This is a genomic window from Citrifermentans bemidjiense Bem, assembly GCF_000020725.1.
Taxonomy (GTDB): Bacteria; Desulfobacterota; Desulfuromonadia; order Geobacterales; family Geobacteraceae; genus Geomonas; species Geomonas bemidjiensis.
In genome coordinates this window covers 1463451-1694136 of record NC_011146.1, presented here as the reverse complement: position 1 = coordinate 1694136, position 230686 = coordinate 1463451, and the positions used below count along the sequence as shown (strand labels likewise).

The following is a 230686-nucleotide window of genomic DNA, read 5'->3' as shown; positions in this document are numbered from 1 at the left end:
CCGCATAGGCTCACCGCAGCACTTCTCTTCCTTGCCCAGGATGCCGACCTTGATGCCGGCGGCGGCGCAGAGCTTGACGAAGGCGGTGGCGACCTTGATGTTCCGTTTGTCGAAGGAGGCGTAGCAGCCGACGAAATAGAGTATGTCGACGTCGGCGCAGTCGGACATGAGCGTGACCGGCAGGTCCTGCGCCCAGTCGCCGCGGGAGGCGAAGGCGAGCCCCAGGGGATTGCCGTTGACCTCGACGTTGCCCATGGCGGTGGTCACCTCTTCACCGGGGAATTCACCTTCCATGAGGACCAGGTTGCGCCGGACGTCAACCACCTTGTTGACATGCTCCACCGCGGCCGGGCAGATCTCCTGGCAGGCGCGGCAGGTGGTGCAGGACCAGACGGCGTCTTTTCCCAGCGTCTCGACCAGGTTGTCCTCGGCTTGTCCGCGCGCGATCTCGCCCACCTGGTCGATGATCTTCATCGGCGAGAGCGGCTTGTCGGTGCCGTGGGCGGGACAGCGGTCCTGGCAGCGCTTGCACTTGGTGCAGGCGTCGGTGTCGAAGATGTCTTTCCAGGTGAGGTCCCCGAGCTTGGCGGCGCCGAAGCTCTCGGCGTCCCCTTCCATGTCCAGCGTCACCAGCGCACCCTTGGGGCCGAGCGGCGCCAGGAAATAGTTGGCCGAGGTGGTGAAGATGTGGCGGAACTTGGTGAAGGGGATGGAACAGATGAAGCCGGCGACGAGGGCGAAATGCAGCCACCAAAGCCCCGCGTGCAGCGAGCGGAGAGCTTGATCGCCAAGCCCCGAAAGCGCGTTCGCCACCAATAGCCCCACCGGGGACCAGTAGGCAAGCTCGGGCTGGTAGACCAGCTCGGTAACCGCCATGCGCGCACCCTCGATGAGAAAGCCGGTGATGAGGATGGCGAAGAGAAGGCCGTGCATGATGGCGTCGTCGCGGCTGCTCTCAAGGCCCGCCGGGCGCACCAGGTAGCGGCGCACCGCGAACCCGGCCAGCATCAAGGTGGCGGCAAGGCCAGCCAGGTCAAGGGCCAGCGAGAAGATCTTGTAGAAGCTGCCGGTGAGGAAGCGGACGTGGAAGAGAAGGTCGGTGCCGTCAGCCTGCAGCGCCACCAGGGCGGTCCCGACGAAGAGGACGGCGAAGGACCAGAAGAAGAAGCCGTGGGCAAAGCCGGGGGCTTTGACCTTGAGCACCTTGCTCTGCAGCAGGACGTTTTGCAGGAGCATCTTCACACGCTCGGCGCGGTTGTCGGTCCTGTTCACGGGCTTACCCTGCCGGTAGATGGCGAGCCGCTGGTAGCCGTAGTAGGCGAGCAGCCCCAGGGCCGCGAAGGTGACCACGTACATCGGGACCAGCACCGCCGCCCCGTGGCCTATGTTCCAATAAAGTTCGCGCGTAGCTTCCATGATCTACTCCTTGTGTCTGGGCAAAGCCGCTAAGGGAAGCCCGATGCGTCAAAATCTGTCGGATCTCTTCGTGGCATCTCCCTCACCCGGCCTTCGGCCACCCTCTCCCAGAGGGAGAGGGGATGGACGACGGTCGGTTCATCGAGATTCTCCCCTCGCCCTCTGGGAGAGGGGCGGGGGTGAGGGATGTGGAAGCGGCGTTGGCTGCCTCAAGCTCCGACGAAGGCGGGTTTTCTCTTTTCGAGGAAGGCGGTCATCCCTTCCTTCTGGTCTAAAGTGGCGAAGAGCGAGGCGAAGTGCAAAGCCTCGTACCCCATCCCTTCGGCGACGCTCATCTCCAGCCCGCTTTTCACCGCGTCTTTTGCATGGGCCACACCCAGGCGGGAGTTGCCGGCGATCTGGGCGGCGGTCGCCATGACCTCGGCCATGAGGTTTTGAGCCGGGAATACGGCGCAGAATAGCCCCCAGTTCTTCGCCTCGGCGGCTGTGATCAGCCTGCCGGAGAAGATCAGCTCGTTGGCCCGGCTGCGGCCAATCAGGCGCGCCATGCTTTGGGTGCCGCCGAAACCCGGGATGATACCCAGGGTGACCTCGGGGAGGCCGATCTTCGTTTTCTCCGCGGCGTAGGCGAAATCGCAGGCCATCGCCAGCTCAAGCCCCCCCCCGAGCGCGAAGCCGTTCACGGCGGCGATCACCGGCTTGGGGACCTTCCCGATCAGCTGCACCAGCTGCTGTCCCTTGCGGGAGAAGGCGAGCGCCTGCTCCACGTTGAGGCTCTTCATCTCGGCGATGTCGGCCCCGGCGACGAAGGCCTTCTCTCCCGCACCGGTCAAGACCACCACCCGCACCTCGCGGTCCAGGACGAGCACCTCAAAGGCGTGCAGCAACTGGTCCAGCACGGCGTCGTTCAGGCTGTTCATCGCCTTGGGACGGTTGATCTGAAGCAGCGCGATCCCGTCCTTTTTTTCCAGCAGCAGATCTTCGTACATGGCACACCTCTTTTACGCGTAGTTGTAGAACCCTCTGCCGCTCTTTTTGCCCAGGTAGCCCGCTTCGACCATCTTGGCCAGCAGCGGGCAGGGACGGTACTTGGGATCCTTGAACCCCTGGTAGAGCACCTCCATGATGGCGAGGCAGGTGTCGAGGCCGATGAAGTCGGCCAGGGTGAGCGGACCCATGGGCTGATTGGTACCGAGTTTCATGGCCTTGTCGATGTCCTCCGCGGTGGCGATCCCCTCGAAGAGGGCGAAGGCGGCCTCGTTGATCATGGGGATGAGGATGCGGTTCACGATGAAGCCAGGGTAGTCGGCGGAGACCGCCATCTCCTTGTCGAGCCGCGTCACGAGCTGCGAGATCGCCTGGAAGGTTTCCTCGCTGGTGGCAAGCCCGCGGATCACCTCGACCAGCTTCATCACCGGCACCGGGTTCATGAAGTGCATGCCGATGACGCGGTCCGGTCTCCCGGTCACCGCCGCTATGCGGGTGATGGGGATGGACGAGGTGTTGGAGGCGAGGATGGCCTCCGGCTTCAGCGTCTCGTCGAGCTTTTTGAAGATCTCCAGTTTGAGCGTCTCCTTCTCGGTGACCGCCTCGATGGCGAGATCGCAGCCGGCCAGGTCGTTCAGCGAGCGGGTGGTGCGGATCATTCCCATCACCTGGCTCACCGAGGCCGCGTCCAGCTGCCCCTTCTGCACCTGGCGCTCCAGGTTCTTGGCGATACCGGCATGGGCCTTGGAAAGCTGGGCCTCCGCTATGTCGTAGAGGTAGACTTCCGTTTCGCGCTGGGCCAAGACCTGTGCGATACCGCTTCCCATCTGCCCCGCGCCGAGTACTCCGACCTTCTTGATCATGACCCCTCCTAAACCCTTTCCAGGATTACCGCGACCGCCTCGCCGCCGCCTATGCAGAGGGTGGCGAGACCGTAGCGTTGTTTGCGTTTGTGAAGTTCCCGCACCAAGGTGGCGGTGATGCGCGCACCGCTTGCGCCTAGCGGGTGGCCGAGCGCCACCGCGCCGCCGTTCACGTTGACGCGCTCCGGATCGAGGCGCAGCCTTTGGCAGGCGATGAGCGGGACCGCGGCGAAGGCCTCATTGATCTCGAAGAGGTCGATGTCGTCGGTAGTGAGCCCGGCCTTGGCGCAGACCTTGGCGATGGCGCCTACCGGGGCTTCGGCGAACTGGTCGGGATGGACGCTGTTGGTGGCGTAGGCGACCAGGCGGGCTTTGGGCTTCAGCCCGTATTTGGCCACGGCCTCGCCGCTCGCCAGAAGCGCCATGGCGGCGCCGTCGTTGATGGTAGAGGCGTTACCCGCGGTGATGGTGCCGTCCTTTTGGAAGGCGGCGCGGAGCTCCGGGAGTTTCTTGAAGTCGACCTTGTGCGGCTCCTCGTCCTCGCGGACGACCACCTCGCCCTGGCGCGTCTTCTTCACCACCGGGACTATCTCGTCGTTGAAGATCCCGTCTTTCAGAGCCGCTTGAGCCTTCTGATAGGAGGCGAGCGCGAAGCTGTCCTGGAGGGTGCGGTCCAGCTTGTTGTCGCCGGCGCTTTGCTCCGCTATCACCCCCATGTGCTTGCCGCTGTAGGGGTCGGTCAGGCCGTCGTGGACCAGCAGGTCCAGCATCTCGCCGTTCCCCATGCGGTAGCCGTAGCGACCTTTGCTGAGCGCGTAGGGGGCAAGTGACATGTTCTCCATGCCGCCCGCGAGCACCAGTTGGGCGTCGCCAAGCTTGATGGAACCGGCGCCGAGCATGATGGCTTTAAGGCCCGAGCCGCAGACCTTGTTGATGGTGAGGGCGGGGACCGTGTCGGGGAGCCCCGCATAGCGCATGGCCTGACGCGCGGGAGCCTGCCCCGAGCCGCCGGAGAGAACCTGGCCGACAATCACCTCGTCGATGGCTTCAGCGGGAAGCCCTGTGCGTTCCATGATGCCGGTGATGACGGTGGCGGCGAGACGCGGCGCTTCTACGTCGCTCAGCGCTCCGCCGAAGGAGCCCAACGGGGTACGCAGTGATTCGATGACATAGACATCTGACATTTCGTTCTCCTCTTAATCCAGCCGCTTCGGCCGGGTCTGATCAGGCGCGGCGTCCACCTTTTGGTAAATAAGTACTACAATACCATTTTGCTGTCAACAGAAAAAAAACGGTTTTATATTTGCGTAAAAATGGACCTGGTGGACCTGGTGGACCTGGTGGACCTGGTGGACCTGGTGGACCTGGTGGACCTGGTGGACCTGGTGGACCTGGTGGACCTGGTGGACCTGGTGGAGTTCGTGAGGCTAGCGGGGTTGGTGGGACTGGGGGGAACCGGTTAGAGGGTTGCTTGTGGCAGCGCCTTGCCCAGAAAGGCCCTGGGGTTGACGCTGCAGACCTTGTGCAGCACTTCTTCGGATAAGCCGAGCCCGCGCAGGGCTTCCAGGTACTGGACGATGGCGCCCAAGTCGTACATGAAGGTGTCGCTCCCCAGGCAGACTTGGTCCTGGTAATGAATGATGAAGTCCCGGTAGCTTTCCGGGTTCTTCTTCAGGTGGGGGAGCAGGTTCGCCATATCGGTGTAGACCCCCGGGTGGTCGTCGAGGATCTTCGCGAACGGCTTGCGGCCGATGCCGAAATGCGGGAAGTTCACCCGCACCCGGGGGAAGTCCTGCACCATTGCGGCCATAGTGTCGGCATGCTCGCGGGCGTCCATGTGGTAGAGCAGCGGCAGGTCGTTTTCCTGCGCGTAGGAGAAGATCTCCCACTCGCGCCGCCGGTATTCCTTGAGCGTGATGCCGAAGGTCTTCGGGACCCCCTTCACCCCGATGTCGTTTACGTCGGTGAGCCAGATCCCCTTGATGCCGCGCACCCCCTGCTCGATGTAGCCGCTGAGGGTGCCGGCAACGTCGCCCCAAAGGGCACGGGTGTCGACCAACGGAATGATGAAGCCGTCGGAGCGGCGGGCGTGCTCCAAAAGCTCGTCCAGCTCGTGGTACAGGGGGTTGCCCCGGTTTTCGACCCAGTCGGGAATCAGGTTCCTGATTTCCTCATGACTCAGGCGGGTGTTGACCATGCCGATGGCGACAATGTGGGAGAAGCCGCTCCGGCGCAGCTCTCCGCTTTGCTCCAGCACCTGCTGCGCCCGGGCGCTGCCGGTGAAGCAGTGCGTGTGCACGTCGATGAAACCGGCCCCCTGGGCCGGAGCGCTCCCTTGTTCGACTCCCGATCTGGTCAACAAGATCATTCCCCCTTGTAGTGCGGATCTCTCTTGTCCAAAAAGGCGTTCACCGCCTCGATGTGATCGTCTGTGTGGTGCGCCAGGGACTGGAAGCAGGCGCAAAGGTCGAGGAAGTCGGGAAGGTCGCTTCTCTGGGCCAGTTTCATCATCCGCTTGGTGAGCCTCAGGGTGACCGGGGGCTTGGAGGCGATCTGGCGCGCGAGTTCCATGGTGCGCGGCATCAGCTCTTCCGGCTCCAAAACCTCCAGGAAGATGCCGAGCTTTAGCGCCTCGGCGGCCTCGACGACGCGGCCGGTGAAGGTGAGCTCCGCGGCCCTTTGGTAACCCATCAGCCGCTGCATGAACCAGGCGCCACCGTCACCGGGGGTGATGCCCAGGTTGATGAAGGTCTCCCCCACCTTGGCGCGGGTCGAGGCGAGGCGGATGTCGCACATGTTGGCGAGGTCGAAGCCGGCGCCTATCGCCGGGCCGTTAACGGCGGCGATGACCGGGATCTCGGCCTTGTGCAGCACGAGCGGGATCTGCTGGATGCCGCGGCGGTACTTGTCCTGGACCTGCACCGGCGACCCCTCGAAGGTGCCGCTTTGGGACTGCATCTCCTTCACGTTGCCGCCGGAGGAGAAGGCGGACCCTGCGCCGGTCAGGACCAGCACGGAGACGCGGTCCTCGCTGTTGACCCAGTTGACGGTGGTGATGATGTCTTCGGTGAGGGCGGTTCCGGTCAGGGCGTTGCGGACGTCGTCACGCTGGAAGGTGAGTACGGCGACCCTATCCTCAAGGGTCAGGGTGCAATCTTTGAGCTTTGGCATGACCGGACCCTCCTTGGGATTCGGTATCAACGACAGATTCCTCGCGCTACTTTTCATGGTGAACCTCCTGACCTGCTGGTGAATCCGAGGGGTACCGCTAAGGGGGACAGGCACCTGCGGAGCCAGTCCCCCGGCACTATCTCAGTTATCGGGCGGCACCTGGAAAACCGCCTCGACCAAGGTGATCCTACCCTCTTCGAGGTTGCGCAGCTGGTTCCCGGCCATGGCCGGAAATCCCTCGCCAAGTAGCAGGTGCAACCCGAAGGGGCTCGCCCCACCCTCACGACTCTTCTGCTGCCTGCGGCGAAACCACTCCAACCCGTCTTTGGTCACGTCCTGCCAGAACAGAGGCTGGAACCCTTCTTCCGTCAAGAGCCGGCGCAAATCCTCCTGGCTTGCCAGAAAACTCGCCGACGGATCCCTTGCCCACGGCACCGGAAAATGTACTTCTCCTCCGGGCCCTGCAAGTATCTCGTAGAAGGCGAGCCTGCCGCCCGGCTTCAGCACCCGCCGGATCTCGCGGTAGAGCTTCGGCTTGTCCTCGATGTTCATGGACAGGTGCTGGATCCAGACCAGATCGAAGGCGGCGTCGCCAAAGGGGAGCTCCAGCGCGTCGGCCTGGAGGTAGGCGACCCGGTCGCTCATCCCGAGCCGCTCGGAGAGCATCCTCGCCACGTGGCAGTAGTCGGAGCTTTGGTCGACTCCGATGACGTGGCAGTCCAATAGACGCGAGAGATAGCGCGAAGCCCCTCCCAGCCCACAGCCGACGTCGAGGACCAGCAGTCCCGGCGCGGGCTCCAGCGCCGCGGCGAGCTCCTGTGTGGCCGCCGCCCCGCGCACGTGGAATTCGTCGATCGCGGTGAGGTCTTCCGGCCTCAGCTGGTCCGGGTTCTTTTCCGCCGCGACCAGCGCCGCCAGCACCCTGGATTCCAGGTCGGGGGAGCTGTAGTGGCCGGCGACGGCGGCTGGTCTCATCGGCTCGTGCGCGGGCATCATGGACGCCTCCTCAGGCTCCGGCGTAGGCGCCCGTGAACTGCGCCGGGCGCGGCGCCTTCTTTTCCGGCGCGTCGGCTACGGTGGCCGACTTGCCGCAGGTCTGCGCGTCCACCACGGCGATGGCCGCCATGTTGACTATGTCCATGACGTCGTCCCCCTGCTGCAGGATGTGCACCGGCTTGTTCATCCCCATGAGGATGGGACCGATGGCGTCGGCGCCGCCCAACTGCCGCAGGAGCTTGTAGCAGATGTTCCCCGAAGTAAGGTCCGGGAAGACCAGGACATTAGCAGCTTTTTTCAGTGTCGTGAAGGGGAAATTCGCCTGCAGCATCTCGGAAACGACGGCGGTATCCGCCTGCATCTCCCCGTCGATGTCGAGCCCGGGCGCCCTCTTTTTCACCATCTCCACGGCGCTTCTCACCCGGTCGGCCTGCGGATGCCGCACCGAGCCGAAGTTGGACATGGAGAGCATGGCGACGCTCGGGTCGATGCCGAGCATGGCCGCCTTGTCCGCCGCGAGGATCGCCGTCTCGGCCAGCTCCGCAGCATCCGGATCGATGCAGACGGTGGTGTCGGCCAGGAAGAAGATGTCCTTCTTGAAGACCATCATGTAGAGGCCGTGCACGCTGGAGAGCCCTTCCTGTTTGCCGATCACCTGCAGCGCGGGGCGGATGGTGTCGGCGTAGTTGGCGTCGACCCCGGCCAAAAGGGCGTCGGCGTGGCCGCGGCGCACCATCATGCAGCCGAAGTGGGTGCGCGACTTGCGGCTGATGAGCCTGCGGGCCTCGGAGAGGGTGAGCCCCTTTCTCTGCCTGAGCAGGAAGAGTTCGCTGGCGTACGATTCGGAGTGTTCCGAGGTGGCCGGGTCGATGATGGTGACCCCGCCGTTCAGGTCGATGTCGAGATGTTTCAGGGTGCAGCGGATCTTGTCTTCGTTCCCCAGAAGGATCGGCCGCGCGATCCCCTGCTCGACCAGCATCTGCGCTGCGCGCAGCACCTTGTCGTTTTCGCCCTCGGGGAAGACCACGGTCTTCGGATCGCATTTGGCCTTGTTGATGATCTGGCGCAGCGTCTCCTTGGATTTGCCCTGCAGCGACTCCAGATGCTCCACGTACTTGTTCATGTCCGCGATGGGCTGGCGCGCCACCCCCGTCTCCATTGCCGCCTTGGCTATGGCCGGGGCGACCCGCAACAGCGCCCGGGGGTCGAAGGGTTTGGGGATGATGTAATCGCGGCCGAAGCTGAACTTGACGTCGCCATAGGCGCGGCAGACGGAGTCGGGGCATTCCTCGCGGGCGAGTTCCGCCAGGGCGAAGACTGCCGCCTTTTTCATCTCTTCGTTGATGGTGGTGGCCCGCACGTCGAGCGCGCCGCGGAAGATGAACGGGAAGCCCAGCACGTTGTTGACCTGGTTCGGATAGTCGGAGCGCCCGGTGGCGATGAGTACGTCGCCGCGGACCGCGTGCGCCTCTTCCGGGGTGATCTCGGGGTCCGGATTCGCCATGGCGAAGATGATGGGGTTGGCCGCCATGCTGCGCACCATGTCCTGGGTGATGGCCCCTTTGGAGGAGAGACCATACATGACGTCGCAGCCGACCGCCGCCTCTTCCAGGGTGCGCAGCGGGGTGTCGGCGGCGAAGCGCTCCTTGTACTTGTTCATCCCCTCCACTCTCCCCTTGTAGATGACCCCCTTGGTGTCGCACATGATGAGGTTTTCCAGCTTGAGGCCCAGGGAGATGGCGAGGTTCGCGCATGCGTTGGCCGATGCGCCTGCGCCGTTCACCACTATCTTCACGTCCTCTATCTTCTTGCCGACCAGTTCGAGCGCGTTGATGAGCCCGGCTGCCGAGATGATCGCCGTTCCGTGCTGGTCGTCGTGGAAGACCGGGATGTTCATGGTCTTCTTCAGTTCCTCTTCGATGTAGAAGCACTCGGGCGCCTTGATGTCCTCCAGGTTGATGCCGCCGAAGGTGGGCTCCAGAAGCTGGCAGGCCTTGATGATCTCGTCCGGGTCCTCGCTGTTCAACTCGATATCGAAGACGTCGACGTCGGCGAAGCGCTTGAAGAGAACCCCCTTCCCTTCCATGACCGGCTTGCCCGCGAGCGCGCCGATGTTGCCGAGGCCAAGGACGGCGGTGCCGTTGGATACCACGGCCACCAAGTTCCCCTTGGCGGTGTACTGGTAGGCGTCCTCAGGGTTCTGCTCGATGGCGAGGCAGGGCTCGGCGACTCCCGGCGAATAGGCCAGCGACAGGTCCTGCGCGGTCTGGCACGGCTTGGTGGCGATTACCTCGATCTTCCCCTTGCGGCCAGTGGCATGGTATTCCAGTGCATCGGACATCTTCTTCATATCGGCGAACCCTCCAAAGGCAATTGACAATTGATAACCAACGGCAATTGACAATTGATAATTGACAATTGACGACGATCTCCGCTACTCCTCCCCCCGGGGGGGGGAGGCTGGGAGGGGGGCCGGAAGCTGCCATGAGTAACAGCCGCCCCACCCCGACCCTCCCCCTCCAGGGGAGGGAGCGGTAAGGATTACTCCACGGTCAGCAGAAGCTGGCCGATGTCTACGGCGTTTCCTTCCTGGATCATGATCCGGCTGACGACTCCGTCCTTTTCGGCGAAGATCTCGTTCTCCATCTTCATCGCTTCGAGGATGAGAAGCAGATCGCCTGCCTGTACCGCCTGCCCCTGCTCTACCTCGATCTTCCAGACGTTGCCGGCCAAAGGCGCCATGACACCTCCCTCGGCGGGGCCGGCGGCAGCGGCCGTGGCGGCCGGAGCGCAAGCGCAGGCTGCGGCATCGCCCTCGCCGGCGATGGTGACGAGCGCGGCGCCAATGTCGACGGCAGTACCTTCCTCGATGTGGATGGTGCTCACCACGCCGTCACGGTCGGCGAAGATCTCGTTCTCCATCTTCATGGCTTCGAGGATGAGGAGCAGATCGCCTTCCTGCACCTGCTGACCCGGCTCGCACTCGATCTTCCAGACGTTGCCGGCCAAGGGAGAGACGATGGTCTTGCCGGCTGCCGCTGCGGGAGCCTGCGCCGGTGCGTTGCCGCCAACTGCGGAGGCTGCGGCAGCCGCGGCTGCTGCGGCCCCGGTCGCCTTGGCGACCTGCACCACGAAGGTCTGGCCGCCGCCGGTTACGGTATAGGTGTCGCCGCCGGTGATTTCGGGCGCTGCCGCCTTCTTGGGCGCCGCGTCCTCGGCGGTGGGTACCGGCTCGAACATGCCGGGGTTGTCGCGGTGCTCCAGGAACTTGAGGCCAACCTGCTGGAACAGCGCGTAGGTGAGTACGTCCTCCACCTCGTGGTCGCCGAACTTCAGGTTCTTCTCCTTGGAGAGGCCGCGCAGCTCCTCGGTGAGCTTGTCCATCTCCGCGTTGAGGAGGTCCGCCGGGCGGCAGGTGATCGGGTCGGCGCCGGCCAGAACCTTCAGCTGCAGCTCCTTGTTGACCGGGGCCGAGGTCGCGCCGTATTCCCCTTTGAGGACGGCGGCGGTTTCCTTGGTCATCGACTTGTAGCGCTCGCCGGTCAGGACGTTGATGACCGCCTGGGTGCCGACGATCTGCGAGGTCGGGGTGACCAGCGGGATCATCCCCAGGTCCTCGCGGACTTTCGGGATCTCGGCCAAGACCAGGTCCATCTTGTGCCCCGCGTTTTGCTCCTTGAGCTGGCTCTCCATGTTGGTGAGCATGCCGCCGGGGACCTGCGCCGTGATGATGCGGGCATCTACACCCTTGAGGGAGCCTTCGAACTTCGCGTATTTCTTGCGCACAACGGTGAAGTAGTCGGCGATCTCCTGCAAAAGGACCGTGTCGAGGCCGGTCGCCTTGTCCGTGTCCGCGAAGATGGCGGCGAGCGTCTCGGTGGGCGAATGGCCGTAGGTCATGCTCATGGAGGAGATGGAGGTGTCGACGTTCTCGACCCCCGCCTCGATCGCCTTCACGTAGGCCGCGGTGGACATGCCGGTGGTGGCGTGGCACTGCATGTGGATCGGGATGGAGATCCCTTTTTTCAGCGCCTTGACCAGGTCGTAGGCGGCGTAGGGGGCCATGAGCCCAGCCATGTCCTTGATGCAGAGCGAGTGCGCCCCCATGTCCTCGATGCGCTTGGCCAGCGCCACCCATTTGGGTATGGTGTCGACCGGGCTCACCGTGTAGGAGAGCGTCCCCTGGGCGTGTTTGCCCTGTTTAATCACCGCCTTGATGGCGGTGTCGAGGTTGCGCGGGTCGTTCATGGCGTCGAAGACGCGGAAGACGTCGATGCCGTTCACCGCGGAGCGTTCCACGAACTTCTCGACCACGTCGTCCGCGTAGTGGCGGTAACCGAGGATGTTCTGCCCACGGAACAGCATCTGCTGCGGCGTGTTGGGCATCGCTTTTTTCAGCTCGCGCAGGCGCTCCCACGGGTCCTCGCCGAGGAAGCGGATGCAGGAGTCGAAGGTCGCCCCCCCCCACATCTCGATGGACCAGTAGCCGACCTGGTCCAACTTGGCGGCGATGGGAAGCATGTCGTCCAGGCGCAGGCGGGTCGCGAACAAGGACTGGTGGGCGTCCCTGAGGACGACTTCGGTTATCCCTAACGGTTTCGTTGTCTTGGCCATCTTCGTCTCCGTATATATGCGTGAAGTTAAGCTGCATGAAGTGTCTGTTTTTGGTGAACTGCAAATCCCCTTGGGGTTAAAAGGCAAATCCCCCTAAATCCCCCTTCGCAAAGGGGGACTTAAAACCTCCCCTCTTAGAAAAGGCGCCCCCCCCTTCGAGAGGGCCCTGCAAACTCCCCGCGCGAAGGCTCTTGGATAATCCCGGAAGGCCACAATGTAATTTGCCACGTGGCGCTGCCGGTGCCCCCGGGTCCCCCCCTTTGCGAAGGGGGGACAGGGGGGATTTGCCTTCAGGACTTATCCCCTGATGATCCTCGGGAGGAGCATCTGGTGCACCGGGGTGATCGACTTCGGGTTCTGGTAGTTGGCGCCGGCAAAGGCCTGGACGTACTTGCGCAGGTCGGGAAGCTGGACAATCTCGTCCACGAATCCGCTGATGGCGCAGTAGGCCGGGCGCGACTTCTCCTGGTAGTCCTGGATCATCTGGTTCATCTTGCCGATGACCGGGCCCAGGTCGTTGCCGGAATCCTGCTCTTTCACCAGGCGGCGGGCGTAGGAGGCGGCGGCCGCGGTCTCGCCGTGCATCACGTAGATCTCGGTGAGAGGGGTTCCTAGGGTGAAGGCGTTGTTGTTGTTCGCCTGCGGGCCGCACATGATGTAGTGGGCCGCGGCGGTCCCCTTCCTGAGCACGACGCACATCATGGAGAGATCGGTCTGCTCGATTGAGTAGACGAGCGACTGCCCCAGGGCCAACAGTTCGGCTTCCTCGGCGAGGTCGCCGACGTCGATGCCTGTTGTGTCCTGCATCCAGACGATGGGGAGGTTGTCGCGACCGCACAGGGTCACGAACTCGGCCTGCTTGATGAGCCCCTCGCGGTAGTGCTTGCCGCCGACCGCCGGGTAGGCGCCCTTGGCGTACTCGGGGTAGCCGGGGAAGACACCCTGGCGGTTGCCGATGAAGGCGACCGGGAAGCCGTCGACCTTGGCGATGCCGGCGTAGACCTCGCGGCCGTAGTCGGGGCGGTATTCCATGAATTCGCTGTTGTCGGTAAGGCGCGCCAGGATCTGGATTGCGTCGTAGGGGCGCTTCTGGTTCGCCGGGAGGATCATGTTGAGATCCTCGACCGGGAAGCGCGGGGGAACGGGAGCGGCGACTCGGAACATGGCGGGGTCGTAGGCGGGCATCATGCGCATGTAATCCTTGATGCCGTCGAGAACACCGGTCTCCGTGTCGTGGACCTCGCGGAAGTAGGCGGTCTGGTCGAAATGGGTCTCGACACGGCCGGGATCTTTCGCCTTGAAGTTGCGGGTGGCGTCGATGAGGGCCTGCGCGGCCTCGACGTCGATGTGCCCCTTGGGGTTCATGCCGCCGACGATGCCGGCTCCGCCTACCGCGATGTTGGCGCCGTCATGGGCGAGGAGGATGGTCGGGCTGATCCCCTGGTAGCCGCCGCCGGCGGGGTTGGTGCCGTAGATGCCGTTCAAGATGGGGATGCCGAGATGGTTCAGGTCGGCGTGGCGGTAGAAGGGAGCGCCGCTGGAGCGGCGGCCGGCGTAGACGGTTTCCTGCTCCATGAGCTTCACGCCGGAACAGTTGGTGAGCCAGACCAGCGGGACGTTGAGGCGCTTGGCCATGTCGGTGACCATGAGAATGTTCTCCGACTGCCCTGCGATCCAGGCACCGGCCATGACCTTGTTGTCGAAGCCGATGACGACCGCCCATCTACCTTCGATGCGCCCTATGCCGTTGACGACGCCGGTGCACCCTTCCTCGTTCTCCTTGGGGTTGTAGAGCGTATGCAGGGGTGCCCAGGTCCCGGCGTCCACCAGGTAATCGAGGCGGTCGTAGATGGTCATGCCGCCGCGCTCGTGGACCTTCTTGGCGGGGATGCCGGCGTTTTTGACCCGCTCGGTCTCCTTTTCGATCAGCTGCACCTGCTCCTTGACGAGTTCGACGTTTTCCTGCGAACGTTTCACTTCCGCATCGCTCAGCGCCTTGCCGATGTCCGCCATCTTCTCGAAATACGGGCGCAGCGGTGTTTGCTTTCGTGCCATAGTGGGTTCCTTTTCATTAAATGGGATTAGACACTCGACAGCCAAGGCTTCGCATATGGCTTCACACGCTGCACCAGGCAGTCACTTCGGTCATTGCTCCTCCACCCGGAGGGGGGAGGTTGGGAGGGGGAGGGGGTGAGGGTATCACTGGGGCACCTCCCTCACCCGCCCTTCGGGCACCCTCTCCCAGAGGGAGAGGGTTTCTTCAGGCAGCTTCTCGCTTCATAACCACCCTCTCGCTTCACAATCCCCTCTCCCTTTGGGAGAGGGTCAGGGTGAGGGAAGGTTCATGCTGAGGGCGTTTCCCCCTAGCGGTTCACCGCGTCGCCCAGGGCGAAGCCGGCGATGATGGTCTTCTGGATGTTGCTGGTCCCTTCCACGGTCCTAAGCGACATCGAGTCGCGCAGCCAGCGCTCGGCCGGGTACTCTGTGGAGAAGCCGTAGCTCCCGAAGATCTTCATGGTTTCGGTGGCCGCGTGTACCGCCGCCTCGGAGGCGAACAGCTTCGCCATGGAGGTCTGGTACTGGTTGGGAAGCCCCTGGTCCTTGAGCCAGGCCGCCTGGTAGACCAGAAGGCGCGCCGCTTCGTGCTCGGCCACCATCTCGGCGATGGAAGCCTGGATCATCTGGTACGAGCCGATCTTCTTGCCGAACTGGGTCCTCTCGTTGGCGTAGCCGATGGCGGCCTCGATGGCGCCGGCGCCGATGCCGAGCGCGCCCGCGGCACAGCTGATACGGGTGTTGTTCAGCTGCCACATGCAGATCTGGAAGCCCTGCCCCACCTCGCCCAGGACCGAGTCTTTGGGGATCTTCGCCTGGTTGAATGAGATCTCGCCGGTAGGCGCGCAGTGAAGGCCCACTTTGGACTCGATGGCGGCGGTGATGATCCCCTCGTTACCCTTGAGGTTGATGACGAAGCAGGTCATCCCCTTGTGCTTGGCGGCGCGGTCGGTGACGGCGTAGAGAAGGCCCCAGTCGCCTACGTGGGCGTTGGAGATCCACATCTTCTGGCCGTTGATCTCCCAGTGGTCGCCGCGGTCGGTGGCGGTGGTCCCCATGCTCACTACGTCGGAGCCGGAGTTGGGCTCGGTGATGGCGAAGAAGCCGAAGGATTCGGCGCTCACCCAGTCGGGGATGAAACGCTCTTTCTGCTCCTTGGTGCCGAACTTGTTGACCGTGAGGGAGGGGCCTATGTTCTGCATGTTCAGCGGCAGCCTTGAGGAGCCGCTCACGGTGGCGAGCTGTTCGGCAAGGATGACCGACTCCAAAAAGCCGCAGCCGTTGCCGCCGTATTCCTCAGGAAGGGCGCAGCCGAAAAAGCCCAGACCGGCCATCTTCTTGACCAGTTCGGGGCGGAAGGTGTGGTTGATCTCGTCTTCCTTGAGCGTAGGCAGGATCTCTTTCTGCGCGAAATCCCTCGCCATATCCTGCATCATCTTTTGTTCATCCGTCAGCCCGAACCTCATTGGCCACCTCCTCAGTTATTGTGTTTCGCAAATGCCGTTTTGTAATTTAGTACTAGAATACCAATTTGCTGTCAAGCACTAAATGGTAGTGGAGTACCGATTTATGGAACCAGGTTCTAATCGTGGGGTAAATGGCCGTAGCAGGAGAAAAGGCCCAGAGGTAGTCCCCGGGCCTTTTCAGCAGGTTTCCTCCCGCGGGAGGGGGGAGACTCTTTGTCCCCCTCCCTTGACGGGAGGGGGTCAGGGGGTGGGTGAAGTTGCCATCAACTGAGCTACTGGCACCCTCCCCCCCACCCTGACCCTCCCCCGCAAGGGGGGGAGGGAGGGTTCAGGCTGAGGTATCCACCAGGGCCAGTTGTGCTAGCCGCCGCAGCAGCCGGAGGCGGAGCAGGAACATCCGCCCTCTTCTTCCGGCTGCGCGGGTAAGAGCGCCTCGGTCAGCACGTAGGCCGCCTGGAGCGCGGAGGTGGGGCAAAGCGGGAAACATTCCTTGCAGTCCCAGCACTCCTTGGCCGCTACCTCGGGGATGAAGCTGATCTCGCGCCTGGGGCCTCGGTCCATGTACCCTATGGCGTTTTTCTTCTTCACCTCGGCGCAGTACCTCACACAAAGCCCGCACAGGATGCAGAAGCTCGGATCCTTGTCGAATCGGTCCTTGTCAGCACCGTACTCCTTGGCTAGCTCGATAAGCTGCGGGGCATCGGGGGCGTGGGCCATCATCTGCTCCACCAGCACCTTGCGTATCGCGTAGAGTTTCTCGGTGCTGGTCTGTACCACCATGCCGTTTTCCACCGGGTAGAGGCAGCCGGCGACGAGAGTCTTCCTGCCGTTGCTCTCCGCCTCGACGGTGCAGATGCGGCAGGCGCCGTACGGCTCGAGCTTCTCGTGGTGACATAGGGTGGGGATGTGGATCCCTACCGTGTTTGCCGCCTCAACTATGGTCATCCCCTCCTGGGCCTTGACCTCTTTTCCATCTATCTGCAGGACGATTTCGCTCATGATCTGTTCCTTTTAGCGCTGCCACAGATTCCCTCACCCCGGCCCTCTCCCAGAGGGAGAGGGAGAGTCGGGAAAGAGTGAGAGACTCTATCGTTGTCGTTAAGCTATGGCCCTTGCCGATTGAGGGGGCGGTTCCGGCACCGGCACGCCGGAGAGCTTGCTTATCGCATGGAACGCCGCCGGGCAGGCTTCGATACAGGTGCCGCACTTGGTGCACTTCTCCTGGTCGATGACGTGGATGGTCTTCTTGCCACCCTCGATGGCGGTGGCGGGGCATTTCCTGAGACAGCTGCCGCACCCTTTGCACTTCGCCGGGTCGATGTGGAAGGCGATCAGCTCTTTGCAGGAAAGCGCCGGGCACCTCTTCTCCTTGATGTGGGCCTCGTACTCGTGACGGAAGTACTTGAGCGTGGAGAGGACCGGGTTCGGAGCGGTCTTGCCAAGGGCGCAAAGTGCCGCACCCTGGGTCGCCATGGCCATGTTCTCCAGGAGTTCGATGTCCCCTTCCTTACCCTTCCCTTGAGTGATGGCGGTCATCACCTTGAGCATCTGGCGGATACCCTCGCGGCAGGGTACGCACTTGCCGCAGGACTCGTCGCTCAAAAACTCCAGGAAGTACCGGGCGATGTCGACGAGACAGGTGTCCTCGTCCATGACGATCATGCCGCCGGAACCCATCATGGCGCCCATCTTCATCAGCTCGTCGAAGTCGACCTTGACGTCGAGGTATTCCTCGGGAATGCAGCCGCCGGAAGGGCCGCCGGTCTGCACCGCCTTGAACTTCTTGCCGTTGGGGACCCCGCCGCCGATCTTGAAGATGATGTCCCTGAGCGGCATCCCCATGGGGACCTCGACGAGGCCGGTGTTGTTCACCTTCCCTACCAGGGAGAAGATCTTGGTCCCCTTGCTGCTCTCGGTCCCGATGGAGCTGAAGTAATCGGCCCCCTTGTTGATGATCACCGGGATATTGGCCCAGGTCTCGACGTTGTTGATGTTGGTCGGCTTGCCCCAGAGGCCGCGGACTGCCGGGAAAGGGGGCCTCGGCTTGGGCTCGCCGGGCTTTCCTTCCAGCGACTGCAGGAGTGAGGTCTCCTCGCCGCAGATGAACGCCCCCGCACCCCGGTGCACCTTGACGGTGAAGTCGAACCCGGAGCCGAGGATGTTTTTCCCCAGGAAGCCGTGTTCCTCCGCCTTTTTTATGGCGACGGTCAGGTTGTCTACGGCGAGCGGGTATTCCTGCCGGACGTAGATGTAACCCTCACTCGCGCCGATGGCGTAGGCGCCGATCAGGAGCCCTTCGAGCACGGTGAAGGGGTTACCCTCCATGAGGGAGCGGTCCATGTAGGCACCCGGGTCCCCCTCGTCGCAGTTGACCACGACGTACTTTTGGTCCCCCGGCGCGTTGCGCGCGAACTCCCATTTGGTCCCCGAGGGGAAGCCGGCGCCGCCGCGTCCCCTGAGCTTCGCCCCCTTGACCTCGCCGATCACCTCTTCCGGTGTCATCTGCAGCAGCGCCTTGGCCATGGCCTGGTAGCCGCCGACGGCCAGGTAATCCTCCAGACTCTTCGGGTCGATCTTGGTGTTGAGACCTAGGATGAGGCGCTGCTGGTTCTTGTAGAAGGGGATGTCGTGCTCGTGGCTCGACTTGTCGCCGGTGTTCGGGTCGACGTAGAGCAGCCGCTCAACCAGCTTCTTCTCCTTGAAGGTATGGGAGACGATCTCGCAGACGTCCTCCGGCTTGACCTTCAGGTAGCTGATCCCTTCCGGGTAGACCACCACGATGGGGCCCTGCTCGCAGAAGCCGTGGCAGCCGGTCCTTCTGATATCGACCTGATCCTTGAGCCCGTGGCTCTCCAACTCGGCCAGGATCGCGTCGGCGACCTTCTCGCTCCCCGTGGCGTGGCAGGCGCTGCCGGAGCAGAGCGTGATGCAGGGCTTCTTGTCATCCCTTTTGGCCAGGATGGCTTTCCTGAATGCTTCCAATTCTGCGGGCGATTTTATCCTTGGCATAAGAGATCCCTTACTCGTAGTTTTTCAGCACTTCGGCCGACTGCGCAGGCGCCACGTTGCCATGATACTCGCCGTCGATGACCATGACCGGCCCCAGCGCGCAGCATCCCAGGCAGTTCACGGTTTCGAGGCTGAACTTGAGGTCCGCGTCGGTCTCGCCGGCCTTGATCCCGATCGCGTCGGAGATGGTGTCCAGGACCCTCTGCGCGCCACGGACGTGGCAGGCGGTGCCCATGCAGACATGGATCTGGTGGCGCCCCTTGGGGACCTGGCTGAAGGCCTTGTAGAAGGTGGTGATGTGCTGGATCCGGCTCATCGGCACGTCCAGCCTCTCGCCGACGCGGTCCAGGGCCTGTTTCGGGAGCCAGTTGTGCTCGCTCTGGATGTCCAAAAGGATCTGGATCAGCGAGCTCTGCTCGGCGTTATGCTTGTCTATGATGTTGTCTATCTTCGAGATATCCATGCACATGGTGGCCGTCCTTCTTATAGGGGTTAGCTTTTCCTCTACCAAAATCCTTCAGCTCTCGGGGCTGGGTTGCAGGGAGGGGGACAGGCACCTTCGGAGCCAGTCCCCTAAGGAGCCAGTCCCCTTCCCCGTTCTCGCCTAAGCCAGCGCGTACGCGTTCAACCCCTCGTCGTACTTGACCAGCCCTTTCCTGCTCGATGACTTGATGTGCCTGTTGACGTCGGCCGCGGTGAGATTCAGCGCCGAGGCGATCTCGGCTGTTGAGAGCGGCTTATCCTTCAAAAGGAGCGTCATCTGGCTCACGGCCAGGTTGTCCGTCACCAGGTTGTTAAAGAGCGACTCCAGCTCCGCGGAGGCGAAATAGGCATCGTACTCCTCCTCGGTCTTGAAGCGCTGCCTGATCCTCTCCCTCTCCACCAGTTTCACGTAGGGGACCAGGTTGTAAGCCGCTTCCATCCTGAGCTTTAGGGAACGCTCGTCGATCCCCTCCCCCTTGCCCAGCGCACCCAATTCCTTGAGCCTCTTGCCGAATTCGTTCATCACCTCGGCGTAGCGCATCCCCTCGGAGGCCGAAATCCACTCAAGCCTCAGGCGGTCGGGGTTGATGCCGATCTTCTCCAGCATCTTCTTGGCGATATGCACGTTCTTCAGTACGTCGTAGTTACCCTCGGTTACGTAGTGGCATTCGCCGGGCCAGCATCCCCCGATGAACACCCCGTCGGCGCCTTGTTTGAACGCCCTGAGGATGAAAGCCAGGTCCACCCTGCCGGTGCACATTACCCTGATGATCTTTGTCTCTGTCGTATATTGCAGTCTGGAAACTCCAGCCAGGTCGGCAGCGCCGTACGCTCACCAAGTGCACAGGAAACCGACGACCCTGGGCTTATGTTCTATTCCGGTTGTCATTGTCTACCTCCTTTCCAGGCATCTCTCCTGGTTTTGTTTAGTGAAGCGCTGCGTCGATCTGGGCGAATATGGCGTCATCGGTGTAGTGCTTCAGGTAGATCGCCTGGGTCGGGCACTTGGCGTTGCACAGGCCGTCCCCTTTGCAAAGGATCGGTTCCACATGGGCCTTTTTCCCCTTGGGGGTGTCCACGAAGCTGATCGCCCCGTACTTGCAGGCGGTGATGCAGGCCCCGCAGGATACGCAGTTGTTCTCGTTGACGTCGCAGACCGAACCGGAGGCGGTGACCGTTTCCCTGGAGAGGATCCCCACCGCGCGCCCCGCGGCCCCCAGGGCCTGGCTGATGGTCTCGGTCAGGTGCTTCGGGTAGTGGGCCGTGCCGCAGAGGAAGACGCCGTCCGCGCTGAAGTCCACCGGCCTCAGTTTCACGTGGGCCTCCTGAAAGAAGCCGTCCGGGTTGTTGGAGACCTTGAAGAGTTTCCCCGCCTCCTGGCTTGCCTCGGACGGTATCACCGCCGCGGCGAGCACCACGAGGTCCGCCTCAAGCTCCATCACCTGCCCCAAGACCGGGTCGGGCACGGTGACCTTGAAGCCCGCCCCTAGCGCCTCGACCACCGGCTTTTTGTCAGCCTCGTAGCGGATGAACTTCACGTTCTGGTTCGCCGCCTCGCGGTAGTAGACCTCTTTCAGGCCGTAGGTGCGAATGTCGCGGAAGATGATCTGGACCTCGATCTCGGGGTTGATCTTCTTCAGCTTCAGGGCGTTCTTGATGGCCTGGCTGCAGCAGACCCGGCTGCAGTAGTTTCGGTCGGTCTGCCGGCACCCGACGCACTGGATCATCACCACGCTTTGGGCCGCCTTCACCCTTTCACTCTCCGCGACGATCTCCCCTTCCAGCTCCAACTGGGTGAGGACGTTCTCGTTCTCGCCGTAGAGGTACTCGGTCGGCTTGTATTCGGCCGCGCCGGTGGCGAGAAGCGATACCCCGTGCTTCACCTCGCGCACCCTCCCCTGGCTCTCCACTTGGGTCGTGAAGTTGCCCACGTAACCCGTGACGTCCAGGATGGTGGAGTCGGTCCAGACGTGGATCGACGGGTGGCGGTACACCTTCTTGACCAGATCCTCCAGGAAGGGCTGGATCTCGGTCCCCTCCAGGGTGTAGTGGAGCCTTCTCGCCAAACCGCCCAGGTCGTCGTCCTTCTCGACGAGATAGATCTCGAAGCCCTGCTCCGCCATGTTGAGCGCGGCGGTCATGCCGGCGACGCCCCCCCCCACGACGAGTGCCGTGTGGTCCACCGGGAGCTGGAATTCCTGCAAGGGCTCCAGGTGCGCGGCGCGTGCTACCGCCATCCTGACGATTTCCTTCGCCTTTTCGGTCGCGTTCTCCTTCTCGCGGGAGTGTACCCAGGAGCAGTGCTCGCGGATGTTGGCGAACTCGAAGAAGTACTGGTTCAGCCCCGCCTCGCGGCAGGTGTCCCTGAAGAGCGGTTCGTGGGTCCTAGGGGTGCAGGCCGCCAGCACCACGCGGTTCAAGCCCTTGGCCACGATGGCGTCGGAGATCTGCTTCGCGTTTTCGGTGGAACAGGCGAAGAGGTTCTCGCCGGCCCAGGAGACGTTCGGGAGCGTCGCCGCGTACTCGATCACCTCGGGGATGTTGACCACGCGGCCGATGTTGGCGCCGCAGTAGCAGACGACCACCCCGATCTTCAGCTCCTCCTTGGAGACGTCCTTCTCGTCGGGGTAGACCCTCTCCCGCTCCAGCTTGTGGCGCCGGTAGGAGAGTAGCTCTCCGCAGAGCGCGTCGGCGCCGCTGGCGGTCAGGACCGATTCGGGGATGTCCAAGGGGCCCTGGAAGGCGCCGGAGACGAAGATCCCTTTCTTCGAGGTCTCGATCGGGTTGTACGGGTTGTTCTTGCAGAACTTCTGGTCGGTCAGCTCGATGCCGAACTTCGTGGCCAGCGCCTCCACGTCCTTCGGGGGGTTGAGGCCCACCGAGAGGACCACCATGTCGAATTCCTCCTCCTTGACCCCCTGGTCGACGGTGGAGTAGCGGATGGTGACGTTCTTCGAACTCTCGATCTCCCTCCCCACCGTGACGTAGCTCCTGATGAAGCGCACGTCGGGGAGCTTCTCGGCCCTCTGGTGGAACCTCTCGAAGTCCTTGCCGTAAGCGCGGACGTCGTTGTGGAAGATGGTGGCCTCAAGGCTCGGGCTGTGGTCCTTGGCGAGGATCACCTGCTTCTGCGAGTAGGCGCAGCAGACGGCCGAGCAGTAGTTGTTGCCGCCGGGGATCACCTGGCGCGACCCCACGCACTGGATCCAGGCGATCTTGTGCGGGTGCTTCTTGTCGGAGGGGCGCAGCACCTCTCCCTCGTAGGGGCCGGTGGCGCAGAGGATGCGCTCGAAGTCGAGGCTCGTCACCACGTTCTGCATCTTGCCGTAGCCGAAGTCGTTTCTGAGCTTCGGGTCGAAGGTGGAGTAGCCCGGGGAGAGGATGATGGCGCCAACCTCGATCTGGAAGGTCTCCGGCTTCTGGTGCAGGTCGATCGCGTTGGTCTTGCAGGCGCCGACGCAGATCTGGCACTTCCCTTCCTTCAGGTAGAGACAGGTCTCCGGGTCGACGTAGGTGACCAGCGGCACCGCCTGGGAGAAGTAGATGTGGACCGCCTTGTTCTCGGAGAGGTTCTGGTTGAACGGGTCCGGGATCTTGACCGGGCAGTAGTCCACGCAGATGTTGCACCCGGTGCACTTCTCCTCGGAGATGTACCTCGGCTTCTTGGTGAGGGTCACCTTGAAGTCGCCCGCCTCCCCTTCCACCCGATCCACCTCGGTGTAGGTGATGATCTCGATGTTCGGGTTTCGGGAGCACTCGATGAACTTCGGGCTCTCGATGCACATGGAACAGTCGTTGGTGGGGAAGGTCTTGTCCAGCTGGGACATCTTCCCTCCCAGGGCGGGAGACTTGTCCACCAGGAAGACCCTGAACCCGGAATTGGCGAGATCCAGCGCGGCCTGAATACCGCTGATCCCTCCACCGACAATGAGTACGTCACCAATATTTCTCTCTGCGGTATTCATAGAAGTTTTCCTTCAACTAGAGTTCGTTGGATGCAAGTGACGGTGGTCAGATCACCTCGGCGATGATCTCGGTCAGATCCTTCACCTCCACCTTCTCGTCGTCGGCCAGGTCTAGGCTCGAGTCGGTGAAGTTGGTGATGCAGTAGGGGCAGGAGGTGGCGAGCACCTCGGCCCCGGCGTTTACCGCCTGCCTGAGCCTGAGGTCGGCGAAGCGCTCCTCCTTCGGGGTCTCCATCCAGATCCTGCCGCCGCCACCGCCGCAGCAAAGGGCGGATTCGCGGTTGTCGGCCATCTCGGTGAATTGGAGGCCCGGCACCTTTTTCAGCACGTTCCTCGGTTCGTCGTAGACGCCGTTGTGACGCCCCAAGTAGCAGGGGTCGTGATAGGTGACCTTCTTGGCGAATTCCCCCTTGATGGTGAGCCTCCCCTCGTTGATGAGCTGCTCGATCAGCTGGGAGATGAAGACCACCTCGAAGTTCACCATGAACTCGGGGTACTCGTTCTTGAAGGTGTGGTAGCAATGCGGCGAGGAGACGATCACCTTCTTGACGCCGTTGTCGATGAAGTTCCTGATGTTCTCCTTGGCGAGTTTCTTGAAAAGCTCCTCGTTGCCGGTCTTCCGGATGCTTTCCCCGCAGCAGGTTTCCTTGTTGCCGAGGATCCCGAACTTCACCCCCGCCTTGTTGAGGATGGTCGCGGTGGCCTGGGCCACCTTCCTCATCCTGGGGTCATAGCTTAGGTAGCAGCCGGTGAAGTAGAGGGCTTCCATCCCCTCCTCGTACTGCTTCACCGGGAGCTCCTTGGCCCAGTCGCCCCTTTTGGCGCGCTCGCCGCCAATGGAGTTGCCCTCGCTGGTCAGGCTCGCCACCACGTTCCGGATGGTGCTTACGTGGCCGGGGTAGACGTCGTATTCCGCCCCCATCGTCCTCAGGGCGATTCCCGCCTCGATCTGGTTCACACCCCTGGGACAGCGGCTGGGACAGGTGCCGCAGGTGCTGCAGCGCCAGATCTCTTCCTGCTCGATCTCGGTGAGGCCGAAGACCCCCTGCCTGACCACCTTGCGCATGCTGAACTGCCGTACCCGGTTCCAGGGGCAGACCGAGTCGCAAAGACCGCACTGGTAGCAGTATTTGAGCGAATCGCCGCCCTTTTCCTTGATGACATCGATTATCTCTTTGAATGGAGTCACGGTTTCCACGATAGCACCCGTCCTTTGTTGTTAGCGTCGTTAGCCTTTGGTGATCTGGCCCACCGTATCGAGGAGCTTCTCGGTCCCGAACCTCTTCATCAGTGACTGGAGACCGATCTCCAGCTCCTGGTTCTTCATGTCGTCGGCCGGTTCCTCGATCTCGCGCTCGGTCACCGACAGGGCACCGACCAGGCACCACTTGACGCAGAGCGGTTCCGGCTCGCCGTCGCAGAGGTCGCATTTAAGCGGCAGGCCTGAGTCCGGCTCACGGAAGAGGTCGCGCGAGGGGCAGGAGGTGCGGCAGAAGCCGCACTCGTCGTACTCCTTGCCGTCGATGATGAACTTGTCACGCCCCATGCACTCGCTTTCGGTGTAGTCACCGGCGTAGAGCGGGATGTAGATGTCGCGAAGCGGGTCGCGCACCACGCGGACCCTGGAGCGGGCCGGGTTGTTGCTGCTGTAGGGGGGCATGGCGTGGAAGGAGGAGCAGATGACCTCGCAGGCCCGGCAGCCGTTGCACTTGTCGGCGTCGATGTTTATCGTTTTGATGGTTCTTTTCTTGGTCTCACTCACGGCTGTACCCCTCCACTTAAAAGTGTCTCCTGCGTGGCCGCGGCGGTTACGGCCGGCTTGCCGTCATAGACGCCGGTCTTCTCGAACTCCCTCGCCACGTAGCCAAGCCCCAGCTCCTCCAGGGTCTCCTTGGTCGGGATGCCGTCGTCGTTCCACCCCTTGAGCTTGTAGTAGGAATCGAGAAGATCCTTCTCCAGTTCCGGGAACCGGTTCTTCCAGTGGTTCGCCGGCGGCTGCTCGTCGACCCTTCTCATGCCGCGGCGGATGTTGATGGCACGCACCAGGGTACGGTAGCGCTTGGCGGCCTTGGTGAGCTTGTCCTTGTCCATCTCGATGCCGGCGCCGGCGGAGATGAATTTCGGGTAGTTGTGGATGTGGTACGGCGGCTTCAGCGGGAAGGAGGAAAGCCCCGCGCACTGCCCCAGCGCGTCGTCGATGTAGTGCATCATCTCCTGCCAGTCCACGATGTCGCAGCACATGTCGACCGTCGGGAAGTTGGGCATCGACTTCTCGCCGCGCGGCTCCCACTGCAGGAAGATGTCCTTGAACTTGTCGTCGGGAACCTGGACCCAGTCCTTCACGAACTCCTCGCGCTGCTCCACTTTCGGGTACGGCGCCTGCGGGAACTGCCCCTCGATCTGGGTGATGTTGATCTTCTCCCCGGTGCAGTACATCAGGTAGTAGATGGGGTTCAGCATGGAGAGCTTCAAGGGGAGCTGCTCGTGCTTCTTGATGTTGTTGTGGGCGTACTCCTCGGCGCCGTTGCCGATCTTCTTCGCGGCCCAGTAGGTCCCCTCGGCCAGGATGTCGCCGATCCCCTGGCGGTTCACGATCAGGTCCAGGAGGTAGAAGAACTTCGCGTCGTTCTCATCGGGCATGCCGGGGAAGTCGCTCTGCTTCAGTATCCCCTTCTCCAAAAGCTCCATCGCGAAGGCCATCACCTGCGGGGTCGAGAAGCCGTCCAGGCCGTACTCGGTCGCCTTCTGCGCCATCCTCAGGCCAAAGTCGAGGTCGGAGAAGGCCGCCATGGTGTAGGTGAGCTTGGTGAAGCACTTCATCATGTAGGTGGGGAGCCCCTCCATGGAGATGGTGGCGCCGCACTTCATGGGACAGTTGAAGCAGCTGATGAGGCGGGTCCTCGCCTTATCCATGGTCTCTTCCCAGGCGTGGCTCACCTCGTCGGTCCAGAAGTCCTTGCGGCGGGTACGGGCGTTGCCCCAGTTGAAGTTCTCGGTGTGCCACTTCTCGTCGTGGACCTTCATCTCCTGCGGGCTCCCGAGCCCGGCCAGGATGGGCATCACGTCGGGGATCGGGTTGTCCTCGCGGTGCTTGATGTAGTCGAGCACCTCGCCGCAGAGGTTGTTGAACTCCTCGGGCTTGGCGACGCAGAGGTCCTTGGTGCCGCGAACGACCACAGCCTTGACCCCCTTGTCCCCCATCACCGCGCCGATGCCGCCGCGGGAGGCGGAGGATCTGCCCTGCTCGATGGAGGCGTAGAAGACCCGGTTCTCGCCGGCGAGGCCAATGGCGGCCACCTGGGCTCTCGGCTCGTTCAGCTCCTTCTTGATGAGCTCGGCGGTCTCGATGGCCCCCTTCCCTTTCAGGTGGGAGGCGTCGCGGATCTCGACCTTGTCGTTGTTGATGTAGAGATAGACGAGCTTCGGCGACTTGCCGCGCAGGACCACCTTGTCGTAACCCGCGTACTTCAACTCCGGAGCCCAGAACCCGCCCATCATCGAGAAGGCCATGAGCTTCGTCTGCGGGGAGATGGTGGAGACTATGGTGCGGTTGCACCCGGTGGCCGGCGTTCCGCACAGAAGGCCGGCGGCGAAAATGAGAAGGTTTTCCGGAGAAAAGGCGTCGACGTCAGCCGGGACCCGGTCCCACAGCAGCTTGGCGTTGGTTCCCAGGCCGCCCAAGTAAAGCTCGGTGTCCTTGGGATCGGTAGCCACCCTCTCGATGTTCCCCTTGGTCAGGTCGACTTCCAGCACGTATCCTGTCTCTGCATACCTCATATAGTTACCCCTTGGTTGCTAACCTTGAGTTCCGGCTCCGACGATCAGGACCGATGCCAGTTCTGGCATAAAAGTACTTTTTTACCATTTTAAGGCGTGCCGCGGAGCGCTCGCGCACCTGCCGCGGCACATCTTGATCCGCCTACCCCTACGCTCCCGGCATCAGGCTGTCCACGAGCTCCTCGGTCCAGGGGGTACCGACGGCCAACCCCTGGCGCAGCTTCACGAATTCGATCTCGCGGCCGGTCTCCTTGGTCCCCTCGTTGAAGGCCCTGAAGCCGGTGCGCGCCTCGTTCATCATGTTGAGCGCGAGCCATGCCCTGGAGTTTTCCTTGTTGGCGTTCCAGGCGTCCAGCTTCGGCTTCCTCAACTCCTCGAGGCTCTTGGTCATGCACTCGGGGAAGGTGTCGATCAGCTTCGCGCAGAGTTCATCCACCTTCTGGTCCAGCATGGAGAGGTCGATCTCCCCTTCCTTGATAAGGGCCTGCCCTTCCTTGAACTGGGCGCCGGTCCTGAACTCGCCGTGGATGACACGGCCGTACTCGTCCAGGAACTTGTCGGTGACGACCGTCGGATTGGCGACGAACTTGCCGTCGATCTTAAGCGCCGGAACCACGTCTGCGATGATGCCCAGACGCGCCGCCTTGTGCGCCGAGAACGGCTCGCACAGCGTGCCGGAGACCATGGCCTGCTCGCAGCCGATCATGACCGGGAGGAAGTCGGTAGCGCCGCCGATGGCAGCGGAACCGTGCTTGGGACCGGCCTGGCCGAAGTTGGCCAAGTCGTGCGCGACGCTGAAGTCGCAGGCCATGCCGATCTCCTGGCCGCCGCCAATCCTCATCCCGTTCACCCTGCAGACGACCGGCTTGTCGCACCCGAGGATGGCGGAAACCATGTCGTTGAAGAGCCGCATGTACTGGCGGTACTCCTGCGGGTTCCCCGCGTAGTACTCCGCGTACTCCTTGGTGTTGCCGCCGGTGCAGAAAGCCTTCTCCCCCACGCCGGTGAAGACCACGGCGTTGACCTCGCGGTCGACGGAAGCGCGGCGAAAGGCCAGGATGGTCGCCTTCACCATGTCGGTGGTATAGGAGTTGAACTGCTTGGGGTTGTTGAAGATGATCCAGGCGTTGTACAGCCCCTGCACCACGCTGCCGTCCTTTCTCTTCGCGGGACGCTTCTCGTACTTCACCATCCCGTCGCAAAGGCTCTCCACGTCGCGGTCGATCAGGTTGTGATCGATCAGATGGGACGGTGCGGTTCTCTTGATGATCTCGTCGGTAGTTGCCACGGCTTCCCCCTTGACTTCTTTTTATGGTTTGAGTTGCATGTCGAAATTTCTATTTGAGTAAATAAGTACTTTAATACCACTTTTATGTCAAGAAAAAAAACTGCTGTTTTAGGAAAATACGAAATCGTCCAGCTGCAGGTACCCCGCGTGGTCCACCACCGTACCCGGGGCGCCCTTCTCCAGGGCGCTGCGCAGCCCGGCCGGGATCTCCGTCTTTTGCAGGGTCTTGGCGTCGACCAGGACCCTTACCGTCTCGGCCGAGGCGATCACCGCCTCGTTTCCGGCGCGGCGGAAGTCGGTGACGATGGTGATCGAGCTCTTCCCCATTTCCTTAACCGCCACCGATATCTCCAGGACCTCGTCGAAACGCGCCGGTGCCCTCCATTCCATGTTCTGGCTCACCACCATGAAATCGAGGTCCCCCTGCAAAAGGCCCGGCCCCGCGAGCGCCCTCAGGAATTCGATGGTAGCCACGCCCGCGTAGTTGGCGTAGTTGGCGTTGTAGACCACCTTCTGCATGTCGCATTCGTAGTAGCGGACCCTGAGATAGTATCGAAACTGTTCCATGACCACCCCGCCTTTCCCCGACCCTGGCTCAACCGGCAACCGCCCGGCTTTATATCAGAACAATGTTTCAATTATGCTAAATTAGTATCACTATGCCGAATTAGGGTCAAGAAATAAATAATGTATACGCGATATTTCCCAGCTAACGCTTGCCAACATCTTGCCTTCATGGTACTAGATTACCAATTTCCATCCCCACCGGATCGGAACCCATCCCAACAGCGGTTCAGCCGCCTCCCTTCCCCGGGAGGAGCGCCTTGAGGCGCGGCGAAATCGCGAGCGAGTCTAGACATGAGCAAGATAACCATCAGGGACGCCATCCCGAGCGACTTGGAAGCCATCATCGCCTTGGACCGGACGCCCAACGAGGACAAGACGGGGTACTGGCAGGGCATCTTCCAGCATTACGTGGTGGCCGGCCGTCCGGACCGGGTCTTTCTGGTCGCGCAGGAAGGAAAGTCCCTGCTCGGCTTCATCATCGGCGAGGTCCGCGCCTGGGAGTTCGGCTCCCCCCCCTGCGGCTGGGTGTTCGCCCTCAGGGTGTCCCATACCACCCGTGAAGGGGGGATCGGCACCAGGATGTTCACCGAGATCTGCGAGCGCCTGAAAAAGGCCGGCGTAGACACGGTGCGCACCATGGTGGACATCGACAACAAGCTCACCCTTTCCTTCTTCCGCGGCATGGGGTTGCGGACCGGGCGCTACGTCGAGCTGGAAAAACGAATCGACTGACGGCGCCACGGGCGCCTCTATTTGGAGCGAGACGATCATGAAGCTAAACAAGGCAAGCCTTTTCGCGCTTATCTCCGTCCTGGAACTGGCCAGAGACCCGGAGCGGCAGCTTTCCACCTCGGACATCGCCGACAAGTACGGCATTTCCTCGCACCACCTGGCCAAGGTGATGCGCAACCTCGTGCACCAGGGAGTGGTCCAGGCGATGCGCGGCGTAGGGGGCGGTTACCGCTTCGCCGGCAACGTCAACCGCACCACCTTGCTCGACATCATCCAGCTCTTCGAAACGCTGGAGAGCGAACTGGATCTCCCCCACTGGAACAAGGCGGCGGAGCCGGTGGTCTCCGAGCTGCACAGCGTGACCAGCGAGATCGACACCGTTACCCGCGCCATCCTCGACACCGTCACCCTGGCCACGGTGCTGAAGAACACCAGGGCCACAGGCGAAGGTGCGGCGGAGGCGAGCCCGCCGGGCAGGATCTCAAAAGCGGCTGCAGGTTGAGAGGGGCCCGCCCCCTCAACCGCTCTCATCTCCTCCTCAGTCCCCCCTCCCGCAGGTGGAGGGGGAACTGAAAGGCGCCTGCTTCCCTACCCCCCCCCTTTTCCAGCTAAATCCTATTCATCCTGCGAGCCGCTTCCATCAGCTCGCCGCGGAAGTCCGGGTGCGCCACGTTGATCAGGTTCATGGCGCGCTGCTTCGCGGTCTGCCCCCTGAGCTTAGCGACGCCGAACTCGGTCACGACGTGGTCCACGTCGTTCTTGCTGGTGGTGACGGAGGCACCCGCGGTGAGCGTCGGCACGATGCAGGAGATGGTGCCGTTTTTCGCGGTGGAGGCGGTGGTGATGAAGGCCTTGCCGCCGCGCGACCTGTTGGCGCCGCGCGCGAAGTCGGCCTGTCCGCCGGTCCCGCTCCACTGCAGGTGCCCGAAGGACTCGGAACAGCACTGCCCCAAGAGATCGACCTGGATGGTGGCGTTGATGGCGACCACGTTGTCGATGCTCCCGATCACGGCCGGGTCGTTCACGTAGTCGACCGGGTGCATCTCGATCATCGGGTTCTCGTGCATGAAGTCGAACAGGCGCTTGGTCCCGAGCGCAAAGGTCGCCAAGGCCTTGCCGCGGTGGATGGTCTTCCTGGAGTTGTTGACCGCGCCGGACAGCATCAGGTCCACGATCCCGTCGGACATGAGTTCGGTGTGGACGCCCAGGTCCTTCTTGGTCATGAGCGCGCGGGTGACCGCGTTGGGGATGCCGCCCCAGCCTAGCTGCAGACAGGAGCCGTCGGGAACCATCTCGGCGAGGTAAGCGCCGATGGCTTCCTCGATCGGTGAAATCTTGGGGATTTCCAGTTCCTTGAGCGGCTCATGGCACTCGATGATGTGGTCCACCTCGGAGATGTGGATGTGACAGTTGCCGTGGGTGCGCGGCGCGTTGGGGTTGACCTGAACCACCACCTTCTCCGCCTTCTTCACCGCCTCCATGGTGTAGCCGACCGAGAGGCTGCAGGTGAAGTAGCCGTACTCGTCCATCGGGGAGACCACGGTTCCGGCGACGTCGACCGGCCAGTACTCGCGCAGCAGCTTGGGCACTTCGTGGAAGTGGTTGGGGACGAAGTCCGCCCAACCCTTCTGCACCGCTTCGCGCGACACGTGGCTGGTGAACCACGCGTTGACCTTGATGTGCGGGGTGGAGTCCTCGGTGAAGTAGTCGGGGCAGAGATGATGCTGCTGGTTCACCACCACACCTTCGAGCTCACGCTTTCGTGCCGCGAGCGCCTTGACGAACAAGGTCGGCTCGCCTACGCCCAGTGGAAAGCAGAGGTGATCTCCCGATTTGACAATGGTGGCAGCTTCGGCAGCCGAGCAGAGTTTTTGCCGGTATTCCTGTTCGAAGTTGCTTTTTGCAAGGGCGATAGTATTCACGGGTGCTTCCTCCTGTTTGTGGTTGTTGTGTGCGGCCTTGCCTGCGGGCTGCTTCTGGAGAAGGTTAATAGCAACTTGGGTACCAAAATCCGGATTTCCTAAATGAAACAAAAACAAAATTGGCAAAGGCGCGTAAATTCAGCAAAACAATGTTCTCCTAACTGCAACTTCACCCGGTATGCAGCCAGCCCCTCCTGTAAACGATTGTTGACACCCACAGGCGACACTTATTTTCACTTCTTGTAATTTCGCTTAGTTATATTTGTAAACAGCACCTGGTGACTGTATGCGAATTGTTTACAGTGAGGAAAACCTGTTATTGCACCTGGAGAATTGGGGCTTTCAAGGAGGGGGTTGAGGCAGAAGAATCCGTAACACCTGCGGCTGGAATAAACGGTGTTAGGTTTCCCCCTCCCCTTGCGGGAGGGGGAGAGCTGGGAAACGGGTTGATTTGCTGACAGGAGGGAGCGGCCCGGGGGCGAATGAAGCCGGGACTCAGTGGCCGGAAGAGTCGTCGTTATGCTTCTTTTGTAGCTTCTTGTACAGCCACTGCCGAGAGATGCCGAGCAGATCGGCGGCCTGCAGCTTGTTGCCGTTGCAAAACTCGATGGCGGCCTCGACCAGCAGCTTCTCGAACTCCTCGACGATGGCCGGAAGCGGCTTGCTCCCGAGCCTTGCGCGCAGGTAGGGGCCGATGTCGTGCGGGATGCCGGAGCTGCCGTCCTGGATCATCCTGGAGAGCTGTTCCGGGAGGTGCTCCTTGAGGATGAGCGGACCGGTCACCACGTTGAAGGCGCTCTCGATCACGTTGCGCAGCTCCCTCACGTTCCCCGGCCAGTCGTAGTGCATGACCACGTCGCGGGCCTCCAGGCTCAGCGCCTGGACCTCCAGCCCGAACTCCTCGTTGAACTGCTGGATGAAATTTATGCTGAGGGCGCGGATGTCCTCCTTGCGCTCCCTGAGCGCGGGGATGCAGAGCGTCACCACCTTGAGGCGATAGTAGAGGTCCTGCCGGAACTTCCCCTCCCGCACCAAGGCCTCGAGGTTGCTGTTGGTGGCGGCGACCACCCTCACGTCGACCGTTTTCGGCGCGTTGCTCCCCAAAGGTGTCAGCTCCCTCTCCTGCAGGACCCGCAGCATCTTCGCCTGCATGTACAGCGGCATGTCGCCGATCTCGTCCAGGAAGATGGTCCCCAGGTGCGCCTGCTCGAATTTCCCCAGCTGCCCCCCTTTCCTCGCCCCAGTGAAGGCTCCCTCGGCATAGCCGAAGAGCTCGCTTTCCAGCAGATGTTCCGGAATGGCGGCGCAGTTGACCTTGACGAACTGGGCGTAGCGGCGGTTGCTGGCGGCGTGGATGGCGTGGGCGAAAAGCTCTTTCCCGGTCCCGCTCTCCCCCAGGAGGAGGATGTTCGAGTTCTTGGAAGCCACCCGCAGCAGGGACTCTTTCAGGTCCTGCATCTGCTTGCTCTGCCCGACGATGCTGTTCACGTCGTAGCGCGACATCGATTCCTTGCGCGCCACGTTCCCGGCCGCCGCGCGCGTCTCGGAGGCGCCCTGCAGCCGGTTGGCGATCAGCGTGATCTCGCGGATGTCCTTGAACAGGATTTTGCCGACCCCGCCGATCACCTGGCCGTCCTTGACGATCGGATAGAGCGAGGCGTAGACCTGCTTGCCGTTCAGGTAATGGGTGATGCCGATCTGGGGGGTGGCGGTTTCCATGACCGCCGGCAGCTTCGAGGACTGGGAATTGGGGTAGGCATCGCTGACGTGCTTGCCGATGATGGCGTTGGGGGTGGTGTCGAGGATGTCGGCGAAGGCCTGGTTGACCATGACCACCACCCCTTCCCGGTCCACGATGACGATGCCGTCGTAGTTGAGATCGAGGGAGGCGCTACCCGACTGCAACAGGGCTCTCAAATCGATGGAGGGATCGGGGAGTTGTTCCGGAAGGAGCCGCAGGACGGACAAAATCCCCCCCACCAGCTGCTCCGACTCCATGGTCGGGAGAAAGTCGCAGACCAGACGCCTCTTGCCGACCTGCAGCACCTGATTGTTGAAGACGGTGCCGCTTCTCATCAGGGTGCTGAGCTCGGAGAGATCCGCCACCTCGTCGAGCCCGCACCCCAAAAGGCTCTCCGCGGGGATCCCTATCAGGTCAGCGGCGGCCGCGTCGAGGTAGGTGATGCCGAGATCGGCGTCCAGCCTCACGATGCCCGAAGCGTCACCGCAGCCGGTAGTCCCTTCCATCCCCGTTATGTCAGCGACCTGCACCATAAGCGCCTTCTCTTTCTTCCTTCATGACCTAGGTGACTGGCTCCGCCCTGGGGGACTGGCTCCGCAAGTGCCTGTCCCCCTTCTCTGCCTCCCTCCCACCTGCGGTATCAATGGAGGGGGAGCGCTGGAATCGGACTGCTTTTGATGCCATTAGGAGTCATTTGTATACATGAAATCCGGCGTTTCCGTCAATACATACAGCACGGGCTGGGTCAGCTGGCAACCGCTGCCAAGTCGATCCGCTCCGGATGGCTGTAGACATCGAAGCGGTCCGCCCGCACGTAGCCGATCATGGTGATCCCCGCTTCCTCGGCCATTTTCACGGCGGTCCCGGTGGGTGAAGTGCGCGAGGCGACAACCGTGATCCCCAAAAGCGCCGCCTTGGCGATCAGTTCGGTGGAGACGCGCCCCGAGGTGACCAGCATCATCCCTGAGAGGTCTATTCCCTTCATGAGCGCCTCTCCCGCGATGCGGTCGATAGTATTATGGCGCCCGAGGTCCTCGGAAAAGAGTACGACGTCTCCGTCGCCTACCGCGGCCGAGTACATGCCGCCGTGGGCCTGGTACCCCTGCGCCTTCCGGGCCAGCCCGTCCATCATGGAGAAGACGGCGGCGGGGGTGTAGGTTTTCCCGTTTTCTACGGCGCTTTGCGCGGCATCGACCCTAGGGACGGAAAAACTAATGCCGGTGCCGCAACCGGAGGTGAGGACAGGCTTCAGCTTTTCCGGAAGCTCCTTTTTAACCTGGGCGCTGGCGATGCCGTGATCGTCGCAGACCGAGAGGGCGTTGAAATCCTCGACCCGGTCCACGAGCCCCTGCAGCCTGAGAAACCCGGCAACCAGGAAACGGAGCTCGTGGGGGGAGGCGATCAGGGTGGCAAGCTCCCTGCCGTTCACGTGCAGAACCACGGGGACCTCGGCCACCACTTCCCTCTCAGCTGCGGTAACGGCCCCTTTTTCGTAACGATAAACAGAAGCCATCCTATCCCCCTATCCCTGCCATGACGAAGGGCGCTACGACGCCGGCTTCCTCGTCGAACCGGTGACGGCCTGGCTTGTCGTGGACGATGCGGCGGATCCCGTCGCGTAGCGAGGCATCGTCGCCGGAGGCCAGAAGCGGTCCTAGATCCACCCCTGCCCCGGACAACAGGCACCCCTTGGCCACGCCTGTGGCGGTCACCCTGAGCCGGTTGCAGGCGTCGCAGAAGTGACCGGTCATCGGGGTGATGACCCCGAGCGAGCCGACAGCGCCCTTAACTCTGAAGTTCTTGGCCGGTCCCGAACGCTCGTTTCGCTCCAGCTTCTCGATCAGGAAACGCTCCGCGATCCGCTCCAGCACCTCGCTCCCCGGAATGCAGAGCGAACGCCAGTCGGCCGCTTGGCAGGTAGGCATGTACTCGATGAACCTCACCGCGTAGGGGCGCTCCAGTGTGAGCCGCACGAAATCGAGGATTTCGTGGTCGTTGACCCCGCGCATCAGCACCACGTTTATCTTGTGCGGCGGGAAACCGGCCCGCTCGGCCGCCTCAAGCCCCGCGAGCGCCGCCTTGAGATCGCCGCCGCGGGTGATCTTGGCGAAGGTCACAGGGCTCAGGGAGTCGAGGCTGATATTCAGGCGCTGAACGCCGGCATCTTTAAGCTCCCGGGCCATTCCCTGCAGGAGTGTTCCGTTGGTGGTCAGCACCAGCTCTTCGAGCCCCGGTATCAGCGCCAACCGTTTAAGGAAGGGGACAATCCCCTTTCTCACCAGGGGCTCGCCGCCGGTCACCCGGATCTTCTCTATCCCGACGGCGACCGCTTGCTTCGCGACCCGCAAGAGCTCCTCGTAGGAGAGCACCCGGTCCTGGGGCAGGAGCTTTACACCCTGGGCCGGCATGCAGTAACTGCAGCGGAGGTTGCAACGGTCGGTCACGGAGAGCCGAAGGTAGTTGATGCGCCTGCCGTGAGCGTCGATGAGTGACACGATCTCCTCCTTTGCCGCGAGGCGGCGTCACCCCAGGTTCAAAAGTTTGGCCGCGTTGCCGCCCAGTATCGCCGCAACACCTTCCGGCGGCAGCGGCAGCCCTGCTATGGCGTCCATGTTATGCCGGATGCGCGGCATTCCAGGCCAGTCACTGCCGAAAATGGTTTTTCCCGTGTTGCGAGCCAGTTCGGGGAAGTAAGTCATGAGCTTCGCGGGGGGGAGCCCCGAAAGCTCCATGTAGACGTTTGGATGCAGCTTGGATAAGAAGAAGGCGCGGTCATACCAGAAACCGCGCCCCGAATGGGCCATGACCAGATTCAACGAGGGGAAGTCGACGGCCACATCGTCCAGATGCAGGGGATTGGCGTATTTCAGCCTGGTTCCCTTGAAGACCGAGGAACCGGTATGGATCAGGACGGGGATGCCGAGTTCCTCAGCTGCCCGGTACAGAGGGTACATCCTCGAATCGTTCAGGTAGTAGTGCTGGTAGCTTGGGTAGAGCTTTATGCCCCGGAACCCTTCGCTTTCGACCTTGCGGCGCAACTCCGCGGCCAGATCGGTGTGCAGGTAGGGGTTTATGTCGCAAAAGGGGATCAGACTCCTCCTGCCGTGGCAGAAATCGCGCACCGAGTCGTTGCTGCAGATGCCGGTGGTGACGGGGGTGAGCTCGGCGAGGATGCAGGCGTAGTCGACCCCTTCCTCTTGAAGCAGTGCCTCGAAGGCGCCCGGGTCACTGTAGCGGGCCACGTACTCCTCGTACCCCACGGGGTGGGCAATCCGCATCCAATCCACCACCCACGGGTGCAGGAAACCGTCGTACGTGGCGAGGTGCACGTGGAAATCGATCCTGAGGGGTTTCTCTTCGGTTGCCGGCATGGTTTCTCCCCCTTACATCCGTTTCAGACCCGTTCCACCACGGTGGCGATCCCCTGCCCAAGGCCTATGCAGAGCGAGATCACGCCGTAGCGGGCGTTACGCCGCCGCATCTCGTGCACGAGCGTCGCGGTGATGCGGGCGCCGGTGGAGCCGAGAGGATGGCCGATGGCAATGGATCCGCCGTTCACGTTCACCTTGGCCGGGTCTATCCCCAGCTCGCTCATGCAAGGTATGGCCTGCGCCGCGAAGGCCTCGTTCAGCTCGAAGAGGTCGATATCGCCGATGGTCAGCCCCGCCCTTTCCAGAGCCTTCCTTATGGCCGGAACCGGGCCGAGCCCCATGAACGAGGGGTCGCAGCCGGCGACGGCGCTGGAGAGAATGCGCGCCAGCGGCCGGTAGCCGAGCTCTCGGGCAAGCTCCCCTTCCATGAGGAGCACGGCGGCGGCGCCGTCGTTGATGCCGCTGGAATTACCCGCGGTGACGCTGCCGTCCTTCTTGAAGGCGGGGGAAAGTTTGGCGAGTTGCTCCAGCGTCACGTCCGGGCGCGGGAACTCGTCCCGGTCCACGACCTTCGGGTCCCCCTTCTTCTGCGGGATGACGACCGGAACCAGCTCGTCCTCGAACTTCCCCGCGGCCTGGGCCTCGCCCCATTTCCTCTGGGTCGCCAGCGCGAACTCGTCCTGCTGCTCGCGGGTGATGCCGTAGCTGCGCGCCACGTTCTCGGCGGTGTCCCCCATTCCTTCCTTGGCATACGGTTCGGTCATCCGGGGGTTGGTGAAGCGCCACCCGATGGTGGAATCGAACACCTTGATGTCGCGCGAGAAGGGGGAATCGGCCTTGGCGAAGACGAAGGGTGCGCGGGTCATGGACTCGGTCCCCCCGGCGATGAAGATCTTCCCCTCCCCCACCTTGATGGCCTGGGCGGCGCTGTTGATGGCGTTCAACCCCGAACCGCAGAGGCGGTTGATGGTGTGCCCCGCCACCGAGTGCGGGAGCCCCGCCAGGAGCGCCGCCATGCGCGCCACGTTGCGGTTGTCCTCTCCTGCCTGATTGGTGCAGCCAAGCACCACGTCCTCGATGAGCCCGGGGTCGAGCTTGTTCCGCTGCACCAGCTCCATGATGCAAAGTGCCGCCAGGTCGTCCGGGCGGACGTCCTTCAGCGCGCCTCCGAATTTCCCCACCGGCGTCCGCACCGCATCGACGATAACCGCTTCTCGCATTGCAACCTCCATATCTCGGCCGCGCCCCCGAAAGGGGGACAGGCTACTTTTTTATTTTGAAAAGTAGCCTGTCCCCTTTTGCGAAGGGGCGGCAATTTTCAAAGCCGGCAAGCCAACTTATAGATCTACTGGTCCCCGAATCGCTCAAGATCCCTCTCCGGCGGGTTTCCCCGCCGCATTGGGGGTTAAGGGGGACAGGCTACTTTTTGATTTCAAAAAGTAGCCTGTCCCCTTTTTCGTCAGATGTACTGGCCGGAATCGACCCGGATCACCTCGCCGGTGATCTTCCCCGCCGCATCGGAGAGGAGGAAGGTGACCGCGTTGGCGATGTCCTCGGGTTTCGCCAATTCCGGGAGCAGGCACTCGTTTCTGGCCCGGTCCAGGATCTCCTCGGGAAGCGCCAGCGCCATGTCGGTCAGGACCATTCCCGGCGCCACCGCGTTCACCGTTACCCCTTTGGGGCCCAGCTCGCGGGCGAGCGTCTTGGTGAGCCCAATGAGCCCGGCCTTGGAGGCGGAGTAGTTGGCCTGGCCGAACTTGCCGCGGATGCCGTTTATCGAGGTGATGTTGACGATGCGACCGTAGCCTGCGTCCCTCATCCCGGGGGCGAGAGCCCGCGCCATGTTGAAGGCGCCGGTGAGGTTCACCCCGAGGACGGAGCTCCACTCATCGTCGGACATCTTGAAGACGCTGCGGTCGCGGGTGATCCCCGCGTTGTTCACCAGGAGGGTCACCGGCTCAGGAATGGCGGCGACCGCGGCAGCCACGCTCGCCGGGTCGGTGATATCCACCTTGTGGAACTGGTAGTCCTCCGCCCCCTCGCCCGGCGCCACGTCGAAGACGTGCACGCGCGCCCCGTGGCTTAAAAGCGCGCGGGTGATGGCAAGGCCCAGGCCGCGCGCACCGCCGGTGACCACCGCGGTGCGTCCGTTGAAGTTGAGAAAGCTGCTCATGTGCCCCCCTGTCGGCTCTAACTATGGTTTGGACTCTGGGGGACTGCCGCGGGTGATAGAACGGCAGCCCCCCTTACTCCCAGGGTCGGGAGACGAGTTCGTTGGACTAGCGGTCCTGCCAGGTAGGCTGCCGCTTTTCGATGAAGGCGGTGAGGCCTTCCACCGAGTCGTGAGTCTTCATCATCTCCTCGAGGTAGAGCTTCTCGACGAAGGAGATCTTGGCCCTGATCCTTGAGGCCTTGTCCTGCCGGGCCGCGCGCACCGCGTAACGCAGCGTGCTGGCGGAAACCGGGGCCAGGTGCTTGTCGAAGTAATCCAGGGCCGCCTGGTCCGGGTCCTCGGCGATGACCGATACGAGCCCCATGAGATGCGCCTCCTCGGCGCTCACGCTGCGTCCAGAGAAGAGGAGGTCCTCCGCCTGGGCCTGCCCGATCCGCTCAGGTAAGAGGCAAGAAGCGGCAGGGGCGAAAACGGCGAGCTTTATCTCCGGCTGCCCCAGCTGCGCGTTGGGTGCCGCGAAGATCAGGTTGCAGGCGGCGACTACTTCGAGGCCGCCCCCCAGGCACTGGCCGCGCACCGCAACCAGCACTGGGACCGGGCTCTCGACGAGCTTCAGCACAAGCGCATGCAGCGACTTCAGCATCTGGGCGCAGGAGTCGGGCATATGCTCGTCCACGCTGGCGCCGAAGCTGAAATGCGGCCCCTCCGCGGTGAGCAGCACCCCCCTCAGGCGGGGTTCTTTCAGGTGCTGGTCCAGCGCCTGCAGGAGCGCCCCGATCATGGCCGCGTCGACGATGTTCGCCTTCGGACGAGCGAGGGTGAGTTTCAAAAGGCGGCCGTCGCGCTCAAGAGACACCTTGAGCGGCGAGTCGGCTGCGGCGGTTTGCGGTGCTTGGGTAGCGGCTTGGCTCATGGCGTCCTCCTAGGAAAGACCCGGCACTAAGATGGCGCGCCTGGTGAGCTTGTGGGCATGTGCGGAGGCAAACACCTGGTTGATGTTGTCCAGGGGATGCTTCTCGATGAACGGCGTCAGGGCGACCTTTCCGTCGAGCACGAGGTCGAGCGCGGCCGGATACAGTTCGGTCAGACAGCCCCAGTTCCCAAGGGCCCTGGCGTGGAACGCCATCAGGTTTGAGAGGCGCAGCTCGATCTTGTCCATGGTGAAGCCGACGACGGAGAGGGTGGCCCCGTAGGTGAGGAGGCTGAAGGCGGTCTCCTGGCCGGGGGTGCTGCCGGAGCATTCGAATATCTTCCAGCAGGTCTGCTTCAGCCCCTTCGCCTTCACGAAGTCGTTTATCGCCTTCTTCAGTTCCTTGCCGGCGATCTCGCGGGAGTTGAGGGTGAGCGCCGCGCCGTGCTTGCCAACGTTTTCCAGCTTCACCGGGTCCACGTCGATGGCGATGACGGTTGCGCCGAGAGCGTTGGCCACCTGCACCGCGTAGCCGCCTACCCCGCCCACGCCGATCACGATGGCGACGTCGCCGGGCTGGACCTCGGCCTGCACCGCTGCCTGGTAAGGTGTGGTCACCGCGTCGGCCACGACCGAGATGTCGGCAAGCTCAAGCCCTGCCGCGGCGAGGCGCTTCTCGTCGACCGGGCAGAGGGTCTTAGCCGGAACCACGATGTGGGAGGCGAAGCCGCCGTGGATGTCGTTGCCGGGCATCTGCTGCGCGCGGCAGATGGTGCCGTGACTGGAGAGGCAGAGGTCGCATTCGCCGCAGGGGATGACCGCCGGAATGAGCACCGCCTTGCCAACCCACTGGCCAGCCCCCTCGCCCGCCGTGACCACGCGGCCGCTGATCTCGTGCCCCAGCGTGAGCGGTGCGGGGTGGTTGAAGCGGACGCCGCTGTAATAGAAACCAAGGTCGGTGTGGCAGACGCCGCAGCCGGCGACCTCGACGACGACTTCTCCCGCGCCCGGCGCAGGGGCGAATTCACCCTTTTGCATCGGTTCACCGACGGCGGTCATGGACCAGCGATACGCTGACTTGGACATAAAGCTTCCTCCTTGCTTAAAGTGGTTTTTTATCGAATCGTTTTCGGTGGCAAATCCTGTTATGGTAAATAAGTACCACAATGCTTATTTAGCTGTCAAGGGGATATCTTTTCAGGAAAGGAAAAAATAAAACAGTTTTTGTGGAAATTGAGACAAGGGGAATGCGGAGGCTTAAACGGTCAGGTTCAGCGACGGTCCAGGCGCCGATGGACCTCCCTCACCCCCGCCCCTCTCCCAGAGGGCGAGGGGAGACAGGCAGCTCCTCCTGGTTCAATCCCCCTCCCCTTGCGGGAGGGGGCTAGGGGGTGGGGGTAGGTGGTTAGAACCGGTATTCCACATGATAGGTCTCGGTCTCCGGGGAGTGCACCAGGGTGTGCCCGAGGCCTCTGTGGTAACGGAGCATCGCGGCGTTTTCCGGGAGGATCTCGGCGCAGAAGCCCTCGATTCCCTGCTCTTTGGCGTGGCGCTCCAGCTGGCGCAGCAGGTAGCCGGCGAGCCCTTTCCTGCGGTAATCCTGGTGCACCACCACCGCCGTCTCCGCCATGTTGCTCCGGGGGTTGACCTCGTAGCGAGCCACCGCCACCATGCATTCGGCCTGGTCCTCGTGGCGAAAGGCGGCCAGCGCCATGCGGCCGCTATAGTCGACGCAGACTTGCTTTGCCGCTTCAAGGTGCGCCATCTGCAGCTTCGGACCGAAGAAGCGGTGGTAGACCGTCTCCGCGTCGAGGCTGTAGAAGAACTCCTGCAGCGTCCGCTCGTCGGTCGCCTTCAGGGGCCTCACCTGCATCGTCATTCCTCCGAAGGATCTATCCTCCTCCAGGTTCGCCGGGTACTTGTCCAGCGCCTGCCGCCACACCTGCTCGTCCTCGTAAACGTAGTGCTTCTTCTTGACGAAATCGAGCAACTCCCGGCGGTACTCCGGATGGGCTATGGAGATAAGCGCCAAGGCGCGTTCTCTTATGGTCTTCCCGTGCAGGTAGGCGATGCCGTACTCGGAAACCACGTAGTGGGCGTCGCCGCGGCTGGTGACCACGCCCGCGCCGTCGTCGATCCGATGCACGATGCGGCTGATGCTCCCGTCCCGGGCGGTGCTGCGAACGGCGATGATCGGCTTCCCCCCCCGGCTCATGGCCGCGCCGCGCGCGAAGTCCACCTGGCCGCCGATGCCGCTGTAGAACTGGTATCCGATGCTGTCGGCGCATATCTGCCCGGTCAGGTCGACCTGCAGCGCCGAGTTTATCGCCACCACCTTGTCGTTCATGGAGATGACCCTGGGGTCGTTGACGAAATCGGATGGATGGAACTCGACGCCGACGTTGCCGTCGACGAAGTCGTACAGCTTGCGGCTGCCGATGACGAAACTCGCCACCGTCTTCCCCGGATGCACCCGCTTCAGACGGTTGGTGACGTTCCCCTCTTCGATGAGCGGGATCAAGGCGTCGCTGAACATCTCGCTGTGGACCCCCAGATCGCGTTTGTCCGCTATGAACTGCAGCACGGTGCTCGGTATGGTGCCGATCCCCAGCTGCAGGCAGCTCCCGTTTTCCACCAGCCGCGAGATGTGGTACCCGATCTGCTGCTCCACCTCGTCGGGGGCCTTCGCCTCGGAGACAAGAATCGGATGGTCCGTCTCCACCAGAAGGTCCAGGCGGCTTAGGTGTACGTAGCTGTCACCGCAGGTGCGCGGCATCCGCGGGTTCACCTCGGCGATCACCAGCTTCGCCCGGTCGAGCGCGGCCCGCTGGATGTCCACGTTCACCCCCATGCTGCAGTAACCGTGTCGGTCCGGGGGCGACACCTGCAACAGCGCAGCCTGGTTCCCCCTCTGGCCCGACCGGATCAGTTCCGGGATCTCACTCAGGAAGATGGGGGTGTAGTCGGCCCGGCCGTCGCACACCGCCTGACGGATATTTTCACTGATGAAAAAGGAGTTGTGCCGCAGCCTTCCGGCATCCTTGCCGTTCAGGTATTGCCCAGTGCCAAAGGTGAGGAGCTGGATCAGTTCCACGTCGTGGAACCGGTCGGCCTGCCGCGCCAGCGCGGCGACGAGCTCCCCCGGTACCGCGCACCCCGACCCGAGAAAAACGCGCCACCCCGACTGGAGATGACGTACCGCCTCGTCCGCGGTGGTCAGCCGGTCCCGATACAACTGCTTTAGTTCTTCGTTCATCGCCTGCCCCCTCTCCCGCCGTTTCCCAGCATCCCGCCGCGCCCTCAGTTTTTTACACGGACCCTCAAAACGTTACACGAAGTTTCCCCAACAACATTAGTTTTCAACAGTGTTACAAACTTCAGCCAAAGCAATCATTACACACTTTCAATAGCTTACAAGTTCTATTCCATTTTACTAGACACTGACGCCTCTTTGGCCCGTGGCATGCAAAACATTATTTTACTTTTTCAAAATAATTCCCACGCAGCCATAACAAGGAGGTTTCCCATGCCCTACAACCTGAATCTGCCCGAGACATTCAACGCCGCGGATTTCTTTGTGGACCGCAACATCCGCGAGGGGCGCGGCGAGAAGATCGCGGTGCTCTGTGAGGAGCGCTCCTTAACCTATAGCCAGATGCAGTCAGGGATGAACCGCATAGGGAACCTCCTCAAAGGGCTGGAGGTCCGGATGGAGGAGCGGGTAGCGCTCCTTTTGCACGATACCGAGGTGTACCCGCAGGCGTTCTTCGGCGCCATCAAGATCGGCGCGGTTCCCGTCTGCCTCAACACCATGAACCGCTCCCAGGACTTCCAGTTCTACCTGAACGATTCGCGCGCCCGGGTATTGGTGGTCGAGTGGCCGCTCTTGGAGCAGATCATTCCCATCCGCGAGAACCTGCAGTTTCTCAAGCACATCGTGGTCGCCAACGGCCCCGCCGCGGGGAGTTGCCTGAGCCTCGGTGAGCTGATGGCCTCTCAAAGCGACCAGCTGGAGACCGCTTCCACCTGCCGCGACGACGCCTGCTTCTGGCTCTACAGCTCCGGCTCCACCGGCTCCCCCAAAGGGACCGTGCACCTGCAGCACGACATGGTGTACGCGGCGAAAACCTACGGGCAGAAGGTGCTCGACATCAAAGAGGACGACGTCTTCTTCTCGGCGGCGAAACTCTTCTTCGCCTACGGCCTCGGCAACGGGATCTATTTCCCCTTCTGCGTGGGCGCTACCGCCGTCTACCTCCCTTCGCGGCCGACACCAGCGGACGTCTACGCCACGGTGCGCCGCCACCGCCCCACCCTCTTCTTCGGCGTGCCGACCCTGTACGGTCAGATGCTTGAGGAAGAAGGCGCCATGGGGGGAGTCCGCTTGTGCGTCTCGGCCGGGGAAGCGCTCCCCCCAGCCTACCTGCACCGTTTCAAGGCGCGCTTCCAGCTGGACATCCTCGACGGCATCGGTTCCACCGAAATGGCGCACATCTTCATCTCCAACAGGCCCGGCGAAATCGCCCCCGGCAGTTCGGGGAAAGTCGTGCCGGGTTACGAGGCGCGCATCGTTGGGGAGGATATGCACGACCTCCCCGCCGGCGAAATCGGCACCCTACTCGTCAAGGGTGACAGCGCCGCCGCCTTCTACTGGAACAAGCACGGCAAGAGCACCGAGACCATGATGGGGCAGTGGCTCAACACCGGCGACAAGTACGTCTGCGACGAGAAGGGCTTCTTCCACTGCGCCGGCCGCTCCGACGACATGCTGAAGGTGGGGGGGATCTGGGTCTCCCCCAACGAGGTCGAGGCCTGCCTGATCGAGCATCCGGCGGTGCTGGAATGCGCCGTCATCGGGGCGCCCGACTAGGACAACCTGATCAAGCCGATGGCGTTCGTGGTCCTGAACCAGACAAAACCCACGGAATCCATAGAGGAGGAGCTGAAGCAATATGTGAAAAAATCCCTGGCGCTCTACAAGTACCCCCGCTGGATAAAGTTCATGGACGAGCTGCCCAAGACCGCCACCGGCAAGATCAAACGTTTCGAGCTGCGCAACATGCTTGTGCAGCAGCAGGCCGCCTGATTCCGGCACCCGCCCCCACCCCCTGCCCCCCTCTCGCATGGGGAGGGGGGACACAACACTGCAATGAAAAGGAGGGTTTCAATGCTCAAAAAGGTATGTCTCATTCTCGCCGCCTCGCTGCTCGCAACCACCGCGTCGGCCCAGGAAGTCGCCCCCAACGCTCCCGAACCCTACAACTGCGACTTCGACCCGGCCTGCGAAGTGGCCCCTGGCCTCTACGGGAAGATGTCCTCGCCGGTCACCAGCAAGTTCAAGCTCTCCCTGGGCGGTTTCGTCAAGCTGGACTACGTCTACAACTCGGTGAACCTCGGCAGTAACGGCGCCCTGGGGACCCTGCAACCGAACGGGATTCCCAAGAAGGGGTCGGTGGCGGACCAGCAGGACCAGTCCCTGTTCACCGCGCGCCAGTCGCGCCTGTGGTTCAAGGTCGCCGGCCCCACCTTCAAAGGGGCGAAGACCGGCGCAGTGATCGAGACCGACTTTTACGGCTCCGGCGGCAGCAACGAGTCCGCCAACATGAGGATGCGCCATGCCTACGGCACCCTGGACTGGGAGAACACCCAGCTCCTCTTCGGCCAGTACTGGGACAACTTCGGGATGGCCAACTCCTCGACGCTCGATTTCGGCCTGGGTGCCACGGCCGGGAATCCGCAACAGCCGCGCGTGGCCCAGATAAGGGTCACCCAGAAAGTGCCGCTGACGAAAGATGAGACCATGAAACTGAGCCTCTCTCTCCAGAACCCGGTTCAGGACACGAACCAGCAAAACGGCTCGGCCACCGACACCTGGGGGAGCGCGGTCAATGTTGCCGGGCAGGCGGTGCTAGTATCCAAGGCGCTGGGTGTCGCCCCCGGTTTGTGGGGACTGTCCATGAACTCGCTGCAGGCCGGCTTCTTCGGCCTGTACGGTACCGAGAGCGCGGGGCCGACCGGCAAGGAGCTTGCTTCCTGGGGCTACGGGTTTTACACCTTCGTTCCCGTCTTGGCCTCCAAGGACGGCAAGAGCCGCGCCATGACGGCGGGCTTCGAAGGGCAGGCTTACCAGGCCAGCAACATGTCCTTCAACTACGCGACCGCCACCGCCCTCGTCGGGCCGAGCAACGACCGGACCGGAGCCAAGGGGTACGGCCTCTTCGCCCAGGGGATGTTCTACCCGACCCAGAACCTGGGGCTCACCGCCGGCTACGGCAAAAGAGCCGCGTACGACCAGGCGAGCTACGCGGGAATAGCGAATTACCAGCAGTCGAGTTCGCAGATCTTCGCCAACGTAAGTTACGACATCAACGCCGCCATCAGGTTCGCGGCCGAGTACCAGAAGCTTGAGACCAAGTACGGCAACAACACCCCCAGCAGCTCCGACCAGGGCTCGGCCGACGTGTTCCGGTTCTCGGCTTTCTACTTCTTCTAGAAAAGTCCACCTTTGCGAAGGTTCTTCCGGGAATTCCGTGGAGAAGAGTCCCCCCCTCCCTTGACGGGAGGGGGGACCAAGAGCGGCTTTCCCCGGTATTTTCCGATGACCCTTCGCGAAGGGGATTTAGGGAGATTTGCAGTTGGTTCACTAGAGGTAAAGGCGGCAATTTTCTTATTCCCTTCATCCGAATAATAGGAGGTTCAACATGGAGCAGGAGACCACCAAGAGGTTGTTCAAAGGGCAGCTCGCCACCGGCTGCGCCGCCCTCATCCTCAGTTTTGCCGTCGCCGCCGTCATCTGGCCCGCCTGGTCGCTGACCGTCAAGTCCCTCTATACGGCCCTGGCAGGCCCGGGTCTCGCCACGGCGGATCCGAAATCCGCCGGGAACCTCGTCGGCGCGGTTGCCCGCGGGACCTTCTTCTGGATGGTCATCAACACCTGGATCTGGTTCACCATCGTCCTTGGCAACTACGGCAAGACCACCCTCACGACCAAGCAGCCCTGGGCCGGCATCTACTACACCCTCGTCGCCTGGTGCGTCGGCGTTGCCGCCTTCCTCGCCCTGATCAGCTTCCTTGGCATCTGGTGGCGCCCCTTCAGCCTCGCCATCATGTTCACCCCGCAGTCGCTGGAGGAGGTGCGCCTGGCCTTCGAAGCGTGGGAGGCGTCCAACTTCTACGCGCTGGCGGTCATCATCGCCCAGATCCCTATGGTTTCGCTGCTGCAGAAATGGCCCTTCGCCAGCAAGGCCGAGAAGCCTGTGGACGGCTTCGGAGCGCTCGCCATGGGGACCGCAGTAACCTGGATCGTCTGGATGGCGCTGATCGTTCCCAGCTTCATGAAGCTTGCTATCGGCGAGCACCAGATCGTCACCGCCCCCTTTGGGAGCTGGCCCGCCTTTGCCGCCTTCTGCCAGGCCTTCGTGATCTTCGCCATCATGCCGGTCGAAGGGGCCGAGCTGTACCCGATGAGGCTCTTCGCCAAGAAGCAGCCGTTCATGGGGCTGATAGGCTTCGCCATCGCCCTTGCCGCCGGCTTCATCATGCCTGCCGCGATCAAGGCCGTCGTGGCCCCGCTCAACCTGCTGCCGGGAGCTCCCCTGGATGTGGTGGCGGCGTCGCTTGAGTTGTCCGTGATCGTCTTCATGCTGGCGTGGCATCACCTGTTCGACGACTACCCGAACGCGACGCTGGTACCGAACACCGCCGCCAGGGTCTGCAGCCGCGTCGCCATCTGGTTTGGCGGAGGCACCATCTACGGTCTCATCTGGATCAAGACCTTCAAGTTGATCCCCTACGGCGCGAACGACCTGGGGCTGGGGGTCCCGCCGCTGGGGGTCTTGGCCGGGCAGTTCGCGCTTTTGATGACGCTTCTTTTCCTGAACACCTTCTTCGACAAGTGGCCGCTCGTGCGCAAGGTTAAGGAACCGGCGACCGCCGGGGCAACCGCTCCCGCCGGCGCCTCGCCGGGGCTTGAGGCGATGGCGAAGTAGCAATAACCGGAAAAGTTCCCCCTCCCGTCAAGGGAGGGGGAGACCTGGGTGCCTGTCTCCCCTCGCCCTTTGGGAGAGGGGATGGACGGAGTACCTTCGCTCTGTGGGCCAGGGGGACCAGGGGGACAGGCACCTGCGGAGCCAGTCCCCCTCATCTCACTCCAATCCGTACTCCTTGAGCCTCCTATCCAGCGTCGGCCGCGAGATGCCTAGAATCTCTGCGGTCCTCTTCTTCTCGTACCCCGTGTAGATGAGCACGTTCTCGATATGCTCGCGCTCCACCTCGTGCAGCGGCCTGATCGTCAGCGCCAGCCGCTCCTGCTCCTTCTCTCCTTCCAGGTGCAGGGATTCCGGAAGCAGCACGTTCCCGTGCGAGAGGAGCACGGCACGCCTGATCGTGTTCTCCAGTTCGCGCACGTTTCCCGGCCAGGAGTGCTCCTGGATCATGGTGAGCGTTTCCTGGGTGACGATATCCACGCTCTTGCCGGTCTCCTCGCGCATCTTCCCCAAGAAGAACTTGACAAGGAGCAGGATGTCGTCCTTTCGCTCGCGCAACGGCGGGAGGAAAAGGGTCACCACGTTCAGGCGGTAATAGAGGTCCTTGCGGAATTCGCCCGCATTGGCGAGCGCCGAGAGTTCCTTGTTGCTGGCGGCGATGACCCGCACGTCGGCCTTCAGGGTCTCTACACCCCCCACTCGCTCGAATTCCCTCTCCTGGAGAAAGCGCAAGAGCTTCACCTGGATCTCCGGGCTCGTCTCCGAGATCTCGTCGAGAAAGAGCGTCCCCCCCTGCGCCAGTTCGAACTTCCCCGGCTTGGTCCGGTGGGCCCCCGTGAAGGCGCCCCGTTCGTGGCCGAAGAGCTCGCTCTCCAGAAGCGACGGCGCGAGCGAGGCGCAGGCAACCGCAATGAAGGGGCGATTCCTGAAGGAACTGTTGAAATGAAGCGCTCGCGCCACCATTTCCTTCCCCGTTCCGCTCTCCCCCTGGATCAGCACGGTGGCGCGGGAGTCTGCCACCGCGCCGATGGTCTTGTACACCTCCTTCATGCTGCGCGAGCGGCCAACCATGATGTTCTGCTCGAAGGGTGGATCGGCCGAGTCGCAGAAGGTGACCCCTTTGCGGGCCAGGGCGCTCATGTCGAAAATCTTGGCGATGACCTGGTCCAGGTGATCGAGATCGACCGGCTTGCCCAAATGGTCGATGGCCCCCAGGCGTATCGCCTCGATGGCGGTCTGCATGTCGTCGTACGCGGTGATCATCACGACGGGGAGATCGGGGCGGCGCTCCTTTACCCGCCCCAGCACCTCGAAACCATCCATCCCGGAGAGCCTAAGATCGAGGAGCATCAGGTCGATTTCCTTCTCCAGCGCAACCTCGACCGCATTGGGACCGTTCGCGGCCGTCACCACCGAATAACCTTCTTCGGTCAGGTGCAGCTCCAGCGTGCGCCGGATGGCGATGTCATCGTCAGCTATCAAAATGGTGTTCACGGTGTTTTTTCTCCAGTTCCTGAAGGCCCCGCGAGGGGAAGTACGACGGTAAAGGTAGCGCCGGCGCCGGTCCCGCCCGTCACGGAAACGGACCCGCCATGAGAGAGGACGATGGTCTGCAGGATGGACAACCCAAGCCCTCCCCCTGAAACCTTGGTTGTGTAAAAGGGATCGAACAGCTGCTCGCACTTGTCGGGGCCTATCCCCCTCCCGGAATCGCTCACAAGTACGTAGGCCTGGCTCTCTTTGCGGTAGGCGATGACCTTGAGGGTCCTGTCACCGGCGACCCCATCCATCGCCTCCATGGCGTTCAGCACCAGATTCAAGAGCACCTGGTGGATCTGCTCGGGGTCGCAGACAAGCTCAAGCGGCGATTCGATATCGGTGGTGGGGGTAACGCCGTACTGGGCCAGGCGTTGGTCAACCAGTTGCAGCAGGCGCCGCACTATTTCGGCCAGATCGACCGTCTGCAGCCGCAGGGGGCGTGGGCGCGCGAAATCCAGAACGTCTTTCAACAGGCGGTTCAGGCGCTGGATTTCGCCGTCGGCAATGGAGAAGTTCTCGCAGAGGACCCCGGTGGGCTCGATCTTCTTGCGGATCATCTGCATGTTCATCTGGATGGCGGAAAGGGGGTTGCGGATCTCGTGGGCGAGCCCGAGCGCCAGATGCCCGACCGCGGCCACCTTCTTGGCGACGAGCAATTCGTCGAAGGTTGCCTCCAGGCGCGAATGTGTCTCGCTCAAGGCGCGGGTGTGCAGGCCGACCTGTGCGGTAAGCGTGCGGTTCCAGTGATAAAGCAGCGCGAGGAGGAATGCCGCTCCTCCGATTATGGTGACGAGGAGCGTGGTGGAGATGGCCTCCTGCCGCTGCAGGAACGAAGAGAGGAGCGCTTCGACCTCCCTTTCCGGCGTGGTCACCCCCACTGTCCAGAGCCGGTTTTCCAGGCGCACCGGGTGGTAGCTGACCAGCTTGCGGACCTTCAGGCGCGGGTCGGCCGGGTCCTCGAACTCGTACCAGCCGCTGCCGGGTTTGCCGTCCTCAGCCGAAAGGAGCAGGTCGTAAAGGCGCGGCCATTTGCGCCGCAGCGCCTCGTCGAAGGTCTGCCCCGCGATCCTGCCGTTCGGGTCGACCAGGATGGTCCTGGTGGTGCTGTCCATGAGCCAGGCCTGGCCGTGCTTGCCGATCTTGACGGAGAGGACATGCTTTCGGGCCAGCTTGTCGAAGTCGAGCGTGCAGGCGACCACGCCGTTGAACTCGCCGCGTGGGCCGTAGATCCCTCTAGCTACGATCAACTCCTTTACCCCGCGTTTCCGCCCCCCCGCCAACTGCATGAAGGGCGAGATGTACATCCGCCCCGGCTGCCGCTGGTCCCGCACCCACCGATAGTAGTCGCGCCAGGCGTAACTGCGCCCCAAGGTGAAATTGTCGTGCGGCTCTATGGCGACGGCGACCCCCTTGCTGTCGAAGACGACCAGGTCGATAACGGGGGTACCGAGCAGCGAGCCGTAGATCTTTTCCAGATGCACCTTGAGCCGTTGCGACTGTTCGCGGTCGACCTCTTTGCCGTCGAAGAGGCCGGCGACCAGTTCGAGGTTGCGGCTGAAGGTGGCGAACATTTCATCGAGGGAGTGCGCTGTGAGTTCGGCGACGAGGTACTGCTGACGGTTGTACTGTTCGAAGAAGCGGGCGCGCGCCTCGGCGCGGACCCCGTTGTTGGCGCGGCGGATGGTGATGAAGGCGCAGGCGGTCAGGCCTACGATAAGCAAAAGGGCAAGCGGGAGTTTGAATGTGCGGAAAAAGGCGGTCATGTAACGATCCTTTTCCTGGTAGGTCGACGACCTCGCCTGCAGAGCTCCTCCCCCAGCGGGGAAGGTACCTTTGTCCAGACCGTTTCGGGTGACCGGCGTAATAATGGTATAGTGGTACCATATTACACCAATTTGGTCAAGCTCAATCATGCCCTTGTCCCTCTAGGGGCCGCGCCGCGACGATTAGATCCCCTTCCCTCTACCTCCCCCCACCCCCCTACAAACTGTTTCCGAATTCCCCCTCCCTTGACGGGAGGGGGAATTTGACTCATCAGTGCTTGGCCGCCTTGGCCATGCCGTATCCCGTGGTCTGCCGGACGAACAGTTCCTCGAACATCTCTTCCTCGCGACGGTTGCGGAACAAAAAGGTAGCGGCGATGGTAACGAAGAACCCGATGGGCACGGAAAGTATCCCCGGGTTTTTGAGCGGGAATAGCGGCGCGTCGAGCCCCACCAGCGAGGTCCCTTCCTTGTTCAGCACGTAATCCGATTTCGCCTTTTCCAGCGTTTTCAACTCCACAGCGGAAAGCCCCCCAGCCTCGCTTTGCTTTTTCTCCAAGGCGAGCACGACCTTCTGGGCGTCGGCAGCCACCTTCTTGGGATAGGTCATGTTCGGCGAAACCATCAGGATCCCGATGGTCACCACGGTGCCGACCACCAAGCCGGCGATGATCCCGGCTGAATTGAACCGCTTCCAGAACAGCGCGAAGATCAGGACGGGGAAGTTCGCCGAAGCCACCACGGCAAGCGCAAGGCCGACCAGCTGCGCGATGTTGAGGTTTTCGCAGGCAATGCCGAGCACGATGGCGATGGCGCCGACGAAAAACGATGCCACCCTGGCGACCTTTATCTGTGTCCCCTGATCCGCCTTCCCCTTTTTAATGACGTTGACGTACAAATCGTGGGCGATGGCCGCCGAGGATGCGAGCACCAGACCCGAGACGACCGCGAGTATGGTGGCGAAAGCGACGGCGCAGACAAAGGCCAGGAGCAGGTCTCCGGTGACGGTACCCGCCCCGCCGCCGATATACTGCGCGATCATGAGCCCCGCCATGTTGCCCCCCTTGTCGAGCGCCATAATCTTCTGCGGGGTGACATAAAGGGCGGCGCCAAAGCCCAGGAAGGAAACCATGATCAGGAACAGGCCGATCAGGAACATGGAGGCGACCACGCTCTTTCTAGCCTCCTTGGCGTTGGGCACGGTGAAAAACCGCATCATGACGTGCGGCAGGCCGGCGGCCCCGAGGATCCACGCAAGTCCGAGGGATACCTGGTCCAGCGGGTTCTTGAAGAAAAGCCCCAGCTCCAGGAAGCGCTGGCCGTAATCGAACCCCGGCTGCGCCACCGGGTGCTTCATGACGCCACGCACGTGATCCTGGATCTGCGGGCTGGTCGCCACGCTGTCGAAGAATGCGAAGAGGCTGAATCCCGACTTCCAGAGTATCCCGACGCTCAGGACGACCCCGGTGAACATGAGGAGCGCGGCCTTGATGATCTGCACCCAGGTGGTCGCCTTCATCCCGCCCAGCGCCACGTAGACGATGATCAGGGCACCGACTCCTATGATCGAGACCTTGTAGGGAATCCCCAAAAGGAGCTGCATCAGTTTGCCGGCCCCCACCATCTGCCCGAGCAGGTAGAAGATGGAAACCACCACGGCGGAAAGGGCCGCGACAGCCCGCACTACCCGGGACGACGAACGGAAGGCGAGGATGTCGCCCAGGGTGTACTTGCCGGCATTGCGGCATGGTTCGGCGATGATGAGGAGGATGGTGAGAAAGCTGATGATGATCCCCACCGAGTACATGAACCCGTCCGGGCCGAAGAGAGACATGAGTCCGGTGATCCCGAGGAAGGTCGCGGCGGAGAGGAAATCTCCGGCGATGGCCCAGCCGTTCTGAATCCCGGAAATGCCACCGCCCGCCGCGTAATAATCGGATGCGGTGGTGGTGCTTTTCGAGGCCCAGACCACGATCCCGGCGGTCGCCGCGATGATCAAGAGGAACATGCTGATGGTGAACGTGCGGTTGGTCTGCATCTTCTTGCCGCCCGGCGCCGGCGCCGGTGCCTGAGCCTTGGCCGCCGCTGCAGCGGGCGCTTGCGGGGAAGCGGCGAGCCCCGGCGGGGCCTTGGCAGCGGCGGCTGCTACGGCATTGGGGCCGCCTGGGGCCGCCTGGGCGGACACATCGGCTGCAAGCGCGGAGGTGCCGAAGATCAGTACCATCAGCAAGGGAAGGAACAGATATCTCATTGGCATTCCTCCTTCAAGATCATCTCGACCAGTTCAGTGGTAAGGGGATCGAATTCCCGGTTGGATTTGCGCGTGTAGATGATCGCGATGGCCCAGGCCAGGACAAACTGGAACAGGCAGAACAGGTAGCCGAAATTGAGCCGCCCCATGATCCGGGCGTTGAACAGGTCGGGGAAGGATATGGCCCCGACCAGCAGCAGAAAATACGACGTCGCCCCAAAAACCCACAGCCCTACCAGAAACCTCATCTTCGCCTGGTGCAACTCCACGAACTTCGGATGGCTGGCTATGGCAGCCCAATCGATTTCCTTTTCCACCATTGGTTCCCCTCCTTTTACGGTGTCTCGCCAAAAAACGCTTCAGTTCATCTCGTTTCTCCCAGTGTCCGGTCAGGTAGTTGCCCTATCAAAATTGGTCCTCCCTCCGTTGACGCACCTCCCTCCGTTGACGCACCTCCCTCCTTCAGCCTCCCTCCTTCAGCCTCCCTCCTTCAGCCTCCCTCCTTCAGCCTTCCTCCTTCAGCCTTCCCCCACCCTGTCCCTCCCCTTCCAGGGGAGGGGACTTTCTGCCAAACTTTCTCCTATTTAATCTCGTTCCCAAGGTCCACCTTGGGAACGCAGGGCCTGCGTCCATGCCCCCTCTCCCTCTGGGAGAGGGTTGGGGTGAGGGGCTCACGCAGCTTTGGCCTCATCGAACGGCCTGCACTCCAGCGCCTTGACCAGGCCGTGGATCATGGTGTTGTACGGGGTGGGCATGCCGGCCTGCGCGCCGTACTCGACGATCTTGCCGTTGATGTAGTCGACTTCGGTCCTGCGCCCCGCCTCGATGTCCTGCAGCATGGAGGGCTTGTGGTTCCCAGCGTTCTTCAGGTAGTTGATGCAGTAGGGGTAGAAGTCGGACCCCAGCGTGAACTCGTTCGCCCTGGCCACCGCGACCCCCTCCTTGATCAACGAATCCACCAGGTTCAACAGGATGGGGTCGAGGATGATCTGCACCATGGTCTTGCCGGTCACCGCGCAGATGGCGTTCATGCAGGAGTTCATCACGGACTTGCGCCACACCTTGTCCACGATCCGGTCGGTGTGCTGGGTCTCGAGCCCCGTCCCGCTCAAGGCTTCACAGATGCCGACGGCCGCTTCGCGGGACTCAGGGTCCAGCTCCTGGAGGAAATGGGGGCGGTGATGGAAGGCGACCCGCACGTGGGCGGGGCTGAGCGGCACGCAACCGTAATTGACCACCGCGCGCATCACGGCCTTGGTCCCCAGATGCTTTGCCAGTTCCAGTTCGGTATCTATGCCGTTTTGCCAGCTGACCACGTAGCGCCCATCGGCGACGAACCCCTCCAGCGCCGAGGCTATCAAGGGGAGAGCGGTCGCCTTCACGGTGACGAAGATGACATCGGGTGGGTCGCTTACGATATCGTCGAGGGTGGTGGTCACCTTGGCGACCTTCGCCTGGAGCGAGTCGGCCCCCTCGACGATGATCCCCGGGTCAAGGGCCGGCACGAGCAGGGTGGGGACGACGTCGCAAAGGGTTACCTCGTATCCTCCCCGGGTCAGGAAAGCGGCAAGCACGCACCCGACGGGGCCGGCGCCTATGACCGCGAACTTCTTTGGCGTATAACTGCTATTTCCCTTCATGGCGTCTCTCCTTGCTCTAAAGATTTACTTGATCGAGAAGCTCTCGTTAAGCCTCAGCGGAAAGTCCCCCTTCTCAAAGGGGGGTGCCACACCCACAAATCCCCGCCCCCGGAGGGGGAGGGTCAGAGAGGGGGCCAGCCTGTTCTTCCCCCCTCCCGGCCTCCCCCCTCCGGGGGAAGGAGAGCGGGGAGACGCACCCTTTCGGCTGCTGCTCGCTACGCCGGTTGGGCCTCGGCCATGCCGAAAGACTCGGCGTCCAGGATCTTTATGCCGTTTTTCAGCATCAGCTCTATGGCCCGGTCGTTGTCGTTGAAGCGCAGCACCATGACCGCCTTGCCGGAGGACGGGCCCGTGCCGGCAAGCGCGTACATGTACTCGACGTTGACCTGGTAATCCAGAAAGAGCTTGAGCACCTGGTTGGCGAGGCTTCCCGGCCGGTCTTCGATCTCGATGGCGACGACGTCGTCGACACGAGCCGGAAGCTGTTGTTCCATGATCACGCGCCGCGCCTTGGCCACGTCCGACACCAGGATGCGCAGAACGCCGAAGCCGGCCGTGTCGCAGATGCTCAGGGAACGCAGGTTGAGGCCGGCATTGCCCAGCGCGCTGGCCGCCTGGTACAGGCGGCCGGGTGAATTTTCCAGAAAGACCGACAGCTGTTTCAGTTTCATGGATGCCTCCATCTTTCTATGTTGGCGCCGCGGGTGGACTGGCTCCGCCAGGTGCCTGTCCCCCTCCCTACCGCACACGGAATCAGGCCGTAGCGGCTCCTCCGCGCAGCGCGGCCATGTTGACGTCCTCACCCTTGCCGCGGGATATCTCCCTGACCACGCCCTCCACAACCTCCGAGTCAATGGGGAGCCCCTTCATGACCGAGCCGACCATGACCATGTTCACCGCCTTGGCGTTTCCGGCTTCTTTCGCCACCTGCAGCGCATCTATCGCCCTGGCGTCGGGGCAGGCCGCTGTTATCCGCTGCGCGACGTCGCCGGGATAGGTGGCAAGACCCGCCGCCACCGTACTCGGGTTGATGCACGCCTTGTTGTAGACGAGCTTGCCGCCGGGCTTCAGGTAGTGCAGGTAGCGCAGCGCCTCCAAAGGCTCGAAGGAGATGAGGATGTCGGCGGTGCCCGGAAGCACCACCGGCGAGTGCACCTTGGCGCCGATGCGGACGAAGGAGATGACGCTCCCGCCCCTTTGCGCCATGCCGTGAACCTCGTTTTGCTTTACGTCCATGCTGCTAGCCAGAGCGCTTTCGGCCAGCACCTTGGAAGCCATCAGCACCCCCTGCCCCCCTACCCCGGCAATGACGATGTTAAATGCTTTCATGGCTCCCTCCGCTTGCGACGGTCATGGCGTCGAATTTACAATGCTGGCTGCATACCCCGCATCCGTTGCAGATGTTGGGGTCGATGGAGACCTTCGGCTTCTCTCCCGAGCCCTTGAGTCCCAGGGCGACGCAGGAGGCCTTGAGGCAGGCGCGGCAACCGGTGCATTTCTCGGCCGAGACCTGAACCAGCGGCTTTTTCACCCGGTAGCGCAGAACGCAGGGGTTTTTGTCCACGAGGACGTAGGGGCCAGGCGTCTCCAACCCGCGCCTGATGGCGGCCTCTGTCTCCTTCAAGTCGTAGGAGTTGATCTCGAAGACGTTTTCGATTCCCAGCACCTTCACGAGCGACACCATGTCCACCTCTTTTGCCGGATTGCCCTGGATATGCCTCCCGGAACCGGGGTTTTCCTGGCCGCCGGTCATGCCGGTGGTGCGGTTGTCCATGATGATGACCAGGGCGTTCCCCGCGTTGTAGGACATGCTCAAAAGGCCGGTGATGCCGGAATGGAAGAAGGTGGAGTCGCCGATGACGGCCACCGGTTTTTCGGTCCTCCCCGCGATCTCGTTCACCTTGGCGATGCCGTGGGCAGCGCTGATGCTGGCCCCCATGCAGATGCAGGTATGCATGGCGCTCAAGGGAGGGAGCGCGCCCAGGGTGTAGCAGCCGATGTCTCCGGATACGAAGACCTTCAGCTTGCTCAGGATGGAATAAAGGCCGCGGTGGGCGCAGCCGGGGCAGAAGGTCGGGGGGCGCAGGGGGAGGTCGCCCGCAGGCGTAGTCTTCGCGGAGGTGGCCGGGGCGCCGGCAGCCTCGCGGACGATGTCGGCGCAGACCTCGCCGCAAAGCGAGATGCGGTCCTTGCCTATGTCGACCCGGATCCCCATGGCGCGGATCTGCTCCTCGAAGATGGCGTCCATCTCCTCCACCACCATGAGCCGCCCCACCTTGGAGGCGAAGTCGCGGATCTTTTGCTCCGGCAGCGGGTGCACCAGCCCGAGCTTCAGGAAGGAGGCCTGCGGGAACGCTTCTTTCGCGTGCTGGTAGGAGATGCCGGAGGTGATGATCCCCAGTTCGGGGTCGTTCATCTCCACCCGGTTAAGCGGAGACTCCTCCGCGAAGGCCTGCAGCTTCAAGAGCCGCTCCTCGACCGCGACGTGCTTGATCTTCCCGAAGTTGGGAAGCATCACGTACTTCGGCACGTCCTTCGCCAGCTCTCCCACCTTCGCCGCTACCTTCCCCTTCTGCTCCACGACCCCCTTCGCGTGTGAGATCCGGGTGGTGGTGCGCAGCATAACCGGGGTGTCGAAGCGCTCCGAGATCTCGAACCCGGCCCGGACGTAGTCGTAGGCCTCCTGGGAATCGGCGGGGTCGAGCATCGGGATCTTGGCGAACTTCGCGTAGTTGCGGCTGTCCTGCTCGTTCTGGGAGGAGTGCATCCCCGGGTCGTCGGCCGCCATCAGGATGAGGCCCGCGTTCACCCCGGTATAGGTGAGGGTCATCAACGCGTCGGCCGCGACGTTCACCCCCACGTGCTTCATGGTGGCGAGCGCCCTGCCGCCCGCAAGGGAGGCGCCGATGGCCGATTCCAGCCCGACCTTTTCGTTCGGGGCCCATTCGCAGTACACGTTTCCCAGGCGGGCGACCTCTTCCAGCGTTTCTGTGCTGGGCGTGCCGGGATAGCCGGAGGCGAAGACGCCGCCGGAATCTTCAAAGCTCAAGGCAATCGCTTCGTTGCCGGAGATTATCTTTTTCATGGTTGAGGTTCCTTTATCGCGTTGGCCGTATCGGCTGGCTGTGCGGTGGACGGGCAGGCGGCGCTGCACCTGCCCGTCCGGTTTTTAGATGTACCTGAGTTCCTTCGCCTTCTCGGTCAGCTCCTCCCGGAACATGGGGTGGGCGACGCCTATCAGGGCCTGGGTGCGCTGGCGGACGCTTTTCGCGTAGAGGTCAGCCGCGCCGTATTCGGTCACCAGGTAGCGCACGTGGTTGCGGCTGGTCACCACGCCGGCCCCGTGCTTCAAAAGCGGCGTGATCTTGCTGACCACGGATCCGTCCCTGAGGGTCGAGGTGCTCGGCATGGTGATCACCGCGACGCCTCCCTTGGAGCGGGACGCGCCGTAGACGAAATCCATCTGACCGCCGACCGCCGAGTACATCCTGGGGCCGATGCTGTCCGCGCAGATCTGCCCGGTGAAGTCGACCTCGATGGCGGCGTTCACCGAGACCATGCGGTCGTTTTGCGCCACCACGAATGGGTCGTTCACGTACTCGGTGCGGCGCAGCTCAATCATCGGGTTGTTGTGCGCCCAGTCGTAGAGACGCTTGGTCCCAAGGAGGAAGCCGCAGACGATCTTGCCCGGGTGCAGGGTCTTCCTGGAGCAGTTGACGACGCCGGCCTCCACCAGGTCGATGACGCCGTCGGAGATCAGTTCGGAATGGATCCCCAGGTCCTTCTTGCTGAACAGGTGCTTCAAGACCGCGTCGGGAATGGCGCCGATGCCAAGCTGCATGGTGGCGCCATCGGGGATGAGGCTGGAGATGTGCCCCGCTATCTGCTCGACGATCTCGGGGTCTCCCTCCTCCGCCATGTGCCTTTCTGTCAGCGGCGCATCCACCTCGACGATATGGGTCATGCGCGAGACGTGGAAGAAGGTGTCCCCGAGCGTGCGCGGCATCTTCTTGTTCACCTGGGCGATGACGATCCGCGCCGACTCGGCCGCCGTCATGGTGAGGCCGGCCTCTCCCCCCAGCGAACAGAAACCGTTTTCATCGGGCAAGGAGACGTTCAAAAGCGCCACATCCAGCGGGAGATGGCCGTTTTTGAAGAGCAGGGGGAACTCGGAGAGGAGCACCGGGGTGAAGTCGGCGCGCCCTTCGTTTACCGCCTGGCGGACGTTGGGACTGATGAACATGGTGTTGACCCGCACGTGCCCCTGCATCTCGGGCGAGACGTAGTCCTGAGGGCAGATGGTGAGCACCTGGGAGACCTCGACATCGCGCAGCTCCGGCGCACGCCTCACCAGCGCATCCAAAAGTTGCAGGGGAACGGAGGCGTTGCCGGTCAGGTAGAGACGGTCCCCGGAGTTGACCGATTTGAGCGCCTCGTCGGCGGTGGTGACGCGCGAGTTGTAGATCTCGCGCCAGTTCTTGATTTCCTTCCAGATCGTTGCAGCCATGGTAGGCCTCCTATTTCGGTTGGATCGATTTATCGACGTTTTTTCAGCTGGCCGGGTACTCGTAGAACCCTCGTCCCGCCTTGCGTCCCAGGTAGCCCGCCTTGATCATGTTGCGCAAGAGCCCCGGGGGGGCGAAGCGCTCCTGCTTCAGGTACTCGTGGAAGATGTTGGTGACGTGGTAGCCGATGTCGACCCCGGCGAAGTCCTGGAATTCGAGCGGCCCCATGGGCATGTTGCAGCCGAGCTTCATGGCAATGTCGATGTCCTCGGCCGACGCCACCCCTTCCTCGAGCAGCCGGACCGCGTCGATGATGTAGGGGACGAAGAGGCGGTTCACGACGAAACCGGGGGTGTCCTTGCAGGTGATGGAGGTCTTGCCGAGCTTTTGGGACATGGCGAGCGCGAGGTTCTTGGTCGCCTCTGCCGTCTGCAGCGCGGGGATCACCTCGACCAGCTTCATCACCGGCACCGGGTTGAAGAAGTGCATCCCGACGAAGTTAGCGGGGTTTTTCACCAGGGCCGCCATCTCGGTGATGGAGATGGAAGAGGTGTTGGTGGCGTAGATGGTGTCCTCGCCGCAGACCGCGTCGAGTTTGGCGAAGAGTTCCTTCTTCACCGCGATGTCCTCGAACACCGCCTCGAAGATGAAGGGAATCCCTTTGAAGCTCGCCACGTCCGTGGAGAAGCTGATCCGCCCCAGGGTCTCCTCCATCTGGGCTTCCGTCATGGTCCCCTTCTTGACGATCCGCTCCAGGCTTTTCACGATGGTCTTCCTGGCGCGGTCGCACGCCCCTGCGCCCGTGTCCACCACCTGCACCTTGAGCCCCGCCATCGCCGCCACCTGGGCGATTCCCGCCCCCATGCTGCCGGCGCCTGCCATTCCCATTGTGGTGATATCCTCGACGTTCATGCGTATCCTCCTTTTTGCAATCGTAGTGAGTTGGTCTCGTTATCGAAATCGTTGAGGTTATCTGCTTAAAAAGTTCGGTTTTCTCTTCTCGCCGAAGGCGGTGAGCCCTTCCTTCGCGTCGTGGGTGAGCAGGTTCGCCAGGCCGTATTTGCGCTCCACCGCCAGCGCCTGTTCCATGGGGAGGTCCACCGCTTCGTTGACCGCCACCTTGATGAAGCCAAGCGCCTTGCCGGCGCCGGAGGCGAGCCGGTGGGCGAATTCCATCACCTCGTCGAGGAAGCTCTCCGCCGGGATCACCCGGTCCACGAGCCCAATGGCTAGCGCCTCCTCCGGCCCCATCACCTTGCCCCACAAAAGGATGTCTTTCGCCTTGGCAAGCCCCACCAGGCGCGGCAGCCGCTGGGTTCCCCCCGCCCCGGGGACGATGCCGAGCCCGGCCTCAGGAAGGCCGACCAGCGCCTTCCCCGCCGCCATGAAGCGGTAGTCGCACGCCATGGCGAGTTCGCACCCCCCTCCCAGGGCGTGGCCGTTGATGGCGGCGATGACCACCTTCTTCATCCGGTCGAGGGTGTTGTTCGCGTCTTGCAACAGCTTCGAGAAGGCCTCGGATTCGGCCTGCCCCATGGCGGACATCTCCTTGATGTCGGCGCCGGCGATGAAAGCCTTCTCCAGCGCGCTGGTGATGACCACCACGTTCACGTCGTCCATCCCCTCCGCCTCGGTGAAGGCCTTGAGCAGCTCCTCGCCGAAGCCGCGACTGAGCGGGTTGGTGGGGGGACGGTTCAAGTTGATGGTGAGGACCCGGTCTTCCCGGTTCATATTGAGGAACTGATAGCCCATGGTTTCGCTCCCTTTGAAAATGGTTGATGGCTTCGGGCGGGGGCGGAAGGGACTGGCTCCGTAGGTGCCTGTCCCTCTGGCGGAACGCTTCATTCCGCCCAGCCAGCTCACCCGCCCGCTAGGGGACAGGATGTTGCAGTTGACGAAAAAGTCCCCCCTCCCCCGGCGGGAGGGGGTTAGGGGGTGGGGGTAGGTGCCACCTTTTGCGCTACTGCCAGGTTCACCCACCCCCCTGCCCCCTCCCGTCAAGGGAGGGGGAGAGCTCCTGCCCCCCTTTTCTAATTAACCTTCAAAACGAGGGAGGCTGCGGTGTCGCCTGCCGCGCAGCCGGAGAAGAGGAGGTAGCCTCCCCCCTTCTGGGCCAGTTCCTCGATCCCCTCGACGATGAGCCTCGCGCCGGTGGCGGCCTGGGGGTGGCCGAAGATGAGCGAGGAGCCGTAGTTGTTCATGCTGTCGAGATCGAGCCCCATCACCTTGGCCATGACGATGTCGTTCGCGGCGAAGGGGTTGTGGGTCTTCACCGCGCCCAGGTCGGACGCCTTGATCCCTGCCCCATTGAGCGCCATCTGCGCCGACGGGGCCACGGCCGCAGCCATGTGCGCCTTCTTGGTCCGGGCGAATCCGAAGGAGACCAACTGCACCACGACGCCCGGGTCTGCGGAGAGCTCCCTCGCCTTCTCGCGTGTGGTGACGCAGATCCCCGCGTTGCCGTCGGCCGGGTGGGTCTGGGCGCCGAAGGTGTGCACCCCGCCGGGGAGGACCGGGTTCAGGGAGGCAAGCCCTTCCCTGGTGCTGGTGACAACCCCCTCGTCGGCCTCCAGGAGGGTCGATTTCTTCTTTGAGAGCTGCACCTGGGCCGGGAACAGGTACCTCTTCTGGAACTCGCGGTCGTTGGCGAGGGAATCGAGGTACTGCTCCTGGCGTCGCAGCGTGAGCGCGTCGCACTCCTCGCGGGTCACCCCGTACTCCTTGGCCACGTTTTCCGCGGTCTGGATCATGGCCTCGCCGGCCCAGGGGTCCCTGCCGAAGTTGTCCATGACCCAGTCCTCGGCGATCTGCTGGCCGCCGGGGCCCGCGGGGTTGGGCCAGGCGGCGTGCGGGCCGTTGGAAAGGCGGTCGGCCATGAGGCACCAGCTGTTCTCGAACATACCGGTCTCAACCCCCATACCCGCCTGGTAGATGGAAAAGGTGGAGGTGGAGCAGGCCTGGCTCACCAGGATGCCGGGGGTGGCTTCGGCCCCCATCAGGGCCGCGGCCCACGGCCCGCTGTAGAACCACTGCTTCTGGTACACGGTGCTCCCCACCAGCAGGTACTCGATGCTCTTGGGGTCCCACCCCTTGCTCTCAAAAAACCTCTTGGAAGTGGCGGCGCCAAAGACTATGGAGTGTTCGTTGGCGAGGGTCCCCTGCCACTTGGCGAAGGGGGTGCTGTAGTAACCGCGGTAGGGTATGTACGCTTTCTTAAGCATCGAAGTTCCTCCTGTTGGTTTATTGTTGGCCGTCGGTGCGGATTAGATCCTGATCCTGCCGTCGACGGCAAAGGCCCCTTTTTCGAACGCCATGACCGGGTTCAGGTCCATCTCGCGGATCATGGGGAGATCGCTCAGAAGCTGCGAGACGCGCTCGATCAACTCGGTGACCGCCTCCCGGTCGATACCCTTCTCGCCGCGCACGCCGTTAAGGAGCGCTGCGGTCTTGATGGAGGAAAGCATCTCCCCCGCCTCCACCCGGGTCACCGGGGAAATCTTGAAGGAGACGTCCTTCAACACCTCGACGTAGATCCCGCCCAGGCCGAACATCACCAGGTGCCCGAGTCCAGGCTGTTCTGTGGCGCCGACGATCAGCTCCCGCCCCCCGGGGAGGAATTTCTGCACCAGGAATCTAAGCTTCCCGAAGCTCGAAAGCCTCTCCTGCATCGACTCCACCGCAGCGGCGACGGCGGCTCCGTCTTTCAGGTTGACGGCCACCCCCCCCATGTCGCTTTTGTGGTCGATCTCCTCGCAGTCGACCTTCACCACCACCGGGTAGCCGACCACTTCCGCCGCGGCGACCGCCTCGGCGGCGCTTCCCGCCATCCGCCACGGCGCCACCGGGATGCCGTAGGCCTCGAAGATGGAATAGACGTCGGTCGCGGAGAGTACCTGGCGCCCCTCCTTGCGCGCCTGGTCGACGACCGCCTGGGCCCGCGCCGCATCCACACCGCCGCGCTTTTCCGGGCGGCCGATGTCGCGCCGGCGCAGGCGTCCGTACTGGGCCAGCGCCCCCAGGGCCTTGGCGGCGTCCGAGGGGTTCGCGTAGATCGGGACCCCACCCTCTTTGAGGATGTCCCTCGTTTTCCGGAAACGCTCCTGGCTCAGGTCGGTCATGAAGTTGCAGACGATCGGCTTTTTGGCGAGGCGGTTCACTTCCACTATCTGCCGGGCCACCTCGTCGGTGTCGGTGAAGGGGGCGGTGACAAAGTTGATAAAGATGCTGTCGATACCCTCCTCGGAGAGGAACAGGTCCAGCGCACCGCGGAACGGCACTCCACCGGCCGTGGCCACCACGTCGATCGGGTTCTCCAAGGCCGCCTCAGGGAGCTGGCTCGGCCTCAAACGCTCGATCGACTCTGCGGAGAGTTTCGGCACGTCCAGCCCGCAGGAGACCAGGACGTCCGTGGCGATGACGGCCGGTCCGCCGGTGTTGGTGATGATCCCCACCCGGTTTCCCTTGGGGATCGGCTGGGTGGCGAAGGCCATGGCGGCTCTGGCCATCTCCCCCTCGTCGATGAAGGAGAGGATGCCGGTCTTCTCGAAGATGAGCTCGGTGGCGATGTCGACCCCGGCCAGCGAGCCGGTGTGCGAGGAGGCGGCCTTCGCCCCCTGTTCGGTGCGCCCGGCCTTCATGGCGAGGATAGGTTTCTTAGCCGCGACCTCGCGGGCGACCGCCAGGAATTCGCCCGGGTTCGGGAACCCTTCGGTGTAAAGGACCACCGCCTTGGTAGCCTCGTCCTCGCCGTAGTAGCTGAGGATCTCGGTGACTGAGATGTCGCAGGCGTTGCCGTTGGAGGCGTAGAAGCGCTGCCCCACCCCGAGGTCCGCGAGCGCCTGCATGATGAGCGCGCCCACGCCGCCGCTCAGCGCCACAACGGAGACGTGCCCGGGCTCGGGAAAGGTGAAGGTGAAGTTGCAGTACGCCTTCAGCGCCGGGTCGGAATTGATGATCCCCTGGCAGTTGGGGCCGAAGACACGCACCCCGAACTCCTTGCCGCGGCGCAGGAAATCGTCCTGCAGCTGCGCCCCCTCTTCGCCCAGCTCGCAGAAACCGGCGGAGTTGATGATGACCGCCTTGATCCCCTTCCGGCCGCACTCCTCGATGGTCTGCGGCACGAACTGGCTGGGGATGATGACGTGGGCCAGGTCGACCTGGTCGGGAATCTCGTCCAGCGTCTTGTAGGCCTTAAGGCCGCAGACCTCGGGTGCGTTGGGGTTCAGCGGATAGATCTTCCCGCGGTAGCCGTAGCGCTGCAGGTTGCGAATGATGACGTTCCCTATGGAGAGTTCCTTGGTGGAGGCGCCGACGATGGCGACGGCCTTGGGCTTGAAAAGTGAGTCCAGCATGGTCATTTCCCCTCCTCGAGTTGTTCGATGAATGCTTCCACGTTGGTCTTGGTCTGTTCGTCGGAGACGCAGCGCATGTCGTTGAGATCGCCGGAGATGACCAGGTACGGCAGCCCCGTCTCCGCCTCCAGGCGCTGCGGCATGCCGTAGCGGCTGTTGGAGTTGTAGGGGCAGGTTTTGGCGTCGTGGTAGACGATCCCGTCGATGCGGAATTTCTTCGTCATATCGGCCAGGTAGCGCTCCTTGTAGGCGTCGGAGCGGACGATGAAGAGTTCCAGGTACGCCTTGGCCATGCTGCGCAGCGGCTCTTCGGCGTCGAAGGCCGGGAAGATCCAGCTGGAGCAGTAGGTGGAGGCGACCACGTTGGTCTTAAGCCCCGCGAAGAGCTCGGAGTGCGGCCTGAGGCGCCCCCACACCGGCATGCCGTCCCAGTAGATGCGGTATTCCTCGCCGGCAACCGCAGCTTCCCGCGTAGCCTTTCTCTGCTCCAACTCGGCCAGGAGCACCCGGTAGTACTCGACCGCCTGCGGCGTCCCCCGGAGCACCACGGCCGGCCCCATGTGGATGGTCCCGTCGAAGAAGGTAAGGGGCGCTGGGACCGCCGTGGCAGTCTCCAGGACCTCTTTCCAGAGTTCGGTGCAGTCGCGCGAGAGAGCGACCACTTCCTTAAGCCGCGCGAGGTCGAGCGGCGCGCCGGCGATCCCCTCCAGTACCGGGACCAGCGCCTCCAACTGCCTCGTCACGTCCTCCACGTGGGCCTCGGTCACCTCGTTCACGTTCTTAGGCGAGGTGATACCGATCAACGGCACCCCCAGCTCCCGGGCGTACCAGGCGAACCAGTCCTGTACGTCGCGGCACTGGTTGGTGTTGTAGACCAGCACGTCGGGCTTGGGGACCGCCGCTATGCCGGGGTAGGCCTTGGCGAGCGGGGTGAAGCCTTTGAGGTAGGCGCCGAGATCGGAGGTGAGGTAGGAGCAGATGTCGGGCGAATACCCTATGGCGTTCGCCTCCGGGATCAGGTCGGTGGCAAGACGCGTCGCCCCCAGCATGGCGGCGTGGTTTTCCGGGAAGTGCACCGCAAAGCCCATGGCCCTCAAGAGTTCGGCGGGGCCTACGCTCGTGCACCAGGCGACCTTGCGGCTGTTGCTGGCGGACGCCTGGTTCAGGTCCAGAAAATAGTCGGCCATGATCCTGTTCATTAGGCTAGTGGCCTCTATCTTCTTCCTCGCCAGCTTGGTTTCTTCTTTCATTTCACTCTCCTTAGCAGCGGTTGCGGTACGGCGGCGGCTTCTCCCGCCCTGGCGTAGAGGGCGGCGCCGACGGCCCCTGCCAGTTGCGGGAGTTTGGGGAGGAGCACCTCGCGCCCGATCAGCTCCTCCGTCATGCGGACCAGGTACGGGTTGTGCGCCACCACCCCACCCGTCATAACCACCCGGTCGGTGAGCGAATCCATCTCCAGGACCCTTTTGATGACCGAGTAGAAGATCCCCTTGACGATGTCGCTCACCTTTTTGCCGTGCCGGATGCTTTCCAGGACCTCGGTGCCGGAGAAGACCGTGCAGTAGCTTCCCAGTTTGACCATCTCCTCCGACTGCCGGGCCAGGTCGTTCATCTCCTCCAGGGGGATGTCGAGGCGCCCGGCCATTTCCTCCAGGAAGGCGCCGGTGCCGGCCGCGCACTTGCGGTTCATCTTGAAGCTGCTCCGCCTGCCGGCAGCATCCAGCTTGACGATCTTGTTGTCCTGCCCGCCGATGTCGATGATGGAAAGCGCCCCGGGAAAGTAATGGCTGCATCCTCTCGCCAGGCACCCTATCTCCGCCTTGCTGGTCTTGGTGACGAAGGGTACGTTGGCCCTGCCGTACCCCGTCGCCACCGCCCTCTCCACGTGGGACCGCGTGGCCCCCGCCATCTTCAGCGAGATATCTAGGCACGCCGAGGCGGTCCGGCCGAAATCGGTGCCCGATTTCTTCACCGCGTACCCGATCAGGGCGCCGTCTACATCCATGACGGCGACCTTCGTCCTTGACGCACCTATGTCGAGTCCGACAAAAACAGGCTTGCTCATATCACCCGGCTCCTTTTACCGGCCCCGAAACCGCCGAATTAGTAAACTAGTGTTATACAGCAAGCATGCCAACTAATAATTCATCAAAGTTAAATCAAATAAACCATTAAAATAACAGTTATAATTTTAAGTATCACGCAGCCGACAGCGTTATATTCCTTTTGTGGACAGCGGCGATATTTCGTCGGGAGATTTAGATGAAGGGCTTCGCAGTACCCCAGAGGGAGGGAGAAGCGGCGTGAAAAGGGGAGGATTACCGGGGTCTGATGCAGCCAAGAGGGGAGAGACGATATTTCGTACAGGAGGCGATATTTCGTCGGGGGTGAAGGAGCTTATTCCCCCCTCCCCTTGCGGGAGGGGGTCAGGGGGTGGGGGCAGGTGCCACCTTTACGCTGCGGACCAGGTGGGTGAGACAGGGATCAGGAAGTTGGTTTCTCTGCAGCGGGGGGCGGTTCGAGCGTTCCGTTCTTCCTTTTGACGCCGAGTTTCTTGATCCGGGAATGCAGCGTGGTGGGTTTCATGTCGAGAATTTCGGCCGCGCCACCCTTGCCGCGGATGCGCCACCCCGTCTTTTCCAGTATGAAGCCTATATGCTTTCTTTCCGCGGCCTCCATCGTCATCGGCTCGTTTGCGGCCGCGGCGGATCCATCCAGAATGTCCACCACCAGGGTGCCGCCGTTACTGAGGATCATGGCCCGTTCCACCAGGTTTCTCAGCTCCCTTATGTTTCCCGGCCACAAGTAGCGCTCCATGATCTCCATGTTTTTCCTGGGAATGCGCTCGATGGTCTTGCCGAAAACCTTGGAGAACTCCTCCACCATCGCCCATACCAACAGCGGTATGTCCTCCTGCCGGTCGCGCAGCGGGGGGACGAAAATAGGGAAGACGTTGAGCCTGTAATATAGGTCCTCCCGGAATTTTCCTTCCTTCACTGCCTGCTTCAGGCTCACGTTGGTCGCGGCGATCACCCTCACATCCGCCTTGACCGGCTTCGAATTTCCCAGGCGCTCGAATTGCCCTTCCTGGATGACCCGCAGCAGCTTCGACTGCAGCTCCAGGGGGAGCTCCCCTATCTCGTCCAGGAAGATGGTCGATCCGTTAGCCGCCTCGAAGCGCCCGATCTGGGAGGATACGGCTCCGGTATAGGCCCCTTTTTCGTGACCGAACAGCTCCGCCTCGATGAGGGCTGCCGGCAATGCGGCGCAGTTCACCTTGATCATGGCGCGTGCCTTGCGCTGGCCGGCGTTGTGGATCGCCCTCGCTATCAGTTCCTTGCCGGTGCCGGTTTCGCCCAGGATGAGCACAGTGGAATCGGTTGGCGCCACCTGCTGTATCTGCTGCAGCACGTTTCTTATCGCCTCCGATTTGCCGATGATCTCCTCGTGCTTATATTCCACGTCGATCTGGTCGCGCAGATAGACGTTTTCCGCCTCCAGGCGGTCTTTCAGCTGTCGTATTTCCGCCAGGGCGTTCTGGATTTTCTGATCGGCCCTCTTACGCTCGAGGGCGTTGGCGAAAACTTCCCATAAAAGGCGGAGCCTCTGAGTCAGCTCGTCGGGCCACTCTTTCTTGACGCTGTAGGAAACGAAGGTGATGGCGCCGACTATGGTGCCGCCGACACTGGCGGGAATGAACATGATGGACTTGATGCCGCCCTGGTCCTTGCAGTATTGTTTTTCCCTCCAAAACTTGTCCGACAGCTCCTCAACGTCGGAGACGCGGAAGCTCTCCCCAAGCTGGATCATCTCGATCCATATCGGGATCAGGTTCATCAATTCTGTGGGGGGTGGCTTGACGCCGGGGAGCGCGTAGGAATGAGTGATGCGCAAACTACTGCGATCAGGGGTGAAGTGCCAGATGCTGCTTCTTTCGAAACCGAGGAAGTTGACGACCTTTTGCAATGCCTTTTCTATCTTTCGATCCACCTCGCTCACCGGCACGTTGATGAAGGCGGAAGAGAGGTTTGAGAGGAAGGCCTCAACCTGCAGCCGCTCTGTCTGCAGGCTCTGCCTTAGCTTCTGCTCGGTTATATCCTGAACCACCAGGCCGCAGCGGGTCACGGAACCGTCGCTTTCCTTGAGGGGATAAGAGCAGATCAACCAGGATTTCTCCTGAGGGTCGCCCGGTTTCGACAGCCGTATCTCAAGGTCCACGAAGGAATGATCCTCATGGATGGTCCGGTTCAGCAACGGCTCCACCACCAGAGCGACGAAGCGGTCGACCTCCCTTACGGTCTTCCCCAGATGCTCTTTTGGGGGCACGCCGTTGATCGACGCCATCCGGTCGTTGACGTAGATGTAGCGCAGGTCGCAGTCTATGATGGAGACACCGAACTGGGCCTGACCGAACAGCTGTTCCAAATTGCTGAATTTACCTAGGAAAAACTCCGCAGCAGGATCGCTCGACAAGGCCATGGCGTCACCGTATTCATTAAAATAAAAATGTGTACAGGATAATAGCACATCGTTTTAAAATATGCATCAACGAACGACAGGAACATTAAGGGAATCCGGAGCGGCAAGCGCATCGCAACGAACTTCGCCCAAGCTACCCGTAGATGCCCCTTCGCAGCCTGTCCTGCATCAACTCGTGCATCAACTCGTGCATCCGCTCATCGACGTTGGCGGCCGTGATTCCCGATTGCCTGCAGATCTTACGCACCGGCTCGACCTGCTCCGGGCGCTTCAGATCGTCCAGACGCTGCAGATGCCCCGTCCTCTTCCCCACCTGGAACAGCATCCGCTCTTCCGGCTCCAGCTCCAGAAACCTCCTTGGGACCGCGACCAGGCGCTCCTTGCCTGAGGGCAAAGCGCCGTTTATCTCCTGAAACAGGTTGAAGGCATGGTCGCTTCTCACCGCGCTGGCGATACCGTCGAGGTTTTCCAGGAAGGTGCCGATCTCCCGGGCCAAAACCGCGTCCGACGCGAAGCGGAAGCTCTTGTCCGGGCTTCCCGGGAAGAGGTCGATCCCTTCCCGGATGTGCAGGTTCCTGAAGCGGATGAAGTCGGGATTGATCCGGTTGATGACGTCTGCGCTCTCCTCGGCGTGCTCCCGGGAAAGCTCAGTGCCGCCCAGCCCCGCGAGGAAATATTCGGAGAGCTCGATCCCCGCCCCCTTCACCTTGAGCCCGGCTTGAACCTGCCCCTCCTTGTCCACCCCCTTGCGCACAAGCCTTAGCAGCGCTTCCGAACCGGTCTCCATCCCCACGTGGATCCGGTTCAGCCCCGCCGCGGCCAACTCCCTCAGGGCTGCGTCCGGGGTACGGGCGAGGCTCTCGGAGCGGGCATAGCAGGTGATCCTCTTCACCCCGGGGAACCTCTCCTTAAGGTGGTTGAGAATCCGCGCCAGGTTTTCGGGACGGTAGGTGAAGCAGTCGGCATCCTGCAGGAAGACCGATTGCATCCCGGAGCAGTACCAGCTCCAAGCCGCCAGCACCCCCTGATGGTCTCCCCGCAGGTTCTGCGGCGGCACGCCTTGAGCAATGTTTGTGATCAAATGGTAAATGGTGTCGATGTCGCGGATGACGTCCTCAACCGGACGGATGGAGAATTTCTGTTTCTTGTAGATGGAGCAGAAGGTGCAGCGGTTCCAGGGGCAGTTCCGGTTCACCCGGATCAGGAGGCTGTCTGCTTCGCTGGGTGGGCGGATCGGGCCCTGTTCAAATCCGGCGTATGGCGGCATGGGAAACTCCTTAAGGTGGCGTTTACCTGTTCAACAACTCGACCGCCTCCCCTACCCCGTCTAGGGTCAGGGGAAACATGCGCTCTCCCATCAGCTGCCGGATGAGGCGCACCGACCGGGTCGATTCCCACTCCTGCTGCGGCGCCGGGTTCAGCCAGACGGCGCGCGGGTACTGGGTCAAAAGCCTTGTAAGCCAGGTAGAACCCGGCTCGTCGTTGTCGTGCTCCACGCTCCCGCCGGGCCACTCGATCTCGTAAGGGCCCATGGTCGCGTCGCCTACGAAAATCAGCTTCCAGTCCGGGCCGAACTGGTGGATCAGGTCGAAGGTGGGGAGGTGGTGCTGACGGCGGCGCAGGTTGTCGCGCCACACCTTCTCGTAGACGCAGTTGTGGAAATAGTAATGCTCCAGGTGCTTGAACTCGCTGCGGGTCGCACAGAAGAGCTGCTCGCACAGCTCCACGTGGGGGTCCATCGAGCCTCCCACGTCCAAAAGCAATAGCACCTTCACCTTGTTGTGCCGTTCTGGGACCATGCGCAGGTCGAGATAGCCGGCGTTGTTGGCGGTGGCGCGGATGGTCCCCGGGAGATCCAGCTCCTCCCTGGCCCCTTCGCGGGCGAAATCGCGCACCCGGCGCAGAGCCATCTTCATGTTGCGGGTCCCAAGCTCCACCCCCCCGTCGAGGTTTCTAAACTCCCGCTTGTCCCACACCTTGACCGCCCGACGGTGCCGCGACTCCGCCTGGCCGATCCGTATCCCCTCCGGGTTGTAGCCGTAGGCGCCGAAGGGAGAGGTGCCGCCGGTGCCGACCCACTTGCTCCCCCCCTGGTGCCGCTCCTTCTGCTCGGCAAGCCTTTGCCTCAAGGTCTCCAGGAGCTTGTCCAGCCCCCCCAACGCCTGGATCTGCCGCTTTTCCTCCTCGGAGAGAAACTTCTCCTTGATCTTTCTGAGCCACTCCTCGGGGATCTCCGCGAATAGTTCGTCACCGCCGAGCGTCGCCCCCGCGAAGAACTCCATGAAGACCCGGTCGAACTTGTCGTAGTGGGCCTCGCTCTTCACCAGGATCAGGCGCGCCAGATAGTAGAACTCCTCCGCGCTGCCGAAGGCGAGCCGCTTTTTGAGCGCCTCCAGGAGGGTCAGGAACTCGTTCAGCGTCACCGGCACGCCGGCGCGCTTGAGCCCCAGGAAGAAGTCGATCAGCATCGCCTCAGGTCCTGAAGCCGAGACCCGAGCGCCGGGGCTGCCCCTGGAAGAGCTGCAGGTCCTGCTCGTTTTTGAGAAGCGCCCCGTGCAAGGGCGGGATCTCCCTTTCCTTTCCCGCTTTCTGCAGCGACTGCGGCGAAACACCTTCCGCGACCAGTATCTTCAGCCAGTCGAGGAGCTCCGAGGTCGAGGGCTTCTTCTTCAGCCCCGGCATCTCCCTCACCCCGAGGAACACCTCCAGGGCCTCCTTCACCAGAGCCCGGTTCAGGCCTGGATAATGCACCGAAACGATGCTCTCCAGCGTCTCCCGGTCCGGGAAGCGGATGTAATGGAAAAAGCAGCGGCGCAAAAACGCGTCAGGGAGTTCCTTCTCGTTGTTGCTGGTGATGATGATCGCCGGACGATGCTTCGCCTGCACCAGCTCCTTGGTCTCGTAGACGTAGAACTCCATCCGGTCCAGCTCGCGCAACAGGTCGTTGGGGAATTCGATATCCGCCTTATCCACCTCGTCGATGAGAAGCACCGCCTGCCGTTCCGACTCGAATGCCTCCCAAAGCTTCCCCTTCACGATGTAGTTCCCGATCTCGTGCACCCGCGCGTCCCCCAGCTGCGAGTCGCGCAGGCGCGAGACCGCGTCGTACTCGTAGAGCCCCTGCTGGGCCTTCGTGCTCGACTTGATGTGCCACTGGAAGAGCGGCTTGTCTAAAGCCCGCGCCACCTCCTCCGCCAGCATGGTCTTGCCGGTACCCGGCTCCCCCTTCACCAGCAGCGGGCGCCCCAGCACCATGGCCGAGTTGACCGCAAGCTTCAAATCGTCCGTGGCGATGTAGGATTCGGTTCCGTTGAATTTCATGTCGCTCATCCCCTGTAATTTATTCCCGTTATCCGCCCTATCCGCCCTATCCGCCCTAGCCCCGCATCGCTTCAATAGCCGAGCGCGGCGGAGATATCCGCTGCCCCCCGTTTCAAAAGCGGCACAAGCTCCTGCTCTATCCGCTCGCGATGAAAGCGCTGCGAGGGGCCGAGCATGCTCACCGCTCCGATGACGCGCGAGGTGTAGTCGCGGATGGGGGCGCCGACGCTGGTCACTCCCAGGTTCAATTCCTCCGACTCCACTGCGTACCCCTGCCGGGCAATTTCCCGCAGTTGGTCCTTCCAGCTCTCCGCATCGGTGATGGTGTGCGGCGTGTGCTTTTCGAACTTGTTGTTCGAGGTGTACTTGGCGATCGCCTCATCGGCAAAATGCGCCATTAATGACTTTCCCGGCGCGGTGCAGTAGGCGGGAAGCTGCACGCCAAGGGCGGGCATGACCCGCAGGTTGTGGTCACACTCGACCGAGTCGAGATTTATCACGCTGTAGTCAGACATGATCGAGACGCAGGTGGTCTCGTTGCACGCGCGCACCAACCGCTCCATGACCGTCCGTGCTCCTCCCAGTCCCCGCTGCTGGAGGGCCTTCTGGGCCAGTTCCACCGTCATGAACCCCAGTTGATACCGCTCCGTCACCGGGTCCTTGGAGACGTAGTTGCGCAGCTGCAGTGTCGCCAGCAAACGGAAGATGTTGTTCTTAGGCAGCTTGAGGCGCCGGCTCAGCTCCGTCAGACCGATCTCGTGGTCCTCCAGGAGGAACTGCTCCAGAACGTCCAGCGCGCGGCAGACGCTTCGGTTGTAGTTCGTGTTTTTCTTACCGGTTTTCATGATCCGCTTCCTCTGGGCTTCCTCCCGGGCTGGCAGCTTCCTGCGCCCCATAATAGTATTGGAGTACCCAATTACCATAAATAAAACACCATGTCAAATCTAGATAAGTTAAAGGCTCGAATCTCCCTTCTTCGTCCCCTGATGTAGTAGCCGCTGGAGAAGTGCCAAAGGCTGCTTCGACAGCCTCCCAGGATTACGGGTTTGAGAAGGCGATGTACTAGATATCATTGAGCATTGCGAGCTGGAGGCAAATGCGCACCCAGCGGAAAATAAGCTTGATCGAGCACAGCCTGGGGGTCAGGTCTTGCTTCTTGATGTTTTGGTGGCTTACTTAGGCGGAAAGAACTATCCCAGTTCTAAGAGGCCCTTGTCATGGCTCGTCCCCTACGCATTGAATTTGACGGAGCACTGTATCACGTAACTTCGCGAGGCAACGAGCGCAAAGACGTATTCCAGGTCGACAAAGACCGCACAGTGTTTCTAGGTATCCTTGCAAAGTGCTGCAACCTGTTCAATTGGGTTTGTCATGCCTACTGCCTCATGAATAACCATTACCACCTCGTTATTGAGACCCTTGACAGCACGCTTAGCAGAGGAATGCGACAGCTTAACGGCGCATACACCCAGAAGTTCAACTGGAACCACGACCGCGTTGGGCACCTTTTCCAGGGTCGATACAAGGCGGTGTTGATCGAGAAGGAAAGTCATCTCCTGGAGGCATGTCGCTATGTCGTGTTAAACCCCATAAGAGCAAAGATGATAACTACTCCACAGCAATGGCAGTGGAGCAGTTATCGAGGAACATGTGGCTTGGCTACTCCCGCTGCTTGCCTTACTGTAGAATGGGTCCTTCAGCAGTTCGGCGGAACTCGTCAACTCGCGATCAGGGAATATAAAAAGTTTGTGAAAGATGGAATAGAAGCTCCATCTCTATGGGAGGACCTAAGATGCCAGATCCTGCTTGGAGATGAGGCCTTCATTGATAAATTTAGTGAAGTGGCAAAGGGAGCTGAAGAATTGAGAGAGATCCCTCGCAGTCAACGATTCCTATCTCGTCCATCGCTCCAGGATTTATTCCTCGAATTGAACAACAAGCAGCACCGGAATGATGTGATCATTGAAGCGGTGCAGGCTCACGGATATGCTCAAAAAGAAGTTGCAGATCATCTCAGACTGCACTACGCCACAATTAGTCGAATTTTAGCCAAGAACAACGGGGAAACATCAAGAAGCAAGACCTGACCCCAGGCTAGGTGCGAGGTAGCTTAACCATGTCAAACCAGAAATCCAACGCCTTGGCGAAAAGTGTGCATTCCCGCTGGCCTGCACTGTTCGCGTTTCTTGCTCTTGGTGGCCTGTACGCCGCTTTGCCTTCCTCAATGTTGATTGGCGGCTCACGCTGGCTCCTTCTGACTATCGTTTCCTTGCTTATTGTGCCTGTTGTCATCACCTATTACCAAGCCGCTCACACTGTAAATCAGTTGCTGGGATATGTACTGAACAGCGTGGTAACAATCGCGTTGATGGTCTCGCTGGCCTTGCTGATCAGAGCCCTGCCTTTACATCTGGAAAAGCCGCAGGAGTTACTGCAATCCGCGGCTGCGCTGTGGCTGTCCAATATCCTCGTTTTCGCCTCCTGGTACTGGAGACTTGATGCCGGCGGTCCGCATAAAAGGGCCCAGCGGGGAGATCATATTCATGGAGCATTCTTGTTTCCACAGATGACATTGCCGCCAGAGCGCAGACATCCCGCCGGCCTCCAAGAGTGGTCACCCAACTACATTGATTACCTTTTCCTGGCGTTTAACACCTCAACCGCATTCTCCCCAACAGACGTCCCTGTCCTGTCGCGCTGGGCAAAAGTCTTGATGATGCTACAGTCCATCATTTCCCTGCTTATCATCGCTTTGCTGGCGGCAAGAGCAGTAAATATCTTGTGACTGATATCTCTAAGCTGGTCCCCTCGCCTCTTGAGGAGGCTGCTCATAAAACGTGATGAATAACGCTGGTCTGTCAGCTGAGTATGTCGTCCCTCCTCTCCGCCCGCGTCCCTCCCTATACCTAAGGTACAGCCAAAACCCGGATAGACGAAGTCCTTTTGACTTAAGCTCCAAAACGGTAAACCAAGTATGCATCTGGTGCGCGTACTGACTTAGATCCACATAGAGAAATGTATTTTTTTGAGGACAGAACTTTGCAGGAAAAAACGATTGTCTCCTTATCCGTGCAGTGTGAAGGAAATGGTGCACCTTCCGACGTTCCAGCGGATGCGAAAGTTAAGGCCAAGGCGGTGATTGCGGATGCCATCTCCAAACGGCAAAAACGTAAGCAGAAGACCTCCCTCATTTTTGGTGTTGCCTCCTTGATTCATAATGTTCGTATGCAGCCAGTACAGGCTTTGTTTTCATTTTGGAAAGAGAGTTCAGTGTTAATGCATATCTGCAACGGATGAAGGATCTTGCGCACGGAATCCAGCTTGATCATTAGGGTGACTTTATTTATAAACTGCCCATCACTCACCTCAAGCAGCCTTTCTTAAAGGCGACCGCTACGCTGCAACCTGCAAGGAGATTGAAATGAAACCACTTCTGCACCTAACAAGCGGAGACATCGCGGGGGCCGCTCTTGCCAAAAGCGGCCTCCCCGGTGAGGTCTTCGTCTGGCACGACATCCTCTATGACGGTCCACGCGAGCCGGGATGGCCGGACGACGCCGGGCTGCAGATCCGCGCCCGATTCATCGAGCAGTTCACCGGCGGAGGGTTGAGCAGGGAGTATGTGCTCGAAACCTTGAAGACCCAGTACGGCAAATTGGAAGGCGCGGCCGAATACAACATCATCCTCTGGCTCGACGCCTGTCTCTTCGATCAGTCGATGCTTTGCCACATCCTCGCCTGCCTGAAGCATCTTCGAGTTGAGGAAGCGTCCCTTATCTGCGTCGATGCCTTTCCCGGTATCGAGCCGTTCCACGGCCTGGGACAGCTCTCTCACGAGCAGCTTGCATCGTTCTTTGACCGGCGAAATCCGGTGACGGCGGAGCAGTTCCTTTTTGCGGAGCGGGTGGACCGGGCTTTTACGCTTCAGGATCGAGTCGAACTGGAGGCGCTTGCGGCGAGTGCAAATGCGCCGCTCCCCTGGGTTCCCGCTGCGGCAAGTAGATGGCTGAAGGAACTGCCGGACCCGGCGACGGGACTCAGTCTACTTCAGCAACTGGCGTTGGAGGCATTAGAAGCAGGTTGCGGCACCCCAGTGGAGGTGTTCAAATACGTCTCCGCGCACGATGAACCGCCGCAGTTCTGGGGGGACGTTACGCTGTGGGGAAAGATCAACGAACTGGCCGACCATGAGCCGCCCCTGGTGAGGATCGAGGGGCCGATGCCGAGGCTGCCGCAATGGGAGGGAGGGGCGGAGCTGAAGCTGTTCAAGCTAAGGCGGGAGTAAGATAAAGCCATACTGCATAACAAGGGGTTGATGTTCCGCGGCAAACCAGTTAATCTTCGACTTTCTTTTTTTGCCCAACACCCCAGCTCGAAAAAGGACAAGAAGAAGGTGACCAGAAAAACCGACGATATCTTTGCTGCGCCTCTGCAGGAAATGATCGATTTTAAATTCGATGAACGCGTAGTCGCAGTCTTTCCCGACATGATACAACGCTCGGTCCCCGGTTACGGGATGATCATATCCAACATCGGCATCCTCGCCGCCAAGTACGCCCAGGCCGGAAGTCACTGCTACGATCTCGGCTGCTCCCTCGGGGCCGCTACCCTCTCCATGCGCCAGCGAATCAGCCAGCCCAACTGCGACATAATCGCCGTCGACAACTCCCCGGCCATGATCGAGCGCGGCCGTGAACTCCTGGCACGCGATTCCCAGCCGACCGTCCCGGTGGCGCTGATCTGTGCCAATATCCAGGACGTCGTCATCGAGAACGCCTCGGTCGTCGTCCTAAACTTCACCCTGCAGTTCATTCCCCCGGAGCAACGTCTGGCCCTGATCAAGCGGATCCATGCCGGGCTCAGGCCGGGCGGCATCCTCATCCTCTCCGAAAAGATAGCTTTCAGCGAGCCGGCGCGGCAGCACTTTCACGTAGAAATGCATCACGACTTCAAACGGGCCAACGGTTACAGCGATATGGAGATCAGCCAAAAGCGGTCGGCGCTGGAAAACGTGATGATCCCGGAGACCGTCGCCTGCCACCAGGAGCGGCTGCTGCAGGCTGGCTTCTCCTCCTCCGAGCTTTGGTTCCAGTGCTTCAACTTCGCCTCCATGGTCGCATTTAAATGAGCAACTACGACGCCCTCTATCGCCAGCTAGCCGCCATGGGTCAGGAACGCTGGGCAGAGCAGCTGCAAGCGACCCTGCCGGATAAACTGGCCCTCGAAAGTACCGCCAAGATGGCCGGCTGGCAAAGCGCCATGCAATCGCTGCCGGAAATAAGCCCGTCCAGAATCGAGCTGCTGGATACCGTCACCATCGGCAGCAGCGACGACCTCGGCCAAGTCGACCGCGAAGAGCTGATGGCGCACCTCCAGGCCTTTCACCCCTGGCGCAAAGGCCCCTACAATTTCTTCGGCATCGAGATCGATACCGAGTGGCGCTCCGACTGGAAATGGGAGCGGCTGCTGCCGCACATTCAACCGCTGGCGGGACGCAGAGTCATCGACGTCGGCTGCGGCAACGGCTATCACGGCTGGCGCATGCGCGGCGCCGGCGCCGAGTTCGTCCTCGGCATCGAGCCCTTCCTGCTTTCGGTGCAGCAGTTCCAGGTGATGCAACGCTACCTTTGCGATCCGCAGCATCATGTCATCCCCATCGGCATCGAGGAGGTCCCCCCTAACCTCGCCTGCTTCGACAGCGTCTTCTCCATGGGCGTCCTTTACCATCGCCGCTCCCCGCTGGACCATCTTTTCGAGCTGAAAGGGTGTCTGCGCCCGGGTGGGGAATTGATTCTGGAGACGCTGATTGTGGAAGGGGATCGGGAGACCATCTTCATGCCGCCGGGACGTTACGCCAAGATGCGCAACGTCTGGTTCATACCGTCCATTGCGGCGATGACCTTGTGGCTTGAGCGCTGCGGGTTCACCGACATTGCCTGCGTCGACACCAACCGTACCAGCCGCGAAGAGCAGCGCTCCACCGAGTGGATGCGCTTTGAATCGCTGGCCGATTTTCTTGATCCGGACGATGCACAGAAGACGATTGAAGGGCACCCCGCGCCGCTAAGGGCGATCTTTACGGCGACGAAGCCGTAGCAACCGGGCCATGAAACAGCCGACAGTGCCCGGGGGCAGAGCTTGTCCACCTCAGTTTTGTTTGTCGGGGAGAATCGGGTTATACTTCGGGAGAAGATTAAAGAGGTAACCGCAAATTCCTAATCGGAGGCGCGTCATGAACCGTAAGTTTTGTGCACTCTTCGCAGTTTTAGCCCTCGTTGCCATCGTTGCCCTCCCGGCATCCGGTTTTGCCGGCTTCATGGATACCCTGACGCAGGGGCTCGAGAAATTCCGCGGCACTGGGAGCAACTTGGACGATTCCACCATCGTCAAGGGACTTAAGGAGGCGCTCGCCACCGGCACCACCAGGGCGGTCAAGTCCGCCTCTCAGCGCGACGGCTACTTCCGCAACGAGGCAATCAAGATTCTCGTCCCCGAGAAGCTTCGCACCGCCACGAACCTCTTGGGCAAGTTCGGATTTCAACCGCAGGTGGACGATTTCGAGCTGCGGATGAACCGCGCTGCAGAGAAAGCGGCACCCATGGCCACCGACTACTTCGTTTCGGCCCTGAAGCAGATGACTTTCGACGATGCCCGCAAGATCCTGAACGGCGGCGATACCGCCGCCACAGAGTACTTCCGGGGCAAGACCGGCGACAAGATCTTTACCGCCTTCAAACCGGTGGTGACCTCCAGCATGCAGGATGTCGGCGCCGCCAATAGCTACAGGCAGCTCCTCAAAAAACTCCAGGCCGTCCCCTTCGGTTCGGCCGCAGTCGAATCGCTGGACCTCGACAACTACGTCACCGGGAAAGCAGTTGACGGTCTCTTCACCATGCTGGGCGAAGAGGAAAAGAAGATACGGACCGACCCGGCGGCCAGGGGAACCGAGCTGCTGCGCAAGGTATTCGGGAAATAGTTCCGGCTCTGCCGATGCAGATTATTTAGAAGTATTTTGCCCCACCCTTCAGGGTGCTCTCCGGGATAGTAATGGCATCGCCTTTGACCTCTATCGGGAGATAACCGGGGTTGCAGCCGCCAGTGGCGTTGGGACCAAGACGGTCGATGGCGAACTTCTGGTTGCAGTTTATGCAGTTCATCACGCTGCCTTGCTGTTCATACCCTTTCTTTTCGCGAAAGCAGGAATCACAGGCGTTAAAAGCGGCTTTGTAACTTCCGTCCGGGGCTTTGGCCACGAAATAACTGATCTCTTTCCCGTTATCGACGTATTTGTAGAACTTCGCTTGCTCAGTCACTTTGGCAACGGGTATGGTGACGACGCCGCCCTCGATCTTCGCCGTCTCGACTTTGGAGCAGCCGAAGAAAGCCACAGACCCCACCAGCACTGCACCTGCAGCAATCGTCCCACGTACCAAACGCCCCATTCTTGTTCCTGACATGAAGATCTCCTATATTCCCGTTATTTTTTCGCGGCCCCCAAAACCTTACATCAACCATGCCAGCACGAGTCGCTACCTCTAAGTATCCGAATTCAGGATTTAAGTCGGGAAAAGAAGCTAAACGGCGCAGACGGCACTGAAGAATATTCAAAAGAAGCAGGAGAATAATCTACAGAGATCCAACCTGATCCCCCTCTGCCCGTGACGGCTTTCTTTACACTCCACTCCCAACTTTACACCTCTATCACTTACCCTGTTTTCGCTCCCTTAAGCCAGCACGCCGAGGGACGCAGCTGCCTGTGCCAGAGCCCTCTACCGCTCTTTTTGCTAGGCGCCGGGTTTGCCGGGCATCTCTAAGCGAGTCATTATCACTCGCAATTGGCTTGATAACAGGGTAGAGTGATGCGGCCTTTGGCGTGGAAAGCGCAGGCTTGACGGATGAGGAACTGAAACATGGCATCACTGGATTTTGAGCAGGAAAAAGAACTATTCAGGAAGTACTACGACAGGAACCACAAGCAGTTGACTGCGGCCAAGGATGCCTACGTCGGCATTGTCAGGACATTGATCAGGCAAAGCGATGTAGGTGAGGCCACCAAAATAGAAGGGCGCGTCAAGGACAAAGATGAGTGCATCAAGAAGTTCCAGCGTAAGTACCAGGGCAAGTTGGAGGCCGACGAACAACCCTACAGCATCAGTGACTTCATATCCGACTTGATAGGCGTCAGGATCGTCTGTCTCTACGAGGATGAAGTTCCCGTGGTGTCGGAATTGCTGCAGCGGCACTTCAAGATACTGAACGTTACCGATAAAACCTCTGCAGTGGAAAGCACGGAAGATTCCTTCGGCTACAAAGGTCTGCACATGGACCTGACCCTGAATCCCGATGCCGCTTACCCCTGCAAACACCTCCCGGCGGCGGAGATGTGCTTCGAGGTTCAGATCAGGTCCCTGATCCAGGACGCCTGGAGCATGCTGGACCACAAGATCAAGTACAAGAGATCGATCCCCGTAGATCTGAAGCGCAGGATCAATGTCCTCGCCGCCCTTTTCGAACTGGCGGACCGCGAATTCAAGGAGATCAGGAACGCCACTTCGGACCTGATGCAGCAGGCGACGGTCACTCAGATCGAGCCCGCCGACGGCATAGTGGAAGCGTCAGGGCAGGCGGCAGCTGCCGCCACAAAAACGGTGAACGTCTTCAACTTCCTCCCCATAGCAGGGCATTTCTTCAGGGATTTCCCTTTCGATGACCAAAAGGTGGACGATTTTGTCCAGGACATACTGGAGCGGGACGGCACTTTGCAGAAGGCCGATCTGCACCGGTGCCTGAACGAGAATCTGAAGGTGGTCAGGGAGTACAGCGAGCATGTGATCGCAGAAAACCCCAACCGTACCTTCACTGCCTACACCTCGATCAGGCATTGTCTTTATCTCTATAACCAGGAGAAATTCGAGCGGATCTTGTCGAGAAGAAACAGGGAGCGCTTCGCGGCATGGCTGAAGGTAAACCCGACAACGCAGCAGCTTGTTAATCCGGCTTCAGTTTAATCGCGGGTCGCCTCCCGGCCCTTAGCGCGCGGCAAAGACCGAGGTCGCGCGCAGCTTTAAAACCGGACGCGCGCTGAGCGCAGCGGCTACCACACTGACGACCAATACCATGGCAGAGCCGAACAGCGGTGTGTACCACATCATTCTGAACGGATAACCTGCCCTGACAGCCGCTTCGCCGGCAATACCACACAAACCGATACCCAACCCGGTGCCGATCAAGGCGCATATCCCCGCCTGCGCAAACACCATCAGGAGCAGCACCCGCGGCGTAGTCCCCATCGCGGTCAGCACCGCATACTGCCGCAGGTTCTCCTGGGTGAAGATGTACAACATAATCCCTGTCACACCGAAACCTACCGACAACGCCAAAGAAAGCATGGCCGCAATGTCGCCTACGTCTTCCGAATTGACCAGGAGCCAGCGCACCGTATCCGCCTTGAAATCGGCCGAGGTGCGGGCCCGGAAACCTGTCGCCTCCTGAATGCGCCGGGCCAACTCCGGGGCGGTTACTGCCTGTGCGGCGCTGGCAAGGACAAAGGTCAGTCTGCGCCGCTCAGGCGGCAAGATCCTTTCGGCGTTGCCGAGGGTAAGATAGATCAGCGGCCGCGGCGGAAAACGCGGCACCCCCTGCGACACTCCCACCACGACGACGCGATGGTCGTTGACCAGCAAATCATCGCCGGACCGCAATTCCCTGCTCGGCACTTCGAGATGCGGACCGTCGTGCGGCCACTGGTCGGCGGAGTTGCCAGGAGTAGCCAGCTTTCCACTGGTACCGCCGGGATCGACTACCACGGTATCGGGCTGGCGGAGCAGGCGTGAAGAAACGCCATTCCCTATGGGAGGCACGCCGGCAAGGGTAGCGTCATCGACTCCGATCACCTGGAAGGGCTGGAAGCGCCCGTTCGGAAAGCGCACCTCCGCCGTCCCCAAGGCGAGCGGCACCACGGCTTTCACACCGGCGACGCTGCGCACGCGGTTCAGCGCGGACCACGGCATGTTGCATGCCTGGTCGACCGAACTCACCGCAGGGTCCATGACCCAGACGTCTGCGGTTCCGTTCTCCGTGAGTAGCGCGAATCCCCTCGTCATGAAACCGGCAAAATACGAGGCCGCGAAGGTGACTAGAAACGATGTGAAGGCGATACCGAAGACGAGTCCGGCGAATTTTCCCCGGTCGCCGAAGAGCATCTTGAGAGCAACGTAGATCACTTCACTCACCCCCCTCCCCGGCTGGAACGCTCCATCCCCCGCCTAGCGCCTTGTACAAAGCAACCAGGGCGAGCAAAAGGTTGGTCTCGCTCTGAGCCAGCTCGCCTTGCGCCTGTAACAGGTTGCTCTCAGCCACGAGCACCTCACGGAAGTCCGTGAGCCCGCCCTGGTACCGCCCACGTGCGAAAACGACATTACGCCTATCTGCGTCCACCGCCTTTATCAGAGCTGCGCGCCTGTCCGCTTCATCCCGGTACCCGGCAAGGGCATTCTCCATATCCTCCAGGGCGTCCAGGATCACCCGCCGGTACGCGATCAATGCCTGCTGCTCTTGGGCGTCGCGCACCTCGATCCTGGCCACGATCCTGCCGCGCTGGAAGATCGGCCAGATGATGGAGGGACCGATCGACCACAACACGCTGCCGCGGTCGGAGAAATCGCCAAACTCCTCGCTAGCCAGGGCGAGAGAACCCGACACGACGAACCTCGGGTAGAGATCAGCTTTCGCGACCCCCACCCTGGCCGACGCTGCGGCTAGCTGCCTCTCGGCCCTGCGCAAGTCGGGCCGCTGGCGCAGGATATCCGATGGCGCCCCGACAGGCGGCATGCCAGAGGGGACGGGGATGATGCTTTCCGGTTGCAGTTCGCCGGCAAATGCACCTGGGGCCTCGCCCAGGAGCACGCCCAGACGGTGCAGCGCTTTCCGGTAGGAAAAGTCTAGCGATGGTAGCAGCGAGGCTCTCCGCTCGACCTCTGCCTCTGCCCGCACGACCTCGAGATCGGTTGCCATCCCGGCGGCAAATCGCGCGCGAAGCAAGGCGAGGCTGTCCCTCTGGACGGCGACGCTCGTGGCTGCGAGACGGCTTTGCCTTTGGATTCCCCGCAATTCGAAGTAGTTTCTCGACACCTCCGCGACTAAAGTAAGGACGACGCCCCCGCGCTCGTAGAGCGCCGACTCGAGATCGGCCTGCACCGCCTCGACCGCCCGACGCTTGCCGCCGAAAAGGTCGAGTTCCCAACTGGCATCGAAACCGGCCTGGAAGAGGTTCTCCGTCCCTGGAGGCTCCACCTCCCCGCCCGGTCGCACCAGCACGGGGTTGGGCGCGTTCCTGCTCTCCCTTTCCCTGGTAAAGGAGCCCCTGGCATCAAGCGAGGGGGCCAAGGAACCCGTTGCCGCTCCCCTGCGGGCCCGTGCTTCCAGGACCCGTGCTTCAGCCAGCCTCACATCCGGGTTCGCCCGCAGAGCGCGATCGATCAAAGCGTTGAGCAGGGGATCTCCGAATGCGGTCCACCAGGGGGTTTCCGCCGTCACGAGCGGGGCACCGGCTTCCTCCCCCATGCTCCAGCGTGGCGGCAGGTCCGGCCTCGGGGGCCGATAGTCGGCCGAAACCGCGCACCCCGCAAGGAGGAGGCAGAGTGCGGCGGCAAAGATGCGACCGCGCAGCGCCGTCACGGCTTCCCGACCCGTGGCGCCCGACTTCCTGCACTTTCCGGCGCAACCTGTATCCACACGTCCATCTGCTGGCCGATATAGACTTCCGGCAACCGCTCTGGGTCGAAGCGGTAGATGACCTGCAGCACCCTGGTGTCGACACGCTCGGTGCTGCTGCCGGTAAGCGAGGTTTTGCGCACCAGAGACGGTTCGATGCGCATGAAATGCAGTGAGGTGCGGAGATTTGGATTGCCTGGGACCGAAGCAACCGCAGCAGCACCCGCTCGCACCCGCCAGGCGTCATGCTCGTCGACGTCCACGCGTACGTGAAACTGCCGGTCGTCGCCCAATTCCAGCAACGGAGTTGAGGGCGCGCCGCTTGGCGCGAATTCACCCGGTCGCACCTCTACCCGCAGGATTCGACCCTGTTCCGGCGCCCGGATGGTGCGGCGGCTGGTCTCCGCCTTGAGTTGCTCGATCTCCGCTTGGGCTCCTTCCAAAGCCGCCGAGGCTATGGCGACGGCAGCACGACGTGTCTCTAGCTCCTCCAGGCTTATCGCCCGGCGGTCGGGCACGCTGTCCGCTATCCTTAGCTGAACCCTGGCCTGCTCGAACCGGGCTGCCGCCTCCTTTTTTCTGGCAAGAGCCGAGGGGAGTCGGGCCCGCAGGTCTCGGTCGTCGATCTGTAAAAGAGGCTCCCCCGCCCTCACCCAGTCGCCCCATTTTACGAAAACCCTCTTTACAATGCCCGGCACCGGCGTCCCGACAGCGACATTCCCGCTGCTCGGCTCGATGATGCCGGCACCAGCGACGAAAGAGGTAAAGGGTCCAGCAGCCGGCTGCACAGCAGGGCGGGCGGGCTGCGAAGTGCGATTTTCCCTGATGACCGCGACTACTCCGATAGCCAGACCGACGGCTGCCAGGATGGGAAGAAGATAGCGGCGGCTCACGGTGACGTCTCCCGCGTCCGTCCCGGGTTCGACTCGACGAGCATGCCGTCTTCCAAATGGGTGATGCGGTCGGCAAACCGGAACAGGCGGATATCGTGTGTCACCACAACCACTGCCCGGTCCGGCGCGAGCGCCTCGCGACGCAGCATCTCCATCACGTGGTCCCCCGAGGCATGGTCGAGGTTGCTGGTAGGCTCGTCACAAAGGAGAATTTTAGGGCCATGCACCAACGCACGCGCTACCGCCACCCGCTGCTGCTCTCCACCGCTCAGTTGGTCCGGTAGCGCATCCACTCTCCCGCCGAGGCCAATAGCATCCAACATGCGCCGGGCTTTCAAGGCAGCGTCCCTACGCGAAATCCCGTTGATCAGCATCGGCACCGCGACGTTTTCCGCGGCAGTAAGCGATGGCAGTAGATTGAACGCTTGAAACACAAAGCCGATGGCCCTGCCCCGGAAACGGGCTCGTTCGGTCGCGCTGAAATCCCGGTACACGTGGTCGAGAACCGCACACTCCCCGTCATCCGGATCGAGGATTCCGGATATCAGTGAAAGAAGAGTAGTCTTACCGCTGCCGGAAGGCCCGACCAGCATAAGCACTTCCCCGTAGCGAATTTCAAGATCCACGCCCCGCAATGCATGCACACGAGCAGCACCGGTACCGTAGGATTTTGTCACCCCTTTACAATTGACAACGGTACCATACCTATCCATGACGCCCCCGCATTCACTGGATTGTCAAACCGAACAAGTTTACAGCAAACCCCATTCAGCCGCAGACGGTAACAGCAAAGGAATGGCTGCGAAATCGGTTCACCCTCCGACGAAAAAGGGGGAGATCCGTCGGCAAAACCAGATCTCCCCCTTTATTCGAGCTTCGACTTGACACCAGCTAGGAACTACTTCCCGGACGAATTCTCTATGGATCTTCCGCCGCTTTGCATGTCTTGGCCGACACCTTTCACGGTATGGCAGGCTGACATGGTCACCATATAGGCCAGGACAACGATTGCACCTGCAATTTTGCGTTTCATAGCTTTCTCCTTTTGACGTTCCGTGCTATCTACGCCGGTCACATTATTAACTTCATCCCATTGGTCATTATACAATTTAAAAGGATCATGCCGCAACGCTTGCCTGATTCGCTCCCCGACCGAAACCCAATGGCTTCGACACTTTCAGTGCGCATGCGGGACTTTTTTTAGCCAGATGCTGTTTTCCGGCGAGTGACATTCCCCCACGAAACGACATTTTTTGCGTCCAAGTGATCATTTTTTACGCCCAAGTGATGTTTATTTGCTCCAAGTGATGCTTTTGGGCGCAAAAAGTGACGTTTTTTTGCTTCAAGTGATATTTTTTCGTTCCAAGTGATGCTTTGGACGCAGAAAGCGACGTTTTTTTCTGCCAAGCGTTACTTTGCGAGAGGAAAGTGACATCTGAGCGGGGAAAATGACGTTTTTTACTGAAACAGAAACGCTTGGCTCACGAAAATCATTTTTTTTTGGGGATGAAGTGATAATCTCCGCGGGAAAAGCTATCTTTGGTTCAGGAAGGAGAAGCGCGGACGGAGAAACTAAAAACACGCCCTTTGGACTCGATCTCCAAAGGGGCATGGGGTGGGGAGAACTTCAGGCAGGGTTGACGCTTTGCAAATAGGACCAAGGGCCGGTAATATTGCCTCGGATGCCCCTGATCTTAAGCCAGTTGGTCCTGGTGCGGTTCAACCCGGTTATCGGAATCTTTTTGCAGTTAAGCGAGAATAGCACAAGTCTCCAGTTGGACTCGACGTTCGGGTCGCCGTCACAAGCCCAAAGCTCATATCCCTTTGCGCCCTCAACCTTGCCGAGCGTAGCGAACAGGTTACCTTTTGGATCGAAAAAGACCTTGAATCCGTGAGGAGAGTCGATGATGTGGGAAGCGATGGCGGCCTTCTCCGGAGGTTTGCCGAAACCAAGTTTCTCCATCACGGTCGGATCTTTTACCGAAAGGACTTTGGCGATGCCGTGGAGAATGGCGAGGTTCTGGGTCATGACCACGCGCTCCGCCTCGCACGCCTTCACCTTTTCCGGATCCCCTTTCAGCGAGGCGGTGTAAGTCGCCTCGTACCGATTGTGGTCGGTGCCCAAGCTCTCGGGATTGGGACACAGCGACAGCATGTAGGCGAACTTTTCCTCGGTGAACACCTCAGTCAGCGCAGCGGATTTCGCAATCACTTCGGAATGGCTATCATGATTTCCAGGCATGCGAACCACCTCCTTGATTAAGTTGATCCAATACTACAAACACCTTCCCCGATGGCAAGAAATTTTTTTCGCTCTTCCCTAATTCCAACTCCTCTCCAGGAAGAACGCTTTGCGGCTCCCCCCCCCTCCCGCCTGTCGTGGGCGAAAAAAAAAGGGGCGGCCAACTGGCAGGACAAATGCGTCATGCCAGAGGCTGCCCCCTTGTCATCGTGTTTTAGGTCGGGTTATTTGGCGCCGGCCGCCTGCTTGGCGGTAACAGCCTTTTTGCGCGGAGCCTTGGCCTTGATCCCATCTTTTTCGACCACCGGATTGGCCGCAATATACGAACCGGGCTCGGCCGGCACCAGGCTGGCAAAATGGGTGCTGGCGATCTTGCGGGTGGTCCCGTCGTTGAAGTGGATAGATACGCGGTAATCGCTGACCTCGACCACTTTTCCGACCCCCCATTCAACTGCAGAGCAATGGCTGACTACGTCTCCTCTTCTGATGGACATCTCGATTCTCCCTTACCTGGTTAGCAACGTTTACTTCGAATGACCCGGATCGCTACCATACGCATGCCGGCGGCTTGCGAGGTCGAAAGCGGGTTCGAACGTTATCGTGACGGGAAATGGTTCCGTAGCTGCTAAGAGATGCTCGAAGTGGCCGTGACAGCAAGGCTAAAAGGTAGGAACGACTACGGGAACCGCTACAAAAGACGAGGCCCCTGTTTTATTGACAGGGGCCTCGTCCGTTAGTGAGCCGTATGACGGTGCAGGAACCAATGGTCCTGCCAGGTGGCTGAATCTAGACCCTGGTCACGTTGGCAGCCTGAAGACCTTTCGGCCCCCTGACTACGTCGAAGGTGACGCTGTCGCCTTCAACAAGGGATTTGAATCCTTCGCCAGTGATAGCGGAGAAGTGGCAGAAAACATCGTCGCCGTTTTCCTGCTCGAGAAAACCAAAACCCTTGCTGTCGTTAAACCATTTTACAGTTCCGTTTGCCATTACTTTATATCTCCAAAATTTCTGAATTTACCCGGAGTTGTTCCAGATTGAATCTCATCGTAACAGCTTCGAATCTACATAGCAAGCTATTTAAATATCGTTAAACCCTCCCTGGCGCGCTTTGAAAGCTGCACCCCCTTAGTTTCAAGTCACGGGAAGGGCTTTACTAAGCTCATAGCGCATCTTATTTAATGATTGATAACAGCCATTTAACATACAGAAACGGAATCGGTTTTTTCAAAAAAGATGAGGGAATTTCAAATCAACTTGCTATTGCATCATTTGTCATAGACAATAGCCCCGCTTCATACATTTGAGGAGATCATATGGCAAAGCCCAATTTCAAATTTCAAAAGCGCCAGAAAGAACTGGATAGAAAAAAGAAGCAGGACGAAAAGATGCAACGCAAGCAGGAAAGGGAGACTGCTTCGACGCAGGACGATTCCGATGAAGTCCCGGCAGCTGAAGAAGATGACATCCCCCTTCCGATTACCACTTCACACTGACCCCAACGACTTGCCCTGCCACTCCTTCGGTCAACCCGGACCGCCACGGTAAGAGGCGCAGAAGCGACCAGCGCCGGAGTCGGGTCTTTTTCACATCTGCCAATCAGCTCTTGAATTCTGCCCCGCCCGATAGTATGTTTCACATCCCCTTGCCTACCTGGCAATCCTTCGGGATACGCTACTTGTAAAACCGTTCGCGGGAGTTCCATGGGTCCGGCCAACGACGTCGAGGGGGGATCCCTGCCTTTCCATGACATGACAGGATCTGCTATTGCGAACAGGGAGATTTTAAATGAAGGCGGATTTCTACAGGGGCGCCAGCGCCAACGTCCCGATAGCGGCGAGCGTCGCGGCTTACGGCAGCGTGCTGGGGATGCTCGCCGCGCAAAAAGGACTTTCCTGGCTCGATCTTCTGTTGATGAACTCGGCGGTTTTCGCCGGTTCGGCGCAGTTCGTCATGGTGGACATGTGGTCTAAGCACCTGCCGGTGATCGAGATGGCTTTTGCCGTCCTGGTGATAAACCTGCGCTACCTGCTGGTGGGGGCTTCGCTGGGGCCGCTTTTCAGCGGACGGAGCCTTCTGTGCAAGGTCTTTTTGATGCATCTTGTCGCCGACGAGAACTGGGCCGTCACCATGACCGAACAGCGCAAGGGAACGGCAAGCGTCTGGTTTCTCTTCGGAGGCGGCGTGATGGTCTTTCTCTGCTGGTGCAGCGGAACGCTGGCGGGGCTTATGGGGGGAGGGCTCGTCTCCCATCCGGAATACTACGCGCTCGATTTCGCCTTTACCGCCATATTCACCGCGCTTGCAGTAGGCTTATTCCAGGGGAAGAAGGACATCCCCCCCTGGCTCGCGGCCGGCGCCCTGGCGCTTATCGCGCACCATTTCCTGCCCGGGAAGTGGTATATCGTCATCGGAGGGGTGGGAGGCGCCATAACAGCGATGCTGGCAGCGCCTAAGACACCGGCCTCGAAGGAGGGCGAGCATGTTCCCGCAAGTTGACACCCAGGCGGTGCTGGCGATAACACTGGCCGCGCTGGTCACCTACTCCTTGCGCCTGGGTGGGCTGCTTCTTTCCGCGCGCTTTCCGCGGACCGGGCGCTTTCGCCAGGGGATGGACGCCTTGCCGGGGTCGCTTTTGTTCGCGCTGGTAATTCCCTCGATCGTGGCAGAAGGGGCATGGGGGGTAGTTGCCGCAGGGTTGACGGCTGTCGTCATGCTGCGGACACGCAACACGCTTTTGGCCATGGTGTTGGGAATGGCGGTGATCTTCGCCGCCCGCAGGTTGACGCCGTAAATGGCGGGGACACGCTGATGGAAAATTTCGCCATGATCGGGGCCTTTGTCCTTTTGGGGATGCTCTTTCGCCGCACCGGGTTTTTTCCAAAAGATTCAGCCCAGGTACTCAACATCTTCGCCCTTTACGTATCACTGCCGGCGGTGATACTGCTCAAGGTGCCGCAGATCGTCTTTTCTCCAGAGATCGCCATTGCGGCGGCGCTTCCGTGGGGGTTGCTTGCTTTTTCCGCCTCTCTGGTGCTTTTGGCGGCGAGACTTTGGAACTGGGAGCGGCCGGTTACCGGAGTGCTGCTTCTGGTCGTGCCGCTGGGAAACACTTCTTTTCTCGGCATCCCGATGGTACAGGCTTTCTTCGGACCGGCAGGGCTTCCCTACCTGATCATCTACGACCAGATCGGCACCATGGTCATCATGGCAACCTACGGCTCCTTCATTCTTGCGGCGTACGGGAAAAACGGCGCGCTGAACCTCTCCGCTGTGGCCAGAAAAGCCCTGCTGTTCCCGCCCACGCTGGCCCTGATCGTCGGCCTTGCCTGCCGATTCTGTCCCTATCCGAAAATACTCGTGCAGTGCCTTGAGAGCGTCGCAACCACCCTGGTCCCAGTCGTCATGACCGCCATAGGGCTGCAGCTGAGGTTCAGGCTTCCGGCAACGGTAGTCGCCCCGCTTGGATTCGGATTGGGCATCAAGCTTTTGATCGCTCCCCTGGCCGCCTTGCTTGTTTGCCGGCTGGCCGGCATAAGCGGGATGGTGGTCGACGTCTCGATACTGGAAGCGGCCATGCCTCCTATGGTTACCGCAGGCGCCCTGGCAGTCGTCGCCGGGATGGATCCCGATCTGGCAGTGGCCCTGATCGGGATCGGCATAATAGTTTCGTTTGCTACCCTACCGGCGATCTTCTGGCTGTCGAGGCTTGCGGCGTGAAGCTGAAAAAAGGGGGGCCGCTTTTCAGCGGTCCCCCTTCCCTTCGCCTGACCCGGTTGCGGTCAGCCCCTATGTCAGTGGTAGAGCTCCTCTTTGGACTCTGAGAATTCGGCTGCTTTTTCCTCGGCGAACTCACGGCCTCTTTGCATTTTCTGGCTGAACTTCTCCTGTGCCTCGGCGGTCATCCCTTTCATCTTCGCAATGGCGTCACCGGTCACATCGGATACTTTCTCGCGCATTTCGTGCCCGGTTTTGGGGGCGTAAAGAAGTGCAAGCCCTGCTCCCACCAACGCCCCGGCTGAAAAGCTAACCACCTCGGCCGTGGTGCTCGTATGATGCCTTCTCATGGCTACCTCCCCGGCGATCTCTCTTCGCCGATTTGTCTGCTACCCGCTCGTTAAATCCTGTGCCCTCTGTGGCTGTACCAGCTTGTGCCGAGAGCCGCGCCTATAGCGTTGGCCAAGCTGCGCCACGCCTGCTTCCTGCCCGGGCGGGTCGTGCCGCTTTTCTTCGAGTCCCGGGCACCGCTTAAAAACGCCTTTGCCGCAGTGGCCGCCAGTGCGACCCCGCCTATCGGACGTGCCTGCTGCCGAATGATACCTCTTTTTGCCAGCGCCCTGCGCAACAGTATGCCGAGCGCGCTCATCCCCAGCGCCGTCGCGGCGCTGCCGGTGCTCTCAACGGCCAGCTGCTTCGCCTGCTCTTTTTTGTGCCCCTTACTGCTCCTTCTCATCATGACCACTGCTGCTGTCGCACCTAAAAGCGACAGCTGAAGCGGCCTTTGCTGCACCACTTCCATCACCTTGGCCACGCCCCTCCAGGCGAGCCCTTTCGCCTTGCGTACCCCCTCCCGGCGCAGGTGATTTGGCGAGAGCCTCTGCTCTATGGTTTGCACCGTTTCGGTTATATCGCTTTCCGTATGTCTGATCTGCTCCCGAAGCTTGTCCGCCGATGACTGCTCGTTAATTTTAATGTTTTCGCCCATTGTGCCGTCTCCTTCACGCTTTCCGCCGTCTGTTCAGGTTTCACCTTCATGTGCGCCAGATCCTTTTGCCCCTTGAGCACCAGCGCTATCCCCGCCCCGATGCAGACAAAAGCGACCAGCAGCGCCGCGCCCCAGGCGGGCATTACCGTCGCCAGCCCCAGCACGATCGCCGCCAGCAACACCAGCAACCCCGAGTACAGTAAAACACCGCCTACGCCTATTGCGGCTGCGTCTTTTGCAGCATGGAGTGCTTTCCCTTTCATCTCGACGCTGAAAAGCTCCATCTCCTGCCTGAACAGCATGCGCACTTCCTGCGTCAACTCAGAAACCAGTTCGCCTATCGATTTCTCACCCTTTTCTGGCATGGCTGCCTCCTTTTGTCACCTAGAGCAGGCCAGCAACAGCCGCGTTATTTCTGTGCACAGTTTAATGTTAGAAGTTTTCACCGGGCATTGCAAGGCTTGTATTGAGAGAGCGATCGATGCAGGCTTCGAGGCCGGTTTGTCCCAGCCGTATTTGATGCTACTATCACAGTTGTTCCTGCGAACCGGCATCTGTGCACATCCACTCAACTTTTTACGCCATCTGCCGATTAAGACAGCACTGTCTTGCAATTGCCACTGGAGGAAAGAGTGTCACAGAGAACTCCAGATCCAAAAATCGGCAGCGCCTTCCAAAGCAAATCGCGCTCGCTTGGCCTGTGGCTGAGCCCTTTATTGATGCTGGGCGCCTTGCTGCTGGTGTTCGCCGTCATCATCTGGTTCATCGAAGGGAACAACCGGAAGAGCAAGCAGAGCGACCTGAGTTCCAGGGCGAAAACCATCGGCGGAACGGTGCAACTCACCCTGGATGGGAACGAGAGCTACCTGGGCATGCTCGCCCTGGAGCAGGCCGCAGGGAAACTGGACCGGCCCCTGTTCCAACAGCGGGCCAGCCGCTACATCAACGAACACCCGGAACTGATCAACATCACCTGGGTGGACGCCGGCATGTTCATCCGCGACGTGGCACCTTTGGCCCAGAACCGCCAGATACTGGGGCTGCATGTGGACTTGCCGGAGCCCAAGCGCGCCTCACGCCTCGCCAGGGACCTGCGCCTGCCGGTCTACACCAGCCCCTTCCAGGCCATACAGGGAGTGACCTCCTTTGAAGTATGGGTTCCCGTCTACCGGGACGACACCTTTTTGGGCCTGTTCGCCGGGGTCTACTCCTGCGAAAAGCTGCTGGAACAGCTGGTCTCGCAGGTCCGTCCGCGCTTATACCACCTGAGCCTGGTCGACAGGTACGATTCGGTGCTGGCGTCCTACCCAGTCCAGGGGACCCTGGACAAAAACCTGTCCAAGGAGGTGCTCATCACCCCCGAGGACAGCGGCGTCGTGCTGCGCATCGAGAGGTATGAGACCGGCTCCGAGTGGCGCCTCATGATTTTGAAGTTCCTCTCTCTGGCGCTGGTCCCGGGGCTAGGCTACACCCTGTGGAACTTAAAGCGCGAGATGGACGAGCGCAGGCGGGTCGAGGAGGCGCTCAAAGAGCAGGCGATGACGCTGGAGCAGGAGGTCAGGGAGCGCAAGGCCGCGCAGGAGCATCTGCAGGACCAGGCGGTCCTTCTGGAGGAGCAGATCGACGAACGCTGGCAGGCGGAAGAGGCGCTTAGGGCAAGCGAAGAAAGACTGCGCCTCTTGCTCGATTCAGCGGGGGAGGCGATCTACGGCATAGACCTTGAGGGAAACTGCACCTTCTGCAACAAAGCCTGCCTCAGGATGCTGGGAGCCGACTCCCCGGAGCAGTACCTGGGGCGCAACATGCACGAGATCATCCACCACTCCTACCCCGACGGCACCCCGATGCCCCGAAAGGAGTGCATGGTGCACCAGACCTTGCGGGAGGAGCAGGGATGCCACGTGAACGACGAGGTCTTCTGGCGCGCGGACGGTAGCAGCTTTCCGGTCGAGTACTGGTCCCATCCCCAGGTGAAGGGGGGGAAGGTGGTGGGCGCAGTCGTCGCCTTCATCGACATCACGGACCGCAAGCGCCTGGAGGAACAGTACCGCCAGTCGCAGAAGATGGAATCGGTGGGGCGGCTGGCCGGGGGGGTGGCGCACGACTTCAACAACATGCTGAGCGTCATCCTGGGAGCCGCGGAATTGAGCAGACGCAAGCTGGAGGAAGGCGAGCCGATAGACGCCTACCTGGAGGTGATCACCAACGCCGCCAAGCGCTCCAGCGAGATCACCCGGCAGCTCCTCGCCTTCTCGCGCAAGGAGGTAGTTTCGCCCCGTCCGCTGGACCTGAACCAGCTGATCCGGGAGTCCAACAAGATCCTGGCCAGGCTGATCAGCGAGGACATAAACCTCTCTTTCACTCCCGACCCGGGGCTTTGGCTCGTCTCTATCGACCCTTCCCAGGTGGACCAGATCCTGATGAACCTGGCGGTGAACGCCCGCGACGCCATGCCCAACGGCGGCAGGCTCAGCATAGAGACCAGGAACCTCCGCCTGACCGGCGATTGCAGCCACGTCCACCCCGACGCGCATCCCGGTGATTACGTGCAGCTGACGGTGAGCGACACCGGGCAGGGGATGGACAAGGCGACGGTCGAGCACATCTTCGAGCCTTTTTTCACCACCAAGGAACTGGGCAAGGGGACGGGGCTCGGGCTTGCGACCGTCTACGGCATCGTCACCCAGAACAGGGGTTTCATCAACGTGTACAGCGAACCGGGCCAGGGGACCGTGTTCAGGATCAACCTGCCGCGACTGGCGGACCAGGCCGATGGGGCTTCCGGCCAGGAGCAGGCGGCGCCGGCGCTGTCGGGAACGGTACTGCTCGTCGAGGACGAGGAGATGCTGCTCTGGCTGGCGACGAAGCTTTTGGAGGAGCTGGGGTTCAGCGTGATCCAGGCGCCGGGCCCGCGGGAGGCGATCGCGATCTGCGAGGACCCGGGACTGAACCTCGACCTCATCCTGACCGACGTGGTGATGCCGGAGATGAACGGCAGCGAGATGGTAGCGAAGATCAAGCAGACCCGCCCCGATCAGAAGGTGCTCTTCATGTCCGGTTACACCTCTGACGACGTGGTGCAGCGCGGCATCCTGGAACAGGGGATGCAGTACATCCAAAAACCTCTGGACCTTCGCGAACTGGGAGAGAAAATCGGACAGATACTGGCGGGAAACTGAGACGGTGATGGCGGCGAAGACTACAGGAACGGAAAGGGCCGGGTGAGGATCGTGAAGATTGAAGAGTATCAAAAAGGGGAGCGGGTGACCATCTCCCCTGGCGAATATTATGTGACGGCAAAGCCGGGGGTGATCTCCACTTTGCTCGGCTCCTGCATCGCCGTCTGCCTCTATGACCGCGGGCGGCGCCTGATCGGGATGAACCACTTCATGCTGAGCAACCCCCGCTACTCCAGGGATCTGCCGTTGAACACCACGGACGCGGGGCGCTATGGGATCCACGCCATGGACCTGCTGATCAACGCCATGATGAAGAAGGGCACCTGCCGTCACGAGCTGCGGGCCAAGGTCTTCGGCGGCGCCACCATCATCAACCCGGATTCGCCGCACGACAACTTCTTCTGCGTGGGACAGGTGAACTGCAGGTTCATCCTGCAGTACCTGGAGAAGGAGGCGATACCGGTCGACGCCATGGACCTGGGGGGAGACTTCGGCCGGGTGATCCACTTCTCCAACGGGGATTTCGCGGTGCACCGCAGGAAAGTGGATTCGCTTCGCAGCGACAAGCTGGCCAAGCGCGACCGGTACTGCTGGCAAACGGCGATCGAGCAGCAGCAAGCCGCCCTCACCGAGATCGACCTTTGGTAATGGTACGCTGCCCGGCAGCTGCTCGTCCCTCCCACCTCGCCGAACGGCCTCAGCCTTGAGCGCCTCTTGATAGCTACCTTCCTGCACGGTCACCACAACATTCCACCCCATGGCTTCCTGCTACGGACGGTGCGGCAAAAAGATCTGCAATCCTGTAGTACGATTCCCTGAGATGCAATTTGAGCGCGTTACGGCAAGGTGCTGCCGTCAGCTTGTGGGAGACGGCAAACCTGCACAATTAATATGCAAAACGGTAAAAATACATGATCCATGGTGGGATATGGCCGACCAGACAAAAGTTATCCACAGCGTTATCCACCAAATTGTGTATAGCGAAGCCGCGTTGAGCTTGGCGCTAGCTTCCAGCCTGGAAAATTTATGCACTTTCCTGCCGTTTTTTGGCGTAACGCCATATCATTGACATATGTTAACGTTTGTGTGCTAATGTGAACTAAGAGCTGGGCCGGGGAGATACCTTTCAGGGACGCTTTTGGACAAAAGTGCCAGCGGGAAAGCATAGTTGAGGGTGAGGGAAAGCATGGTAGCATTTTCCGTCTATTAAGCTGAACCAATCATCTCGAATGAAGGCGTGCGCTTCAGCGCCGCTGACGAGGGGATACGAGCATGACCTGGGAACGGATGAGCATAGAGGAATATGCGGCCTTTAAGCGAAATGACGGCGACCGCGTGGTGAAGATCAAGGATACCTGGTGGGTTGAGGCGCGCCCCTTCTTTTTCAGGCCGCTCTTCCCGCTAAGCCGGGTAAATCCCCGGGTGGCCAACTATCCCGCGCAGTCACTGGTGGGGGGGGTGCTGCATCTGGTCCCGGAGCAAGTGCCGGCGAACAGCAACATGAACCTCTTTCTCTACCAAGACATTGCCGGCTACGCACTGGAGGGGATGGACAAGAAGTCGAGGTGGGTGGTGCGCAAGTCGATGGAGTCCTTCCGTGCCGAGCGCTTGACCGATGTCGAACTCTTCATCGAGCAGGCGTACCCGGTCTACCGCTCTTTCTATGAGCGGACCAAGTACTTCTACAAGAGCGAGCGGACCGCCGAAAGGTTTTTCGCGCAGTGGGCAAGGACGATCTACAGCAACCCGAAGGTGAAGGTGACGGGAGCGTACCGGCAGGAGAGGCTGAGCGCCGTGGACATCTCCTACCAGGTCGAGGATCTCATCATAGAGGACGTATTTTTTTCCGATTCCCTGAGCCAGCAGTTGAAGGTCACCGATTTCATGCTGCACGTCCTGAGGGAGCAGGCGAGCCGCAGCGACGCCCGCATGCTCTTCAGGGGGTTTCCCAGCGGCAAGGAGAGCCTGGACCGCGCCAAGATGATGAGGGGATGCCGGATGATGACGCTGCCGGCGCACTGCAGGATAAACCCGCTGGCACTCTACCTGGGAAAAACCTTGATGAACGGCAGCTACCGGAAACTGGCGGCCATGATCGCTGCGCCAGAGCAGGACGGGAAAGAGAATTAGAAGTACGCGGCGGTTCAGCCGAGGGCTGCGATCCGCTTGAGCTCGATGTTGCGCAAAAGGCCGTCGTAGGGGCGGGCAGAACGCTCCACCCCCTCGGCCTCAAGGCGCCGAGCCAACTGGTTCAGATCGACCCCAAGGCCATGAAGCCGCTCCAGTGTGGTCAGAGCCTCCTGCACCCCCTCGTCGAGGCGCCCCGCCGGCCTTTCTCCGTGGTCCCGGTAGGCGGCGATGGCTTCCAGGGGCATGGCGTCGACGGTCCCTGGGCCCAGCAGCCCTTCCCGGTTCCTCAGGCCGGCAGCGTCCCCCCCGGTCCTGGCACCGGCGAAAACCAGCCGCTGCTGCCTCGCCCCTTGCGCGGCAAGGGCCAGGTAGCGACCGCCGGAATGGATCTCGCGGTTCACCTTGCGAAACACCTTCGCGCACGCTACTCCCACCTCACCCTTTAGCGCCGCCGCCATCCTCGCCTCGCCTCCCTCCTTCTGCGCCAGCCTGGAAAGCAACGGATCCACCATGGCATCGATGCGGCCGACGGTGAGGGTGGCCGCCGAGGCGACTCCGGCTAGGGGAAGCCCGCGGGCGGCGCGCTCCGAGAGCCCGTCCTGGTAGGCCTCAGCCGCGGCCAGATAGCGGGAGACGGCGAAAACGAGGGTCACGTTGACGTTGATCCCCTCCCGGACCAACTGGCGCAAGGCGGCTACCCCCTGGCAGGTGCCGGGGATCTCGACCAGGAGGTTGGGGCGGTCGACCAGCTCCCAAAGCCGCCTTGCCTGCGCGAGCATCGCGGCGCCGTCATGCGCCAGGTGCGGGGAAAGGGCAAGGCTTACAAAACCGTCCCTGCGGTCCAGCCGCAGGTACAGGGGATGCAGGAGGTCGGCGGCCAGCCGTACATCCTCGGTCGACAGCGTCTCGTAGATCCCTTGCGCGTCCTGCCCCTGCCGTGCCAAGAGGGCGATGGCAGCGTCATAATCGTGGCCCGCGGCGATGCTCCGCTCAAGGTGGGCCGGGTTCGAGGTGACGCCGCTGACCCCGTCCTGGACCAGCGAGATCAGGGCCCCGGAGAGCAGCATGGGACGGCTGATGCCGTCGAGCCAGACGCTCTGTCCGCACTGCACCAGGTTGGTAAGCGGCGTTTCTCTCATGTCTCGCTCCTACGGTTTCGGAGAGGGTGCCTCCGGCGGTTTTTCGGGCGCCGCGCCCAGGCCGGGGCCCGCGCCCCCTGTCAATTGCAGCGCCATGCCACAAACATGGTCCACGGTGAAACCATACTCCCTCAAGACGACCTCTCCCGGGGCAGAGGCCCCGAAATCGTCGACTCCCAAGACTATCCCCCCCGACCCCAGGTAGCGGTGCCATCCCTGGGTCGCCCCCGCCTCGATCGCCAGCCGCGCCGTCATCGTAGGCGGCAGCACGAAGTCCCGGTACTCCTGCGGCTGCTCGTCGAAGAGCTCCCAACTGGGGAGAGAGACGACGCGGACCGCGAGGCCGCGCTCCTCAAGCGAATTGCGCGCAGCCAGGGCCAGGGAAAGCTCGGATCCAGTGGCGATGAGGATCAGGCGAGGCGCCCCCTGCCGCGCCTCGGCGAGGACGTAGCCTCCCCGGAGCACCCCCGCCGCCGCGCCCAGCTCCCCACGGTCCAAAGTGGGCAGCGCCTGGCGCGAGAGCACGAGGGCCACCGGCCGCCCCTCGACCTGGAGCGCCGCGCGCCAGGCCTCAACGCACTCGTTGGCGTCCCCAGGCCTAAATACCACCAGGCGCGGGATGGCGCGCAGGGAAGCCAGCTGTTCCACCGGCTGGTGGGTCGGCCCGTCCTCCCCCAGCGCTATGGAGTCGTGGGTGAAGATGTGGATCACCTTGAGCCGCGACAGCGCCGCCAGCCTGAGCACGGGGCGGAGATAATCGGAGAAGGTGAGGAAGGTGGCGCCGTAGGGAAGCGTGCCGCCGTGCGCCGCCATTCCGTTCAGGATGGCCCCCATGGCGTGCTCGCGGACGCCGAAGTGCAGGTTCGCCCCGGCGCGCCCCCATGCCCCCCCCACCGCCCCCTGCCTGTCCAGCGGGTCGAAGCTTTCGGGCTGGAAGTCGCCCTTGCCGGCGAGCGCGGTGAGCGTCGAGGGGTTCAAGTCGGCGGAGCCGCCGAAAAGTTGCGGCACCCTCTGGGCCAAGGCGTTCAGCACCTTTGCCGAGGCTACCCGCGTCGCCATCCCCTTGGCGTCGGCGGGGAATTCCGGCAGAGCCTCCTGCCACCCCTGCGGCAGCTCCCCAGCCAGAACCTGCGTCAGTTCGGCGCTCTCAGCCGGGTACGCCGCGTCGTAACCCGCCATGACCGACTCCCAGGCCCGCTCCTCCACGGCGCCTTTCACCAGCGCCTCGCGAAACCGCGCCAGCGCCTCGGGCGGGATGTGGAACTGCGGCTCCTGCGGCCATCCGAGCGCATCCTTGGTGCGGCGCACCTCCTCCACCCCAAGGGGTGCGCCGTGCGCCTCGAAGCTGTCCTGTTTCTGCGGCGAGCCGAACCCGATCCGGGTGCGCACCATGACCAGGGAGGGGCGCTCTTTTTCCGCCCGCGCCTCCTCCAAGGCCCACCCGATCGCCTCCGGATCGTTGCCGTCGGCAACCTCGAGCACCTGCCAGCCGTAGGCCCTGAAGCGCGCGCCGCGGTCCTCGGTGAAGCTCAGATCGGTTGCGGCGGCGAGCGTGATGCGGTTGTCGTCGTATAGGCAGATGAGCTTTGCAAGGCGCAGGTGCCCGGCAAGCGAGGCCGCCTCGGCCGCCACCCCTTCCATGAGGTCGCCGTCACCGACAAGGGCGTAGGTGAAGTGGTCCACGAGCGTGAACCCCGGCCGGTTATAGCGGGCGGCAAGATGGGATTCTGCTATCGCCATGCCGACGGCGCCGGCGAACCCCTGCCCCAAAGGCCCGGTGGTCAGCTCTACCCCCGGAGTAAGCCCCCGCTCCGGGTGTCCGGGGGTGCGGCTTCCCCACTGTCGGAAGCGTTTCAGCTCCGACAGGGGGAGGTCGTAGCCGGTCAGGTGCAGCAGGGAGTAAAGCAGCATGGAGCCATGCCCCGCGGAGAGGACGAAGCGGTCCCGGTCGAACCAACCCGGGGAGGCGGGATTGTGCCTCAGGAATCGGGTCCAGAGCAGGTATGCCATGGGGGCTGCCCCCATCGGCATGCCGGGATGGCCACTGTTGGCTTCTTGGATGGCGTCCACCGCCAGGAAACGCAAGGTGTTGATGCAGAGCTGGTCCAGGTTCCCGGCGCTGCCCGGATTTAATTCGATGGTCATGGCGCTGCTCCTTCACATGAAGTTGTGGGGTTGTGGGGGGGCCAAGGTGTTTCCCTGGCGCTGCCGCCCCGAGCCACTATAGCAAGTGATGGAGCAAAGATGAAGACATGTTGAGCTACTCGGTGCTGTCGATGAAGCGCAGTGCCTCCTCCTGGTAGCGCTCTCCCGCCACCTTGAAGCAGGCCACGGAGCGGTCCAGGTCGGCCCAGACCTCCTCGGAGAGTTTCAGCCCCGCCGCCTGGGCGTTTTCCTCCAGGTAGCGCAGATGCTTGGTGCCGGGTATGGGGACCAGGTCGCCGCCGCGGCCCAGTATCCAGGCAAGCGCCACCTGGGCCGGGGTCGCGTCGTGGGCGCGGGCGATGTCGTTCACCATGGAAACCAGCCTGAAGTTGTGGCTCAGGTTCTCCGCCAGAAAGCGCGGGTTCTTGCGGCGCCAGTCGCAGGGCTCAAGGTCTTCAGGGGTCCTGATCTTGCCCGCCAGGAACCCGCGCCCCATCGGGCTGTAGGCGACGAACCCGATCCCCAGCTCCCGCAGCACCGGCAGAAGCTTGTCCTCCACCCCCCGCTCCCACAGGGAAAACTCGGACTGTACCGCGCTCAGCGGATGCACCGCATGCGCCCGACGCACGATGCCCGGCCCCACTTCGGAAAGGCCTATGTAGCGGACCTTTCCCTGTTGCACCAGTTCTGCCAGCGCGCCTACCGTCTCCTCGATCGGGACGGCGGGGTCGAGGCGATGCTGGTAGTAGAGGTCGATGTAGTCGGTACCGAGCCTCTTGAGTGAACCGTCGATGGCGCGGCGCACCTGGGCGGGGCTGCTGTCCAGGCCGATCTCCCGGCCGTGGGGGCCGAACCTCCAGGCAAACTTGGTGGCCAGAACCAGCCGCTGGCGCGGCACCTCCTTCAGCACGCGCCCCAAAAGCTGCTCGTTGCAGAAGGGACCGTAGACCTCGGCGGTATCCCAGAAGGTAATTCCCAGCTCCACCGCCCGGCGCAGGACGTTGATCGATGCAGCGTCGTCCCTGTGCCCGTAGACATAGGACATCCCCATGCAGCCAAGCCCCAGCGCCGAAACTTCGAGTCCCTGCTGCCCCAGTTTCCGTTTGTGCATATCCGCCTCCTGACCTTACTAGCACCTTTTGTCCAATACCAGTCTCACCAGCGGGATGGTGCTGGCGACTCCCGCCATGAACAGGCCCCACCCTGCCGCCCTGCGCCCCCTGGGGCTGAACCGGTCGGCAAACAGCAGCCCAAGCCCCGCTCCAAGGACCACTCTCGTCACCGCTATTGCCGACAGCTGCGGCAGGGTCAACTTAGCTTTTTTCATCTCTCTACCTCCAGTTGCAGGGGCACGGCGCCAACAAAAATAGCCCATATCGTCTATGGGCTATTTTCGTGGCACCGTGGTTACCGTTGCCAGAGGCCAGGGTGCTGCCGACTACCCGGTTGCACCTGGTCTGCGGCTACTTCGTGACGACGCAGTCGATGACCGCGTTGATCCTGCGGTTTTTCTGGCGCCCTTCGGGCGTGTTGTTGTAGCTGATGCGGCGGGTCGCGCCGTACCCCTTGGCGGAAAGGCGGGAGCGCTCGATGCCGAAGTTGTCCACCAGGTAGTTGACCACGTTCTGGGCGCGCTGCTGCGAGAGCTTCATGTTCTTTTCGGGGGAGCCGGTGTTGTCGGTATGCCCCTCGATCACGGCGGTGGTGGTGTTGTAGCGCTTCATGTAGTCAGCCACCTTGGCGATCTCGTTGCGGTACTGCGACTTCACGTCCGCCTTGCCGGCATCGAAATCCAGCACCAGCGCCATGCAGAGCCTGTCCGGCGGAGTAACCTGCTGCACGTCGAAGGCGCAGTCGATGATCGCCTCGATGCGGCGGTTTTTCTGTTTACCCTCGTCGGTCGCGTTGTCGGCGATGGGGCGGGTGAAACCGTACCCCTTGGCGGAAAGACGGGAACGCTCGATCCCGTACTGCTCGACCAGGTAGTTCACCACCGCCTCGGCGCGGCGCTGGGAGAGATCCTGGTTGTGATTGTAGGAGCCGACGTTATCGGTGTGCCCTTCGATGACGGCCGTGGTGGTCGGGTACTTTTTCATGAAGTTGCCGACCTGGGCGATCTCCTCCTTGTATTCAGGGCGGATGATGGCCTTGTCGATGTCGAACTCACCATGCAGGGTGATGCAATACTTGTAGTGATCAGGGGTCGGCTCGGCTGCCGGAACCTCAAGCGGGGGCTCGGGGGCAGGGGTAACCGCAGCGGGCTGCTCGACTGGAGTGGCAACGGTCTCGGCGGGAGCCGCAGCGCGCTCCCTGCCGCCGAACAGGAAGGTCAAGCCGAGGGAGTATTCCCAGTTACGGGCAAGGTCACGGCCGCGACTCAGGTGGTTGGACATGAAATCGACGAGATAGCGCCCGTCTGCCCTGAGGGCCACGTTGTCGGTCATGAAGAACTTGACGCCGCCGCCCGCTTCGGCGGTGCCATCATGGGAGTTGCCGCGTTCGTCCCTGATGGTGGTCCCACCGCCGCCGAATGCTAGATAGGGAACGACCTGAGAGTCAGCGAGGATGTTGTAGACGAGGTCGAGGCGGTACGAGTAGACGCCGACGTTGTGTTTGGTTGCCTTGTACTCAGCCTTCATGTAAGTACCGACCAGTTCCGCCGCGAAGTGATCGGTGAAGTCGTAACCCAATCGCAAGCCGCCTAACGGGCGGTTCTGCTTGAAATAGGCTTGGCGGTCGTCATCGAACCCGTAGCCGCCGACAAAGGGGGAGATGGAAAACGCCCCCGCTCTTTCCCCGGCCTGCGCGATGCTGGCTAGCGCCATCACGGCCAAGGCCATTAGACAGATAATGCTGGTGAGTTTTTTCATCCTGTTTCCTCCTTGGTTCGGAAAGATCTCCTGATCCTTCCGGTAAATTGGAGTCCCGCCATTATGGCGGACCCGGTTTCGGTTTCCGGCCTGCCGGACCGGCGGCTGGCAATTCCTTTAAGCAGTTCCGTGGGTTGCGGCGCCCTGCACCCCTTTCTAAAATTAACGGATACTAATATATACGTAATCCATGAGGTGTCAACACTACATGAGCGGCAACTAATATTTCTATTCATTACTAAAGGCCGCGCACTCGGGTCATCTCCCTCCCCTGCCCGACCTCCTCGACAGGCAATCCGGCACTGAGGTAGGCCTTGAGCCCCCCCGACAGGGCGCAGGCACGGAGACCGCGCTCCGTGAGGGTCCGCGCCAGTTCCAGCGCAGGTTCGTCCCCCGGCGTGGCGCAGCAGATCACAACGGTGCGCCCGTCAGGTATCTCCGGCAGGTGCCTGCGCGCCTCGTCATCCGTCAACAGCAGGGCTCCGCGCACCTTTCGCAGGGTGAAGTCGGCGTCGCCTGCATGCCGCAATTCGATAAAAAACAGCGGCTCGTCCGCCTTGATCAGCTCCCGAACCCACTCCGTGCTGACCGCCAGATCGCGCTCCATCCGTCCCTCCTAGTCCTCTCCCTCATCCCCCGCTTTTTCGTCCACGTGCTTTGGCCCTCTTTTGCGCCTGATGCTGAGATAAACCACGCAGAAGATTGCCAGGACGATTAAGAATGTGAGGCCTAGGGCGAATGTTCCAAAAGAATGCGATTTGACAACATGAACGGGTGGCTGTGTCTGTGCCTGTGTTTGCGTCTGTGTTTGCGTCTGCGGTTGTGTTTGCGGCTGCGTCTGCGGTTGTGCCTGGGTCTCTGGCATCGCGTGCCTCCTTGACAGATCCTGCCGCTCCACCTTGTCGCGGTAGCCTTTGGCGTCACAAGCGCCATTGTCTCTGTGATAATGTGAAGGGAGCGATACAGTGTTGATAGAACGTGCTCTGACTGAGGCGTTAAATTTTCCCTGCCTCGTGCCGCAGCACCCAACAAAAATATCTTAAAGAAATTTAATGTCAAGCCAGAGAGTGATATCTGCCGCGGTTGGATGACAATTCACATCGTTCAGTCAGACAATCTCGATGCAGTGACAGGGGTTGTCGTAGCCGTAGTCGTGACGTGAAAGGGAACGATCTTGGCGGCAGCGTGTTAGCAGACATTTGCAGGCAGGAAGCCTTGGCGGCAAGTGGCGGAAATATCATGAGACAAAAATCAGTGGGCTTTTAAGGCCAAAGGGCATATTATTTCCACAGTTTCACCTCAACATAAAAAAGCGAGTAAAACTATGAAAGTATCGGATATAGCACACCCGGCGCAGTTGCAGCAGGTAGAGGAAAAGGAATCGAAGAGCCCAGCGGCCAAGGAAAGGACGGCGGCAGCGCCGCGCAAGGGAGGAGATGTGGTCGAGCTCTCCACGGCGCTGGACCAGCAGAGTACCGTGCAGCAGGAACAGTTGCAGGCGCAGCGGGTCGCTTCGATCAAGTCCCAGATAAAGGCGGGAACCTACCAGGTGGATGCACGGCTGGTGGCGCAGAAGATGCTCTCCGGCGATTCCGGGATCTAGAGCGGGCAGTTTCCAACAAAAAAGGGCGCGTCACTTAACAGGTGGCGCGCCCTTTTGTTTTGCCTAAAGGAGGTGGGACGACGAACTTCGGCCCAAAGTTAGGGCCGGCCAGAAACAAGGTTGAGTTTGCGGATGTCGTACTCGAGGTGCTGATAATCAGGGAAGCGCCATGCGCCGCCCCAGGAAAAGCCGCGCTGCCGGAAGGCGGAGAGGAGCGGGTCGTCGGCCTGCAGCATCCCCGGCCGCAGGTCTCCCCGGTCCAGGAAGGAAGCCGAAGCGGCCGGCAGTATGCTGCAAAGCGAGCCGTTATTGCGGCAAAAATCGGCCGCGGCAAGAGCCGTGTCGCCGGAGCTGCCGCTGGCGGCGTCACCGGAAGGGACCGGGTAGGCCTCGGGGTTTACCTGCAGGTAAGGGTTCTGCCGTGGGTTGATGTCAATGGCGGCGCCATAGCTGTGCGTGGAGAAGACGCCGGGACGCCCGGGGACCTCGCGGCAGTTGAAGGCGGAGGTGTTGTTGGCAGCCATGGAAAGGAACTCGTCGGCGCCGAAGGCCTCGGCCAACTCCATGCGCTCTATGGGAAAGCGGCCGTTGAAGGCGTGGTGCAGGGAGTCCATAACGAAGGCGCAAAGCGAGGCATGAACCACCAGTTCCCCGTAATGCGGCCGGCCGTCGAATCCCCAATACGAAGTGACCAGGTAGGAGAGTTCCTCGAGGGGGACCGGGCACTCCGGGCGCCACGAACCCTTCTCCAGCATCCGCTGGCTCACCTGCGGGGGGAGCGTCACCGCGGCCGCAAAGAAACCGCTCTTCCTCTTTAGCGCCAAAAGGCGCGAGGCCTGCGTGAGGCGCAGGGCCATTTCGGGCGGGAGATCGGCCGGCAGTTGCGACTCGATCCACTGGCTCGCCAGCTCCAGCGCGGGCGCGATCGCCACCAAAAGTTGCGGCTCCTTTTCCGGGTCCAGCCACTGCATCACCTGCACCAGCTCCTTTTCCGGCATGGAGATGCACCCCGAGGTTTCCGGCTTCCTTTTGCTCTCGACATGGATAAAGATGGCACTTCCGAGGCCCCGCACCACCGGCGCCTCGTTGTACTCCGGCGCCAGCGCATATTTATATAGGGGATCCGGACGGAGAAGTTCCTCGTAGGAAGAGGCCATGGTCTGGCCGCGCCGCACCCAAAGGTTGTAATCAGGGGAATGGACGTCGTCCACCCAGAGGTCCTGGCTGTCCACCCGCTGGTACGGAAAGCGACCCTTGAATTCCCCCTGGTAGCCGAAGGCCCGGCGCAGCGGGAAAAGGCCGGATGGGGTGCGCCCGTCTCCCTCACGCTTCTCGAAGGGAGGGGCCACCCCGTTTCTACCCAGATTCACCGGCACCGGCGGCGCAGCCAGTTGCCACCCAAGGAGGCCGCGCTGCAGCGGGTATAGCGCCGCGCCCGTCGATGCGGGGCTGACGGCATCGACGTAGAGCAGTTGCCGGCTTTCGCCGAGAAGGGCCGTGTCCAGGTCCTGCTGGATCCGGCGCGGCAGCTCGCCGGGGCTGCCGCACCCTGCGGACAGGGAAAGGGCAAGGAGTGCGAAGCTGCCCAAAAGGGTGCGCAGTGGTCTCATCAGGTGCTCCTCCCGTAAAGACAGTAGATTCGTCTATACGAAGTCGCCCCGAAAGGCAAGGAAAACCTAACCTTTCCCGAGTCGAGAGACCGCTGGAGCTAGAAATCGACCAGCCCGACGATCCTGCGCAGCAGCACAAGGACGTCGCCCACATCGACGACACCGTCGGGCTGCGGAATTCCGTTCACCAGCGGGGCCAGGTCGCCGCGTGCGAAAAGCTCCGCGCTCATGGGCTCTAGCCCCAGCGATCCCCTCAGCAGCCGGGCAGCGTCCTGCAGGTCGACGCTGCCGTTGCCGTCCAGGTCCCCCGGTATCATCTCGACCCGGATCAGGTTCCTCTGCGCCACGACCGATTCTCCCGCTCCGCCTCCCCCCCTGGCCCTGATACGGATCACGCCGGTCCGTGAAAGCGTCACCTGCTGCTCGAACCCACCCGCCGAGATCAGCGGGGTGAACGGCACCCCATCCACCTCGAGGGTGACGCTCCCCGGCTGCTGCAGGGTCGTGCTGCCGCGGATGGTGAGCGACTGCCGCTCGGTGCGCAGGTCCTGTGCCGGCTCTGTGATCGCTATGGCAGGTCCGCCCGGCGATAACGTCACGCTCCGCTTCACCCGTGAACTCCGCCCGGAGAGCTCGGCCGAGATCTCGATGGTGTTCACCCCTTCGGAAAGGTAGGCGCTGCCGGTGAAGCTACCTTGCTCCACCCCCAGCAACTGCGGCGACGACCCGTTCAACCAGAGGGTGACCGCGCTCCCCGGGGTGACGCTCCCTTTCACGGCGCAGGAGGGGGTGTCGGTGACGCTATTGTCCGCCGGGAAAACCACCGAGATCACCGGCGCCAGGGGGGCAAGCGTGATGTTGAGGGTCCGGGTGGTCCGGTTCCCGGCACGGTCGAGGGCGGAGACGCTGACCGAGTTGGACCCGGGGGCGAGAACGACGGCGGAGCTGAAAGATGCCGCCTCGGCGGTCACTTCCTCCCCGTTCACCGTGAGGGTGGCGATGCCGGAGAGGTCGGATGCTTTTCCCATGAGGCTCAGCACCGGGTTCGAGGTCACGGCCCCGTCCGAGAGCGTGGAGAGGGAGAGCTCCGGCGCCACCCCCTCGCTGGCTACGGTCAGCGGCTGGGAAACCGGGAGAGCGGGCTCGAAGTCGTTGTTGCCTGTTTGCCGCGCGGTGATGACGCAGGTCCCCGCCCCGACGATGGTGACCATGTTCCCGGTCACTTCGGCGACCAGGGGATCGGAACTCGCGTAGCTCACGGGAAGGGCGCTAGTGGCACTTGCCTGGAGGGGAAAGGGGGGATCCCCCACCACCTTCTGGGCCAGCGAGGAAAAGGAGACCCCCTGCCCGCTCTTGTGCACCACCAGGGGCTGCAACCTTTCGGGCGCCGGTTCCAGGCTCCCGGTCCCCGGCTGCGACACGGTGATCACCGCGCTTCCAGCGCCGGTTATGGTGACTGTCTGCCCGTTCACCTGCGCCACCTCACGATCCGAGCTCGCAAAGCTCAAGGTGAGTCCGCTGCAGGCCGAGGCGACAATAGTAAAGGGGGGGTCGCCGAAGGTCCGCTCCGGTATGGGGGGGAAGTAGATCTCCTGGCAGGACCTGAAGATGCGCAACGTGCCGTCGACCGGCAGGAAACGGTAGTTTTGCGAAGAGAGCGTCCCCAGGGCGGCCGCGATGGCATACTCCCCGACGCTGCTCTCAAATAAGGCCGCGGTCGAGAGCGAGGGGCTCCCCGAAAGAACCGACACCCCTTCCCCCTTGACGAACCCAAGGTAACTCGCGCTGAGCGCGGGGTTGGGCGTCAGGAAAGCGCGGACCTTGTCGTCGGCGACGACGCGAAGCGGAGCCTTGGCGACGGTAAAGGAGACGGTGACATCTTCCGCGGGCTCAAAGCTGTCGTCCCCCCCCTGCGAAACCGTGATGGTGGCGGTCCCGGCGCCGGTGATCTGTATCTCTCCCCCGACCGCAACGGCGACCCCGGGGTCGGAACTGGTGTAGGTCAGCGGCAGGCCGCTGGTTGAGCTTCCGCCCGGGTCGAAGTCGGGGTCGCCGTAGGTCTTGTCGCTGAAATCGCCGGGATCGATGGTCTGCTCCTGCTTGACCGGCGCCGGGTTGAGATAGAAAACCCGGATGGTTTCCATGATCGGGCCGGCCCCGCCCCTGTGGTTGGTCATGTACCCCCGGGCGCGCAGGAAACGGGTGGCAAGCGTACCCGAAGCGCCGAGGTCGAAGCCGTTTCCGGAGAGCTCCCAGTTCGCCGTCCCGGCGACCCTCTCAGCCGGCCCCAGGGGGAGCCACTCCACGCCGTCCGGAGAATGCTCGAAGGTCACCCGGGCAAATTCCGGGCCCGTCCCGCGCCGCTCCCAGCGCACCGCCTTGCCGTCCGGCTGTACCGCCACCTCTTGCGGCGCCCACCCGTCGCTGAAGCGCTCCAAAACCCTCTTCTCGATATCGTCGCCGATGCTGCGGAAAGCGCCCGCCATCACCAGCTTGCCGTCGAGCTGCTTGCCGACTGCATTCACCATGTTGAGGTTGTAATCGGCCCTCTTGCCGCCGAGGAAGCCGTAGTCGAAGTCCGGGTCGAGCACCCCCTCCGGGGTCAGGCGGGAGATGTGCCATCTCGCAGCCGTAGTTTCCTTGCCGTCTCTGACCGTGTTGAAGTTCCCGGACACGACCATGTTGCCGTCGGTCTGCACGGCGATGGCGTAGAAGGAGCCGGTGAGCTCCCTCCCGTCAGGCCTGATGTATGTGGTTTCGACGTTGAAGGTGTTGTCTATGGCGCCGTTGTTATCGATCCTGAGGATGTGCCTTTTCCAGCTCTTGCCGTCGGGGCCGGTATAGGTGGAGGTGAAGGTGCCGGCCACCATCAGTTTGCCGTCGGCGGTCTGCTGGATGGTGTTGATCATGCCGGAGCCGAGCTGCAGTTCGTTAAAGCTTTCGTCCTGGGTCCCGTTTTCGTTCAGGCGCAGCACCACCCCTTCGGTGGTCCCGATCACGACCTTCCGCCCCTGCACCGTCAAAGCCGTGATCTCCCCGCCGATCAGGGAGGGGGGCAAGGCGTACACGTTTGCCGCGAAGGCGGCGTCGAGATCGCCCGCGTGGTCCACTTTCGCCAGGAAAAAACGAGGGTTCAGCTCGGCGCCGAATTCGTCATATGCGGGGTCGGAGCTGCCGCCTGCGATGAAGATATCCATCTTCGGCGTTTGGTCCGGGAGCGTATCGCCCGTCGGCGTCATCCCGACTGCGCGGGCCATCTGCAGGCCGGGCATAACCTCTCCCGCGATCAACAGGTTCATCTTGGCATTGAAATCTAAGTCGAGATCGCCGTTCGATTTAAGGCGGAACACCTGGTTTTGCGGCGCCCCGTTCATGGCGCCGAATTGCCCTGCAACGAGAATGTCCCCGTTCAGATAGGGCGCTATCACCAGGACGCCGTTGTTCAGCTTCAGGTTTCCCGGCGGATCCAAGTCGAGGCTCCAGTCCTTTTCCAGCCTGGCGAAACGGTTTCTGAGTGTGCCGTCTACGTTGCTGAAGAGTCCGCCTATGTCCATTTTCCCGTCCGGGTGGGCGTAGAAGGTGAGGATGTTGGCGCCAATGTCGGCGGTATCCATGAGCGAGACTATCTTGGTTCCGATCGCGACCGCATCCTCATCGAGATGCCCCTCGGGGTAAAACCGGGCCAGCTTGGTGCGGGGGGCGCCTGCTACATTATCGAAGTCGCCGGCGATAAGGATCTTGCCATCCAACTGCACCAGGGCGGCTGCCACCTTCAGGTCCGGGGCGGGGTCGAAACCGTCGAGGGTGCCGTCGATATTGAGGCGGGCCGCATGGTTGCGGGAGGAAGCAGGGAGGGCAGGGCCGGGTTTAGCTATCTTGGTGAATTCCCCGCCGATGACGATCTTGCCGTCCGGCTGCAGCGCCACGGCGGCGACGCCGCCGTCGGGAGCGGGATTGAAATCGTCTATGGTCCCGTCGCCCGCGGTGCGCGCCAGGTGCTCGCGGGGGTGGAATACCCTCCCCGGGCCGATATGGATACCGGTGAAATCCCCCCCTAGCACCAGCCGGCCGTCCACCTGCACCGCCAGCGCCCGTACCGGCCCGTCGGGATAGGCGCTGAAGCTGGGATCGGGTAAACCGGCGCTGGTGAAACGGGCCAGGTACCCGGCGCTCCCTGTGAAGCTCCCGCCCGCCACCACCTTCCCGTTTTGCAGCGCGATGGCGAAGACCTGGCCGCCGCTTACCCCCCCCGAAAAGCTGGATTTAAGGGTCCCGTCGGCGAGCGAGATTTTGGCGATGTTGCTGCACGGGGCGGTGTGGGAGACCTGGCTGAAGCTCCCGCCGACGACGATGTCGCTGGAGCCTTGGGGGAGGACCAGCGCGTTCACTACGGCCGCGGCCGAGGTGATAGGATCGAAGTCCTCTAGAAAGCCGTCGCCGCTTCTTATCCGCGCCAAGGCATTGCGATCCAAGTCCCCTTCAGGCGTGGCGATCTTGGCGAACGCCCCGCCGATGAAGATGGAGCTCAAGGCGGAATTCGCCTGGTTCCACTGGATGGCGATGGCGTTCACGCTCCCTTGGGGATTGTAATTGAGGGTGGTATCGAGGGTGCCGTCCGGGTTCAACCGGGCCAGATTGACCCTGGTGGTCACGGGAGTGCCGCCGGTCAGGGTGAAGGAGCCGCCGATGATCACCTTGCCGTCCCACGGCTGCACCGCGACGGAGCGGATCCCGGCGCCGCTTATCTTGACGCTGCTGTAGATGTCGAAGCCGTCACGCAGGGACGAGACGGCGGCTTGGGCGCGGCCGGCGAAAAGCGAGAGAATAAGTGCGACCAGCAGGAGCAAAAGCGGTCTTGGCTTCATCTTAATCGTCTCCGGTTTGATAGGTCAGCGTTCCTGGATGTGGACGATCTTCTTCACCGGACGCAGCCCGCTGTTGGACACAAGCCTGATGCCGCCCGGCTTGCCGACCACGCCGCCGCTGCGCCTGTTGTCCCTTTGCTTGAACCCCTCCCCGAGATCCAACGACTGCAGGCTACCGGTCGCCACCCGCACCAGCGCCCTCCCCTTGATCAGTCCATCCGGTGTTTGGGCGCCGGTATTGTAATAGACGCGCCAAAGCGAGGAGGCGCCGAACTGGCAAGGGTCGGTGCTGGGCTTGAAGGTAGTGAAAAAGACGGCCCCGCTGGCGCTGGCAGTCGCGGAGGTGAGAAGCCTCTCGTCTCCCAGCGTCCCGGAGGCGCGGTCAAGATCGATGCGCCATCCCTTCTTGTCCTTCATCTCTGCGGTTTCCCCGCTTTGATCCGCCAGATCGGAGGTGAGGACTTTGGTCTTCTCCCCAGGCTGGGCAAGACAGGTGGCGTCGAACCTGTCTTTTTTCAAGCTTCCCTCCGCCTTCGGATAGCAGGGCTCCTTCACCCCGTACAGGGCGAGCCGCGGCTTGTCCGGACCATTGAGGCCGTCCTCCTTGAAGAAGTACCTCCCCCCTCCGAAGAAGAGCCAGAGGTTCTTATCCTTGCGGTCCTGAAGCCGCGCCACACCGCTCGTCACCGGGCCGATGCCGTCGATCAGCGGGTTCCAGACCCACTCCGCCGGGTTCTTGCTTTCCCTGGTGACGATCCTCCCCACCCCGCCGTCGCTCCAGGTGCCGGAGGTTTCGTGCTTTTTCGTGTAGCCGACGTAGAGGGCGTCGTCCTGGTAGTTGCCCAAGGCGCTGCTATCCCACTTGTCCGCGTCGATCCCTCCTCCGTTCAAGGAACCGGCAAAGGCCTTCTCTACATTTGTTTCCATGGTCCGCAAGAGTTTTCCGGTGGCAAGGTCGAGGACGAAGAACCTGAGCGGCTGGCTGGAGCGCCCGAGAAACTGCTGTGAGCCGGTGTCGACCGGGCCGGTCGGCCCCGAGCCGAGGACGGCGAACCAATTGCCGCCGGAGCGCACGATGGCGCTGCCGGCCGTGGCGAAGCCAAGCTGCGGGTCGCTGAACTCCCAGAGGAGCTTCGGTTTTTCCGGGTCGGTGATATCCAGGGCGAAATAAGAGGAATAGCCTACCTTGTCCGCGGCGGTGCCGGAAGGCAAGGGAACGCAGTTGGCGCCGCTAACGCAGGTTGCGCCCCCAAGCCCCATTCCACCGATGAGGACGGTGCGCCAGCTGTCGCTCCCGTCCCCGCTTCCGATCTGCACGTCGGCGAGGGTGATACCGCCGTCGACGTAATAGAGGTGGCGGTAGTCGGGATGGGTCAGGTACTTGAGGTAGGGAAGAGCGTTCTTGGGGATGAAAGCCCATTCCTCCTTGCCCAGGCTCTCCCCTTTGAGGCGAGCGAGCGTGTCGCCGGTGACATCGGGGTCGAGCGTCCCCAACCGGAAGGCGTGCAGCATCCCGTCGTTGGCGCCTACGTACACCATGCCGCGCGCCTTGTAGGAAGCGGTGTCTGTGAATTCGCCGTAGCTTGTGTCGCCGTACCCCCTTGGCGCCGGCAGCTGATAGCTTCCCAGCGGCACCGCGGACTGCATTTGAGGCGAGGAGGAGATGATGTCCCCCAGTTTCCAAACCGAGGTTTTGTCCTGGTTCACCCCCGGGACGGCTAGACTGCGGTTCCTGTACCCGGCGATCTTGCGCCCCCTGATGTATTCAATTATGTCGTCGGCTTCCTTAGCCCCCCCTGCCTGCAAAAGCCGATGGATACCGGTACTGTTCGCGGAGGTATCGAGAGCGGCGGTGCTGAACTCGACCAGTTCGCCGGAGAGCTGCGTGTAAATGGTGCGCGTCGACGAGCGCCTAAGCCACAGGCTCCGCCCCGCGCGCCAAAGGCTCCGCACGTCGTCCAGCGAGACCTCCGCGGGCTGGTCCGTGATGAATCTGTCCTCGTGCGCCGGGGTGCTGTCGCCGATGCCGTCGCCGTTTTTGTCTTTGAGCAAATAGGCATGGCTTTCGTTTCCGGAGCTGTCATAGACAAGGTCCAGCACCAGGTTTTCCTTGAGCTTCAGCGTCTTTTGCTCCGGCGTATCCTCGCGGATGGTGTTCTTCTCCCCGCTCATGATCCCGATGAGAGGGTCGATGTAGTACCAGAGGGCCTGCATCTCCCCGATCCAGGCGGCGGAGGTCTTCCCCTGGTCGAAGCTCTTCAAGGGGTGGAACTCGTCCTGCAGATACAGGGCACCGTTGCGCTCGCCGGTGGAGAGCATGGCGGGCGAGGTGCCGGAACCTCCGGCTATGTCCTGCATCATGCCGCGCAACGCCTTTTCCAACTCCGCCATGTCCTGCGCGTTGGCAATCTTCCCCCCCCCGTTGGCAGCTGTCATCTGCATCATTTTTTCCGGGACCGCCTCCGTGCCGGGACATCCCCCTGCCGCGTCCCGCTCCGCACAGGGGGGGCCGGTATAGACCACGTAGGTCGAGATGTAGTCCTTGTTGTTCACCAGCGATTGCGAGAAGTCCGTGATGTTCTTATGCCGGGCAATCCAGGCGAGGTCGTCGAGGTTGTAGCTTCCCTGGAACGGTGGACGCTCTTTCCCGACGGTCGTCAACGAGGCAGGCATCCCCTTCCCGCCTCCCCAGCGCATGACCGCGTCGGCTACCAAGTCATTGACCGCCTTATGCAGATCCGCGGACGAAGTGCCGTCCGTCAGGATGAGGACGTTGTTCTTCTGGCAGGTGTAGCGGGAAGGACTCGTCCCAAAATCGCCCTCTTGCAGGCGCAGATCGCTGCGGCCGGAGAAGTAGCCCATGGCGTTGTAGAAGGATTCGGCGAGAGGGGTCCAGGCATCGGCCCTGATCTGGTCGACCGTCGCTATCAAGCCGGAAAGATGATTTCCCACCTCGGGGGCTACGGCGGCCACAACCTTTCCCCCGTCGCTTCCCACCGCGTGTTCTACGCAGCTGTACTGTTCTTCGCAATCGGAGGAGCTTTTGCATGACCGTCCCGAATCCACCCCGCCCTTCACGCAGTGCTTCACCTTGCAGGGGATATCCCCGTAGGCGAGCTCCCCGGCCGCCTTGCAGTCGAAAGCTGCGCCGCTGTCGTTGAAGATCATGGCTCCGATGTTGATGGCCGAGGAGAATTCCTGGATCACCCCGGCCGGCGGCGACGGGAGCACTACCTGTGCCTGTAGCGTTCCCGTCACCGTCCCGAGGTTTAGAAGCCCCAGCTCCAGGAGGTAGGCCGGGACTTCCATGTTTCCCGACATGCCGGCGCTGTCCAAAGGATCGGTGGCGGGCGCCTCCTTTACCGCCTCCTGACAGAACTCCTTCGCCTTTATTTCCGTTTCACCTCCGTCCTCTATGCCGTGCCCGTCCCAGAACTCGCCCAAATAGGGATAAGTTTTGCTACTGCCGCAGATACGGTCGTAGAACTCCGCCCTGTCGGGTTCCTCATTGTAGATGTTAATTATTCTGAGCCTGCAGTCGTCCGCGACCATGGTGGTGAAAAATTTCTTGGGTTCGAGAAGACGGCCGAAAAAGCAGCTGGTCATGGCGTCGTTGTAGGTCCTGTAGGCGCTTGGGATCTTCTTCCCCTCTTCATCTACACCCTGCCACCAGTTGTTCGCGCCGAGGCAGCTTAAGCCCCCGATGCGCAGGCGGTCCTTGATCTTCCCAGCCTGGAAATCCCTCATCGCCTGGGCGCAGGCCTTGGCGTTGTACGGTCTGTCGTAGATTTCGATCCGGGTCGCTCCGCCGGCACGCTCGGGGCCCTGGTAGTCCGTGTCGGAGGCGGCAGGGCCGCGCACGGCGAAGGTGACCTGGGAGGCCTCGGTAGCGACCTTGATGTACTTCTCCCCCCCGGCAGCCACGGCTTTCGGCCTGTAACCTGCCGGTGTTTTCGATGTATTTGCCGCCGGTCAGCACCCGTTTTTGCAGGTCCAGTTTCGACATCGACAGCCAGTTGAGGAACCTGCCGCTGGCGAGGAAGCGGTCCACCGTGCGAGGTTTCGATTGATCGACGTCAGCCGCCATCCCGACGCAGAGATAGCCCTTGTCCACCGTGTTGCAGCCGCCTGGAAGTTTTGCGCTCGTGGTCTTGAAGCCGCCGGCTGCCAAGTCGTAGCTGTAGACGACCCCTTGGTCGAAGTATCCGGAGTACGACTTTGAGTCGGAGTAGGTGTCGTCGATGCAATAGGCGTTGGGATCGGTATAGGCCAGGTCGTAGAGGCTAGCGGAGTTGTCCAGCATGAGCAGCAGGTTGGGCTTTACCCCGGCTCCTGCCGACGGGGGGACGCTGCAGTAGGGGAGTCCGGGAAATGCATCGGCTGCGAAGAGCCTCCCCGCGACAGCCAGCAGGCAGACGTTCAGAATGCAGAGCCAAAACAGGACACGGGGCAACGCGGTGCAGACCACTCTACCTTTTTTCATGGCTCCCTCTTCTCAAGACGTACCGGCGCAGTGATTTCCCATGAGAAGCAGAGCCGACGACGCCTTAGATTATAATTTCCTAAGCATAACAGGCGTAATCGGAAAAAAAAGTTACTGCGGCTCTAATTTGACACCCCAGGCGAGCGGGTTAACATTCAACTGTCCGTAATATCGAGCCGGAAATGTTCTGCCTCGGAAGGACTCCCTCGGCAGAATCGTCTCCGTTTTGTGGCACCGGTCCAGGGCCGGATGGAGCATGGGACATGAAAGATCTTCAGCAGTGGGCAGAGGGCGACACCTTCGGGGATTTGCTGAAACGGCGGGGGGTAACCAGGCGTGAATTCCTCTCCTTTTGCGGCAAGATGGCGGCGCTGATCGGCACCGGCGGGGTCTTCGCGGGAAGCCGGACCGCATGGGCGCAGGAACTCGCCGGGCGGCTGGAAGGGGCGCGGCGCCCGAGCGTGGTCTACCTGCAGTTGCAGGAGTGCACCGGCTGTCTGGAGAGCCTGCTCCGTTCCGCGAGCACCCCGGTCGAGGAACTGGTCCTGGAGCAGATCTCGCTCGACTACAACGAGCTCCTGATGGCTCCCTCGGGAGAGGCGGCCGAACAGGCGCTCGCCGCAGCACAAGGAAAGCCGCACCTCCTCTTGGTGAACGGCTCGGTGCCGCTCAAAAACGGCGGGGTCTACTGCACCATCGGCGGCCGCTCCGCGCGCGACGTGCTCGAGCGCGCAGCGGCCAACGCCACCGCGGTCGTTGCCATAGGCGCCTGCGCCGAGTACGGCTGCGTCCAGGCCGCCGCCCCCAACCCCACCGGCGCCGTGGGGGTAGCCGACGTGATCAGGGACCGCCCGGTGGTGAACGTAAGCGGCTGCCCCCCCATCGCCGAGACCATCAGCGCCACCCTCACCTACTACCTCGCCTACGGCCGCACGCCGCCTCTGGACGGGCTGGGACGCCCGCTCTTCGCCTACGGCCAGCGCATACACGACAAGTGCCCCCGGCGCGCAAGTTTCGACGCCGGGCAGTTCGCGGAGCGCTTCGACGACCAGAACGCCCGCCTGGGGCACTGCCTCTACCGGCTGGGGTGCAAGGGGCCGGCCACCTTCGCCCCCTGCGCCACCATCGAATGGAACGACGGGTTGAGCTTCCCGATCAAGGCGGGGCATCCCTGCCTCGGCTGCACCGAGCGCCACTTCTACGACCGGATGACCCCATTCTACCGGCGCCTCCCCGGCATCGTGGTCCCGGGGCTCGGGGTGGAAGCGACCGCCAACACCATAGGCGTTGCGGCCGTCGCCGCTTCGGTCGCCGCGGTCGCGGTCCACTCCGCAGCGACGGTGATAGCGAAGCACCGGGCGCGCCGGGCCGAGCCGGAAAGCCTGCCGCTGGCGGTACTGGGAGACAGGAAGGAAGCTGACGAGAAGGAAAAGGATTAGGCCTTCCCGAGCGGCAAGGAGAAACCAGATGGCAACAGAGCGCATCGTCATTGACCCGATCACCAGGATCGAGGGGCACCTGAGAATAGAGCTTGAGGCGGAGGGGGGGAGAATCGGCAACGCCTGGGCCTGCGCCACCCAGTTCCGGGGAATCGAAAAGATCCTCGAAGGACGGGACCCGCGAGACGCCTGGGCTTTCGCGCAGCGCATCTGCGGGGTCTGCACCGGCGTCCACGCCATCGCCTCGATACGGGCCGTCGAGGACGCCATCAAATGCCGCATCCCCGAGTCGGCAGAGTTGATCCGGAACCTGGTCTCCGGGATGGCGACCCTACAGGACCACGTCATGCATTTCTACCACCTGCACGCCCTTGACTGGGTGGACGTGATGAGCGCGCTTGCCGCCGACCCAGCCGCCACCTCGCGCCTTGCCGCCTCCGTCTCCCCCTGGCCCAACAACTCCGCCTCCTGGTTCAAGGAGGTGCAGCAGCGGGTCGCGACCTCGGCCAAGGGAGGGCTCGGGATCTTCGCTTCCGGCTACTGGGGGCACCCCGCCTACCGCCTCCCTCCCGAGGCGAACCTGATGGCGGTCGCCCACTACCTGGAGGCGCTCAAGTGGCAGCGCGAGATCATCAAGCTCCACACCATCTTCGCCGGGAAGAACCCCCACCCCAACTACCTGGTGGGGGGGATGGCGACCTCCATCAACCTGGACAACCAGCTCACCATCAACAAGGTGCGTCTGGACCAGTTGGGGGAACTGATCCGGGAAGCACGCCGCTTCGTCGACGAGGTGTACTACCCCGACGTCATGGCCATCGCCGGCTTCTACCCCGAATACGCCTCCATCGGCGTCTCCTCCCCCACCCTCATGGCCGTAGGCGAGAGCGCCTTCTCCTGCGCCGGCACGCCGGCCGGAAAGCCGGTCGCAGCAGGTCTCCTCATGGACGGCGACTACCGAACCTCACACCCTTTCAACCCCAGGATGGTCGCCGAGTACGTCTCCTCCGCCTGGTACCTCTATCCGGAGGGGGACCGGCAGGGGCTGCACCCGTGGCAGGGTAGGACGGAGCCCAACTACACCGGTCCCAAGCCCCCCTACCGCCAGCTTTCCGACCAGGAGAAGTACACCTGGTGCAAGGCGCCGCGCTACGACGGCCGCCCGGTCCAGGTCGGCCCCAACGCGAGGATCATGCTGGCCTACGCCCAGGGGCACCCAGATACGGTGCAGCTCGCCAACCGGGACCTGGGAAAACTGAAAGCCGGGGTCGAGGCGCTCAATTCCACGCTCGGGCGCACCTACTGCCGCGCCCTGGAATCGGTCATCCTCGCCCGGCGCATGGAGGAATGGTTCGCGGCCTTGAACGAGCGGATCAGGTCCGGCGACGTCTCCACCTTCAACGCCGAACTCTGGGAGCCGGAAAGCTGGCCCAAACAAGCGCAGGGAATGGGTTACCTGGAGGCCGCGCGCGGGACGCTCTCGCACTGGGTGGAGATAGAAAACGGGCGCATCGCCCGCTACCAGTGCGTGGTTCCCAGCACCTGGAACAGCTCGGGGCGCGATCCCAACGGCCTGATGGGCCCCTACGAGCAGGCCCTGGCGGGGGACAAGAAGCATCCGCTGGTCGACCCCAAGCGCCCCGTCGAGGTGTTGCGCACCATACACTCCTTCGACCCGTGCCTATCCTGCGCCGTGCATCTGCTGGTGCCGGGGGGGCCGGCGTTTGAGGTGAAAGTGCGATGAAGATCTTCGACATCCCCGAGGACGAGATCCGCATCGAGCTGGGGGACCCTGCCCCCTTCGACGGCGGGAAACGGCGCGAGCTGATGCTGGCCGCGGCGCTCGGCGCCCCGGTCGGCACCCGGGACCCGGTCGACCTCGCCTTGTTGAGCGCGGCCTCGCGCAAAGAGGACCTGCGGCACTTTGAGCAGACGGCGTTCACGCCGCTGGAGCCGCGACTGGCGCGGAGCATCGCGCGGGTGCGCCGGGTGGGAACGGAGGAGGAAGAGTTGATCGCACGCGGCGAGGTCGACGCCATCCTGTACCTCTGCCGCGCCGACGAGGCGACCCGCTTCCGGGCGGAGTTGCAGGCCGAGATGAGGATGACCCGCGGCTACCGCGCGCTCGGGATCGCCAAGGCTAAGCCGGAGCCGAAGGGGAACGAGAGCTGGACCTTCATGGGGTACATCCCGGTCCGCGCCACGCGGCATAAAAGCACGCACAGCGAAGAGCCCGCCGACTTCAACTACGTCACCGTCTGGGACTGGCAACTGCGCGTACTGCACTGGCTTTCGGTCTTCCTGATACTGGTGCTGTCGCTCACGGGCCTCTTAATGGGGAGCAGCCGGTTCATCTACGGCGTTACGGAAGGGTATTCCAACTACCTGAGCTGGCTCAGGCTCACCCACTTCGTCGCGGGGTGGTTCCTTCTTTGCGCCGCCATCCTGCGCATAGCCGGGCTCTTTCTCGCCTCCAACCGCTTTCAGCGCTGGTACGCCCTCTTCCCGGTGAAAAAGCGCGACCTGAACAACCTGGTACAGGTGGTGCAGAACTACCTCTTCTGCCGTTTCGAGCGCCCCCCCCACTACATCGGCCACAACCCGCTGCAGCAGATCGCCTATACCGCCATCTTCGGCGTCGGCCTCGCCGCACTTTTCACCGGGTTCGCGCTCTACGCGCTCTACGCACCGGACCATTGGCTTTTGCGCTACTTCGTCTGGTTCGACGATCTGTTCGGCGTGCAGTACCTGCGCCTTGCCCACCAACTGATCATGTGGATCTTCCTCGCCTTCATCCCGATCCACGTCTACCTCTCCATCCGCGCCGATACGGTGGAGCGCGAGGGGGCTCTCTCCTCCATCGTCAGCGGCGGCCGCTGGTGCCGGAAAGGAACAAAATTCGAGGACGGTTAGATATGGGAACCGGTGTCAGGTACCTGGGAAGAATCGCCTCGACGGCGGTTATAGCGCTGCTATTGTGCGCTGCGTCAGCCGGCGCCGCCAAGCTCCGCTCTCTTTGCGAGATCAACTACCCCAGCGACTCGCGCATCCCCTGGAGTTGCGTGAAGCTCAAGTGGGGCGATACGCCGCAGGCGCTGTTCGGCGACCACTGGAAGGACGTGCTCCGCTTCAACCGGCTGGACCGGCGCCATTTCCTGGGCGGGGCGAAGGTCAAGGTGCCGAAGAACCTGGCGCAGGTCAGGGACTTCAACCCGATGCCGCTCACTTACCCGGATGCTGCTAAGGAGCCGAAGTTCATCATGGTGGACCAGGCCGAGATGTTCCTTGGGGCTTATGAGTACGGCAAGCTGGTGTACTCCTTCCCCATCGCGCTCGGCATCCAGGGGAAGATGGTTCCCAACGGCACCTTCCGCATCGACGCCGCCGACCGGCGCCACCAGTCGAACCTTTACCAGGTGGAGGAAATCGGCCGCCCCTACCCCATGCACTACGGGCTCAGGTTCTGGGTCGACAAGAGCAAGGAGGATTGGCCGACCTACTGGATCCACGGCAGGGACCTTCCCGGCCACCCCGCCTCCCACGGCTGCATCGGCCTTTACGACGAGGAGATGCAGTACGACTATTACCGCAGCTACGACCGCAAGGTGTACCGGGACAAGTACCGCCCGCTCACCCGCCCCTTCCTGGAGGACGCGAAGACCCTGTACCAGTGGGTGGTGCCTGCGGCGAGCGACCCGGGAGAGTTCCACAAGATAAAAAACGGCCCGCTGGTTCTCATCACCGGCAGGCCTCCTTCCTGAAGTTATTTGGGAAAAAGGACAAACGAAAGGCAGGATATACGGAAAAGGCCGCATCCGACACCGGAAGCGGCCTTTTTTTCAGTTGGAGCGATGGCAGGGACGGAGGCGCCCCTGCCGTTCACGATTGGTCAACGCCAGTGGATGCAGGAGACCGGGCAGACGTCGATGGCGTCGTTTTGTATCTCCTCTTCCGATGCGCCAGTCTGATCATAGCATTCGGCTTTGCCGTTGTCGGCGAACCTGAACACTTCCGGCACGTTGTCCGTGCAAAGACCGCAACTGATGCATACATCCTGATCGACCCAAGGCTCTCGTGCCATGGTAATACCTCCTCGTTTTTGGATTGGTTTTGCTACGACGCCTATATGCTCTTCTCGAGCTTCTTCCTCTGCTCTTCCAGCTTTTCCAGCGCCATGTCGAGGGCGGACAGCAGCATCTTTTTGGAATCCTTGCTGAGGTTCGCCTTCTCCTCCACGAATTCGGTGGCGCGGCTGGTCGCGGTATCGACGAAATCCGAGACGGTTTCGGCGAAATCCGAAACAGCTTCATTAGCTTTGCCGGTCACCTCTTCGGCCAGCGAAGAGAGGTATTGCCTGGTCTTCTTTCCCGCCTGCGGGGCCATCAGGAGCGCCAGCCCGGCACCGATCAAGCCGCCGACCAACAGAAAGACGGCATCCCCTCCTGTGCAGCTTTCTTTGTGTCCCATTAGTTTTCTCCTTGATCCGGGTGGTTTTAATTACAGCGGTAATACTACCACAAAATTAAATTCTTCAAATGTAAAGCCTTTTCTTCTGCGCCAGGATTTTCCTTTCCTTTGCCTGCTTTAAGTTGGTTGCCAACGGTTTTAGCTTGAGCTTTTGGCCGTTCCGGTTTCCTCAGTTTTTTCTGCGTGGCTAACGGTTTCACGGTTTTACCTCTTTTATGACACGCAGCTTATGTGTAAGATGTCGTTTCCCCTCTAATAAGGACACAGGAAGGAAAGCTGCCATGAACGTCGAACAAATGAAGATCGTCGTGAAGGAGATCCTCTCCAAGACCGACCTCACCCCTTGCATCGTGGGACACCGCGGCGTCGGGAAGAGCGCCGGCATCATCCAGAGTTGCCGCGAGTTGGAGCGGCGCTACGTTTCGCTGCGCCTGGGGCAGATGGAGGTCGGCGACTTGGTGGGCATCCCCTTCCGCAGCGGCGAGGTGATGCAGTGGTCGCGCCCGTCCTGGATCCCCGGGGGCGACGAGCCCCCGACCGTGATCCACTGCGACGAGTTGAACCGCGCCCAGCAGGAAGACACCCTGCAGGCGATCTTCCAGTTTGTCGAGCCCCCCGCCGAGGGGATGCTTCGCGCCATCCATACCCACAAGCTCTCCCGCCGCCACAAGGTGGTGGTAAGCATCAACCCTCCCGACGGGAGCTACCAGGTGGCGACGCTCGACCGCGCCCTGGTGGACCGCATGGTGATGCTTTACGTCGAGACCGATTATCAGTGCTGGGCCCGATACGCGCAAAGGCGCGACCTCGCCGGCGAGGTGCGGCAGTTCCTGGGGGGAAACCAGAACCTCCTGGCCAAGCAGGGTATGCCCATGGACCTGCAGGTCGAGCCGAGCGAGCGGGCCTGGGAGATGGTGAGCACCCTGAAGCAAAACTGCAGTTTCCCCGCCGAGCTGGAGATGGAGGTCTACGCCGGAGTGGTGGGGAGGGAAGCGGCCATCGCGTTCATGCGCTGGCTCTCCGACCGCCAGGGGCGTCCCTTAACCGCCCCCGAAGTCCTGAACGACTGGCCGGCCGTGGCAAAGCGGGCCGAAGTGCAGCGCGACGACGTGCAGGCGGCGACCATCAACGACCTCACCGCGACCCTGCAGGTTTTCCCGGAGTTGAGCGACGAGCAGGAGGAGAATCTCGTCGCCTACATCGCGCTGCTGCCGCGGGACCTCCGCTTCGGATTCGTGAAGACGCTACTGAAGATCCCCGAAGTAGCCCTCCGCCTGGTCCGCGACAAGCACGACCACGTGATTTACGACGCGATCCGCGCCATCAACCAGCAGGCGGGGTGACCGAGGTGTCCGCAGGCATGCTGGAAAACGCCGTGGTCAGGCTGTTACGCGAGCGCCCCTTTTACGGGCACTTCCTCCTGAACCTGCGCCGCGAGGAGCGGCCGCTTCGGGGAAAACCCGCGGGAGTCACCATCCGAAACGGCACCCCTATCCTGGCCGTCGACCCGGCCTCTTTCGGGGCCTTTTCGGCGACCGAGCAACAGGCACTTTTGGAGCACCTGGTAAAGCACCTTTTGCACCTGCACATGCTGCGCGGCAAAGGGCGCAACGCGCACGACTGGGACGTCGCCTGCGACCTCGCCATCAATCCGGGGAGTCCAGGGCTTCCCGCCGACGCGCTGTACCCCGCTCAGTACAAGATGCCCGACGGCCTCGCCGCCGAGGAGTACTACCAGCAGTTGGTCCCCCCCTTCGACATCGGCAACCTGGATGGAAGCGGGTTTGGCGACGCGGAAAAGGAACGGGAAGGTGCCGCGGGCGCCGGAAAGGGCGACCCCGCCGCCTCGACCCTCGACGACCACGCCCTCTGGAGCGACGCCGACAGCACGCCGCTTCCCTTGGCGCAGGAGATGCTGGCTACGCTCACCCGAGAAAGCCTGCGCGGCAGCGATGGCGAAGCTCCACCCGAGATCAGGGAGGTAGTTGAAGGGCTTTTGCGTCCCTCCCCCATCCCCTGGCGCCAGGTGCTGCGGCAGTTCGTCGCCACCGCCGGACGGCTGGGGAGGGAGGGGACCTGGATGAGGGAGCATCGCCGCTTCGCGCATGTCACCCCCGGAACCCGTAAGCGCCACCGCCTCAACCTGCTGGTCGGCATCGACGTGAGCGACTCAACCAATTCGGTGGAGCTGCGCGAGGCGTTCGCCAGGGAACTGGTCCAGATTGCGCGGGGCCGCGACGCCTCCATCACCGTCCTTTACGCCAACAGCAAAATACAGGAAGTGGAAGCCTTCAAGGGGAGTGCCTTCGCCCCCGAACGCTACGACGGCGGCGGCTTCACCGATTTAAGGCCGGTGTTCGCCTATGCGAGGGCCATGCATCCCGTTCCCGCAGCGGTGATCTACCTGACCGACGGCATCGGGCCCGTTCCCGAGCAGATGGAACTGCCGACCCTCTGGGTGCTGACCGCCGAGGGGGAGAAGCCGGCGCCCTGGGGCGTCGAACTGAGACTGGAGGTTTGAGCTAATGAAAGATACAGTGCAGCCGATGACAGCCGAATCGGTGGGGGAGCTTTTGAGGGAAGCCGGGGCCGAGGTGATGGTCAGGTCCGGCAGGAGTGACAGCTACAGCGCTCCGAGGGAATTTTCCTTCGAGGTAAAGGCGCTTTTCGAAAACGGGATGGGGCTTCACGTGGTGGCGCGCCAGTTCAACTATCGCGACCCGTGGGAAGCGGATGGGCGGGTAAACGACCTGGTCGACGTCATGCTTTTGCGCGACGGAGCTCTGACCCCGCTCCCCAAAGGCTACCCCTACTTCCAGGGTATCGACGAGGAATGCGGCCTCGACGAGGAAAAGCTGCGCGAGGTGATCGACTGCGTGAAAAAGGTGAACGTGAAGCTTTATCTGCTGCAGGAGATGACGGGAGATCTTTAAAAAAGGGGGACAGGCTACTTTTTGATTTGAAAAAGTAGCCTGTCCCCCTTTTCAGTAAAGAGGTCAATCCAGGCAGCGGAACACCTCGGGACTACAGAGATAACTGCGCAGGGCTCGGAGTTTAAGTGGCACTCCTGCTCGAAACGCTCGGCCTGGGCCAGATCGATGGGCTAAAGGGAGCTAAAGGGGACAGGCTACTTTTTGATTTGAAAAAGTAGCCTGTCCCCCTTTCAGTAAAGAGGTCAATCCAGGCAGCGGAACACCCCGGAGCTCCAGAGGCAGCTGCCGCACGGCTCGGTGTTGACGTAGCAGTCCTGCTCGAACCGCTCGGCCTGGACCAGGTCGCAGGGAGAAGTGTTGCATTCGGCGCAGGAAGGGTAGTCGTGGCGCAGCACGTTTTGCCGGTAACGTAGGAACTCCTCGGAATTCCAGATCTCCAGCACGCCGCGCTCGGCGACGTTGCCGAAGACCCGTGGCTGCACGGCATGTTCCCAGCCGTTGGCGAAGGAACGGCAGGGGTGCCAGAGGTGATAGCAGGGGTGCATGCCGCCGTCCCAGGAGACAAAGGCGCTCCCTTTTTCGACGAAACCGCAGCCTCTCTTCTCCCTGCGCGCTATCTCGGGAAGTCTCAGGTCGATCCCCGTATTGCGCGCCACCTGGACCGCCTCCTCGAATATCCCCTGGCTCTGCTCGATGCGGGCGGTGTTCATGGCGAAGAGCCTTTTCAGATCGAGCGTGATGCCGCGCTGCTGCGCGTCCGCTTTCATGGCCGCCACGAAATCGATTATGCGCCGCTCCTCGGTGGACTTCTTGTAATTCCAGAGGATGTCGAAGTAGCGCCCTATCTCCACCCCCTTAAGGTCTGCCTTACTCTGCCAGCACTGGAACAGCGTGATCGCCTCGTCGCTGCAAAGGTCGTAGCTGCAGTTTTCCAGGTGCGGTTCGTCGAAGGGGTGCAGATGGGAAACGATGGCGAAGGCTACGCCCCGTTCCGCGGCCCAGGAAAGCGCCGCCGGCAGCTGCGCCAGGTTGTCGCGCATGACCACGAATTCCACGCCGATTTCCATCTCGGGACGGCGGCAGGCGACCTTCGCGGATAGAAGCGCCTTGCAGGCGTGCTCCAGGTCGGCGAGTTCGCTTCCGGCGCGGATGGCGCTGAAGGTCGAGGCGTCGACCCCGTCCATGGAGAGGCAGATCTTGTCCACCCCCGCGTCGAGGAGCGATATGGCGCGCAGGTGCGAGAGGAGCAGGCCGTTGGATTGGAACCCGATCCAGCTCCCGTTGGGCATGCGGCTCTTGGCGTGGCTTATGTACTGCTCCAGCCGGGTGTTTATCAGCGGCTCACCGACGCCGTTCAGCACCAGGGCGTCGAGGTTCGCGAGCGCCGGTTCCAGCGCCTGGAAGATCTCCGGGGAGAGATCGCCGTCCCGCACGCTGCCGCCGGAATTCTGCTTCATGCACATGACGCAGTTCAGGTTGCAGCGGCTGGTCGCCTCCACGAACAGCTTGGAGGGGTACTCCAGGAAAGCGGGCTCTGTTGCCTGGAATTGGGAAAACGCGGCAGCGGTACATTGTCGCATGGTGATCTTCCTCTGATTCAATCCTTCGAGCGTCTAAGCCCTACCTTTCAATCCCTCTGCAACGATTTCCGCGATGTCCTTCACCTTGGTCTGCCCGCTGGCGCGGTCCTTGAGGCCGTCTTCCATCATGGTCATGCAGTACGGGCAGGTGACGCAGATGGTGCCGGGGGATCCGGCCAGCGCCTCGTTGACGCGGTTCAGGTTGATCCTCTCCCCCAGGTGCTCTTCAAGCCACATGCGGCCGCCGCCGGCGCCGCAGCAGAAGGAATTCTCGCGGTTTCTCGGCATCTCCGCGGGGGCGGTACCGGTCGCCTGGGCGATGACCTTACGCGGCGCCTCGTAGACGCCGTTATGGCGCCCGAGGTAGCAGGAGTCGTGGAAGACGATGTTCCCGCCCGTGGCCTCGTGCATATCAAGCTGCAACTTCCCTTCCCCCAGCAACTGCTCGATCAGCTCGGCGTGCGGGATGACCTCCAGTTCCAGGCCGTACTGCCGGTAATCGTTTTTGAGGGTGCTGAAGCAGTGCGGACACTGGGTGATCACCTTGGTCACCTTCTTCTCCTGGAACATGGCCACGTTCTCGCGCGCCATCTTGTCGAAGACATATTCGTTACCCAGCCTGCGCACGCTGTCGCCGCAGCACTTCTCTTCCTTGCCGAGGATTCCCCAGGAAATGCCAGCGGCGTCGAGGATCCGCGCCATGGAAAGGGTCACCTGCTTGGCGCGGGAGTCGAAGGAGCCGGCGCAGCCGACGTAGAAGAGGTATTCGGTCTGGCCCGCCTCGAACGGTTTTACTTCGTGGCCGCCGACCCATTTGCCGCGGTCGCCGGGGGCGATCCCCCACGGGTTGGAGCGCTGTTCCATGTTCTCGAAGAGGTTCAAAAGCTCCTCGGGGAAATCCGCCTCCATCTGGACCAGGTGCCGGCGCATCTTGTTGATCTTGGGCATCTGCTCGATGAAGACCGGGCAGGCGTTAAGGCAGGCGCCGCAGGTGGTGCAGGACCAGAGGGCGTCGACTTCCACGCTCCCCTCCCCTTCCCCGATCACCGGAACCGTCGCCACGCCGCCGCGCTGCAGCTGCGCGCCGTTGGCCAGGAGGTTCACCTTGATGTCATGCATTACAAGGCGCGGGTTGAGCGGTTTCCCTGTAGCGGCCGCGGGACAGGCGTTTTCGCAGCGGCCGCACTCGGTGCAGGAGAAGGAATCGAAGAGGTCCTTCCAGGTGAAGTTTTCGATGCTCCCTGCGCCGTAGACGTTTCCTTCGGCGAACTCCTCCCGCGCCTGGGTGTTGGGCGTACCGAGCCCCTTGAAGTAGCAGTTGGGGATGGCGGCGAGGATGTGCATGTGCTTGCTGTAGGGGAGGTAGTTGAGGAAGAATAGAAGCACCCCGGCGTGGAGCCACCAGGAAGCTACCCCCACGGTGCCGAGCGTTGCCGGGCTCAGGCTGGAGAGAGCGGCGGCGAGCAACGAGGAAAGCGGCATGACGTGAGCCGCGGGCTCGTGGCCCAGAGCGATCTCCGCGGCATGAAAGCCGAAATAGGCCAGCATCAGCGTCCCGATCATGGAAAGGATGGCGAACGCTTCACCAGTGCGCGCCCCTTTGTACGGCGGGGCTACCGCTCGGCGGACCAGGGCGATGACGACGGCGCCCAGGGCGAAGAGCGAGACCAGGTCGAACGCAAACAGTAGCGGCTGGTAGAGCGCCGCCGGGAGCAGCAGGGAAAGCTTCGCCGCCGGAAAGACGCCGCAGATGAGGAATTCCGTATTGGCCACGGCCAGGATCAGGAAGGACCAGAAGATGAACACGTGGTTGACGCCGAAGGGACGCTTCACCACCCTCTTTTGCAAGAAGGCGTAGACGAACATCGCCTGCAACCGGTCCCAGGTGTTGGAGAAGCGGTCCTCGGCGGCGCCGACGGTGACCAGGCTGAAACGGCGGTAGCAGCTCCAAAGGAAGATGGTGCAGGCCGCAGCCAGAAGCGGCGTAAAGATAACAGGATCAGGTTGCATAGTAATATCCCTTCTCGAAGTTAAGTCCCCTCTCCCTCCGGGAGAGGGTCAGGGTGAGGGCGGTGCTCACGCTTACGCCGGGGCGAATCCCTCATCCGCCCCTCCGGGGCACCTTCTCCCAGAGGGAGAAGGGATGGACGGGCCATGTCGTGCTGTTAAAGTCCCCTCTCCCTCTGGGAGAGGGTTAGGGTGAGGGCAGCGCCCCAACCGGGTTACCCCCCTTACGCCGCCTCGACGTCCCGGTCGGCGGGCTGGCCGCCCGGGTTCTTCGCGGCCTTCAGCTCGCGCAGCGTGGCGGTGATGGCGGGGACGACCTCGAACAGGTCGCCCACGATGCCGTAGCTCGCCACCTCGAAGATGGGGGCTTCCTTGTCACGGTTAATAGCGATGATGAGATCGGAGTCCTGCATCCCCACCAGATGCTGAATGGCGCCGGAGATGCCGCAGGCTATGTAGATCTTCGGGCGCACCGTCTTACCGGTCTGTCCCACCTGCCGGTCGCCCGGCATCCAACCCGCGTCTACCGCGCTGCGGGATGCACCGACCACGCCTCCGAGTTCATCGGCAAGCTCCTGCAGGATGGCAAAGTTCTCCTTGGCCATCATGCCGCGCCCGCCGGAGACGATGAATTCAGCCCCGGCGATGTCGACGTGCCCCGCCTTGCTGTCGCGGATCACCTGCAGCACCTTGGTGAAGACGTCGGACTCACTTAAGGGGAAGGAAGCATGGACGATCTTGCCGCTGCGGCCGGCCGTCTGCGCGGGCATCGGCATCACGTGGGAGCGCACCGTCGCCATCTGGGGACGGAAGCGGTCGCACATGATGGTCGCCATGATGTTGCCGCCGAAGGCAGGGCGGGTCTGCATCAGGTTCCGTTTGGGGTCGATATCGAGGCCGGTGCAGTCGGCGGTGAGCCCCGTCTTCACCCGGGTCGCCACAGCGCCTGCCAGATCGCGCCCCATGCCGGTCGCGCCCATGAGGACGATCTCCGGTTTGTAGCGCTCGATCAGGTGGCAAAGCGCGTCGAGGTACGGGTAAGTGCGGTAGTACTCCAGCACGGGCTGGTCCAGTAGGTACGCCTTATCGGCGCCATAGGTGAAGGCCTCATGGCAGAGGTGCTCCACCTTGTGCCCCATGACCACGGCGCAGAGCTCCACGCCGAGCTTCGCGGCGAGTTCCTTCCCCTTCCCCATCAGTTCCCAGGAGACACGGGCCGCTTCGCCTTCAGTCTGCTCCACGAAGACCCAGACGCCTTGGTAACCGGCAACGTACTCGCGTCGCGCCAGCTCCTCCGGGTCCGCCTCGTCCTCGGCAAGGTCCTGCTGCCCGGCGAGAGCCGCCAGGATCTCCAGCTCTTCCTTGGTGTAGAAGATCTCCAGGGCGGAGCCCGGGCAGGCCTTCACGCACTTAAGGCAGCCGATGCACTTGGAGAGTTCTATTTGCGGCTCACCCGCATCGCTCATCTGGATGCCGTCTACCGGACAGCTGCTCTGGCAGCGCGCGCCACAGGCGATGCATTTGCCCTCTAGGAGCCGAACCTTCCCGCGCGGCTTCTTCAGTTTAGGTTTTGCCTCACTCATCATTCTCCCCACTTTCGGTCACGTCCATCACATCCACCAAGTCCATGGCGTCCATTCAGTCCACAAGGTTTGTTAGTGACTACACCGCCAGCATGTCCCTGGCCAAAAGCCGCTCCACCAGGAGGCGCGCGGTCCCCTTCGGGTCGTTCAGGCCGTCGCCGAGCATCTCGCCCTTGCTCCGCTCGGGAGAGAAGATCCTGCTCACCCAGGTCGGCGACCCCTTGAGCCCGATGCTGTTGGGATCGAGCTTCAGCTCGCTGTTGTCCCAGACCCTCACCTCGCCCTTGGAAGCCTTCAGGCGCATCGGCACCGTTGGGTAGCGGGGGCGGTTCAGTTCGCGCACCACGGTGATCATGGCGGGGAGTTTCGCTTCCACGATCTCGTAGCGCCCTTCCAGCTTGCGCCTGACCCTGATCTTCTTTGCCAGGAAATCCAGGTGCTCGATGCGGTCCACCAGGGTAAGCTGCGAAAAACCGAGCCGTATCGCAATGCCCGGGCCGACCTGCGCGGTATCCCCGTCAATGGTCTGCTTGCCGCAGAACACGATCCCCACCTCATCGTCCTGCGCCAGCTTGCTGATGGCGGCAGCGAGGACGTTGCTGGTGGAAAGGGTATCGGCGCCGCCGAAGGCGCGGTCGGAAAGGAGGATGGCTTCGTCCACGCCGAGCGCGAGCGCCTTTCTGAGGGCCGCTTCCGCGTTGGGCGGGCCCATGGAGAGAGCCGCGGCCTTGAAGCCGTAGCGTCCCTTCATGCGCAGGCTCTCCTCCAGCGCGTGCGTATCGTAGGGGTTGATGATGAAGGGGATACCGTCGCGCACCAGCGTGTTGGTCACCGGATCGATCTGCACCTGGGTAGTGTCCGGAACCTGTTTAATGCAAGCAACCACGTACATGGGCTAAAACCTCTCTCTCCAGTTAACTTTTATCTGCTCTCAGCCACGTCCATCGGGTCCACCAGGTCCATAGAGTCCATGTGGTCCACCAAAGCTTTTAGTGGCCGTTACTGCTCCAGCGGCGCTTCCATGCGCTTGGAAATCTCCCACTGCTCCTTGAACAGGGCGAATGCCTCGCGCATGATGGAAGAAGCTTTCTTCCCCTTGCTGTCCATCAGCTGCTGAATGGCGTCCCTCTCGTCGTCGCTCATGCGGATCGAGATGATGTTGGCTTTCTTCTGGCTCCGGTCCTTCATACACTCCCCCTTGCTTGCTGCTTCCTTTTTTATGCTGCCTGTTACAGCAGCTCGATCTCGTCTGAGGGTCTTACCACTCCGCCGCTCACCACCGTGGCGAATACCCCTTCCTTAGGCATGACGCAATCGCCGGCCTGGTAGAAGATGGCGCAGCGGGTATGGCAGACCTTTCCGATCTGGGAAATCTCCAGCACCACCGGGCCTATGGCCAGCCGCGAGCCGATCGGGAGGTTGACCAGATCCACTCCGCGGGTGGTTATGTTCTCCGCGAAGTCGCCGGGCCCCACGGAGAGCCCCAGCGAGACCATCTTATCGATGCTCTCCTGGGCCAGGAGGCTCACCTGGCGGTGCCAATCGCCAGCATGGGCGTCACCGATGATGCCGAAGTTTTCCCGGACATGCACCGACTCCATCGGAGTCTTTTTCTCCCCTTTGCTCTTGCTCACGCTTACCGCGACTATCGAACCGGACATATCTCTTTCCTCCGTAATCCCTGTCCCTGATCCAGGTGCTGAAGGCTTGTTCGCTGTTCCCAACCCCTAGCCCCTAGCCCCTAGCCCCTAGCCCCTAGCCCCTGGCCCCTAGCCCCCAGCCCCCAGCCCCTGCAGTTCCAGCCCCTGCTTCACCCACCGATGCGGGACATGTTGACCGTTATCTTCTCCGCTTCCGGCTCGGCAATGTGATGCCGCCCCGGCTTGTGCGTCACGATGCGCCGGATCTCTTCCTGCAGCCGGTAGGGATCGAGGCTCTGCAGCAGCGGTTTGAGATCGACACCCTGGTCGGAGAAGAGGCAGCCGCGCATCCTGCCGGCGGCGGTGACCCGGATCCTGTTGCAGCTCTCGCAGAAGTGCCCGGAAACCGGGGTGATGATCCCGATGGCCCCGGCCGCGCCCTCTATCTTGAAGTTGCGGGCCGGTCCCGCCATCTCTGCACCCACCATGGGGAGGAGCGGATAGCGCTCGGCGATCCGCGCGAGGATCTCGCTCCCCGGCATGCTTTGCGCGTTCCACCCCTCGTCCTGCAGGGTCGGCATGTACTCTATGAAGCGCACCGTGTACGGCTTTTCGATGCTGAGGGCGGCGAAGTCCAGGATCTCGTCGTCGTTAACCCCGCGCATCACTACCATGTTTATTTTGAGGTTCGCGAAACCCGCCTTTTCTGCTGCCTCTATCCCGGAGAGCACCCGCTTCAGGTCCGCCCCACGGGTGATGCGGGCGAAGACCTCGGGCCTGAGCGAATCGAGGCTGATGTTGAGCCGCGCCACCCCGGCGCGCTTTAAGGGCTGGGCCATCTCCTCCAGTTGCAGTCCGTTGGTGGTCAGCACCAGCTCCTTCAAGCCAGGCACCCTCGCCAGACGCTCCAAGAAAGGCACGATTCCCTTCCTCACCAGCGGTTCCCCGCCGGTCACCCGGATCTTCTCTATCCCCTGTGCGATGCAGGCGCCGGCTACCCGGTAGAGCTCTTCGTAGCTCAGCATCTCTTTATGCTCGAGCTTCTCCACGCCTTGCGCCGGCATGCAGTAGCTGCAGCGCATGTTGCAGCGGTCGGTGACCGAGAGTCTCAAATAGTTTATGCGCCTGCCGTAGGCATCGATCAGTGCCATGCCGCAACTCCCAAATTCTTAATAAAGGGATCCGCCTCGTGTACTGCCTGTTTGTATACAAAGGCAATATCGATACCAACTGCGACAAAACGTCGGACAAAAGTGCGGCGTCATGGGGAGATGAGGCACTAACATAGTGAATACATGAGGAACAAAGGTTTTTCGCGCTGCTGCAGGGGAGCTTTCGAGGCAGGGATGAGATGATGTATCGCTGACCAAAACAGACGTACCACAACGGAGCAATCGCTCCATAATGGAACACGACCTTTGTTCCTTTTCAGAACGAGCCCCAAAACGGGGGGGAGAAGTCGTGTAAACATGGTGTGCGTTAAGTATACGGTATCTGACAAAAAAATAACAGATGCCGAAAAAAATGCGACTCTGGCAGATTCTGGTATGGGGTTTGCGATAACCTAGAAAACCGTTTTAGGACAGTGTATGCAACTTGGACCTACGCAATGGTTAAACAACCGGGCTTGAAATCCGGACACAACAACAGGGGGAAAGACAAATGGCATTAGGAGAGCAGACGTACGGTTTCTACATTCCGACAGTATCACTGATGGGTATTGGTTCCGCTAAAGAGACCGGTGGCCAGATCAAGGCACTGGGCGCATCCAAGGCGCTGATCGTTACCGACAAAGGCCTCTCGGCCATGGGCGTTGCCGACAAGATCAAATCCCAGGTTGAAGAGGCCGGTGTTTCCGCAGTCATCTTCGACGGCGCAGAGCCCAACCCGACCGACATCAACGTGCACGACGGCGTGAAGGTGTACCAGGACAACGGCTGTGACGCGATCATCTCCCTGGGCGGCGGTTCCTCCCATGACTGCGCTAAAGGCATCGGCATGGTCATCGGCAACGGCGGCCACATCCGCGATCTCGAAGGCGTGAACAAGACCACCAAGCCGATGCCGGCATTCGTGGCCATCAACACCACCGCAGGCACCGCGTCCGAAATGACCCGTTTCTGCATCATCACCAACACCGACACCCACGTGAAGATGGCGATCGTCGACTGGCGCTGCACCCCGAACGTCGCGATCAACGACCCGCTGCTCATGGTCGGCAAGCCGGCGGCACTGACCGCGGCAACCGGCATGGACGCACTGACCCACGCCGTCGAGGCGTACGTGTCCACCATCGCTACCCCGATCACCGACGCTTGCGCCATCAAGGCAATCGAGCTGATCGCCGAGTTCCTCTCCAAGGCAGTTGCCAACGGCGAAGACCTCGAGGCGCGCGACAAGATGGCTTACGCCGAGTACCTGGCCGGCATGGCGTTCAACAACGCATCGCTTGGCTACGTTCACTCCATGGCTCACCAGCTGGGCGGCTTCTACAACCTGCCGCACGGCGTCTGCAACGCCATCCTGCTCCCGGCCGTCAGCCAGTACAACCTGATCGCTTGCCCGAAGCGTTTCGCCGACATCGCGAAAGCCCTCGGCGAGAACATCGACGGCCTCTCCGTGACCGAAGCAGGCCAGAAGGCAATCGACAGGATCCGCACCCTCTCCGCTTCCATCGGCATCCCGACCGGCCTCAAGGCCCTCAACGTCAAGGAAGCCGACCTCACCATCATGGCTGAGAACGCGAAGAAGGACGCTTGCCAGTTCACCAACCCGCGCAAGGCAACCCTTGAGCAGGTCGTCCAGATCTTCAAGGACGCAATGTAAGAACCAGCAGCATAGCAGCAAAGCTCCCCTCCCCCTGGCGGGGGAGGGGTTTTGAATCTCCGAGCCATGCGCCGCCTAAAAGGGACCACCCTCACGGAGCCAGGCCAACGGGTTTCGCTGGAAACGGCGGAGCCTCCCTCTTGGAAAGGAGCGCCGGCACCGATGCCGGAAACTAATTAAAAGGGAGCTTGAAAAGCATGGATAAGATTTTTCGCGTCAACATGACCGACCTCACCACGAAGATCGAAGAAGTTCCGGCAGCCTGGGCGGGCCTGGGCGGCCGCGCCCTGACCTCCACCATCGTGGCCGCTGAAGTACCGCCGACCTGTCATGCGCTCTCCGCGCAGAACGTCCTCTGCTTCGCACCGGGCCTTCTGACCGGCACCGCCGCAGCCAACTCCGGCCGCCTCTCCGCAGGCGCCAAGAGCCCCCTCACCGGCGGCATCAAGGAGTCCAACGCCGGCGGCACCGCCGCGCAGATGCTGGCTAAACTCGGCATCAAGGCCCTCATCATCGAAGGCGCTCCGAAATCCGGCACCTGGTACAACCTCTCCGTAGGCATCAACGGCGTCACCATCAACGAAGAGAAGGAACTCTTAGGCGTCGGCAACTTCGCCGTCATCGACGCAGTGGAGCAGCGCCTGGGCAAGAAGACCGGCGTCCTCACCATCGGCATCGCCGGTGAACTGAAGATGACCGCGGCAAACATCTCTGTTAAGGACCCGGACAGCAAGATCCGCAGCCACGGCCGTGGCGGCCTGGGCGCAGTCATGGGCTCCAAGCAGATCAAATTCATCTCCATCGACGGTGAAGGCTCCAAACCCGTGACCATAGCAGATCCGGAGAAATTCAAGACCGCGGCAAGGGCGTTCTCCAAGGCGCTTCTCGACCACCCGGTCTCCGGCGAAGGCCTGCCGACCTACGGCACCAACGTCCTCGTCAACATCCTCAACGAAGCAGGCGGTCTTCCGACCAGGAACTTCACCACCGGCCAGTTCGAAGGGCACGACAAGATTTCCGGCGAGACCATGCACGACACCATCGCGGCACGCGGCGGCAAGGTGAAGCACGGCTGCCATGCAGGCTGCATCATCCAGTGCTCGCAGGTCTATAACGACAAGGACGGCAAGTACGTCACCTCCGGCTTTGAGTACGAGACCATCTGGGGCCTGGGCGCTGACTGCTGCATCGACAACCTGGACGACATCGCCCGCGCCGACAACCTGATGGACGACATCGGGATCGACTCCATCGAGACCGCCGTCATGTTCGGCGTCGCCATGGAAGCCGGCATCCTCAACTGGGGCGATTCCAAGGAAATGCTCCGCCTGTTGACCGAAGAGATCGGCAAAGGGACTGCCCTGGGCCGCATCCTCGGCGGCGGCGCCGGCTCCGTCGGCCGTACCTACGGCGTCACCCGCGTCCCGGTGGTCAAGAACCAGGCGATCCCGGCCTACGACCCGCGCTCCGTCAAGGGTATCGGCATCACCTACGCGACCAGCACCATGGGCGCCGACCACACCTCCGGCTACACCATCGCCACCAACATCCTGAACGTCGGCGGCTACGTCGATCCGCTCAAGAAGGACGGCCAAGTAGAACTCTCTCGCAACCTGCAGATCGCGACCGCTGCGGTCGACTCCACCGGCATGTGCATCTTCGTGGCCTTCCCGGCTCTCGACATACCGGAGTGCCTCCCGGCCCTGATCGACATGATCAACGCCCGCTTCGGCATCGCCCTTACCGGCGACGACGTCACCAACCTGGGCAAGCATGTCCTGAAGCTTGAGCGCAAGTTCAACCAGGAAGCAGGGCTCACCAACGTGCACGACCGCCTCCCGGACTTCTTCAAGAACGAGCCGGTGGCGCCGCACAATGCGGTGTGGGACTTCACCGACGCAGAGATCGACGAGTTCTGGAACTTCTAATAACCGCTCCACTCCCCGGCGTGACCAAAAGTCACGCCGGGCTTTTTCGTTTATACACACGAATTCGCAGGTGCCACATGCTGATCACGCTCAAGCTTTTCGCGACATTTAGAAACGGCAGGTTCAAGGTGGCAGAGCAGGAACTCCCCGAAGGGACCGACGTGCGGGCGGTAGTGCTGAGCCTCGGACTCACCGAGGAGGAGATCGGCATCGTCATGCTGAACGGCAGGCACGGGGAACTCGACTCCAAACTCTCCGACCACGACACCCTTTCACTGTTTCCATTGGTAGGAGGAGGCTAACATGCTCAAAGCTGTCACCTTTCTCAAGGAATCCACCCAAGCGGGGATGCTCTCCTGGAGCGCGCAGAGCCAGGCCGTGGCCCGGTTCGGCCTGAGGTACCACGAGGTCGAGGCGCTGGCCCTGGAAAACGGGATCTTCCCGGCACGCTACCAGCGCAACCGGAACATGATCTCGATCGAGGAGCAGCTGAAGCTTTTCCGTAGCCGCGTGGCGGTGATCGGCTGCGGGGGGCTCGGAGGGTACGTCATCGAAGAGCTGGCCCGCATCGGCGTCGGCCATATCGTGGCCATTGACCCCGATATCTTCGAGGAGCACAACCTGAACCGCCAGATCCTTTCCACCCCGGCGACGCTCGGCAAGGCCAAGGTTGAGGCCGCCGTCGACCGTGTGGCCGAGATCAACCCCGCCGTCACGGTTACCCCCATCAAGGACTACTTCTGCCTCGCCAACGGCTCCGAGCAACTGGCCGGCGCCATGGTAGCGGTCGATGCCCTCGACAGCATCCCCTACCGGTTGGAACTGGCAGAATTTTGCACCGTGGCAGGGATACCGATGGTCCACGGCGCCATCGGCGGCTGGTACGGCCACGTGGCGACCCAGCTTCCCGGCGACACCACGGTGCAGAGCATCTACCGCCACTGGGTAGCGGGAAAAGGTATCGAGCAGCAATTGGGAAACCCCGCCTTCACCCCGGCCGTGGTGGCGAGCCTGGAGGTGGCCGAGGCCTGCAAGATCCTCCTCGGCAAAGGGGAGCTTTTGCGCGACCGCAAGTTGAGCATCGACCTGCTGGAGATGGAGGTTCACGAGATCTCCTACCCGAAGGTGCCCCCGGTCGAACTGGTCGTCGCGGCATAATGCGGCGCGGGCTGCATAACCTGGCCGGGGGCAACCGGTCAAAGTCCCCCCTCCCCTTGCGGGAGGCTCTTCCGGGATTTGCGGGGATAACAGCCCCCCCTCCCTAGACGGGAGGGGGACGGGGGGTGGGTGAAGTCGCAAAGTATGGAAACGATGGCACCTTACCCCACCCCCTAACCCCCTCCCGCAAGGTGAGGGGGGACCAAGAGCGACGTTCCCGTGATTTCCCGTGATTTCCCGGAGGAGCCTTGAGGGAGAGGGAGAGCTGGAAATAGGCGCGAACTCCGCCTGAGAGAAACGCGAGGTATCAAATGCCAAGCTTTGAAGAAGCACGCGATATCATCCTGGCCAACGTGCACCCCCTGGGAGAAGAGATGGTTCCCCTCCTGGAGGCCGTGGGCCGGGTGGTGAAACGGGACGTCGTCGCCCCCTGGGACCTGCCTCAGTTCGACAATTCCGCCATGGACGGCTTCGCCGTTCGCGCCGCTAATTGCAGCAAGGTTCCGGCGGAGCTTAGCGTCACAGGGTTCCTGCCGGCCGGCGGTGACGGGCCGGCCGCACTAGAGACAGGGTGCGCGGTACGCATCATGACCGGCGCCCCTATTCCCCCAGGATGCAACGCGGTGGTCCCCATTGAAGAAACCGAGGAGATGGGCGACCGTGTGGTGATCCGGCAGAAAGTGCAGCCGCGGCAACACATCCGGCATCAAGGTTCCGACGTCGCGGCGGGAGCGCCGATCCTGGAGGCCGGCACCACGGTACGCCCCGCCGAAATCGGCATGCTGGCGGCCATGGGGCAGGCGCTGGTCCCGGTCCACAGAAAGGTCCGCGTGGCGATACTTTCCACAGGCGACGAGCTGATTGAATTGGGCGAAGCCCCGTCCCCCGGGCGGGTGATAAACTCCAACGCCCTCTCGCTTGCCGCCGCCGTGCGCGAGGCGGGAGCCGAGCCGGTGCTGCTGGGGATCGCCAGGGACGACATCGAGAGCCACCGGGAGAAGATACAGCAGGGGTTCCGGTTCGACGCCCTGATCACCTCGGCCGGAGTATCGGCTGGAGACCGCGACCTGGTCCGGGAAGTTCTGGCAGAGCTCGGGGCGCAGGAGCAGTTCTGGAAGGTCGCCATGAAGCCCGGCGGCCCGACCGCATTCGCCCTCCAGGATGGAAGGCCCGTCTTCTCGCTTCCCGGCAACCCCGTGTCCACCATGATCACCTTCGAACTGCTGGTCAAACCCGCGCTCTTGAAGATGATGGGCTACCGGAAGGTGGTGCGCCCGTTCATGAAGGGGATACTGGCGGAGGATGCCCACAAGAAGGAAGGAAAGACCCACTTCATCCGGGTCACCGTCAAGAAGAGGCATGGCCGCTACGTCGCCTACTGCGCCGGAGACCAGCACACCGCAATACTGAGCACCATGACCAGGTGCGACGGGCTCGCCGCCCTCCCCTCCGAGGCCACCTTCGTCCCGGCAGGAAGCGAGGTCGATCTGGTCCTCTTGAGGGACGTGGAGCTGGTGCCGGAAACCACCTCGTAGCCGCAGGCGAAACAGGAGAAACCATGTTCAACCACTTCGACGAGCAGGGACAGGCCATCATGGTCGACGTGAGCGGCAAAACCTGCACGCTCAGGACCGCGACCGCACAGGCCCGGGTGCTGCTGAAACCGGCAACCCTGGCCGCCATCCTGGAAGGCTCGGTCGCCAAGGGGGACGTTTTGGGCGTCGCCCGCCTGGCCGGCATCGCCGCGGCCAAGAAGACCCCCGACCTGATCCCCCTCTCCCACCCGCTGGCGATCCACCACGCCGCCATAGAGTTCCGGCACGACCCGGCCACAGGCGAGTTGAGGATAGAGGCGACGGTTCGGGCCTTCGAGCGGACCGGCGTCGAGATGGAGGCGATGACAGCCGCCTCGGTCGCGGCGCTCACCGTGTACGACATGTGCAAGGGGAGCGACAAGTCGATAGCGATAGCGGAAGTGGTGCTGATGTTCAAGGAAGGGGGCAAGAGCGGGACCTACCGTCGCGGCGAGTCGTAGAGCCGGGGGAATCCATTCTCTTTTTGCTATATACCTTTTCCTGAATATGAGTTATAGTGCTCGCATCTCAGGAGGTGAACCCGAACATGAACGAACTATTGATGCTGGTCGGCTTCTTTGTTTTCTGGGTAGTGCTGCAGCGCTACATCCTCCCCAAGCTTGGGGTCCAGACTTGAATGTCGCCATCGTGCGCCCCCGGGGACCGGGGGAAAAAAGAGAAGAAAGAGCAGGAAAACTGAGAAAGGGCGCCGGTTGAAAACCAGGCGCCCTTTCCTTTTGCGTGTGATGTTTAGCTTAAAGCTGAAGCTTGGGAAACAGGGAATGAGGTCCCCCTCCCCTTGCGGGAGGGGCTAGGGGTGGGGGAGGATGCCACCACCTGCGACATTGGCGACTTCACCCACCCCCCTGCCCCCTCCCGTCTGTATGGACCGGGGTCAAGGTTTACAGTTGTTCGGGGACATGGTTTACACTTTTTGTTCTTTGAGATCGACTTCTGCGATTTTCTGGCTGCAGAAATAAACGCCATATTCGCCATCGCGTATGGTTGGCCGAAATGCCACCGGCTGCCCCCTGAGCGCCTTCGCGAGGCGCACACATCGGCCTTTGAATGACACCTTACCCTCGGCCTGGACCTTTCGGATCTCGTCGTCTGGGGCGTACTGAATCTCGGGCAGTATTTCTGAGTAAGTCCGCCGGCTAGGCTTATAACGCGTCATCGGAGTTTCCATACCTAGTGATTCGTGTGGGCGCTCCAAGTTGTAGCAATGCCTGAAGGTGTCGAATCTAAGCTGGCAGTCAGCTAGGTCTTCGAAGACTCTTCCAGCGATTGCTTCTGCAACCAGAGTTCTGTGAAACCGCTCGTCCTTACCCTGTGTTTGAGGATGATAGGGGCGAGAGTGGCTGACCCGTATCTCGTTTCTGATAAGCCAGACCGTTAATGGCGTAAGGTCGTTGTATTGATCGTTACCCCATGGGCTGCCATTGTCCATGGTCATTCGATATGGCAATCCATATTGCCTGAATGCCTCAATCAAAGCAGCTTTAACCGTTTCTGTTCGCTCATTGGCACAGGCTACAAGCACCACACTAAACCGGGAATGGTCATCCAGAACAGTCAACGGATGACAGCGACCATGATGCTTCATCGGAATACTGCCCTTGAAATCCATCTGCCATAGGTCGTTTGGGTATGGGTGCTCGAACCGTTGGAAAGCAGTATGTTTATCTGACTCAGCTGGATCAATGCAGCCGTTGCGGCGCAAGATTGCTGTTATGGTCGAAGGTACAGGCACCCCCTGATGCCCAAGTTTTTCAAGACGCTTACGTAGCTTACGTGCTCCCCAAGCCTGATGTTCTTCGCGAAGCTTGAGAATAGCATCTTCGGTCGCAGTGACCGTCTTATGTGGACAGGTCAGTGGCTTGCGAGATAAGTCAATTAGGCCTTCGACGCCGGTTTCAAGGAACCTGCTAATCCATTTGTAGCCGGTCGGACGGCTGATGTTAAAGCGTTTGCAAAGGAAGGCTATGTTGCTGCCTTCCTGCAACGCCAAATGAACGAACTCGAATCTCAGGGTCATAGTATCCACCGGTCGCCAAGGCATGGTCTCCCTCCTCCGAGGAAAGGTCATTCTTGGCAAAAGTGTTAACTATGTCCCCGAACATTTGTAAACCATGTCCCCAGTCTATACACCGTCAAGGGAGGGGGAGTCTATCCGCGTTTTAGTAGCGGTAGTGCTCCGACTTGTACGGCCCGTCCTTCTTCACGCCGATGTAGTCAGCCTGAGCGTCGGTGAGCTCGGTGAGCATGGCGCCCAGTGTCTTCAGCTGCAGGCGCGCCACCTTCTCGTCCAGTTCCTTCGGAAGGGTGTAGACGCCGACCGGGTACTTGCCGGGGTTGCAGAAGATCTCCATCTGCGCCAGGGTCTGGTTGGCGAAGGAGGAGGACATGACGTAGGAGGGGTGGCCGGTGGCGCAACCGAGGTTGACCAGACGCCCTTCCGCCAGGAGGATGATGCGCTTGCCGTCCGGGAAGATGATGTGATCCACCTGCGGCTTGATGTTCTCCCACTGGTACTGCTTCAGTTTCGCGACCTCGATTTCGTTGTCGAAGTGGCCGATGTTGCAGACGATGGCGTTGTGCTTCATCGCCTTCATGTGGTCATGGGTGATGACGTCGATGTTGCCGGTGGTGGTCACGAAGATGTCCGCCTTGTCGGCGGCCCATTCCATGGTCACGACCTTGTAGCCTTCCATCGCCGCCTGGAGCGCGCAGATCGGGTCGACCTCGGTCACCCAAACCTGGGCCTGCAGCCCGCGCATCGCCTGGGAGCAACCCTTGCCCACGTCGCCGTAGCCGCAGATGACCGCGACCTTGCCCGCCACCATGACGTCGGTGGCGCGCTTGATCCCGTCCATGAGGGACTCGCGGCAGCCGTAGATGTTGTCGAACTTGGACTTGGTCACCGAGTCGTTGACGTTGATGGCCGGGAACTTGAGCGTCCCTTTCTCGTGCATCTGGTACAGGCGGTGCACGCCGGTGGTGGTTTCCTCGGTGACGCCCTTGATGCTGGCCGCGGTCTTCGAGTACCAGCCGGGGTTTGTCTCCAGGCGCTTCTTGATGGCGGCGAAGAGGAACTGCTCCTCCTCGCAGGTGGGGTTGGCGATGACGGAGGGGTTCTTCTCCGCGTCGCTTCCCAGGTGCAGCAGCAAGGTGGCGTCGCCGCCGTCGTCGAGGATCATGTTGGGGGCGCCGCCGTCGTGCCACTCAAAGATCTTGTGGGTGTAATCCCAGTACTCCGCCAGCGTCTCGCCCTTGTGCGCGAAGACCGGGATCCCTGCAGCCGCGATGGCCGCAGCCGCGTGATCCTGGGTAGAGAAGATGTTGCAGGAAGCCCAGCGGACCTCGGCGCCCAGAGCGGTGAGGGTCTCGATCAGCATTGCGGTCTGTATGGTCATGTGCAGCGAGCCTGCGATGCGCGCCCCTTTGAGCGGCTGGCTCGCGGCGTACTCCTCGCGGATCGCCATGAGGCCCGGCATTTCGGTCTCGGCGATGATCATCTCTTTGCGGCCCCAGGCCGCCAGCGACATGTCCTTTACGATGTAATCGTTTTCTTTCATCGATGCTTCTCCTTTTGGTGGGTTATCTGCAACAATTCGTCATTTAAGGGGGACAGGCTACTTTTTCGTTTGAAAAAGTAGCCTGTCCCCTTTTATTCCTTTACCGCCTTTACCAGCAGGACGGGTTCTTGCCCGGCCCCGGCGGCTATCCGCTCTATCTCTACCGCGCCGAAACCGGCTGCGGCGATCCAACCCTTCAGTTCTTCTTCCTCGAAACCCAGCCACTGATCCGCCAACTGCTCGCGAGCCCATTCCCGCTCATGGCGTGCCAGGTCAGCCATGACCAGCGCCCCGCCGGGCTGGAGCACCCGCTGAATCTCACCCAGTACTGTCATAGGATCGGCGGCATGGTGCAGCACCATGTTTGCTATGACACACCCCGCCCCGCCGTCGGCTATGGGGAGATGCGTCATCTCGCCCAGCCGCAGCTCGGCTCCCTGGTTTCCGCCGCTGGTGATGCGCTGGCGCGCCTCTTCGAGCATGGCCGGCGAATGATCCACGCCGATAACCTTTGCTGCATGCAAGCATAATTCGGGCAAGAGCGCGCCGGTGCCGACGCCGATCTCAAGCACGGTTTCCACGGCAGGAATCCGGCCCAGCAGACGGTCGAGGTAGGGCGGAACCGGCAGCAGCGTGCGCGACAGGACATCCCACTGCGCCGCGTGCTGGTCGAAAAACTCAAGGCTGCGCCTGCGCCTTGCCTCCAGGGCCAGCGCCACCGCCGCGAGATCGTCGTTTCGCTCAGGAAGCCGCTCCAACTCCAGCTCGAACTGGGGACGGATGGCGCAGAAAAAGGCGTTTCCCTCTCCCGCCCGGTAGTAGCTCCAGGTTCCCTGGCGCTTGACCGACAGGACCCCCGCCTCGGTGAGGATCTTCAGGTGCCGCGAGATGCGCGACTGCCCCATGCCGAGGATCTGGGTCAGCTCCTGCACCGTGAGTTCGGCGCGCAGAAGCGCCCCCACCAGACGGAGGCGGCAAGGATCAGCCAGAGCTTTTAGTAAATCGATCATGTCCATCAACCCTGACGGTTCTATTAAATCAAGTTTTCTTGATATAGCATATGCAAGGACCGGCATCAAGCGCAAAGATGAATTATTTAGCTCCAATTTTCCTTCACCCCAAAAAAGATCCCCCTGCGGCTCAATGGCGACAGGGGGATCTTGATTATCAGTCGGTTATCGCGGCAGGACTGCCGCTGCTACTTGGCCGTGTTACGCGGCTTCCTCGTGAGAGACGGCGCCGGTTTCGGCGAACAGTTCGTCGAAAATCTCCTGCACGGTCTCGATGCGGTTCGCCTTGTAGGCGTTGGTGCCGCAGAAGATCAGGCCGCTGTCGACCTCGCCGCGCTGCGCACGGTCCAGGGACCTGACGATGCAGAACCGCTCGCCGCTTTCCTTGTAGGAGCACTTCTTGAGACAGCCGTGGCTGCAGGAGGAACCCCGGTCCCGGTCATAGTCGATGATCCCCTGCTGGTTGGTGAGAATGGCGCGCCCCGGAAGACCTGCCGGACTCATGATGAGACCGATGTCCTCCTTCTTGCAATCCAGATAGGCCTGCTTGAAGGCGTCCTCAGCGTCGCACTCCACGGTGGTCACGAAGCGGCTCGCCATCTGCACCCCGTCCGCCCCTTCGGCAAGGGCGTGCAGCACATCGGCGCGGTCCCAGATCCCGCCGGCGGCGATGATGGGGATGTCGAGGTTGTACTCGGTACGGAAGAACTCCTTTACGCCGCGCACGGTCTCGTACTGGTCGTAATCGCCGTTGCCGATGTTCTCTATCTTTTCACCCAGGTGGCCGCCGGCGGTGTCGGGATCCTCTACTACCACGGCATCCGGGAGTCGGTTGTAGGCCTTGTCCCATTTTTTGGCGATCAACTGCGCGGCGCGCACGGAGGATACGATAGGCACCAGCGCCACGTCGGGAGCGTGCGCGGTCAGTCCCGGCAAGGTCAAGGGGAGTCCCGCCCCGCAGACGAGCACCTTGGCGCCACCTTCGACGGCGGCAACGACCAGTTCCTCGAAGTCGGTGAGGGCGACCATGACGTTCACGCCGACGATGCCGTCGGGCGCAATCTCATAGGCCTTGCGCAGTTCCTCTTTGAGAGCGAGGGAGCTGTTCTTGAGATAGTTAGAACCGTTGAAAAACTCGCTGTTCAAGACGATGCCGGGTGAAGCGACAAGGCCGACCCCTCCGCACTTGGCTACGTGCCCTGCGAGAGATCCTGCCGAAATGCGCACTCCCATGCCGCCCTGAATGAGCGGGTAGCGTGCCTCGTGTTTTCCTATGCGTAACGGTTTAAACATGTCTTCCCTCCTGATCTGGAACTGTCACGTTTACACATTAACAGAGAACGGTGTTTGCCTTTGTAATAGTAATGTAAAACGAAGCCCCTCCCCTCCAATGAGATACCCCTTGCAAAAACGGATCTGCGATGCTACAGGTGGGTGCATGAAATCGCAAAGAAAACTCTCCAACCCGTTGATTGCACTGATAGGAATCCAGTTGATCTGGGTGGTCATGGTCATCTCCTGGGTCTACTGGTTCGTGGGCCGCAACAAGGAATTCCGCCAGTTGGCGCTGCGCTACAAGCCGGAGCTCGTGGCCCAAGGGGTGGAGTGGCTGGTACTGGTCGAGGGACTTTTGATGCTGGTCGCCGTCCTGGTCGGCGTCTACGTCATCTTCCTGTACTGGCGTCGCCAGGCGAAGCTCTACCTGCAGCAGCGCAATTACATCTCGCAACTCACCCACGAGCTCAAGTCACCGCTGACCTCGATCCAGCTCCACCTGGAGACGGTGAAGCTCAGGAATCTCCCCAAGGACAAGCTGGACGGGTTCATCGACACCATGCTCTCGGACACGGACCGGCTCAACGTGCTCACCAGCAACCTGCTGATGGCAACGAGGATCGAGTTCCGCCAGCTGGGAGAAAAGGCCAAGAAGATCGACTTCTCCGAGTTCGTCACTGAGTACCTGGAAGGGAAACGGGCGGAGTTGCCGGAGGGAGGGCGCCTCACACTCGAGGTCGAGAAAGGGATCTCGGCGGTCATCGACGTCGAAGGGATGGAGATGGCGCTTCGCAACCTTTTGGAAAACGCCCTGCTCTACTCGCCGGTATCCCCGGAAATCCGGGTTTCGCTGCGAAAAAGCGGCAAGCAGTGCCTGCTCGACTTCCAGGACAACGGCAAAGGGCTAAAGAAGAACGAGCTGAACAAGATCTTCGAGATGTTCTACCGGGTGCGCACCCCCGGCGAAAACATCCGCGGGACCGGCCTTGGCCTCTATATCGTGAAGTCGGTGGTTAATGCCCACGGCGGCAGGATCACCGTCAGCAGCGAGGGGCTCGGCAAGGGGTGCACCTTCCACATCGCGCTGCCGCTACCCGGCGGCCAGCAGCAACGAGGTTAGCGGCATGGCGGGAGAAAAGCCACAGATACTCCTGGTCGAGGACGAGATGCACCTGGCGCGGGGCATCACCTTCAACCTGGAGCAGGAAGGTTACTTGGTAAGCCACGTAGAAAGCGGCGAGGAGGCGCTGGAGAAGGTGAAGGTCGAGAAATTCGATCTCATCATCCTTGACGTCATGCTCCCCGGAATCGGCGGGTTCGAGGTATGCGAGAGGATACGGACGCTGGACTCCAGGGTGCCGGTGCTGATGCTGACGGCGCGCTCCGCCGAGAGCGACCGCATCCATGGCCTGGCCGCCGGCGCCGACGACTACCTGATCAAGCCCTTCAACCTGAAGGAGTTCCTGCTGAGGGTGTCGGGGATGTTGAGGCGTTCTGCCTGGTACCGTCCGGAGCCGGTCGAGGAAGGATATCGTTTCGGCGACAACGAGGTGTTCCTCCTCTCTTACCGGGCGCGGACCCGGCAAGGGGAGATCGACCTGACCGACCTGGAAGTGCGCATGCTCTCCCTGTTCTTTCACCGGGAGGGGGAGGCGATCCCGCGCGGGGTGATCCTGGAGAGCGTCTGGGGGTACTCGACAGACGCCGAGACGAGGACCCTCGACAACTTCATCGTGCGGCTGCGGAAGTACTTCGAGCCGGAGCCCTCCCGCCCCATCTTCTTCCAGACCGTGCGCGGGGTAGGCTACAGGTTCAGCAGGAATCCATAACGGCCGTTCAATGTTCAATGTTCAACGTTCGCTGCCCCCACCGCGGAGTCGGCAACGTCCTCCACACATCCAACAGATTGATTCACAAGAAAAGGCCCCCGGGAAAACTCCCAGAGGGCCTTTGTTTTTGAACGTCGGAACGTTGAACGTTGAACGGGTTATAAAGAAAGGCCCCCCGGAATTCCAGAGGGCCTTTTTTGTTTTACGTAGAATGTTGAACGTTGAACCGGTTCTTACAGCCCGGCTTTTTCCCTGATGATGGCAGCCTTGTCAGTGCGCTCCCAGGTGAACTCGGGAAGCTCGCGGCCGAAGTGGCCGTAGGCAGCGGTCTTCCTGTAGATCGGACGCAGCAGGTCGAGCTGCTCGATGATGGCGCGGGGACGCATGTCGAATACCTCGCGCACGATCTCGGAGATGCGCTTGGACGGAATCTTCCCGGTGCCGTTGCAGTCGACCATGACGGAGACCGGTTCGGCGACGCCGATGGCGTAAGCCACCTGAACCTCGCACCTTTCGCAGACACCCGATGCCACCAGGTTCTTCGCCACGTAACGCCCCATGTACGCGGCGGAACGGTCAACCTTGCTGGGGTCCTTGCCGGAGAACGCGCCGCCGCCGTGAGCGCCGTGCCCGCCGTAGCTGTCAACGATGATCTTACGGCCGGTAAGGCCGCAGTCGCCCATCGGGCCGCCGATGACGAAACGTCCGGTCGGGTTGATCAGGAACTTGGTCTTGGAGTCCATCAGGTTGGCCGGGATAATCTTCTTCACGACTTCCTCGATGATCCCTTCCTTGATCATCTCGTAGGAGACCTCAGGGGAGTGCTGCGAGGAAATGACAACGGTATCCACATGCACCGGCTTGTCGTCGATGTACTGGATGGAAACCTGGGACTTGGAGTCGGGACGCAGGAAGTCGAGCACGCCGGCCTTGCGAACGTCGGCCAGACGCGACACCAGCTTGTGAGCCAACAGAATCGACATCGGCATCAGTTCAGGCGTCTCGTTGCAGGCGAAACCGAACATGAGGCCCTGGTCCCCCGCCCCCTGCTCCTTGAACATCCCCTCGCCCTCGGTAACACCCTGAGCGATGTCCGGGGACTGCTTGTCGATGGAGGTAAGAACAGCGCAAGTTTCCCAATCGAAACCCATGGCGGAGTCGTTGTAGCCGATCTCGCGGATGGTCTCGCGGACGATCTTGGGATAGTCGATGATGGCGTTGGTGGTGATCTCACCGGCGATGACCGCCATGCCTGTCGTTACCATCGTTTCACAGGCTACCCGCGACTTGGGGTCCTGGGTCAGGATGGCATCCAAAATGGCGTCTGATACTTGGTCCGCAACCTTATCCGGATGACCTTCAGAGACAGACTCGGAGGTAAAAATAAAATCCTTCATTTCCATACGGTAAAAACCCCCTTACGAAGTGTGCAGCAGGTAGCCTAAAGCTGGGGAATTGTATAGTTGCCAATTCTCTTTGTCAATAATTAAATGGGACCAATTTCAATGATTTTGGACCGATAGAGAGAGACGCAAAAGATTAGTTAATTGATTCTAATTTTTTATCGGATACAATCTGCTTTTGCTTAGCCCAATGCCACATCGACCTCAGTCTCAGCTGTTGCAGCTACAGGCCGTGCTCCTGCTAAGAGTGGCGGCCAATCGTCTGATAGCGGGAGTCCTTTGGAAAGGAGGAATTATGAGAGTATTTTTTCTTCTGCTTCTCTGCTCAGTCATCACCGGTTGCGGTTCCTCAGGCTCTACGGGAGGAAGCGGCACGGAAGGAAACGTCCTGGTACCGCAACCAACTCCCGCGCCGGCGCAGATTGTCATCAGCACCAGCGGTCCCGCCCCCGATACGGTGCTCTACGGCGCACAGTTCACGCTGGCACTTCCCAAGGCGTTAACCGTTCCGGACCCAGCGGGGAACCTGCTGCCAGCCGGCGTGCTGCAACCCGCGCCTAGCGGGAGTTTCGCCGGAGCAGCTTTGGTCGGCACCGGCTCGGAGCCGGGACAAGTGCTGCTGGTCAACATCTCCCACCCCGGTGGATTCACCGTCGGCCCCCTGGCCACCCTGAACTGTACCCTTGCTCCCGGGGCCAAAATCGCCTCATCCGAAATCGTCCTCTCCGGCTTTTCCGCACGCGACCCAGACGGCGCCCCCATCGCCGGAGTAGTCCCCCATCTTGCGCTCAAAACGCAATGAGCGGCTGACGGAATAACCGCCAGCCGCCCATCTTTCTTTCGCTGCTGCAGGATAAGACGAAGCTTACTCCTCCACGAGCCTGATGGAGTTGATGAACACCGGCTCGACAGGAACATCCTGGTGCCCCGCCTTGTTGCCGGTCTTCACCTCGCGAATGGCGTCGACCACGTCCATCCCTTCGATGACCTGCGCAAAGACCGCGTAGCCGAAACGGTCCGGGGTCTTGCCTGAATGGTCGAGGAAGGCGTTGTCCACGACGTTGATGAAGAACTGCGAGGTCGCGCTGTCCACAACCGAAGTCCTGGCCATGGCCAGGGTGCCGCGCAGGTTTTTAAGCCCGTTGGTGGCCTCGTTCTTGATGGCGAACTTGGTCTTCTTGGGCTGCATGTCGGTGTCCAACCCGCCACCCTGCACCATGAAGTTCTTGATGACGCGATGGAAGATGGTGCCGTCGTAGTAGGCATCCTTGACATAGGAGAGGAAGTTGCGAACGGAAATCGGGGCCTTGTCCTTGAAGAGTTCGATCTTGACGTTGCCCATCGAGGTCTCCATGAGTACCACGGGATTCTTTTCTTCAGTCATTGCTATTACTCCTTTTAATTTGATATGGTCACCAGTCATTGCAGTTGCAGTCTTCAATACCATACAACCACGGCCGGTGGAAACTTTTTCCTCATTGTTGACGCGCTGAGGCCTGACGGTAATACTGTAGCGACCGCGAGTGTAACAGACGGTGACGAAACCGCAGCTTTCAGCCTATACGCACAGGAGAGACACATGAGATTAACCAGTTTCACACTGTTGGCGGCACTAGCTATCTCAATCGCCACGACCCCTTTTCCCTTGGCTGCGGCGGAATTGCAGTCGCAACAGGTGGCGAAGGTCGGGGAACCCGCTCCCGATTTCACCCTGGATGCCTGGGTAGGGACCGCCCCCGGTAAGGAATTCAAGCAGATAAACCTGAAAGAGCTGCGCGGCAAGTGGGTCGTGCTCTTCTTTTATCCCATGGACTTCACCTTCGTCTGTCCCACCGAGATCAAGGGGTTCAACGACGCACTGGCGCAGTTCGAGAAGCTGGACGCCGTGGTCCTGGGCGCCTCCACCGACAGCAAGTTCTCGCACCTGGCCTGGGTGAAGCGCGGCGACCTGGGGGCCGTAGGTTATCCGCTCCTTTCGGACATCAAGAAGGAGGCCGCGCGGAAGTACGGCTGCCTGGACGAGAAGGACGGCGTTGCGCTGCGTGCGCTTTACATCATCGACCCGCAGGGAGTGCTGCAGTACCAGGTGGTGCACAACCTCGATGTGGGAAGGAGCGTGGATGAGACGCTGCGCGTGCTGGAAGCGTTGCAGACCGGCTCGCTCTGCCCGCTCGGCTGGAAACCAGGCCAGAAAACCCTTGGAAAACCTTGAAACTTTTCAAACCAAAACCCTTGACAAGGAGAACATCTGAGAACTTCTGAGAAACCGAAATCCGAGGAACCCAAACTCAAGAACAACTGAAATTCTTTTTCCCGACAACCACAGTTTTTTCGTGCCCCCCCTTTGAGATGTACGAGGCTATTGCGTCCCCCCCTTTGCGAAGGGGGGACAGGGGGGGTTCGCCTCCGACGGTTTTCCGCCCTTACCCCATCATCGCCTTCATCTTGGCGAAGAAATCTTCCGCGCTCTTCTCGGCCTCTTCGGGGGTCACTTCCTTCACCACGCCGCTTTGCTGCACGTTGAGCACTCCCCCCGGGATCTCTTCGAGAAAACGCGACGGCACGCGCTCCTCCAGCTTTCCATACTTCTTCCGGAAGAGCGTCCGGGTCATCACCAGCTGCTGCCGCGCCCGGGTGATCCCCACGTAGCAAAGGCGCCGCTCCTCGTCGATGCTGTCGTCCTCGTAGATGGCGCGCTTGTGGGGCAGGATCTCGTCTTCCATCCCGACCAGGAACACGAAAGGAAACTCCAGCCCCTTGCTGGAATGCAGCGACATGAGCGTCACCGCATCCTTGCCGTGTTCCTTCTTGTCCTTGCCGGAGAAGCGGTCCTCGTCCATCAGCGACACCTTCTCGATGAACCCGCCCAGGGTCGCCTCGGGCACCCGCTCCTCGTAGGCCGCCATCGAGTTGATGATCTGCTCCACGTTCTCCACCTTGCGGCGGGCGGCCTTGGCGTCGTCTATGGTGCGGAAGATCTCCTCTTCTATCTTCAGTTTCTCGAAAAGGGCCTTCCCTTTCTCGGCGAGCCCTCCTTCCGCCCGGAACGCTTCGGCGGCGTCCAAAAGCGTGTGGTGGAAGGCGCGGACCTTGTCCTTGATGATGTCGGAAATCCCCTCGATCTCCTCCACCCGGCTGAAGGCCTCGAAAAGAGGGATCTCCTTTTCCAGCGACCACTGGTTGATGCGGATCACGGTGCTGTCGCCGATGCCGCGCTTGGGGAAGTTGACGATGCGCAAAAGCGCCACCTCGTCCAGCGGATTTGCGATCACCTTCAGGTAGGAGAGGGAGTCCTTCACCTCCTTACGCTCGAAGAACTGGGTCCCCCCCACCAGGACGTACGGTATGTCCTCGAAGCGGAGCTGCTCCTCGAAGGGGCGACTTTGCGCGTTGGTGCGATAAAGGATGGCGAACTGGCTGTAGGGGGCGTCCTTTTTGTAACGCTCAAGCTGGATCCGCTCCACGACGCTGGTCGCCTCCTCCTCGTCGTCCTGCACGATGCAGAGATCGATGAGGGGCCCCTCCCCCGAAGCGGTCCAAAGCCTCTTCGCCTTGCGCACCTTGTTGTTGCCGATCACGCTGTTGGCCGCTTCCAGGATGTTGCCGGTGGAGCGGTAGTTCTGCTCCAGCTTGATGGTCCGGCACCCCTTGAAATCCTTCTCGAAGTCGAGGATGTTGCCGACGTCCGCGCCGCGCCAGCCGTAGATGGACTGGTCGTCGTCGCCTACGACGCAGAGGTTGCCGCACCCGGCGGCCAGGAGGTTCACCAGGAGGTACTGCGAGGAGTTCGTGTCCTGGTATTCGTCGACCATGATGTAGCGAAAGCGCTCCTGCCAGTGTTTGAGGACCAGAGGGTGATGCTCGAGGAGCTCCGCCGTCAGCATGATGATGTCGTCGAAATCAATGGCGTTAAACGCCTTTAAGGCTGACTGGTAGCGCGGATAGACGAGCCCCGCCATCATGTCGATGTCATCCGTCGGGTTGGGGGTGAACCTCCCCGGCGGGATCAGCTTGTTCTTCGCGCCCGATATGCGCCAGATGATGCTTTCGGCGTCGTACTTCTTGCTGTCGGTATTCACCTCGCGGACGATCTGGCGCACGAGCCCCACCTGGTCCGCGGTGGAATAGATGGAGAAGTTTTTCTTGTAGCCCAGGCGCTCGATGTCCCGTTTCAGCACGCGCACGCCCAGCGAATGGAAGGTGGAAAGAACGATTCCCTTCGACTGCTTGCGCCCCACCAGGTGCTCCACCCGCTCCTTCATCTCCTTGGCGGCCTTGTTGGTGAAGGTGACGGCGAGGACCTGGTCGGGCGGCACCTTCTTGTCCAGGATGAGGTGCGCGATACGGTAGGTGATGACCCCGGTCTTGCCGGAGCCGGCGCCGGCGAGGACCAGCAGGGCCCCCTCCGTGTGCTTTACGGCGGCCAGCTGTTCGGGGTTCAATCGTGACAGGTCGAGCATGAAAACCTCATCAAAAGCGGGTAGTTCCGCCGGCAAGGCGGCAGTTTCCCCCGCGGCGCGGACGAAAAAAGAGCCGCGTCCGGGAAGGCGCGGCCCAACATAGTTACCAGAACGGCAGATCCAATGCAAGCCGCTATTCCATGCCGGTTTCAATCGCCGCCGCGGTGTGCTATAAAAGCTTGCTTCAGTGCAGCCCCCCCTCACCCGCCCCCTCCAAGTGGCGGGCGGTAAAGCAGGCCCGGGCTCCTGGCACCCAACAAAGACATTAAAGACCGAAAGAGGTTCAGGGAAATGGATAAAACTGCTGCGGCTCAAAGGATCAAGTGGTTAAGCTCGGAGATCGAGCGCCACAACCGGCTCTACTACGAACAGGACATGCCGGAGATAACCGATGCCGAGTACGATGCGCTCTTCCGCGAGTTGAAGGAGCTTGAGGCCTCCTATCCCGACCTCGCCCTCCCCGATTCCCCGACCGGCCGGGTCGGCGGGCGCCCGGTGGCGAAGTTCACCCAGGTGCGCCACACAACGCCCATGCTTTCGCTGGAAAACGCCTTCACGGAGAAGGACATCGTCGACTTCGATGACCGGATGAAGCGCTTCCTGGGGCTTTCAGGCGCAGAGGAGATCGGTTATGTTTGCGAGCCGAAGATGGACGGCGTCGCGGTGGAGTTGGTGTACCGTGATGGGCTCCTCGCCATCGGCTCTACCCGCGGCGACGGGTTGGTGGGCGAGGAGGTGACCCAGAACCTGAAGACCATCAAGGACATACCGTTGCGGCTGCAGACGGAGGAGCCTCCGGGGCTCTTGACGGTGCGGGGTGAGGTGTACCTGCCGCTGGAACCTTTCAGGAAGTTCAACCAGGAGCGCGAGGAAGCGGGGGAGCCACCCTTCGCCAACCCGAGGAACGCCGCGGCAGGATCCCTGCGCCAGCTCGACTCGAAGATCACCGCAAAGCGGCCGCTCAGCATCTTCTGCTACGCCCCTGGCGAGGTGGACGGAGTCGCCTTCCAATCGCAAAGCGATTTCCTCAGCACCATCCCCACCTGGCGCATCCCGGTCAACCCGCTGACGAGGCTCGTCCCGGGCGTGCAGGGGGTGCTCGACTACTACAACGAGATGATGGAAAAGCGCGACGATCTCCCCTACGAGATCGACGGCGTGGTAGTGAAGGTGGATCGGTTTTCCCTGCAGCGCGACTTGGGAGAGAAGAGCCGCTCGCCGCGCTGGGCCATCGCCTGGAAGTTCCCCCCGCGCCAGGCGACCACGGTGGTCAACGACATCGTGCCCCAGGTGGGTCGGACCGGCGTCATCACCCCTGTGGCGCACCTTGAGCCGGTGAACGTCTCGGGCGTCATGGTCTCCCGCGCCACACTGCACAACTGGGAGGAGATGGAGCGCAAGGACATCCGCAGGGGCGATACCGTAGTGGTCGAGCGCGCCGGCGACGTCATTCCCGCCGTGGTGCAGGTGCTGGTCGAGAAAAGGCAAGGGAGCGAGACGCTGCTTCCGGTACCGCAGGCGTGTCCTGTGTGCGGCGGCGAAGTGGTCAGGATACCGGGCGAGGTCGCCGTGCGCTGCGTCGGCCTCAACTGTCCCGCGCAGGCATTGGAACGGGTGAAGCACTTTGCCGCCCGCCGCGCCATGGACATAGACGGGCTGGGGGAGAAGTTCATCGAGCAGCTTCTGAACCTGAAGCTGATACGGAACGTCGCCGACATCTACCGGCTGACTGAAGAGGACTTCATGCAGTTCGAGCGCATGGGGAAGAAGCTGGCGGAGAACCTTCTGAATTCCATCGCCGCCAGCAAGGAGCGGGAGCTTTCGCGCCTGATCTTCGCGCTCGGGATACGGCACGTGGGGGAGCACACCGCGAAGCTTTTGGCCAGCGCCTTCGGGAGCATGGAGAATCTCGCGGCGGCGAGCGAAGAGGAGTTGACCTCCATCCGCGAAGTCGGGCCGCAGGTGGCGGCTAGCATCGCGGATTTCTTCAAGAGCGAAGAGAACCTGGAAGTGCTCAGGGAGTTAAAGGAGCACGGGGTTAATCCCAGGGTGGAAGAGAAGCGGGTTGGCGGCAGGTTCACCGGCAAGACCTTCGTCTTCACCGGCGCCCTGGAGAAGTTCACGCGCGACGAGGCGAAGAAGATGGTGGAGTTGGAGGGGGGGCATGCAGCCGGCTCCGTGTCCAAGAAGACCGACTACGTCGTCGCCGGCGCCGATGCCGGGAGCAAGCTGGATAAAGCGCAGCAGCTGGGCGTGCGGGTGTTGAGCGAGGATGATTTTCTGGAGTTGATGCAGTAGGGATTCAGCGGTGCTCTTTACGGTAGTGGTAGAGCCTTTCGGTGAAGCCGCCGTTTTCGGCGAAGTCACTCGCCAGCCGGTCCATCTGGCGCTTGAGCAGGTAGCTTGCCTGGTGCGTCAAGCAGAGCAGGATGTTGGCGCTCACTTCCGCGCTGGCGCTACGAAGCGCCTGCAGCGCAGACAGCAGCGGTTCGTCGAAAAACTCAGACCTGTCAGACCTGTCAGACCTGTCTGACCTGTCCGACTGGTCCGACAATGCCTTTCCCCTTTTCAGCTTCCCGGCGAGCCTGGCCCGCATGGCGCGCACGCGCGCCGAATCCTTGTCCCAAATCTCCAGCCGGTTCTGCCGCAGATAGTCTTCGTAGTCCCTGATCAGCTCGCCCAGACTGGCCCGAGCTACGCCGGTCAGCTTCAGCTCGGTCTTTTTGGAAGTCCCGGAGGCGAGCGACCCTTCGGCTATGTTCTGGACCCCGCTGCGCGCGGCCTGCACCATCTGGTCGTGGGTGCGCGAGCGCTTCTGCACAAACCGGTCGCAAAAAAGCACGGTGCCGTCATAAGCCGCCAGCGCAACGGCGAAGCTACGCAGCTTCCGGAAGCCTCCATGAGGCAGTATCAGTTCGCAAGCCTGGTCCATACCGGCTCCTCGTTGTTGCCCTCACTTAGCCAGCTTTGCGGTGAGAGCTGGAACGAACTGCATCACGTCCGCAACTACCAGCACGTCGGCCACCTCTCCGATCGGGGCCTCTTTGTCCTTGTTGACGGCTACGATGAACCCTGACTTCTTCATCCCCGCCAGGTGCTGGATCGCCCCACTGATGCCGCAGGCGACGTAGAGCTTCGGGCTCACAGTCTGCCCGGTGGTACCGACCTGATGCCCGGCGTCGATCCAGCCGCTGTCAACCACGGGTCGACTCGCGCCGACCTCGCCTCCCAAGACACGCGCCAGCGCGGCGATGACCTCGATATTCTCCTTCTTGCCGATACCGCGCCCGGCGCTCACTATCACCTCGGCCCGGCCGAGATCCACCCCTTTGGGCGGCGGTGGCTCATAGCCTAAAAACTCTACCTTCCCCTCCCCCTCCACGTCGATCCGTTGCAGCGCCGGCGAGCCTCCCGGCTTTACTGCCGGAAAAGCTCCCAACTGCAGGGTGAGCACCACGGGAGAACCGACCGGCTTTGCCTTGCGCCGCATCTTCTGACTGCAACAGGGAAGCTCGAAACCGTCCTCGGCGACCGCCACCACCTCGGAAAGCTGCGCCACCTTGAGCCCCGCCGCCACCCGCGGCGCCAGATCCCACCCGTAGGAGCTGTGCATCAACACCACGTAATCGGGCTTTTCCCGCTCGACTGCGGCGAGCACGACCAGCTTGTGCTGGTCGGGATTGCATTCGCCGTACTTGGCGACGTCAGCCAGGTACACTGCCCCCCCGCACTCCGGGAGCTCTCCCTCTTTCCCCACCAACAACACGGCAACGTCCGCGGAAAGCCGCGCCGCGAAACCAAACAGCTCGTAGCTGTAATCCAGAATTTTCCCGTCCCTGCACTCAGCTATCAGCAACGCTTTCATATCTCCCCCTAGCGTAAAAGCCCCGTCTTGTCCTTGAGTATCCCGATCAGCTTGTCCACCTGATCGGCGACGTCCCCTTCGAGGACGACGCCGGTCCCCTTCTTGGCAGGAGCGTAGAAGCCCGCCATCACCGTCCGCGGCTCCTCGTGCAACAGTTCGGACACCGGGACGGTCAGGATCTCCTTTTTCTTGGCCTTCATGATGTTGGGGAGCGTCGGATAGCGCGGCTGGTTCAGGCCCAACTGGCAAGTCACCAGGGCCGGGGTCTTAAGCCTCACCACTGCCCTCAGTCCCCCTTCGAGCTCCCGCTTGACGGTAACTGACCCCTCAGCGTATTCGAAACCGATCACGGTGGTGGCACAGGAATACTCTAACAGTTCGGCCACCATGGTTCCCACCTGGGCTGAGCCGCGGTCCTGGGACTGCAGCCCGGTGAAGATCAGGTCGTAGTTCTCCCCTCTGGCGCTGGCGGCTATCGCCGAGGCGATCTGCCAGGGATCTTTCAATTGGGAGGCGCTGTCCTGCACATGTATCCCCCGGTCGCACCCCATGGCGAGCGCCTTCTTGATTCCCTCCACCACCCGGTCTGGTCCCAGCGACAGCACGGTCAACTCCGGCTCGCCTCCCAGCTTTTCCTTGAGCCGGACCGCCTCTTCGATGGCGTATTCGTCGTACTCGTTGACGCGGAAGGCCATGTCTATCTCCGAGTACCAGACGCCAGAAGCATCGGGCCTGAATCTGGATTCCATGTCGGGGACCTGCTTTATGCACACCAGGATTTTCATGATTATCTCCTCCAGACCATTAATTGCCATTCCCCGATGCCGGCGCAAGGTCTGCGAAAGCAACATAGGAGAGGATATAGGACGACGTACCGCTGTCAAATGAACTAATGAAAGGTGCAGCGGTCGCCGGCTTCGGTTCGCGAAACTGACGAAGGATTTTAATAAGGAATGCCGTGTGGGATATCTAAGGGAAAGGGTAACGCCGCCGGAGGGGGGGCCGCATGCCGGGATTGACTGCCGGATGAATCAGACGTCCATGAGCTCTACCCTGTTCCGGCCGGTTTGCTTGGCCCGGTACAGCGCCTCGTCGGCCTGGCGGAACAAGGAGTCGATGTTATCGATACTGGGCGAGGGAAAGGTCGCCACGCCGGCGCTGATGGTCAGGGTGAGATCTTCCATGGGGGACGGGAAAGCGAATTCCAGCACCGCCTGCCTCAGGCGCTCGGCCACCATTTTCCCTCCTTCCAGCGAAGTCCCTGGCAGGACCAGGACGAACTCTTCGCCGCCATAGCGGGCGGCGCTGTCGTAGGCGCGCAACTGCTTCTGTGCCAGCCCGGCGACGGAAGCAAGCACCACGTCACCGTTTTGATGGCCGTAGGTGTCGTTCACGTTCTTGAAATAGTCTATGTCGATGATGACCAGCGAGAGGTTCTCCCGGTTGCGCCGGGCGCGGAAGAATTCCGATTCGAGTACCTCTGTGAGGTAGCGCCGGTTGAAGAGGTTGGTCAGGTGATCGATGTTGGTGAGTCTCTTTAATTGTTCGTTCGCCTTTTTCAGCTCGTCCTGCAGCGACTTGATCTTCAGCTGTACCTTGACCCGTGCCACAAGCTCGCCGGAATCGAACGGCTTGGTGAGATAATCGCTCGCCCCCTGCTCCAGCCCCCTAATTTTTGAGTTGAAGTCCATCATGCCGGTCAGCATGATGATCGGAAGCCCCAGCAACTCGGGTCTCGACGCGACGAGCTGCAGGAACTTGTAGCCGTCCATGCGCGGCATGTCGACGTCGCAGATCACCAGATCGGCCTTCGACTCGATCAGCGTCTTGAAGCCTTCGAGCCCGTCCCGCGCCTCGCAGTATTCCTCGAACAGTCCGACATCCTTGAGCGTCCGCACAACCTGCTCCCGGATGGCAGCGGAGTCATCGATCACGAGCACACAGCTGGACATGAAATCTCCCCAATAGCCTCAAATAATTCTTAACCGATTGAACGACAGGTACAGCGCCCCATCTTCATGCCTGGCTTGCTGTGCCAAATAGCATCATGCTGCAGGGATGGGGACGGCGACGAAGCACATATCGTCATTGTTTGTGGAAAGGCTTAATAAAGATGTAGATTATCAGCAGGAAAGGAAAGGAAGAAAAAGCCGCTACGAGATTACCGGCATAGAGCTGCCAAGTACCAAATCCTACGACGGCCAGGGTGAAAAAGATGATAAAAAGTGCGGCAGCTTTATTCATAGCGGGGATACTAACCAATATGCGAAGGCCTTGTCCAGTATTTAATGTACGGCAAAACCGCAATGTGACGGGTCTCAGCGTTACGGGGTATTCCAGTCCCAGCAGAACTTCAGTTCATCCTCGGTGACGAACAGTTCGCAGCAGGTTTTTTTGAAGGAAGCTTGGTCGGCTGCGCCATCCACTTCCTCCTGAACCGCTTTCTCGATCTCGGAATCGGAAAGATCCATCTTTTTCTCGAAGGAGCCCTCGATGAGCCCCTCCCGCCACCCGGCCTCCTTCAATTGCTTCTTGAACAGTCCGACATGGATCGCGTTGTTGACGCCGTAATCGACCAGCAAAAGCACGTTCTTGGCCATACCCGCCTCCGGTAACCGCTGTGATGCCGCCAACTAACCCTTCTGGCCCGATTTAGCTTACCACAAAAGCCTGCGCGCCGACTCGAACTCCAAAAGCCTCCCCGAGAGCGGGTCCCGAAACCGCACGCGCCTTGCCAGGAGTTGCAACGGCCGGTCGAAGTCGTCGGGCTGTTGGGGCTGAAGTTGCGGGTAAAGGCGGTCATGCAGAATTTGCAACCCGAGCCCGCTCATGTGGACCCGCAGTTGATGAGTCTTCCCCGTCACCGGTGTCAGTTGAAAACGAGCAGCGCCATCTCGTTGCTCCACCAACCGGATGAGCGAACGGGCGTTGGGGGGACCTTGCTCCGTTCGCATGGTGAACCACGGTTCCCCATGCACCAGCCTGTTTTCCACCAGCCATTCCGCCTGCCCCGGCTCTACCGGAGCTGCCGATATCGCCTCATAGCTCTTTTCGATGCTCCCCTCCCGGAACAACTCGCCGTAACGGCCGCGCGTTTTCGGGTTGGCGGAGAAAAGGACGATCCCGGCGGTTTCGCGGTCGATCCTGTGCAGCGGTACCAGGTCGTGGATGCCGGTAGATTCCCTCAACCGGTGCAGGAGGCTTTGGCTGAGGTACTCTCCCCCCGGCGTCACCGGCAGAAAATGCGGCTTGCATGCCACCAGGAGTTCGTCGTTTTGGAACAAGATCTCCTCGGCAAAGGGGATCACCTTCTCATTCTCGATCTCCCTGAAGTAGAAGATCCTTTTTTGGGGAGCGTAGCTGCTGGCGCTGGTGATGGGAGTCCCATCCTCGCCCAGGACCTTTCCCTGGGCTATGCGCCGCTCCCAGCAGCTGCGACTTACCTTTGGGAAACGCCCGACCAGAAAGTCCAGTACCGACGGGTACGGCTGCTCCATCCGGGGCATGGTGACTGTGGCGCGATACGGGGAGATCCCCATGCTGTCGTCTCCTTTTTGCTGTCGGTGCCGTATGCAGTGCCGGAATCGCGGGACTGGGAGGAGGATGAACGGGCGCAGCATAGCACGTAAGAAAGGAAAAGGGGACAGGCTACTTTATTTTTCGAAAAAGTAGCCTGTCCCCCTTTTTGGCGCCGGCAAAAAAAGGGGCAACCCGTCGGTTGCCCCAGTACTGGACGGCCCGGCAGAAAGGACCGATCACAAAGGTTGAATAGCCAGCACGGCACACGCATTGATCCGGAAAAGCCTGCCGGGGAGCCTTGAGTTAGCGTCACAATGAGCAATCGTTTTATTTATCCCAAGATCAACAAAAACGACCTTCTGCCCACGCCCGCGCAGCCTATGGCTCTGACAAGCAAAATCCCAAAACTCTGCCACTTTTGACAATCGCGCTTTTCATTGATACACGAAAAACATTGTTTTGTAAATGCCAGTTTTACACCTGGAAAGACAGTTCTGTTTCAACTGCCACTGAAGCGGCGGCAACCGTCACGACACCCGGCGAGTTACCATGGGGCGACAAGCGCCGCTTAGCTTCCCGCAGCAGGGCAAAAGAAATTGACAGCCGGAGCGCCATGCACTAGATTATCTTTAATTTTTTGCCCACGAGGACTCAAATGGACGACATCAAGGATGGCGAAGAAATAACCCCGATCGGGGATCTCGCCATAGCACTCGGACTTACCACCAGGACCATCCGTTACTGGGAGGAAGTCGGCATCATCGAAAGCGTGCAGAGAAACGACGGCGCGACGCGCGGCTTCACCCCGTACTACGTGCGCCGCATCAAGTTCATCATCAAGCTAAAGGAGCTCGGCCTCACCATCAAGGAGATGCAGGACCTATACGTAGCTTACGGTGAAGCGAAGCAGACCGAGCGCATGGTTCCCCGGCTGGTGGAGATACTGGACGAGCACATCGAGAAGATAGACGAAAAGATGGCGAAGCTGGCGTCACTTAGAAAAGACATCGTCTCTTACCGCCAGAAGATTTCCACCAAGTTCGGCGCCGGCCGTGACGGCGACGGCAACAAAAGTGACTCGTAATCACCGCTTTCCTTACGGGGCATCGTCCAGCGGCGACGCCCCTTTTCCTTCTTATCTACCCGACTCCCCCCTCACCCCAGTTGTCATCCAAGCCGCCTCAGGCGTGAGCGCGAAACTGCCGTGACCTTCATCGCAGACCTGCACATCCATTCCCGCTTTTCCATCGCCACAAGCCGCGACCTCGACCTGGCCTCCCTCTGGCACTGGGGACAGTTGAAGGGGATCCGCGTGGTCGGTACCGGAGACTGCACCCACCCCGTGTGGCTTGGGGAGTTGGAGCGGGACCTGGTGGCAACCGAGTCCGGTTTGTTCCGGCTGCGCCACGCCCCGCCGCAGCACCTGGTTCCCGCCAACTGCCGCGCCGAGGTCCTCTTCATGCCGACCGCCGAAATCAGCTGCATTTACCGCAAGGGGGGGCGCACCAGGAAGGTGCACTGCCTGGTCCTGCTCCCGGACCTGCAGGCGGCGCACCGGCTCAACCTGCTCCTTTCCCGCATCGGCAACCTGGGCTCCGACGGCCGGCCCATCCTGAAACTCGACGCGAAGGAGCTGTTGCAGATGGTGCTGGACGCGGCTCCCGAGGCGCTGCTGATCCCGGCGCACGCCTGGACCCCGCACTTCTCGGTGTTCGGCTCCGGCTCCGGCTTCGACTCGCTTGCCGAGTGCTTCGAGGAACTCACCCCGCACGTGCACGCCATCGAGACCGGACTTTCCTCCGACCCGGCCATGAACTGGCGCATATCGGCCCTAGACGGCATCACGCTCATCTCCAACTCCGACGCGCACTCCGCGGCCAAGCTCGGGCGGGAGGCGACGGTGTTTCGGACCGACCCCTCCTACCGCGGGATCCGGCAGGGGATAATTGAGGGAAACGGGGTGGCATCGACCATCGAGTTCTTCCCGGAGCAGGGGAAGTACCACGCGGACGGCCACCGCTGTTGCGGGGTCCGCCTCACCCCTGCGCAGACTATTGCAAACGGCTACCGCTGCCCTGCCTGCGGCGCCAAGGTGACGGTCGGGGTGCTGCACAGGCTGGAGCTGCTGGCGGACCGGCCGGAAGGGGCAAGACCGGAAAACGCCCCCCCGTTCCAGTCGCTGATACCGCTTCTGGATCTGATCGGGGGGGCGCTTAAGGTGGGGACGGGGACGAAAAAGGCTCAGGCGCTTTACTTCCACCTGCTGGAGCTGATCGGCAACGAGTTCCACATACTGAGAGATGCGCCGGTGGGGTTGATAGAGGAGGCTGCCGGCGCCACGCTGGCGCGCGGCATCGGCAAGATGCGCCTGGGCGAGGTGGAGATCGATCCCGGTTACGACGGCAGGTTCGGGATCGTCTCCATCTCCCCTTTGGCGTGAAGAAGGTTATTTCAAAAGCTCATCCAGCTTCTTGGTGTCGGCGCCGATGACCTGCTCCCCCTTGACGAAGAAGGTCGGGGTCCCCTGGATACCCACCTTTCTCGCCAGTGCGAGGTGCTCCTGGGCCAGCTTCTTCACCTCGGCGCTCGCCGGCTTGGCGGAGGCCGGAATCTCCTCGCCCAGCATCATGGCGTCATAGGCCTCGGCCTTGTTCTCGGCGGAAAGGATGTACTCGATCTTCTTGATGGCCGCCGGGTGCGCCAGCGGCGCGAAGAAGACGTACCTGGTCACGTCGCTTCTCTTGGTGAAGTACTCGGAAGCCTTCCTGCAGTACGGGCAGTCGGGGTCGGTGAACTCGATGACCGTCTTCTTGCCGTCCCCCACCTTGACCGCCTTGTCGAGCGGCAGCTCCTTGACCGCTTCCATCGCCTTGGCCGCCACCTGCGAGCTGAGCGCCTGCTTCCGCTCCGCCGTACGGCTCTTGAGGTCCTTCCCCACGATCTCGCCGGTGAGGATGAGATCCTTCTCCGGGTAGTAGTAGAAGATGTTGGGCCCGGAAACGACCTCGTACACACCCTTGATCTCTGTGGGGGTCATACTGTCGAAGGGGACCTGGGGGAACGCGCTGCGAAAGGCGTTTTCAGGGGAGATCGGGGCGGCGAACGACACACCTGCCAGAAGAAGCAGCACCGCTGCGGACAAACAAGCTGCCAGGATTCTCCGAGTAAACCACATAAGGCCTCCATTCTAGTTAATTAAAATTGCTGGCCGAGCCAGCGGCAACTATAGCATATGTTTCAGGAAAGGTGGGAGCGCGAGGAAATTTTTTCGGCGTCGAAGGCGGCTTGGGCAGCACCCAGGACACCGGCGTCCGGGCCGAGGGCGCCCTTGACGACGCAGGCGGCCGCCCCGGGAAGCGCAAGGGTGCGGGAGCATATCTCCCGGCGCATCGCCGGGGCCAGTAGCTCGAAACTCTCTGACACCCCTCCTCCCAGCACTACCGCTTCCAGGTTCAGCAGGTTGAGCACCCCGGCCACGGCGATGCCCAAGTAGCGGCCAGCCCCCTCAAAACGGGCGACAGCCGCGGCGTCCCCGCTCACCGCGCGCCGGGCGACGGCAGCGGCGCTGTCGTTTCCCGCGGAAATGGCGGTGGCAAAGGTGTACTGCTCCAGGCACCCCCGGTTGCCGCAGCCGCACGGGCGCCCCTCCGGTTCCACCGTCAGGTGCCCCAATTCGCCGGCCAGCCCGTTCGCCCCGGTCCAGAGCCGGCCGTCAAGTATCAGCCCCGCCCCCACCCCCGTGCCGATGGTGAGCATGAGCCAGGAGCGGTACCCTTTTCCCGCGCCGAAGCGCTGCTCGCCGACGGCGCAGGCGTTGGCGTCGTTTAGCACCAGCACCGGCACCCCCAGGGCGCGCGAAAGCTCCGCGCCGAGGTTTACCCCCTGCAGCGCCGGGAGGTTGACGCTGGAAAGGACCGCACCTTCACCCGAGACGAGACCGGCGACACCGATGCCGACGCCGGCGACCCTGACTCCCCGGGCCAGCGCCTCCCTTTGCAGCTGTTGCACCCTCCCCTGCAGCCGGGCTACAAACGGCGCGGGAGCCGTCACCGTCTCCGTCGGTTCGCTCACCCTGCTAAGCACCGCGCCGCCTTGGTCCACCAGGGCGAAGCGAAGGTTAGTCCCCCCGACGTCCACCCCGATACAGACACTTTCCATCACCCCTCCACTGCCGCCTGGAAAAACGGTAGCAGCCGGTCGTAAGTCGCCAAAAGCGCCTCCGGGATCACCCTGACGTCCGCTACCACAGTCATGAAGTTGCTGTCCCCGTACCAGCGCGGCACCACGTGCAGGTGCAGGTGGTCCTCGACGCCTGCGCCGGCGGCCTTGCCGAGGTTTATGCCGATGTTGAAACCTTGAGCGCCGCTGGAGCGGGCCAGTATGTCCCGGCAAAGAGCCACCTCGCGCATCAGCTCCAGCAGTTCGTCCGCTGTCAGTTCGCCCAAGTCGGCGCTGTGGCGGTTAAGCGAGATCAGCAGATGTCCGTTGGAATAGGGGTAGCGGTTCAGCATCACCCGCGAAAGCCGGGTGCGCCTCAAAATCAGCAGCTCCCTGTCGTTACCTTGCGCACAGAAGATGCATTCCGTCGCCGGCGGCTGAGTCAGATATTCTACCCGCCATGGTGCCCAAAGATTGTCCATCGCACCCCTCCGTTGCCCACTGACTGAGGGCTTGGTCGAAGAACGGCAGTCAATGCCGCAACAGAATTAATTTACAACGACCGCATGCCATTGACAATGGAATCGACAGTTTTGACAGCGACAAGAAGCTCTTTTCGAAGCTCAATGCCTTTAGCATTGCATTACGCGCCGCTCATTGTAGCGGTCCTGCGCCATGCTATACTTGTGGCCTTTCGGCCCTGCACCTCGTCTTAACAACCCGGACCGGAACAATGACAGATAGTACTTGTTTGGTCAATGAGCTGATAGCTCCAGGAGGGTAATTTATCTTGAGGAGGTAGCAATGACAAAGAAAATGGACGCTCTCGAATACCATGCAACCGGGCGCAAGGGGAAGATCGAGGTCATCTCCTCCAAGCCGTGTCTTACCTCCCGCGACCTCTCGCTTGCTTACACCCCGGGTGTCGCCGAACCGTGCCTTGCCATCGAGCAGGATCCCGAGCTCGCCTACCAGTACACGGCGAAGGGGAACCTGGTCGCAGTAGTCTCCAACGGCACGGCGGTCCTGGGGCTGGGGAACATCGGGGCCATCGCCGGCAAGCCGGTCATGGAGGGGAAAGGGGTCCTCTTCAAGCGCTTCGCCGACCTGGACGTCTTCGATCTGGAGGTGAAGTCGGAGAACCCGGACGACGTGATCAAGGTGGTGCAGCTGCTGGAGCCCACCTTCGGCGGCATCAACCTCGAGGACATCAAGGCGCCGGAGTGTTTCTACATCGAGGAGGAACTGAAGAAGACCATGAACATCCCGGTCTTCCACGACGACCAGCACGGAACGGCCATCATCTGTTCGGCGGCGCTCATCAACGCGTTGTCACTGGTCGGCAAGAAGATCGAGCAGGCAAGAATCGTGATCAACGGCGCCGGCGCCGCCGGGGTCGCCTGCGCGAACCTCATCCTCTCCCTGGGAGCAAGAGCGAAAAACCTTTTCATGTGCGACACCAAGGGGGTGATCTACAAGGGGAGAGCCGAGGGGATGAACCCTTACAAGGAGCGCCTGGCAAACGACACGCCGCTGCGCACGCTCGAAGAGGCGATGCGCGGGGCCGACGTCTTCATCGGGGTCTCCGCCAAAGGCGCCGTCACCCAGCAGATGGTGCGCGAGATGGCCAAGGACCCGGTGATCATGGCCATGGCCAATCCCCACCCGGAGATCACTCCGGAGGAGGTGCTCTCGGTCCGCTCCGACGTCATCATGGCGACAGGCAGGTCGGACTACCCGAACCAGGTGAACAACGTGCTCGGCTTCCCCTTCATCTTCCGGGGCGCGCTCGACGTCAGGGCCAGCACCATCAACGAGGAGATGAAGAAAGCCGCGGTTTTAGCCCTGGCGGAACTGGCGCGGGAGGATTGCCCCGACTCGGTCTGCCGCGCCTACGGCAACGAGAGCTTCACCTTCGGGAGAAACTACATCATCCCCAAACCGTTCGACCCGCGCGCGCTTTTGCGGGTGGCCCCGGCGGTGGCCCAGGCGGCCATGGATTCGGGGGTCGCCCGCATGCCGATCGAGGAGATGGCCAAGTACACCGAGTGGCTCGAAGCGCTGCAGGGGCGCGCCAAGGAGACCATGCGCCAGATCATCAACAAGGCGAAGTGCGACCCCAAGAAGATCGTCTTCCCGGAAGGGGACAACGAGAAGATCCTGAGGGCGGCCTACGCGCTGATAGAGGAGGGGATCGCCCATCCCATCCTGATCGGGAACAAGGCCAAGGTGCAGGAGAAGATAGCCGAGCTGGGGATGGAGCTTAACGCCACCGTAGTCGATCCCGAGACCTCGGAACTGACTGAAGGGTACGCCGCGGAGCTTTACAGGAAACGCCAGCGCAAGGGGGTGACCCTCTCGGAGGCGCGCCGCATCATGCGCCGCAAGTCCAGGAACCATTTCGGATCCATGATGGTGCACATGGGGGACGCGGATACCCTCCTCTCCGGCATCGACTCGCACTACCCCGACACCATCAGGCCGGCGCTGGAGATCATCGGCAGGCAACCGCAGCTCTCCGGCGTGCACGGCATGTACATGATGGTCTTTAAAAAGGGGATCTATTTCCTCGCCGACACCACGGTGGAGATCGACCCGACAGCCGAGGAGCTGGCCGAAACCGCCCTCCTTGCGGCGGAAAAGGTGAAGCTTCTCGACATCGTTCCCCGTATCGCCATGCTCTCCTTTGCCAACTTCGGGTCGGTGAACCACGACCTCACGGTAAAGGTGAAAAGGGCGGTGGAGATCGTCAAGCAGAAGGCGCCGGAGCTTGAGATCGACGGGGAGATGCAGGCGGACACGGCGGTGACCCCGGAGCTTCTGGAAAACTACACCTTCTCCACCCTCACCGGTCCCGCGAACATACTGATCTTCCCGGACCTCAACTCCGGTAACATCAGCTATAAGCTTTTGCACCGGCTGGGCGGGGCCGAAGCGATCGGGCCGCTTTTGATGGGAATGAAAAAGCCGGTCCATGTGCTGCAAAGAGGGGACGATGTCTCCACCATCGTGAACATGGCGGCGATAGCCGTGGTCGACGCCCAGAACCTGTAGCGGGACGGGGTACCCTGCGCCGCCCATCCCTCGCTGGACATCCCATCACCATAAAGGAAAGGGGCACCGTGAATACGGAGCCCCTTTCTTAGTCGCGCAAGGCTTCTTTTCATTGCCTTGTCCCCGGCTTATTTGCTATACATGGACGCTGTGTCAGCAGGTAATCAGGTGAGAAGGACGGGCAGTACCCATGGATGAAGTCTTAGCGCCGCTTGACGAAGCGGCCCAGCCGATAAAGCCCAACAAGCAGTTCATCACCGGACTAGTGGTGTCTCTGGCACTGCACCTTTTCTGCGCCGTCATCCTCATCGGCCTTCCCGGCGGGGGCGAACCGCCGCGGCCGCCGGTCACCTACGTCGACCTCAACTCCATTCCCACTCCTCGCCCCGCGGCTCCGGCTATACAGCCTGCCGCTTCCGAACCGGAACTTCCCGAGCCCGATCCCGCCAAGGCCGAGCCGATACCGGTCCCCGAGACCCCGCCCGCACCGCCGCAGCAGGTCGAAGTGCAGCAGCCTACGGCCCAGCCCGCACCGCCGCAACCGGCGCCCGCCGAAGAGAGGTCCGCGACCACCTTCGGGATGGGGCTCACCAAGGGGTACTTCAAGAGCCTGAGCGACGGCGACACCCTCCGCCCCGATGTGAAGGCTTACTACCTGGAAATCTTGCAGGGAGTGAACAACAAGTGGTGGCTGGAGCAGAAGGACCAGAAGGTGAGAACCATTGTAGTTAACATAAGCGTGGCGAGAAACGGCGAAATCGTGGGGAGCTTCATCCTGCAGAGTTCGGGGAACATCGTCTACGACCGGATGGTGCAAAAGACCCTGGAGAGTTCGGGTCCCTTGCCGCCGCTTCCTGCCAGCTTCCAGGGCGACGTCTTCAACGCCCCCATCCGTTTGGTCCCCCCGCTGAACCTGATGGCCTGGTAGCGGCCGCTACCCTTCTTCCAGTTCCAGTTCGATGATGTCCAGCCGCTCCTCCCCGGAAAGAGCGGAGAGCCTCCGAGAGGCGTCATGGCACCCGGGGTTGGCGCGAACAACCTCCCGGTACAGCTCTATCGCCTCGTCCGGCGTTCCCGAATCCTCCAGCAGCACGGCCAGCTCGTAGGCGATGCAGACCCGCTCCGGCTGGGAGATCACCTCCAGGGATAGGCCTCGACGCAGCAAGTCCTCGGCCCGGTCCGCCTCCCCCTTTTCACGGTAGCAGATGGCCTGCAGCGTAAGGCAGTCCAGCCGCCGGTGAGGGTTACGCGCAGCGGTGTCGAACTCCTTGATGGCGCCGCCGCACATCCCCATCTCTTTATAGCCGATCCCCAGATCGTAGTGCGACTCCAGCTCCTCGATGTCCAACTCCGCCTCGGGAGCATCCCCGCTCTCCGGATAGATCTCCTCCCACCCGCGCAACCGCTGCGAGAGGGCGGGCGCCGCCGCGTCCATCCGAGCTGGCTCTTCGTCCTGCGGCGCCTCCGTAGGGGCCTCCCAGTCCTGCACCTCCATAAGCTCCGGTGCTTGCACTTGGGGCAGCTCCTCCGCTTCCGCAAGTTGCTCCGGTTCAGGGAGATCTTCCAGTTCCGGCAGGTCTTCCGCCGCGGAAAGCTCATCCGATTCCGGCTGTTCTTCCCAGGGGAGGTCCGCGCCCGGTTCCTGAGGCAGGCTCAGCTCCAACGCCGCAGCGTCGATATCCAGCTCGACCACTGGGGCCGCCTCCTGGTCCAGCGGCTCCTCTTCCAGCGACTGCACCACTTCATCGAAGTCGAGTTCCAGGGAAAAATCGAGCTGCAGGTCGATCCCGTCCTGCGCCTCGGGCGGCAAGGCAGGCTGCTTCGCTTCAGAAACGGGAGCGTGTGGCACATGGGATGCGGCCTGGAAATCGGAGGACGCCACGGGGGCGCTCTCCAGCGGCAGATCGTCGTCCAGGTCGAGCTCTATCTCCTCTTCCCATGAGGCAAGCGCGGGAGCTTCGTCGGTAGCGGCGGTGGCGACAGCCGGTTCCGGCTCCCAGGAGCCGACGGGGGGTGCCGGTTCCGCGGCTACTGCCGGCAAGGGCGGATCGAGAGGATCGGGGAGTTCTTCGCCGGCATCCCCTTCCCCCCCGCTCTCCCAGGGCGCCGGGACGTCAGCAGCCACGCCGGGAATATCGCGGCCACAATCGAGCGCTTCCAAGGCGCCCGGCGTTGCGGCGTCCATTTGCAGTGGAGCAGCGGCGGAAGATTCCCCCGGCTTGCCGGGGAAAAGCTGCTGCAGGCGGAAGGCGACCACGTCCGCATCCGCTGAGTGACCGCGTGCGCGCAGCGATGCCGCCAGTTGCTCAAAGGCCGAATAGGAGTCGTCCTTGGCACCGGTAGCGAAGAGGAGTTCGGCATGTTTGAGGCGAGTGGCGCAGTGTTCGGCATCCACGCCCAGCATCTGTTCCACGACCTTGAGCGCCTCTTTGAGGGCGCCTTCTTTTTCGAACTGGGCCGCCACCTGACCGTACTCGGCCAGCGCGTTGCCGATCAGCCCCTGTTGGTGGTTCAGGGAAGCGACGGTGAGCGCTACCGCGGTGTTGCCCGGCGAAAGACGCTGTATCTGCTTATAGATGGCGATCGCCTTGAGGAAGTAGGAGTTTTCAGCGTAATGCTTGCCGATAAACTCGTACTCCTGGATCGCCTCTTCCTTGCGGCGGTCCCGCACCAGGAGTTCGGCCAGCCTTTGACGGTAACGGACATCGGAGGGATCCAAGGCCACCACTTGCTGGTAATCCTTGATCGCCTTGTCGATCTGCCCTTTAAGGACGAAGCGTTGGGCACTCTCCAGAATTTTTTCTTTTTTCGTAGCCACTTATAGCCTCATTAGACCAAAAAATCCGAGCTTCTAAAACTAAAGCAAACCGCGTCCGGTGTCAAGGACCATGCTGACGCAGTTCCCGGACTATTTCCTTCAATCTCGCCAGCTCTTCCTTTCGCAGCGGCCTGTCTCGGTAGACGGCGCCGCCGTAAACGGCTGCGAACTCGCGGATCAGGGGATCGTCCAGGCGCGACGACAGCTCGAAGAGCCCTTCCTCCCCGCTCGCGTCCCCCGGGTAGCGCTTGCGCGCGGCCCGCAGCATCTGCCTCAGCACCCTCTCCTCCTGGCTTGCCGGCCTCTTCTTGAGCCACAAACCAAAAGCCGCCAGCGGCAACATGAGCAACAACAGCGCCAGCGAGCCGCGCAGGAAGCCCGCAGGGAGACGCAGGTCGCGCGCCTTGCTCCCGGCCCGCCTCACCAGCGCGATCTGCTTGTCGAGGTCGTAACTTACCACAGCCTTGTCCCAGTAGAAGCTGATGGCATCGAAGTACATCGAGATTCCCCTGGCGGAGGCGGCACGCCTTGCCGACCCGAGCGCCCAGGCGCTGGGATCGACCGTCTGCCACCCTACCCCGTCGAGGTACGCTTCGACCCATACGTGCGCCATGTCCTCGGTCACCAGGTAGTACCCACCCATGTCGTTGTAGGTGCCGCCGCGGTACCCCCCGACCAGCCGGGACGGGATGCCGGCTACTCTTAGCAACGTGGCGTAAGAGGAGGCGAAGTATTCGCAGTTGCCCCGCCTTTTGTCGAAGAGGAACGAGTCCAGCGGCTGGGGGCCGACCGGGAGCTCGGTGTTGGCATAGGTGATCCTCTGGTTGCGGAAGAATGCTTCCAAAAGCCGCATCCGCTCCGGGGGACCGAGGCCGGCTCGGGCGAGTTCCCGCCCCTTGGCCAGGATGCGCTCGGGGAGCGTCGCGGGAAGCTGCAGGTAAAAATCGCGGTCTATCCCTCCCTTCACCTCAAGGGGCGTGCCTAGGACCGAGGTCGCTACGTACTTCACCTTCCTGTCCAGCGGCCGCCGGGAAGTGAAGACGGCGTCGTTGGCCTCGTCGTGGCGCAGCCCCGAGATGCTGCGGGTGGTATTCAGGGCGAGGAGGTAGGAGCTCTGCGAACGCTCCGGGTAGATCTCCTGTAGCACCGCGCCGCCCCTTTGGACCGGTGGCAGTTCCTCGGGGACCGGAAGCCTCACCCACGAATCGCCGCGGAATCCGTTCAGCACGACCCCGCGCCAGTAAAGCTTGTCTTCCGGGAGCCTGCCGGTTATGGCCCTTAGTACCGCCCCTTTCACCTCGGTGACGCTGGCCGCGTCTCCAGGCTGGACGCGGTCGGAAAGCCCGGTCTTTTTCCCTGCCGTCGCGTCCAGGAAATGCCACAGGGGGTACTGCGTCCTCGGCAAGAGCACGAAGAGCACGAGCAGGATGGGGAGCGAGGCCACGGGCATAAGTACCGAGACGGCAAGCACCTTCTTCCCCTGGTCAGGGGCAAGGGCGATGGCGGGGTCGTGGGCATGGAAGGTGAGCAGCACCAGCGAAACAGCCATGAGGAGCAAAAGCAGCAGCAGGTAAAGCAGGAAGATCGCGGAAATCTCGTAAAGCGACGAGGCGGCCAGGCAAAAGAGCGACAGCGCGAAGGCCTGCAGGTAATGCCTGCCGCTTCTCTCGCCCAAGAGCCTCACCGCCAGAAAGAGCACCAGGAGGTCCCCGGTAACAGGTACCAGGCGATTCACGCTGAAGCCGATGGCGTAGTAGAGAAAGAGCGCGATGGAGAGGGGGGTGAGCAGGCGCGCCGGCAGCGCGCGGCCGGTACGCTGCAGGTAAAACGCCCCCATGAGCGAGACCGGAAAGAAGTAACGGGGGAGCGGATCCAGGTACGGCTGCAGCGGTAGGTACCCCAGAAGCGCGATGCAGCCGGCAAGAAGGTTCAGCAGCTTTTCAATCTTTAGCTTCGCCATAAAGGGCAAGTTCTCCCAGAAGTTTGAGCCGGTGCCCGCGGGTAGGCGCCGCTGGGGCGATCACCTTCTCGCCCAACCTGAGCCCTACCTGACGCCCCCCCTTCACCAGGCGGTTCACCAGGAAGCAGCAGGCGCAAAGCCGCTGCTCCAGGTCGCGGCCGGGGATGCGCTCCAGGTCCAGGGTAAGCGGCTCCCCCGCCGTCGCCGAAAGCTCCTTTACCTTGAAGACGTCGTGTTTGGCGGAGAGGCGCCAGTGGATCAGCTTGAGCGGCTCCCCTCCCCGGTAATCCGAGATCTTGGCGAGGTCCCCCTCGTAGCCGGGGGCCGCGGCCGCGACCGCCTCCCCGGTATCCGGCTTGCCACCCTGCAGCGCAAGCCCAAGAGGCCGCGGCGCGGGAAAGACGATGAAGGTCGCGGGAAGGTCGATCCGGCTGTAGCGGATGAAGAAATTCACGGGGAAACGGGAGCTGATCACCGCGCTGGGGAGGCTGCTGCTGCCGCGGGAGGAAAAGGTGAGGAAAAGCGATGCCGACTCAGGCCGGCGCGGCTGGAGCATGAGAAACCAGACGAAGCCGGACGAGACCCCGATGTCGATGAGAAAGGAGGGAAGGAGTTTCTTGCGGTTCTCCAGGTGCACAGACAAAGGCGTCGTGGTGCCGGCGTAGACTTCGTCGGGAAGCTGGACCCGGGCGGAGAGCCCCCGGAGGTTCAGCCAACCAAGGACACCGGTCACCGCCATGAACCCCAGCATGGCGGCCACGATGAGAAAGAGCAGGTTGTTCCCGGTATTGACTGCGGAGACGCCCAAAAGCAGCGTAGCGGCGATGTACAGCCCTCCCCCTTTGGTGAGCTTTATGTGAGGGGGAGCGGTATCTCTTTTAGGATCGCGTTTAATATCTGCTCCTTGTCCACCCCTTCGTGCTCCGGGCGGAAAATGAGGCGGTGCGGGCAGACCGCGTGCGCCACATCCCGTACATCCTCCGGCGCTACGAAGTCCCGTCCGTTCAGGTACGCCGCGGCCTTGGCGGCGTCGACCATCCCGATGCCGCCGCGGGTGGAGAGCCCGGCCTGGATCAGGGGATAGTTCCGGGTGGCCTTGATGATGGCGTAGACGTAGTCGGTCACCTTCTCCCCCACGTAGACGTCTTTCTTCACCGTCCCGATCGCGTCGACCAGCTCCTCGTGCGTCACCAGGGAAGGTATGTGGAGGATTTCGTCCCTGATGCTCCCCTGCCTCAGTATCCCCTTCTCTATCTCCTCGGGGGGGTAGCCTATGCCGGTCTTGATGAGGAAGCGGTCCATCTGCGATTCGGGAAGCGGATAGGTGCCGACCTGCTCCACCGGGTTCTGGGTGGCTAAGACCAGGAACGGTTCCGGGAGCCGGTAGGTAACACCTTCCACCGTCACCCGGCGCTCCTCCATAGCCTCCAGGAGCGCGCTTTGCGTCTTCGGCATGGCGCGGTTGATCTCATCCACCAGCACGATGTTGTTGAAGACCGGGCCCTTGATGAAGTTGAAGCGGCCGGTTTCCCTGTCGAAGACGGAGAGGCCGGTGATGTCCGAGGGAAGGAGGTCGCTCGTGCACTGCACCCGGCCGAAGGAGAGCCCCAGCGCGCCGGCGAAGGCTAGCGCCATGGTGGTCTTCCCGAGCCCCGGGATATCCTCCAGGAGGATGTGCCCGCCGGTCAGAAGCGCCATGAGGCTCAGCCTCAGCGCCCGGACCTTCCCCTTCAGGTGCTGGCGGGAAAGCTCCTCCAGCACGTTGTTCATCTCGTCAACCCTTGGAAGTCGGCTCAATCCTTTACCTCCCCGGCCAGTTGCCAGCCCTCATTATACCGACAGCCCCGGAAAATAAACAGGGGCGCCCGACGACGCCCCCTTGACCTTACCCTGTTCTTTCGTCCGACTAGATCTCCGGCTAGAGCTGCCCCATGAACTTGTGCGTCTGGGGGATGACCCGGACCTCGTTCAGGCCCGAGCAGAGTTCCTGGAGTTCCAGCATCCTCAGCGCGGGGAGCGCGACGGCGCCGCTTCCGAGTGTCATCGGCTGCAGGATGAGGGGGATGCCGGGGTTCACGGCCATGATCATCTGGCAGGAGCGTTCGATCTCCCAATCCTCGGTGCTCTGGTCGATGACGATCTTCACGAAGACGCTAGTCTTCGAAGCCGTTTCCAGGAAGGCGCGGTGCGCATCCCAAAGATTCACGCAGCCTGAGGTGGAGGGGAGCTTGAAATCCATGCCGATGTAATCCAGGTGCGGCATGAGCGGTGCCAGCTGATGGGCGAGGGTCCCGTTGGTCTCCAGGTAGACCGGAAGCAGCGTTCTCAACACAGGAAGCCACTCCTTCAGCTCTTTCGCGTACAGTAGCGGCTCTCCTCCGGTAACGCTGATGGAGTGGTGGATGCCGGGCCACCCCTCGGTCCAGCTCTCCAAAAGCGTGGCGACCCGCTCCAGTCCGACCGGGTTCGGCACCTTGAAGAAGTCCCGCCGCCCAGGGGTAAGTTCCAGCAGGCACTCCTTGGGCGTCTCGCTCATGCCGGGAGTATCGCAAAAGGAGCAGTTCAGGTTGCAGCCGGCAAGCCTCAGGAACACCTGGCGCAGGCCGACCAGGACTCCCTCGCCCTGGATCGAGGAAAAGCACTCGACCAGAGGGGCGCGAAGACCGTTACTCATAGTAGCTCGCGGCGGCGAAATCCGACTCCCACACGGTGACCATCTCCACCTTCACCTTGTCGCTGCCAAGGATCTTGGTCAGCTCATGATAAAGGTAGCGCGCGATGTTCTCGGAAGAGGGGGAGACCTCCAAGAAAGGGGGGAGCTCGTTCAGGTACTTGTGGTCCAGGGTCTTCAAGAGGGTGTTGGTCTCCCGCTTGAGGATCTTGAAGTCGATGCCGAGCCCCGCCTTGTCCAGTTCATTGGTCGTTACCGATACCTCGACCTTCCAGTTGTGGCCATGCAGGTTCTCGCAGTCCCCCTGGTAGTTGATCAAGTTGTGGGCTGCAGCGAAGGCAGTGTGAATGGTGAGACGAAACATGCCACCCTCCGGGGTTTTCATTATTAACAACCGGCCCAATATAGCATAAAAGACAGGCTAAGGTTAAGGTTAAGGTTGAGGTGTAGCGGATTTAATTGGACATGCGGGGCTCGGGAGAGATCAACGCGGAGCCGCTGCCTGACCGGTTTCAGATGTTTATGCTCTCGCCCGGGGCAAGCCTCGGAGACGCGGGGGTGGTGAACGACGTGTAGGCGAGCACGAAGAAGAGAAAAACCAGGGAGAAAAGCAGCAGGATGCCCGGCATCAGGCGCGCCCTCGGGTGGGGTGCTTCGCTCTGCAAGAGACCGATAGCGGCTACCAGCACTCCGAACCCGCCCAGGACGCCGGCCAGGAAAAAGCCGAAGAATACCAGCCGCGCCTCCCCGTCCAGCCCGAGCAGGAAGAACCGGCCCAGGCTGTCGTGGAAGAAGGTGGCGACCATGAGGGAGATGATGCTGGCGCAGATGGCCCTGATCCCGCTGCGGACGGTTTTTTTACGCATGGAGTGCTGACCTCGGTTCCGATGGGCGCATCATTCGCACCAGCTCACGTCCCCTACCCCTTTCCTGAGGAGTTCGGGAGAGTCGCCGATGAGGCTTACCACGGAACTAACGTCGGCGGAGAGGTCGCCGCCGTCGACCACGAGATCCAGGAGTTTCCCGAGTTCGTGCTCGACCTGCCAGGGATTGCCAATAGGGTCTTCTCCGGAGAGGTTGGCGCTGGTGGTGACGATGGGGTGGCCCAACTCCTTCACTATGGCAAGGCAGATGTTGTTGTCGGGCATGCGGATGCCGACCGTTCTCTGCTTGGTCGTGACCAGGTCCGGCACCACGCTGTTCGCCTCCAGGACGAAGGTGTACGGGCCAGGCAGCAGCCGGCGCAGCTGTTTGAAGGCGTAGTTGGAGACCCTGGCGTAGCGCGAGATCTCGGATATGTCCGAGCAGATGAAGGAAAAGGGTTTCTTGCGGTCGCGCTGTTTGACCTGGTAGATCCGCTCGATTCCCTTCTTGCTGAAGATGCTGCAGCCGATGCCGTAGGTGGTGTCGGTCGGGTAGGCAACCACGCCTCCGTTTTTCAGTATCTCCACCACCTTGGCTACCAGCCGCGGCTGCGGATTGTCGGGATTTATTTCCAGGAGCATGTCTAGTCACCGGGTTTAATCTCAGAAGAGGCGCATGGACCAAGTGTGGCGTCTTCTGGATCAGGATGTCGTCCACCATAGTTCGCGTCGGCGCACCACAGTCTCAGGGCGGTGTTATATATAATATATAAACGTGGCCCCGTCCACCATTGATCTTAGCTGTTCAGCCTCGTTGCCGCTACATCCTTTCCTCGGACTCCCCTGATCCAGCCATGCCGTGCTGTCTGCAAGAACAGGCAAGAAACTGTTCCTTCCTGCCTGCCGCGAAGAAGCCGCGCGAACTTCCTAGAGATGGTAATCCCCTGCCGCTTCAGGCTGATAGAGAATCTTCTTCACCTTCAGATTCTTCATCCCTCCAGGTACGGGCCAGGTGATGCGGTCTCCGGTTCTAAAACCGATCATAGCGGTACCGACCGGTGCCAGAATCGAGATCTTGCCGCTGGCCAGATCCGCCTCGTTGGGAAAGACGAGCGTGTAAACCAACTCTTCCTCGGAATCGAGATCCTGCAGGCAAACCTTCGAATTCATGGTGATCACGTCCGGAGGGATGCCCGCCGGATCCACCACTTCAGCCCGGACCAGTTCTTCTCCCAGTTCTTTCAGGTTCTTGCTGTCCCGCGTCTGGGTGGAGCGCGCCTTGTCGATCAAAGCCTCCAAACGCTCCATGTCGAATTCGGTTACGACTACCTGCCGTTGCGCCTTCTGGGTATTCTTCATAGTGAAACCTCCTCAATGTTAGTATCGCCGCCGTCAAGCAGCGGGGAATCAGTGCCAACGGTTCAGCATAAGCATGACCGGCAGGATTGCTCGTGCCCCCTCGACCACTGAGTGGCGCGGGTTGTCGGCAACGCAGATGCTGATGCCGATCCGCTCTTCAAGATAGCGTCGCACCCCGGGGATGAGAGCGCCGCCGCCGGTCAGGCAGATCCCGCTGTCGATGACGTCGCATCCCATTTCGGCAGGGAGATCCCGCACGAACAAAGAGAGCTTTGCGGCGATCTCTTCCAGCACCACCTCGATCGATGCCGCGACCGCGACGCTCCCAGCGTCTTCCGGAGATCGGGCAAGGCCGCAGCGGCGCATCAGGTCGTCGGCAAGGTCGTCGCCATACTCGCCGCCGATGTTCTTCACGATGGCCGAGCGCATCCGGGCGCACCCGATCCTGACCGCGCAGCAAGCGCGGATTTCGCTGGAGCTGATAATCGCGCAGTCGGTCACGCCTTCACCTATATCCACCACCATCCTGGCGTAGGGCGAGGAAACGTCGATCCCTGCGCCAATCGCGGCCGCGAGCGGTTCCGGGATCACAGCGGCCGATGCTGCCCCGGATCTCATAATGGAGTCGACCAGCAGCTGTCGCTCTTCATAACGTGCGTCGCTGGGAGCGCAGGCTAGGACGCAGGGCTTGACGATGCCGCAGACCCTGGCGCGATCCAGTAGAGGCTTCAGGATATGCCATGCCGTCTCCCCGTCTACCACCACCCCTCCGCTAAGAGCCCTTTTCCTGCCGATCATCGACGGTTGTTCCATCAACCGGCTCCCTGCAGCTATGCGCGTAGTTGCGGTTCCGACATCCAAGGCGACGTGCGGCCTCCAGTAGGTAGGCTTTAACAAGGGAATCATGACAAAGCTCCATAAAAAAAGCCCCCCACTGACTGTGTCGGTGGGGGGCTTTGGGAAAACATGCTGTTTAAGCCTATACGATCCCCTCCGTCACAGTGACAGACTGCGCGTCACGACGTACCGGAACGATTTCCAGAAGAGAGAGGATCTGCTTGAACTGTGCATGAATGGGTGCCATCTGTTTCTCCGTCGTTTTTTAACAGCCTTGAATCTATCAGAATAAGCGAATTGAGTCAATCCGCTGCACCTCTGTCTGCCGCGTGAGCGGCCGTTACTAAAAGAGCGTGCCTACTGCCAGCCTAAGCGCCCGGGTTAAGACCGAGCAGGGGCTCGTGGACGAAGAGTCCGTCCTTCTGGATCAGGATGTCGTCGAACCACAGCTCGCCGTCGCCGGCCAGTATCTTCACCATGTCCCAGTGGACCGCGGAGCGGTTGCCGTTGTCGCATTCGTCGTAGGCCTGCCCGGGCGTGAAGTGGATGGAGCCGAAGATCTTCTCGTCGAAAAGGATGTTGCGCATCGGCACCGTGATTTTCGGGTTGACGCCGATGGCGAATTCACCGACGTAACGCGCCCCCTCGTCGGTGTCGAGGATCCGGTTCAGCTCTTCGTCCATTCCCGGCGAGTTGGCGCGGACGATGCGGCCGTTCTCGAACTCGAGGCGGATGTTGTTGAACTCCTTCCCCTGGTACACGGTGGGGCAGTTGTAGGTGATGTACCCCTGCACCGAATCGCGCACCGGCGCGGTGAAGACCTCGCCGTCGGGGATATTGAGGCGCCCGTCGCACTTGATGCCGGGAAGCCCCTTGATGCTGAAGGAGAGATCGGTGTCCGAAGCCTTGATGCGCACCCGGTCCGCCGCGTCCACGCACGCCTTGAGCGCATCCTGCTTCCTCGACTCCTCCTCCCAATCCATGCAGCAGGCCGCGAAGAGGTAATCCTCATACTCGTCGAGGCTCATGCGCGCTTCCTGGGCTGCCGACTGGGTCGGATAGCGGGTGATCACCCAGCGGGTGTGCTTCACGCGCTGGTCGATGATGGGGCGCACCACCTTGGACCAGGCGATCATGCTGACCTGCTTCGCCTTGGCCATCACCATGGAGTTATCCGACGCCGTAAGCCCGATGTAGACGTTCGCCTGCTTCATGAAGTCCAGCTTGTGCTGGGGGAAGTAGGAGAGCTGCTCGGCGCTGGCCAGGTTGTAGAAGTAGCGGTTGATGTCGGGGATGGTGAACTCGTACTCGACGTACTTGGCGCCCCGCTCCAGGCAGAGCGCGTAGAGCTCCTTGACCAAAGGTGCGCCTTCTGTGCCGGCGCAGGAGATGAGCACCACGTCGTCTTTCTGCACGCGTGCCGAGTAATCGACCAGGACTTCAGCGAATTGTTTTAAGCGAGGATCTTTCATGTGCCTGCCCCCGATGGTTGTTCAAGAATGGGTGACGCGGCTGCCCGGCAAGACCGCCGGCAGGATGTGGTTGTAGGAAGAAGGGATTATTGTAGCAATATGAGGCCCAGAGTCTTAGTCTTAGATTAGTCTTAGTCTCAATCTTTATCTTTATCTCTATCTTTATCTGCTTCTTTCTCTATCTGCTTCTTTCTCTATCTACCCGTATGCCCGAAGCCGCCGGCGCCGCGCGCGGTGTCGCCTAACTCATCGACCTCAATGAACTCGGCACGCTCACAGCGGGCAAAAACCATCTGGGCGATACGCTCGCCGTCGCTCACCGTGAACGGCTCGCTCCCCAGGTTGATCAGGATCACCCCGATCTCGCCGCGGTAGTCGGCGTCAATGGTTCCCGGCGAGTTAACAAGCGCGATGCCGTGGCGTAAAGCGAGCCCGCTTCTCGGCCTCACCTGCGCCTCGAACCCCGGCGGGAGTTCTATGGCAAGCCCGGTGGGTACCAGTGCCCTCTCGCCAGGCGCCAGCACGAAATCGGCGGAGAGCGACGCGCAGAGGTCGACGCCGGCCGCGTGCTCGGTCATGTAGGCCGGCAGCGGGGTTGCTCTCAACCTCTTTATCCGGACAGGCAGGCTACCCATCTCAGACGTTTATGTCCGAAGCTTTGAAAGAAGGCGTACCGATCCGCCCCAGCATGACCAGGGTCAGCGCGGAATTGTCGAGGATATCTACGGCGAGGGTCTGGATGCTCTCGGCGGTGACCCGGTCGAACCCCTCCATGATCTCGGAGAGCGGCAGGGGTGTGCCGAAATAGATCTCGTTCTTGGCAAGACGCGACATGCGGTTGTCGCTGGATTCCAGGGAGAGAAGAAGGTTTCCCTTGAGCTGCTCGCGGGCACCGTCCAGCTGCTCGGCCGGGACCGGTTCTCTTTTAAAGCGCCCGATCTCGCGCAGCATGATCTCGAGGAGTTCAGCCTGGTTTTCGGGGCTCGCGCCGGCGTAGACCACCAGCGAACCGGCGTCGGCGTGGGAGGCGATGTAGGAATAGACGGAGTAGGCAAGACCGCTTTTCTCGCGCACTTCCTGGAAAAGCCGGGAACTCATCGACCCGCCCAGGATGGCGTTCATTATGAAAGCGTCGTAGCGCTGAGGGTGGCTTTGCTGAACCCCTTTGAGGCCGAGGCAGACGTGGATCTGCTCCAGGTCCTTCTCGACCAGCTCGATCCTCCGCTCGTATACCGGAGGCGCCGATTCAGTCCTGCCGTTGCCGGAGGGGACACAGTGGAGGTACTCCTCCAGGAGAGCGGTCAGCTTATCGTGGGTAAGGTTGCCGGCGGCGGTCACGATGACGTCGTCGGAGCGGTACATCTGCTCTTTGTAGGCGATGATAGCGTCTCGGGTGAGGCCGGTGACGCTTTCGGCGTCGCCCAGGATGGACATCCCCAAGGGGTGCCCCTTCCAGAAATGCTGGTGAAACAGGTCGTGGATCAGGTCGTCGGGGGTGTCTTCCATCATGTTGATCTCTTGGAGCACCACGCGGCGCTCCTTTTCGATCTCTTCGGGGTCGAAGGTTGAATGGAGGAAGATGTCGGTGAGAAGGTCGACGGCCTTGGGGAGGAACTTGTCCAGGACTTTGGCGTAGTAGCAGACGTACTCGCGGCTGGTGAAGGCGTTCAGTACGCCCCCCACCGAATCGATTTCGCGGGCGATGTCGAGGGAGGAGCGCCGTTCGGTCCCCTTAAAGAGAAGGTGCTCGATGAAATGGGCGACGCCGTTGGACTCCCGCCGTTCATGGCGGGAGCCGTTGGCAACCCAGATACCGATCGATACCGAGCTGGCATACGGGATACGCTCGGTGATGACACGTATCCCGTTATTTAGAATGGTCTTTTTAATCATGGCTAGAACTATACCTGGATTGCCATAAATTGCCAGCTTTCAAATGAGAAGGATTATTCGGTGAAAGTCAGTCCCAGAGCCTCTTTACGGGACAGCTTGATCTTGCCCTGCTTGTCGATGCCGATGCACTTGACCAGGACCTTGTCGCCCTCTTTGAGGATGTCGCTCACGTTCTTGACGCGCTCGGTGTCGAGCTCGGAGACGTGGACCAGGCCGTCGGTTCCCGGGAAGATCTCCACGAAGGCGCCGAACTCCATGATCTTTTTGACGGTGCCCATGTAGAGCTTCCCTTCCTCGGCCTCGGCGGTGAGGTTCCTGATCATCTTGATGGCGAGGTCGCAGGCTTCCTTGTTGGTGGAAGCGATGTTGATCTTGCCGGTGTCGTCGATGTCGATGGAGACGCCGGTCGCCTCGGTGACGCTCCTGATGTTCTTGCCGCCGCTCCCGATGACGTCGCGGATCTTGTCGACTTTGACCCAGATGGTGGTGATGCGAGGCGCGAAGGCGGAGAGGTCGCCGCGCGATGCCCCGATGGTCTTGGCCATCTCGCCCAGGATGTGGATCCTGCCTGCCTTGGCCTGAGCCAGCGCCGCGCTCATGATCTCGCGGGTGACGCCGCCGATCTTGATGTCCATCTGCAGCGCGGTGACGCCTTCGGCGGTACCGGCCACTTTGAAGTCCATGTCGCCCAGGTGGTCTTCGTCGCCGAGGATGTCGGAGAGGATGGCGAAATCGTCGCCTTCCTTGATGAGGCCCATGGCGATGCCGGCAACCGGCGCCTTGATCGGGATGCCTGCGTCCATCATGGACAGCGAGCCGCCGCAGACGGTCGCCATCGAAGAGGAGCCGTTGCTCTCGGTGATGTCGGAAACGATCCTGATGGTGTAGGGGAAGTCGTCATGCTTCGGGAGCACCTGCTGCAGGGCGCGCTCGGCGAGCATGCCGTGGCCGATCTCGCGGCGCCCCGGGGCAAGGCGGAAGCTGGTCTCGCCGACGGAGTACGGAGGGAAGTTGTAGTGCAGCATGAACTTCTTCCTGGAGTCGCCGTAGAGCGAGTCGATGCGCTGCTCGTCGACCGAGGTGCCGAGCGTCGCCGCCACGATGGACTGGGTCTCGCCGCGGGTGAACAGGGCGGAGCCGTGGGCGCGGGGGAGCAGGCTTACTTCGGTGGAGATGGCGCGGATGGTCTTGGTATCGCGCCCGTCGATCCTCTGGCCGTCCTTGATGATGTGCTCACGCACGAGGTCGTACTCGAGGTCTTCGATGAAACCTTTGATTTCTTTCTCGGAGCCTTCGAACTCGGCCGAAAGTGCCGCGACGGTCTCGTCCGCGATGGCGTCGATGGCCAGGTGGCGCTCCACCTTGGTCTTGATGCGGACCGCCTGCTTCATCCCCTCTTTGGCGAGAGCGGATACGCGCGCCTTCAGCGCCTCGTTCACCACCGGCGCCGGGATTTCGCGCTTCGAGGTGCCGACTTTCTTGGCGAGCTCGAGCTGGGCGGCGAGGACCGGCTGCACCGCTTTGTGGCCGAAGAAAATGGCTTCCAGCAGGTCGTCCTCGGAAACCTCGCAGGCGGAACCTTCCACCATCAGGATTGCGTCCTGGCTGGCGGCGATCACGATCTCGAGGTCGCTCTTTTCTTCCTGCTCCGCAGTCGGGTTGGCGATGAACTGGCCGTCGACGCGGCCGACCTTGACGCCGGCGATGGGGCCTGCGAAGGGGACGTCGGAAACCATCAGGGCCGCGGAGGCGCCGATCATGGAGAGGATGCCGGGGTCGTTGTCCTTGTCGGCCGAAACCACGGTCGCCATGATCTGGGTGTCGTTAAGGAAGTTCTCCGGGAACAGCGGACGGATCGGGCGGTCGATGAGACGGCAGGTCAGGGTCTCGTTGTCGGAGGGACGCCCCTCGCGCTTGAAGAAGGACCCGGGGATGCGGCCGCCCGCGTACGCCTTCTCCTGGTAGTTGACGGTGAGCGGGAAGAACCCCTGCCCTTCCTTGGCGCTCTTCATGGCGACGGCGGTGACGAGCACCATGGTGTCGCCGCTTTTGATCATGACTGCGCCGCTGGCCTGCTTCGCGATCTTTCCCGTTTCGATGGTGATTGTCTTGCCACAGCATTCTGCCTGTACGGTGTGTACCATTCTTCGGCCTCCGATTTAAACTTTTTTACGGTTGGTGTTGGGGCCGCCGATAAAAGCGCCCTGCGAGCCGGACAAGCTCCCAAGGCGGTTTTATCCACGCCCCCAACAAGAAAAAGGGCACGAGGCCCTTAAGTGACTAATGTGAAAGGCAACATACCCGTAAAGGTATGTTGCCTTTTCCTTACCTTCTGATACCGAGTTTCGCGATGATGGACTTGTATCTCTCCACATCTTTCTTTTTCAGGTAGTCGAGAAGACCCCTACGCTGACCGACTATCTTCAGCAGACCGCGACGGCTGTGATGGTCTTTTTTGTGGGTCTTGAAGTGCTCAGTCAGATAGGTGATACGCTCAGAGAGAAGCGCGATCTGCACTTCGGGAGAGCCTGTATCAGAGTCATGCAACTTGTGAGCATTGACGATTTCCTGTTTCTTTTCAGTTACCAGCATTTAATTTATCCCCCTTCGTCCTTCTAGTTTATAATTCCTGCCAGCGCCGAGGTCAAGCCGCTGCAGGTGAAACATCCGAACTTTGTACCATAGAAACTACTGTCTGTAAAGCACAATACTAGTTGAATACACGCGCCAATCGCAGCCCTTTGAGCATGTCGTACTCGGCTACTGCAGCGAAGCGCTCCCCCTGATAGAGTCGCACCTGTTCGCCCTGCTGAAACTCTCCAGTCGCCTCGGTGAAATCGGCAGCTAGCGGCACCACGCCGTTTTGCACCTTCCTCCCCCCCGCCTCGGACAGCTCCAGCCTGCGCAGGTGGTCGAGCGCCCGGTCCAGCGGGAGGATCAGGTCCTGCTGGTTCGCGGCCGCAGCCAGCGCCTCTATGCTGATGGCGTCTTTTTCGCGGAAAAGCCCGCTCCTTGTGCGCCGCAGCTCCAACAGGTGCGCCCCGCACCCAAGAGCCTCGCCGATGTCGCAGGCAAGGGTCCTCACGTAGGTGCCGCGCGAGCAGGTAACGGTGAAGCACGCCTCGGGTAGGCGGATCCAGTCAAAGCTAAGCGAGTGGATTTCCACCTCGCGCGCCTCGCGCTCCACCTCGATCCCCTTTCTGGCCAGCTTGTAGAGCGGAACGCCCCCCTGCTTGATGGCCGAAAACATGGGAGGCATCTGCTTTTGGAGACCCAGAAACTGCGGCACCAGCCGCTCCAGGTCGGCTGCTTCCAACTGCGACCAGTCGCGCTCCGCCAGCACCTGGCCGGTGAGATCCTGGGTGTCGGTGGCGATACCGAGCCTCATTACGGCGCGGTACTCCTTCTCCGACTCGTCCAGGAACTGGATCGCCTTGGTCCCTTCGCCCACGGCAACGGGCAGCACGCCTGTGGCGAAGGGGTCGAGCGTTCCCGTATGCCCCACTTTTTTCTGGTTGATGGCGCGACGCACCTTGGACACGATGTCATGCGAGGTGACACCGGCCGGCTTGTCGATCACAAAAAAGCCGTTCAGCATCAGCGCATCTGCTCCAGTCGGTCGAAGACCAGGGCCTTCACCTCGGCCAAAGTCCCCTTGACCGTGCAGCCGGCGGCGTTATGATGCCCGCCCCCGCCAAAAGAGGCGGACACGGCGGAGACGTCCATCTTCCCCTTGGACCTGAAGCCGACCTTGAATAGGCCTTCCTCGATCTGGCGGAAGAAGAGCGCCACCTGCACTCCCCTGATGGAGCGGGGGTAGTTGATGAAACGGTCGGTGTCCTGGGCGTTGGCGCCGGTCTTCTCGTACATGTCGAGAGTGACGGTGACCGAGGCGTATTCCCCGGAAGGGGAGACGGTGAGATCGGAAAGCGCCAGAGCGAGGAGCGCGATACGCTGCAGCGGCTCGCTCTCGTAGAGGTTCTCGTTCACATCCCAAGCGTTGACCCCCTTGTCGATCATCTCGCCGGCGATGGCGAACGCCTCGGGGTCGGAGTTCGAGTAGTGGAAGCTCCCGGTGTCGGAAAGGATGGCGGTGTAGATGCAAAGGGCGGCGGGATAATCGACCTCGTCGCCGGCCGCCTTGATGATCCGGTGGATGAGCGCCGCGGTGGCGCTCGCCTTGGGATCGATCAGGTTGCAGACGCCGAAGTTCTCGCACCCCAAGTGGTGGTCGATGTTGATGAGGCGGCCGATCCTCTTGTTGCCGGTGACCGCCTTACCGGCCCTGCGGAACTCCCCCACGTCGAGGACGAAGCAGACGTCGAAGTCGCGCTCCGGCATTTCCGCATAGACCTGATCCGCCATGGGGAGGAAGGAGCAGTTGTCCGGGACCGGATCGCTCAGGTACACGGTGACGTCCTTGCCGCGCCCGGAGAGGTAGTTGGCAAGGGCAAGCGACGAGCCGACCGCGTCCGGGTCGGGGCTCTCGTGGCTGGTGATCAGGAAGCTGGAGCCGTTGTCGATCTCCGCCAGTATCCGGGTTATCTCAGCTTTGCTCGCCGTCATCCGTTGCCCCTATCTCCTTCAGAATCGATTCGATATGCTGGCCGTAATCCAGGGATGTGTCGTACTTGAACAGGACCTCGGGGACAAAGCGCATCTTGAGCGCCTGCCCGATCTCCTTGCGGATGTAACCCTTGGCGGAGTTGAGCCCTGCCTCGCTGTTCTTTTTGTCCTCGTCGCTGCCATGCACGGTGAAGTACACCGTCGCCTGCCTGAGGTCCGGGGTCATCTTGACGCCGGTGATGGTGAGAAACCCGATGCGCGGGTCCTTGAGCCCCTTGATGAGGAGTTCGGAGATAATCTTGTGGATCTGCTCTCCGACCTTGTCTGAACGCTTTACCATTTTCTTTCTCTCTTGTAGGTTTCCCGTGGCTCAGACGAGCCGCAGGGTTAAGCAGTCACATCCCCGCCCCCAGAGGGTGTATGGACCGGGGTCAAGGTTTACAGTTGTTCGGGGACATGGTTTACACTTTTTGTTCTTTGAGATCGACTTCTGCGATTTTCTGGCTGCAGAAATAAACGCCATATTCGCCATCGCGTATGGTTGGCCGAAATGCCACCGGCTGCCCCCTGAGCGCCTTCGCGAGGCGCACACATCGGCCTTTGAATGACACCTTACCCTCGGCCTGGACCTTTCGGATCTCGTCGTCTGGGGCGTACTGAATCTCGGGCAGTATTTCTGAGTAAGTCCGCCGGCTAGGCTTATAACGCGTCATCGGAGTTTCCATACCTAGTGATTCGTGTGGGCGCTCCAAGTTGTAGCAATGCCTGAAGGTGTCGAATCTAAGCTGGCAGTCAGCTAGGTCTTCGAAGACTCTTCCAGCGATTGCTTCTGCAACCAGAGTTCTGTGAAACCGCTCGTCCTTACCCTGTGTTTGAGGATGATAGGGGCGAGAGTGGCTGACCCGTATCTCGTTTCTGATAAGCCAGACCGTTAATGGCGTAAGGTCGTTGTATTGATCGTTACCCCATGGGCTGCCATTGTCCATGGTCATTCGATATGGCAATCCATATTGCCTGAATGCCTCAATCAAAGCAGCTTTAACCGTTTCTGTTCGCTCATTGGCACAGGCTACAAGCACCACACTAAACCGGGAATGGTCATCCAGAACAGTCAACGGATGACAGCGACCATGATGCTTCATCGGAATACTGCCCTTGAAATCCATCTGCCATAGGTCGTTTGGGTATGGGTGCTCGAACCGTTGGAAAGCAGTATGTTTATCTGACTCAGCTGGATCAATGCAGCCGTTGCGGCGCAAGATTGCTGTTATGGTCGAAGGTACAGGCACCCCCTGATGCCCAAGTTTTTCAAGACGCTTACGTAGCTTACGTGCTCCCCAAGCCTGATGTTCTTCGCGAAGCTTGAGAATAGCATCTTCGGTCGCAGTGACCGTCTTATGTGGACAGGTCAGTGGCTTGCGAGATAAGTCAATTAGGCCTTCGACGCCGGTTTCAAGGAACCTGCTAATCCATTTGTAGCCGGTCGGACGGCTGATGTTAAAGCGTTTGCAAAGGAAGGCTATGTTGCTGCCTTCCTGCAACGCCAAATGAACGAACTCGAATCTCAGGGTCATAGTATCCACCGGTCGCCAAGGCATGGTCTCCCTCCTCCGAGGAAAGGTCATTCTTGGCAAAAGTGTTAACTATGTCCCCGAACATTTGTAAACCATGTCCCCAGTCTATACAGAGGGGGAGGGTCAGGGAGGGGGCATTTCTCTCGTTTCCGCAGCCCCCCCCGGCCTCCCCCCTCCAGGGGGAGGAGCAGTAAACGATAAGGGGAGAGGGCCTTCCGCGGCCGGGATGCCGGACGCGGGACGCCGCTCTCCCCGTTTTGTCGTGGTGCTACAGTTTGCCGGCTACCTTCTCCATCTCGAAGCACTCGAAGATGTCGCCGATTTTGAGGTCGTTGTAGTTCTCAAGCGACATGCCGCACTCGTAGCCGGTGGCCACTTCCTTCACGTCGTCCTTGAAGCGGCGCAGGCTTCCCAGCTTCCCTTCGTAGACCACCATGTTGTCGCGCAAAAGGCGGACCTGGGCGTTTCTGACGATCTTGCCGTCGGTGACGTAGGAACCTGCGACCATGCCGGCCTTTGGTACCGAGAATACCTCGCGGATCTCGGCGCGACCCAGGTACTTCTCCTTGAAGGTCGGCTCCAGGAGACCTTCCATCGCCTTCTTGATGTCGTCCACCGCGTCGTAGATGATGTTGTAGAGCCTGACGTCGACCCCTTCCTTCTCGGCGAGCGCCGCCGCCTTGACCTCGGGACGGACGTTGAAGCCGAGGATGATGGCGTTGGAGGCGCTGGCCAGGTTGACATCGGTCTCGGTGATGGCGCCGACCGAGGCGTGCAGCACGTTGAGGCGGATGGCGTCGGTGGAGAGCTTTCTGAGCGACTCGGCCACTGCCTCGACCGAACCCTGCACGTCCCCCTTGACGATCGCGTTCAGGTCCTTCACCTCGCCCTTCTGGATCTTCTCGTAGAGTTGCTCCAGGGAGAGCTTGCTGTGCTTGGCGAGTTCCGACTCGCGCAGCTTCATCTGGCGGTGGTTTGCGATCTCCTTGGCCTGCTTCTCGTCGCCCATGGCCACGAAGATGTCGCCCGCGTCGGGAACCCCGTTGAAGCCGATCACCTCGACCGGCATGGCCGGGCCTGCGGCAAGCACCTTCTCCCCGCGGTCGTTCTGCATGGCGCGGACGCGGCCGTAGTGGACGCCCGCCACGAAATAGTCGCCGCTTTTGAGTGTTCCTTCCTGGACCAGGACGGTCGCGACCGGGCCGCGCCCCTTGTCCAACTTCGCCTCTACGATGGTGCCGCGGGCGGGCTTGTCCGGGTTGGCCCTGAGCTCGAGTACGTCCGCCTGCAAAAGGACCATCTCCAAAAGCGACTCCAGGTTGATCCGCTTCTTGGCGGAGACCTCGACGAAGATGGTCTCGCCACCCCACTCCTCGGAAACCAGGCCGAACTCCATCAGTTCCTGCTTCACCTTGCCGGGGCTCGCATCGGGCTTGTCGATCTTGTTGATCGCCACGATGATGGGAACGCCGGCAGCCTTAGAGTGGTTCACCGCCTCGCGGGTCTGCGGCATGACGCCGTCGTCCGCCGCCACCACCAGGATGACGATGTCGGTGACCTTGGCCCCCCTGGCGCGCATAGCGGTGAACGCCTCGTGGCCCGGGGTATCTAGGAAGGTGATCTTCTTGCCGTTCAGCTCCACGTCGTAGGCGCCGATATGCTGGGTGATGCCGCCGGCCTCGCCGGCTATGACGTTAGCTTCGCGGATGGCATCCAGAAGCGAGGTCTTGCCGTGGTCGACGTGACCCATGATGGTGACGACCGGCGGACGCTTCAGCAGGGACTCCGGCGTATCCGGCTCCGCCTCCAGGATCTCGTCCACGTCGAGCGCCACGTTCTCGATCTCGTAGCCGAAGTCGGTGGCGAGAAGAGTAGCGGTGTCGAAGTCGAGCGGGTGGTTGATGGTGGCCATGACCCCCAGCTTCATCAGCGCGCGGATCAGGTCGGTGGCCTTGATCCCCATCCTCTTGGCGAGTTCGCCCACGGTGATGGACTCGGAGATCTTGATGATCCTCTTGATAGCCTTCGGAACCGTGATCTCGGTCTTCTTGCCGATCTGGACCTTCTCGTATTTACCTTTTCTGCCCTTGGAACGGGGACCCGGCTCGAAGACGCGCTCGCGCTTGTCGAGGATGTCCTTGAAGCTATCCTTCTTCCCCTTCCCTGCTGCGGCGGGTGCGCCCTTCTTGCCGTTTTTGGCGTAGTCGGTGCCGCCGGCAGGGGCCGGCTTTCTCCCTTTGCGGCGGTCGTCGCCCAGAAGCGGCGGCGCATCTATCGGAGCAAGCGGTGCGGGACGATCAGGACGCCCGCCGGTGGGTCCGCCGGGGCGGCCGGTGGTCGGACGTTCGCCGGGACGGCCAGGGGCGCCTGCGGGACGCGGCCCACCCGGACGGGGCGCGGGGCGCTCGGTGCCGGGGCGCTCGACGCCGCGCGGCATGCCGGGACGCGGCGCGGGGCGTTCGCCCGGGGCGGTGCGCTGGTATTCGCGGCGCTCGGCGGGGCGCTGCGCGGGAATCGGGATCTCGACCCGGCCCAGGATCCTTGCCCTGGTGGGGGTCGCCTTTTCGGGCTCCTGCTCTTCGGCCTTGGCGGGGGCCTGGGCCTCGACGGGGGCGGCCGCTGCCGGCGCCGCGGGTGCTGCCGGGGCGGACGCTTCCAGCTTCGCTGCCGGCTTCGCTACCGGGGCTTCTGCCGGTGCCGGGGCCGCGGGGGCGGCTTCCGCGGCGGGTGCCGCCGGAGCTTCCGCAGCCTTGGGAGCGGCGGCAACGGGTGCCGGCTCGGCCGGTTTTGCCTTCTCGGGCTTCGCTGCCTCGGCAGGTGCCGCTGCGGGCTTAGGCACGGGCGCAGCCTCTATGATGCGGGCGCGGACCGGTTCCGCTGCCTGGCGCGGCTTGGGGGCCTCAGCCTTCTCGGCCTCGACCTTCTCGGGCTCGGCCTTTTGCGGGGCCTCTTCCTGAGCCGCGGGAGCGGATGCGGCTTCGGCGGAAGCGGCCTCAGGCTCGACGGCCTTGGCCCGGCGGCGGATCAGGGTCGGCTTGACCCGAACTTCCTCCTGGGAGACTTCTTTGTGGGGTGTCTGCGCAGGGGCGGACAGCGCCTTGATATCCGAATCCTCAAGGACCGCCATATGGTTCTTTACCGACACACCAGCGTCGGCCAGCCTTGCCATAAGCTCTTTATTGTCTATCCCCATCTGCTGCGCCAGCTCATATACGCGGGTTTTGCTCATCTACTCACGCTCCTCCTCAAAGAAGTTCCTGTACTTTTCAATTTCCAATTCAATAGACCCGACAAAGCCGCTCTCCGTCACCACGAGGACACTCCTAAGCTCTTTGCCCAAAAGCGCCCCGAGGCGTTCCTTGGTGAACAGGGAGACGCACGGTACCCCCCTAAGCTTCGCGACGGCGCGGAACTTCTCCCCGATGTCGGCGGAGATGTCTGTGGCCAGAAAGAGGATCCCGGCTCCGCTCTTTTTCAGCTTCTCCAGCGCCTGGTCCGAGCCCGAGACGATCTTCCCGGCCTTGTTGGCCAGGGAGAGATAGGAGGCTATCCGCTCCTCGAGCTTTTCTACTACCTGCCGCGCCAGCCCTTCCGGGTCGACCTGGGCGACCTCGGTTTTGAAGCCGCGGCCGAACTGCCTTTTTTGCGCCGCCTGCTTGAGGCAGCTCCCCTTCATGCAGGTATAGGCACCGCGTCCGGGAAGTTTCTGCTGCAGGTCGGGGACTACCGTGCCGTCCGGGGCCAGCACCAGGCGAAGCAGGCTCCCCTTGTCCTTGGTCTCACGGCAGGCGAGGCAGCTTCTTTGCGGGTTGGCCTTGGGCATGCTGCGCTAGATCTCCTCTTCGGCGGCCTCGACCTGCGGCTGGGCTTCCGTCGCCTCTTCGGCCGGCTCCTCTTCCACCTCGGTGCCGTCGTAGGAGGCAAACTGCTGCAGCTCGGCCTCGGCCATGCGGGTCTCGCTCTTGATGTCGATCTTCCAGCCGGTAAGCTTCGCCGCCAGACGCACGTTCTGGCCGCGCTTGCCGATGGCAAGCGAAAGCTGGTCGTCCGCCACGATCACCTCCATGGCGTACTCCTCTTCATCGACGTACACCTTGGTCACCACGGCGGGAGCCAGGGCGTTGCAGGCGAAGCGGGCGATATCCTCGCTCCAGGGGATGATGTCGATCTTCTCGCCGCGCAGCTCGGAGACCACGTTCTGCACGCGGGACCCCCTCATGCCGACGCAGGCGCCGACCGGGTCGACGTCGGAGTCATGCGAGTAGACGGCGATCTTGGCGCGCCCGCCCGGCTCGCGCACCACGCTCTTGATCTCGACGATCCCCTCCGCGATTTCCGGCACCTCCGCTTCGAAAAGCTTGGCGAGCATGGTGGGATGGGTGCGGGAGAGCATGATCTGCGGCCCCTTGGTGGTCATGCGGATCTCGGTGATGAGCGCCTTGACGCGGTCCCCCTGACGGTAGACCTCGCGCGGGGCCTGCTCCTTGTGCGGCAAAAGCGCCTCGGCGCGCCCCAGGTCGACGATCAGGTCACCCTTCTCGAAGCGGCGCACCACGCCGTTGACGATCTCCCCCTGGCGCTCCATGAACTCGTTGAAGATGGTCTCGCGCTCGGCCTCGCGCACGCGCTGGATGATCACCTGCTTTGCGGTCTGGGCGGCGATCCTGGAGAAGCCGGAAGCGTCCATCTTCATGCCGATGGAGTCGCCGATCTCTACCTCAGGATCCTCCTCGCGCGCCTCGTCCAGCTCAATCTCGCGATAGGAATCCTGCACCTCTTCCACGACGGTAACGAATTCGAACAGCTCCACCTCGCCTTCCTCGGGATTGTAGTGCGCCTCAAGGTCGCGGGTATTGCGAAACTTCTTGTTGGCAGCGGTGAGGACAGCCTGCTCCAGCGCCTCCACTACAATGCTCTTATCGATCCCCTTCTCTTTTACGATCTGGTCGATCGTGTGCTTGAGGTTAAAGCTTGTTTCCACGTCACGGTCTCCTTCACTTGCTAGGTATAGTCAATTTTTAGAATTCGAATTCCAGGTTCGCCTTGGCCACCTTGTCCAAAGGGACGCGGGCCTTTTGCCCCTCGGTGAGATCGATGCCGATCACGCCGTCCGCTATGCCGGTGAGCTTCCCGGTAAAGGTCTTGCGCTTGTTGCCGGCTTCGTCGGCGAGCATCTCGAAGGTCTTCACCTTAATCAGGTGCCCGAGGAAACGCTCGTAATCCGCCACCTTCTTCAGCGGTCGGCATATGCCGGGGGAGGAAACCTCCAGCGTGTAACGCTCCGGCATGAAATCTTCCACGTCGAGGATGTCGGAGAGCTGCCGGCTCACGTCGGCGCAGTCGTCCAGGTTGATGCCCCCTTCCCGCTTCTCCAGGAAAACCCGCACCACCATATCGCGCCCCTCGCGCTTGTACTCCAGGTCGACCAGTTCGATGCCGAGCGGGGCGCCCACTTCCGCAATAATCTCAGTTACTCTTTCTACTACGTCGACCTTCGCCATCTCAAGGATTTCCCATAAAAAAAAGCGAGCCGGAGGAGCTCACTTTTGAGTGAACGTTAACATGTGCCCAATATTTAGCATGGAAGAGTTCTTTATGCAAGCGCTTTTTTTGAAAAACTCGGCCGTTTTCCAGCATTTCGAGCCGCGTCGACGGCTGATAGAGCGGTCATTTTGCCTGTGCAAGATAACCGGCGCCGAAGACGATGGCGCGGGGTCAATGAGTCATATTTAATATTATCTGGACTTATTTTACTCCTGTCGCTACTTTGCCTGCACCGATAGCTCTCTTTCCCTGTGCCTGCAACAGTAGTTGCAGTTGTCAGTCCAGGAAAGGATGAGGGACTTCAGGGCTCGCCCAAATACTGCCCGGCCAGCAATCGCTTCACTTTTAAACTTTTAACTGCTATATATTGACGTTGCCGAAACGGCAAAACCACCTACAGCAGAAAGAGAATCCACATGAAATACATAAGCACCAGGGGAAAGATAGCGCCGGTCGGTTTCAAGGACGCGGTCATGATGGGACTTGCCACCGACGGCGGGCTGATTCTTCCGGAATCAATCCCGCAGCTCGACCGCGGCACCTTGGCCGCCTGGTCCAAGCTCCCCTACCGCGAGCTTGCCTTCAACGTCATCTCCCTTTTCGCCACCGACATACCGGCTTTCGACCTGAAGGCGCTCATCGACCGTTCCTACGGCAGCTTCGAGCACGAGGAGACCACGCCGCTGGTGCAAAAGGACGGCGTCTACATATTGGAGCTCTTCCACGGCCCCACCCTCGCCTTCAAGGACGTGGCGCTGCAGCTTCTTGGGAACCTCTTCGAATACCTTTTGAAGGAGCGCGGGGAGAAGATGAACATCCTCGGCGCCACCTCGGGCGACACCGGGAGCGCGGCCATTGCCGGGGTGCGCGGCAAGGAGAACATCAACATCTTCATCCTGCATCCGCACCTGAAGACCTCGCCGATCCAGGCGCTGCAGATGACCAGCGTACTCGACGAGAACGTGCACAACGTCGCGGTGGAGGGGACCTTCGACGACTGCCAGAACATCGTGAAGGCCCTCTTCAACGACCTGCAGTTCAAGAAGGAGTACGCGCTCGGCGCGGTGAACTCGATCAACTGGGCGCGCGTTTTGGCCCAGGTGGTCTACTACTTCTACGCCTGGGGTAGGCTCCCGGAGCAAAAAGAGGTGATCTTCTCCGTCCCCACCGGCAACTTCGGCGACATCTTCGCCGGCTACCTCGCGAAAAGGATGGGGCTCCCGGTGGAGAAGCTGCTTTTGGCCACCAACGAGAACAACATCCTCGCCCGCTTCGTGCAAACCGGCGACTATTCGCTCGGGAAGGTGGTGCAGACCGTCTCCCCCTCCATGGACATCCAGCTCGCCTCCAACCTTGAGCGCTACCTCTACTACCTCTGGGACGAGAACCCGGAGAAGGTCTGCAGCGCCTTCGCCGAATTGCAGTCGACCGGCAGGATCGTGTTCACCAAGGAGCAGGTGCTAAGGGTGCAGGCGGAGTTCATGAGCTGCACGGTGGACGAGCAGAAGACCCTGGATACCATCGCCTCCTTCAACCGCGAAACCGGCTACCTCCTCGACCCACACACCGCGGTCGGCGTGCGCGGCGCCCTGGAATGCGCGCCGGGTCACCCGAGGGTGGTCTGCCTCGCCACGGCACACCCGGCGAAATTCGGGGATGCCGTCGAGCGCGCCGTAGGCTCACCTCCCCCGCTTCCCCCGGCACTCGCGGCCCTGGTGGGTAAAGAGACCCGCTGCGAGCTGATGGCGCCCGACCGGGAGAAGATCAAGGCGTTCGTCAAGGCCAAGGCGTAAAGAGCAGCATCAGGCGGATCGGCTCCTGCCGATCCGCCTGCCGAGGAAAACCCTACATGCCCCTCCCTCTGAAAATCGACTGGACCCTCATCGACACCGTACTGCTGGACATGGACGGCACGCTCTTGGACCGGCACTTCGACGACCACTTCTGGGTGGAGCACGTCCCCAAGCGCTACGCCGAGAAACACGGAGGCACCGTTCAGGCGGCCAAAGAGAAGCTGTACCGCATGTTCCGCTCGCAGGAAAACACCCTCAACTGGACCGATCTCGACTATTGGTCCGAGCAGCTGGGGCTCGACATCCCGGTGCTCAAGGAAGAGCTGAACCACCTGATCGCGGTGCACCCTTTCGTCACCGAGTTCCTCCTCTTTCTGCGCCAGCACGGCAAGAAGACGTACCTGGTCACCAACGCCCACGGAAAGACGCTCAACTTGAAGCTGCGCAGAACGAGGATTGGGAGCTACTTCGACGGGATAGTCTCGGCCCACGACCTGGGACTTCCCAAGGAGGATCCGGCCTTCTGGGGGAAACTGCAGCAGGTTATACCGTACATACCTCAGCGAAGCATGCTCGGGGAGGACAGCGAGACCAACCTGGAGACGGCGCGGCTTTTCGGCATCGGCTACCTGATCCACGTCGGGCGCTTCAGCTCCACCTCCGTCCCTTCGCTTTCCGAGCGCTTCCACACCATCCACTACTTCAGCGAACTGATCCCTCGCGACGGCGGCATGACGGTCAATATCTGACCGGCGGCTGCCCCTTTTTGCCGAGGCCGTACTTCTTCATCAGGTCGTACAGGGCGGGGCGGCTCACCCCGAGGAGTTCGGAGGCCCGGGTCATGTTCCCGCCGCTGTTGCCGACCGCCTCCTCGACCATCAACTTCTCCACCTTGTCGCGCGCTTCCCGCAGGGTCATCTGCCCCACCAGGGCGCCCTCCTCCCCCTCGCTCTCGCCCCCGCGATCCGGCCACTCGGGCGGGACCCTCACCAGGCGCGCCCGGTAGGAGAGGCCGGTATCCGGCAGCTGACCCGCTTGCCTGAGGACGAAGAGCTGGCGCAGCGCCATGCACTGCCCGGCGATCCCCTCTATCCCCGCGGTGGTCCGCTCCAGCGTCTTCTTCAGTGCCAGATGCTGCTCCTCGACCTCGCTCAGATGGAAGGCGCGCCGGACGATGACCTGCAACTCCGCCAGGCCCGACGGTTTCCAGTGGAAATCGTAGGCGCCTCGCTGCAAGGCCAAGTGCACCTCCTCCCGCTGCGCTGGAAAGGCGAGCAGCACGACCTTGGTACCAGGGCGCAGCTTCAGCATCCCTTCCATGATCCCCACCCCCTCGGGGTCCCCAACAGGGTCCGCGGCGAGGCCAAGGAGCACCACCTTCGGGAAATGCTGCAGGAAGAGCTTCATGGCATCGGAGCGCCCCTCTGCTTCAACGATTTCGTATTCCAGGGAAAGCCCCGATTCCAATTGCAGGCACAGGGGCTTTTCCGCCTCAACCACCAAAAGTTTTTCCATTGACGACCTTCTCATTAGTTTATTCGGGGGTCAGCATCACCTGCGGAAACGGGGAATCTCAACTCCCTCATCGCTTTGCAGCTGGAGGCGTCCCGATGAGGAACTGGAGGCATTTTTCTTTTCATTGGCGTTTTTTAACAACGAGTATTCTTATCGCACCGCTAACTGTTGTCAAGGAAAAGGATTGTCCTCTTGACGATGGCTTCCCCTTGGCGCGGCCCTGCCCTTTCTTGACACTGCTTAGCCCATGCATTACTATCGGTTGCATTTCCATGAAATCATTGACGATTCACCATGCATCAAGGGAGAAACCATGCAAAGCGACCTCAATTGGGATACGACCCCGCTCTACCCCGCCCCTTCCGCACCGGAACTTGCCCGCGCCTTCGAAGAAGGGACCGGCCAGGTGGCCGCCTTTCGCGAGCGCTACCGCGGAAAGGTGGCGGAGCTCGACGCAGAGGGGCTCCTGGAAGCGCTGAAGCAATACGAGTCCCTGCAGGAGAAGCTGGCGACGCCTCAGCTCTACGCCCACCTTCTCTTCGCCGCGGACAGCGAGAGCGACGAGCACAAGCGGCTGTCGCAGAAAGCCGAAGAGTTCGGCAACGCCATGGGGAGGGAGCTGATCTTCTTCGACCTGGAACTGATCCAGATGGAGGAGGAGCCCTTCGCGAAGCTTGCGGACGACCTGCTGCTGGAAAACTACCGCCACTACCTGCAGGTTTTGCGCAAGTTCAAGAAGCACACCCTGACCGAGCGGGAAGAAAGCCTTCTAGCGCAAAAGAGCCTGACCGGGGTGCAGGCGTTTTGCCGCCTCTTCGACGAGGTCTCCGCCTCGCTGCGCTACACCCTGGAGATGGAGGGAGAGACGCGGGAGATGACCGGCGAGGAGCTCCTGGCGCTCTTGCACCACCCGGACACAGGGCTTAGGGAAAGGGCCTTCGGCACCTTCCTCAAACGCCACGAGGAAAACGGCATCATGTTTTCCGCCGTCTTCAACAACGTCGCCTTGGACCACTCCCAGGAGCTTGAGCTTAGAAACTACAGCCATCCCATGGAGCCTACGAACCTCGGTAACGAGATCCCCAACGAGGTGGTAGAAAGCCTGATGCGGGTCTCCGAGGAGAACTACCCGCTGGCGCAGGAGTATTTCCGTCTCAAGGCGCAGCTTCTGGGCATCCCGCGCCTGAAGAACACCGACGTCTACGCCCCCATCTCCGAGAGCGACCGCAAGTACAGCTTCGAGGAGGCGCGCGCCATGACGGTCGCTGCTTACCGCGGCTTCTCCGACGAGTTCGCAGAACTCGCCGATTCCTTCTTCACCGGCAAGAGGGTCGACGTCCTCCCTCGCCCCGGCAAGAGCGGAGGCGCCTTCTGCATGGGGATGATCCCGTCGCTCCCCCCGTACCTGCTTTTGAACTTCACCGGAAACCTGCGCGATGTATCCACCATGGCGCACGAGGTGGGGCACGGCATCCACTACCTTTTGGCGCAGCGCCAGAGCATGCTCAACTACCATCCCCCGCTGCCGCTGGCCGAGACGGCCTCGGTCTTCGGGGAGATGCTGTTGACCCGTCAGCTCCTGGAGCAGGAAACCGACGTGGAGGTGAAGAAATCGCTTCTCTGCGCGAAGATCGAGGACATCATCGCCACCACCTTCCGCCAGAACGTCCTCACCAGTTTCGAGGAACGGATGCACCTGGAGCGGGCGAATGGGCTTCTGACCGCCAGCGAGCTCTGCGACATGTGGTGGCAGGAGAACGCGAAGCTCTACGGCGACGCCGTCGAGATGATAGAGCCGTACCGCTACGGCTGGAGCTACATCTCCCACTTCATTCACGCCCGTTTCTATTGCTACTCCTACACCTGCGCCGAGTTGGTGGTGCTCTCCTTGTTCCAGCGCTACCTGAAGGAGCGCGAGAGCTTCGTGCCGGTCTACCGCGACATCCTCGCCGACGGCGGTTCCAAGTCCCCCGGCGACACCCTCGCCCCTGGAGGGATCGTCTTCAGCGACCCGAGTTTCTGGCAGGGAGGGTACGATCTGCTGGGCGACCTGATCAAGGAACTGAAGGCGCTGCTGTAACTCGTCCGACAGGTCAGACAGGTCAGACCCGTCCGACAGGTCCGACTGGTCAGACTGGTCAGACTGGTCAGACAAAAACTAAAAAGGCCCGCCGGTTATCCCGGCGGGCCTTTTTCATTGCTGCTTTATGCTTCCTTATTACATCTCGTCGAACTGGAGGTATTTGTAGACGTTCGCCTTATTCGGCTCGACCTTCTCCTGGTACGCCGCCAGGTACTCGGCCGGGGTCGGGAGCTTGCCGAGGTTGACGGTGACGGCCCCCAGTTCCGCGGAGCCGAGGAACACCTTGGCGCCGTTGCCGATCCTGTCGTCGAAGTTACGGGTCGAGGTGGAGAACATGTTCACCCCGTCGGGCACGCGTGCCTGGTTCCCCATGCAGAGCGAGCAGCCGGCGATTTCTACGCGTGCGCCCATGGCACTGTAGACGGAGAAGTAAGCCTCGTCCTTAAGCTTCGCCTGATCCATGCGGGTCGGCGGGCAGATCCAGGTACGGACGTTGGGGTTGAACTTGGTCCCCCTCCAGATCTCGCCGGCGGCGCGGAAGTGGCCGATGTTGGTCATGCAGGAACCGAGGAACACGTCCTGGATCGGGGTGCCGGCAACCTCGGAGAGGATCTTGACGTCGTCCGGGTCGTTCGGGCAGGCAAGGATCGGCTCGGTGATCTGGGCCAGGTCGATCTCGATCACCGCGGCGTATTCCGCGTTGGCGTCGGCTTCGAGAAGCTTCGGCGCCTTCAGCCACTCGTTGGCTGCGTCGATGCGGTTTTGCAGGGTCTGCGCGTCCTGGTAGCCGTCGGCGATCATCTGCTTCATCAGCGCCACGTTGGAACGGAGGTAAGTGGCAACGGATTTCTCGGAGAGTTTGATGCAGCCGGCTGCGGCGCTACGCTCGGCGGCGGCGTCGGTCAGCTCGAATGCCTGCTCGACGGAAAGCTCGGGAAGCCCTTCCATCTCCAGGATGCGGCCGTTGAAGATGTTGACCTTGTTCTTCTTGGGCACGGTGAGGAGCCCCTGCTTGATGGCCCAAAGCGGGATGGCGTTGACCGCGTCGCGCAGGGTGATGCCGGGGTTGAACTTGCCTTTGAAGCGAACCAGTACCGACTCGGGCATGTCGAGCGGCATGAAGCCCAGGGCGCCCGCGAAGGCGACCAGGCCGGAACCTGCCGGGAAGGAGATCCCGATCGGGAAACGGGTGTGGGAGTCGCCGCCGGTACCGACGGTGTCCGGCACGAGGAGACGGTTGAGCCAGGAGTGGATGACGCCGTCGCCCGGCTTCAGGGGTACGCCGCCGCGCTCGATGATGAACTGCGGCAGGGTCTTGTGCATCTTGACGTCGGCCGGTTTCGGGTAGGCGGCGGTGTGGCAGAAGGACTGCATGAACATCGGCGCCAGGAACTTGAGGCAAGCGAGTTCTTTCAGCTCGTCGGCGGTCATGGGACCGGTGGTGTCCTGGGAACCGACGGTGGTCATCTTCGGCTCACAAGCGGTGCCCGGGAGGATGCCGGTGACGCCGCAGGCCTTTCCTACCATCTTCTGCGCCAGCGAGTAACCCTGGCCTGCCTTCGGCACCGGGTTAACCGGGAGGGTGAAGACGTCGGTCGGCGCGAGGCCGAGAGCCTTGCGGGCGCGGTCGGTGAGGGCGCGGCCGATGATCAGCGGGATCCTGCCGCCGGCGCGGAACTCGTCGGAAAGGGTGTTCGGCGCGATGGTGAAGGTGGAGAGGACTTCGCCCCCCTCGCTCCTGATCTCGCCCTTTTTGGAGTCGATCACGATGACGTCGCCGGTCTTCATCTTGGCCACGTCGGTCTTGATCGGGAACGCGCCGGAGTCCTGCGCGGTGTTGAAGAAGATCGGCGCGATGACGCCGCCGATGATGATGCCGTCGCGGCGCTTGTTCGGGACGCAGGGGATATCCTGGCCGATGTGCCACAAGACGCTGTTGCAGGCGGATTTGCGGGAAGAACCGGTACCCACGACGTCGCCCACGAAAGCAACCTGGAACCCATCAGCCCTGAACTTGGCGATGGTGGCGTTGCCGTCCGGGAAGCGGGTCTTGCCCATGGCGAGCGCGTGCAGCGGGATGTCCGGGCGGCTCCAGGCGTCGCCTGCCGGGGAGAAGTCGTCGGTGTTGATCTCGCCGTCGACCTTGTAGACCTTCACCTTCACGGTCTCCGGGAGGCCCTTCTTGGAGGTGAACCACTCGGCGTTGGCCCAGGACTCGATGACTTTTTTTGCGGAGGCGTTGGATTTGGAAAGCGCCAGCACCTCGTCGAACGCGTCGTATACCAGGGTGGTGCCGCAGAGAGCCTTGACGGCCTCATCGGCAAGCTCGGCGTCCTTGAGCGCTGCGACCAGCGGGGCTACGTTGTAGCCGCCCAGCATGGTCCCGAGGATCTGGACTGCCTCTTTCTTGGAGATGAGCGGGGATTTCTTCGCGCCGGAAACGATACCGGCGAGGAAACCGGCCTTCACTTCGGCTGCGGGGTCGACGCCCGGGGAAACCCTCTCCTTGAGGAGCTCGAGCAGGAACGCCTCTTTGCCGGCCGGCGGCGCCTCCAGCAGTTTGCAAAGTTCCGCGGTCTGCTCCGGGTCGAGCGGCTTGGCGGGGATACCGAGTGCTTTTCTTTCTGCCTCTTGCTTCAGATACGCTTCAATCATGGTCCCTCCTCAGATTTTGTGCAGCTATTTACGGCAGTTATGGAGACATAGTCTTGACAGACGAGCTTCATTTGAGTGGATACTGTATACAGTTTTTACCCCGCTTTGTCAATTGCTGAAAAAGGAAGATAAAACGCCGGTTCTGACATTTCCGGCAAGGTGCCGTTTTTTTCGAAGCTGGAGTTGGCTGAAGCGGAGAGCGACGGGGTGTTGATTGGAAAAATAAATGACAGGCGGCGAAGGATGAGGGTCAGGCGTGCGGGACCAGAAGTTGCTCGGGGTGGGCGTACACGGTGAACCTCCCCACTTTCAGATAGCCGATGAGCACGATGCCTGCCTTTTGGCAGATGGTGACGGCCATGTCGGTGGGGGAAGTGCGGGAGGCGATGAGCCTCACGCCAAGGGTCGCCGCCTTCGCCGCCATCTCGGCGGAGACTCGCCCGGAACTCACCAGGAGGGTTCCCTCCAGCGGCACCCCCCGCAACAGCGCCTCCCCGGCCAGACGGTCGACGGTGTTGTGGCGGCCGATATCCTCGGCATGCAAGAGGAGCCTCCCCTCGCAGTCTCCGACAGCGGCGGAATGGACTCCGCCGTGCTTGCTGTATTTCTCAGAAAGAAGAGCCAGGCGCTTCATGAGCTCGAAGACGGCCGCGGCCGAGACCGGGGGGGAGTCGCTCCACCGGTCTTCCAAGGTCTCTGCTCCCGGGAGGCTGAAGGTGATGCCGGTGCCGCAGCCAGAGGTCAGCACAGGCTTCAGGTCGGCAGGGATTTCGCCGCGTATCCGGACGTTGGCGATGCCGTAGTCGTTGCAGACGCTCAAGATCAGGAAGTCTTCGGGGGCCGCAACGAAACCCTGGACCCGCAGGAATCCAGCCACCAGGAACCGGAGGTCGTGGGGCGAGGCGATCAGGGTGACCAACTCCCGGTCGTTCACCCTGAGCACCAGCGGGAACTCCTGCACCAAGGGGGCCTCCCCCGGGATAAGCTCGCCGTCTGCGTATCTGTGAACTTGGTTCATAAGACTCTTTTCTTCCACATCGTTTAGGTGCCCCAGCGGTTACGGGCGCCGGCCTCAGGCGGCCCCCCTGCCTGGACATCTCACCTGGGACCTCACCCTTCGAGTTCCCGCCCCCGGAGGGGGAGGGACAGGGAGGGGGCTTTCGCCGGCGGCTCCAAGGCCCCGCCGGGGGGAGGAGCGAGGCTACTTCACCCCGCCGATGCAGAGATACTTGACCTCGAGAAAGTCCTCTATGCCGTACTTGGATCCTTCGCGCCCGATGCCGGACTCCTTGACGCCGCCGAAGGGGGCAACGGTGGTGGAGATGAGGCCGGTGTTGATGCCGACGATACCGTATTCGATCGCCTCGGCGACCCGCCAGACTCGGGAGACGTCCTGGCTGTAGAAGTAGGCGGCGAGGCCGAACTCGGTGTCGTTGGCCATCTGTATCGCCTCCTCTTCGGTCTTGAAGCGGAACAGAGGCGCCAACGGCCCGAAGGTCTCCTCTTTCGCCACCAGCATCCCGGGCTTCACGTCGGTCAGGACGGTGGGCTCAAAGAAGCTCCCCCCCAGTGCGTGGCGCTTGCCGCCGGTCACCACGCGCGCCCCGCCGGCAAGCGCGTTCTGAATGTGTTCCTCTACCTTCTCCACCGCTTTCATGTCGATCAGCGGCCCTTGCTGGGTCTCCCCTTTCAGGCCGTCACCGACCTTCATCTTGGCGACGGCTTGCGCGAGTTTATCCGCGAAGCGGTCGTAAACGCCGTCCTGAACCAGGAAGCGGTTGGTGCAGACGCAGGTCTGGCCGGTGTTGCGGTACTTGGAGATGAGCGCGCCCTCGACCGCGGCGTCGATGTCGGCGTCGTCGAAGACGATGAAGGGGGCGTTGCCGCCAAGCTCCATGGAGACCTTCTTCACGGTGCCGGCGCACTCTGCCATCAGCTTCTTCCCGATCTCGGTGGAGCCGGTGAAGGTGAGCTTGCGCACGATGGGGTTCGCCGTCATCTCCCCGCCTATGCCCGCGGCGGAGCCGGTGACAACGGAGAAGACGCCGTCGGGAACCCCGGCACGGCGGGCAAGTTCGGCTAGCGCCAGCGCCGAATACGGAGTGGCGGTCGCGGGCTTTACCACCATGGTGCACCCGGCAGCGAGCGCGGGCCCCGCCTTCCTGGTGATCATGGCGGAGGGGAAATTCCAGGGGGTTATGGCGGCGCAGACGCCGATCGGTTCCTTCAGGACCACAATCCTTTTATCGCTTTGATGCGGCGGGATCACGTCGCCGTAGATCCGTTTCGCCTCCTCGGCGAACCACTCCAGAAACGACGCGGCATAAACGGTTTCGCCCCGCGACTCGGCCAGCGGCTTCCCCTGTTCTGCGGTCATCAAGACGGCTAAGTCCTCCTGGTGCTCCAGGAGCAGCTCCGACCAGCGCCTGAGGATGGTGGAGCGCTCCTGCGCCGTCTTCGCGCGCCACTTGGGAAACGCGGCGTTGGCGGCTTCGATGGCGCGCCGGGTCTCGGCGCCCCCCATCTTGGGGATGGTTCCGAGTTTCTCGCCGGTGGCGGGGTTGGTGACATCGATGGTCTCGCCGCTGTCAGCGCCGGTCCATGCACCGTTTATGTAGCAGAGCAGCTGGAAAAGATTGCTGTCCTTGAGAACTAACATCGGCTCCTCCCCTTGGAAACTCATATATGATTTCGACGGCTTGAAGGTTAACGCCGGCTGATGCCGGGGCAGATTGTGTATACCTCATCCGTGATCCGGCGGCAACAGGAAAAACCTGAGTGAATCCCGCGCCCCACGACGCAGATGCCCCCAAGGCTCTAGGTCAAGCCGAGGGGGCACCAGGGGGAGGGGACTGGCTCCGCCAGGTGCCTGTCCCCCTTCGCTTGTCCCCCTTCGCTTCGGGGTGCTCTATCCCCGTCAGATCATTCCTTTCGCTGGGCGGACTCCTGCGATTGGGCCAGGAAGTTGGCCGTGAAGATGTAATCGTCGAGGTAGTCCACCCGGCCGTCGCCGTTTAGGTCCGCGCCCGCCGCCAGAAAGCTGCGGAAAGCCGCCTCCGACGCCGCGCTCCCCGCCGTCGCGGGAAGACGAACAGCCGGCGCCACGATGAGCGGGTATTCCTGGGAAAGCCCGTGGTAGAGCACGGTGATGCTGGCGTCGACCACACCGGCCTCCGGTCTCACCTCGACCTCCCATTCCCCGTCATCACTCCGGCTGACCGAGACGTAGCGCGCAGCTTTGAATGCGAAAACCGGCGGCCGGTCTCCGGTTTCCATGGCGATGACCAGGGTCACCGTGCTGCTGCCGTCCGCAATCGCTATGGCCGGGATCTGCAGCAGCGGGCGCTCCCCCGCCCCCTTGAAAAGGGAGGTCAGGTTGGCGAGGGTCCGCTCCCCCTTGAACTCCCGGAAACGATCCAAGACGCTCGGCAGGTGCACCGGCTGGGTCACGGCTTGCGGCGCAGCTTTCGGCTCTGGATCGCGCGGCTCCACCGGCGCGGGCTCTCTGCGCTGCGGCTGGAGTTCGGCAACTTCCTGGCGCTCAGCCTCCTGGGGCGCGCGCTTCGGCTCCGCCGGCGCGACTTCCTCATGGGGGAGCGTCACGCTGCCACCCAGAACGACAGGAACCGGGCGGCTGGGGTGCGAGGTGGCATCGATCACAAGCGGCTCGTCCTTATCCTTGGCGCCCTCTGCGGGAGGGGCCTCGGCGGAAGGCTCCCCGTGCGTCGGGGTTTGCGGATTGTCGATGGCGGTGGGGGCGATGGGAAGCTTGTTCCCTTTTTCATCGATCAAGGAGGCGGTCAGCGAAGTGATCGTGCCGGCGGAGTCCCCGACGCGTTCGAAGGTGATGGTAGCGATGACGCCGCTTGCTACCGCGATCCCGTTGGTGCCGACGATGGCAAGCCTGATCGGGTTGCTCGGATTGCTGGAGTTCAGCATGCCGTCAACGAGGCTTCCCATGGCGATGTGCGGTGTGGAGAGCGTGTTCCTGTCGTAGCCGATGGTGATATCGAGCCCGGCGACGCCTGCCATCTGCTCCCCGCGCAGCACGAATACGCCGTCGGCCGACGGCGAGGCGATGGAGAGAAACGGCGCGGCGAGCAGAGGAGCGGGAACGATCAACAGCATGAACAGTATCAATGATCGGCGGCACGCACTTTTTATGGACATTGAAAACCTCTTGACTGTGGCAGTCGGGAGCCGGATTGGAGAAAGCACCACTTTAGTCAGTGCAGCTTGAACTGTCAAGACACGTCTCATACAGTCCCCGGGCATAAAAAAAGGAAGGAATAGCGGTACTATTCCTTCCTTTCTTATGCTTTATTGTCTCCGGTCCATCAGGAGGGGAGTTTGCCCATCGTCTTCAGGATCTCCCACCCTTTCAGGAGGTCGAGCGCGCGCAGCACCTGCGAGTCGCTCTTGATCAGTTCGTCGGTCTTGTAGGGAGCCGGCTTATCCTTCTTCTCCTCGCCCCCCTCCTTTTTATCCCCTTCGAAGTGGTTCTCGAGGTCCTTCTCCCTGATGTGCATCCCTTCGCGCTTCTCGCTGGTGGCGGCAAGATCGACCTTCTCGGCGACGATATCGGGGGTTATCCCCTTAGCCTGGATGGAGCGGCCGCTGGGCGTGAAGTACCTGGCGGTGGTGAGCCTCAGGCCCGAGTTGTCGGCGAGCGGGATGATGGTCTGGACGCTCCCCTTGCCGAAGCTCTGGGTCCCCATGACAACGGCGCGCTTGTGGTCCTGCAGGCAGCCGGCGACGATCTCCGAGGCGCTCGCGGAACCGCTGTTGATCAGCACCACGATCGGGTAGTCCGGCTGCTTGGGCCCCTTACGGGAGGTGAAGCGCATCTGGGAATCCTTCTCGCGTCCCTCGGTATAAACGACCAGCTTCCCTTCGGCGATCCAGTGCTCGCTCACCCGGACCGCCTGGTCCAGGAGCCCGCCCGGATCGTTGCGCAGGTCGAGCACCAGCCCCTTGAGCTGCTTCTGCTCGCCCTGAAGGGCCTGCAGCGCCTTCTCCAGGTCGTCGTCGGTCTTCTCCTGGAACTGGGCAATCCTCACGTAGCCGTAGCCGTCGTCGAGCACCTTGTGCTTAACGCTCTTGACCTGGATGATGTCGCGCTCCAGCACGAATTCCTTCGTCTTGTCGAACCCTTCACGCATGATGGTGAGGGTGACCTTGGTCCCTTTCACCCCCCTCATCCTCTTCACCGCATCGGTGATGGTGAGGTCCTTGGTGAACTTGTCGTCGATCTTCAGGATCTGGTCGCCGGCCTTGACGCCGGCCTTGAAGGCGGGGGTGTCCTCTATCGGGGAGATGACGGTGAGGATCCCTTCCTTGACCGTGATCTCTATGCCGAGACCGCCGAAGGAGCCCTTGGTGTCGATCTTCATTTCCTTGTAGGTTTCAGGGGGCATGAAGGAGCTGTGGGGGTCCAGCGAGGAGAGCATGCCGTTGATGGCACCGTACACGAGCTTCTTGGTGTCGACCTCTTCTACGTAGCTCTTCTTGACGATGGCCAGAACGTCCGTGAACAACTCGATGGACTGGTAATCGCTGCCGCCCCCCTGGGCGGCGCATCTGCGTTGCATGCCGAAGCCGATCACCAGCGTCAGCAGGCACACGGTTGTGACAAACAGCGTTGTCTTCTTAAATTTGCTGCCTTTGAACATTTTGCCTCCCTAGGATTTTGTTGCGGTACCCTGCTTATCTGAACCAGGGGGAGGGATCGACTGGTTTCCCCTGGTATCTGATCTCGAAATAAAGCATCGGCCCTTTGCTTGAATCAACGTCACCCACACTGGCCAGGACTTCGTTCTTTGATACCTTCGCCCCGACCTTTTTCGTCATCGATGAAGCATGGGCGTAAAGACTGAAGAACCCGTCCCCGTGATCGACGATGATCATATTACCATAGCCTTTGAAATAGTTCGCAAAAATCACTTCGCCGTCATAGATCGCGTGAATGGCGGATCCGGCTGGCGCAGATACAGAAATGCCGTTACTGACAGTGAAGGAATCGAACTCAGGATGCTTGTGCCTGCCGTAGCGGTCCACGATGGTCCCCTTCACCGGCAAGGAGAGCCTTCCCTTCTGCGCCCCGAGCCCCTGGTTCGGGACCGCGACGGACCTCGGAGAGACGACTTGCGCCTTATTATCTCCCGCTTTACCGCGAGCCTTGGAACTATACGCTTTTCTACTTCTCGCTTCAAGCTTTTGGATCATGCTCTGCAGGCGTCCCGCATTGGCCTGCAATTCTTTGAGTGAAGCCTGGTACTGCTGCTTGTCCTGCCTCACTTTGACCAGGTAGTTCGCCTTCTTGCTCTTCTCTTGCTCTATCTCGCGCTTCTTCGCCTCTATGTTGCGCCGGATCCCTTCCTTGCGCGTCGCGTCCTGCTCAAGTTGCTGCTTCAACAGGTTCAGCCGCTGCAGGTTCTCGTTGTACTGCTGAAAGAGTTTCCGGTCGTTCTCCAGTATGCTCCGCATGTAGCGGAGGTTCTCTGTCATCTGCGGGAAAGACTCCGAGGAGAAGAACACCCTGAGGTTCCCGGTATCCCCTCCCTTGTAGAGGGCGGCGACGCGGCGGTTGATCTGAGCCCGCTTGCGCTCGGCCTCCTGGCGCTCGCTCTCTATGTCCACGAGCGTCTTGTCGATTCCCTTTTCCACGGAGGCCAAGTCGCGCCCCAAGGAAACCAGGCTCGACTGCTTCTCGGCCAGGGTTTTCTGGATCTGCACCAACTCTCCCGAAACCTTGGTCTCCACCTTCTGGGTTTTCGAGATGAGCCGGTTCTTTTCCTTGATCTGTTTCTTTATGGTCTGCAGCTCTTCCTTGGCCCCCGCGCCGCAAAGGGAAGGGGCCAAAATCAGGGCCAGACAGCTTATCAGTAGAATGTGACGCATGCTAGACGTTTATGAACCTCTTCAGCGAGGTCGCGCTGCCGATGAAACCGAGCAGCACGCCTCCCAGTACTACCCCAGCCAGGTGCGAGGGGGGAAGAAAGGAAAGCCCAGCCGAAGCCGGGTTGATGCCGAGGAAGTCACCGGCGTTCTTCAGGAAGGCGAAATAGCAACCAAGAAGCGCCAAAAGCGAGATCACCGCCCCTGCTGCCCCCTGCAGCACCCCCTCGATGAGGAAAGGAGCCTTGATGAAGAAGCGGGTCGCCCCCACAAGGCCCAGGAGCTCCAGTTCGTCCTTCCTTGCGTAGATGGTGAGCTTAATGGTGTTGGAGACGATGAAGAGCACCGTTATGGTGAGGAAGCCCCCGAGGAGCGCCCCCATCAGGCGGAAGAGGTTCATGAAAGAGTTGAAGCGCCTGACCCACTCCTCGCCGTACTGCACCTCGGTGATCCCCTGGATCTGCTTGAGCTTCGCCACGTAGGCCGCCACCGACTCGTTGTCGCGGTGGTCGCGGTCCAGGCGGATCTCGAGCGATGCGGGGAGCACTTCGGCGGAGATTCCCTCAAGAAGGGACTCCTGCCCCTTGAGCCGGCTCCGCAGGCGTTTCTCCGCCTCGGCCTGGCTCACGAAGAGAACCTTGGCGGTGCCGGGTATGGCCTGCACCCTCCCCTTCAGCGCGGCCACCGCCAGCGGGGCCGGCTCGGCATCGAAGTAGGCGGTCACCTGCACCTTGTCGCTCCATCCCTCGGCCATTCCGGAAAGGTTCACGTAGACCAGCAGAAAGAGCGAGGCGATGAGAAGCGCAAGCGCGATGGTCCCGACGGTGACCGCGCTCACGAAGACGTTTTGCCTGAGGTTCGCGACGGCGCGGCTGGAGTAATAGCTCAAGCGCCCGAAGAAGCCCTCCTGCGCCAGCTTGGGACGGACCGCCTTGTTAGTTTTGGACATCGGGCACCTCCACCATGCGTCCCTTCTCCAGCCGGATCACCCTGCGGTGGGAGTTCTCGATCACGCGCCGGTCGTGGGTCGCCACCACCACGGTGGTGCCGCGGATGTTCGCCTCCTTGAAGATGGAGAGAATCTGTTCCTTGTTCTCGTCGTCCAGGTTCCCGGTCGGCTCGTCGGCAATGAGGATCTTGGGGTCGTTGACCAGCGCCCGGGCCAGCGCCACGCGCTGCTGCTCGCCACCCGAAAGCCTCAGGGGGGTGGAGTTCACCTTGTCCTCCAGCCCCATCGATTTCAGGATGTGGTACACCTTCTTGCCGATGTCGCGCTTGCCCCACCCCAAAACCTCAAGGGTGATGGCGACGTTCTCAAGGACGGTGCGGTTGGGCAAAAGCTTGTAGTCCTGGAACACCACCCCGATGGAGCGGCGCAGGTAAGGGATCTCCTTCCTGGAAAGCCTGGTGACGTTGGCGCCGTCGATTATCACCTGGCCGCGGGTGGGGGAGAGTTCGGCGTAGATGAGCTTCAAGAGGGTCGACTTCCCCGCTCCCGATTGCCCGGTCAAAAAAACAAAATCCCCTTTGGGGATTTTGAGGGTTACATCGGTCAGAGCCGCAGATTCGGCCTGATACGACATCGATACGTTGTGCAGTTGGATCATTTTCCTTTAAGCCTCTTCTGTTTCGTGAGGGTTACCACTCGTTGTATGCCACGCCGTTGGACCCCATCAGGGTCGAACCACTGTGCACGTCGTAGACACCTGTGGCCGGCTCGCCCGAGTCGGTGGCCGGAGGAGCGGCGGTGACCCAGGTTTCCCTGGACTTGGTGAACGGGTCCTTCGGTATCTCCCTCAGGTATTTGTTCTTGTTTTCCACGAGCTCCTGCAGCGTTTCCGGGTATTTGCCCTGGTCGGCGTAGTACTGGTCTATGGTGGAGCGCAGGGTGTAGAGATCCTCGCGCAAAACCGATTCGCGCGCCCTGACAATACCCCACTGGTAGTTGGGCGCAGCGATGGCGGCCAGGATGCCGATGATGGACAGGACGATCATCAGTTCGATTAGCGTGAAACCACGCTGTGTCTTTGCAATCCTCTTAAACATGAGGTCACCAGTCCTTGTATTTGGTGCCGTCGATCGCCGTCCCGTCGCTCAGGGAATAGACGTCGAAGACATCTTCCCCCCCCCAGGTGGTGCTGTCGGGTTCGTCGTTGTGGGAGCGCATGCCCCAGGCCGGTTCATCCCCCTGAGGTTTGTAAAACGGGTCCGCCGGTATCCGGCGCAGGAACTTCTTTTTGTACCCCAGGTACCCCTTTATGTCGTCCCCTTTTACCAGCACCTCGAGGGTTTCCGGGTACCCCTCCGGCTTGTTCAGCGAAGCGGTGATCTTCTTCTCGTCGACGCCACGGTCATAGGTCTTCTTGTACTCATCGATGGCCCCCCTGATCTCGCGCAGGTTCCGCCTGAGCTCGATCTCCTTGCTCCGCTTGGAAGCCATCTGCGCGGAAGGGAGTATCAGCGAGGAGAGGATGATGAGTATGGACAGCGTCACCACCAGCTCGATCAGGCTCAACCCGCGCTTGTCGTCAAGGATTTTCCACATGATCTGAAAGCCTCGAAAGGCTACTGTACCTCCACTACGGACTTGAAGGCGGTGACCGGGATATCCTCGCCAGTCTTTTTGCTGAAGTTGGTGTTGTTCACGGAGACAGCGGCCGATCCCGTCCCTATCGCCTTGAAGCTGATGTTGGCCAGGATGCCGTTGGCGGTTCCGGTCGGCTCCTCGCGCATGCCGGACATCCAGATCTCACCCTTTTTCTTGTCCGCGAATGCCTGGAAAGTGGAAGGCTTCCCGGGTTGTTTCAAGAGGTTCCCCTCGGATTGCGAAATGGCGTCCAGGAGCTTTGGATCGTAAGAGAGCACGAAGACCGCCTTGTACAAATCCCTCATCCCTGATCCATTCACCTGCACGCTGAACTGGTCGTTCAGCTTCACCTTGGCCGGAAGGCTCAGCGCGATCAGCGAATCGGTCAGAAGCGGCTGTTTCGCGGCTGCGGGTGCGGCTGGAGCGGGAGCGGGAACCGGTACCGGTACCGGAGCGGGCACAGGGACAGGGACAGGCGCGGGCACCGGGACGTCCCCTGCGGCCGGAACGGCGCCAGGGGCAGGTGCTGGAACTGCCGCGGCAGCTCCGCCTGGGGCCGGGGCCGGAGCGCCGGCAGGAGCAGGAGCAGGAGCGCCGGCAGGAGCAGGAGCCGGGGCCGGAACAGGAGCCGGCACGATCTTCTGGACCGGCACCAGGTTAGGCAGCGCCCTGGGAGCGGGCTTGGCTGCGGCAGGGGCCGCGGCACCCTCGGCGGCCTCGGGGTTGACGAAGTCAGGCTCCATGAAGGAGGAATACGGCTGATGCGACGAAGGCTCGTCCTCGCGGCCGGACCAGAAAGCGGCGACGTCGTTGTCGGGAACGGTCACGCCGCGCACGATTCTGGGGGTGATGGCAAGCAGCAGCTCGGTCTTATCCTTCTTGTCGCTGGTGTTGCTGAACAAAGGGCCGAGGATCGGGATGTCGCCCAACAAGAAGACCTTGCTCTTGCTGTCGGTCTGGGTCTTCTGGATCAGCCCCCCGATGATGCTGGTCTCGCCGTCCTTGAGTGAGAGCACGGTGTCGAGGTTCCTGGTGCCGATGGTGACCACGGTGGTGGCCTGGTCGGTGCCGATAGTCTTCTCGTTGAGGATGGAGCTGACCTCGAGCCCCAGCTTGATGGCGACCTCGTTGTTGAGCTGGATGGTCGGCTCGGCGTTCACCTTGACCCCGACGTCGACGTACTGGACGTTGACGCTGACGCCGCCGCCGGAAGGCGAAGAGGTGGTGGTGATAGGGACCCTGGTGCCGACGTTGAACTTCGCCTTCTCTCGGTTCTTCACCCTGATTTTCGGGTTGGAGAGGGTCTCGCCGTTGGAGAGGGTCTTGCCGAAGTTGAAGGTGGCGTTGGGTACGGTCAAGTAGCCGTTATAACCCCTCAGGTTGAACACGTTCAACAGGTTGGACGGCCCAGCGGAAGAGGTGGTCGTACCTGTGGTGGTCGTCGTGGTGACTGCTCCCAGCGTGTCAGCCAGGAACGGGTTGGTGCCGGTGCTTCCCGGAGCTGTCACCCCCAGGGAGGTGGCGTACCGGGAGAGGAGCAGTCCGAAGGTCTCGGCGTTCTGCTTGGAGAGCTCGAACACCTCCACCTCGAGGAGCACCTCGGCATCGGGAACGTCGTTGGCCTCCAGAATCTTGCGCGCCACCTCGATGACCTCGGGGGTGTCGCGGATGACGAGGGCGTTCGCCTCCTCGTTCACGTAGATCTTCTTCACCTGGAGCATGGTGCGCACCAGGTTGACCGCCTTCTTCGCGTCCAGCTTGTTCAGGTAGAAGGTCTGCAGGAAGAGCTCTTCGTACTGCTTGACCTTGTCCGGGGTCTTCGGATAGATGATGATGGTGCTCTCGTTCAGGATCTTCTTGTCCAGCTTCTGCATCCCGGTGATCAGTTCCATCGCCTGCTGGAATGAGCCGTTCTCCAGGTGCAGCGTGATGTTCACGTCCTTCACCGCGTCGTCGAAGACGAAGTTGATGCCGGAGAGCTGGGAAAGGATGGTGAAGATCTCCTTGAGCTTGGCATCGCGGAACTTGAGGGTGATCGGCTTGTTCGACTTCAGGTTCAGCTCGAAACCGTCCAGCTTCTGGCGCTTGTTGGCGATGATGCGATCCAGCCCTTCCTTCACCTCCTTGTTGCTCGGGTCGAATTCGAGGGCGTGCTTGAAGGCGATCATCGCCTCCCGCGGTTTGCGGTTCTTCTCGAAGTCGAGCCCCTCCTGCAGGTAGGTCTGGGCGTTTCTCAGCTTAAGCACCTGGTCGGCCTGATTCTTGGCCAGGACGTGCGTGGGGTCCATGGCGTAGGCGCTTTGAAACTCCCTGAGGGCTTCGTCGTAGTTCTTCTTGGCGAAGAACTCCTCCCCCTTCTTGAAATGCGCGCGAGCCGCAGTCTCGGTGACGTTCAGAAGCTTCACCCGGTACTCGCCGATATCGGGGTTGGCAGCGGCTACCTCGGCGTACTTCACCAGCGCGGCGTCCAGGTTTCCCTCTCGCTCCAGCTTCTCCGCCTTGCTGAAAGCGGTGCGGCCGGACGTGCAGCCCGAGAGAGCCAGTGCCACCAGCATCACGGTTAAGATCAGTCTTGGTCTATGCATGCAGTTGCTCCTTAACCTATTACTTGGTGCGGCGCGCAAGCGACCTGTTCTCGACCAGAGGTATCACCATCTGCTGGTCGGTGGTCAGGGACTTAATGGTTAGAGCCTCTTCGGTCAGGTCGGTCACCTGGAACCTCGACCCGAGTTTGGAGCCCTTCTTCGCCAGGATGATCTCGTTGTTCTTGGAGAGAAACACGGTCTTATCACCGTTCTTCTTCAGGTAGCCAAGGAAAACGAACTTGCCCATCTCCGCCTCGTCCACCTGCTCCTGCGTAGGCGGCGGGGGGGGCGGGGGCACAGGCTGCGCCACCGGCATCGGAGGCGGAGGAGGCGGCAGTTTGACCGGCGGGGGCGGAGGCGGCAGTTTGAGCGCCGGCGGCGCCTCACCCTTGAAGATGGGAGAAAAGATGTTGCGCCGAAAGCCGCTGAAAGAGGTCAGCTCCTGGTCCAGTTGCGCCAGGTGCACACTGCTGCTGTCTACCACCCGCTTCTGGGCAGGCGCCTTTTTGCTCCTCGACACCGAAGCCGCCATCCCCGGGCGGTTCTTCAGCGTGGCCACCTCCTGCTGCCGGGGAGAGCGCAAGAACGAATAGCCGACGGAGGCCGCCAGGGCCAGCAGCAAAAGGAATAGCACGAGCTTCTGGCGGTTCATGCCCCCCCCGTCTTCATATACACCGTAGTCTGGACCTTCAGCGTCACCGTCTCCTCGGTCGCACTCTGGCTACCCAGCGAGATGGAGTCGACCGTGACCAGTTCCTTGTAGCGCATCAGGTCCGCGACGAATTTTTTCACCGAGGCATAGCGCCCGGAAACGGTAAAGGAAACGCCGTAGGTATCGATCTGCTTCTGCCCTTTGATCTTGGCCGGTTTGTAGGAGACCGCTTTCAGGGAAAGGGCATTGCTCTTGGCGGCGTCGTAGAGCTGGCTCATCAGCGCGGGGAACCGTTCCTTCGGCACCAGGCGTTTTTGGAACTCCCCAAGGTCGCGCATCCCGTTGTGATAGCGCGTGGCGTCGCCCACGGACTCTCCCTTGGCAATAGCGTCCCTCTTGGAAAACCACTCCACCTGCGCCTTTTCCAGCGCCGGGCGCTGCCAATAGGAGAGGTAGAGCTGCACCGACACCGCGAGCAGCAGCAGAAGAGCCAAGAAAGCCAGCGATTTGCTCCTGGCGGCCATGATGTCGCGTACGATCTGGTAATTCATCGGTAACCGACCTTGCAGGAGATGGTGAAGCCGATGCCTTGTTGGCTCTTGCCCACCTTGACCTCGCTCTGCGACAGGAGGTACACCTCCGAGAAGTTGGGAGACTGTTCCATGTTCTCCAGCAGCGTGCGCAGGTTCGAGAAGCCGTAGGCCACCCCAGCAAGCTTCAGGGCTTGATCTTTCAAGACCGGCTCCACCTGGGTCAGCGCGACCCCGGCGGGCACCACCCCTTCAAGCTTGTCCAAAAGCGCGAGCCAGTTGAGGGTCTTTTTGTCGATGATCTCGTTGGCGAAGGCGACACTGCTCTCCAGGGACTTCAACTGCTCCGGGCTCACCGGAGCCGCGCCCGGACGCGCGCTGTTCGCCGCGGCGCTGTCCCGTTTGATCGTATTGAACTCGACCTGGTTGTTGGCGATCTCGCGCACCTGGTAAACGAGAAGCGCCGCCAGCACGAGCCCGGCGCCGAAAAGCGCCGCGTTCAGCCGGCGCATATTGAGATAGCGCCGGGTAGCCAGGTTTATGGTCAGTTTCATGGCAGGCTCCTCAAGGCAGCGCCTATCGATCCAGCCAAGGCGTGCAGTGCCGGCCGGTCCAGCCCCAGCGCCGGCGCCTGCTGCACCATGCGCTCCAGGTCGAGCAGCACCGGCTCAAGCCCAGAGGCCTCCGCCACCAGGGCGCGGAACGACTCGGCGTCGGCGGGGGGGGCCATGCAAAAGACTTCTTCCACCGTCTGACCCGGGAAACGATCGCCGTAGACCAGGAAGGAACTGTTCACCTCGCGGTAGAGGTTCTGCACGTCGCCGACCCCTTCCTTGGTGCGGTAGAAGCTCAGCACGCCGGCGTGGAAGATCAGCACCGTCATCGCCCCCTGGTAGAAGGTGACGAACGCGCCGTCGTCGGAGATGTCCAGCCGCGGCGCGAAGAGGCGATAAAAGTTGAAGGAGGTGAAGTCGATCTGTTTGGGCTCCAGCCCCGCCTGGATCAGGAGTTCCTCGTACTGGGTCACCACCGCCCGCGACACCAGCGATACCAGCAGGGAAACAGCGCCGCTCTCTTTCTCCTCGAGGGTCTGGTAGTCCAGGTGCACCGTGCCGATGTCGAAGGGGAGGCTCTTTTTGAGCTTCCAGCGGATTACGTCCAGCCCCTCCTCCCGGCTTCTGAAGCGTGCCTCCAGGTCGAGCAGCACCACGCGCCCCACCGCGTCCGGAAGCGAGACGCTGACCGAGCGCTCTCGAGTCAGTAGACGGAGATGCGCTTCCCTGAGCGCGGTGACGAACCCCTTGGGGTCGTTCACGTTCGGTTCCCGGCGCGACAGGGTCAGCATACCGGGCGCAAAGGGGAGGGAAAGCCCCGTCTCCACCTTGGGTGTTTTGCCGCCGCTCACCATGGCGAAGCTGAGCCCGCCGGCGGAGATCTCGAGTCCCAGGCCCTTCCTGTTCGTTAGCATGGCTGGCACCTACTCCACGAAAGTGACACGGTTGATCTCCTTTATCGTGGTCTCGCCCGCCAGCACCTTGGCTACCGCGCTCTCCCGGAGGAACATGGTTCCTGCAGCCTTGGCGGCCTTTTTGAGGGCGGCCACCGGTGACTTGGCGATGATCAGTTCCCTGATCTCGTCGTTCAGGTCCAAAAGCTCGACGATGGCGGAGCGGCCGCGGTAGCCGGTACCGTTGCACTCGTCGCATCCACGGGCCTCGTAGAGGGTCAGGCCGCGGGTGCTTTCCGGGTCGATCGCCGACTCGCGCAGTTCGTCGTCGGTAACCGTCACCGGCTTGCGGCAGGCGGGGCAGATCTTCCTGACCAGGCGTTGCGCCATGACGCAGTTAAGGCAGGCCACGAAGTTGTAGGGGTCGATTCCCATGTGGGTGAAGCGGCCGATGACGTCGAAGACGTTGTTGGCGTGCACCGTGGTGAACACCAGGTGGCCTGTGAGCGCCGACTGCACCGCGATCTGCGCCGTCTCCGAGTCGCGGATCTCACCCACCATGATCTTGTCCGGGTCGTGGCGCAGGACGGAGCGCAGGCCCCGGGCGAAGGTGAGCCCCTTCTTCTCGTTGACTGGGATCTGGGTGATGCCGGAGAGGACGTACTCGACCGGGTCCTCGATGGTGATGATCTTTTCCAGACCGGTATGTATCTCGGTCAAGGCTCCGTAGAGGGTGGTGGTCTTGCCCGAACCGGTCGGCCCGGTTACCAGCACCATGCCGTAGGGCTCCTTGATCATCTTCCGGAAGCGCTTGATCTCGCGGGGCGCCATCCCCAGCGTCTCCAGGGTAAGCCCCCGCAGGTCGCTGGCGATGCTCTCCTTGTCGAGGATACGGATGACCGCGTCCTCGCCGAAGGCGCTAGGCATGATGGAGACGCGGAAGTCGATGGACTTGGAGCCGATGCGGACCTTGAAGCGGCCGTCCTGCGGGATGCGGCGCTCCGAGATGTCCAGTTCGCTCATGACCTTGAGACGGGAGATGAGCGGCCCCTGGAAATGGGAGTCGATGGGGTCGGTGGCCTTGTAGAGGACGCCGTCGATGCGGTACTTGATGAGGACGCCGTCCTGCGCGGTCTCGATATGAATATCGGAGGCGCGCCTGGTGAGGGCATCCAGTATGGTGGAGTTCACCAGCTTGATGATGGGGCTCGTGTCCGCGGTGACGTTCTCGACGGAGAGAATCTCCTCCCCTTTGTCGGTCTCGGTCACCAGCTGCAGCATGAAGTCCTCGGAGACCTCCTTCAGCACCCGGCTGGTCCCCTCGCCCCGTTTCAGATGGTAGGCGATTTCCGATTCGGCGGCCACCTTGAAAAGCAGCGGGCGCTCGAGAAGGAGCGCCATCTCATCCAGCTGCAGCACTGCGGTGGGGTCTGAGATGGCCACCACCAGCAGGTCCCCCTGCAAATCCAGCGGCACGAAGTGGAAGCGGAACGTGACCTCGGGCGGGATGAAGTTGAACAGGGACTCGTCCGGGCGCACCCCCTTCAGGTCCACGTACTCGAGGCCGAACTGCTCGGCGAGCGCCATGGCCAGCACGATGTCGCTGATCAGCCCGTCGGCCAGGCAGATGATCCCCAGTCGTTCCTTGGTGCTATGCTGCTTGTCCAGCGCGTAGGCGAGCTGGTCCTGAGTCAGGTCCCCCCGCTCCAGCAGGATGTCGCCCAGTCTTTTCTTTCGGAAAGGTTTCAGCATGATCCCTCTAGCCGACAGTGCTGGCGATCTTGAAGATCGGCAGGTACATGGTGACGATGATGACCCCGATGACCACACCCATGGCCACCATGATCGCCGGTTCGATCGAGGTGGTCAGTACATGGAGATCCCTTTCGATCTCCTCTTCGAAGTAATCGGAGATGTCCGATAGCATCTCCTCCAATGAGCCGGTGGTCTCGCCGACGGTGAGCATGCGCAGCGCCAGTGGGGGCATCAGCTTCATACCTTCCAGCGCGGTGGAGAGCTTGCTCCCCTCCTCTACGCGATGCACTGCAAGGAGCAGGCCGCGCTCCAGGACCTTGTTGTTGAGCGTCCCCACCGACATCCGCATCGCCTCGACGATGGGGATACCGGAGCCCAGCACGGTGGCCAGGGTACGGGTAAAGCCGGCAAGGGCGTAACGGCTGGTGACGGCACCCAGAAGCGGGGTCTTGATCTTGAAGCCGTCCACCGTATAGCGTCCGGATTCGGTCTGGCTCCAGCGCTTGAAGAGGGTGATCGCCACGCCCCCCAGCAGCAGAAGTAGCGGCAGGTAGTGCCGCAAGAGCCCGGTGAAATTGATCAGCATCTGGGTCGGGAGCGGCAAAGCGGCGCCGGAATCCGCGTAGATGGTACTGAAGGTCGGCACCACGTAGATGAGCAACAAAGAGACCGCCACCGCCGCGACCGTGACCAGGATGGCAGGGTAGATAAGCGCGCCGATGACCTTGCCGCGGAACCCCTCGGTTCTCTTGAGAAAGGCGATGTAACGGCGGATGGTCTGCGGCAGGTCCCCGGTCCTCTCCCCGGCCCGGACCGACGCGATGTAGAGATGGGGAAACACCCTCGGAAACTTCTCGAAGGCGGCGGAGAGCGCCATTCCACCTTTCACGTCCTCGCGTATCGCCGACAGTATCTCGTTGAGCTTGCCCCCTCCCGACTCCAGGATGGTGTCGAGCGCCTGCAGGATGGGGAGTCCGGCCTTGAGCAGTACCAGGAGTTCCTGGTTGAACAACAGCAGCTCCTTGTTGCCGATCTTCTTGCGCCCGATCCCCGATTCCAGCAGGAACTGGAACGGCTTCTTGCGCACCTCGAAGACGACGTACCCTTGCTCTTCCAGGCTCTGCCGGAGCAAGCCGGCGTTGACCGCGTCGAGGTCCTTGACCAGGATCTTGCCGTCGGAGGCGCCTATTTTACAGGTAAAGACGGGCATAAGGCACTATGAGTACCACAAATAGGGCTGAATTAAAACTTAAAAGAAAACCAATTCTGTCTACTGCGGCGGTCAGGCCTGAGTCATGCCGACGATCCACGCGACGAAACAGACGAGCACGCCCGCTCCCCATTTGAGGGCGGCGGAGCGGTCGAAGCTGTCCCGGGCCGGAAAGGCCTTGAGGATCAGCAAAATAGTGCAGGCGACGAAGCCCCAGAGCCCGGCGAGGCAGATTATGGACCAAAGCGTATCGGACATCACACCCTCTCCTTGGGCAAAAGGCCCCGTAACAGCGAGCCGAACTTCAGCTTCCATACCATCACCACCGCCTCGCGCACGATCCTCTTGGACATCTTCGAGGTGCCGGCGTGCCGGTCAATGAAGATGATGGGGACCTCGCTGATACGCAGCCCCTTTTCCTTGCAGCGGTAGTTCATCTCGATCTGGAAGGAATAGCCGTCCGAGCGGATCTTGGTGAGATCGACGGCCTTAAGCGTCTCGGCACGGAAGCATTTGAAGCCGCTGGTGCAGTCTGAAATAGTAAGGCCGGTGATGACGCGCGTGTAGACGCTGGCGAAGTAGCTCAGCATGAGGCGGCGCAGCGGCCAGTTCACCACGCTTACCCCGTTCAGGTACCTGGAGCCGATGACCAGGTCGGACTGCTTCATCTCAGCGAAGAAATAGGGTATCACCGCGGGATCATGGGAGAAATCGGCATCCATCTGTACCACCACATCCGCCCCGAGCGCCAGCGCACGGGCGAACCCTTCACGGTAGGCGGATCCAAGCCCCATTTTTCCTTTCCGGTGCAGCACCATCACCCGGCCGGTCTCCGCCGCCAGCGCCTCGGCCACGTCCCCGGTGCCGTCCGGGGAATTATCGTCCACGACCAGCAGTTCAAGGGCGGGGTCGAGGGAAAGTATCTGCCTGGCCAACATCTCCAGATTGTCCCTTTCGTTGTAGGTGGGTATCACCACGATCGGTTTGATGGGTTTCAAGAGGGACTCGCTTTCTATTCCTAAAGTAGACGAAAAAAGACTGGAAAGATCCCGCCACCGCGCGCTGCGCCTGGAAAGGACCTCGCAGAGGATAAACGATTTGCCTTTACTAAGTCAAGACAAAGGGGGGCAACGCAACGGACTGGCAAGACAGATGTTTCTAAGGGAAGCGCGCGGCACAAAAGGCAGGTGCGACTGGCACAACTGCCGATCGCAATAAAAAAGGGAAGATCGCGTTAGGCGAACTTCCCTTTTAATGGCGGGGTTGACGGGGCTCGAACCCGCGACTTCCAGCGTGACAGGCTGGCACTCTAACCGACTGAGCTACAACCCCAAGACTTGAAGACGGTTCAACGTTCGAAGTTCAACGTTAACCGCCTTGTTCTTGGGTCCATGGTCCCAACGTTGAACCTTGAACGTTGAACCTTGAACGGATTCTTGTGGTGGGTGAAGAGGGGATCGAACCCCCGACATCCAGCTTGTAAGGCTGGCGCTCTCCCAGCTGAGCTATTCACCCATTGAATATGTATGGCGGGGTTGACGGGGCTCGAACCCGCGACTTCCAGCGTGACAGGCTGGCACTCTAACCAACTGAGCTACAACCCCGCATGTACAGCATTTCCGGCAAAAACAGGGTTAGCTGTTTACCAGGTCCTTCAAGGTGTTGCCCGGCTTGAACTTCGGCGCAGACGAAGCGGCAATCTCGATCTTCTTGCCGGTCTGCGGATTCTGGCCGGTCCTGGCGGCGCGCTCGGCGACGCTGAAGGTACCGAAACCTACCAAGGTCACCTTGTCGCCGGTGGCGAGGCAGTTGGTCAGTGCGTCCAAAATTCCCATGAGGGACTTCTCAGCATCAACCTTGGTTAACTGGGCTTCTTCTGCTATGGCGCTTACCAGCTCTGCCTTATTCATTGATCCTCCCGGTTTGCATCGCAAAGTGAAGACATCTTATACCAGAGCGCCGTCTCGACTGTCAACCTTTTTTCTGCGGCTTTTTTTCTAATGTGGCACAACCGAATTTTCGGTCGCGGCGACGGCAGCATCACCGTAGATCGCCGCCGGAGCAAGCCCCACCGGCGCGAGGAGCGCGTACCCCAGCACCTCGTCCATGTGGGCCACCGGGTGCACCGTGATGCCGGCGCGGATCTCCTTGGGGATCTCGGCCAGGTCCTTCTCGTTCTCCTTGGGGATCAGCACGGTGCGGATACCCCCCCGCCCTGCCGCCAGGAGTTTCTCCTTGAGGCCGCCGATGGGGAGCACCGTGCCGCGCAGGGTCACCTCGCCGGTCATGGCGATATCGCGTCTCACCGGCCTCCTGGTAAGCGCCGAGGTGAGCGCGCAGGCCATGGCTATCCCGGCCGAGGGACCGTCCTTCGGTATGGCCCCCTCCGGGACGTGGATGTGGATGTCCAGATGCTGGTAGAAGTCCTTGGCAAACCCCAGAAGCTCGCCGCGGGAACGGACGTAGGTCATGGCGGCCTGCGCCGATTCCTGCATCACCTCGCCCAGCTTGCCGGTCACGGTCAGCTTCCCCTTGCCCGGCAGCGACACCACCTCGATGTTCAGGAGTTCTCCCCCGACCTCGGTCCAGGCGAGACCGGTCACGAGCCCCACCGCGTCTTCGAGCCCCGCCTCTCCGTACTTGAACCGCGGCGCACCCAGGAAGCCGGCTATCTGGCGCGGCTGCACGGTGCGACGCAGCTTTCCGCCGCCGGCGACGGCGAAGGCGATCTTGCGGCATACGGCGCCGATCTCCCGCTCCAGGTTCCTGACGCCTGCCTCGCGGGTGTAGCGGCGGACCAACTCAAGGACGGCGGCATCGGTGAAGCTGATCCCCTTCCCAGCGAGCCCGTTTCCCGCCGCTTGTTTGGGGACCAGGTACTCGCGCGCGATGGCAAGCTTTTCGTGCTCGGTGTAGCCGTCCAGCCGCACCACCTCCATGCGGTCCAGAAGCGGCCTCGGTATGGTGTGGCTCGAGTTGGCGGTGGTGATGAACATCACCTGCGAGAGGTCGTAGTCGAGGTCGAGGAAATGGTCGTTGAAGCAGTTGTTCTGCTCCGGGTCGAGCACCTCCAGAAGTGCCGAGGCGGGATCGCCGCGGAAGTCGGAGCTCATCTTGTCGATCTCGTCCAAAAGAAAGACCGGGTTCGAGGAGCCGCACTTCTTGAGCGACTGGATGATCCGGCCGGGCATGGCCCCGACGTAGGTGCGCCGGTGCCCCCTGATCTCCGCCTCGTCGCGCACCCCGCCCAGCGAGATCTTCACGAAGTCGCGGCCGGTGGCCTTCGCGACCGAGCGGGCGAGCGAGGTCTTGCCGACCCCGGGAGGGCCCACCAGGCAGAGGATGGGGCCCTTCATCCCCGGGGCGAGCGCGCTCACCGCCAGGAATTCGAGGATCCTGAGCTTCACCTTCTCCAGGCCGTAGTGGTCGGCGTCCAGCCGCTCCCGGGCTACCTTCAACTCCCGGTTTTCCTCGGCGTAGGCGCCCCAGGGAAGCGCCAGGAGCCACTCCACGTAGTTGCGCACCACCGAGGCCTCGGCGGACATGGGGGACATGAACTTAAGCTTCTTGATCTCGCTTTGCACCTTCTGCTTGGCCTCGGGCGACAGCGGCAGCTTGGCCGCCTTCGCCTCCAGGGCGCGCAGCTCCTGCTTGAACTCGTCTTTCCCCCCCAGCTCCTTCTGGATCGCCCTGATCTGCTCGTTCAGGTAGTAATCCTTCTGGGTCTTCTCCATCTGCTTCTTGACCCGGGCATGGATCTTCTTCTCGATCTGCAGGATCTCGATCTCCGCCCCCATGAGCGACAAGAGTCGCTCCATGCGGCGCGCGGGCTGCACCGCGGCCAGAAGCTCCTGCTTCTGTGCCACCTTAAGGTTCAGGTGCGGGGCAATGGAATCGGCCAGGCGCGAGGGGTCCGCGATCGCCTGCACCGACTGCAGGATCTCGGACGGCACCGAGCTGTTCAGCTCGACGTAGCTTTCGAAGGAGGCAAGCACCCCGCGCTTCAGCGCCTCGTTCTCGCTGTCGTTGCCGCTTTGCTCCTCGAGCACCTCGACCTCGACCTCGAAGTATTCGCTGTTGTCGGAGAAGGAGGCGATGGAGCCGCGCCGCTTCCCTTCCACCAGCACCTTCACGGTCCCGTCGGGGAGCTTCAGGAGCTGGATCACCTGGCAAAGGGTCCCGACCGTGTAGATGTCTCCAGGCTCGGGGTCCTCGGTCTTGGCGTTTTTCTGCGTGGCCAAAAGGATCAGCTTGTCGTTTTGCGCCATGGCCGCCTCTAGGGCGAGCACCGACTTCTCCCTCCCTACGAAGAGGGGAATCACCATGTGCGGGAAGATAACTATGTCCCTTAATGGAAAGAGAGGGAATCTTTCCGGATTCCCCCTCCTTTTACCTCTGGTTCTGGCTTTCTCAGTCATGTTTTCCTGTATGCTCAGGCGCTTTCCGCCACGTTCTCGTAGACGATGATCGGCTTTTCCTTGCTGTAGATCACCTCTTCGTTGATGACCACTTCCTTCACCATGCTCTGGGAAGGGATCTCGTACATGATGTCCAGCATGGCGTTTTCGAGGATGGAGCGCAGGCCGCGGGCGCCGGTCTTTCTCTTCAGGGCCTCGCGGGCTATGGCGACCAGGGAGCCGTCGGTGAACTTCAGCTTCACGTGCTCCATATCGAAGAGCTTCTGGTACTGCTTGATCAGCGCGTTCTTCGGCTCCTTGAGGATCTGGACCATCGCCTCCTCGTCGAGCTCGGAAAGCGAGGCGAGCATGGGAAGGCGCCCCACGAACTCGGGGATGAAGCCGAACTTGAGGAGATCCTCAGGGGTCACCCCGGCCAGCAGTTCGCCCGCCTTCTTCTCCACCTTCTTCTTGACGTCCGCGCCGAAGCCGAGCGTCTTGACCCCGATCCTCTGCTGGATGATGCTGTCCAACCCGGGGAAGGCCCCGCCGCAGATGAACAGGATGTTGGTGGTGTCCACCTTGAGGAATTCCTGCTGCGGGTGCTTGCGGCCACCCTTGGGGGGTACGCTCGCCACGGTACCTTCGATGATCTTCAAAAGGGCCTGCTGCACCCCCTCGCCCGACACGTCGCGGGTGATGGAGGGGGAGTCGGACTTCCTGGCGATCTTGTCGATCTCGTCGATGTAGATGATCCCCTTCTGCGCCTTCTCCACGTCGTAGTCGGACGCCTGCAAAAGGGTCAGGATGATGTTCTCCACGTCCTCGCCGACGTAACCCGCCTCGGTCAAGTTGGTGGCGTCCGCCATGGCGAAAGGCACCTTGAGGATGCGGGCCAGGGTCTGCGCCAGGAGCGTTTTGCCGCTGCCGGTGGGGCCAAGAAGCAGGATGTTGCTCTTCTGCATCTCGACGTCGCCCGGCTTGACCGCGGCCTCGACCCTCTTGTAATGGTTGTACACGGCGACAGCCAGTACCTTCTTCGCCCTGGACTGGCCGATCACGTATTCATCGAGGACTTCCTTGATCTCCTGCGGCTTGGGAAGTTTCCTCACATCGGTAGCGGTGGCATCCTCCAGTTTGGACTCCTCCGCGATGATGTCGTTGCAAAGCTCGATGCACTCGTCGCAGATGTAGACCGTAGGCCCCGCAATCAACTTCTTTACCTCTTCCTGGCTCTTCCCGCAAAAGGAACAGATCAGCGTGTCGGAACGGTCATCTCTTCTGCTCAATTGGCACCTCCGGTGACGACGTTTCTAGTCACAATGGCATCTATGATGCCGTAATTCTTGGCCTCTTCGCCCGACATGAAGTAGTCGCGCTCGGTATCGGCCGCTACCTTTTCCACGCTCTGGCCGGTGTGCTCGGCCAGAAGCGCGTTCAGTTGATCCTTCATGCGCAGGATCTCTTTGGCGTGGATATGGATGTCCGTCGCCTGCCCCTGGAAACCGCCCAGGGGCTGGTGGATCATGATGCGCGAGTTGACCAGCGAGTACCGTTTCCCCTTCTCGCCGCCGGACAGAAGGAACGCGCCCATGGAGGCGGCCTGCCCGACGCAGATGGTGGAGACCGGCGCCTTGATGTAGCGCATGGTGTCGTAGATGGCCATGCCGGCGGTAACCACGCCGCCGGGGGAGTTGATGTAGAGGTGGATATCCTTGTCCGGGTCCTCGGCCTCGAGGAAGAGGAGCTGCGCTATCACCAGGTTCGCGACGTTATCGTCGATGCCGCCGCCCAGGAAGATGATCCTGTCCTTCAGCAGGCGCGAGTAGATGTCGTACGACCTCTCGCCCCGGCCGGTCTGCTCCACTACTATCGGTACAAGCATGGACACTCCTATTTAATTTCCGCCTTGGGGACTTCGGTCACCTTGGCGCGGTCAAGGATGAACTGCACCGCCTTGTCTTCCCTCATCTGGGCCATCAGGTTGTCCTTGGCCCGCTCGTTGGTCTTGTACAGCTGCGTCACCTTCTCCAGGTCCTGCCTGGTCTGCTCGGCGATCACGGAGAGCTGCGCCTCGAACTCCTCTTCGGTCGGCTCGATCTTTTCCTTCTCGGCGACCGCGTCCAGAAGCAGCGAACCTTTTACCTGCTCACGGGCGTTATCGCGGAACTGCGCCTTGTAGCTGTCGTCGGTCATCCCCATCATCTCCAGGGAAAGCCTCTGGGAGGCGAGCCTCTGCTTGGTGCTCTCCAGCATCATCTGCGCCTGGCGGTCCACCAGCGCCTCGGGAACCTCGAGCTCGTTCTTCTCGATCAGGGCCTTGATGAGGCGGTCGCGCAGTTCGGCGTTGATGCGGCTGACTTCCTGGGCCTCGTTCATCTCGGCGAGCTTGGCCTTCAGCAGGTCCAGGGTCTCGAACTCCTCGCCGAACTCCTTGGCGAAGTCGTCGTTCAGTTCCGGAAGCTCCTTCACCTTGATCTCCTTGATGGAGACCTCGAAGTCCGCAGGCTTGCCGGCCAAGTCGGCGTTGCCGTACCCTTCCGGGAAGTTGACCTTAATGGTGCTGTTGGTGCCGACGGTCATGCCGACCATCTGCTCCTCGAAGCCGGGGATGAAACGCCCGGAGCCGAGTTCGAGCTGGAAGTCCTCGGCGGAGCCCCCCTCGAAGTAAACGCCGTCCATGGCGCCTTTGAAGTCGAAGGTAACAAAGTCGCCCATGGCCGCTGCATGCCCTTCGGGTGCCGGACCAAGCTGGGACATGCGCTCCTGCATCTCCTTCAGGCGCGCGGCTACGACGGAATCGTCGATCTCAAGCTTCTCTTTGACCACTGCGAGGCCGGTGTAATCCTTCACCTCGACTTCAGGGAAGACCTCGACGGTGGCGGAATATTTGAAGGACTCACCCTTTTTCAGCGGGTTGCTCTCGATAGCCGGGTACCCTACCGGGTTCAGCCCCTGCTCGCTCACCGCGCTGAAGTAGCTTTCCTGGACCAGGTTTTTCACCACGTCCTCGGCCATCTTCTCGCCGTAGTGCTTCTCGATCAGGCTCATCGGGACCTTGCCCTTCCGGAACCCCTTTATGGCGGCATGCTTTCTTATTTCGGCGTAAGCTTTGTCAACTTCAGCAGAAACTTTGTCTGCCGGGATTTCGAAGTTCAACTTCTTCTTGATGCTGTTGACCGATTCAACACTGATCTGCATGAAAATTCCTCTCTTTTGTTCACATTATAGGGCAGGCTCTCTGCCGTAATGCCTGATGGCATGGGGTCTGGGCGGGAATTCTGGTGACGGGTCGTCGGGGCATCCGCAGGGGAAGCTGCCTCCCGTAAGAGGCTAGGGAGCGGCGCTCGTCGGCCGGCGCACGCAACAAGAGCGTAAGGTACCAAAGGGGGAGGGAATTTGTCAACACAGAATTAGATTTGTTCTATCAACGATTTAACCTGCCGCAAAGGGGGGAGAGCTCCCGCAACTAGAAGGCGCGAAAGGCTCCGCCGCGCCCCCGGACAGAGCCGGAGGCGCGGCTGGCGCTTTTAAAAACTAGTAGGCCTCGTGATCCCCGGCCAGGGTCTCGGCGCTGACCCGACCCCGGAAGAGCCGGTATACCCAGATCTTGTAGGCGATCACGATCGGCACGAAGATGAAGGCGACGAAGGTCATGATGCGCAGCGTGTAATCGGAGGAGGAGCTGTTGTATATGGTGAGGCTGTACAGCGCGTCGAGGTTCGAGGGTATCAGGTTCGGAAAGAGCCCGATGACGCCGGTGAAAACCACGCCTAGGATGGTGGCGCAGGATGCCGTGAAAGCCGCCAGGGTTTTCCCCTTGGCAAGGAACAGGCGCACGGCTAAGAGCGCTGCCACGGCCAGGAGCGGCACCACGGCGAAGACGGGGGCGGCGAGGTAGTTGTCGTAAAGCCTCGTTGCGAAATAGCTGTAGCCCAAAAAGCCAACGGCCACCACCAGCAGCGGAATCCAGGTTGCCTTCGCCGTCTCTTCGGCGCGACGGCTCAGGGCACCGGTGCTCTTCAGGGCCGCGTAGAGCGCGCCGTGCTCCAGAAAGAGCAGTACGAAGAGAAGACCGCTCACCACGCCGTATGGGTTCAACAAGTAGATGAGAGAGCCGTGGTAGCCCGCCTCGTCCATGGGGAGACCGGCGAAGATGTTGCCGAAGGCCACCCCGAACAAAAGCGCCGGGATAAAGCTTGAGATCACGATGGCCCAGTCCCAGCACCCCTTCCAGAGCGCGCCGTCTTCCTTGCCGCGGAACTCGAAGGAGACCCCGCGCACGATGAGCGCGAAAAGAAGCAGCAATAACGGGGTGTACAGGTAGCTGAACATAAGCGCATAGGTGGTCGGGAAGGCGGCAAAGGTGGCGCCCCCGGCGGTCACCAGCCAGACCTCGTTACCGTCCCATACGGGGCCGTAGCTGTTGATGAGGACGCGCCGGTCGGTATCGTCTCTGCCCAGCACGCGGTGCAGCATGCCGCCTCCCAGCACGAAACCGTCCAGCATGAAATAGCCCCCCCACAGAACACCCCAAAGCACAAACCAAACGATATGCAGATCCATTTGCTCCCCCTATTTTCCGAATGCGCCGGTGGCGCCAATGGTCGTTTCTTCCGGCCCCTTGCGGGCGAACTTCGCCAGAAGGTAGATATCGACAAAGCCTAAAAGCCCGTAAAGGAGCGTGAAGCCGAGCAGCGAACCGATCACCTGAGACAGGTCGATGCTCTTCGACACCGCGTCCGAGGTCCTCATGAGACCATAGACGATCCAGGGCTGCCTCCCCACCTCGGACACCACCCACCCCAGTTGGTTGGCGATGTAAGGGAGCGGGATGCAGAGGACCATCGCGCGCAGGAACCAGGGGTATTTCTCCAAAAGGTTCTTGCGGTGGAAAAAGATGGAGACGGCGGCGAGGACGATGAAGAGCGTCCCAAGCCCCACCATGGCGCGGAAGCTCAGAAAGACCGGGAGCACCGGCGGGCGGTCCGCCTTCGGGAAGGAATTCAACCCCCGCACCTCGGCGTTCAGGTCATGATAGGCCAGAAGGCTCAGCATACCCGGAACCGGGAAGGCGGAGACGAGGTTGCACTGGTTCTTCTCGTCGGGAAACGCGATCAGGTGCATGGGGGCGTTGCGGCAGCTGTCCCAGATGGACTCCATGGCCGCGAACTTGGCGGGCTGGGTCTTGGCGACGTCGACCGCGTGGAAATCCCCGATGACGGCTACCATCAGCGTGGAGGCAAGGGCGAAGACGGCAGCCATGCCGAAAGATGCCTTGAAGAAATCGCGGTTGCGCCCCCTGAGCAGGTGCCAGGCCGACACCCCCATCACGAAGAAGGCGCCCACCGTGTAGCCGGAAACGATCTGGTGCCCGAATTTCAAAAGGCCGAAGGGGTTGGTGATGAGCGCCATGAAGTCGACCATCTCGGCGCGGCCGTTTCTAAGGACGTACCCCACCGGGTGCTGCATCCAGCCGTTGGCGAGCAGGATCCAAAGCCCCGAGAGGTTGGTCGCCAGCGCGACGATCCAGATCGAAGCCGCATGCATCTTCTTTCCCACTTTGTTCCAGCCGAAGGCCCAGACGCCTATGAACACGGACTCCAGAAAGAAGGCGACCGTCGCCTCGATGGCGAGCGGGGCGCCGAAGATGTCCCCCACGTAGCGGGAGTACTCGGCCCAGTTCATGCCGAACTGGAACTCCAGGGTGATGCCGGTCACCACCCCCAGCGCGAAGTTGATCAGGAAGAGCTTCCCCCAGAACTTCGTCATCCTCTTGTACATCTCGTTGCCGGTGACCACGTAGCGGGTTTCCATGGCGGCGACGAGGACCGACAGCCCCAGGGTCAACGGGACAAAAATGAAGTGGAACATGCTGGTGACGGCAAACTGCAGCCTGCTCAAGGTCAATACATCCATCTGTGCGCTCCTTTGAATATTAAATGCACGTTTTGGGGCCGGGGGCCCGTACTTCTATCATTAAAACCGGTTCAAGCCAATAGTGTATACGGGATAAACAGGACCTTCTTTATCTCATTTGTCGGCAAATTTTTTTCAGGCCGCGCGCCTACTGCTGCTCCGGGCTGCGCGCCAGAGAGTCGATGGTCACCCCGTCCAGGATGCGCACCACCTCGGTCTGCACCTGCTTCCAGACCCCGTGAACGCGGCAGGGGCCACCCCTGTCACAGGCGCTTCCCAGAAGGCAACGGTTGGGAAGGATCGGTCCCTCCACCGCCTCTACCACTTCCCGCAGCGTGATCTGCGAGGCGGGGCGGGCGAGAACGAAGCCACCGCCGGTGCCGCGAGAGGAAGTAACCAGCCCCAGCTTCGCAAAGCTCTGGAAGATCTTGGCCAGGAAGGTCTGCGGGACCTCGGCCGCTGCGGCGATCTCGCTGATCAGCGAAACACGGCCAGGCGGCTGCTGTGCCAGGTAGATGATGCCACGTATGGCGTATTCACCCTTTCGGGTCAGTTCCATCATAAGAACACCTTTAGGACCAAATTTATCCCTTTTATAGCGGAGCATCCGGAACCTGTCAAGCGGAAACTCCAGGAAAATTCTCGGCGGCTATCGGGGGAGCAACGATGGCGAACCTGCAAGGTCAGGAAAACGGGGGGCGGGGGGACGACGAAAAAAGGGGGCCGCTTCTGCGGTCCCCTTTCATGGGCGTGTGTGCATTCGGTTGTATCAGCCGAGCAGGCTGTTGAAGTTTCTCGCTCTGTTGGCCAGGATGGTCGGGTCCAGGACCTCTCCGCAGCAGGTGCATTTCCAGGCATCGAAAGATCTGACGAAGTCGTAATATTTTTCGGCAAACATTCTACCTTTGCATTTAGGACATTTCATAAACCTTACCTCCCAACAAAAAGTTGATTAAAAGACTTCATGTGCGGAGCTATATTTCACCTTGCATGCCAAGATAAAGATTATGAATTGATTGTAATCTAATGAAAGCTTTGCCAAAGCGTAACCTACGAAAAAAAAGGGATTTACGAACCATTAGAAATATCTTTTAATCGCCTCCAGTTTTGCCGGCCCGATCCCCGGCACCCGTAACACCCCCTCCAGGGAGCCAAAAGCGCCATTTTCGTGACGCTCCGCCACGATCCGTTCCGAAAGCACAGGTCCTATCCCCGGCAACAGCGCCCATTCCTTCGCCGACATCCGGTCCGGGTCCAGCGGCACCTGCAGCAGCATCCTTTCCTGAGCTCCCATTTTTGTGATTGAAATCACGGCGTTTTTTCCGTCGGGAATGCTAAGGTTGAGGACGTCCCCGTTTTGCAGCAGCGCCGCGCCCCCTGCCGGGAGCGCTCCCAGAGGCTCCGTATCGGTAACCGTCATTTTTATGGCGCTACGCACCGAGGTACCGTCGGGAAACCGATACACGCCGGCGCGGGGAAATCCTCCCGCCAGTCGCACCGTGACACTTTCGCCCCGCGCACACAAAAAGGCCGCTTCCTCACCCCTCGGGGCAGGAAAGCGGCCTTTTACATAGAGCGTTATGGAGAGGAGCAGGGCGAGACACCAGATGGCGAGTCGGCTGCTCGTCGGCATCACTGCCTCGGCGCTGCCGCCTCCTCATCCTTGTGGAGCTTGAATTCAATGGCATCGATCAGGGCCTGGTAGGAGGCCTCGATGACGTTGGAGGAAACGCCGACGGTGCCCCAGCGCCCTTCCTTATCGCCGGATTCGATCAGCACCCGGATGGAGGAGGCCGTCCCCTGCCCTGCCGGGAGCACCCTTACCTTGTAGTCGTGGAGCTTCACGTCCCGAAGCTTGGGATAGAACTTCTCCAGCGCCTTCCTGAGCGCGTTGTCCAGCGCGTT

Annotated in this window: 200 protein-coding genes, 3 tRNA genes and 1 riboswitch (2 of these 204 only partly in view); of the genes, 48 read left to right on the top strand and 155 right to left on the bottom strand. The window is 61.5% G+C overall.

Annotation, left to right across the window (positions count from 1 at the left end; all coding sequences use genetic code 11):
* The 4 genes from GBEM_RS07350 to GBEM_RS07335 all read right to left on the bottom strand — a co-directional run.
* Positions 1 to 1416, bottom strand: the 5' portion of a protein-coding gene (locus tag GBEM_RS07350) for a (Fe-S)-binding protein (RefSeq protein ID WP_012529894.1). It extends 573 nt beyond the left edge of the window; 1416 of the gene's 1989 nt are visible here — the first part of the coding sequence; it begins with the start codon at positions 1414 to 1416; the stop codon falls past the left edge of the window.
* 209 nt (positions 1417 to 1625) lie between these two features.
* Entirely contained in the window at positions 1626 to 2405 is a 780-nt protein-coding gene (locus GBEM_RS07345) for an enoyl-CoA hydratase/isomerase family protein (RefSeq protein ID WP_012529893.1), read from the bottom strand.
* A gap of 12 nt (positions 2406 to 2417) precedes the next feature.
* Positions 2418 to 3266: a 3-hydroxybutyryl-CoA dehydrogenase gene (locus tag GBEM_RS07340; protein WP_012529892.1), complete on the bottom strand. Its 849-nt coding sequence runs from the start codon at positions 3264 to 3266 to the stop codon at positions 2418 to 2420.
* An 8-nt stretch (positions 3267 to 3274) separates the two neighbouring features.
* Entirely contained in the window at positions 3275 to 4450 is a 1176-nt protein-coding gene (locus GBEM_RS07335; RefSeq protein WP_012529891.1) for a thiolase family protein, read from the bottom strand.
* A gap of 129 nt (positions 4451 to 4579) precedes the next feature.
* Between GBEM_RS07335 and GBEM_RS21745 the strand changes: the two genes are divergently transcribed.
* Entirely contained in the window at positions 4580 to 4729 is a 150-nt protein-coding gene (locus GBEM_RS21745) for a hypothetical protein (RefSeq protein ID WP_012529890.1), read from the top strand.
* Here GBEM_RS21745 and GBEM_RS07330 read toward each other — a convergent pair.
* From GBEM_RS07330 to GBEM_RS07250, 17 genes are all read right to left on the bottom strand, one after another.
* Entirely contained in the window at positions 4726 to 5634 is a 909-nt protein-coding gene (locus GBEM_RS07330; protein WP_083770222.1) for an amidohydrolase family protein, read from the bottom strand. The genes GBEM_RS21745 and GBEM_RS07330 overlap by 4 nt on opposite strands.
* Complete coding sequence (locus GBEM_RS07325) at positions 5631 to 6437, bottom strand: enoyl-CoA hydratase-related protein (protein ID WP_449727600.1); 807 nt, start codon at positions 6435 to 6437, stop codon at positions 5631 to 5633. Before GBEM_RS07325 ends, GBEM_RS07330 begins: the two co-directional genes overlap by 4 nt.
* Positions 6438 to 6578: 141 nt before the next feature.
* Positions 6579 to 7433, bottom strand: coding sequence for a class I SAM-dependent methyltransferase (locus GBEM_RS07320; protein WP_012529887.1), 855 nt, complete (start codon positions 7431 to 7433; stop codon positions 6579 to 6581).
* Between the two features lie 10 nt (positions 7434 to 7443).
* A complete protein-coding gene (locus GBEM_RS07315) occupies positions 7444 to 9783 on the bottom strand; it encodes an NADP-dependent malic enzyme (RefSeq protein WP_012529886.1) in 2340 nt (779 codons plus the stop codon).
* 191 nt (positions 9784 to 9974) lie between these two features.
* Positions 9975 to 12047, bottom strand: coding sequence for a sodium-extruding oxaloacetate decarboxylase subunit alpha (gene oadA / locus GBEM_RS07310; protein WP_012529885.1), 2073 nt, complete (start codon positions 12045 to 12047; stop codon positions 9975 to 9977).
* Positions 12048 to 12344: 297 nt separating this feature from the next.
* Positions 12345 to 14102, bottom strand: a complete 1758-nt coding sequence (locus GBEM_RS07305; RefSeq protein WP_012529884.1) for a carboxyl transferase domain-containing protein — start codon at positions 14100 to 14102, stop codon at positions 12345 to 12347.
* 308 nt (positions 14103 to 14410) lie between these two features.
* Entirely contained in the window at positions 14411 to 15568 is a 1158-nt protein-coding gene (locus GBEM_RS07300; RefSeq protein ID WP_012529883.1) for an acyl-CoA dehydrogenase family protein, read from the bottom strand.
* 360 nt (positions 15569 to 15928) lie between these two features.
* Positions 15929 to 16567, bottom strand: coding sequence for a 2Fe-2S iron-sulfur cluster-binding protein (locus tag GBEM_RS07295; RefSeq protein ID WP_012529882.1), 639 nt, complete (start codon positions 16565 to 16567; stop codon positions 15929 to 15931).
* A 99-nt stretch (positions 16568 to 16666) separates the two neighbouring features.
* Positions 16667 to 18577, bottom strand: a complete 1911-nt coding sequence (nuoF, locus tag GBEM_RS07290) for an NADH-quinone oxidoreductase subunit NuoF (RefSeq protein ID WP_012529881.1) — start codon at positions 18575 to 18577, stop codon at positions 16667 to 16669.
* A gap of 10 nt (positions 18578 to 18587) precedes the next feature.
* Positions 18588 to 19046 (bottom strand): complex I 24 kDa subunit family protein, encoded by a 459-nt coding sequence (locus GBEM_RS07285; RefSeq protein ID WP_012529880.1) that lies wholly within the window; start codon positions 19044 to 19046, stop codon positions 18588 to 18590.
* 135 nt (positions 19047 to 19181) lie between these two features.
* Positions 19182 to 19949, bottom strand: a complete 768-nt coding sequence (locus tag GBEM_RS07280; protein ID WP_012529879.1) for a hydrogenase iron-sulfur subunit — start codon at positions 19947 to 19949, stop codon at positions 19182 to 19184.
* 37 nt (positions 19950 to 19986) lie between these two features.
* Positions 19987 to 23025, bottom strand: a complete 3039-nt coding sequence (locus GBEM_RS07275; protein WP_012529878.1) for a CoB--CoM heterodisulfide reductase iron-sulfur subunit A family protein — start codon at positions 23023 to 23025, stop codon at positions 19987 to 19989.
* Positions 23026 to 23071: 46 nt separating this feature from the next.
* A complete protein-coding gene (locus GBEM_RS07270) occupies positions 23072 to 24223 on the bottom strand; it encodes a (Fe-S)-binding protein (RefSeq protein WP_012529877.1) in 1152 nt (383 codons plus the stop codon).
* 30 nt (positions 24224 to 24253) lie between these two features.
* A complete protein-coding gene (locus GBEM_RS07265; RefSeq protein WP_012529876.1) occupies positions 24254 to 24787 on the bottom strand; it encodes a 4Fe-4S dicluster domain-containing protein in 534 nt (177 codons plus the stop codon).
* Positions 24784 to 26802, bottom strand: a complete 2019-nt coding sequence (locus tag GBEM_RS07260; RefSeq protein ID WP_012529875.1) for an aldehyde ferredoxin oxidoreductase N-terminal domain-containing protein — start codon at positions 26800 to 26802, stop codon at positions 24784 to 24786. Before GBEM_RS07260 ends, GBEM_RS07265 begins: the two co-directional genes overlap by 4 nt.
* Positions 26803 to 26950: 148 nt before the next feature.
* A complete protein-coding gene (oah, locus tag GBEM_RS07255; protein WP_012529874.1) occupies positions 26951 to 28090 on the bottom strand; it encodes a 6-oxocyclohex-1-ene-1-carbonyl-CoA hydratase in 1140 nt (379 codons plus the stop codon).
* A gap of 108 nt (positions 28091 to 28198) precedes the next feature.
* Entirely contained in the window at positions 28199 to 28657 is a 459-nt protein-coding gene (locus GBEM_RS07250) for an acyl-CoA thioesterase (RefSeq protein WP_012529873.1), read from the bottom strand.
* 291 nt (positions 28658 to 28948) lie between these two features.
* Here GBEM_RS07250 and GBEM_RS07245 point away from each other — a divergent pair, with 291 nt between their 5' ends.
* Both GBEM_RS07245 and GBEM_RS07240 read left to right on the top strand, forming a co-directional pair.
* The gene (locus GBEM_RS07245; RefSeq protein ID WP_012529872.1) at positions 28949 to 29389 is read left to right on the top strand and encodes a GNAT family N-acetyltransferase; all 441 of its coding nucleotides are present in this window, start codon (positions 28949 to 28951) and stop codon (positions 29387 to 29389) included.
* A gap of 37 nt (positions 29390 to 29426) precedes the next feature.
* On the top strand, positions 29427 to 29891 hold the full coding sequence (locus tag GBEM_RS07240) for an Rrf2 family transcriptional regulator (RefSeq protein ID WP_012529871.1): 465 nt from the start codon (positions 29427 to 29429) through the stop codon (positions 29889 to 29891).
* Positions 29892 to 29997: 106 nt separating this feature from the next.
* Here the strand turns inward: GBEM_RS07240 and GBEM_RS07235 are convergent, their stop codons facing one another.
* The 10 genes from GBEM_RS07235 to GBEM_RS07190 all read right to left on the bottom strand — a co-directional run bounded on the left by GBEM_RS07235 (position 29998) and on the right by GBEM_RS07190 (position 42762).
* A complete protein-coding gene (locus tag GBEM_RS07235; RefSeq protein WP_012529870.1) occupies positions 29998 to 31311 on the bottom strand; it encodes an acetyl-CoA hydrolase/transferase family protein in 1314 nt (437 codons plus the stop codon).
* A 495-nt stretch (positions 31312 to 31806) separates the two neighbouring features.
* Complete coding sequence (locus GBEM_RS07230; protein ID WP_012529869.1) at positions 31807 to 33585, bottom strand: sigma-54-dependent Fis family transcriptional regulator; 1779 nt, start codon at positions 33583 to 33585, stop codon at positions 31807 to 31809.
* 212 nt (positions 33586 to 33797) lie between these two features.
* Positions 33798 to 34565, bottom strand: coding sequence for a formate dehydrogenase accessory sulfurtransferase FdhD (fdhD, locus tag GBEM_RS07225; RefSeq protein WP_012529868.1), 768 nt, complete (start codon positions 34563 to 34565; stop codon positions 33798 to 33800).
* Between the two features lies 1 nt (position 34566).
* Complete coding sequence (moaA, locus tag GBEM_RS07220; protein ID WP_012529867.1) at positions 34567 to 35547, bottom strand: GTP 3',8-cyclase MoaA; 981 nt, start codon at positions 35545 to 35547, stop codon at positions 34567 to 34569.
* A 27-nt stretch (positions 35548 to 35574) separates the two neighbouring features.
* Positions 35575 to 36423 (bottom strand): amidohydrolase family protein, encoded by an 849-nt coding sequence (locus GBEM_RS07215; RefSeq protein ID WP_012529866.1) that lies wholly within the window; start codon positions 36421 to 36423, stop codon positions 35575 to 35577.
* A 23-nt stretch (positions 36424 to 36446) separates the two neighbouring features.
* On the bottom strand, positions 36447 to 37643 hold the full coding sequence (locus tag GBEM_RS07210; protein ID WP_012529865.1) for a thiolase family protein: 1197 nt from the start codon (positions 37641 to 37643) through the stop codon (positions 36447 to 36449).
* Between the two features lie 239 nt (positions 37644 to 37882).
* Entirely contained in the window at positions 37883 to 38596 is a 714-nt protein-coding gene (gene fabG, locus GBEM_RS07205; RefSeq protein WP_012529864.1) for a 3-oxoacyl-ACP reductase FabG, read from the bottom strand.
* A gap of 106 nt (positions 38597 to 38702) precedes the next feature.
* Complete coding sequence (locus GBEM_RS07200) at positions 38703 to 39509, bottom strand: cyclohexa-1,5-dienecarbonyl-CoA hydratase (RefSeq protein WP_012529863.1); 807 nt, start codon at positions 39507 to 39509, stop codon at positions 38703 to 38705.
* A 9-nt stretch (positions 39510 to 39518) separates the two neighbouring features.
* Positions 39519 to 40592, bottom strand: coding sequence for a 6-hydroxycyclohex-1-ene-1-carbonyl-CoA dehydrogenase (had, locus tag GBEM_RS07195; RefSeq protein WP_012529862.1), 1074 nt, complete (start codon positions 40590 to 40592; stop codon positions 39519 to 39521).
* Positions 40593 to 40911: 319 nt separating this feature from the next.
* Positions 40912 to 42762, bottom strand: coding sequence for a bifunctional acetyl-CoA hydrolase/transferase family protein/GNAT family N-acetyltransferase (locus GBEM_RS07190; RefSeq protein WP_012529861.1), 1851 nt, complete (start codon positions 42760 to 42762; stop codon positions 40912 to 40914).
* A 270-nt stretch (positions 42763 to 43032) separates the two neighbouring features.
* On the opposite strand from GBEM_RS07190, the gene GBEM_RS07185 reads away from it, so the two are divergent.
* The 4 genes from GBEM_RS07185 (at position 43033) to GBEM_RS07175 (ending at position 47494) form a co-directional block, all read left to right on the top strand.
* Positions 43033 to 44376, top strand: coding sequence for a benzoate-CoA ligase family protein (locus GBEM_RS07185; protein WP_226373939.1), 1344 nt, complete (start codon positions 43033 to 43035; stop codon positions 44374 to 44376).
* An 18-nt stretch (positions 44377 to 44394) separates the two neighbouring features.
* Complete coding sequence (locus tag GBEM_RS22180; RefSeq protein WP_226373938.1) at positions 44395 to 44592, top strand: AMP-binding enzyme; 198 nt, start codon at positions 44395 to 44397, stop codon at positions 44590 to 44592.
* 81 nt (positions 44593 to 44673) lie between these two features.
* A complete protein-coding gene (locus GBEM_RS07180) occupies positions 44674 to 45999 on the top strand; it encodes a DcaP family trimeric outer membrane transporter (RefSeq protein WP_012529860.1) in 1326 nt (441 codons plus the stop codon).
* A 208-nt stretch (positions 46000 to 46207) separates the two neighbouring features.
* Positions 46208 to 47494 (top strand): hypothetical protein, encoded by a 1287-nt coding sequence (locus tag GBEM_RS07175; protein ID WP_012529859.1) that lies wholly within the window; start codon positions 46208 to 46210, stop codon positions 47492 to 47494.
* A gap of 156 nt (positions 47495 to 47650) precedes the next feature.
* On the opposite strand, the gene GBEM_RS07170 is transcribed toward GBEM_RS07175, so the two are convergent.
* From GBEM_RS07170 to GBEM_RS07075, 20 genes are all read right to left on the bottom strand, one after another.
* Positions 47651 to 48985: a sigma-54-dependent transcriptional regulator gene (locus GBEM_RS07170; protein ID WP_012529858.1), complete on the bottom strand. Its 1335-nt coding sequence runs from the start codon at positions 48983 to 48985 to the stop codon at positions 47651 to 47653.
* Positions 48982 to 50793 carry a sensor histidine kinase gene (locus GBEM_RS07165; RefSeq protein ID WP_041262694.1) on the bottom strand — a complete coding sequence of 604 codons (1812 nt, stop codon included), beginning with the start codon at positions 50791 to 50793 and terminating at the stop codon, positions 48982 to 48984. The genes GBEM_RS07170 and GBEM_RS07165 overlap by 4 nt, the downstream gene beginning before the upstream one ends.
* 271 nt (positions 50794 to 51064) lie before the next feature.
* Positions 51065 to 53044 carry a solute symporter family protein gene (locus GBEM_RS07160; protein WP_012529856.1) on the bottom strand — a complete coding sequence of 660 codons (1980 nt, stop codon included), beginning with the start codon at positions 53042 to 53044 and terminating at the stop codon, positions 51065 to 51067.
* On the bottom strand, positions 53041 to 53364 hold the full coding sequence (locus GBEM_RS07155; RefSeq protein WP_012529855.1) for a DUF485 domain-containing protein: 324 nt from the start codon (positions 53362 to 53364) through the stop codon (positions 53041 to 53043). The genes GBEM_RS07160 and GBEM_RS07155 overlap by 4 nt, the downstream gene beginning before the upstream one ends.
* A 351-nt stretch (positions 53365 to 53715) precedes the next feature.
* On the bottom strand, positions 53716 to 54684 hold the full coding sequence (locus GBEM_RS07150; RefSeq protein ID WP_012529854.1) for a ketopantoate reductase family protein: 969 nt from the start codon (positions 54682 to 54684) through the stop codon (positions 53716 to 53718).
* A gap of 215 nt (positions 54685 to 54899) precedes the next feature.
* Complete coding sequence (locus tag GBEM_RS07145; protein WP_012529853.1) at positions 54900 to 55355, bottom strand: ACT domain-containing protein; 456 nt, start codon at positions 55353 to 55355, stop codon at positions 54900 to 54902.
* A gap of 82 nt (positions 55356 to 55437) precedes the next feature.
* Complete coding sequence (locus GBEM_RS07140; protein ID WP_012529852.1) at positions 55438 to 56013, bottom strand: indolepyruvate oxidoreductase subunit beta; 576 nt, start codon at positions 56011 to 56013, stop codon at positions 55438 to 55440.
* Positions 56000 to 57769 (bottom strand): thiamine pyrophosphate-dependent enzyme, encoded by a 1770-nt coding sequence (locus GBEM_RS07135; RefSeq protein WP_012529851.1) that lies wholly within the window; start codon positions 57767 to 57769, stop codon positions 56000 to 56002. The genes GBEM_RS07140 and GBEM_RS07135 overlap by 14 nt, the downstream gene beginning before the upstream one ends.
* 84 nt (positions 57770 to 57853) lie before the next feature.
* The gene (locus tag GBEM_RS07130; protein ID WP_012529850.1) at positions 57854 to 59191 is read right to left on the bottom strand and encodes an acetyl-CoA hydrolase/transferase family protein; all 1338 of its coding nucleotides are present in this window, start codon (positions 59189 to 59191) and stop codon (positions 57854 to 57856) included.
* A 43-nt stretch (positions 59192 to 59234) separates the two neighbouring features.
* The gene (locus GBEM_RS07125) at positions 59235 to 60101 is read right to left on the bottom strand and encodes a 3-hydroxyacyl-CoA dehydrogenase family protein (protein WP_012529849.1); all 867 of its coding nucleotides are present in this window, start codon (positions 60099 to 60101) and stop codon (positions 59235 to 59237) included.
* Positions 60102 to 60158: 57 nt separating this feature from the next.
* The gene (locus tag GBEM_RS07120) at positions 60159 to 60941 is read right to left on the bottom strand and encodes an enoyl-CoA hydratase/isomerase family protein (protein WP_012529848.1); all 783 of its coding nucleotides are present in this window, start codon (positions 60939 to 60941) and stop codon (positions 60159 to 60161) included.
* A 278-nt stretch (positions 60942 to 61219) separates the two neighbouring features.
* Positions 61220 to 62410, bottom strand: coding sequence for a thiolase family protein (locus tag GBEM_RS07115; RefSeq protein WP_012529847.1), 1191 nt, complete (start codon positions 62408 to 62410; stop codon positions 61220 to 61222).
* Positions 62411 to 62452: 42 nt separating this feature from the next.
* A complete protein-coding gene (locus tag GBEM_RS07110; RefSeq protein ID WP_012529846.1) occupies positions 62453 to 64546 on the bottom strand; it encodes an acetate--CoA ligase family protein in 2094 nt (697 codons plus the stop codon).
* On the bottom strand, positions 64543 to 65790 hold the full coding sequence (locus GBEM_RS07105; protein ID WP_012529845.1) for a 2-hydroxyacyl-CoA dehydratase subunit D: 1248 nt from the start codon (positions 65788 to 65790) through the stop codon (positions 64543 to 64545). The genes GBEM_RS07110 and GBEM_RS07105 overlap by 4 nt, the downstream gene beginning before the upstream one ends.
* On the bottom strand, positions 65787 to 66605 hold the full coding sequence (locus tag GBEM_RS07100) for an acyl-CoA dehydratase activase (protein ID WP_012529844.1): 819 nt from the start codon (positions 66603 to 66605) through the stop codon (positions 65787 to 65789). Before GBEM_RS07100 ends, GBEM_RS07105 begins: the two co-directional genes overlap by 4 nt.
* Before the next feature lie 419 nt (positions 66606 to 67024).
* The gene (locus tag GBEM_RS07095) at positions 67025 to 69019 is read right to left on the bottom strand and encodes a sigma 54-interacting transcriptional regulator (protein WP_012529843.1); all 1995 of its coding nucleotides are present in this window, start codon (positions 69017 to 69019) and stop codon (positions 67025 to 67027) included.
* A 133-nt stretch (positions 69020 to 69152) separates the two neighbouring features.
* Positions 69153 to 70286, bottom strand: coding sequence for a radical SAM protein (locus GBEM_RS07090; RefSeq protein ID WP_012529842.1), 1134 nt, complete (start codon positions 70284 to 70286; stop codon positions 69153 to 69155).
* Positions 70287 to 70308: 22 nt separating this feature from the next.
* Positions 70309 to 71487: a vWA domain-containing protein gene (locus GBEM_RS07085; RefSeq protein ID WP_012529841.1), complete on the bottom strand. Its 1179-nt coding sequence runs from the start codon at positions 71485 to 71487 to the stop codon at positions 70309 to 70311.
* Positions 71488 to 71491: 4 nt separating this feature from the next.
* Positions 71492 to 72340: an AAA family ATPase gene (locus tag GBEM_RS07080; protein ID WP_012529840.1), complete on the bottom strand. Its 849-nt coding sequence runs from the start codon at positions 72338 to 72340 to the stop codon at positions 71492 to 71494.
* A 71-nt stretch (positions 72341 to 72411) separates the two neighbouring features.
* Positions 72412 to 73185 carry an IclR family transcriptional regulator gene (locus GBEM_RS07075; protein WP_012529839.1) on the bottom strand — a complete coding sequence of 258 codons (774 nt, stop codon included), beginning with the start codon at positions 73183 to 73185 and terminating at the stop codon, positions 72412 to 72414.
* A gap of 372 nt (positions 73186 to 73557) precedes the next feature.
* Here GBEM_RS07075 and GBEM_RS07070 point away from each other — a divergent pair, with 372 nt between their 5' ends.
* From GBEM_RS07070 to GBEM_RS07040, 7 genes are all read left to right on the top strand, one after another.
* On the top strand, positions 73558 to 74427 hold the full coding sequence (locus GBEM_RS07070; RefSeq protein ID WP_012529838.1) for a transposase: 870 nt from the start codon (positions 73558 to 73560) through the stop codon (positions 74425 to 74427).
* 29 nt (positions 74428 to 74456) lie between these two features.
* On the top strand, positions 74457 to 75125 hold the full coding sequence (locus tag GBEM_RS07065; RefSeq protein WP_012529837.1) for a hypothetical protein: 669 nt from the start codon (positions 74457 to 74459) through the stop codon (positions 75123 to 75125).
* 254 nt (positions 75126 to 75379) lie between these two features.
* The gene (locus tag GBEM_RS07060; protein WP_012529836.1) at positions 75380 to 75637 is read left to right on the top strand and encodes a hypothetical protein; all 258 of its coding nucleotides are present in this window, start codon (positions 75380 to 75382) and stop codon (positions 75635 to 75637) included.
* 124 nt (positions 75638 to 75761) lie between these two features.
* On the top strand, positions 75762 to 76625 hold the full coding sequence (locus GBEM_RS07055; RefSeq protein WP_012529835.1) for a hypothetical protein: 864 nt from the start codon (positions 75762 to 75764) through the stop codon (positions 76623 to 76625).
* Between the two features lie 108 nt (positions 76626 to 76733).
* Positions 76734 to 77468 carry a carboxy-S-adenosyl-L-methionine synthase CmoA gene (gene cmoA / locus GBEM_RS07050; protein WP_041263084.1) on the top strand — a complete coding sequence of 245 codons (735 nt, stop codon included), beginning with the start codon at positions 76734 to 76736 and terminating at the stop codon, positions 77466 to 77468.
* Positions 77465 to 78436: a tRNA 5-methoxyuridine(34)/uridine 5-oxyacetic acid(34) synthase CmoB gene (gene cmoB, locus GBEM_RS07045; protein ID WP_012529833.1), complete on the top strand. Its 972-nt coding sequence runs from the start codon at positions 77465 to 77467 to the stop codon at positions 78434 to 78436. The genes cmoA and cmoB overlap by 4 nt, the downstream gene beginning before the upstream one ends.
* A 136-nt stretch (positions 78437 to 78572) precedes the next feature.
* Positions 78573 to 79316 (top strand): DUF4197 domain-containing protein, encoded by a 744-nt coding sequence (locus tag GBEM_RS07040; RefSeq protein ID WP_012529832.1) that lies wholly within the window; start codon positions 78573 to 78575, stop codon positions 79314 to 79316.
* A gap of 25 nt (positions 79317 to 79341) precedes the next feature.
* On the opposite strand, the gene GBEM_RS07035 is transcribed toward GBEM_RS07040, so the two are convergent.
* Entirely contained in the window at positions 79342 to 79797 is a 456-nt protein-coding gene (locus tag GBEM_RS07035) for a DUF2318 domain-containing protein (RefSeq protein WP_012529831.1), read from the bottom strand.
* Between the two features lie 453 nt (positions 79798 to 80250).
* Here GBEM_RS07035 and GBEM_RS07030 point away from each other — a divergent pair, with 453 nt between their 5' ends.
* Positions 80251 to 81348, top strand: a complete 1098-nt coding sequence (locus GBEM_RS07030; protein ID WP_012529830.1) for a GTP pyrophosphokinase — start codon at positions 80251 to 80253, stop codon at positions 81346 to 81348.
* A 21-nt stretch (positions 81349 to 81369) separates the two neighbouring features.
* On the opposite strand, the gene GBEM_RS07025 is transcribed toward GBEM_RS07030, so the two are convergent.
* The 8 genes from GBEM_RS07025 to GBEM_RS06990 all read right to left on the bottom strand — a co-directional run bounded on the left by GBEM_RS07025 (position 81370) and on the right by GBEM_RS06990 (position 88174).
* Positions 81370 to 82572 (bottom strand): ABC transporter permease, encoded by a 1203-nt coding sequence (locus GBEM_RS07025; protein WP_201764288.1) that lies wholly within the window; start codon positions 82570 to 82572, stop codon positions 81370 to 81372.
* The gene (locus tag GBEM_RS07020; RefSeq protein WP_083770220.1) at positions 82565 to 84073 is read right to left on the bottom strand and encodes an efflux transporter outer membrane subunit; all 1509 of its coding nucleotides are present in this window, start codon (positions 84071 to 84073) and stop codon (positions 82565 to 82567) included. The genes GBEM_RS07025 and GBEM_RS07020 overlap by 8 nt, the downstream gene beginning before the upstream one ends.
* Positions 84013 to 84945 (bottom strand): efflux RND transporter periplasmic adaptor subunit, encoded by a 933-nt coding sequence (locus GBEM_RS07015; protein ID WP_012529827.1) that lies wholly within the window; start codon positions 84943 to 84945, stop codon positions 84013 to 84015. Before GBEM_RS07015 ends, GBEM_RS07020 begins: the two co-directional genes overlap by 61 nt.
* On the bottom strand, positions 84942 to 85658 hold the full coding sequence (locus tag GBEM_RS07010; RefSeq protein WP_012529826.1) for an ABC transporter ATP-binding protein: 717 nt from the start codon (positions 85656 to 85658) through the stop codon (positions 84942 to 84944). The genes GBEM_RS07015 and GBEM_RS07010 overlap by 4 nt, the downstream gene beginning before the upstream one ends.
* A gap of 185 nt (positions 85659 to 85843) precedes the next feature.
* On the bottom strand, positions 85844 to 85978 hold the full coding sequence (locus tag GBEM_RS07005; protein ID WP_012529825.1) for an entericidin A/B family lipoprotein: 135 nt from the start codon (positions 85976 to 85978) through the stop codon (positions 85844 to 85846).
* 594 nt (positions 85979 to 86572) lie between these two features.
* Positions 86573 to 87187 carry a hypothetical protein gene (locus GBEM_RS07000; RefSeq protein WP_012529824.1) on the bottom strand — a complete coding sequence of 205 codons (615 nt, stop codon included), beginning with the start codon at positions 87185 to 87187 and terminating at the stop codon, positions 86573 to 86575.
* A 224-nt stretch (positions 87188 to 87411) separates the two neighbouring features.
* Positions 87412 to 87681 carry a DUF3553 domain-containing protein gene (locus GBEM_RS06995; protein ID WP_012529822.1) on the bottom strand — a complete coding sequence of 90 codons (270 nt, stop codon included), beginning with the start codon at positions 87679 to 87681 and terminating at the stop codon, positions 87412 to 87414.
* A 292-nt stretch (positions 87682 to 87973) separates the two neighbouring features.
* Positions 87974 to 88174 (bottom strand): cold-shock protein, encoded by a 201-nt coding sequence (locus GBEM_RS06990; RefSeq protein WP_012529821.1) that lies wholly within the window; start codon positions 88172 to 88174, stop codon positions 87974 to 87976.
* A gap of 326 nt (positions 88175 to 88500) precedes the next feature.
* Here GBEM_RS06990 and GBEM_RS06985 point away from each other — a divergent pair, with 326 nt between their 5' ends.
* The 4 genes from GBEM_RS06985 to GBEM_RS06970 all read left to right on the top strand — a co-directional run bounded on the left by GBEM_RS06985 (position 88501) and on the right by GBEM_RS06970 (position 90904).
* Positions 88501 to 88680 (top strand): hypothetical protein, encoded by a 180-nt coding sequence (locus tag GBEM_RS06985; RefSeq protein ID WP_012529820.1) that lies wholly within the window; start codon positions 88501 to 88503, stop codon positions 88678 to 88680.
* Positions 88681 to 88972: 292 nt separating this feature from the next.
* The gene (locus tag GBEM_RS06980) at positions 88973 to 89683 is read left to right on the top strand and encodes an AzlC family ABC transporter permease (RefSeq protein WP_012529819.1); all 711 of its coding nucleotides are present in this window, start codon (positions 88973 to 88975) and stop codon (positions 89681 to 89683) included.
* The gene (locus GBEM_RS06975; RefSeq protein ID WP_012529818.1) at positions 89667 to 89978 is read left to right on the top strand and encodes an AzlD family protein; all 312 of its coding nucleotides are present in this window, start codon (positions 89667 to 89669) and stop codon (positions 89976 to 89978) included. Before GBEM_RS06980 ends, GBEM_RS06975 begins: the two co-directional genes overlap by 17 nt.
* Before the next feature lie 17 nt (positions 89979 to 89995).
* Positions 89996 to 90904 carry an AEC family transporter gene (locus tag GBEM_RS06970; RefSeq protein WP_012529817.1) on the top strand — a complete coding sequence of 303 codons (909 nt, stop codon included), beginning with the start codon at positions 89996 to 89998 and terminating at the stop codon, positions 90902 to 90904.
* Positions 90905 to 90978: 74 nt separating this feature from the next.
* On the opposite strand, the gene GBEM_RS06965 is transcribed toward GBEM_RS06970, so the two are convergent.
* Genes GBEM_RS06965 through GBEM_RS06955 form a run of 3 tightly spaced genes read right to left on the bottom strand, consistent with a single transcriptional unit; the run spans position 90979 to position 92254 of the window.
* Positions 90979 to 91251, bottom strand: a complete 273-nt coding sequence (locus GBEM_RS06965) for a YtxH domain-containing protein (RefSeq protein ID WP_012529816.1) — start codon at positions 91249 to 91251, stop codon at positions 90979 to 90981.
* Between the two features lie 50 nt (positions 91252 to 91301).
* On the bottom strand, positions 91302 to 91889 hold the full coding sequence (locus GBEM_RS06960) for a hypothetical protein (RefSeq protein ID WP_012529815.1): 588 nt from the start codon (positions 91887 to 91889) through the stop codon (positions 91302 to 91304).
* Positions 91808 to 92254: a phage holin family protein gene (locus GBEM_RS06955; RefSeq protein WP_012529814.1), complete on the bottom strand. Its 447-nt coding sequence runs from the start codon at positions 92252 to 92254 to the stop codon at positions 91808 to 91810. The genes GBEM_RS06960 and GBEM_RS06955 overlap by 82 nt, the downstream gene beginning before the upstream one ends.
* 267 nt (positions 92255 to 92521) lie before the next feature.
* Here GBEM_RS06955 and GBEM_RS06950 point away from each other — a divergent pair, with 267 nt between their 5' ends.
* From GBEM_RS06950 to GBEM_RS06940, 3 genes are all read left to right on the top strand, one after another.
* On the top strand, positions 92522 to 95068 hold the full coding sequence (locus GBEM_RS06950) for a hybrid sensor histidine kinase/response regulator (RefSeq protein WP_012529813.1): 2547 nt from the start codon (positions 92522 to 92524) through the stop codon (positions 95066 to 95068).
* Between the two features lie 51 nt (positions 95069 to 95119).
* Positions 95120 to 95716, top strand: coding sequence for a chemotaxis protein CheD (locus tag GBEM_RS06945; protein WP_041263076.1), 597 nt, complete (start codon positions 95120 to 95122; stop codon positions 95714 to 95716).
* A 624-nt stretch (positions 95717 to 96340) separates the two neighbouring features.
* Complete coding sequence (locus tag GBEM_RS06940; RefSeq protein WP_012529811.1) at positions 96341 to 97198, top strand: hypothetical protein; 858 nt, start codon at positions 96341 to 96343, stop codon at positions 97196 to 97198.
* Positions 97199 to 97212: 14 nt separating this feature from the next.
* On the opposite strand, the gene GBEM_RS06935 is transcribed toward GBEM_RS06940, so the two are convergent.
* The 6 genes from GBEM_RS06935 to GBEM_RS06910 form a co-directional block, all read right to left on the bottom strand.
* Positions 97213 to 98337 (bottom strand): transaldolase family protein, encoded by a 1125-nt coding sequence (locus tag GBEM_RS06935; RefSeq protein ID WP_012529810.1) that lies wholly within the window; start codon positions 98335 to 98337, stop codon positions 97213 to 97215.
* 9 nt (positions 98338 to 98346) lie between these two features.
* Entirely contained in the window at positions 98347 to 100482 is a 2136-nt protein-coding gene (tkt, locus tag GBEM_RS06930; RefSeq protein ID WP_012529809.1) for a transketolase, read from the bottom strand.
* Between the two features lie 115 nt (positions 100483 to 100597).
* Positions 100598 to 101593 carry an aldo/keto reductase gene (locus tag GBEM_RS06925; protein WP_012529808.1) on the bottom strand — a complete coding sequence of 332 codons (996 nt, stop codon included), beginning with the start codon at positions 101591 to 101593 and terminating at the stop codon, positions 100598 to 100600.
* A gap of 18 nt (positions 101594 to 101611) precedes the next feature.
* Complete coding sequence (locus GBEM_RS06920; RefSeq protein WP_012529807.1) at positions 101612 to 101809, bottom strand: hypothetical protein; 198 nt, start codon at positions 101807 to 101809, stop codon at positions 101612 to 101614.
* A gap of 136 nt (positions 101810 to 101945) precedes the next feature.
* Positions 101946 to 103352 carry an OmpA family protein gene (locus GBEM_RS06915; RefSeq protein ID WP_012529806.1) on the bottom strand — a complete coding sequence of 469 codons (1407 nt, stop codon included), beginning with the start codon at positions 103350 to 103352 and terminating at the stop codon, positions 101946 to 101948.
* Between the two features lie 238 nt (positions 103353 to 103590).
* A complete protein-coding gene (locus tag GBEM_RS06910) occupies positions 103591 to 103959 on the bottom strand; it encodes a rhodanese-like domain-containing protein (protein WP_012529805.1) in 369 nt (122 codons plus the stop codon).
* Between the two features lie 717 nt (positions 103960 to 104676).
* On the opposite strand from GBEM_RS06910, the gene flgM reads away from it, so the two are divergent.
* Positions 104677 to 104955 carry a flagellar biosynthesis anti-sigma factor FlgM gene (gene flgM, locus GBEM_RS06900; protein ID WP_012529803.1) on the top strand — a complete coding sequence of 93 codons (279 nt, stop codon included), beginning with the start codon at positions 104677 to 104679 and terminating at the stop codon, positions 104953 to 104955.
* Positions 104956 to 105053: 98 nt separating this feature from the next.
* On the opposite strand, the gene GBEM_RS06895 is transcribed toward flgM, so the two are convergent.
* The 3 genes from GBEM_RS06895 to GBEM_RS20325 all read right to left on the bottom strand — a co-directional run bounded on the left by GBEM_RS06895 (position 105054) and on the right by GBEM_RS20325 (position 115354).
* Positions 105054 to 106565, bottom strand: coding sequence for a M15 family metallopeptidase (locus tag GBEM_RS06895; RefSeq protein ID WP_012529802.1), 1512 nt, complete (start codon positions 106563 to 106565; stop codon positions 105054 to 105056).
* A 98-nt stretch (positions 106566 to 106663) separates the two neighbouring features.
* Entirely contained in the window at positions 106664 to 111430 is a 4767-nt protein-coding gene (locus GBEM_RS06890) for an MBG domain-containing protein (protein WP_012529801.1), read from the bottom strand.
* A gap of 24 nt (positions 111431 to 111454) precedes the next feature.
* Positions 111455 to 115354, bottom strand: a complete 3900-nt coding sequence (locus tag GBEM_RS20325; RefSeq protein WP_226373937.1) for a pilus assembly protein — start codon at positions 115352 to 115354, stop codon at positions 111455 to 111457.
* 822 nt (positions 115355 to 116176) lie between these two features.
* Between GBEM_RS20325 and GBEM_RS06880 the strand changes: the two genes are divergently transcribed.
* From GBEM_RS06880 to GBEM_RS06865, 4 genes are read left to right on the top strand one after another with little or no spacing between them, the layout of a single operon-like run.
* Positions 116177 to 117352, top strand: a complete 1176-nt coding sequence (locus GBEM_RS06880) for a hydrogenase small subunit (RefSeq protein WP_012529799.1) — start codon at positions 116177 to 116179, stop codon at positions 117350 to 117352.
* A 28-nt stretch (positions 117353 to 117380) separates the two neighbouring features.
* Positions 117381 to 119096, top strand: coding sequence for a nickel-dependent hydrogenase large subunit (locus GBEM_RS06875; RefSeq protein WP_012529798.1), 1716 nt, complete (start codon positions 117381 to 117383; stop codon positions 119094 to 119096).
* A complete protein-coding gene (locus GBEM_RS06870; RefSeq protein WP_012529797.1) occupies positions 119093 to 120265 on the top strand; it encodes a cytochrome b/b6 domain-containing protein in 1173 nt (390 codons plus the stop codon). Before GBEM_RS06875 ends, GBEM_RS06870 begins: the two co-directional genes overlap by 4 nt.
* Before the next feature lie 2 nt (positions 120266 to 120267).
* The gene (locus GBEM_RS06865) at positions 120268 to 121113 is read left to right on the top strand and encodes a L,D-transpeptidase (RefSeq protein ID WP_012529796.1); all 846 of its coding nucleotides are present in this window, start codon (positions 120268 to 120270) and stop codon (positions 121111 to 121113) included.
* Positions 121114 to 121241: 128 nt separating this feature from the next.
* On the opposite strand, the gene GBEM_RS06860 is transcribed toward GBEM_RS06865, so the two are convergent.
* Genes GBEM_RS06860 through GBEM_RS21435 form a run of 3 tightly spaced genes read right to left on the bottom strand, consistent with a single transcriptional unit; the run spans position 121242 to position 122019 of the window.
* Complete coding sequence (locus GBEM_RS06860) at positions 121242 to 121433, bottom strand: ferredoxin (RefSeq protein ID WP_012529795.1); 192 nt, start codon at positions 121431 to 121433, stop codon at positions 121242 to 121244.
* Positions 121434 to 121474: 41 nt separating this feature from the next.
* Entirely contained in the window at positions 121475 to 121819 is a 345-nt protein-coding gene (locus GBEM_RS06855; protein WP_012529794.1) for a YtxH domain-containing protein, read from the bottom strand.
* 44 nt (positions 121820 to 121863) lie between these two features.
* Entirely contained in the window at positions 121864 to 122019 is a 156-nt protein-coding gene (locus GBEM_RS21435) for a hypothetical protein (protein WP_169308685.1), read from the bottom strand.
* 81 nt (positions 122020 to 122100) lie between these two features.
* Here GBEM_RS21435 and GBEM_RS06850 point away from each other — a divergent pair, with 81 nt between their 5' ends.
* Genes GBEM_RS06850 through GBEM_RS06840 form a run of 3 tightly spaced genes read left to right on the top strand, consistent with a single transcriptional unit; the run spans position 122101 to position 124752 of the window.
* Positions 122101 to 123162, top strand: a complete 1062-nt coding sequence (locus GBEM_RS06850; protein ID WP_012529793.1) for a hypothetical protein — start codon at positions 122101 to 122103, stop codon at positions 123160 to 123162.
* Positions 123163 to 123179: 17 nt separating this feature from the next.
* The gene (locus GBEM_RS06845; RefSeq protein ID WP_041263072.1) at positions 123180 to 124340 is read left to right on the top strand and encodes a vWA domain-containing protein; all 1161 of its coding nucleotides are present in this window, start codon (positions 123180 to 123182) and stop codon (positions 124338 to 124340) included.
* A gap of 4 nt (positions 124341 to 124344) precedes the next feature.
* Entirely contained in the window at positions 124345 to 124752 is a 408-nt protein-coding gene (locus tag GBEM_RS06840) for a hypothetical protein (RefSeq protein ID WP_012529791.1), read from the top strand.
* A gap of 242 nt (positions 124753 to 124994) precedes the next feature.
* Here GBEM_RS06840 and GBEM_RS06835 read toward each other — a convergent pair whose 3' ends face one another.
* The 7 genes from GBEM_RS06835 to moaA (GBEM_RS06805) form a co-directional block, all read right to left on the bottom strand.
* Positions 124995 to 126332, bottom strand: a complete 1338-nt coding sequence (locus GBEM_RS06835) for a radical SAM/SPASM family putative metalloenzyme maturase (RefSeq protein ID WP_012529790.1) — start codon at positions 126330 to 126332, stop codon at positions 124995 to 124997.
* Positions 126333 to 126365: 33 nt separating this feature from the next.
* Positions 126366 to 128342, bottom strand: a complete 1977-nt coding sequence (locus GBEM_RS06830) for a (Fe-S)-binding protein (protein WP_012529789.1) — start codon at positions 128340 to 128342, stop codon at positions 126366 to 126368.
* Between the two features lie 221 nt (positions 128343 to 128563).
* A complete protein-coding gene (locus GBEM_RS06825) occupies positions 128564 to 129922 on the bottom strand; it encodes an electron transfer flavoprotein subunit alpha (protein WP_012529788.1) in 1359 nt (452 codons plus the stop codon).
* Between the two features lie 79 nt (positions 129923 to 130001).
* Entirely contained in the window at positions 130002 to 130814 is an 813-nt protein-coding gene (locus GBEM_RS06820) for an electron transfer flavoprotein subunit beta/FixA family protein (RefSeq protein ID WP_012529787.1), read from the bottom strand.
* A 107-nt stretch (positions 130815 to 130921) separates the two neighbouring features.
* Positions 130922 to 131110, bottom strand: coding sequence for a hypothetical protein (locus tag GBEM_RS06815; RefSeq protein ID WP_012529786.1), 189 nt, complete (start codon positions 131108 to 131110; stop codon positions 130922 to 130924).
* Positions 131111 to 131151: 41 nt separating this feature from the next.
* Entirely contained in the window at positions 131152 to 131583 is a 432-nt protein-coding gene (locus GBEM_RS06810) for an MOSC domain-containing protein (protein ID WP_012529785.1), read from the bottom strand.
* A 149-nt stretch (positions 131584 to 131732) separates the two neighbouring features.
* Positions 131733 to 132713, bottom strand: coding sequence for a GTP 3',8-cyclase MoaA (gene moaA / locus GBEM_RS06805; protein WP_012529784.1), 981 nt, complete (start codon positions 132711 to 132713; stop codon positions 131733 to 131735).
* Positions 132714 to 133224: 511 nt separating this feature from the next.
* On the opposite strand from moaA (GBEM_RS06805), the gene GBEM_RS06800 reads away from it, so the two are divergent.
* The 6 genes from GBEM_RS06800 (at position 133225) to moaC (ending at position 139509) form a co-directional block, all read left to right on the top strand.
* Positions 133225 to 134388, top strand: coding sequence for an iron-containing alcohol dehydrogenase (locus GBEM_RS06800; RefSeq protein ID WP_012529783.1), 1164 nt, complete (start codon positions 133225 to 133227; stop codon positions 134386 to 134388).
* 45 nt (positions 134389 to 134433) lie between these two features.
* Positions 134434 to 134555: riboswitch (molybdenum cofactor riboswitch) on the top strand.
* Positions 134556 to 134585: 30 nt separating this feature from the next.
* Positions 134586 to 136316 (top strand): aldehyde ferredoxin oxidoreductase family protein, encoded by a 1731-nt coding sequence (locus tag GBEM_RS06795; RefSeq protein WP_012529782.1) that lies wholly within the window; start codon positions 134586 to 134588, stop codon positions 136314 to 136316.
* A 77-nt stretch (positions 136317 to 136393) separates the two neighbouring features.
* Positions 136394 to 136618: a MoaD/ThiS family protein gene (locus GBEM_RS06790; protein ID WP_012529781.1), complete on the top strand. Its 225-nt coding sequence runs from the start codon at positions 136394 to 136396 to the stop codon at positions 136616 to 136618.
* A gap of 1 nt (position 136619) precedes the next feature.
* Entirely contained in the window at positions 136620 to 137474 is an 855-nt protein-coding gene (locus GBEM_RS06785) for a HesA/MoeB/ThiF family protein (protein WP_012529780.1), read from the top strand.
* A 311-nt stretch (positions 137475 to 137785) separates the two neighbouring features.
* Positions 137786 to 139009 (top strand): molybdopterin molybdotransferase MoeA, encoded by a 1224-nt coding sequence (locus tag GBEM_RS06780; protein ID WP_012529779.1) that lies wholly within the window; start codon positions 137786 to 137788, stop codon positions 139007 to 139009.
* Positions 139010 to 139032: 23 nt separating this feature from the next.
* Positions 139033 to 139509: a cyclic pyranopterin monophosphate synthase MoaC gene (moaC, locus tag GBEM_RS06775; protein ID WP_012529778.1), complete on the top strand. Its 477-nt coding sequence runs from the start codon at positions 139033 to 139035 to the stop codon at positions 139507 to 139509.
* Between the two features lie 464 nt (positions 139510 to 139973).
* Here the strand turns inward: moaC and GBEM_RS06770 are convergent, their stop codons facing one another.
* From GBEM_RS06770 to GBEM_RS06755, 4 genes are all read right to left on the bottom strand, one after another.
* Positions 139974 to 141110 carry an IS481-like element ISGebe1 family transposase gene (locus GBEM_RS06770; RefSeq protein WP_012528777.1) on the bottom strand — a complete coding sequence of 379 codons (1137 nt, stop codon included), beginning with the start codon at positions 141108 to 141110 and terminating at the stop codon, positions 139974 to 139976.
* A 118-nt stretch (positions 141111 to 141228) separates the two neighbouring features.
* The gene (ahcY, locus tag GBEM_RS06765; RefSeq protein ID WP_012529777.1) at positions 141229 to 142626 is read right to left on the bottom strand and encodes an adenosylhomocysteinase; all 1398 of its coding nucleotides are present in this window, start codon (positions 142624 to 142626) and stop codon (positions 141229 to 141231) included.
* 92 nt (positions 142627 to 142718) lie between these two features.
* Positions 142719 to 143636 carry an ArsR/SmtB family transcription factor gene (locus tag GBEM_RS06760; RefSeq protein ID WP_012529776.1) on the bottom strand — a complete coding sequence of 306 codons (918 nt, stop codon included), beginning with the start codon at positions 143634 to 143636 and terminating at the stop codon, positions 142719 to 142721.
* 201 nt (positions 143637 to 143837) lie between these two features.
* The gene (locus tag GBEM_RS06755; RefSeq protein WP_012529775.1) at positions 143838 to 144929 is read right to left on the bottom strand and encodes an NAD(P)H-dependent flavin oxidoreductase; all 1092 of its coding nucleotides are present in this window, start codon (positions 144927 to 144929) and stop codon (positions 143838 to 143840) included.
* Between the two features lie 145 nt (positions 144930 to 145074).
* Here GBEM_RS06755 and GBEM_RS06750 point away from each other — a divergent pair, with 145 nt between their 5' ends.
* Entirely contained in the window at positions 145075 to 146031 is a 957-nt protein-coding gene (locus tag GBEM_RS06750) for a sensor histidine kinase (protein WP_085950327.1), read from the top strand.
* Positions 146032 to 146035: 4 nt separating this feature from the next.
* Entirely contained in the window at positions 146036 to 146740 is a 705-nt protein-coding gene (locus GBEM_RS06745) for a response regulator transcription factor (protein WP_012529773.1), read from the top strand.
* A gap of 233 nt (positions 146741 to 146973) precedes the next feature.
* On the opposite strand, the gene metK is transcribed toward GBEM_RS06745, so the two are convergent.
* The gene (gene metK / locus GBEM_RS06740) at positions 146974 to 148143 is read right to left on the bottom strand and encodes a methionine adenosyltransferase (RefSeq protein ID WP_012529772.1); all 1170 of its coding nucleotides are present in this window, start codon (positions 148141 to 148143) and stop codon (positions 146974 to 146976) included.
* 295 nt (positions 148144 to 148438) lie between these two features.
* Here metK and GBEM_RS06735 point away from each other — a divergent pair, with 295 nt between their 5' ends.
* On the top strand, positions 148439 to 148945 hold the full coding sequence (locus tag GBEM_RS06735) for a hypothetical protein (RefSeq protein WP_012529771.1): 507 nt from the start codon (positions 148439 to 148441) through the stop codon (positions 148943 to 148945).
* Between the two features lie 63 nt (positions 148946 to 149008).
* Here GBEM_RS06735 and GBEM_RS06730 read toward each other — a convergent pair whose 3' ends face one another.
* Positions 149009 to 149527 carry a peptidylprolyl isomerase gene (locus GBEM_RS06730; RefSeq protein WP_012529770.1) on the bottom strand — a complete coding sequence of 173 codons (519 nt, stop codon included), beginning with the start codon at positions 149525 to 149527 and terminating at the stop codon, positions 149009 to 149011.
* A 195-nt stretch (positions 149528 to 149722) separates the two neighbouring features.
* Between GBEM_RS06730 and GBEM_RS06725 the strand changes: the two genes are divergently transcribed.
* Entirely contained in the window at positions 149723 to 150355 is a 633-nt protein-coding gene (locus GBEM_RS06725) for a peroxiredoxin (RefSeq protein WP_012529769.1), read from the top strand.
* A gap of 211 nt (positions 150356 to 150566) precedes the next feature.
* Here GBEM_RS06725 and GBEM_RS06720 read toward each other — a convergent pair whose 3' ends face one another.
* Complete coding sequence (locus tag GBEM_RS06720) at positions 150567 to 152603, bottom strand: ATP-dependent helicase (protein ID WP_012529768.1); 2037 nt, start codon at positions 152601 to 152603, stop codon at positions 150567 to 150569.
* Between the two features lie 291 nt (positions 152604 to 152894).
* On the opposite strand from GBEM_RS06720, the gene ligA reads away from it, so the two are divergent.
* Positions 152895 to 154901, top strand: a complete 2007-nt coding sequence (gene ligA, locus GBEM_RS06715; RefSeq protein ID WP_012529767.1) for an NAD-dependent DNA ligase LigA — start codon at positions 152895 to 152897, stop codon at positions 154899 to 154901.
* A 4-nt stretch (positions 154902 to 154905) separates the two neighbouring features.
* On the opposite strand, the gene GBEM_RS06710 is transcribed toward ligA, so the two are convergent.
* The 6 genes from GBEM_RS06710 to GBEM_RS06680 all read right to left on the bottom strand — a co-directional run bounded on the left by GBEM_RS06710 (position 154906) and on the right by GBEM_RS06680 (position 160007).
* Positions 154906 to 155535, bottom strand: coding sequence for a four helix bundle suffix domain-containing protein (locus tag GBEM_RS06710; protein ID WP_012529766.1), 630 nt, complete (start codon positions 155533 to 155535; stop codon positions 154906 to 154908).
* Between the two features lie 21 nt (positions 155536 to 155556).
* A complete protein-coding gene (locus GBEM_RS06705) occupies positions 155557 to 156468 on the bottom strand; it encodes an electron transfer flavoprotein subunit alpha/FixB family protein (protein ID WP_012529765.1) in 912 nt (303 codons plus the stop codon).
* Between the two features lie 8 nt (positions 156469 to 156476).
* Complete coding sequence (locus GBEM_RS06700) at positions 156477 to 157253, bottom strand: electron transfer flavoprotein subunit beta/FixA family protein (protein ID WP_012529764.1); 777 nt, start codon at positions 157251 to 157253, stop codon at positions 156477 to 156479.
* Positions 157254 to 157499: 246 nt separating this feature from the next.
* The gene (locus GBEM_RS06695; protein WP_012529763.1) at positions 157500 to 158420 is read right to left on the bottom strand and encodes a diguanylate cyclase; all 921 of its coding nucleotides are present in this window, start codon (positions 158418 to 158420) and stop codon (positions 157500 to 157502) included.
* Between the two features lie 372 nt (positions 158421 to 158792).
* The gene (locus tag GBEM_RS06685) at positions 158793 to 159068 is read right to left on the bottom strand and encodes a hypothetical protein (RefSeq protein WP_012529761.1); all 276 of its coding nucleotides are present in this window, start codon (positions 159066 to 159068) and stop codon (positions 158793 to 158795) included.
* Positions 159069 to 159125: 57 nt separating this feature from the next.
* Positions 159126 to 160007, bottom strand: coding sequence for a pseudouridine synthase (locus GBEM_RS06680; RefSeq protein WP_012529760.1), 882 nt, complete (start codon positions 160005 to 160007; stop codon positions 159126 to 159128).
* Between the two features lie 635 nt (positions 160008 to 160642).
* Here GBEM_RS06680 and GBEM_RS06675 point away from each other — a divergent pair.
* Together GBEM_RS06675 and GBEM_RS06670 are read left to right on the top strand one after the other, a co-directional pair.
* A complete protein-coding gene (locus GBEM_RS06675) occupies positions 160643 to 161071 on the top strand; it encodes a MerR family transcriptional regulator (protein WP_012529759.1) in 429 nt (142 codons plus the stop codon).
* 120 nt (positions 161072 to 161191) lie between these two features.
* Positions 161192 to 162427 carry an endonuclease Q family protein gene (locus tag GBEM_RS06670; protein WP_012529758.1) on the top strand — a complete coding sequence of 412 codons (1236 nt, stop codon included), beginning with the start codon at positions 161192 to 161194 and terminating at the stop codon, positions 162425 to 162427.
* Between the two features lie 6 nt (positions 162428 to 162433).
* On the opposite strand, the gene GBEM_RS06665 is transcribed toward GBEM_RS06670, so the two are convergent.
* The 3 genes from GBEM_RS06665 to GBEM_RS06655 all read right to left on the bottom strand — a co-directional run bounded on the left by GBEM_RS06665 (position 162434) and on the right by GBEM_RS06655 (position 164627).
* The gene (locus GBEM_RS06665; RefSeq protein WP_012529757.1) at positions 162434 to 163162 is read right to left on the bottom strand and encodes a DsbC family protein; all 729 of its coding nucleotides are present in this window, start codon (positions 163160 to 163162) and stop codon (positions 162434 to 162436) included.
* A gap of 62 nt (positions 163163 to 163224) precedes the next feature.
* On the bottom strand, positions 163225 to 164145 hold the full coding sequence (locus GBEM_RS06660) for an ROK family protein (RefSeq protein WP_012529756.1): 921 nt from the start codon (positions 164143 to 164145) through the stop codon (positions 163225 to 163227).
* Positions 164145 to 164627, bottom strand: a complete 483-nt coding sequence (locus tag GBEM_RS06655; RefSeq protein ID WP_012529755.1) for an HIT family protein — start codon at positions 164625 to 164627, stop codon at positions 164145 to 164147. Before GBEM_RS06655 ends, GBEM_RS06660 begins: the two co-directional genes overlap by 1 nt.
* A 322-nt stretch (positions 164628 to 164949) precedes the next feature.
* Between GBEM_RS06655 and GBEM_RS06650 the strand changes: the two genes are divergently transcribed.
* Both GBEM_RS06650 and GBEM_RS06645 read left to right on the top strand, forming a co-directional pair.
* Complete coding sequence (locus tag GBEM_RS06650; RefSeq protein ID WP_012529754.1) at positions 164950 to 167199, top strand: NADP-dependent malic enzyme; 2250 nt, start codon at positions 164950 to 164952, stop codon at positions 167197 to 167199.
* Between the two features lie 190 nt (positions 167200 to 167389).
* Positions 167390 to 168127, top strand: coding sequence for an energy transducer TonB (locus tag GBEM_RS06645; RefSeq protein ID WP_012529753.1), 738 nt, complete (start codon positions 167390 to 167392; stop codon positions 168125 to 168127).
* Positions 168128 to 168133: 6 nt separating this feature from the next.
* On the opposite strand, the gene GBEM_RS06640 is transcribed toward GBEM_RS06645, so the two are convergent.
* From GBEM_RS06640 to rimP, 23 genes are all read right to left on the bottom strand, one after another.
* On the bottom strand, positions 168134 to 170017 hold the full coding sequence (locus GBEM_RS06640; RefSeq protein WP_012529752.1) for a tetratricopeptide repeat protein: 1884 nt from the start codon (positions 170015 to 170017) through the stop codon (positions 168134 to 168136).
* Positions 170018 to 170078: 61 nt separating this feature from the next.
* On the bottom strand, positions 170079 to 171977 hold the full coding sequence (locus tag GBEM_RS06635; RefSeq protein ID WP_012529751.1) for a transglutaminase family protein: 1899 nt from the start codon (positions 171975 to 171977) through the stop codon (positions 170079 to 170081).
* On the bottom strand, positions 171958 to 172785 hold the full coding sequence (locus tag GBEM_RS06630) for a DUF58 domain-containing protein (RefSeq protein ID WP_083770304.1): 828 nt from the start codon (positions 172783 to 172785) through the stop codon (positions 171958 to 171960). Before GBEM_RS06630 ends, GBEM_RS06635 begins: the two co-directional genes overlap by 20 nt.
* A gap of 44 nt (positions 172786 to 172829) precedes the next feature.
* A complete protein-coding gene (locus GBEM_RS06625) occupies positions 172830 to 173747 on the bottom strand; it encodes an AAA family ATPase (RefSeq protein WP_041262691.1) in 918 nt (305 codons plus the stop codon).
* 148 nt (positions 173748 to 173895) lie between these two features.
* Positions 173896 to 174651: a 7-carboxy-7-deazaguanine synthase QueE gene (locus tag GBEM_RS06620; protein ID WP_012529748.1), complete on the bottom strand. Its 756-nt coding sequence runs from the start codon at positions 174649 to 174651 to the stop codon at positions 173896 to 173898.
* A complete protein-coding gene (gene queD / locus GBEM_RS06615; protein ID WP_012529747.1) occupies positions 174644 to 175012 on the bottom strand; it encodes a 6-carboxytetrahydropterin synthase QueD in 369 nt (122 codons plus the stop codon). Before queD ends, GBEM_RS06620 begins: the two co-directional genes overlap by 8 nt.
* A 148-nt stretch (positions 175013 to 175160) precedes the next feature.
* On the bottom strand, positions 175161 to 175514 hold the full coding sequence (locus tag GBEM_RS06610) for a hypothetical protein (protein ID WP_012529746.1): 354 nt from the start codon (positions 175512 to 175514) through the stop codon (positions 175161 to 175163).
* Between the two features lie 30 nt (positions 175515 to 175544).
* Entirely contained in the window at positions 175545 to 176153 is a 609-nt protein-coding gene (locus tag GBEM_RS06605) for an L-threonylcarbamoyladenylate synthase (protein WP_012529745.1), read from the bottom strand.
* 285 nt (positions 176154 to 176438) lie between these two features.
* Complete coding sequence (gene rnk / locus GBEM_RS06600) at positions 176439 to 176870, bottom strand: nucleoside diphosphate kinase regulator (RefSeq protein ID WP_012529744.1); 432 nt, start codon at positions 176868 to 176870, stop codon at positions 176439 to 176441.
* A 48-nt stretch (positions 176871 to 176918) separates the two neighbouring features.
* Entirely contained in the window at positions 176919 to 177776 is an 858-nt protein-coding gene (locus GBEM_RS06595) for a rod shape-determining protein (RefSeq protein ID WP_012529743.1), read from the bottom strand.
* A gap of 299 nt (positions 177777 to 178075) precedes the next feature.
* Positions 178076 to 179179, bottom strand: coding sequence for an aminopeptidase (locus tag GBEM_RS06590; RefSeq protein ID WP_012529741.1), 1104 nt, complete (start codon positions 179177 to 179179; stop codon positions 178076 to 178078).
* Between the two features lie 194 nt (positions 179180 to 179373).
* Positions 179374 to 179814 (bottom strand): dUTP diphosphatase, encoded by a 441-nt coding sequence (gene dut / locus GBEM_RS06585; protein ID WP_012529740.1) that lies wholly within the window; start codon positions 179812 to 179814, stop codon positions 179374 to 179376.
* 1 nt (position 179815) lies between these two features.
* Entirely contained in the window at positions 179816 to 181072 is a 1257-nt protein-coding gene (locus GBEM_RS06580) for a M16 family metallopeptidase (protein ID WP_012529739.1), read from the bottom strand.
* Between the two features lie 53 nt (positions 181073 to 181125).
* Entirely contained in the window at positions 181126 to 183216 is a 2091-nt protein-coding gene (gene pnp, locus GBEM_RS06575; RefSeq protein ID WP_012529738.1) for a polyribonucleotide nucleotidyltransferase, read from the bottom strand.
* Positions 183217 to 183397: 181 nt separating this feature from the next.
* Positions 183398 to 183664: a 30S ribosomal protein S15 gene (gene rpsO, locus GBEM_RS06570; RefSeq protein ID WP_012529737.1), complete on the bottom strand. Its 267-nt coding sequence runs from the start codon at positions 183662 to 183664 to the stop codon at positions 183398 to 183400.
* Between the two features lie 118 nt (positions 183665 to 183782).
* Complete coding sequence (gene truB, locus GBEM_RS06565) at positions 183783 to 184667, bottom strand: tRNA pseudouridine(55) synthase TruB (RefSeq protein ID WP_226373964.1); 885 nt, start codon at positions 184665 to 184667, stop codon at positions 183783 to 183785.
* 2 nt (positions 184668 to 184669) lie between these two features.
* Complete coding sequence (locus tag GBEM_RS06560; protein ID WP_012529735.1) at positions 184670 to 185638, bottom strand: DHH family phosphoesterase; 969 nt, start codon at positions 185636 to 185638, stop codon at positions 184670 to 184672.
* The gene (locus GBEM_RS06555; RefSeq protein ID WP_012529734.1) at positions 185619 to 185978 is read right to left on the bottom strand and encodes a ribosome-binding factor A; all 360 of its coding nucleotides are present in this window, start codon (positions 185976 to 185978) and stop codon (positions 185619 to 185621) included. Before GBEM_RS06555 ends, GBEM_RS06560 begins: the two co-directional genes overlap by 20 nt.
* A 121-nt stretch (positions 185979 to 186099) precedes the next feature.
* Complete coding sequence (locus GBEM_RS06550) at positions 186100 to 187236, bottom strand: IS481-like element ISGebe1 family transposase (protein WP_012528777.1); 1137 nt, start codon at positions 187234 to 187236, stop codon at positions 186100 to 186102.
* 244 nt (positions 187237 to 187480) lie between these two features.
* Complete coding sequence (infB, locus tag GBEM_RS06545) at positions 187481 to 190441, bottom strand: translation initiation factor IF-2 (RefSeq protein ID WP_012529733.1); 2961 nt, start codon at positions 190439 to 190441, stop codon at positions 187481 to 187483.
* Positions 190442 to 191035 carry a DUF448 domain-containing protein gene (locus GBEM_RS06540; protein WP_012529732.1) on the bottom strand — a complete coding sequence of 198 codons (594 nt, stop codon included), beginning with the start codon at positions 191033 to 191035 and terminating at the stop codon, positions 190442 to 190444.
* A 6-nt stretch (positions 191036 to 191041) separates the two neighbouring features.
* The gene (gene nusA, locus GBEM_RS06535; protein ID WP_012529731.1) at positions 191042 to 192193 is read right to left on the bottom strand and encodes a transcription termination factor NusA; all 1152 of its coding nucleotides are present in this window, start codon (positions 192191 to 192193) and stop codon (positions 191042 to 191044) included.
* Positions 192194 to 192230: 37 nt separating this feature from the next.
* Positions 192231 to 192713 (bottom strand): ribosome maturation factor RimP, encoded by a 483-nt coding sequence (gene rimP / locus GBEM_RS06530; RefSeq protein WP_012529730.1) that lies wholly within the window; start codon positions 192711 to 192713, stop codon positions 192231 to 192233.
* A 459-nt stretch (positions 192714 to 193172) separates the two neighbouring features.
* On the opposite strand from rimP, the gene thrC reads away from it, so the two are divergent.
* Positions 193173 to 194549, top strand: coding sequence for a threonine synthase (gene thrC / locus GBEM_RS06525; protein ID WP_012529729.1), 1377 nt, complete (start codon positions 193173 to 193175; stop codon positions 194547 to 194549).
* A gap of 56 nt (positions 194550 to 194605) precedes the next feature.
* Entirely contained in the window at positions 194606 to 195298 is a 693-nt protein-coding gene (locus GBEM_RS06520) for an HAD family hydrolase (protein ID WP_012529728.1), read from the top strand.
* Here the strand turns inward: GBEM_RS06520 and GBEM_RS06515 are convergent.
* A complete protein-coding gene (locus GBEM_RS06515) occupies positions 195288 to 196064 on the bottom strand; it encodes a helix-turn-helix domain-containing protein (RefSeq protein ID WP_012529727.1) in 777 nt (258 codons plus the stop codon). The two genes, GBEM_RS06520 and GBEM_RS06515, sit on opposite strands and share 11 nt — an antisense overlap.
* A 313-nt stretch (positions 196065 to 196377) precedes the next feature.
* Here GBEM_RS06515 and GBEM_RS06510 point away from each other — a divergent pair, with 313 nt between their 5' ends.
* Positions 196378 to 198144, top strand: coding sequence for a M3 family oligoendopeptidase (locus GBEM_RS06510; protein WP_012529726.1), 1767 nt, complete (start codon positions 196378 to 196380; stop codon positions 198142 to 198144).
* A gap of 138 nt (positions 198145 to 198282) precedes the next feature.
* Here the strand turns inward: GBEM_RS06510 and acnB are convergent, their stop codons facing one another.
* The 33 genes from acnB to cimA all read right to left on the bottom strand — a co-directional run.
* Positions 198283 to 200802 (bottom strand): bifunctional aconitate hydratase 2/2-methylisocitrate dehydratase, encoded by a 2520-nt coding sequence (gene acnB / locus GBEM_RS06505; protein WP_012529725.1) that lies wholly within the window; start codon positions 200800 to 200802, stop codon positions 198283 to 198285.
* A gap of 250 nt (positions 200803 to 201052) precedes the next feature.
* Complete coding sequence (fdhD, locus tag GBEM_RS06500; protein ID WP_012529724.1) at positions 201053 to 201820, bottom strand: formate dehydrogenase accessory sulfurtransferase FdhD; 768 nt, start codon at positions 201818 to 201820, stop codon at positions 201053 to 201055.
* 183 nt (positions 201821 to 202003) lie between these two features.
* Positions 202004 to 203461, bottom strand: a complete 1458-nt coding sequence (gabD, locus tag GBEM_RS06495; RefSeq protein WP_012529723.1) for an NADP-dependent succinate-semialdehyde dehydrogenase — start codon at positions 203459 to 203461, stop codon at positions 202004 to 202006.
* 263 nt (positions 203462 to 203724) lie between these two features.
* Positions 203725 to 204972, bottom strand: coding sequence for a cohesin domain-containing protein (locus GBEM_RS06490; protein ID WP_012529722.1), 1248 nt, complete (start codon positions 204970 to 204972; stop codon positions 203725 to 203727).
* Between the two features lie 167 nt (positions 204973 to 205139).
* Positions 205140 to 206474 carry a S41 family peptidase gene (locus GBEM_RS06485; protein WP_012529721.1) on the bottom strand — a complete coding sequence of 445 codons (1335 nt, stop codon included), beginning with the start codon at positions 206472 to 206474 and terminating at the stop codon, positions 205140 to 205142.
* 34 nt (positions 206475 to 206508) lie between these two features.
* Complete coding sequence (locus tag GBEM_RS06480; RefSeq protein WP_012529720.1) at positions 206509 to 207702, bottom strand: murein hydrolase activator EnvC family protein; 1194 nt, start codon at positions 207700 to 207702, stop codon at positions 206509 to 206511.
* Position 207703: 1 nt separating this feature from the next.
* Positions 207704 to 208648: a permease-like cell division protein FtsX gene (gene ftsX / locus GBEM_RS06475; RefSeq protein WP_012529719.1), complete on the bottom strand. Its 945-nt coding sequence runs from the start codon at positions 208646 to 208648 to the stop codon at positions 207704 to 207706.
* Positions 208635 to 209306, bottom strand: a complete 672-nt coding sequence (gene ftsE, locus GBEM_RS06470) for a cell division ATP-binding protein FtsE (protein ID WP_012529718.1) — start codon at positions 209304 to 209306, stop codon at positions 208635 to 208637. Before ftsE ends, ftsX begins: the two co-directional genes overlap by 14 nt.
* Positions 209307 to 209337: 31 nt before the next feature.
* Entirely contained in the window at positions 209338 to 209745 is a 408-nt protein-coding gene (locus tag GBEM_RS06465; protein WP_012529717.1) for a type IV pilin protein, read from the bottom strand.
* Positions 209746 to 209749: 4 nt separating this feature from the next.
* Positions 209750 to 210244 (bottom strand): type II secretion system protein, encoded by a 495-nt coding sequence (locus GBEM_RS06460; protein ID WP_012529716.1) that lies wholly within the window; start codon positions 210242 to 210244, stop codon positions 209750 to 209752.
* A 20-nt stretch (positions 210245 to 210264) separates the two neighbouring features.
* Positions 210265 to 212871 (bottom strand): secretin N-terminal domain-containing protein, encoded by a 2607-nt coding sequence (locus tag GBEM_RS06455; RefSeq protein ID WP_012529715.1) that lies wholly within the window; start codon positions 212869 to 212871, stop codon positions 210265 to 210267.
* A gap of 19 nt (positions 212872 to 212890) precedes the next feature.
* Positions 212891 to 213523, bottom strand: coding sequence for a hypothetical protein (locus tag GBEM_RS06450; protein ID WP_012529714.1), 633 nt, complete (start codon positions 213521 to 213523; stop codon positions 212891 to 212893).
* Complete coding sequence (gene pilO, locus GBEM_RS06445; RefSeq protein WP_012529713.1) at positions 213520 to 214074, bottom strand: type 4a pilus biogenesis protein PilO; 555 nt, start codon at positions 214072 to 214074, stop codon at positions 213520 to 213522. Before pilO ends, GBEM_RS06450 begins: the two co-directional genes overlap by 4 nt.
* The gene (locus GBEM_RS06440; RefSeq protein WP_012529712.1) at positions 214071 to 214607 is read right to left on the bottom strand and encodes a PilN domain-containing protein; all 537 of its coding nucleotides are present in this window, start codon (positions 214605 to 214607) and stop codon (positions 214071 to 214073) included. The genes pilO and GBEM_RS06440 overlap by 4 nt, the downstream gene beginning before the upstream one ends.
* Entirely contained in the window at positions 214604 to 215521 is a 918-nt protein-coding gene (gene pilM / locus GBEM_RS06435; RefSeq protein ID WP_012529711.1) for a type IV pilus biogenesis protein PilM, read from the bottom strand. The genes GBEM_RS06440 and pilM overlap by 4 nt, the downstream gene beginning before the upstream one ends.
* 9 nt (positions 215522 to 215530) lie before the next feature.
* A complete protein-coding gene (locus tag GBEM_RS06430; protein WP_012529710.1) occupies positions 215531 to 217252 on the bottom strand; it encodes a GspE/PulE family protein in 1722 nt (573 codons plus the stop codon).
* Between the two features lie 7 nt (positions 217253 to 217259).
* Positions 217260 to 218465: a type II secretion system F family protein gene (locus GBEM_RS06425; RefSeq protein WP_012529709.1), complete on the bottom strand. Its 1206-nt coding sequence runs from the start codon at positions 218463 to 218465 to the stop codon at positions 217260 to 217262.
* Between the two features lie 72 nt (positions 218466 to 218537).
* Positions 218538 to 218723 carry a hypothetical protein gene (locus tag GBEM_RS06420; RefSeq protein ID WP_012529708.1) on the bottom strand — a complete coding sequence of 62 codons (186 nt, stop codon included), beginning with the start codon at positions 218721 to 218723 and terminating at the stop codon, positions 218538 to 218540.
* Complete coding sequence (locus tag GBEM_RS06415; protein WP_012529707.1) at positions 218723 to 219463, bottom strand: polyprenol monophosphomannose synthase; 741 nt, start codon at positions 219461 to 219463, stop codon at positions 218723 to 218725. The genes GBEM_RS06420 and GBEM_RS06415 overlap by 1 nt, the downstream gene beginning before the upstream one ends.
* 257 nt (positions 219464 to 219720) lie before the next feature.
* A tRNA-Asp gene (locus GBEM_RS06410) sits at positions 219721 to 219797 on the bottom strand.
* A 107-nt stretch (positions 219798 to 219904) separates the two neighbouring features.
* Positions 219905 to 219980 (bottom strand) — tRNA-Val (locus GBEM_RS06405).
* A gap of 12 nt (positions 219981 to 219992) precedes the next feature.
* A tRNA-Asp gene (locus tag GBEM_RS06400) sits at positions 219993 to 220069 on the bottom strand.
* Positions 220070 to 220099: 30 nt separating this feature from the next.
* A complete protein-coding gene (locus tag GBEM_RS06395; protein ID WP_226373936.1) occupies positions 220100 to 220399 on the bottom strand; it encodes an HU family DNA-binding protein in 300 nt (99 codons plus the stop codon).
* Between the two features lie 63 nt (positions 220400 to 220462).
* Entirely contained in the window at positions 220463 to 222883 is a 2421-nt protein-coding gene (lon, locus tag GBEM_RS06390) for an endopeptidase La (RefSeq protein WP_012529705.1), read from the bottom strand.
* Positions 222884 to 222897: 14 nt separating this feature from the next.
* Positions 222898 to 224151, bottom strand: coding sequence for an ATP-dependent Clp protease ATP-binding subunit ClpX (gene clpX, locus GBEM_RS06385; RefSeq protein ID WP_012529704.1), 1254 nt, complete (start codon positions 224149 to 224151; stop codon positions 222898 to 222900).
* The gene (gene clpP / locus GBEM_RS06380; RefSeq protein WP_012529703.1) at positions 224148 to 224747 is read right to left on the bottom strand and encodes an ATP-dependent Clp endopeptidase proteolytic subunit ClpP; all 600 of its coding nucleotides are present in this window, start codon (positions 224745 to 224747) and stop codon (positions 224148 to 224150) included. Before clpP ends, clpX begins: the two co-directional genes overlap by 4 nt.
* Positions 224748 to 224755: 8 nt before the next feature.
* Positions 224756 to 226063, bottom strand: coding sequence for a trigger factor (tig, locus tag GBEM_RS06375; protein WP_012529702.1), 1308 nt, complete (start codon positions 226061 to 226063; stop codon positions 224756 to 224758).
* Between the two features lie 336 nt (positions 226064 to 226399).
* The gene (gene cydB, locus GBEM_RS06370; protein ID WP_012529701.1) at positions 226400 to 227428 is read right to left on the bottom strand and encodes a cytochrome d ubiquinol oxidase subunit II; all 1029 of its coding nucleotides are present in this window, start codon (positions 227426 to 227428) and stop codon (positions 226400 to 226402) included.
* 9 nt (positions 227429 to 227437) lie between these two features.
* Positions 227438 to 228781, bottom strand: a complete 1344-nt coding sequence (locus GBEM_RS06365; protein WP_012529700.1) for a cytochrome ubiquinol oxidase subunit I — start codon at positions 228779 to 228781, stop codon at positions 227438 to 227440.
* Positions 228782 to 228929: 148 nt separating this feature from the next.
* A complete protein-coding gene (locus tag GBEM_RS06360) occupies positions 228930 to 229343 on the bottom strand; it encodes an RrF2 family transcriptional regulator (RefSeq protein WP_012529699.1) in 414 nt (137 codons plus the stop codon).
* A 207-nt stretch (positions 229344 to 229550) separates the two neighbouring features.
* Positions 229551 to 229706 (bottom strand): hypothetical protein, encoded by a 156-nt coding sequence (locus GBEM_RS21020; protein WP_012529698.1) that lies wholly within the window; start codon positions 229704 to 229706, stop codon positions 229551 to 229553.
* A gap of 153 nt (positions 229707 to 229859) precedes the next feature.
* The gene (locus GBEM_RS06355) at positions 229860 to 230414 is read right to left on the bottom strand and encodes a ComEA family DNA-binding protein (RefSeq protein WP_012529697.1); all 555 of its coding nucleotides are present in this window, start codon (positions 230412 to 230414) and stop codon (positions 229860 to 229862) included.
* Positions 230414 to 230686, bottom strand: partial view of a citramalate synthase gene (gene cimA / locus GBEM_RS06350; protein WP_012529696.1) — the 3' portion only. 1314 nt of this gene lie beyond the right edge of the window; 273 of the gene's 1587 nt are visible here — the last part of the coding sequence; its start codon lies off the right edge, out of view; the stop codon is at positions 230414 to 230416. The genes GBEM_RS06355 and cimA overlap by 1 nt, the downstream gene beginning before the upstream one ends.

Coding starts and splice junctions, on each gene's coding strand:
- GBEM_RS06755 (WP_012529775.1), bottom strand. CDS start 144,929: ATGTTTAAACCGTTACGCATAGGAAAACACGAGGCACGCTACCCGCTC.
- GBEM_RS06870 (WP_012529797.1), top strand. CDS start 119,093: ATGAAGATCTTCGACATCCCCGAGGACGAGATCCGCATCGAGCTGGGG.
- GBEM_RS07215 (WP_012529866.1), bottom strand. CDS start 36,423: ATGCCGGCAACCGAAGAGAAACCCCTCAGGATCGATTTCCACGTGCAC.
- GBEM_RS07140 (WP_012529852.1), bottom strand. CDS start 56,013: ATGAAAGCATTTAACATCGTCATTGCCGGGGTAGGGGGGCAGGGGGTG.
- gabD (WP_012529723.1), bottom strand. CDS start 203,461: ATGTTAGTTCTCAAGGACAGCAATCTTTTCCAGCTGCTCTGCTACATA.
- dut (WP_012529740.1), bottom strand. CDS start 179,814: ATGGGTAGCCTGCCTGTCCGGATAAAGAGGTTGAGAGCAACCCCGCTG.
- GBEM_RS06800 (WP_012529783.1), top strand. CDS start 133,225: ATGGCATTAGGAGAGCAGACGTACGGTTTCTACATTCCGACAGTATCA.
- GBEM_RS06855 (WP_012529794.1), bottom strand. CDS start 121,819: ATGGGACACAAAGAAAGCTGCACAGGAGGGGATGCCGTCTTTCTGTTG.
- GBEM_RS06940 (WP_012529811.1), top strand. CDS start 96,341: ATGACCTGGGAACGGATGAGCATAGAGGAATATGCGGCCTTTAAGCGA.
- GBEM_RS07240 (WP_012529871.1), top strand. CDS start 29,427: ATGAAGCTAAACAAGGCAAGCCTTTTCGCGCTTATCTCCGTCCTGGAA.
- GBEM_RS07000 (WP_012529824.1), bottom strand. CDS start 87,187: ATGCCTGGAAATCATGATAGCCATTCCGAAGTGATTGCGAAATCCGCT.
- GBEM_RS07165 (WP_041262694.1), bottom strand. CDS start 50,793: ATGACCGCCTTTTTCCGCACATTCAAACTCCCGCTTGCCCTTTTGCTT.
- rimP (WP_012529730.1), bottom strand. CDS start 192,713: ATGGCGAAGGTCGACGTAGTAGAAAGAGTAACTGAGATTATTGCGGAA.
- GBEM_RS06465 (WP_012529717.1), bottom strand. CDS start 209,745: ATGTTTAAGAGGATTGCAAAGACACAGCGTGGTTTCACGCTAATCGAA.
- GBEM_RS07005 (WP_012529825.1), bottom strand. CDS start 85,978: ATGAAACGCAAAATTGCAGGTGCAATCGTTGTCCTGGCCTATATGGTG.
- GBEM_RS06540 (WP_012529732.1), bottom strand. CDS start 191,035: ATGCCCAAGGCCAACCCGCAAAGAAGCTGCCTCGCCTGCCGTGAGACC.
- GBEM_RS06440 (WP_012529712.1), bottom strand. CDS start 214,607: ATGAAACTGACCATAAACCTGGCTACCCGGCGCTATCTCAATATGCGC.
- GBEM_RS07245 (WP_012529872.1), top strand. CDS start 28,949: ATGAGCAAGATAACCATCAGGGACGCCATCCCGAGCGACTTGGAAGCC.
- GBEM_RS06785 (WP_012529780.1), top strand. CDS start 136,620: ATGCTCAAAGCTGTCACCTTTCTCAAGGAATCCACCCAAGCGGGGATG.
- GBEM_RS06990 (WP_012529821.1), bottom strand. CDS start 88,174: ATGGCAAACGGAACTGTAAAATGGTTTAACGACAGCAAGGGTTTTGGT.
- GBEM_RS06610 (WP_012529746.1), bottom strand. CDS start 175,514: ATGCGTAAAAAAACCGTCCGCAGCGGGATCAGGGCCATCTGCGCCAGC.
- GBEM_RS06750 (WP_085950327.1), top strand. CDS start 145,075: ATGAAATCGCAAAGAAAACTCTCCAACCCGTTGATTGCACTGATAGGA.
- GBEM_RS06935 (WP_012529810.1), bottom strand. CDS start 98,337: ATGAGAGAAACGCCGCTTACCAACCTGGTGCAGTGCGGACAGAGCGTC.
- GBEM_RS07300 (WP_012529883.1), bottom strand. CDS start 15,568: ATGAGGTTCGGGCTGACGGATGAACAAAAGATGATGCAGGATATGGCG.
- GBEM_RS06430 (WP_012529710.1), bottom strand. CDS start 217,252: ATGCTGAAACCTTTCCGAAAGAAAAGACTGGGCGACATCCTGCTGGAG.
- GBEM_RS07105 (WP_012529845.1), bottom strand. CDS start 65,790: ATGAAAGAAGAAACCAAGCTGGCGAGGAAGAAGATAGAGGCCACTAGC.
- rnk (WP_012529744.1), bottom strand. CDS start 176,870: ATGAAGAATACCCAGAAGGCGCAACGGCAGGTAGTCGTAACCGAATTC.
- GBEM_RS06580 (WP_012529739.1), bottom strand. CDS start 181,072: ATGATTAAAAAGACCATTCTAAATAACGGGATACGTGTCATCACCGAG.
- GBEM_RS07080 (WP_012529840.1), bottom strand. CDS start 72,340: ATGAAATTCAACGGAACCGAATCCTACATCGCCACGGACGATTTGAAG.
- GBEM_RS06555 (WP_012529734.1), bottom strand. CDS start 185,978: ATGGTAAAGCGTTCAGACAAGGTCGGAGAGCAGATCCACAAGATTATC.
- GBEM_RS07285 (WP_012529880.1), bottom strand. CDS start 19,046: ATGTGCATGGATATCTCGAAGATAGACAACATCATAGACAAGCATAAC.
- GBEM_RS06425 (WP_012529709.1), bottom strand. CDS start 218,465: ATGCCCGTCTTTACCTGTAAAATAGGCGCCTCCGACGGCAAGATCCTG.
- ftsX (WP_012529719.1), bottom strand. CDS start 208,648: ATGTCCAAAACTAACAAGGCGGTCCGTCCCAAGCTGGCGCAGGAGGGC.
- GBEM_RS06655 (WP_012529755.1), bottom strand. CDS start 164,627: ATGGACAATCTTTGGGCACCATGGCGGGTAGAATATCTGACTCAGCCG.
- oadA (WP_012529885.1), bottom strand. CDS start 12,047: ATGGCCAAGACAACGAAACCGTTAGGGATAACCGAAGTCGTCCTCAGG.
- pilO (WP_012529713.1), bottom strand. CDS start 214,074: ATGAATTACCAGATCGTACGCGACATCATGGCCGCCAGGAGCAAATCG.
- GBEM_RS07100 (WP_012529844.1), bottom strand. CDS start 66,605: ATGAGCAAGCCTGTTTTTGTCGGACTCGACATAGGTGCGTCAAGGACG.
- moaC (WP_012529778.1), top strand. CDS start 139,033: ATGTTCAACCACTTCGACGAGCAGGGACAGGCCATCATGGTCGACGTG.
- metK (WP_012529772.1), bottom strand. CDS start 148,143: ATGGAAATGAAGGATTTTATTTTTACCTCCGAGTCTGTCTCTGAAGGT.
- GBEM_RS07305 (WP_012529884.1), bottom strand. CDS start 14,102: ATGGCACGAAAGCAAACACCGCTGCGCCCGTATTTCGAGAAGATGGCG.
- GBEM_RS06925 (WP_012529808.1), bottom strand. CDS start 101,593: ATGCACAAACGGAAACTGGGGCAGCAGGGACTCGAAGTTTCGGCGCTG.
- GBEM_RS07335 (WP_012529891.1), bottom strand. CDS start 4,450: ATGTCAGATGTCTATGTCATCGAATCACTGCGTACCCCGTTGGGCTCC.
- GBEM_RS06665 (WP_012529757.1), bottom strand. CDS start 163,162: ATGTGGTTTACTCGGAGAATCCTGGCAGCTTGTTTGTCCGCAGCGGTG.
- GBEM_RS06910 (WP_012529805.1), bottom strand. CDS start 103,959: ATGGAGCGCGATCTGGCGGTCAGCACGGAGTGGGTTCGGGAGCTGATC.
- GBEM_RS07230 (WP_012529869.1), bottom strand. CDS start 33,585: ATGGTGCAGGTCGCTGACATAACGGGGATGGAAGGGACTACCGGCTGC.
- GBEM_RS06815 (WP_012529786.1), bottom strand. CDS start 131,110: ATGAAGGACCGGAGCCAGAAGAAAGCCAACATCATCTCGATCCGCATG.
- GBEM_RS06645 (WP_012529753.1), top strand. CDS start 167,390: ATGGATGAAGTCTTAGCGCCGCTTGACGAAGCGGCCCAGCCGATAAAG.
- GBEM_RS07120 (WP_012529848.1), bottom strand. CDS start 60,941: ATGGGCTATCAGTTCCTCAATATGAACCGGGAAGACCGGGTCCTCACC.
- GBEM_RS06965 (WP_012529816.1), bottom strand. CDS start 91,251: ATGAGAAGGCATCATACGAGCACCACGGCCGAGGTGGTTAGCTTTTCA.
- GBEM_RS07030 (WP_012529830.1), top strand. CDS start 80,251: ATGGCATCACTGGATTTTGAGCAGGAAAAAGAACTATTCAGGAAGTAC.
- GBEM_RS06560 (WP_012529735.1), bottom strand. CDS start 185,638: ATGACGGCGAGCAAAGCTGAGATAACCCGGATACTGGCGGAGATCGAC.
- GBEM_RS21745 (WP_012529890.1), top strand. CDS start 4,580: ATGGACCTGGTGGACCTGGTGGACCTGGTGGACCTGGTGGACCTGGTG.
- GBEM_RS06695 (WP_012529763.1), bottom strand. CDS start 158,420: ATGTCCAGCTGTGTGCTCGTGATCGATGACTCCGCTGCCATCCGGGAG.
- GBEM_RS06685 (WP_012529761.1), bottom strand. CDS start 159,068: ATGGCCAAGAACGTGCTTTTGCTGGTCGATTACGGCGTCAACAACGCG.
- GBEM_RS06625 (WP_041262691.1), bottom strand. CDS start 173,747: ATGAACAACGTGCTGGAGGAGCTTTCCCGCCAGCACCTGAAGGGGAAG.
- GBEM_RS06975 (WP_012529818.1), top strand. CDS start 89,667: ATGTTCCCGCAAGTTGACACCCAGGCGGTGCTGGCGATAACACTGGCC.
- GBEM_RS07160 (WP_012529856.1), bottom strand. CDS start 53,044: ATGAGATATCTGTTCCTTCCCTTGCTGATGGTACTGATCTTCGGCACC.
- GBEM_RS07190 (WP_012529861.1), bottom strand. CDS start 42,762: ATGAACGAAGAACTAAAGCAGTTGTATCGGGACCGGCTGACCACCGCG.
- GBEM_RS21020 (WP_012529698.1), bottom strand. CDS start 229,706: ATGAAATGTCCTAAATGCAAAGGTAGAATGTTTGCCGAAAAATATTAC.
- GBEM_RS07345 (WP_012529893.1), bottom strand. CDS start 2,405: ATGTACGAAGATCTGCTGCTGGAAAAAAAGGACGGGATCGCGCTGCTT.
- GBEM_RS07295 (WP_012529882.1), bottom strand. CDS start 16,567: ATGAGCGAAATCGTCCTGCAGATAGATGGAAAAGAGGTCAAGGCCCAG.
- GBEM_RS06520 (WP_012529728.1), top strand. CDS start 194,606: ATGCCCCTCCCTCTGAAAATCGACTGGACCCTCATCGACACCGTACTG.
- GBEM_RS07250 (WP_012529873.1), bottom strand. CDS start 28,657: ATGGAACAGTTTCGATACTATCTCAGGGTCCGCTACTACGAATGCGAC.
- GBEM_RS06760 (WP_012529776.1), bottom strand. CDS start 143,636: ATGATCGATTTACTAAAAGCTCTGGCTGATCCTTGCCGCCTCCGTCTG.
- GBEM_RS06450 (WP_012529714.1), bottom strand. CDS start 213,523: ATGAACCGCCAGAAGCTCGTGCTATTCCTTTTGCTGCTGGCCCTGGCG.
- GBEM_RS06895 (WP_012529802.1), bottom strand. CDS start 106,565: ATGAGACCACTGCGCACCCTTTTGGGCAGCTTCGCACTCCTTGCCCTT.
- pilM (WP_012529711.1), bottom strand. CDS start 215,521: ATGCTAACGAACAGGAAGGGCCTGGGACTCGAGATCTCCGCCGGCGGG.
- GBEM_RS07330 (WP_083770222.1), bottom strand. CDS start 5,634: ATGATCTTGTTGACCAGATCGGGAGTCGAACAAGGGAGCGCTCCGGCC.
- GBEM_RS07110 (WP_012529846.1), bottom strand. CDS start 64,546: ATGACCATGCTGGACTCACTTTTCAAGCCCAAGGCCGTCGCCATCGTC.
- GBEM_RS06915 (WP_012529806.1), bottom strand. CDS start 103,352: ATGAAAAAACTCACCAGCATTATCTGTCTAATGGCCTTGGCCGTGATG.
- GBEM_RS07115 (WP_012529847.1), bottom strand. CDS start 62,410: ATGCTTAAGAAAGCGTACATACCCTACCGCGGTTACTACAGCACCCCC.
- GBEM_RS07260 (WP_012529875.1), bottom strand. CDS start 26,802: ATGAGGTATGCAGAGACAGGATACGTGCTGGAAGTCGACCTGACCAAG.
- clpP (WP_012529703.1), bottom strand. CDS start 224,747: ATGCTTGTACCGATAGTAGTGGAGCAGACCGGCCGGGGCGAGAGGTCG.
- GBEM_RS06605 (WP_012529745.1), bottom strand. CDS start 176,153: ATGCTCCTGGAAATAAATCCCGACAATCCGCAGCCGCGGCTGGTAGCC.
- cydB (WP_012529701.1), bottom strand. CDS start 227,428: ATGGATCTGCATATCGTTTGGTTTGTGCTTTGGGGTGTTCTGTGGGGG.
- GBEM_RS06620 (WP_012529748.1), bottom strand. CDS start 174,651: ATGAGTAACGGTCTTCGCGCCCCTCTGGTCGAGTGCTTTTCCTCGATC.
- GBEM_RS06860 (WP_012529795.1), bottom strand. CDS start 121,433: ATGGCACGAGAGCCTTGGGTCGATCAGGATGTATGCATCAGTTGCGGT.
- GBEM_RS06660 (WP_012529756.1), bottom strand. CDS start 164,145: ATGGAAAGTGTCTGTATCGGGGTGGACGTCGGGGGGACTAACCTTCGC.
- GBEM_RS07125 (WP_012529849.1), bottom strand. CDS start 60,101: ATGAACGTCGAGGATATCACCACAATGGGAATGGCAGGCGCCGGCAGC.
- GBEM_RS06420 (WP_012529708.1), bottom strand. CDS start 218,723: ATGTCCGATACGCTTTGGTCCATAATCTGCCTCGCCGGGCTCTGGGGC.
- GBEM_RS06725 (WP_012529769.1), top strand. CDS start 149,723: ATGAGATTAACCAGTTTCACACTGTTGGCGGCACTAGCTATCTCAATC.
- GBEM_RS06550 (WP_012528777.1), bottom strand. CDS start 187,236: ATGCCTTGGCGACCGGTGGATACTATGACCCTGAGATTCGAGTTCGTT.
- ahcY (WP_012529777.1), bottom strand. CDS start 142,626: ATGAAAGAAAACGATTACATCGTAAAGGACATGTCGCTGGCGGCCTGG.
- GBEM_RS06730 (WP_012529770.1), bottom strand. CDS start 149,527: ATGACTGAAGAAAAGAATCCCGTGGTACTCATGGAGACCTCGATGGGC.
- GBEM_RS06710 (WP_012529766.1), bottom strand. CDS start 155,535: ATGGACCAGGCTTGCGAACTGATACTGCCTCATGGAGGCTTCCGGAAG.
- GBEM_RS06510 (WP_012529726.1), top strand. CDS start 196,378: ATGCAAAGCGACCTCAATTGGGATACGACCCCGCTCTACCCCGCCCCT.
- GBEM_RS06795 (WP_012529782.1), top strand. CDS start 134,586: ATGGATAAGATTTTTCGCGTCAACATGACCGACCTCACCACGAAGATC.
- GBEM_RS06650 (WP_012529754.1), top strand. CDS start 164,950: ATGACAAAGAAAATGGACGCTCTCGAATACCATGCAACCGGGCGCAAG.
- GBEM_RS07055 (WP_012529835.1), top strand. CDS start 75,762: ATGAAACCACTTCTGCACCTAACAAGCGGAGACATCGCGGGGGCCGCT.
- GBEM_RS06865 (WP_012529796.1), top strand. CDS start 120,268: ATGGGAACCGGTGTCAGGTACCTGGGAAGAATCGCCTCGACGGCGGTT.
- GBEM_RS06485 (WP_012529721.1), bottom strand. CDS start 206,474: ATGTTCAAAGGCAGCAAATTTAAGAAGACAACGCTGTTTGTCACAACC.
- GBEM_RS06515 (WP_012529727.1), bottom strand. CDS start 196,064: ATGGAAAAACTTTTGGTGGTTGAGGCGGAAAAGCCCCTGTGCCTGCAA.
- GBEM_RS06995 (WP_012529822.1), bottom strand. CDS start 87,681: ATGTCCATCAGAAGAGGAGACGTAGTCAGCCATTGCTCTGCAGTTGAA.
- GBEM_RS06955 (WP_012529814.1), bottom strand. CDS start 92,254: ATGCCAGAAAAGGGTGAGAAATCGATAGGCGAACTGGTTTCTGAGTTG.
- GBEM_RS06970 (WP_012529817.1), top strand. CDS start 89,996: ATGGAAAATTTCGCCATGATCGGGGCCTTTGTCCTTTTGGGGATGCTC.
- GBEM_RS07210 (WP_012529865.1), bottom strand. CDS start 37,643: ATGCGAGAAGCGGTTATCGTCGATGCGGTGCGGACGCCGGTGGGGAAA.
- ftsE (WP_012529718.1), bottom strand. CDS start 209,306: ATGATCCAACTGCACAACGTATCGATGTCGTATCAGGCCGAATCTGCG.
- GBEM_RS06590 (WP_012529741.1), bottom strand. CDS start 179,179: ATGAAAGATCCTCGCTTAAAACAATTCGCTGAAGTCCTGGTCGATTAC.
- GBEM_RS06700 (WP_012529764.1), bottom strand. CDS start 157,253: ATGAAAATCCTGGTGTGCATAAAGCAGGTCCCCGACATGGAATCCAGA.
- GBEM_RS07095 (WP_012529843.1), bottom strand. CDS start 69,019: ATGGCCTTGTCGAGCGATCCTGCTGCGGAGTTTTTCCTAGGTAAATTC.
- fdhD (WP_012529868.1), bottom strand. CDS start 34,565: ATGGCTTCTGTTTATCGTTACGAAAAAGGGGCCGTTACCGCAGCTGAG.
- GBEM_RS06675 (WP_012529759.1), top strand. CDS start 160,643: ATGGACGACATCAAGGATGGCGAAGAAATAACCCCGATCGGGGATCTC.
- GBEM_RS06355 (WP_012529697.1), bottom strand. CDS start 230,414: ATGCCGACGAGCAGCCGACTCGCCATCTGGTGTCTCGCCCTGCTCCTC.
- GBEM_RS07040 (WP_012529832.1), top strand. CDS start 78,573: ATGAACCGTAAGTTTTGTGCACTCTTCGCAGTTTTAGCCCTCGTTGCC.
- GBEM_RS07325 (WP_449727600.1), bottom strand. CDS start 6,437: ATGCCAAAGCTCAAAGATTGCACCCTGACCCTTGAGGATAGGGTCGCC.
- GBEM_RS07340 (WP_012529892.1), bottom strand. CDS start 3,266: ATGATCAAGAAGGTCGGAGTACTCGGCGCGGGGCAGATGGGAAGCGGT.
- GBEM_RS07180 (WP_012529860.1), top strand. CDS start 44,674: ATGCTCAAAAAGGTATGTCTCATTCTCGCCGCCTCGCTGCTCGCAACC.
- GBEM_RS07275 (WP_012529878.1), bottom strand. CDS start 23,025: ATGAATACCGCAGAGAGAAATATTGGTGACGTACTCATTGTCGGTGGA.
- GBEM_RS06825 (WP_012529788.1), bottom strand. CDS start 129,922: ATGAGTGAGGCAAAACCTAAACTGAAGAAGCCGCGCGGGAAGGTTCGG.
- GBEM_RS06705 (WP_012529765.1), bottom strand. CDS start 156,468: ATGAAAGCGTTGCTGATAGCTGAGTGCAGGGACGGGAAAATTCTGGAT.
- GBEM_RS06680 (WP_012529760.1), bottom strand. CDS start 160,007: ATGGGGATCTCCCCGTATCGCGCCACAGTCACCATGCCCCGGATGGAG.
- GBEM_RS07200 (WP_012529863.1), bottom strand. CDS start 39,509: ATGAGCCAAGCCGCTACCCAAGCACCGCAAACCGCCGCAGCCGACTCG.
- GBEM_RS07315 (WP_012529886.1), bottom strand. CDS start 9,783: ATGAAGAAGATGTCCGATGCACTGGAATACCATGCCACTGGCCGCAAG.
- thrC (WP_012529729.1), top strand. CDS start 193,173: ATGAAATACATAAGCACCAGGGGAAAGATAGCGCCGGTCGGTTTCAAG.
- GBEM_RS06745 (WP_012529773.1), top strand. CDS start 146,036: ATGGCGGGAGAAAAGCCACAGATACTCCTGGTCGAGGACGAGATGCAC.
- GBEM_RS07070 (WP_012529838.1), top strand. CDS start 73,558: ATGGCTCGTCCCCTACGCATTGAATTTGACGGAGCACTGTATCACGTA.
- GBEM_RS06810 (WP_012529785.1), bottom strand. CDS start 131,583: ATGTCCGGTTCGATAGTCGCGGTAAGCGTGAGCAAGAGCAAAGGGGAG.
- cmoB (WP_012529833.1), top strand. CDS start 77,465: ATGAGCAACTACGACGCCCTCTATCGCCAGCTAGCCGCCATGGGTCAG.
- GBEM_RS06920 (WP_012529807.1), bottom strand. CDS start 101,809: ATGAAAAAAGCTAAGTTGACCCTGCCGCAGCTGTCGGCAATAGCGGTG.
- GBEM_RS06735 (WP_012529771.1), top strand. CDS start 148,439: ATGAGAGTATTTTTTCTTCTGCTTCTCTGCTCAGTCATCACCGGTTGC.
- GBEM_RS07090 (WP_012529842.1), bottom strand. CDS start 70,286: ATGCCGCCATACGCCGGATTTGAACAGGGCCCGATCCGCCCACCCAGC.
- GBEM_RS06960 (WP_012529815.1), bottom strand. CDS start 91,889: ATGGGCGAAAACATTAAAATTAACGAGCAGTCATCGGCGGACAAGCTT.
- GBEM_RS06360 (WP_012529699.1), bottom strand. CDS start 229,343: ATGATGGAACTGACCCGAAAGGGTGAATACGCCATACGTGGCATCATC.
- GBEM_RS07185 (WP_226373939.1), top strand. CDS start 43,033: ATGCCCTACAACCTGAATCTGCCCGAGACATTCAACGCCGCGGATTTC.
- GBEM_RS06840 (WP_012529791.1), top strand. CDS start 124,345: ATGAAAGATACAGTGCAGCCGATGACAGCCGAATCGGTGGGGGAGCTT.
- GBEM_RS06850 (WP_012529793.1), top strand. CDS start 122,101: ATGAACGTCGAACAAATGAAGATCGTCGTGAAGGAGATCCTCTCCAAG.
- tig (WP_012529702.1), bottom strand. CDS start 226,063: ATGCAGATCAGTGTTGAATCGGTCAACAGCATCAAGAAGAAGTTGAAC.
- fdhD (WP_012529724.1), bottom strand. CDS start 201,820: ATGAACCAAGTTCACAGATACGCAGACGGCGAGCTTATCCCGGGGGAG.
- GBEM_RS06480 (WP_012529720.1), bottom strand. CDS start 207,702: ATGCGTCACATTCTACTGATAAGCTGTCTGGCCCTGATTTTGGCCCCT.
- GBEM_RS06365 (WP_012529700.1), bottom strand. CDS start 228,781: ATGGATGTATTGACCTTGAGCAGGCTGCAGTTTGCCGTCACCAGCATG.
- GBEM_RS07145 (WP_012529853.1), bottom strand. CDS start 55,355: ATGAAACTGAAACAGCTGTCGGTCTTTCTGGAAAATTCACCCGGCCGC.
- GBEM_RS06780 (WP_012529779.1), top strand. CDS start 137,786: ATGCCAAGCTTTGAAGAAGCACGCGATATCATCCTGGCCAACGTGCAC.
- acnB (WP_012529725.1), bottom strand. CDS start 200,802: ATGATTGAAGCGTATCTGAAGCAAGAGGCAGAAAGAAAAGCACTCGGT.
- GBEM_RS06820 (WP_012529787.1), bottom strand. CDS start 130,814: ATGTACGTGGTTGCTTGCATTAAACAGGTTCCGGACACTACCCAGGTG.
- fabG (WP_012529864.1), bottom strand. CDS start 38,596: ATGAGCAGCTTTCTCAACTTCAACGGACGCACCGCGGTGGTCACCGGC.
- GBEM_RS07010 (WP_012529826.1), bottom strand. CDS start 85,658: ATGGATAGGTATGGTACCGTTGTCAATTGTAAAGGGGTGACAAAATCC.
- GBEM_RS07320 (WP_012529887.1), bottom strand. CDS start 7,433: ATGATGCCCGCGCACGAGCCGATGAGACCAGCCGCCGTCGCCGGCCAC.
- GBEM_RS07035 (WP_012529831.1), bottom strand. CDS start 79,797: ATGTCAGGAACAAGAATGGGGCGTTTGGTACGTGGGACGATTGCTGCA.
- GBEM_RS06455 (WP_012529715.1), bottom strand. CDS start 212,871: ATGCATAGACCAAGACTGATCTTAACCGTGATGCTGGTGGCACTGGCT.
- moaA (WP_012529784.1), bottom strand. CDS start 132,713: ATGGCACTGATCGATGCCTACGGCAGGCGCATAAACTATTTGAGACTC.
- GBEM_RS06830 (WP_012529789.1), bottom strand. CDS start 128,342: ATGCAACCTGATCCTGTTATCTTTACGCCGCTTCTGGCTGCGGCCTGC.
- GBEM_RS07065 (WP_012529837.1), top strand. CDS start 74,457: ATGTCAAACCAGAAATCCAACGCCTTGGCGAAAAGTGTGCATTCCCGC.
- GBEM_RS07175 (WP_012529859.1), top strand. CDS start 46,208: ATGGAGCAGGAGACCACCAAGAGGTTGTTCAAAGGGCAGCTCGCCACC.
- infB (WP_012529733.1), bottom strand. CDS start 190,441: ATGAGCAAAACCCGCGTATATGAGCTGGCGCAGCAGATGGGGATAGAC.
- GBEM_RS06460 (WP_012529716.1), bottom strand. CDS start 210,244: ATGTGGAAAATCCTTGACGACAAGCGCGGGTTGAGCCTGATCGAGCTG.
- rpsO (WP_012529737.1), bottom strand. CDS start 183,664: ATGCTGGTAACTGAAAAGAAACAGGAAATCGTCAATGCTCACAAGTTG.
- GBEM_RS06835 (WP_012529790.1), bottom strand. CDS start 126,332: ATGCGACAATGTACCGCTGCCGCGTTTTCCCAATTCCAGGCAACAGAG.
- GBEM_RS06490 (WP_012529722.1), bottom strand. CDS start 204,972: ATGTCCATAAAAAGTGCGTGCCGCCGATCATTGATACTGTTCATGCTG.
- pnp (WP_012529738.1), bottom strand. CDS start 183,216: ATGGTACACACCGTACAGGCAGAATGCTGTGGCAAGACAATCACCATC.
- GBEM_RS07155 (WP_012529855.1), bottom strand. CDS start 53,364: ATGGTGGAAAAGGAAATCGATTGGGCTGCCATAGCCAGCCATCCGAAG.
- lon (WP_012529705.1), bottom strand. CDS start 222,883: ATGACTGAGAAAGCCAGAACCAGAGGTAAAAGGAGGGGGAATCCGGAA.
- GBEM_RS06890 (WP_012529801.1), bottom strand. CDS start 111,430: ATGAAGCCAAGACCGCTTTTGCTCCTGCTGGTCGCACTTATTCTCTCG.
- had (WP_012529862.1), bottom strand. CDS start 40,592: ATGTCCAAGTCAGCGTATCGCTGGTCCATGACCGCCGTCGGTGAACCG.
- GBEM_RS07130 (WP_012529850.1), bottom strand. CDS start 59,191: ATGGCTGCAACGATCTGGAAGGAAATCAAGAACTGGCGCGAGATCTAC.
- GBEM_RS06875 (WP_012529798.1), top strand. CDS start 117,381: ATGGCAACAGAGCGCATCGTCATTGACCCGATCACCAGGATCGAGGGG.
- queD (WP_012529747.1), bottom strand. CDS start 175,012: ATGTTTCGTCTCACCATTCACACTGCCTTCGCTGCAGCCCACAACTTG.
- tkt (WP_012529809.1), bottom strand. CDS start 100,482: ATGACCATCGAATTAAATCCGGGCAGCGCCGGGAACCTGGACCAGCTC.
- GBEM_RS07075 (WP_012529839.1), bottom strand. CDS start 73,185: ATGAAAACCGGTAAGAAAAACACGAACTACAACCGAAGCGTCTGCCGC.
- GBEM_RS06790 (WP_012529781.1), top strand. CDS start 136,394: ATGCTGATCACGCTCAAGCTTTTCGCGACATTTAGAAACGGCAGGTTC.
- GBEM_RS06980 (WP_012529819.1), top strand. CDS start 88,973: ATGAAGGCGGATTTCTACAGGGGCGCCAGCGCCAACGTCCCGATAGCG.
- GBEM_RS06880 (WP_012529799.1), top strand. CDS start 116,177: ATGAAAGATCTTCAGCAGTGGGCAGAGGGCGACACCTTCGGGGATTTG.
- GBEM_RS06770 (WP_012528777.1), bottom strand. CDS start 141,110: ATGCCTTGGCGACCGGTGGATACTATGACCCTGAGATTCGAGTTCGTT.
- GBEM_RS06595 (WP_012529743.1), bottom strand. CDS start 177,776: ATGATTCCCTTGTTAAAGCCTACCTACTGGAGGCCGCACGTCGCCTTG.
- GBEM_RS22180 (WP_226373938.1), top strand. CDS start 44,395: ATGGCGTTCGTGGTCCTGAACCAGACAAAACCCACGGAATCCATAGAG.
- GBEM_RS07085 (WP_012529841.1), bottom strand. CDS start 71,487: ATGCTGATCGACTTCTTCCTGGGGCTCAAGCGCGCCGGCGTGCCGGTG.
- nuoF (WP_012529881.1), bottom strand. CDS start 18,577: ATGCCAAGGATAAAATCGCCCGCAGAATTGGAAGCATTCAGGAAAGCC.
- ligA (WP_012529767.1), top strand. CDS start 152,895: ATGGATAAAACTGCTGCGGCTCAAAGGATCAAGTGGTTAAGCTCGGAG.
- GBEM_RS07135 (WP_012529851.1), bottom strand. CDS start 57,769: ATGAAAAAGATAATCTCCGGCAACGAAGCGATTGCCTTGAGCTTTGAA.
- GBEM_RS06720 (WP_012529768.1), bottom strand. CDS start 152,603: ATGCTCGACCTGTCACGATTGAACCCCGAACAGCTGGCCGCCGTAAAG.
- GBEM_RS06985 (WP_012529820.1), top strand. CDS start 88,501: ATGGCAAAGCCCAATTTCAAATTTCAAAAGCGCCAGAAAGAACTGGAT.
- GBEM_RS07150 (WP_012529854.1), bottom strand. CDS start 54,684: ATGAAGGGAAATAGCAGTTATACGCCAAAGAAGTTCGCGGTCATAGGC.
- GBEM_RS06845 (WP_041263072.1), top strand. CDS start 123,180: ATGCTGGAAAACGCCGTGGTCAGGCTGTTACGCGAGCGCCCCTTTTAC.
- GBEM_RS06635 (WP_012529751.1), bottom strand. CDS start 171,977: ATGGCGAAGCTAAAGATTGAAAAGCTGCTGAACCTTCTTGCCGGCTGC.
- flgM (WP_012529803.1), top strand. CDS start 104,677: ATGAAAGTATCGGATATAGCACACCCGGCGCAGTTGCAGCAGGTAGAG.